Annotated in this window: 217 protein-coding genes, 9 tRNA genes, 1 other RNA gene and 1 pseudogene (1 of these 228 cut by a window edge); 135 read left to right on the forward strand and 93 right to left on the reverse strand. The window is 45.0% G+C overall.

The genetic code is table 11. The features are described 5' to 3' along the window. Positions 1 to 5: 5 nt before the first annotated feature. Positions 6 to 81: transfer RNA gene (locus HGO26_RS10930), tRNA-Asn, on the reverse strand. A gap of 766 nt (positions 82 to 847) precedes the next feature. Beyond that, a complete protein-coding gene (locus HGO26_RS10935; RefSeq protein WP_168825151.1) occupies positions 848 to 1,591 on the reverse strand; it encodes a LexA family transcriptional regulator in 744 nt (247 codons plus the stop codon). A gap of 289 nt (positions 1,592 to 1,880) precedes the next feature. Here HGO26_RS10935 and HGO26_RS10940 point away from each other — a divergent pair, with 289 nt between their 5' ends. From HGO26_RS10940 to HGO26_RS11080, 29 genes are all read left to right on the forward strand, one after another. Further along, a complete protein-coding gene (locus HGO26_RS10940; RefSeq protein WP_041411143.1) occupies positions 1,881 to 2,108 on the forward strand; it encodes a helix-turn-helix domain-containing protein in 228 nt (75 codons plus the stop codon). Further along, a complete protein-coding gene (locus HGO26_RS10945) occupies positions 2,101 to 4,317 on the forward strand; it encodes a DNA-binding protein (protein WP_168825153.1) in 2,217 nt (738 codons plus the stop codon). The genes HGO26_RS10940 and HGO26_RS10945 overlap by 8 nt, the downstream gene beginning before the upstream one ends. Before the next feature lie 60 nt (positions 4,318 to 4,377). Then, on the forward strand, positions 4,378 to 5,100 hold the full coding sequence (locus HGO26_RS10950) for an AAA family ATPase (protein ID WP_012089134.1): 723 nt from the start codon (positions 4,378 to 4,380) through the stop codon (positions 5,098 to 5,100). Between the two features lie 5 nt (positions 5,101 to 5,105). Next, positions 5,106 to 5,642 (forward strand): hypothetical protein, encoded by a 537-nt coding sequence (locus HGO26_RS10955; RefSeq protein WP_168825155.1) that lies wholly within the window; start codon positions 5,106 to 5,108, stop codon positions 5,640 to 5,642. Next, the gene (locus HGO26_RS10960; protein WP_131524989.1) at positions 5,639 to 6,154 is read left to right on the forward strand and encodes a hypothetical protein; all 516 of its coding nucleotides are present in this window, start codon (positions 5,639 to 5,641) and stop codon (positions 6,152 to 6,154) included. The genes HGO26_RS10955 and HGO26_RS10960 overlap by 4 nt, the downstream gene beginning before the upstream one ends. Position 6,155: 1 nt before the next feature. Next, positions 6,156 to 6,368 (forward strand): hypothetical protein, encoded by a 213-nt coding sequence (locus tag HGO26_RS10965; protein ID WP_063884365.1) that lies wholly within the window; start codon positions 6,156 to 6,158, stop codon positions 6,366 to 6,368. Position 6,369: 1 nt separating this feature from the next. Further along, a complete protein-coding gene (locus HGO26_RS10970) occupies positions 6,370 to 7,005 on the forward strand; it encodes a DUF3164 family protein (protein ID WP_168825157.1) in 636 nt (211 codons plus the stop codon). Positions 7,006 to 7,025: 20 nt separating this feature from the next. Further along, positions 7,026 to 7,334 (forward strand): hypothetical protein, encoded by a 309-nt coding sequence (locus HGO26_RS10975; RefSeq protein ID WP_168825160.1) that lies wholly within the window; start codon positions 7,026 to 7,028, stop codon positions 7,332 to 7,334. 2 nt (positions 7,335 to 7,336) lie between these two features. After that, positions 7,337 to 7,409: hammerhead ribozyme type II (locus tag HGO26_RS10980), an RNA gene on the forward strand. Positions 7,410 to 7,424: 15 nt separating this feature from the next. Then, entirely contained in the window at positions 7,425 to 7,643 is a 219-nt protein-coding gene (locus tag HGO26_RS10985; protein WP_168825162.1) for a hypothetical protein, read from the forward strand. Further along, complete coding sequence (locus tag HGO26_RS10990; protein WP_168825164.1) at positions 7,643 to 8,242, forward strand: gp16 family protein; 600 nt, start codon at positions 7,643 to 7,645, stop codon at positions 8,240 to 8,242. Before HGO26_RS10985 ends, HGO26_RS10990 begins: the two co-directional genes overlap by 1 nt. Continuing rightward, positions 8,235 to 8,690: a Mor transcription activator family protein gene (locus HGO26_RS10995; RefSeq protein WP_006087231.1), complete on the forward strand. Its 456-nt coding sequence runs from the start codon at positions 8,235 to 8,237 to the stop codon at positions 8,688 to 8,690. Before HGO26_RS10990 ends, HGO26_RS10995 begins: the two co-directional genes overlap by 8 nt. A gap of 110 nt (positions 8,691 to 8,800) precedes the next feature. Then, complete coding sequence (locus HGO26_RS11000; protein ID WP_168825166.1) at positions 8,801 to 9,490, forward strand: DUF4145 domain-containing protein; 690 nt, start codon at positions 8,801 to 8,803, stop codon at positions 9,488 to 9,490. Positions 9,491 to 9,516: 26 nt separating this feature from the next. Continuing rightward, a complete protein-coding gene (locus tag HGO26_RS11005) occupies positions 9,517 to 9,966 on the forward strand; it encodes a hypothetical protein (RefSeq protein ID WP_168825168.1) in 450 nt (149 codons plus the stop codon). Next, on the forward strand, positions 9,959 to 10,492 hold the full coding sequence (locus HGO26_RS11010; protein WP_168825170.1) for a hypothetical protein: 534 nt from the start codon (positions 9,959 to 9,961) through the stop codon (positions 10,490 to 10,492). Before HGO26_RS11005 ends, HGO26_RS11010 begins: the two co-directional genes overlap by 8 nt. Before the next feature lie 5 nt (positions 10,493 to 10,497). Then, complete coding sequence (locus HGO26_RS11015) at positions 10,498 to 10,665, forward strand: hypothetical protein (protein WP_168825172.1); 168 nt, start codon at positions 10,498 to 10,500, stop codon at positions 10,663 to 10,665. Between the two features lie 15 nt (positions 10,666 to 10,680). After that, positions 10,681 to 11,097, forward strand: a complete 417-nt coding sequence (locus tag HGO26_RS11020) for a hypothetical protein (protein WP_168825174.1) — start codon at positions 10,681 to 10,683, stop codon at positions 11,095 to 11,097. Between the two features lie 83 nt (positions 11,098 to 11,180). Then, complete coding sequence (locus HGO26_RS11025) at positions 11,181 to 11,516, forward strand: hypothetical protein (RefSeq protein ID WP_168825176.1); 336 nt, start codon at positions 11,181 to 11,183, stop codon at positions 11,514 to 11,516. Then, on the forward strand, positions 11,506 to 12,075 hold the full coding sequence (locus tag HGO26_RS11030) for a lysozyme (RefSeq protein WP_168825178.1): 570 nt from the start codon (positions 11,506 to 11,508) through the stop codon (positions 12,073 to 12,075). Before HGO26_RS11025 ends, HGO26_RS11030 begins: the two co-directional genes overlap by 11 nt. Beyond that, entirely contained in the window at positions 12,072 to 12,617 is a 546-nt protein-coding gene (locus HGO26_RS11035; protein ID WP_168825180.1) for a hypothetical protein, read from the forward strand. Before HGO26_RS11030 ends, HGO26_RS11035 begins: the two co-directional genes overlap by 4 nt. Before the next feature lie 123 nt (positions 12,618 to 12,740). Further along, positions 12,741 to 12,965 carry a hypothetical protein gene (locus HGO26_RS11040; protein WP_168825182.1) on the forward strand — a complete coding sequence of 75 codons (225 nt, stop codon included), beginning with the start codon at positions 12,741 to 12,743 and terminating at the stop codon, positions 12,963 to 12,965. Further along, positions 12,962 to 13,300 carry a DUF2730 domain-containing protein gene (locus HGO26_RS11045; RefSeq protein WP_012197073.1) on the forward strand — a complete coding sequence of 113 codons (339 nt, stop codon included), beginning with the start codon at positions 12,962 to 12,964 and terminating at the stop codon, positions 13,298 to 13,300. The genes HGO26_RS11040 and HGO26_RS11045 overlap by 4 nt, the downstream gene beginning before the upstream one ends. Beyond that, the gene (locus tag HGO26_RS11050) at positions 13,300 to 13,596 is read left to right on the forward strand and encodes a VpaChn25_0724 family phage protein (RefSeq protein ID WP_006087224.1); all 297 of its coding nucleotides are present in this window, start codon (positions 13,300 to 13,302) and stop codon (positions 13,594 to 13,596) included. Before HGO26_RS11045 ends, HGO26_RS11050 begins: the two co-directional genes overlap by 1 nt. 2 nt (positions 13,597 to 13,598) lie before the next feature. Then, entirely contained in the window at positions 13,599 to 13,871 is a 273-nt protein-coding gene (locus tag HGO26_RS11055) for a hypothetical protein (protein ID WP_168825184.1), read from the forward strand. Then, complete coding sequence (locus HGO26_RS11060) at positions 13,861 to 14,430, forward strand: DUF3486 family protein (RefSeq protein WP_006087223.1); 570 nt, start codon at positions 13,861 to 13,863, stop codon at positions 14,428 to 14,430. Before HGO26_RS11055 ends, HGO26_RS11060 begins: the two co-directional genes overlap by 11 nt. After that, positions 14,430 to 16,022: a terminase family protein gene (locus tag HGO26_RS11065; RefSeq protein WP_168825185.1), complete on the forward strand. Its 1,593-nt coding sequence runs from the start codon at positions 14,430 to 14,432 to the stop codon at positions 16,020 to 16,022. The genes HGO26_RS11060 and HGO26_RS11065 overlap by 1 nt, the downstream gene beginning before the upstream one ends. Beyond that, on the forward strand, positions 16,022 to 17,623 hold the full coding sequence (locus HGO26_RS11070; protein ID WP_168825186.1) for a DUF935 domain-containing protein: 1,602 nt from the start codon (positions 16,022 to 16,024) through the stop codon (positions 17,621 to 17,623). Before HGO26_RS11065 ends, HGO26_RS11070 begins: the two co-directional genes overlap by 1 nt. Continuing rightward, positions 17,616 to 18,965, forward strand: coding sequence for a phage head morphogenesis protein (locus HGO26_RS11075; RefSeq protein WP_168825188.1), 1,350 nt, complete (start codon positions 17,616 to 17,618; stop codon positions 18,963 to 18,965). The genes HGO26_RS11070 and HGO26_RS11075 overlap by 8 nt, the downstream gene beginning before the upstream one ends. Next, entirely contained in the window at positions 18,952 to 19,407 is a 456-nt protein-coding gene (locus HGO26_RS11080) for a phage virion morphogenesis protein (RefSeq protein WP_168825190.1), read from the forward strand. The genes HGO26_RS11075 and HGO26_RS11080 overlap by 14 nt, the downstream gene beginning before the upstream one ends. On the opposite strand, the gene HGO26_RS11085 is transcribed toward HGO26_RS11080, so the two are convergent. Further along, positions 19,408 to 20,268 (reverse strand): hypothetical protein, encoded by an 861-nt coding sequence (locus tag HGO26_RS11085; protein WP_168825192.1) that lies wholly within the window; start codon positions 20,266 to 20,268, stop codon positions 19,408 to 19,410. It abuts the gene before it with no gap. Between the two features lie 650 nt (positions 20,269 to 20,918). Between HGO26_RS11085 and HGO26_RS11090 the strand changes: the two genes are divergently transcribed. Then, complete coding sequence (locus HGO26_RS11090; protein WP_168825195.1) at positions 20,919 to 21,314, forward strand: hypothetical protein; 396 nt, start codon at positions 20,919 to 20,921, stop codon at positions 21,312 to 21,314. Beyond that, the gene (locus HGO26_RS11095) at positions 21,311 to 22,579 is read left to right on the forward strand and encodes a DUF6575 domain-containing protein (RefSeq protein ID WP_168825197.1); all 1,269 of its coding nucleotides are present in this window, start codon (positions 21,311 to 21,313) and stop codon (positions 22,577 to 22,579) included. Before HGO26_RS11090 ends, HGO26_RS11095 begins: the two co-directional genes overlap by 4 nt. Positions 22,580 to 22,586: 7 nt before the next feature. On the opposite strand, the gene HGO26_RS11100 is transcribed toward HGO26_RS11095, so the two are convergent. Then, the gene (locus HGO26_RS11100; protein WP_168825199.1) at positions 22,587 to 23,261 is read right to left on the reverse strand and encodes a DNA-methyltransferase; all 675 of its coding nucleotides are present in this window, start codon (positions 23,259 to 23,261) and stop codon (positions 22,587 to 22,589) included. A 201-nt stretch (positions 23,262 to 23,462) separates the two neighbouring features. Between HGO26_RS11100 and HGO26_RS11105 the strand changes: the two genes are divergently transcribed. The 16 genes from HGO26_RS11105 (at position 23,463) to uvrB (ending at position 41,619) form a co-directional block, all read left to right on the forward strand. After that, on the forward strand, positions 23,463 to 24,620 hold the full coding sequence (locus HGO26_RS11105; protein WP_168825201.1) for a phage protease: 1,158 nt from the start codon (positions 23,463 to 23,465) through the stop codon (positions 24,618 to 24,620). Further along, positions 24,620 to 25,540 (forward strand): Mu-like prophage major head subunit gpT family protein, encoded by a 921-nt coding sequence (locus tag HGO26_RS11110; protein WP_168825203.1) that lies wholly within the window; start codon positions 24,620 to 24,622, stop codon positions 25,538 to 25,540. The genes HGO26_RS11105 and HGO26_RS11110 overlap by 1 nt, the downstream gene beginning before the upstream one ends. 82 nt (positions 25,541 to 25,622) lie before the next feature. After that, positions 25,623 to 26,147: an HI1506-related protein gene (locus HGO26_RS11115; protein ID WP_168825205.1), complete on the forward strand. Its 525-nt coding sequence runs from the start codon at positions 25,623 to 25,625 to the stop codon at positions 26,145 to 26,147. A gap of 2 nt (positions 26,148 to 26,149) precedes the next feature. After that, positions 26,150 to 26,605 (forward strand): gp436 family protein, encoded by a 456-nt coding sequence (locus tag HGO26_RS11120; protein ID WP_168825207.1) that lies wholly within the window; start codon positions 26,150 to 26,152, stop codon positions 26,603 to 26,605. Beyond that, positions 26,605 to 27,045, forward strand: coding sequence for a phage tail terminator protein (locus HGO26_RS11125; protein WP_113939670.1), 441 nt, complete (start codon positions 26,605 to 26,607; stop codon positions 27,043 to 27,045). The genes HGO26_RS11120 and HGO26_RS11125 overlap by 1 nt, the downstream gene beginning before the upstream one ends. Before the next feature lie 20 nt (positions 27,046 to 27,065). Next, positions 27,066 to 27,812 (forward strand): phage tail tube protein, encoded by a 747-nt coding sequence (locus HGO26_RS11130; protein WP_012089167.1) that lies wholly within the window; start codon positions 27,066 to 27,068, stop codon positions 27,810 to 27,812. Positions 27,813 to 27,931: 119 nt separating this feature from the next. Then, positions 27,932 to 31,858: a tape measure protein gene (locus HGO26_RS11135; protein ID WP_168825209.1), complete on the forward strand. Its 3,927-nt coding sequence runs from the start codon at positions 27,932 to 27,934 to the stop codon at positions 31,856 to 31,858. Then, complete coding sequence (locus tag HGO26_RS11140; protein WP_131525971.1) at positions 31,855 to 32,220, forward strand: hypothetical protein; 366 nt, start codon at positions 31,855 to 31,857, stop codon at positions 32,218 to 32,220. Before HGO26_RS11135 ends, HGO26_RS11140 begins: the two co-directional genes overlap by 4 nt. Before the next feature lie 12 nt (positions 32,221 to 32,232). After that, positions 32,233 to 34,728: a hypothetical protein gene (locus tag HGO26_RS11145; protein WP_168825211.1), complete on the forward strand. Its 2,496-nt coding sequence runs from the start codon at positions 32,233 to 32,235 to the stop codon at positions 34,726 to 34,728. Between the two features lie 11 nt (positions 34,729 to 34,739). Further along, positions 34,740 to 35,699: a hypothetical protein gene (locus HGO26_RS11150; RefSeq protein WP_168825213.1), complete on the forward strand. Its 960-nt coding sequence runs from the start codon at positions 34,740 to 34,742 to the stop codon at positions 35,697 to 35,699. Continuing rightward, complete coding sequence (locus tag HGO26_RS11155) at positions 35,692 to 35,994, forward strand: hypothetical protein (protein WP_131523173.1); 303 nt, start codon at positions 35,692 to 35,694, stop codon at positions 35,992 to 35,994. Before HGO26_RS11150 ends, HGO26_RS11155 begins: the two co-directional genes overlap by 8 nt. Beyond that, positions 35,991 to 37,778 (forward strand): hypothetical protein, encoded by a 1,788-nt coding sequence (locus HGO26_RS11160; RefSeq protein WP_168825215.1) that lies wholly within the window; start codon positions 35,991 to 35,993, stop codon positions 37,776 to 37,778. Before HGO26_RS11155 ends, HGO26_RS11160 begins: the two co-directional genes overlap by 4 nt. Continuing rightward, entirely contained in the window at positions 37,775 to 37,996 is a 222-nt protein-coding gene (locus tag HGO26_RS11165) for a hypothetical protein (RefSeq protein WP_076500504.1), read from the forward strand. Before HGO26_RS11160 ends, HGO26_RS11165 begins: the two co-directional genes overlap by 4 nt. 145 nt (positions 37,997 to 38,141) lie before the next feature. Further along, entirely contained in the window at positions 38,142 to 38,903 is a 762-nt protein-coding gene (locus HGO26_RS11170; RefSeq protein WP_168825217.1) for a DNA adenine methylase, read from the forward strand. A gap of 251 nt (positions 38,904 to 39,154) precedes the next feature. Next, positions 39,155 to 39,307 carry a hypothetical protein gene (locus tag HGO26_RS11175; RefSeq protein WP_158497640.1) on the forward strand — a complete coding sequence of 51 codons (153 nt, stop codon included), beginning with the start codon at positions 39,155 to 39,157 and terminating at the stop codon, positions 39,305 to 39,307. Positions 39,308 to 39,612: 305 nt separating this feature from the next. After that, positions 39,613 to 41,619 (forward strand): excinuclease ABC subunit UvrB, encoded by a 2,007-nt coding sequence (uvrB, locus tag HGO26_RS11180; RefSeq protein ID WP_028760013.1) that lies wholly within the window; start codon positions 39,613 to 39,615, stop codon positions 41,617 to 41,619. A gap of 76 nt (positions 41,620 to 41,695) precedes the next feature. On the opposite strand, the gene rrtA is transcribed toward uvrB, so the two are convergent. Both rrtA and queC read right to left on the reverse strand, forming a co-directional pair. Next, positions 41,696 to 42,292 carry a rhombosortase gene (gene rrtA / locus HGO26_RS11185; protein ID WP_168825219.1) on the reverse strand — a complete coding sequence of 199 codons (597 nt, stop codon included), beginning with the start codon at positions 42,290 to 42,292 and terminating at the stop codon, positions 41,696 to 41,698. Further along, on the reverse strand, positions 42,289 to 43,011 hold the full coding sequence (queC, locus tag HGO26_RS11190) for a 7-cyano-7-deazaguanine synthase QueC (protein ID WP_168825221.1): 723 nt from the start codon (positions 43,009 to 43,011) through the stop codon (positions 42,289 to 42,291). Before queC ends, rrtA begins: the two co-directional genes overlap by 4 nt. A 171-nt stretch (positions 43,012 to 43,182) precedes the next feature. Here queC and queE point away from each other — a divergent pair, with 171 nt between their 5' ends. Then, the gene (queE, locus tag HGO26_RS11195) at positions 43,183 to 43,851 is read left to right on the forward strand and encodes a 7-carboxy-7-deazaguanine synthase QueE (protein ID WP_168825223.1); all 669 of its coding nucleotides are present in this window, start codon (positions 43,183 to 43,185) and stop codon (positions 43,849 to 43,851) included. Positions 43,852 to 43,949: 98 nt separating this feature from the next. On the opposite strand, the gene HGO26_RS11200 is transcribed toward queE, so the two are convergent. The 4 genes from HGO26_RS11200 to HGO26_RS11215 all read right to left on the reverse strand — a co-directional run bounded on the left by HGO26_RS11200 (position 43,950) and on the right by HGO26_RS11215 (position 45,794). Continuing rightward, entirely contained in the window at positions 43,950 to 45,095 is a 1,146-nt protein-coding gene (locus HGO26_RS11200; protein WP_168825225.1) for a PLP-dependent cysteine synthase family protein, read from the reverse strand. 231 nt (positions 45,096 to 45,326) lie between these two features. Further along, a tRNA-Tyr gene (locus HGO26_RS11205) sits at positions 45,327 to 45,411 on the reverse strand. A 142-nt stretch (positions 45,412 to 45,553) separates the two neighbouring features. Next, positions 45,554 to 45,638 (reverse strand) — tRNA-Tyr (locus HGO26_RS11210). Positions 45,639 to 45,709: 71 nt separating this feature from the next. Further along, a tRNA-Tyr gene (locus HGO26_RS11215) sits at positions 45,710 to 45,794 on the reverse strand. Positions 45,795 to 45,919: 125 nt separating this feature from the next. Between HGO26_RS11215 and HGO26_RS11220 the strand changes: the two genes are divergently transcribed. The 3 genes from HGO26_RS11220 (at position 45,920) to HGO26_RS11230 (ending at position 49,335) form a co-directional block, all read left to right on the forward strand. Further along, on the forward strand, positions 45,920 to 46,408 hold the full coding sequence (locus HGO26_RS11220; RefSeq protein WP_131524165.1) for a VC2046/SO_2500 family protein: 489 nt from the start codon (positions 45,920 to 45,922) through the stop codon (positions 46,406 to 46,408). Between the two features lie 210 nt (positions 46,409 to 46,618). Beyond that, positions 46,619 to 46,906 (forward strand): DUF406 family protein, encoded by a 288-nt coding sequence (locus HGO26_RS11225; protein WP_113939682.1) that lies wholly within the window; start codon positions 46,619 to 46,621, stop codon positions 46,904 to 46,906. Positions 46,907 to 47,151: 245 nt separating this feature from the next. Beyond that, positions 47,152 to 49,335, forward strand: coding sequence for an EAL domain-containing protein (locus tag HGO26_RS11230; RefSeq protein WP_168825227.1), 2,184 nt, complete (start codon positions 47,152 to 47,154; stop codon positions 49,333 to 49,335). A gap of 154 nt (positions 49,336 to 49,489) precedes the next feature. On the opposite strand, the gene HGO26_RS11235 is transcribed toward HGO26_RS11230, so the two are convergent. After that, complete coding sequence (locus HGO26_RS11235; RefSeq protein ID WP_168825230.1) at positions 49,490 to 50,005, reverse strand: YchJ family protein; 516 nt, start codon at positions 50,003 to 50,005, stop codon at positions 49,490 to 49,492. A gap of 104 nt (positions 50,006 to 50,109) precedes the next feature. Beyond that, entirely contained in the window at positions 50,110 to 50,685 is a 576-nt protein-coding gene (locus HGO26_RS11240; RefSeq protein WP_028760004.1) for a DUF4440 domain-containing protein, read from the reverse strand. 118 nt (positions 50,686 to 50,803) lie between these two features. Here HGO26_RS11240 and smrA point away from each other — a divergent pair, with 118 nt between their 5' ends. Further along, complete coding sequence (gene smrA / locus HGO26_RS11245; protein WP_168825232.1) at positions 50,804 to 51,394, forward strand: DNA endonuclease SmrA; 591 nt, start codon at positions 50,804 to 50,806, stop codon at positions 51,392 to 51,394. A gap of 84 nt (positions 51,395 to 51,478) precedes the next feature. Here the strand turns inward: smrA and HGO26_RS11250 are convergent, their stop codons facing one another. After that, a complete protein-coding gene (locus HGO26_RS11250) occupies positions 51,479 to 53,353 on the reverse strand; it encodes a M2 family metallopeptidase (protein WP_168825234.1) in 1,875 nt (624 codons plus the stop codon). A gap of 220 nt (positions 53,354 to 53,573) precedes the next feature. Between HGO26_RS11250 and psrA the strand changes: the two genes are divergently transcribed. Together psrA and HGO26_RS11260 are read left to right on the forward strand one after the other, a co-directional pair. Next, a complete protein-coding gene (gene psrA / locus HGO26_RS11255) occupies positions 53,574 to 54,212 on the forward strand; it encodes a TetR family transcriptional repressor PsrA (protein ID WP_028760001.1) in 639 nt (212 codons plus the stop codon). A 16-nt stretch (positions 54,213 to 54,228) separates the two neighbouring features. Further along, complete coding sequence (locus HGO26_RS11260) at positions 54,229 to 56,508, forward strand: acyl-CoA dehydrogenase (protein WP_168825236.1); 2,280 nt, start codon at positions 54,229 to 54,231, stop codon at positions 56,506 to 56,508. 245 nt (positions 56,509 to 56,753) lie between these two features. On the opposite strand, the gene pyk is transcribed toward HGO26_RS11260, so the two are convergent. Both pyk and HGO26_RS11270 read right to left on the reverse strand, forming a co-directional pair. Then, on the reverse strand, positions 56,754 to 58,193 hold the full coding sequence (gene pyk / locus HGO26_RS11265) for a pyruvate kinase (protein WP_168825238.1): 1,440 nt from the start codon (positions 58,191 to 58,193) through the stop codon (positions 56,754 to 56,756). 187 nt (positions 58,194 to 58,380) lie between these two features. Continuing rightward, positions 58,381 to 59,235: a MurR/RpiR family transcriptional regulator gene (locus HGO26_RS11270; protein WP_006081563.1), complete on the reverse strand. Its 855-nt coding sequence runs from the start codon at positions 59,233 to 59,235 to the stop codon at positions 58,381 to 58,383. A 312-nt stretch (positions 59,236 to 59,547) separates the two neighbouring features. Between HGO26_RS11270 and zwf the strand changes: the two genes are divergently transcribed. Genes zwf through HGO26_RS11290 form a run of 4 tightly spaced genes read left to right on the forward strand, consistent with a single transcriptional unit; the run spans position 59,548 to position 64,241 of the window. After that, positions 59,548 to 61,020: a glucose-6-phosphate dehydrogenase gene (gene zwf, locus HGO26_RS11275; RefSeq protein ID WP_028759998.1), complete on the forward strand. Its 1,473-nt coding sequence runs from the start codon at positions 59,548 to 59,550 to the stop codon at positions 61,018 to 61,020. A 9-nt stretch (positions 61,021 to 61,029) separates the two neighbouring features. Next, on the forward strand, positions 61,030 to 61,728 hold the full coding sequence (gene pgl / locus HGO26_RS11280) for a 6-phosphogluconolactonase (protein ID WP_105252460.1): 699 nt from the start codon (positions 61,030 to 61,032) through the stop codon (positions 61,726 to 61,728). 24 nt (positions 61,729 to 61,752) lie between these two features. Beyond that, on the forward strand, positions 61,753 to 63,579 hold the full coding sequence (gene edd / locus HGO26_RS11285) for a phosphogluconate dehydratase (protein WP_028759996.1): 1,827 nt from the start codon (positions 61,753 to 61,755) through the stop codon (positions 63,577 to 63,579). Positions 63,580 to 63,599: 20 nt separating this feature from the next. Beyond that, positions 63,600 to 64,241, forward strand: coding sequence for a bifunctional 4-hydroxy-2-oxoglutarate aldolase/2-dehydro-3-deoxy-phosphogluconate aldolase (locus tag HGO26_RS11290; protein ID WP_028759995.1), 642 nt, complete (start codon positions 63,600 to 63,602; stop codon positions 64,239 to 64,241). A 186-nt stretch (positions 64,242 to 64,427) separates the two neighbouring features. Here HGO26_RS11290 and HGO26_RS11295 read toward each other — a convergent pair whose 3' ends face one another. The 3 genes from HGO26_RS11295 to HGO26_RS11305 all read right to left on the reverse strand — a co-directional run bounded on the left by HGO26_RS11295 (position 64,428) and on the right by HGO26_RS11305 (position 67,817). After that, positions 64,428 to 65,777, reverse strand: coding sequence for an anti-phage deoxyguanosine triphosphatase (locus HGO26_RS11295; protein ID WP_168825240.1), 1,350 nt, complete (start codon positions 65,775 to 65,777; stop codon positions 64,428 to 64,430). Between the two features lie 25 nt (positions 65,778 to 65,802). Then, positions 65,803 to 66,390 (reverse strand): 5'-deoxynucleotidase, encoded by a 588-nt coding sequence (gene yfbR / locus HGO26_RS11300; RefSeq protein ID WP_168825242.1) that lies wholly within the window; start codon positions 66,388 to 66,390, stop codon positions 65,803 to 65,805. 212 nt (positions 66,391 to 66,602) lie between these two features. Continuing rightward, positions 66,603 to 67,817, reverse strand: a complete 1,215-nt coding sequence (locus HGO26_RS11305) for a pyridoxal phosphate-dependent aminotransferase (protein WP_105252462.1) — start codon at positions 67,815 to 67,817, stop codon at positions 66,603 to 66,605. 754 nt (positions 67,818 to 68,571) lie between these two features. On the opposite strand from HGO26_RS11305, the gene HGO26_RS11310 reads away from it, so the two are divergent. Together HGO26_RS11310 and HGO26_RS11315 are read left to right on the forward strand one after the other, a co-directional pair. Then, complete coding sequence (locus tag HGO26_RS11310) at positions 68,572 to 69,954, forward strand: Na+/H+ antiporter NhaC family protein (RefSeq protein WP_113939692.1); 1,383 nt, start codon at positions 68,572 to 68,574, stop codon at positions 69,952 to 69,954. 296 nt (positions 69,955 to 70,250) lie between these two features. Continuing rightward, positions 70,251 to 71,585, forward strand: a complete 1,335-nt coding sequence (locus HGO26_RS11315) for a glutamine synthetase family protein (protein ID WP_168825244.1) — start codon at positions 70,251 to 70,253, stop codon at positions 71,583 to 71,585. A gap of 132 nt (positions 71,586 to 71,717) precedes the next feature. Here the strand turns inward: HGO26_RS11315 and efp are convergent, their stop codons facing one another. The 6 genes from efp to HGO26_RS11345 all read right to left on the reverse strand — a co-directional run bounded on the left by efp (position 71,718) and on the right by HGO26_RS11345 (position 75,556). Continuing rightward, complete coding sequence (efp, locus tag HGO26_RS11320) at positions 71,718 to 72,278, reverse strand: elongation factor P (RefSeq protein ID WP_105252465.1); 561 nt, start codon at positions 72,276 to 72,278, stop codon at positions 71,718 to 71,720. Between the two features lie 45 nt (positions 72,279 to 72,323). Then, on the reverse strand, positions 72,324 to 73,505 hold the full coding sequence (earP, locus tag HGO26_RS11325; RefSeq protein WP_168825246.1) for an elongation factor P maturation arginine rhamnosyltransferase EarP: 1,182 nt from the start codon (positions 73,503 to 73,505) through the stop codon (positions 72,324 to 72,326). Positions 73,506 to 73,591: 86 nt separating this feature from the next. Next, positions 73,592 to 74,119 carry a flavodoxin FldA gene (fldA, locus tag HGO26_RS11330; protein WP_006081576.1) on the reverse strand — a complete coding sequence of 176 codons (528 nt, stop codon included), beginning with the start codon at positions 74,117 to 74,119 and terminating at the stop codon, positions 73,592 to 73,594. 54 nt (positions 74,120 to 74,173) lie between these two features. Further along, on the reverse strand, positions 74,174 to 74,446 hold the full coding sequence (gene ybfE / locus HGO26_RS11335) for a LexA regulated protein (protein WP_006081577.1): 273 nt from the start codon (positions 74,444 to 74,446) through the stop codon (positions 74,174 to 74,176). A gap of 10 nt (positions 74,447 to 74,456) precedes the next feature. Further along, positions 74,457 to 74,678: a DUF2788 domain-containing protein gene (locus HGO26_RS11340; protein ID WP_006081578.1), complete on the reverse strand. Its 222-nt coding sequence runs from the start codon at positions 74,676 to 74,678 to the stop codon at positions 74,457 to 74,459. A gap of 101 nt (positions 74,679 to 74,779) precedes the next feature. Beyond that, entirely contained in the window at positions 74,780 to 75,556 is a 777-nt protein-coding gene (locus HGO26_RS11345; RefSeq protein WP_168825248.1) for an alpha/beta fold hydrolase, read from the reverse strand. A gap of 298 nt (positions 75,557 to 75,854) precedes the next feature. Here HGO26_RS11345 and seqA point away from each other — a divergent pair, with 298 nt between their 5' ends. Further along, the gene (gene seqA, locus HGO26_RS11350; RefSeq protein WP_168825250.1) at positions 75,855 to 76,397 is read left to right on the forward strand and encodes a replication initiation negative regulator SeqA; all 543 of its coding nucleotides are present in this window, start codon (positions 75,855 to 75,857) and stop codon (positions 76,395 to 76,397) included. A 73-nt stretch (positions 76,398 to 76,470) separates the two neighbouring features. Beyond that, a complete protein-coding gene (gene pgm, locus HGO26_RS11355; protein WP_168825253.1) occupies positions 76,471 to 78,123 on the forward strand; it encodes a phosphoglucomutase (alpha-D-glucose-1,6-bisphosphate-dependent) in 1,653 nt (550 codons plus the stop codon). Positions 78,124 to 78,235: 112 nt separating this feature from the next. Here the strand turns inward: pgm and msrA are convergent, their stop codons facing one another. Then, positions 78,236 to 78,715 carry a peptide-methionine (S)-S-oxide reductase MsrA gene (gene msrA / locus HGO26_RS11360; protein ID WP_028759985.1) on the reverse strand — a complete coding sequence of 160 codons (480 nt, stop codon included), beginning with the start codon at positions 78,713 to 78,715 and terminating at the stop codon, positions 78,236 to 78,238. Positions 78,716 to 79,046: 331 nt separating this feature from the next. On the opposite strand from msrA, the gene astE reads away from it, so the two are divergent. The 5 genes from astE to nadA all read left to right on the forward strand — a co-directional run bounded on the left by astE (position 79,047) and on the right by nadA (position 85,232). Next, a complete protein-coding gene (gene astE, locus HGO26_RS11365) occupies positions 79,047 to 80,081 on the forward strand; it encodes a succinylglutamate desuccinylase (RefSeq protein ID WP_168825255.1) in 1,035 nt (344 codons plus the stop codon). A 162-nt stretch (positions 80,082 to 80,243) separates the two neighbouring features. Next, positions 80,244 to 81,422, forward strand: coding sequence for a thiamine pyrophosphate-dependent dehydrogenase E1 component subunit alpha (locus tag HGO26_RS11370; RefSeq protein WP_006081586.1), 1,179 nt, complete (start codon positions 80,244 to 80,246; stop codon positions 81,420 to 81,422). 3 nt (positions 81,423 to 81,425) lie between these two features. Beyond that, positions 81,426 to 82,403, forward strand: coding sequence for an alpha-ketoacid dehydrogenase subunit beta (locus HGO26_RS11375; RefSeq protein WP_028759982.1), 978 nt, complete (start codon positions 81,426 to 81,428; stop codon positions 82,401 to 82,403). 9 nt (positions 82,404 to 82,412) lie between these two features. Beyond that, positions 82,413 to 84,017, forward strand: a complete 1,605-nt coding sequence (locus HGO26_RS11380) for a dihydrolipoyllysine-residue acetyltransferase (protein ID WP_168825257.1) — start codon at positions 82,413 to 82,415, stop codon at positions 84,015 to 84,017. Between the two features lie 132 nt (positions 84,018 to 84,149). Then, on the forward strand, positions 84,150 to 85,232 hold the full coding sequence (gene nadA, locus HGO26_RS11385) for a quinolinate synthase NadA (RefSeq protein ID WP_168825259.1): 1,083 nt from the start codon (positions 84,150 to 84,152) through the stop codon (positions 85,230 to 85,232). A gap of 163 nt (positions 85,233 to 85,395) precedes the next feature. On the opposite strand, the gene gap is transcribed toward nadA, so the two are convergent. Next, positions 85,396 to 86,406, reverse strand: a complete 1,011-nt coding sequence (gap, locus tag HGO26_RS11390; RefSeq protein WP_006081590.1) for a type I glyceraldehyde-3-phosphate dehydrogenase — start codon at positions 86,404 to 86,406, stop codon at positions 85,396 to 85,398. 201 nt (positions 86,407 to 86,607) lie between these two features. Further along, on the reverse strand, positions 86,608 to 87,507 hold the full coding sequence (locus tag HGO26_RS11395) for a DUF2989 domain-containing protein (RefSeq protein WP_168825261.1): 900 nt from the start codon (positions 87,505 to 87,507) through the stop codon (positions 86,608 to 86,610). Positions 87,508 to 87,710: 203 nt separating this feature from the next. On the opposite strand from HGO26_RS11395, the gene HGO26_RS11400 reads away from it, so the two are divergent. The 5 genes from HGO26_RS11400 (at position 87,711) to HGO26_RS11420 (ending at position 90,044) form a co-directional block, all read left to right on the forward strand. Continuing rightward, a complete protein-coding gene (locus tag HGO26_RS11400; RefSeq protein WP_028759978.1) occupies positions 87,711 to 89,144 on the forward strand; it encodes a glyceraldehyde-3-phosphate dehydrogenase in 1,434 nt (477 codons plus the stop codon). A 366-nt stretch (positions 89,145 to 89,510) separates the two neighbouring features. Continuing rightward, positions 89,511 to 89,586 (forward strand) — tRNA-Gly (locus HGO26_RS11405). 24 nt (positions 89,587 to 89,610) lie between these two features. Further along, positions 89,611 to 89,684, forward strand: a tRNA-Cys gene (locus HGO26_RS11410). 49 nt (positions 89,685 to 89,733) lie between these two features. Beyond that, positions 89,734 to 89,820 (forward strand) — tRNA-Leu (locus tag HGO26_RS11415). 137 nt (positions 89,821 to 89,957) lie between these two features. After that, a tRNA-Leu gene (locus HGO26_RS11420) sits at positions 89,958 to 90,044 on the forward strand. A gap of 465 nt (positions 90,045 to 90,509) precedes the next feature. On the opposite strand, the gene HGO26_RS11425 is transcribed toward HGO26_RS11420, so the two are convergent. Beyond that, on the reverse strand, positions 90,510 to 92,093 hold the full coding sequence (locus tag HGO26_RS11425; RefSeq protein WP_247651540.1) for a glucan biosynthesis protein G: 1,584 nt from the start codon (positions 92,091 to 92,093) through the stop codon (positions 90,510 to 90,512). A 452-nt stretch (positions 92,094 to 92,545) separates the two neighbouring features. Then, positions 92,546 to 93,259 (reverse strand): dipeptidase PepE, encoded by a 714-nt coding sequence (gene pepE / locus HGO26_RS11430; protein WP_168825265.1) that lies wholly within the window; start codon positions 93,257 to 93,259, stop codon positions 92,546 to 92,548. Between the two features lie 435 nt (positions 93,260 to 93,694). On the opposite strand from pepE, the gene htpX reads away from it, so the two are divergent. Then, positions 93,695 to 94,558, forward strand: coding sequence for a protease HtpX (htpX, locus tag HGO26_RS11435; protein ID WP_006082065.1), 864 nt, complete (start codon positions 93,695 to 93,697; stop codon positions 94,556 to 94,558). A 208-nt stretch (positions 94,559 to 94,766) separates the two neighbouring features. Here the strand turns inward: htpX and HGO26_RS11440 are convergent, their stop codons facing one another. Continuing rightward, on the reverse strand, positions 94,767 to 95,702 hold the full coding sequence (locus HGO26_RS11440) for a LysR family transcriptional regulator ArgP (RefSeq protein WP_168825267.1): 936 nt from the start codon (positions 95,700 to 95,702) through the stop codon (positions 94,767 to 94,769). Between the two features lie 125 nt (positions 95,703 to 95,827). On the opposite strand from HGO26_RS11440, the gene HGO26_RS11445 reads away from it, so the two are divergent. Next, positions 95,828 to 96,445, forward strand: coding sequence for a LysE/ArgO family amino acid transporter (locus tag HGO26_RS11445; RefSeq protein WP_113940882.1), 618 nt, complete (start codon positions 95,828 to 95,830; stop codon positions 96,443 to 96,445). Between the two features lie 244 nt (positions 96,446 to 96,689). Here HGO26_RS11445 and bcp read toward each other — a convergent pair whose 3' ends face one another. Together bcp and HGO26_RS11455 are read right to left on the reverse strand one after the other, a co-directional pair. Then, on the reverse strand, positions 96,690 to 97,157 hold the full coding sequence (gene bcp / locus HGO26_RS11450) for a thioredoxin-dependent thiol peroxidase (protein WP_168825269.1): 468 nt from the start codon (positions 97,155 to 97,157) through the stop codon (positions 96,690 to 96,692). A 3-nt stretch (positions 97,158 to 97,160) separates the two neighbouring features. After that, a complete protein-coding gene (locus HGO26_RS11455; RefSeq protein WP_028759648.1) occupies positions 97,161 to 97,712 on the reverse strand; it encodes a glycine cleavage system transcriptional repressor in 552 nt (183 codons plus the stop codon). A gap of 172 nt (positions 97,713 to 97,884) precedes the next feature. On the opposite strand from HGO26_RS11455, the gene dapA reads away from it, so the two are divergent. From dapA to nadE, 10 genes are all read left to right on the forward strand, one after another. Further along, complete coding sequence (dapA, locus tag HGO26_RS11460) at positions 97,885 to 98,769, forward strand: 4-hydroxy-tetrahydrodipicolinate synthase (protein WP_168825271.1); 885 nt, start codon at positions 97,885 to 97,887, stop codon at positions 98,767 to 98,769. A 3-nt stretch (positions 98,770 to 98,772) separates the two neighbouring features. Next, entirely contained in the window at positions 98,773 to 99,870 is a 1,098-nt protein-coding gene (gene bamC / locus HGO26_RS11465; RefSeq protein ID WP_131523287.1) for an NlpB/DapX family lipoprotein, read from the forward strand. Between the two features lie 368 nt (positions 99,871 to 100,238). Next, positions 100,239 to 101,321: an efflux RND transporter periplasmic adaptor subunit gene (locus tag HGO26_RS11470; RefSeq protein WP_168825273.1), complete on the forward strand. Its 1,083-nt coding sequence runs from the start codon at positions 100,239 to 100,241 to the stop codon at positions 101,319 to 101,321. Continuing rightward, positions 101,318 to 104,413 (forward strand): efflux RND transporter permease subunit, encoded by a 3,096-nt coding sequence (locus HGO26_RS11475; RefSeq protein ID WP_028759652.1) that lies wholly within the window; start codon positions 101,318 to 101,320, stop codon positions 104,411 to 104,413. Before HGO26_RS11470 ends, HGO26_RS11475 begins: the two co-directional genes overlap by 4 nt. A gap of 181 nt (positions 104,414 to 104,594) precedes the next feature. Then, positions 104,595 to 106,508, forward strand: a complete 1,914-nt coding sequence (gene htpG / locus HGO26_RS11480; RefSeq protein ID WP_168825275.1) for a molecular chaperone HtpG — start codon at positions 104,595 to 104,597, stop codon at positions 106,506 to 106,508. Positions 106,509 to 106,692: 184 nt separating this feature from the next. Continuing rightward, the gene (locus tag HGO26_RS11485) at positions 106,693 to 107,556 is read left to right on the forward strand and encodes a co-chaperone YbbN (RefSeq protein ID WP_168825277.1); all 864 of its coding nucleotides are present in this window, start codon (positions 106,693 to 106,695) and stop codon (positions 107,554 to 107,556) included. Between the two features lie 140 nt (positions 107,557 to 107,696). After that, positions 107,697 to 108,341, forward strand: coding sequence for an adenylate kinase (gene adk / locus HGO26_RS11490; RefSeq protein ID WP_028759655.1), 645 nt, complete (start codon positions 107,697 to 107,699; stop codon positions 108,339 to 108,341). Positions 108,342 to 108,453: 112 nt separating this feature from the next. After that, complete coding sequence (gene hemH / locus HGO26_RS11495) at positions 108,454 to 109,473, forward strand: ferrochelatase (RefSeq protein ID WP_168825279.1); 1,020 nt, start codon at positions 108,454 to 108,456, stop codon at positions 109,471 to 109,473. A gap of 411 nt (positions 109,474 to 109,884) precedes the next feature. Further along, complete coding sequence (locus HGO26_RS11500) at positions 109,885 to 111,189, forward strand: inosine/guanosine kinase (RefSeq protein WP_028759658.1); 1,305 nt, start codon at positions 109,885 to 109,887, stop codon at positions 111,187 to 111,189. A 201-nt stretch (positions 111,190 to 111,390) separates the two neighbouring features. After that, a complete protein-coding gene (gene nadE / locus HGO26_RS11505) occupies positions 111,391 to 112,221 on the forward strand; it encodes an ammonia-dependent NAD(+) synthetase (protein ID WP_168825281.1) in 831 nt (276 codons plus the stop codon). Positions 112,222 to 112,338: 117 nt separating this feature from the next. On the opposite strand, the gene HGO26_RS11510 is transcribed toward nadE, so the two are convergent. Further along, the gene (locus tag HGO26_RS11510) at positions 112,339 to 112,839 is read right to left on the reverse strand and encodes a DUF6942 family protein (RefSeq protein WP_168825283.1); all 501 of its coding nucleotides are present in this window, start codon (positions 112,837 to 112,839) and stop codon (positions 112,339 to 112,341) included. Positions 112,840 to 113,074: 235 nt separating this feature from the next. On the opposite strand from HGO26_RS11510, the gene HGO26_RS11515 reads away from it, so the two are divergent. Continuing rightward, positions 113,075 to 114,589: an alpha/beta hydrolase gene (locus HGO26_RS11515; protein WP_168825285.1), complete on the forward strand. Its 1,515-nt coding sequence runs from the start codon at positions 113,075 to 113,077 to the stop codon at positions 114,587 to 114,589. 311 nt (positions 114,590 to 114,900) lie between these two features. Further along, positions 114,901 to 114,977 (forward strand) — tRNA-Pro (locus HGO26_RS11520). A gap of 163 nt (positions 114,978 to 115,140) precedes the next feature. Here HGO26_RS11520 and HGO26_RS11525 read toward each other — a convergent pair. The 20 genes from HGO26_RS11525 to HGO26_RS11615 form a co-directional block, all read right to left on the reverse strand. Next, a complete protein-coding gene (locus HGO26_RS11525) occupies positions 115,141 to 116,325 on the reverse strand; it encodes a site-specific integrase (protein WP_168825287.1) in 1,185 nt (394 codons plus the stop codon). Positions 116,326 to 116,330: 5 nt separating this feature from the next. Next, entirely contained in the window at positions 116,331 to 116,552 is a 222-nt protein-coding gene (locus tag HGO26_RS11530; protein ID WP_012089465.1) for a hypothetical protein, read from the reverse strand. Between the two features lie 134 nt (positions 116,553 to 116,686). Next, entirely contained in the window at positions 116,687 to 116,812 is a 126-nt protein-coding gene (locus HGO26_RS22465) for a hypothetical protein (RefSeq protein ID WP_012089916.1), read from the reverse strand. Beyond that, positions 116,809 to 117,129: a hypothetical protein gene (locus HGO26_RS11535; RefSeq protein WP_168825289.1), complete on the reverse strand. Its 321-nt coding sequence runs from the start codon at positions 117,127 to 117,129 to the stop codon at positions 116,809 to 116,811. Before HGO26_RS11535 ends, HGO26_RS22465 begins: the two co-directional genes overlap by 4 nt. Continuing rightward, the gene (locus HGO26_RS11540; RefSeq protein WP_168825291.1) at positions 117,126 to 117,734 is read right to left on the reverse strand and encodes a hypothetical protein; all 609 of its coding nucleotides are present in this window, start codon (positions 117,732 to 117,734) and stop codon (positions 117,126 to 117,128) included. The genes HGO26_RS11535 and HGO26_RS11540 overlap by 4 nt, the downstream gene beginning before the upstream one ends. Continuing rightward, positions 117,731 to 117,961: a hypothetical protein gene (locus HGO26_RS11545; protein WP_011847800.1), complete on the reverse strand. Its 231-nt coding sequence runs from the start codon at positions 117,959 to 117,961 to the stop codon at positions 117,731 to 117,733. The genes HGO26_RS11540 and HGO26_RS11545 overlap by 4 nt, the downstream gene beginning before the upstream one ends. Continuing rightward, on the reverse strand, positions 117,958 to 118,236 hold the full coding sequence (locus HGO26_RS11550) for a hypothetical protein (protein ID WP_168825293.1): 279 nt from the start codon (positions 118,234 to 118,236) through the stop codon (positions 117,958 to 117,960). Before HGO26_RS11550 ends, HGO26_RS11545 begins: the two co-directional genes overlap by 4 nt. After that, positions 118,237 to 118,545 carry a hypothetical protein gene (locus HGO26_RS11555; RefSeq protein WP_012197003.1) on the reverse strand — a complete coding sequence of 103 codons (309 nt, stop codon included), beginning with the start codon at positions 118,543 to 118,545 and terminating at the stop codon, positions 118,237 to 118,239. It lies immediately after the preceding gene. After that, positions 118,542 to 119,606, reverse strand: coding sequence for a DGQHR domain-containing protein (locus tag HGO26_RS11560; RefSeq protein ID WP_168825295.1), 1,065 nt, complete (start codon positions 119,604 to 119,606; stop codon positions 118,542 to 118,544). Before HGO26_RS11560 ends, HGO26_RS11555 begins: the two co-directional genes overlap by 4 nt. Then, a complete protein-coding gene (locus HGO26_RS11565; protein ID WP_168825297.1) occupies positions 119,603 to 119,836 on the reverse strand; it encodes a hypothetical protein in 234 nt (77 codons plus the stop codon). Before HGO26_RS11565 ends, HGO26_RS11560 begins: the two co-directional genes overlap by 4 nt. Next, positions 119,830 to 120,222 carry a hypothetical protein gene (locus HGO26_RS11570; RefSeq protein ID WP_168825299.1) on the reverse strand — a complete coding sequence of 131 codons (393 nt, stop codon included), beginning with the start codon at positions 120,220 to 120,222 and terminating at the stop codon, positions 119,830 to 119,832. Before HGO26_RS11570 ends, HGO26_RS11565 begins: the two co-directional genes overlap by 7 nt. Beyond that, complete coding sequence (locus tag HGO26_RS11575) at positions 120,219 to 120,848, reverse strand: hypothetical protein (protein WP_168825301.1); 630 nt, start codon at positions 120,846 to 120,848, stop codon at positions 120,219 to 120,221. The genes HGO26_RS11570 and HGO26_RS11575 overlap by 4 nt, the downstream gene beginning before the upstream one ends. Before the next feature lie 30 nt (positions 120,849 to 120,878). Further along, on the reverse strand, positions 120,879 to 121,622 hold the full coding sequence (locus HGO26_RS11580; protein ID WP_168825303.1) for a beta clamp domain-containing protein: 744 nt from the start codon (positions 121,620 to 121,622) through the stop codon (positions 120,879 to 120,881). A 39-nt stretch (positions 121,623 to 121,661) separates the two neighbouring features. After that, a complete protein-coding gene (locus tag HGO26_RS11585) occupies positions 121,662 to 122,009 on the reverse strand; it encodes a hypothetical protein (RefSeq protein ID WP_006082041.1) in 348 nt (115 codons plus the stop codon). Positions 122,010 to 122,148: 139 nt separating this feature from the next. Then, positions 122,149 to 122,511 carry a hypothetical protein gene (locus HGO26_RS11590; protein ID WP_168825306.1) on the reverse strand — a complete coding sequence of 121 codons (363 nt, stop codon included), beginning with the start codon at positions 122,509 to 122,511 and terminating at the stop codon, positions 122,149 to 122,151. Between the two features lie 440 nt (positions 122,512 to 122,951). Then, positions 122,952 to 123,800 carry a DUF3037 domain-containing protein gene (locus tag HGO26_RS11595; RefSeq protein ID WP_168825308.1) on the reverse strand — a complete coding sequence of 283 codons (849 nt, stop codon included), beginning with the start codon at positions 123,798 to 123,800 and terminating at the stop codon, positions 122,952 to 122,954. Further along, positions 123,797 to 124,516 (reverse strand): HipA family kinase, encoded by a 720-nt coding sequence (locus HGO26_RS11600; RefSeq protein ID WP_168825310.1) that lies wholly within the window; start codon positions 124,514 to 124,516, stop codon positions 123,797 to 123,799. Before HGO26_RS11600 ends, HGO26_RS11595 begins: the two co-directional genes overlap by 4 nt. Positions 124,517 to 124,518: 2 nt before the next feature. Beyond that, on the reverse strand, positions 124,519 to 125,415 hold the full coding sequence (locus tag HGO26_RS11605) for a 3'-5' exonuclease (protein ID WP_168825312.1): 897 nt from the start codon (positions 125,413 to 125,415) through the stop codon (positions 124,519 to 124,521). 18 nt (positions 125,416 to 125,433) lie between these two features. Beyond that, entirely contained in the window at positions 125,434 to 125,667 is a 234-nt protein-coding gene (locus tag HGO26_RS11610) for a hypothetical protein (RefSeq protein WP_168825316.1), read from the reverse strand. A 44-nt stretch (positions 125,668 to 125,711) separates the two neighbouring features. Beyond that, positions 125,712 to 126,371: a LexA family protein gene (locus HGO26_RS11615; RefSeq protein ID WP_247651541.1), complete on the reverse strand. Its 660-nt coding sequence runs from the start codon at positions 126,369 to 126,371 to the stop codon at positions 125,712 to 125,714. Between the two features lie 108 nt (positions 126,372 to 126,479). Between HGO26_RS11615 and HGO26_RS11620 the strand changes: the two genes are divergently transcribed. The 14 genes from HGO26_RS11620 to HGO26_RS11685 all read left to right on the forward strand — a co-directional run bounded on the left by HGO26_RS11620 (position 126,480) and on the right by HGO26_RS11685 (position 139,016). Beyond that, positions 126,480 to 126,770: a helix-turn-helix domain-containing protein gene (locus HGO26_RS11620; protein ID WP_168825318.1), complete on the forward strand. Its 291-nt coding sequence runs from the start codon at positions 126,480 to 126,482 to the stop codon at positions 126,768 to 126,770. 31 nt (positions 126,771 to 126,801) lie between these two features. Next, positions 126,802 to 127,425, forward strand: a complete 624-nt coding sequence (locus tag HGO26_RS11625; protein ID WP_168825321.1) for a hypothetical protein — start codon at positions 126,802 to 126,804, stop codon at positions 127,423 to 127,425. A 5-nt stretch (positions 127,426 to 127,430) separates the two neighbouring features. Then, positions 127,431 to 127,757, forward strand: coding sequence for a hypothetical protein (locus HGO26_RS11630; protein ID WP_168825323.1), 327 nt, complete (start codon positions 127,431 to 127,433; stop codon positions 127,755 to 127,757). 152 nt (positions 127,758 to 127,909) lie between these two features. Then, on the forward strand, positions 127,910 to 128,662 hold the full coding sequence (locus tag HGO26_RS11635) for a hypothetical protein (RefSeq protein ID WP_168825325.1): 753 nt from the start codon (positions 127,910 to 127,912) through the stop codon (positions 128,660 to 128,662). 150 nt (positions 128,663 to 128,812) lie between these two features. After that, a complete protein-coding gene (locus HGO26_RS11640; protein ID WP_168825327.1) occupies positions 128,813 to 129,637 on the forward strand; it encodes a helix-turn-helix domain-containing protein in 825 nt (274 codons plus the stop codon). Continuing rightward, positions 129,634 to 130,317 carry a replication protein P gene (locus HGO26_RS11645; RefSeq protein WP_168825329.1) on the forward strand — a complete coding sequence of 228 codons (684 nt, stop codon included), beginning with the start codon at positions 129,634 to 129,636 and terminating at the stop codon, positions 130,315 to 130,317. The genes HGO26_RS11640 and HGO26_RS11645 overlap by 4 nt, the downstream gene beginning before the upstream one ends. Beyond that, complete coding sequence (locus HGO26_RS11650) at positions 130,307 to 130,531, forward strand: hypothetical protein (protein ID WP_012088970.1); 225 nt, start codon at positions 130,307 to 130,309, stop codon at positions 130,529 to 130,531. The genes HGO26_RS11645 and HGO26_RS11650 overlap by 11 nt, the downstream gene beginning before the upstream one ends. Continuing rightward, positions 130,532 to 131,800: a tyrosine-type recombinase/integrase gene (locus HGO26_RS11655; RefSeq protein WP_168825331.1), complete on the forward strand. Its 1,269-nt coding sequence runs from the start codon at positions 130,532 to 130,534 to the stop codon at positions 131,798 to 131,800. A 60-nt stretch (positions 131,801 to 131,860) separates the two neighbouring features. Next, on the forward strand, positions 131,861 to 132,076 hold the full coding sequence (locus HGO26_RS11660) for a helix-turn-helix transcriptional regulator (protein WP_006082023.1): 216 nt from the start codon (positions 131,861 to 131,863) through the stop codon (positions 132,074 to 132,076). Beyond that, positions 132,066 to 132,425 carry a hypothetical protein gene (locus tag HGO26_RS11665; protein ID WP_006082022.1) on the forward strand — a complete coding sequence of 120 codons (360 nt, stop codon included), beginning with the start codon at positions 132,066 to 132,068 and terminating at the stop codon, positions 132,423 to 132,425. Before HGO26_RS11660 ends, HGO26_RS11665 begins: the two co-directional genes overlap by 11 nt. A 725-nt stretch (positions 132,426 to 133,150) precedes the next feature. Then, positions 133,151 to 134,791, forward strand: a complete 1,641-nt coding sequence (locus HGO26_RS11670) for a methyl-accepting chemotaxis protein (RefSeq protein ID WP_168825333.1) — start codon at positions 133,151 to 133,153, stop codon at positions 134,789 to 134,791. A 1,034-nt stretch (positions 134,792 to 135,825) separates the two neighbouring features. Further along, entirely contained in the window at positions 135,826 to 136,560 is a 735-nt protein-coding gene (locus HGO26_RS11675; protein ID WP_168825335.1) for a flagellar motor protein, read from the forward strand. 4 nt (positions 136,561 to 136,564) lie between these two features. Beyond that, positions 136,565 to 137,395 carry an OmpA family protein gene (locus HGO26_RS11680; RefSeq protein ID WP_168825338.1) on the forward strand — a complete coding sequence of 277 codons (831 nt, stop codon included), beginning with the start codon at positions 136,565 to 136,567 and terminating at the stop codon, positions 137,393 to 137,395. Positions 137,396 to 138,215: 820 nt separating this feature from the next. Then, positions 138,216 to 139,016, forward strand: a complete 801-nt coding sequence (locus HGO26_RS11685; protein WP_028759665.1) for an undecaprenyl-diphosphate phosphatase — start codon at positions 138,216 to 138,218, stop codon at positions 139,014 to 139,016. A gap of 150 nt (positions 139,017 to 139,166) precedes the next feature. Here the strand turns inward: HGO26_RS11685 and nhaD are convergent, their stop codons facing one another. From nhaD to HGO26_RS11705, 4 genes are all read right to left on the reverse strand, one after another. After that, on the reverse strand, positions 139,167 to 140,411 hold the full coding sequence (gene nhaD / locus HGO26_RS11690) for a sodium:proton antiporter NhaD (protein WP_028759666.1): 1,245 nt from the start codon (positions 140,409 to 140,411) through the stop codon (positions 139,167 to 139,169). Positions 140,412 to 140,608: 197 nt separating this feature from the next. Continuing rightward, positions 140,609 to 141,628 carry an FAD:protein FMN transferase gene (locus HGO26_RS11695; RefSeq protein WP_168825340.1) on the reverse strand — a complete coding sequence of 340 codons (1,020 nt, stop codon included), beginning with the start codon at positions 141,626 to 141,628 and terminating at the stop codon, positions 140,609 to 140,611. A gap of 26 nt (positions 141,629 to 141,654) precedes the next feature. Next, a complete protein-coding gene (locus tag HGO26_RS11700; RefSeq protein WP_168825342.1) occupies positions 141,655 to 143,019 on the reverse strand; it encodes a TrkH family potassium uptake protein in 1,365 nt (454 codons plus the stop codon). Positions 143,020 to 143,021: 2 nt separating this feature from the next. Continuing rightward, the gene (locus HGO26_RS11705; RefSeq protein ID WP_168825344.1) at positions 143,022 to 143,666 is read right to left on the reverse strand and encodes a potassium channel family protein; all 645 of its coding nucleotides are present in this window, start codon (positions 143,664 to 143,666) and stop codon (positions 143,022 to 143,024) included. A gap of 442 nt (positions 143,667 to 144,108) precedes the next feature. Here HGO26_RS11705 and HGO26_RS11710 point away from each other — a divergent pair, with 442 nt between their 5' ends. Beyond that, positions 144,109 to 144,345, forward strand: coding sequence for a thioredoxin family protein (locus tag HGO26_RS11710; protein ID WP_028759669.1), 237 nt, complete (start codon positions 144,109 to 144,111; stop codon positions 144,343 to 144,345). 175 nt (positions 144,346 to 144,520) lie between these two features. Here the strand turns inward: HGO26_RS11710 and HGO26_RS11715 are convergent, their stop codons facing one another. Then, entirely contained in the window at positions 144,521 to 145,510 is a 990-nt protein-coding gene (locus HGO26_RS11715; protein WP_168825346.1) for a TerC family protein, read from the reverse strand. A 642-nt stretch (positions 145,511 to 146,152) separates the two neighbouring features. On the opposite strand from HGO26_RS11715, the gene HGO26_RS11720 reads away from it, so the two are divergent. Further along, a complete protein-coding gene (locus tag HGO26_RS11720) occupies positions 146,153 to 146,722 on the forward strand; it encodes a CBS domain-containing protein (RefSeq protein WP_028759671.1) in 570 nt (189 codons plus the stop codon). A 2,024-nt stretch (positions 146,723 to 148,746) separates the two neighbouring features. On the opposite strand, the gene HGO26_RS11725 is transcribed toward HGO26_RS11720, so the two are convergent. From HGO26_RS11725 to HGO26_RS11745, 5 genes are all read right to left on the reverse strand, one after another. Further along, a complete protein-coding gene (locus tag HGO26_RS11725) occupies positions 148,747 to 149,490 on the reverse strand; it encodes a cupin domain-containing protein (RefSeq protein WP_028759672.1) in 744 nt (247 codons plus the stop codon). A gap of 174 nt (positions 149,491 to 149,664) precedes the next feature. Continuing rightward, complete coding sequence (locus tag HGO26_RS11730) at positions 149,665 to 150,780, reverse strand: hypothetical protein (protein WP_168825348.1); 1,116 nt, start codon at positions 150,778 to 150,780, stop codon at positions 149,665 to 149,667. A 127-nt stretch (positions 150,781 to 150,907) separates the two neighbouring features. Beyond that, a complete protein-coding gene (locus HGO26_RS11735) occupies positions 150,908 to 152,044 on the reverse strand; it encodes a membrane protein (RefSeq protein ID WP_028759674.1) in 1,137 nt (378 codons plus the stop codon). Positions 152,045 to 152,084: 40 nt separating this feature from the next. Then, positions 152,085 to 152,453: a cytochrome c3 family protein gene (locus HGO26_RS11740; protein WP_012089430.1), complete on the reverse strand. Its 369-nt coding sequence runs from the start codon at positions 152,451 to 152,453 to the stop codon at positions 152,085 to 152,087. 5 nt (positions 152,454 to 152,458) lie between these two features. After that, on the reverse strand, positions 152,459 to 153,979 hold the full coding sequence (locus HGO26_RS11745; protein ID WP_168825350.1) for a flavocytochrome c: 1,521 nt from the start codon (positions 153,977 to 153,979) through the stop codon (positions 152,459 to 152,461). A gap of 346 nt (positions 153,980 to 154,325) precedes the next feature. On the opposite strand from HGO26_RS11745, the gene HGO26_RS11750 reads away from it, so the two are divergent. Continuing rightward, positions 154,326 to 155,093, forward strand: a complete 768-nt coding sequence (locus HGO26_RS11750; RefSeq protein WP_105252712.1) for a TetR/AcrR family transcriptional regulator — start codon at positions 154,326 to 154,328, stop codon at positions 155,091 to 155,093. 842 nt (positions 155,094 to 155,935) lie between these two features. On the opposite strand, the gene HGO26_RS11755 is transcribed toward HGO26_RS11750, so the two are convergent. The 3 genes from HGO26_RS11755 to HGO26_RS11765 all read right to left on the reverse strand — a co-directional run bounded on the left by HGO26_RS11755 (position 155,936) and on the right by HGO26_RS11765 (position 159,240). Next, positions 155,936 to 157,162: a DUF819 family protein gene (locus HGO26_RS11755; protein ID WP_168825352.1), complete on the reverse strand. Its 1,227-nt coding sequence runs from the start codon at positions 157,160 to 157,162 to the stop codon at positions 155,936 to 155,938. A gap of 44 nt (positions 157,163 to 157,206) precedes the next feature. Next, complete coding sequence (locus tag HGO26_RS11760; protein WP_168825354.1) at positions 157,207 to 158,088, reverse strand: LysR family transcriptional regulator; 882 nt, start codon at positions 158,086 to 158,088, stop codon at positions 157,207 to 157,209. A gap of 123 nt (positions 158,089 to 158,211) precedes the next feature. Next, positions 158,212 to 159,240: a porin gene (locus HGO26_RS11765; protein ID WP_168825356.1), complete on the reverse strand. Its 1,029-nt coding sequence runs from the start codon at positions 159,238 to 159,240 to the stop codon at positions 158,212 to 158,214. A gap of 226 nt (positions 159,241 to 159,466) precedes the next feature. Between HGO26_RS11765 and HGO26_RS11770 the strand changes: the two genes are divergently transcribed. Beyond that, positions 159,467 to 161,236 (forward strand): flavocytochrome c, encoded by a 1,770-nt coding sequence (locus HGO26_RS11770; protein WP_168825358.1) that lies wholly within the window; start codon positions 159,467 to 159,469, stop codon positions 161,234 to 161,236. Between the two features lie 493 nt (positions 161,237 to 161,729). Here HGO26_RS11770 and HGO26_RS11775 read toward each other — a convergent pair whose 3' ends face one another. Next, a complete protein-coding gene (locus tag HGO26_RS11775) occupies positions 161,730 to 162,032 on the reverse strand; it encodes an efflux RND transporter permease subunit (protein WP_425596659.1) in 303 nt (100 codons plus the stop codon). A 180-nt stretch (positions 162,033 to 162,212) separates the two neighbouring features. Between HGO26_RS11775 and HGO26_RS11780 the strand changes: the two are divergent. Together HGO26_RS11780 and trmY are read left to right on the forward strand one after the other, a co-directional pair. Continuing rightward, a pseudogene (locus HGO26_RS11780) lies at positions 162,213 to 162,503 on the forward strand (sensor histidine kinase); the annotation flags it as partial. Positions 162,504 to 163,159: 656 nt separating this feature from the next. After that, complete coding sequence (gene trmY / locus HGO26_RS11785; protein ID WP_168825360.1) at positions 163,160 to 163,756, forward strand: tRNA (pseudouridine(54)-N(1))-methyltransferase TrmY; 597 nt, start codon at positions 163,160 to 163,162, stop codon at positions 163,754 to 163,756. 82 nt (positions 163,757 to 163,838) lie between these two features. Here the strand turns inward: trmY and HGO26_RS11790 are convergent, their stop codons facing one another. Next, complete coding sequence (locus tag HGO26_RS11790) at positions 163,839 to 164,705, reverse strand: LysR family transcriptional regulator (protein WP_168825362.1); 867 nt, start codon at positions 164,703 to 164,705, stop codon at positions 163,839 to 163,841. A gap of 117 nt (positions 164,706 to 164,822) precedes the next feature. Here HGO26_RS11790 and HGO26_RS11795 point away from each other — a divergent pair, with 117 nt between their 5' ends. After that, positions 164,823 to 165,929 carry an NADH:flavin oxidoreductase/NADH oxidase gene (locus HGO26_RS11795; protein ID WP_168825364.1) on the forward strand — a complete coding sequence of 369 codons (1,107 nt, stop codon included), beginning with the start codon at positions 164,823 to 164,825 and terminating at the stop codon, positions 165,927 to 165,929. 263 nt (positions 165,930 to 166,192) lie between these two features. On the opposite strand, the gene HGO26_RS11800 is transcribed toward HGO26_RS11795, so the two are convergent. Both HGO26_RS11800 and HGO26_RS11805 read right to left on the reverse strand, forming a co-directional pair. Continuing rightward, complete coding sequence (locus HGO26_RS11800) at positions 166,193 to 167,980, reverse strand: DUF3413 domain-containing protein (protein WP_168825366.1); 1,788 nt, start codon at positions 167,978 to 167,980, stop codon at positions 166,193 to 166,195. Between the two features lie 66 nt (positions 167,981 to 168,046). Continuing rightward, complete coding sequence (locus HGO26_RS11805) at positions 168,047 to 168,265, reverse strand: YejL family protein (RefSeq protein ID WP_011847036.1); 219 nt, start codon at positions 168,263 to 168,265, stop codon at positions 168,047 to 168,049. 77 nt (positions 168,266 to 168,342) lie between these two features. Here HGO26_RS11805 and yejK point away from each other — a divergent pair, with 77 nt between their 5' ends. Then, the gene (gene yejK / locus HGO26_RS11810; RefSeq protein ID WP_006081997.1) at positions 168,343 to 169,371 is read left to right on the forward strand and encodes a nucleoid-associated protein YejK; all 1,029 of its coding nucleotides are present in this window, start codon (positions 168,343 to 168,345) and stop codon (positions 169,369 to 169,371) included. Positions 169,372 to 169,514: 143 nt separating this feature from the next. Here the strand turns inward: yejK and HGO26_RS11815 are convergent, their stop codons facing one another. Further along, complete coding sequence (locus HGO26_RS11815) at positions 169,515 to 170,513, reverse strand: cytochrome-c peroxidase (RefSeq protein ID WP_028759686.1); 999 nt, start codon at positions 170,511 to 170,513, stop codon at positions 169,515 to 169,517. A gap of 482 nt (positions 170,514 to 170,995) precedes the next feature. Here HGO26_RS11815 and HGO26_RS11820 point away from each other — a divergent pair, with 482 nt between their 5' ends. Together HGO26_RS11820 and HGO26_RS11825 are read left to right on the forward strand one after the other, a co-directional pair. Next, positions 170,996 to 171,868 (forward strand): 6-carboxytetrahydropterin synthase, encoded by an 873-nt coding sequence (locus HGO26_RS11820; protein ID WP_028759687.1) that lies wholly within the window; start codon positions 170,996 to 170,998, stop codon positions 171,866 to 171,868. A 298-nt stretch (positions 171,869 to 172,166) separates the two neighbouring features. Continuing rightward, positions 172,167 to 173,105, forward strand: coding sequence for a M23 family metallopeptidase (locus HGO26_RS11825; protein WP_425596658.1), 939 nt, complete (start codon positions 172,167 to 172,169; stop codon positions 173,103 to 173,105). 154 nt (positions 173,106 to 173,259) lie between these two features. Here HGO26_RS11825 and HGO26_RS11830 read toward each other — a convergent pair whose 3' ends face one another. The 3 genes from HGO26_RS11830 to HGO26_RS11840 form a co-directional block, all read right to left on the reverse strand. Continuing rightward, complete coding sequence (locus tag HGO26_RS11830) at positions 173,260 to 173,520, reverse strand: DUF5062 family protein (RefSeq protein WP_006081993.1); 261 nt, start codon at positions 173,518 to 173,520, stop codon at positions 173,260 to 173,262. A gap of 292 nt (positions 173,521 to 173,812) precedes the next feature. Continuing rightward, the gene (locus tag HGO26_RS11835; protein WP_168825368.1) at positions 173,813 to 174,496 is read right to left on the reverse strand and encodes a VOC family protein; all 684 of its coding nucleotides are present in this window, start codon (positions 174,494 to 174,496) and stop codon (positions 173,813 to 173,815) included. Between the two features lie 174 nt (positions 174,497 to 174,670). After that, a complete protein-coding gene (locus tag HGO26_RS11840; protein ID WP_028759690.1) occupies positions 174,671 to 175,183 on the reverse strand; it encodes a L,D-transpeptidase family protein in 513 nt (170 codons plus the stop codon). 172 nt (positions 175,184 to 175,355) lie between these two features. On the opposite strand from HGO26_RS11840, the gene HGO26_RS11845 reads away from it, so the two are divergent. Both HGO26_RS11845 and HGO26_RS11850 read left to right on the forward strand, forming a co-directional pair. After that, entirely contained in the window at positions 175,356 to 176,213 is an 858-nt protein-coding gene (locus HGO26_RS11845) for an ion transporter (protein ID WP_168825370.1), read from the forward strand. A 45-nt stretch (positions 176,214 to 176,258) separates the two neighbouring features. Then, positions 176,259 to 177,800, forward strand: a complete 1,542-nt coding sequence (locus tag HGO26_RS11850) for an MATE family efflux transporter (protein WP_168825371.1) — start codon at positions 176,259 to 176,261, stop codon at positions 177,798 to 177,800. 243 nt (positions 177,801 to 178,043) lie between these two features. Here the strand turns inward: HGO26_RS11850 and HGO26_RS11855 are convergent, their stop codons facing one another. Continuing rightward, a complete protein-coding gene (locus HGO26_RS11855; protein ID WP_028759693.1) occupies positions 178,044 to 178,241 on the reverse strand; it encodes a DUF2986 domain-containing protein in 198 nt (65 codons plus the stop codon). 338 nt (positions 178,242 to 178,579) lie between these two features. On the opposite strand from HGO26_RS11855, the gene yqfB reads away from it, so the two are divergent. Further along, positions 178,580 to 178,897, forward strand: a complete 318-nt coding sequence (gene yqfB, locus HGO26_RS11860; RefSeq protein ID WP_113940516.1) for a N(4)-acetylcytidine aminohydrolase — start codon at positions 178,580 to 178,582, stop codon at positions 178,895 to 178,897. Positions 178,898 to 179,021: 124 nt separating this feature from the next. Here the strand turns inward: yqfB and HGO26_RS11865 are convergent, their stop codons facing one another. From HGO26_RS11865 to HGO26_RS11880, 4 genes are all read right to left on the reverse strand, one after another. After that, entirely contained in the window at positions 179,022 to 182,069 is a 3,048-nt protein-coding gene (locus HGO26_RS11865; protein WP_168825373.1) for an efflux RND transporter permease subunit, read from the reverse strand. Continuing rightward, a complete protein-coding gene (locus HGO26_RS11870; RefSeq protein ID WP_168825375.1) occupies positions 182,066 to 185,317 on the reverse strand; it encodes an efflux RND transporter permease subunit in 3,252 nt (1,083 codons plus the stop codon). The genes HGO26_RS11865 and HGO26_RS11870 overlap by 4 nt, the downstream gene beginning before the upstream one ends. 12 nt (positions 185,318 to 185,329) lie before the next feature. After that, on the reverse strand, positions 185,330 to 186,394 hold the full coding sequence (locus tag HGO26_RS11875) for an efflux RND transporter periplasmic adaptor subunit (protein WP_168825377.1): 1,065 nt from the start codon (positions 186,392 to 186,394) through the stop codon (positions 185,330 to 185,332). A 299-nt stretch (positions 186,395 to 186,693) separates the two neighbouring features. Beyond that, on the reverse strand, positions 186,694 to 187,980 hold the full coding sequence (locus HGO26_RS11880; RefSeq protein WP_105252697.1) for a citrate synthase: 1,287 nt from the start codon (positions 187,978 to 187,980) through the stop codon (positions 186,694 to 186,696). A 414-nt stretch (positions 187,981 to 188,394) separates the two neighbouring features. Between HGO26_RS11880 and sdhC the strand changes: the two genes are divergently transcribed. The 10 genes from sdhC (at position 188,395) to HGO26_RS11930 (ending at position 199,430) form a co-directional block, all read left to right on the forward strand. After that, positions 188,395 to 188,790 carry a succinate dehydrogenase, cytochrome b556 subunit gene (gene sdhC, locus HGO26_RS11885; RefSeq protein ID WP_168825379.1) on the forward strand — a complete coding sequence of 132 codons (396 nt, stop codon included), beginning with the start codon at positions 188,395 to 188,397 and terminating at the stop codon, positions 188,788 to 188,790. Then, positions 188,784 to 189,131 (forward strand): succinate dehydrogenase, hydrophobic membrane anchor protein, encoded by a 348-nt coding sequence (sdhD, locus tag HGO26_RS11890; protein WP_028759700.1) that lies wholly within the window; start codon positions 188,784 to 188,786, stop codon positions 189,129 to 189,131. The genes sdhC and sdhD overlap by 7 nt, the downstream gene beginning before the upstream one ends. Beyond that, positions 189,132 to 190,898 (forward strand): succinate dehydrogenase flavoprotein subunit, encoded by a 1,767-nt coding sequence (gene sdhA / locus HGO26_RS11895; RefSeq protein ID WP_011847025.1) that lies wholly within the window; start codon positions 189,132 to 189,134, stop codon positions 190,896 to 190,898. It abuts the gene before it with no gap. An 11-nt stretch (positions 190,899 to 190,909) separates the two neighbouring features. Next, positions 190,910 to 191,617 carry a succinate dehydrogenase iron-sulfur subunit gene (locus HGO26_RS11900; protein ID WP_028759701.1) on the forward strand — a complete coding sequence of 236 codons (708 nt, stop codon included), beginning with the start codon at positions 190,910 to 190,912 and terminating at the stop codon, positions 191,615 to 191,617. Between the two features lie 214 nt (positions 191,618 to 191,831). Continuing rightward, a complete protein-coding gene (gene sucA / locus HGO26_RS11905; protein ID WP_168825381.1) occupies positions 191,832 to 194,663 on the forward strand; it encodes a 2-oxoglutarate dehydrogenase E1 component in 2,832 nt (943 codons plus the stop codon). Between the two features lie 31 nt (positions 194,664 to 194,694). Beyond that, positions 194,695 to 195,885, forward strand: a complete 1,191-nt coding sequence (gene odhB / locus HGO26_RS11910) for a 2-oxoglutarate dehydrogenase complex dihydrolipoyllysine-residue succinyltransferase (RefSeq protein ID WP_006081977.1) — start codon at positions 194,695 to 194,697, stop codon at positions 195,883 to 195,885. A 105-nt stretch (positions 195,886 to 195,990) separates the two neighbouring features. Beyond that, positions 195,991 to 197,157, forward strand: coding sequence for an ADP-forming succinate--CoA ligase subunit beta (gene sucC, locus HGO26_RS11915; RefSeq protein WP_006081976.1), 1,167 nt, complete (start codon positions 195,991 to 195,993; stop codon positions 197,155 to 197,157). Continuing rightward, positions 197,157 to 198,029: a succinate--CoA ligase subunit alpha gene (gene sucD / locus HGO26_RS11920; RefSeq protein WP_028759703.1), complete on the forward strand. Its 873-nt coding sequence runs from the start codon at positions 197,157 to 197,159 to the stop codon at positions 198,027 to 198,029. The genes sucC and sucD overlap by 1 nt, the downstream gene beginning before the upstream one ends. 400 nt (positions 198,030 to 198,429) lie before the next feature. After that, entirely contained in the window at positions 198,430 to 198,837 is a 408-nt protein-coding gene (gene rnk, locus HGO26_RS11925; protein ID WP_028759704.1) for a nucleoside diphosphate kinase regulator, read from the forward strand. A 95-nt stretch (positions 198,838 to 198,932) separates the two neighbouring features. After that, a complete protein-coding gene (locus tag HGO26_RS11930) occupies positions 198,933 to 199,430 on the forward strand; it encodes a GNAT family N-acetyltransferase (RefSeq protein WP_168825383.1) in 498 nt (165 codons plus the stop codon). An 83-nt stretch (positions 199,431 to 199,513) separates the two neighbouring features. On the opposite strand, the gene fur is transcribed toward HGO26_RS11930, so the two are convergent. Then, the gene (gene fur / locus HGO26_RS11935) at positions 199,514 to 199,945 is read right to left on the reverse strand and encodes a ferric iron uptake transcriptional regulator (RefSeq protein ID WP_028759706.1); all 432 of its coding nucleotides are present in this window, start codon (positions 199,943 to 199,945) and stop codon (positions 199,514 to 199,516) included. A gap of 257 nt (positions 199,946 to 200,202) precedes the next feature. Between fur and cobB the strand changes: the two genes are divergently transcribed. The 4 genes from cobB to corA all read left to right on the forward strand — a co-directional run bounded on the left by cobB (position 200,203) and on the right by corA (position 203,151). Then, entirely contained in the window at positions 200,203 to 200,934 is a 732-nt protein-coding gene (gene cobB / locus HGO26_RS11940) for a Sir2 family NAD+-dependent deacetylase (protein ID WP_028759707.1), read from the forward strand. Then, positions 200,931 to 201,380 carry an ATP-binding protein gene (locus tag HGO26_RS11945; RefSeq protein ID WP_168825385.1) on the forward strand — a complete coding sequence of 150 codons (450 nt, stop codon included), beginning with the start codon at positions 200,931 to 200,933 and terminating at the stop codon, positions 201,378 to 201,380. Before cobB ends, HGO26_RS11945 begins: the two co-directional genes overlap by 4 nt. Before the next feature lie 324 nt (positions 201,381 to 201,704). Beyond that, positions 201,705 to 202,076 carry a hypothetical protein gene (locus tag HGO26_RS11950; protein ID WP_168825387.1) on the forward strand — a complete coding sequence of 124 codons (372 nt, stop codon included), beginning with the start codon at positions 201,705 to 201,707 and terminating at the stop codon, positions 202,074 to 202,076. A gap of 127 nt (positions 202,077 to 202,203) precedes the next feature. Then, positions 202,204 to 203,151, forward strand: a complete 948-nt coding sequence (gene corA / locus HGO26_RS11955) for a magnesium/cobalt transporter CorA (RefSeq protein WP_028759710.1) — start codon at positions 202,204 to 202,206, stop codon at positions 203,149 to 203,151. Positions 203,152 to 203,340: 189 nt separating this feature from the next. Here the strand turns inward: corA and HGO26_RS11960 are convergent, their stop codons facing one another. Next, a complete protein-coding gene (locus tag HGO26_RS11960) occupies positions 203,341 to 204,603 on the reverse strand; it encodes an HD-GYP domain-containing protein (protein WP_168825389.1) in 1,263 nt (420 codons plus the stop codon). 118 nt (positions 204,604 to 204,721) lie between these two features. On the opposite strand from HGO26_RS11960, the gene HGO26_RS11965 reads away from it, so the two are divergent. Continuing rightward, positions 204,722 to 205,417: a 2OG-Fe(II) oxygenase gene (locus HGO26_RS11965; RefSeq protein WP_168825391.1), complete on the forward strand. Its 696-nt coding sequence runs from the start codon at positions 204,722 to 204,724 to the stop codon at positions 205,415 to 205,417. Between the two features lie 15 nt (positions 205,418 to 205,432). Here the strand turns inward: HGO26_RS11965 and HGO26_RS11970 are convergent, their stop codons facing one another. The 4 genes from HGO26_RS11970 to HGO26_RS11985 all read right to left on the reverse strand — a co-directional run bounded on the left by HGO26_RS11970 (position 205,433) and on the right by HGO26_RS11985 (position 209,483). After that, the gene (locus HGO26_RS11970) at positions 205,433 to 206,782 is read right to left on the reverse strand and encodes an ATP-binding protein (protein WP_028759713.1); all 1,350 of its coding nucleotides are present in this window, start codon (positions 206,780 to 206,782) and stop codon (positions 205,433 to 205,435) included. Then, positions 206,773 to 207,447, reverse strand: coding sequence for a response regulator (locus HGO26_RS11975; RefSeq protein ID WP_028759714.1), 675 nt, complete (start codon positions 207,445 to 207,447; stop codon positions 206,773 to 206,775). Before HGO26_RS11975 ends, HGO26_RS11970 begins: the two co-directional genes overlap by 10 nt. 182 nt (positions 207,448 to 207,629) lie before the next feature. Next, positions 207,630 to 207,989 (reverse strand): hypothetical protein, encoded by a 360-nt coding sequence (locus HGO26_RS11980; RefSeq protein WP_028759715.1) that lies wholly within the window; start codon positions 207,987 to 207,989, stop codon positions 207,630 to 207,632. A 171-nt stretch (positions 207,990 to 208,160) separates the two neighbouring features. Beyond that, positions 208,161 to 209,483 carry a dicarboxylate/amino acid:cation symporter gene (locus tag HGO26_RS11985; RefSeq protein WP_168825393.1) on the reverse strand — a complete coding sequence of 441 codons (1,323 nt, stop codon included), beginning with the start codon at positions 209,481 to 209,483 and terminating at the stop codon, positions 208,161 to 208,163. A 222-nt stretch (positions 209,484 to 209,705) separates the two neighbouring features. Here HGO26_RS11985 and HGO26_RS11990 point away from each other — a divergent pair, with 222 nt between their 5' ends. Next, a complete protein-coding gene (locus HGO26_RS11990; RefSeq protein ID WP_168825395.1) occupies positions 209,706 to 212,255 on the forward strand; it encodes an Ig-like domain-containing protein in 2,550 nt (849 codons plus the stop codon). A 70-nt stretch (positions 212,256 to 212,325) separates the two neighbouring features. On the opposite strand, the gene astB is transcribed toward HGO26_RS11990, so the two are convergent. Next, a complete protein-coding gene (astB, locus tag HGO26_RS11995) occupies positions 212,326 to 213,660 on the reverse strand; it encodes an N-succinylarginine dihydrolase (protein WP_168825398.1) in 1,335 nt (444 codons plus the stop codon). Positions 213,661 to 213,990: 330 nt separating this feature from the next. Between astB and topA the strand changes: the two genes are divergently transcribed. Next, positions 213,991 to 216,633, forward strand: coding sequence for a type I DNA topoisomerase (topA, locus tag HGO26_RS12000; protein ID WP_113940531.1), 2,643 nt, complete (start codon positions 213,991 to 213,993; stop codon positions 216,631 to 216,633). Between the two features lie 225 nt (positions 216,634 to 216,858). Here the strand turns inward: topA and zomB are convergent, their stop codons facing one another. Continuing rightward, on the reverse strand, positions 216,859 to 217,638 hold the full coding sequence (gene zomB / locus HGO26_RS12005; protein ID WP_028759720.1) for a flagellar motor control protein ZomB: 780 nt from the start codon (positions 217,636 to 217,638) through the stop codon (positions 216,859 to 216,861). Between the two features lie 228 nt (positions 217,639 to 217,866). Here zomB and cysB point away from each other — a divergent pair, with 228 nt between their 5' ends. Then, positions 217,867 to 218,850, forward strand: a complete 984-nt coding sequence (gene cysB, locus HGO26_RS12010; protein WP_168825399.1) for an HTH-type transcriptional regulator CysB — start codon at positions 217,867 to 217,869, stop codon at positions 218,848 to 218,850. A 63-nt stretch (positions 218,851 to 218,913) separates the two neighbouring features. On the opposite strand, the gene HGO26_RS12015 is transcribed toward cysB, so the two are convergent. The 4 genes from HGO26_RS12015 to ppsR all read right to left on the reverse strand — a co-directional run bounded on the left by HGO26_RS12015 (position 218,914) and on the right by ppsR (position 222,500). Then, the gene (locus HGO26_RS12015) at positions 218,914 to 219,576 is read right to left on the reverse strand and encodes a response regulator transcription factor (RefSeq protein ID WP_028759722.1); all 663 of its coding nucleotides are present in this window, start codon (positions 219,574 to 219,576) and stop codon (positions 218,914 to 218,916) included. Between the two features lie 220 nt (positions 219,577 to 219,796). Continuing rightward, positions 219,797 to 220,261 (reverse strand): acyl-CoA thioesterase, encoded by a 465-nt coding sequence (locus HGO26_RS12020; protein ID WP_168825401.1) that lies wholly within the window; start codon positions 220,259 to 220,261, stop codon positions 219,797 to 219,799. Positions 220,262 to 220,440: 179 nt separating this feature from the next. Beyond that, a complete protein-coding gene (locus tag HGO26_RS12025) occupies positions 220,441 to 221,505 on the reverse strand; it encodes a 3-deoxy-7-phosphoheptulonate synthase (protein ID WP_028759724.1) in 1,065 nt (354 codons plus the stop codon). A gap of 182 nt (positions 221,506 to 221,687) precedes the next feature. Next, positions 221,688 to 222,500: a posphoenolpyruvate synthetase regulatory kinase/phosphorylase PpsR gene (gene ppsR / locus HGO26_RS12030; RefSeq protein ID WP_028759725.1), complete on the reverse strand. Its 813-nt coding sequence runs from the start codon at positions 222,498 to 222,500 to the stop codon at positions 221,688 to 221,690. A gap of 124 nt (positions 222,501 to 222,624) precedes the next feature. On the opposite strand from ppsR, the gene ppsA reads away from it, so the two are divergent. From ppsA to HGO26_RS12050, 4 genes are all read left to right on the forward strand, one after another. Further along, the gene (gene ppsA / locus HGO26_RS12035) at positions 222,625 to 224,994 is read left to right on the forward strand and encodes a phosphoenolpyruvate synthase (protein ID WP_028759726.1); all 2,370 of its coding nucleotides are present in this window, start codon (positions 222,625 to 222,627) and stop codon (positions 224,992 to 224,994) included. Between the two features lie 98 nt (positions 224,995 to 225,092). After that, positions 225,093 to 228,134, forward strand: a complete 3,042-nt coding sequence (ydiJ, locus tag HGO26_RS12040) for a D-2-hydroxyglutarate dehydrogenase YdiJ (protein ID WP_168825404.1) — start codon at positions 225,093 to 225,095, stop codon at positions 228,132 to 228,134. Positions 228,135 to 228,256: 122 nt separating this feature from the next. Further along, the gene (locus HGO26_RS12045) at positions 228,257 to 228,730 is read left to right on the forward strand and encodes a DUF1285 domain-containing protein (RefSeq protein WP_168825406.1); all 474 of its coding nucleotides are present in this window, start codon (positions 228,257 to 228,259) and stop codon (positions 228,728 to 228,730) included. Between the two features lie 144 nt (positions 228,731 to 228,874). Next, on the forward strand, positions 228,875 to 229,291 hold the full coding sequence (locus HGO26_RS12050) for a MarR family winged helix-turn-helix transcriptional regulator (protein WP_028759729.1): 417 nt from the start codon (positions 228,875 to 228,877) through the stop codon (positions 229,289 to 229,291). Positions 229,292 to 229,426: 135 nt separating this feature from the next. Here HGO26_RS12050 and HGO26_RS12055 read toward each other — a convergent pair whose 3' ends face one another. Both HGO26_RS12055 and HGO26_RS12060 read right to left on the reverse strand, forming a co-directional pair. Then, a complete protein-coding gene (locus HGO26_RS12055) occupies positions 229,427 to 229,771 on the reverse strand; it encodes a hypothetical protein (protein WP_168825408.1) in 345 nt (114 codons plus the stop codon). 212 nt (positions 229,772 to 229,983) lie between these two features. Next, positions 229,984 to 230,686 carry the 3' portion of a Glu/Leu/Phe/Val dehydrogenase dimerization domain-containing protein gene (locus tag HGO26_RS12060; RefSeq protein ID WP_028759730.1) on the reverse strand. The gene runs 332 nt beyond the window's last position, so only the last 703 of its 1,035 coding nucleotides appear in the window; its start codon lies off the right edge, out of view — the gene reads right to left on this strand; the stop codon is at positions 229,984 to 229,986.

Genomic DNA, 230,686 nt, shown 5'->3' on the forward strand with positions numbered 1-230,686 from the left:
TAAATTGGCTCCCCTGACTGGACTTGAACCAGTGACATACGGATTAACAGTCCGCCGTTCTACCGACTGAACTACAGGGGAATCGTTTCACACAATCGTAGCGACTCGTTGAGAACGGAGCGCATAGTAAAACGCTCTGTTGGATGAGTCAACTCGAGTTACTAAAAAAAGTGTAATTATGCTGTTAAGTGCTCATCTAATGTGCATCGTGGTGCAGAATTCGACATTTTTCGTGAAAAACCACTTAACAATTCGCAATATAGCCATAATTGAGTCCATCGTTTTTAAGCGGTGATTCTATGAAATTGAAATCATTCGCTAAATAATCGACACCGTTTTCGGTACTTGGTCGAGTACTTAAGACTCAAACCGCTCAAAAAAGGATCTCAGGTGGGGTAATGTGAATTTACTCAGTTCTTTATACCGATAGAAAACGTGGGTTATCTTTTCGCCGTTAAAGCCCGTTTTTCTGTTTTAACAAGTTTACTGTTGTTGATGGAGGTGTTAATTGAGGCTTTATCGAATTAGCGTGAGCTGTTTTTCAAATTAAGTGATGCACTTCACTATAAGTTGTGGCACCAGATGCGCTACTACAACTCGTGTTAATTACAGTTAGTGAAATTGATACAAGTGTAACCAGTCAAATGGATTGACAATAAGTGAGAACAGCCGAGATTAGTCGAAACTAGGCGGGAGGCCTTGGTGTACAAGAGTTGTGCGAGTGGTGAGTTAAGTCGGAAGTGATTCACTAGGATTGATAAAAACAAAGCTGGCGCCAAAATGGTTCGCCAGCTTTGAAAAATAATCACAGTTCATCAAGATTGATAAACTCGGAACTGTTAAAGATTTAATCGAGGTTTTTACCCATCCACACGACTTTGCCAATAATTTGCAGCATTGTCAGTTCGCCTGCAGAGACAATCTGAGATTTATACTCTTTGTTGTCACTGATTATCTCTATGCCACCATCAAACAGTTTTTGTAAGCGCTTGGCATAGAGATCGTCGCCCAGGCGTAATACGAAGATACAGCCGTCTTCTAGCGTCGTTTTGCTGATATCAACCAGTAGGCTATCTCCGCTGTGTATGGCGGGTTCCATCGAATTGCCTTTGGCATAGACGACTTTAAGATTCTCGGGCTTTAAACTACGGTATTTAAGCCAGTTCTTTCTAAACGGCAGCCGTCTGCGTACACCTGTTTCATCATTAAACGCACCATGCCCAGTGCTTACCACCACGTCATAGCCTTCAATCAAGAAATACTCTTCATTGAATTGGTCTTGGTGGACGTAAACAATACCTTCCTGGGAAATTTCATCGCGTTGGCGATTCGGGTATTTAGGGCCATTGCCAGTTGCAAGCCAACGAATGCTCACGCCAGCCTCTTCTGCTATACGTATTGCTGTATCTAACTTAGGTTCACCACCTTTGATTAGATTACGTAGGGTACCTTCAGATACGCCAATTTTAATGGCGAACTCTCTAATACTGTTTTTTCCAATTGCTTCCGAAATACGGTCAGCAAGAGTGCCGACTTCAGTTGTGGAAGTCGGATCTAAAGTTGGATCTGAGTGTAAGGCTTCCGACTTCATTATTTTCCTCGAACCAAAATCTATTTAACGCTCAAGAGAGCAATAGTTATTACTTAAAAACTACCGAATAAGTAATGGTTTACTGAATATTCAACCGAAACTACATCAATCTTTTGCGCACTAAAATAACTTTAGTGCGTAATTTTCTGCGCAAAAAAGCAGAAAGCTGTTGATTTGTGCCTAACTCGGATCTATATTCGCAATACGTTACGCACTGCGTAACGTATTGTAGTTAAACTGCGTTCGTTCGCATTGCGAACGTAATCAAAATATTAGCACGGTAATTCTTATGAAGATAGAAAGCGCTCGTCATATACATGCAGCCTTGCTCGCAAATGGACAAAGCTGCCGTGCGTGGGCGATTACGCATGGATATAACCCAAGGACGGTTCAGAAGTGCGTTCAATGGTTTGCACCCAATACAGGTCGTAAACCTAAACGCTTAAAAGCCATCAAGATCATGGCTGCTTTATCTGAATACCTTGGTGTTGATTTAGTGGGAGAGCACCATGACTAAGGAATGGTTTAGCACTGTAGAAATTGCAGAGCTATTGGATGTCGGGGATAGACGCGTCCGTGATAGGGCAAAACATGAAAACTGGCAAAAGCAAAGGCGACAAGGGCTAGGTGGAGGATTTGAATATCACCTAAATAGTTTACCCCTTGAGGCTCGTCAGAAGCTGGCAAAACAGGAAGCGGAGAAGATAGCAAAATCTCCAACGTCCCTGATGCGTGCGGGATCTGCTGTTGCCAAACTGCAAATCCCTGCAGTGAGTCAAACAGAAAAAGCCAAGAGCATTCAGCAGTTTATAAATCTACCTGATAAAGCGCAAAAGCGGGCTGATGCAAAGATGCTGATCGTCAATGCCAAGGCTAAATTCTGCATGCCTTACCTTGAGGTTCGCAAGCTCGTTGATGGTGAAAAAGCATTCTGCAAGGCGTATGCCCAGCGTTCGATTGCACTACCGGACTGGGTATTCTCAATTATTAGCAGTGTTTCTATTGTAACTATCCGCCGTTGGGAAAAGGTCTTAGCAAAAGATGGCGTTAGCGCACTCGCTGGTAAATATAAAGTTGAGCGTCCTTGTCTACTGAATGACGAGCCCGACTTAGCCGACTTCCTAAAGGGGCTGATCACCGCTAAACCGCATCTGGTGGGCAAGGCAAAACAGCTTAAAAAGCTAGCCGAGATCTATGCGATAAAAACCGACATGCCTTGGCAGATCCCAAGCATCTCCAGCATTCGCCGATGGGTGAATAAATGGATAAGTCAGAATCAAGCGGCCTTTACTTTCACTACAAACCCTAAAAAATTCAACGATAAATACCGGACTGCGGTTGAGCAAACCTATCCATGGATGGCTGCGCCAAACGATGTATGGGAATTTGACTCAACCCCAGTCGATGCCATGTTGAAAGAAGGACGACACACCATTATTGCGGTGATCGACTGCTTCACACGTCGCGTCAAACTGCTTGTTTCGCCTACTTCATCAAGCGAAGGCATTTGCCTTTTAATGCGTAAAACCTTACTGGCTTGGGGAGTTCCAAACCAAGGCGGCTTAATGCGTACCGATAACGGCAGCGATTATGTCAGCCAGCGAACCACGTGCATCTATCACTTACTCGACTTAGAACAAAGCCGTGCTAACCCATACTCAGGTTGGGAAAAGCCCTTTATCGAACGTTTCTTTAAGACGCTCAGCCATGATCTTATTGAGTTACTGCCTGGCTACATTGGCCATAACGTCAATGACCGCGAGGCTATCGAGGCTCGGAAAGAATTTGCGGTACGCCTTAAAGAGCGCAACAAGAAAGAGAACGAAAAGGCTGATTACGATCTCCGTATGACGCAACCGGAATTACAGCAACTTCTTGATAATTGGGTTGATGCCTATTATCACCTCCGCGCACACGATGGCTTAAAGGGTAAAACACCCAATGAAGTCTATCGCGCAGCTCAATATCAAGTGCGGGCGGTTGAACATCCTGAAGCCTTAGATCTCCTGCTTAACCACGTTGGCGAGTACACCATCCTTAAGGGCTTTATTAAAGCGGGAGGATTGCGTTATACGGCACCGGAAATGTTGGAGCATGAGTGGAAAGGGCAACGAGTTCGAGTATTTCTCGATCCAACGGATGTCGCTCGTGCGTTTATTTACCCGATCAATAATTGGGAAACCCGAATCGAAGCAGTTGATAGCCGTCTTTTAGGTCAAGAGATCAGCCCTGCGGCTTATCGTCAAACCAAAAAAGAAGAAGCTAAGGCACTGCGTAGTTTCAGGGCCGAAATGAAGCAACTCGCAAAAACGTTCAACATAGGCGAGATCCATCAAACCGTCATCGAGCACTATGCCAAGCAGGCTAAGTCACTAGTCGAGTTTCCAACCCAGCCAATAGCCCACCAAACCCCCAGTTTAATGGCATTAACTGAGGCTGCAGAGCAGCTCGTTAAAACCAATAAGCCTGCTTATAGCGACCAACAAATTGAGCATTTACGCCAGAAGCGTAAAGCGATTGAAGAACGTAAAAACACCATTAATCAACAGCATGCAACCTTAGTGCGTAATGAGCACGAAAAGGCACGTTTGCTTGCCGCTGAATCTCTCAACCGTGAATTAACGCCAAAGGAGGATGCATTCCTAAAGGATTACAAAAAGCACAACAAGTTAGGGGCAAAACGCATTGATGAAATCATGGGCCATAAGCGCAGAGCGACCAACTGAGCACTTATTACCCACAACGGCCATGAAGGCCATAAAACTAAAGCAAATGGAGTATACAAAATGAAAGCAGTGATCGCACCTGTAAAAAATGTTCTGACAGCCCAAGACGCCTTCGACAATCTTTGTACCCGAGGCATAGGTGTACCAGGTCTCGGTTTGTACCACGGCCCAAGTGGCTTTGGTAAAACAACTGCAACCACTTATCTGTTTAACCAAGTGAACGGTATCTATGTTCGAGCCATGGCCACAGACAGTGCCAGTACGCTAATGAACCGTATTGTCGGCGAACTCGGATCGAGCGGCATGTGGCGCATTAATAAGATGGTCGATTTCACTATCGAGCAAATGAGCATGTACGAACGCCCGCTGTTTATTGATGAAGCCGACTACCTCATGTCGGACGTTCGTATGCTTGAAACGGTGCGGGATCTCTACGACAACACCGAGGTCCCTGTGATCCTCATTGGTATGGACCAAATCGCCCGCCGTATCAGCACACGCAAACAGTTCTTTAACCGTATTTCAGAGTGGGTTGAGTTTCGACCAGCCGACTTAGATGACGTCATGGTGATGGCCGATTCCCTCTTAGATAACGACATCAAAGTTGAACCAGAACTCCTTGATGAACTGCGTAAAGCCAGCAGTGGTGAGGCTCGTCGCATTGTCATTGGCCTTAATCAAATCGAACGTCTCGCCAAAATGAACGAACTTGATTACGTCACTGCAGAACACTGGGGGGCACAGCCATTCCATGGTGTTCGACGTCCAAGCCTTGTGGGTTAAGCGTTATGGCACAAGTCAAACGCTCAACCCCGTTAAGGCACAGCGCATGGTTGTTTATGTGCTGTTGTCGCAATCGAAAAGTCAGCTTTAGTGCTGAACAAGTTGCCGATGCATCGGGAATGCCTAAGTGTCTCGCGAATCGCTTTTTGCGTGATTTGTATCGAGAAGGGCGCTTAACACTCGAATGGAAAGGGCGTACAGGGCTGACCAACCGCTACTGGTTAAACGATGACAGCCCGTTAAAACGCCAGTCTCAGTTCGCCAAGATTAAAGCGAATCAGCGGATCTGGAACAGTTGCCGCATCATGCGCAATTTCTCGATTGAAGAAATCATGGTCACAGCTAGGGTGGCGCGCTCAACGGTAAAGCGTTACCTCAATGCCCTGCAACGGGCAAGCTTGATCCGCATTAGAGCTATCGAAGAGGAAATGATCATTTATCACCTCAACGTTGACTGTGGCGCTTTAGCGCCAGAGCTAATCGATGACGGTATTTATGCACCAACCAAATCGAAGTTTTATCCCTATAGGGAGGCGCTATGAACAAGGACAATTGGTTCCAAGTGCTTGAGTTAAAAGTCAGTGAGAGCAGCCAAGCGCAGATTGCCAGAGAGCTAGGTGTCAGTCCGACCATGCTTAATCAGGTCCTGCTGAACAAATACAAAGGCAATATCGACACCATTAAAAATCGTGTTGAAGGGCGCTATTTACGTCACCACGTACAGTGCCCCGTTGCAGGGCAAATCAGCGTTGATACCTGCAAAGACAATCAAGAACGGCCTTTTAGCTCTACCAACCCACAACGCGTCCGACTCTATCGCGCCTGTCGCGGTGGCTGCCCACATTCGCAGTTAAAGCAGTCGGCAGTAACACAGAGGATCGATGTGCAATCAGCGACAGACAGTCGTTACAACGTAGAGGAACAGCTCGCGTTCTGTCGCCGACTCGCCCAGGGCGACCAACTACAGCATATCGAACTACTCGAAAGGGAGTTGCAAAAGGTGGCTAACCGCCTAAATAGCGCCCTTTGGGATAACAAATGGAAAGGTAAATAACATGCAAACAAAAGCTATCAATGTGATTGCCGCCTTAAGGCTTCGTGGGATGAAGGTCGTTAGCCAGCATCGCGGTGTTATCCAAATTGACGTTCCAAGCCGTGATTTTAAACGCATGGCAGTTGAGATTATCGAGAATATAAAAGGCATTCGTCGCCGTTGTATGGCGGTGCAATTTCATGGCGTGACAGTGCGCTGGAATGAGGACAAATAAGATGAACACACAAGAACAAACCCACAACCAAACCGCTATTCCGCAGGGCTACCGCAAAAACGCTTTAGGCAATTTGGTGCATGAAGATCGTATCAAGCCCGTGGACAAACTGCGCGATGAAGTCGTGCTGGCTATTGTCGGTTCAGCCAAAGAACTGCGTGAACAGATGCTTAATTTCAAACTGATGACGATGGCACAAATTGATGGCTTTGCCGAACTATCGGCCAGTGAATATGGCGTTAAGGTTGGTGGTAGTAAGGGCAATATTTTACTTACTAGCTTTGATGGCAAGTACCAAGTGCGCCGTGCTGTAGGTGAACACCGCGTATTTGATGAGCGTATTCAAACCGCTAAAACCTTGATTGATGATTGCATTAAAAGTTGGAGCGGTGGCGCGGATACCCGCCTGATGGCCATGGTTGAGCATGCCTTTCGGGTAAACCAGCAAGGCCGAATCGACGTTAATCAAGTGCTCAGTCTGCGCCAGCTGGATATCGACGATGCCAACTGGAAACGGGCCATGGACGCCATAGCCGACGCGATTCAAATCACAGGCACTAGTCAGTACCTGCGTTTATATGAGCGTCAGCCTAATGGCAAATATACCCAACTACCACTGGATATCAGCACCCTTTAGGGGGGAGCAAGGAGCACATCATGAAACTCAGCACACAATCGGGCATTCAACACCTATTCGATGACAACCAAGCCGCACTCGATCGGGTGGCGTTTCAATTACGCCAAGCAACCTTACTTGAAGCCAGCTTTGACAATCTGCGCAGCGAGCTCAGTGGCCTAGCGGCGGAAAGGCCGCATTACTGCTTGATGATGTGCGCTGCTTTGCTCAATGCGCTTAAGGAGTTAAGCAAAGAGTTTGCAGGCGAACGCCGCGCTGTGATCGCCTTTTTTATGGAGAAGTCACTCAATAATTTAGAACTGCTAGAGCCAAAGCCTGTAATGCGTTAACCCTGCGAAACCCGCTCCATAGCTTGGAGCGAGGTCTGTCTAATGTAGTGATTAGGCACTGATGAGCAGCTAACCAAAGAGTAAAGATGAATGACACCCTACGCTAAACGCTTACTCAAATATGCCATTGCGAACTGCCCAGTTAGGCCTGTTCGTAAGGGGAAAACCAAAGCCGAACTACGCAGTGAGCGGGAGCAATGGGCGGTAAACTTTTTAAATGCAGCAACACCGAATTGGCAGCAGCTCAAGAGTCAGCCTAAAGCCATCAAGATAGTATCCAGTGCGACAACCGATGAGGATGACGAATAATGCGAGAAACAAATCAACATGCCACTGCGCCAGTCGCTCAACACAAGAAGCGCCTGATCACTTTAATCAATGTGGCTAAGGGATCATTACAGCTCGATGAAGCCATCTACCGCGCCATGCTGAAAAATGCCACGGGTAAAGATTCCTTGCGGGCAATGAACTTGCCAGAGCTTGAACAGGCGCTAGAAGTGTTCAAACAAAAGGGCTTTAAACCTACTGTAACCAACAATAAAACAGCGGGTAAACGCCGTTTAAGTCCTTCTGCGGGTAAAAGCAAATTGGCCAGCATAGATAAAATACGTGCCATTTGGATCACCATGGGCCACCACTTAGTGATCCATGATAACAGTGAGTCAGCGCTTGATGCCTATGTGCGTCGCATGACGCTACGTAGTAAAAATGAGGGCGTTGATGCCACCCCATGGATGACAGAACAGCAAGCCTACAAAGTATTAGAAAGCCTTAAAAACTGGCATAAGCGCGTACTTATCGAGCGCATTACTGTCCGTGGTGAACGGCTAAAGATGAATGAAGCAGGTACACGTCCCGCAAACTATGAAGTGATCGTCGCGCAATACGAGGGGCATGGCTATGAGTAAGAACATCTTAAACGCGGTTAGCATTCCAGAAAACCAGTTGGATTTATTGTCCACCAGCGCCGCCGAGCTGGAACAAGCCCTCGAAACCTTAGCCACGCTTAAGCCCGATGAACGTGAGGACTTCATTCGCCGCTGGCCCTCAACCTTGCAAAGCTTGTGCGATGTGATGCGCCAAACCCTAAAGCAATACGATATTGATAACGCGGATAATGTCAGCGAAGCCTTAGCCACTAGTCTAAGCGCCTATCTCGGTGGGCGTGATATCTACATCCCCAATGGTGAGCGCCTCAAGGATGCGCTGCGGGATATCCGCATTTGGCGCGAGTTTAAGGGCAATAACCTAGAGCAGTTAAGCCGCGACTATGGACTCACCGAGCGCCGGATCAGCCAGATAGTGGCAGAGCAAAGGGCAGCATTTGTGGCGAGGAAGCAAAGGCGATTGTTTTAGTTAAGAAGTGTGGCTTACTGCAAGGTCATTTGGCATAAAGAGATTTAGAGTATTTAACAATTCACAATTGTTGTTATTATGTAATAAGTTAAATTTTCTCAGGAAATTATATGTCAATACATGTAACTGATTGCCCGCGCTGCAAGGCACAAAAAACCACATTCGATGTACTTGCTTTTGCACCAGTAAGAGAGATTGATAGCTATCAGGACACATTTTATCTTGAAGTGCCCATGCAATGTAGAAATTGTAAGCAAGTATCAGTGATTAGTGCAAATGTAACTGGCAGAGCAACATTTCGTGATTTAAATGATTTAAATGAACATAAACATTTACTTTACGAATTTTTAGACGTCCTCGTTTTTGTAACTCTTGCTGATGTTAAAGCATCCGCACCTCCAGAGCATTTACCACAAAACATACACAATGCTTTTGTGGAGGGAGCAAAGTGTTACGCTGCAGGTTGTTATAATGCTGCTGGCGCTATGTTCAGATTAAGCCTAGACCTCGCTTCAAAGTCCCAATTACCGAAAGACGACACTCTTACAAATCACCGACAAAAGACTAATCTTGCTGATAGGTTGGAGTGGCTTTTTGAAAATAATCATTGGCCAGTTGCCTTGAAGGAAATGGTTACTTGTATTCGACAAGACGGCAATGACGGTGCGCACGATGGTGAGCTAGGAGAGGCAGAAGCCTTCGATATTATGGACTTTAGCTTTATGGTTCTGGAGAAAATTTATGCTGAACCAGAGCGTATCAGAATCAGCCAAGAACGCAGAGCGATTAGAAAGCAATAATTGGCTTAAAAGTTAAGGATAGATAAATGAAATGGATTTTATTTTCTGCTATGTGCTTTGCATTTAGTGTCGAGGCCGAAATCTACAAATGTATGGTAAATGGGGTGGAGACCTATAGCCAAGTCTCCTGTGCAGAAGATGCCATACCAATCTCAGTAACTCCTCCACCGAAAATGTCTTCTGTTGTCGATACAGCTAACGAATCAATCCTTGTAGAGCAGTGTGTGGCTTACTTGAAACGCTTTGGTGATTTTAAAGATCCTGATTCTATCAAGGTCGAAGGGCATTTCTTTGATTGGTTGCAGGATGATAGCGGTGCTCGCAGGGTATTACAGCTAAAGATTAACGCCAAAAACAGTTATGGTGCTTACTCTGGCGGATATTATCGTCCTTGCTTTCTAAACTATAACGCTACGAAATTAAGTGATAATCAGAAGCTAATTTTCACTAATACTAATGGTGTATTGAATGAGTGAATTAAAAAAAGAGGTGATGCCTGAAAAGTCATCTTCTGCAAAGTTAGTTGTTGATTATGCTAAATCAGGTTGGGATGATGAGCTTAAAAGGTTTTACAGCATTGATGATAAGTTATCGAAACTATTGAGATTTATAACTGGTGTGCTAGTAATATTTTCGACGTTCTTAACTTGGCTTTATGTGCATATAAATGAATTCAATGGATTATTTCAATACTTAATTTTAGTCTCTAGTTTTGTGTCTTTAGTGAGCTTAATTAGTGCGATGTTACAAGCGTATAACGGTACCCAGCTGATGGTCTTTGTAAGACCACGTATGAGTTCTGCAGTAATTGGACTACTAGATTTAGACCAAGAAGAGTCTGCAAAGTTGATTGCAGAAACTTATCTGGAAGCAATTAGTAAGCACAGGGATCAAATGAAGGCTAAGGAAAAGTGCTTTGATATTTCATATAAAGATGTGATTTTGGCTTTATCTATGTTCGTAACTAGTCTGTTTTTATTGATAATAATAAAAGGAATCTAATAACAATGTCTGAGAAAAATCAAGAACAAAAAATACCAGTAAAGCCCGGCAGTGGAAGCGATCAAAAACGTAGTGATGGTGGGTTAGGGGTTGATAACGTTAGAAATCAAAAAGAGATTGGAAACGGCAAGATATCCATTCCTCATACGCCAAGTGATAGGAAAAGCCGTTAGCTACCGGGAGGTATTATGGCCAGTTTAGAATTCAAAATTACTTTGAAATATTATGTTCAAATTATTAATTTTTATAAACAATTTATTGAAGGGCTAAGAACTGAACTTCCTGAAGAGTATGGTTTGCTTGTCCAACCTGAGAATATACATGAACCGGTTGTGTTACATATAGTTGGAACAACATGGGAGATTACAATCCGTCCTATTCAAAAGGACCAACTGTATGGTTTGATTGAATTTAAAACTATCGAGGACACTAAGGTAGTGTTTACTCTTTATATTGACCGATATGGTAATTTTGGTTCTGATGTGACTGAAGGTGGTAAGGTAGAATTGTTCACATCTGTTAGACATAACCCTGATTATCAGTTTTATGTCATTAGACCATTTTTTGAATCATTTTTTTCATATCATGGTATTGCTATAACATAACAGATTAATCCCGAAACCTTTCCAATCCGCTGAAAATCCCTAAACCGAGACAATGAACCTATGTTCACTGTCTCGGTTTTTTTATGGCTTTTGTCACCCACAACTCTCGTAAATGCAAGGTTCGCAGCGGCGTTAACAGTATGCCGATTGCGAATGCTCGCCCCTCTGGCTTTCACATCAGTCGGATACAAAGCCGAGTCTATCGCCAGTGCGCTAAGGACGGTTTTAATGCCCGCATCCGTGCAGAGTTAGCGGCTGACCTCACTGGCGATGTGCCCGCCACCGTACCCTTGTATAGCCACAGTCTCACCCGCCAAAGCTACTTGGATCAAGGCTGGCAAGCCGTCACCCATCTGGACATTTTAAAAGCGCGTAAACGAGCTAAAGCACAAGCTATGGCGGTGCCTAATGAACAGTAAACTCAGGGCCATTTTAGTTGCCGCAGGCTTAAGTTCGGCGGCCATCACGGGCGCACAGCTTACCGATAAATGGGAAGGCAATAGCCTGAGCGTCTATGTCGATGCGGTGGGCGTGCTGACCGCCTGCCGTGGCCATACGAGCAAAGACTTAAAGCTTGATCAAACCTTTACCGAGCAGCAATGCATGGAGATCTTTGCCAAGGATATCGCCAAGGAAGATAAGCAACTGCTCAGCCTCACCGCGCCCGTAACGCTCACCCACAGCGAGCACGCCGCCTATTTATCGTTTTTGCACTGGGCGGGATACGGCAACTTTGCCAGCTCAACCTTGCGTAAAAAGCTGTTAGCTGGCGACAGAGTGGGCGCGTGCAAAGAGCTAACCCAAGCCTGTTCAACCAATAAGCAAACGGGTGAGCGCGTCTGTAATGGCTGGACGTATGGCACCGACCTATTCGGTAACAAGGTGCGCCTAAATGGCCTCATCAAGCGCCGTGCCGAAGAGCAAACCATTTGCCTAAGCGAACTGGGCCTCTCGCAATCAAAGGGGAGCATGCAATGAATCCCTCACAAATCATTAGCACTGTGCAGTGGTTATTTCTGTCACTGGCATTAGTCACCATTGGGCTGATGTACCACCAACAGCAGAATACTAAGAGCCAGCTCACCCAAGCGTTAACTGACAATGCTGCCCTAAAACAGAGTGCCGACACGCTAGCGGTATGGCTGCAAGACGCCAACCTTGAACGCTTTGCCCTAAAAGACGAAGGCGAAACCCTCGCCCTGCAGGTGCAAACCGTCGAACAGCAAAAGGCCGCGTTAGCTACCCGTAATCAAGACCTTAACCACCAACTGAACCAGCTACTTGAGGACGCCCAGGATGAACAAACGCAAGCATGGCGTGTGGCTAGCGTGCCTAACGATGTTGTGCGCGTGTACGACAACGCCGCCCGCTGTGCGTTACGTGCCCACTTACAAGACCCAATATGTGTTGCCGCCCGAAGCACTGATGCGCGAGTGCAACGTCACTCAGGTACCGCCACAGGTATTGCAGTGCCTGCAAACCCAACAGGTGGTGTGCCTTCGCAACCCTCCGCTCAGTAATCAAGAGTTAGCGGGGCTAATGCTCTCGCTACTCACTGACCTTGGGCAATGCAACCTCGACTGGCAAGCCCTGCACGATTGGCGGCAACGCCATCAAACAGACCAAACAAAATAAGGAACCCCATGGACGAAACCGATTGGGCTAGCAATATGGAAACCCGCGAGCGAGCTGCCTGCGTTGATGCAGTAAGGGATGCCGCCAGGCACAAACAACACCGCCAAGGCAATGGTATTTGTATTGATTGCTTAGAGCCAAATGAGCCACAGCGGCTTAACGAATTGCGCTGTATCAGTTGCCAAGAAGATGAAGATAAGCGCCAGAAGATGCGCTATGGGAAGCGTTTATGATCGAATCGCTATTTGAATATTTCGGTAAGTATTGGGGCTTTATTGGCAGCGTCATTAGCGTTTTCTGTGCACTGCTGATGGCGTGGTTTAGCACGCGATTTACCCCACGGATTGAGCATGAAAAAGTGATCCAAAAGGTGGCTGAAATCGACAAGCGCCTTAGCGAAACTGAAATGCAATTGGAGTACATGCCGACCCGCGACGAACTCCATGCGCTCGATAAAACCCTCACTGGATTAGGTGAGCGCTTTGGCGCAATGGAACAAGGCATTAGGCGCTTAGAAACCAAGACCGACATGCTTCTCGAAAACGAACTGAAAGGAGGCCACCAATAATGGCGATGCAGCAAATTATCAATGAGCACCAACGCCTTGTGGTGCTTCGATTACTGACAGAGGCGGGAGCCTTCGCACTCAATGAGTCCATCTTACAAGATGGCTTAAATGCCTACGGACTCGACATTAGCCGCGATGCCTTGCTGGTGCAGCTCGCTTGGCTTAACGAGCAAGGGCTGATTAAAACCGAGTTAGTGGGCAAAGTGACCACGGCAACGCTAACAGGTCGCGGCCAAGATGTGGCGACAGGCCGCGCGGTAGTACCAGGGGTTAAACGCCCAAGAGCGGGAGAATAGCCATGGCCGTTAAACCGTTAACCGCTGGACAAAAAAACGTGCTTTATCACTTAGCTCTCGCTTTGGTTACCGCTGATGTAGAAAACCAAGTCATTAAACCCATGATGAAAAAAGAAGGTAAGCGGTATATCGAAGGTGAGTTCCGCAAGATGTATTTCGCCAAAGTGCCCCAAGTTGCACAGGCCGAAAGAGCGCTGCAAAAAGCCATGGCTCAAGCGCAGAAGGACATTGCTGCTTCGATAAAGTCTTCTAAAGGAGCTGACAATGGCGAGTGAAACCCGAGGCCGCCGCTCTAAGGTGGATTTACTGCCTGATCCTATTCGCAAGAAGCTCGATGCGGGGCTGCGTAATGGCTCGATTCAGCAGATTGATCTGCTTGATGAAATCAATGCCCTGATTAAAGCCGCAGGGCTACCAGAAGAACAGCAGCTTTCCCGCGCAGGCATTAACCGCTATGCCACCAAGATGGAGGCCGTGGGGAAAAGTTTGCGGGAAATGCGTGAGATCACCCAAGTGTGGACGGCAGAGCTGGGTGACAAGCCCACGGGTGAAGTGACTAAACTCATTCTCGAAATGGCGCGTTCGCAGCTGTTTAAAGCCCTATTAAACCAAGATGAAACGGGCGAAGGTGCCGACGTTGGCATGATTAAAGACGCCATGTTAGCGGTGCAGCGTTTGGAGTCTGCTGCCATGGCCAGCCATAAGCGCGAGAAAGAGATCCGCACCGCGTTCGCGGCCGAAGCGGCTAATGCCGCCGAGAAGGTCGCGAAAACCGCTGGCTTAACCAGTGATGCCGTTGCCTTGCTTAAGCGTGAAATACTGGGGATTGCCTGATGAGCGGCCTCATTAAACCCGTCTTTGATCCTGTGCTTGAGGCCAGTTATCTCAGCATCTTTGATCCTAAAGAGGTGCTGCTCGGTTATCAGAAACGCTGGATAGCCGACGAGTCACCGCTGAAAATTGCCGAAAAGTCGCGCCGAACTGGACTCACTTGGGCCGAAGCTGCCGATGCTTCTTTAACTGCAGGCGCTGCCCGTGGCCAAGGCGGGACTAACCATTTTTATGTGGGCAGTAACAAGGAGATGGCGCGGGAATTTATCGACGCTGCGGCCATGTGGGCCAAAGTATTTGATAAGGCCGCAGGCGAAATCCAAGAAGAAGTGTTTGTTGATGAAGGCCAAGACGGTAAAGAGATCCTGACCTTTGCCATTTACTTTGCCTCAGGTTTTAAGGTGCAGGCGCTATCGAGTAATCCCTCGAACCTGCGCGGTATGCAAGGCAATGTGACTATAGACGAAGCGGCGTTCCACGAGCGCTTGGCCGAAGTACTAAAAGCGGCATTGGCGCTGACCATGTGGGGCGCGAAGGTACGCTTGATCTCCACTCATAATGGCATTGATAACCAGTTCAATGAGCTGATTAATGATTCCCGTGCGGGTAAAAAAGATTACTCCATTCACCGTGTCACCTTAGATGATGCCTGTAATGAGGGGCTGTATAAGCGTATTTGCCAAGTGCGCGGCATCGAATGGAGCCAAGCGGCCGAGGATGACTGGAAAGCAAAATTACTCAAAGCCACTGCCACTGAAGAGGACGCGTTAGAAGAATACTTTTGCGTGCCTAAGTCTGGCGGTGGTTCTTATCTTAACCGCGCGTTAATCGAAGCCCGCATGGCGAGCGTGACAGATAGCGGCCCCGTTATTCGCCTTAAAAAAGACGATGCTTTTGGACAATGGCCAGAGGGTTTACGGGCGGCGGAGATCCTTAAGTGGTGTGAGGATGAACTAAAGCCGGTTCTCGATAGCTTAGACCCTGCACGCCCCCATTGCTTTGGTGAAGACTTTGCCCGTAGTGGTGACTTAACTGTGATTGACGTGGGGGAAATCGCCCAAGATCTCCACATCAAAACCAAGTTACAGGTCGAGCTTAAAAACATTCCCTTTCGCCAGCAAGAGCAGATCCTGTTTTACATTGTGGACCGCTTGCCACGGCTGAGGGGCGGCGCGATGGATGCACGCGGTAACGGCCAAGCGCTAGCTGAATACGCCCAGGATAAATACGGTAGTGAAGTGATCGCCTGTGTGATGTTGTCAGAGTCCTTTTACCGCGAACAAATGCCTCGTTTTAAAAGTCACTTTGAAGATGGGCTTATCACTATCCCAAGGGATGACGACACCAGTACTGATCTGCGGGCCTTAAGCATTAACCGCCGAGGTACGCCATGCCTTGGCGATGTACGCACAGGCCAAGAAAAAGAACGCCACGGTGATGCCGCAATCAGCCTGTTCTTGATGGTATACGCCTCCACCTTAGACGGTGCCCCCATAGAGTTCACCCCCATTCCTAGGAGTGATCACCGCAATCCGAATGCCGCAGCAAGTGCCCATGAGGATGATGATAATCAAACGCAGCGAGGTTGCTGGTAATGCAAGAAAAAACAACTGAATCACGTATTTTGGACGCCAGTGGTCGGCCGTTTAAGCAGCGTGAAGCCAAAGCGCTGCAGACCGACGATGTGCGTTTAATTGGTCTGCAACGCACCTTTAGCCAGCACCCGAGTAGTGGTTTAACGCCCGCCAGTGCAGCCAATATTTTGCAGGCCGCCGAGCAAGGCGATCTCATTGCCCAATGTGAACTGGCTGAAGATATCGAAGAGAAAGACGGCCACCTATATGCCGAGTTAGACAAGCGCAAACGGGCACTGATCGGCGTGGATTCCTATTTAATACCGCCCCGTAACCCGACGCCACAGGAAAAGGCCGACACTGAATATCTGCAGGAAATGCTCGAAGAAGGTAACTGGATAAAGACGCTCATTAAGTCAATGAGTGATGCCATTCTCAAGGGCTTTAGCATGCACGAGTTAGCCTGGACGCGAGAGCTAGGGGAATGGTTTATTGAAGTGCCAGAGTATCGCGATCCGTCTTGGTTTATGACTCACCCTGAGCGGCGTAACGAACTGCGCCTGCGTGATGCCACGGTCAATGGCGCTGACCTGTGGCCCTTTGGTTGGATCAAACATATTCATCCAGCCAAGTCGGGCTATGTTAGCCGCAGTGGTTTAGTGCGTCAGTTAATCTGGCCGTTCATTTTTAAAAACTACAGTGTGCGCGACTTAGCCGAGTTTCTGGAGATCTACGGTTTGCCGCTGCGTATTGGTCAGTATCCAGCGGGTGCCAGCGATGAGGAAAAGCGCGCCCTGTTAAATGCAGTGATGAGCATTGGCCATAACGCGGGTGGCATTATGCCCAAGGGCATGGTGATGGATTTCGAGAGTGCCGCCACAGGTCAAGCTGATCCCTTTGATTTGATGATTAGCTGGGCTGAAAAGACCATGAGCAAGGTGATTTTAGGCGGCACCTTGACCAGCCAAGCCGACGGTAAAAGCTCAACTAATGCGCTCGGTAACGTGCATAACGAAGTACGCCAAGAGCTGCGCGATGCAGACCTTAGCCTGATTGCCGAAACCTTAACCCGCGACTTAGTGGCCCCCTTGTATGCGCTCAACTGCAAGAGTTATCAAAGCCATCGCCGTCATCCACGTTTAGTATTTGATACCACTGAGGCCGAAGACTTACGGGCCTTAGCTTATCCGCTGCGTGCGTTCGTCAGCATGGGTATGCAGATCCCACAAAACTGGCTGCATGAAAAGACCCGTATCCCTAAGCCCGCTAATGGCGAAGCCGTGCTGGTGATCCAGCAAGAAGACCCCAATGCCAGCGCTGCAGGCGGTAATGACAATCAGCAGACGGCATTGGCGGCATTAGCAGCGAAGCAGCCGGATGCCCCGTTGAGTGAACCGAGCCAAACCGCCTTAGATAAAGCCTTGGATGCACTCACTCAAGGGCAAATGAGCGAAGCCTATATGGCGATGGTAGAGCCATTACTAGCTCAACTGCAGAGCGAGCCGAAGCAGCTGCGGGCGCAACTGGAAAAGGACTATCCCGCCATGGATACCGAGCAGCTTACCGAAACGCTCGCGCGGTTAATGTTTGTGGCTGAACTGTGGGGCATCGCCAATGCCTAAACCAAGAGTGCCTAAAATCGTTGATTTAAGCATTGCCATTAACCAAGCCCCCGCCGATGCGGTGGCCTATTTCCGTGCTAAAGGCTTTGCCATCAGTGATGATTGGCAAGACGTGTGGACCCGCGCCCACGCTCGTGCCTTTACTGTGGCCAAGGCGGCACAGATGGATGTGCTCACGGCGATCCGTAATCAAGTGGATGCAGCCCTAAGCCAAGGGTTAACCGCTAAGCAGTTTCAGGCAAACCTTAAACCTCAACTCGAAAAGCTCGGATGGTGGGGAAAAAAGGAAGTCGATGGCCGCGAGGTACAGCTGGGGAGTCCCTACCGCTTAAACACTATCTATCGTCAAAACATGCAAACTGCCTACATGGCTGGGCGCTATCGGCGCATGTTATCGCGCACTAAAACCCACCCCTATTGGCAGTATGTGGCGATAGATGACGGCCAGACACGCCCAGCACATGCGAGGCTTAGGGGTAAAGTGTTCCGCTTTGACGATCCAATATGGGACATTATTTATCCTCCCAATGGTTGGGGCTGTCGTTGCCGCGTTCGGGCGTTAACTGAAGCGCAGGTTAAGGCGATGGGGATCACTGTGGAAAATGGCGAAGGTTATATCCAGCGCTTTGACACTGAGACAGTCGTGCGCGGAACGGGTGAAGTATTGACTGTGCCCCATGCGCGTATCGATCTGCCCGATGGCAGCAGCATGAGCCCCGATTTAGGCTGGGCCTATAGTCCAGGCGAAGCCGCCTTTAGTACCGACGTGGCCGTCGCTAAAAAGCTTGGCACTATTCAATCCCTCGATACCCGCGCGCAGTTTATTCAGGCACTCAATAATAGCCCGCTGCGCCAAGCCCAGTTTGCCCAATGGACGGATGAAGTCCTTGCCGCCAATCCAGTACAAAAGCGGCGATCAGGCATAGGCGTACAGGCTTTAGGTTTTATGACACCCTCGATTCAAGCCGCAGTGACAGGGCGTTTAGGGCGAGAGCCCAGCGTCTTACTTGCGATAAGGGAACGTGAACTGATATTGCAAAGCGCATCGAATAAGTCACTTAGTCGTGAGGCGCTTACGCAGTTACCGTTGATGTTAGCAGAGCCAGAAGCGGTGCTGTGGGACAGTGAGAATCAACACTTGCTGTATGTGTATTCCGCAGTTGATGGCACCGAGAGCAATGGCAGCAAGAATAAAGTAATCATCAATAGCGCATGGCAGCTAACGCGCCAGCCTAATGAGGGTGAAGTGCAACTGCTGACGTTATCGCTGGCACAATTACAGCAAGCCCAATACCAAGTGCTTGAAGGCAAGTTAAGAGGGGAGGGACATGAGCAAGATTGATATCACCCTTAGCAATGACACTGTAATGCATGTGCTGACTAGCTTGATGGAAAGGCTAGATGACTTAAGCGAACCCATGAACGATATTGCTGCCGTGCTAGAGTCAGCCACAGAAGGTGCGTTTGAAGCAGAGGCCGATCCCACCACAGGCCAAGCTTGGGTATCCTTAAGTGATACTTACCTTAAGGCCAACCCTAAACGCCAGGGCGGTAAGATATTACAAGCCAGTGCTGGCGGACTAGCTGCCAGCGTAACAGCCGACAGCGGCGACTTTTGGGCGGCGATTGGTAGCAATAAAATCTATGCCGCTATTCACCAGTTCGGTGGTATCGACGATATGCCCGCTGGCCCAGCGGGAATTCCAGCACGGACATACCTAGGTGTAAGCCGTGAGGATGAACAGTCTATGCTAGGGATTTTAGGTGAATATTTTGAAGGTTAATCAATCATTATTTATAGCTAATTTGATGAATAAATTTAATTTATCTATCGAAGACTGCAAGATTTTAGAACTAACAACACCTTGAAATGGTTTTAGCAATCTTTCTGCTTCAAGCAAATAAACTAAGGTTAACTTTTTACTATGGGATTCTTGATGATAATACATAGCAACTGTAGATAATTGCAGTAAAAGTTTTTCAAATTCTACCAGTGGACTAGGCTCATTGTTTTGAATTGCAGAGTCAAATTGTTCTTTAAATGCAGCTCTTATGTTTTCATTGTTTTCGAATAAACTTTTTCGCTCGCCATAAATTAACGCATTCATTGTGGTAGCGGTCATGCTGCGTACGTCATCAGCTGTTGTACCATAGGTCGACAATGCACTGACGATTTCATGAGCCACATCTCGTGAAAGAACGAATTTATAGTTAGAAATAATTGAAATATGTGTCCTTAAATCCGCAATAATTCTTAACGCTTCATTTAATTTTGCCTCTTTTTCTAAGTGAGTTACCTGTGCTTCCATAGCTTTGCGACTCAATGCTATTTCTTTTTTAGTCTCTTCTAGTTCTTTGCGAGTAAGGGCTAGCTCTTCCCTTTGCATCCTCAATGACCAGATCAGTAACCCAACAGTTGCAAAGCCTAGGACAGGGTTTAACACCCCACCTAAATAATCCCCAAACTGACCAAATTTTTCTTGATTGGGTACACCTTCATTAAAATTTGCGAAGTAAAATATAAGCAAACAACACGCGATAACGAACAATGCGCTCAATAAAATAATTGGCCACATTAAAAATTTCTCAGAATATTGAGTTTGTGTATGCTCCGCTTGTGGGAGTTTATAGGGATTGGTGATCATACGCCGTCCTTGGAGGTCAAAGTGAGGCCATCATTCTAAGGGGAAGGCGCTTTTAGCGCAAAGCTCTAAAACGCATTTTAAGCGGCTTGGTTCTCAATTTAGTACAACGGCTTATCGCAAAACAACTTAAACGCTTTAACGATGATTTAAATGGGTTTTAAACTGGGTTATGCTCGCTTTGAATAGCCAGCAAGGAAAAATTACAGGAGGTTGCATGAACTTGATTAAAAACTTTTGAGCTTGAAACTAGAGGTGGAACTACCCAGCCTAATAGCTGTGAAGTCTTAGTTGACACCTGTTATCGGAAATCAGCCAAACACCGCATCTAGTTGAACTATAAATTTTTTCAATCCGCTAGTTAGTCCCACTTGATCATTATGGACTCTACAGTGTCGTTTGAAGTTCTATGGTGCCTATCATTTAAGCTTAAAACCCAATTCTTTACCTTGCTTTTACTTATCAGAAGTCTTCCCATGTGTTCAAGTATGGAGAATAGCTAATTTATTTTTTTTGTGATTTAAGTAAGATTTAAACAACAAGGCTCTTGAAAATGGCTGATGTCAGTGGCTAATATGTTGTGTAATGACTGTAAAACCTTTAGTATCACGCGCTAATTTTTTAGATGATGTTTGGGAGTAAGAGGGCAAGGAATGCATAAAAGAAATTGGCCAGCAGATTACCCTGCGCATGTAACAGTACCGCCAGTTGACGCAACTGAGCAGAACGTCAGGTTGTATAGATTGGTGGAAAACAATCCTCCTATACCTTATGATTTTGTTGCGTCTTATAAGGATCGTGATCAAGCTCATCTTGTAAAGTTCCCCAAGTTTTCTAACTGTCCCAATTTCTATGGAACCTCAATGTTCCGTAACAAACAAGCTGCTGAAAATCTAATACAAAGTAATCCTCATCGGTTTAGAAAAAAATCAATTGCTAGTGGGGATGTTTTGGTTGAGCATGGGGTTGTTGGCAAAGAGAGCTCGAATAACCATGTGACGGTTTGGTTTTTTGACGGAACTAGTCCTGATGGGTTTGCATTGATATGAAAAAGTCAGAGTTGTTATTCATCAAATCGGAAGCATTCGGTAGTCTGTATTACCATAATGTCTATAGCTTCTATGAACAGCCATTAACATTCGTTGCATTGAATGATTATGGCCAGCTATTCTTCTGTTATAGTCTTGGTTTAGATGATGAATATATCAAGGACCAGTGGATAATTGTTCCAATTTCGGAAGAGAATGTGAACAAGTTAGAGCAGAAAGACATTCCGATAATTAAGGCTATAAAACAGAGTTCAACATCGCATGTTTTGATTTTAGATATATTGCTTGAATCAGGTGAACTGATAGAAAAAAAAGCTCTTGCCAAAAATCTAGATTTTTTCTTCCCAGATGAAAATGTTTTTATTCACGAAAATGTAAATTATGACGGTACCAGAAAGCATACACATCGTATTCGCTTTTCAAAAAAAGCCCAATCGCCAATTGCTTCCGATGTACTAGACTCAGCATCAAAAGCTTTTAATGAATTTTGTAAGAACTTTCTTAAGTATTTTGATGTTAAAACAAATTTTTATCATCATGATGCAATTGTCGGTTCCTTTGTATATCGAGTAAAAGCAAGTCAAATCGAGGAACTCCAAAGCAAAGGTCATGCTATATTATCTAGAATCTCAAATATTGATGAGTTTATCTATGCCATTGAAAACAAAGAAATTGATTTGAGATTGGCTAGAAATTTGTTTGATGAACTTTTGAATAGTGAATTAAAAGTTGAGCTTTATGATGAAGAATCTACTGAGCTTATTCTGTCTTTGGAACATGAATACGTTCAGAGTCTTTTGAAAGAGGTTGATAAAAGAATTGGTGTGTATTTAGATAGCACAATGGTTCCTCAAGCTGATAACCTCGATAGGATAAAACTCTATTTGGGCTTGGTTGCTGAAAATCAGATCGTAACTTCGGATAATCTGAAAGTTGATCCTAGACAAGTGAGCTATTATCGAGACGCATGTCAACTACTGTCACTTACTCACTCATATGGAAAGATCACTCCTATAGGTTATAAGGCATTAATGGCTGATAATGAAGAGGATTTTCTAAAAATAATTCAGAGACAGTTCGAGGAAATGGAGTGTGGTCACATTTGGATGACAGAACAAAATGTAACCTCCATGTTAGAGATAAATGAAAATACAGCGGCTCAATTTTTGATAAAAAACTGTAATGGGCTGAGTGACAATACAAGTAAGAGACGTGCTCAAACTCTAAGCTCGTGGGTCAGAAAATTTAAGAAATATGCTATTTAATAAATGATTAAGCATTTATTAATCTTGTCTGAGTTATTTCTATAGCCTCAGGATTTATATCATTTCCTTTGAATATTCTTCCTGAGGATATAGCTGCTGAACCTACAAACCCCGCACCACAAAACGGGTCCGCAACAATCTCGCCTTCGGAGGAGCTTTGCTCAATTAGTATTCTTGCTAAATTGACAGGCTTTTCAGTTGGGTAGCCTTTCCATATTCTTTTTTCGGCTAGGACATCGGGTATGGATAGGTCATTCAATTTTCGCTTTCCTTTTTCAAAAAAGAGAATAAATTCATATCTAGCTCGATAATGATATCCCATGCCTATTGTCATTTTGTCCCATATTAAAGGCTTCCAAAACTTGAACCCGACTTTTTCAGCAATAGGTTTTACGACAAATGCTGTCTCTTGATCGCAAAAAAGATAAAAGTGGGAGTTTTTACTTAAAACTCGGTATATTTCAGTAAGCAACTCTTCAAATCTTGAGTTTGGAAATATTTCAAACCATTGATTACTAGAGGACTTACTAACTTTTAAACGAGTTGTTGTTCCAATTTTACGATGCTTTTCCAGTGATTCGTATGGAGGATCTGTAATTAATAAATTAATTGAGTTATTAGGCTGATCCCTCAACCATAAGATTGCATCTTTGCTATCAAGTTCGAATTTTAGAGTTTCCATAATTCCATCAATGAGTTGACTATTGTAAATAGTAATTTACCAATAGTGTATGTATATACAGTGCATTATGTCATAAGCTTGTCCATTATACATTAGTAATTAATTACTATTTTTCAGGGTTTCCCCGAAATCTTTCCAATCCGCTAGTTAGCTCCACTCAATCATCATAGGCACTCCAATGTAATTGAGAGTGCCTTTTTTATGTCTGCAACCACCACCGCTTTGGGCTTTGCCGCCTTAAGCAGCCAGTTAAATGTCAATTCAGAAGCCGCCTTTGTGGTTGGTGAAGATGGCTACATTCAGGCGCTGCCTGATGGCCACTTTGCTGCCGTAGATGGTCGCCCTGATGATGTGGCTGGTGGCAAGTGGTTGATGGATAGCGTTGCGTTCGCGGCCCTGCAAGCAAACACCCCCCATAAAGCCGGTGATCTGGTTATTGACTACGAACACCAAACCCTCAACAAAGAGAAGAATGGCCAGCCTGCACCCGCTGCGGGTTGGTTCAACATCGATGACGTGCAATATCGACAAGGGCAGGGCTTGTTCATTAAGCCGCGCTTTACCGATAACGCCATCGCTTATCTCACTGCCAAAGAATACAAGTACTTCAGCCTAGTGTTCGGTTATGACACCAGCACTGGCCGCCCGCAATTTATCCACTCAGCCGCGTTAACTAACCGCCCTGGTGTCGATGGCATGTTGCCACTCGCATCGTTGGTTGCACTGGCTGCTCTTAATACAAGCCTCAATCCACACGAACTTATCCAATCTACCGACACGGAGGAACTCCATGTGAACCCATTACTGAGAAAAATCTTAGCCGCCTTGGGCGTTGAAATTCCCGATGACGTGACAGCTTTAACCGCTGAGCAAGAGGTCGCGGCGCTATCTGCACTTAATACGCTAACCACGGCAGCAAATAGCGTTGATGGCCTTAAGCAAGAAGTCACTGCACTAACGGCTAAAGTCGGCACTGTTGACCTAAGCGAGTATGTGCCAGCTTCAACAGCGAAGGCCCTGCGCGCGCAGCTGGTTTCGCTAACTGCTGAAAACGGTGTGCTTACCGTTGAGCAAACCGTGAAGGCGGCGATAGATGAAGGCAAAGCCTTTGAGTGTGAACGTGATTACCTAACCAAGTTAGGCCAGCAATCCATGGTGGCACTTACTGCCAACTTGGGTGAGCGTGTGGCTATTGCCGCATTAACGGCCAAGCAAACCACCACAGTTCCCGATCCTATCAAGGACAAGGAAACCAAACTCGCGGCACTGACTGCCGACCAAATCAAAATGGCCGATTCTTGGGGCATGTCGCACGCTGACTTTGCTAAAGCTATCGCCGCTGATCAGGAGCACAAATAATGGCTGCTATTAACGCCCCAGTATTACAAGCCCTGCGCACTATGGTGCGTAGCGAGTTTCAAAATGCGTTAGCTAAGACTGATCCACTGTATTTAAAAATAGCCTCAGTGGTGCCAAGCAATACTAAGTCCAATACCTACGGCTGGTTAGGCTCAATGCCGACCATGCGCGAATGGATTGGTGCGCGGGTGATCAACTCCATCAAAGAGCATGGTTATTCAATCACTAACCGTACCTTTGAAACCACCATCGGTATTAGTCGTGATGATGTGGAAGATGACACTTTAGGGATTTACAAACCTATGGTGCAGGCATTGGCGCAGGAAGGTGAAGAGTTTCCCGACGACTTGGTGTTCGAGCTATTAGCCGAGGGCTTTGGCACTTTGTGTTATGACGGGCAGAACTTTTTTGACACTGACCATCCCGTTAACGAGAAGCACGATGGTACGGGGGCTGACGTATCGGTGGCCAACATGGTGGTTGATGGCGCTTATACGGGGGAACCTTGGTTTTTGCTCGATACCACGCGCCCATTAAAGCCACTCATCTTTCAAGAGCGTCGCAAGCTGGATTTAAACACCCTGTTTAATCCAACCGACCCTGCAGTTTGGACCAATAACGAGTTCCAGTTCGGCACCGATATGCGCTGTGAGGCGGGCTTTGGCTTCTGGCAAATGGCCTTCGCCAACAAGCGTACTCTCAATGCCACCAACCTATGGAGCGCTTACAAAGCCATGCAAGCTTTTACCAGCGATGGCGGTAAGAAGCTCAAGATTCGCCCCAATTTGTTGGTGATCCCAGCTTCTCTTGAAGACGTCGCACTCAAGTTAATGACCCGTGAGCGCATTGATGAAGGTGGCGTGACCGTGGATAACGAATTGAAAGGCAAGTTCGAGATCCTTGTGGTGCCACAGCTTTAGGTGTTCACCCCTTAAGTTTGAGCAGCGAATCGCAGGCACAAGGATGCGCCCGCACCCCAACATCGAGTGAGGTAACAATGAAATGGCGAATCCTTCTAAGAACATTCAAGTCCTGTTGGTTATCTGTCTTGCGCACACTGGCTACCGCCGTGCGGGCATGGCGCTTACCAAAGGCGAAAACCTTATACCGCTGGCCGAGCTGTCGGATGAGCAAGTTGCAGCGTTTGAAGCTGACCAGCGCCTTAAAGTATCTGTGCGTGATATGGCACCAGCGTCGGGGAGTGTGGACATTCCAGACGGTGATCAGACATTAGGCACCGATATCACAGGCACGCTCACTGGTGTGAAAGAACCTAGCGGTGAAGAGAAAGTCTTAAACCAACTGACAGTAGATGAACTGTTAGACCAGCTCACGGTAAAGGATCTTAAGGCGCTAGCAAAAGACTTGGAGATCACCGGCTTTAACTCGATGAATAAACCTGACTTAGTCAATGCTATTCGGGCGGTAAGAGTCACAGTGCCAGGTGCGAGTGAAGCGGATTCCCCAAGCGCTGAAACGGAAAGCACTGAACCATTTGGCACCACCACCAACGAAGCAGGTGAATAGCCATGGCCGACTTAGCCATCACAAGAGCCATGTACGCTACCACTGACAACATGCTGAGTCGCTTTGGTGCGCAGGACTTAATGCTGCTTACCGAACGCGAAGGCAGCGTGCCAGGGGAAATCAATTTCGCCTTGCTTGAGCAGGCGCTGCGCGATGCGTCTGCCGAGATTGATGGCTATATCGTGGGCCGTTACACCTTGCCGTTAACCACGGTTCCCGCCGTATTGGAGCGTAACTGCTGCGATATCGCCCGTTACTTCTTGTATGGCGATAAAGCCCCTGAACAAGTCGAGAAACGCTATACCGCTGTGGTGAAGTTTTTAACCGCCGTGAGCAAAGGCGATATCAGTTTGGGGCTAGCTGATACGGGTGAAGTCGCTAGCCAAAGTGAGCTAGTAGTCAGCATCGACAGTGCAGGTAGCGTGTTTGGCCGTGCATCGTCTAAGGGGTTTATCTGATGTTTGAAATTAAAGATAACTACCTTGCTGCAGGTGATGCGTTGACTCAACTGCTTGAGCCATTAGTGGCGAGTCAGAAGCTGAAAAAGGTCTATCAAGCCAATGAGCTAAGCGAAGTGGATGAGCGCAGCCAAATCACCCCCGCCGCCCATGTGCTGTATATGGGCGATACGCTGGCGGATACCGCACAAGGCGGCAACACCAGCCAAATTAAGCAGACTTGGCTTGTGGTATTGGCTTGCCGTTTATCTATCCACGAAGGCCAAGCAGGTGAGCTATTAGTCAGCCTGTTAAACGCGATTGTGGGTAAGTCCATTGCGGTGGATGGTCAGATGCTTGGCCCCTTTGTGCGCGTTAACAGTCCCGTTAAACCCCGTTTCACTAAAAGCCACGGTTATTACCCCGTGGCGTTAAGTGTGATTTTGAGATTCAAACCTTAACAACCTAAGAGGAACTCACCATGAGTGGATTATTAGTCGCAGGCAACTTCTTTGTTGACCGCTTAAATGCCCAAGGGCAATCAACGGGGATCATTGGCCCCATCAACACCACTAAGCTCGCGATCAAAACCGATGCCGATGAAAAGGTTCGTCCAAGTAAAAAGAAAGACAGCTACGGCCAAGCCTTAAGTGTGGTGAAAATTGCCAAGCCCGCCGAAGTGGAATGGTCATTCGACGATCAACCTGCCGAACTGATTGCCATGGCACTGTTGGGTGATACCCAAGTGCTGAACACGGGCAGCGGCAACTTAACCGATGAAGCTGTGACCTTACCAACCAATCAACGTTGGATTCAGCTACCTGAAAGTAACTTTGCCGCCCTCGGTTTTGTGGTGAAGAAAGACGCTACCACCTTAGTGCTGGGCACTGACTATGAGGTGAACTATGCCCTAGGGCTAGTGCGTGCCGTAAAAGGCGGCGCAATTGAAGCGGGCGGCGCAGTGACTGTGACAGGCCAACATAACGCCATTTCCGGCACGCTAGTTCGTGGTGGCATTAGTGCCCAAACCCGCGCGCGGCTCTTCGGTGAAGGTAAAAACCTCGAAACAGGCAAGCCGATTAAGCTCGAAATTTTCGACGCCAGCTTATCGCCAACAGCGGCGCTCGATTTTGCCGCCAGCGAGTTTGTGAGTGCGACCTTAGCAGGCAAAGCACAGTTGGTGACGGGGAAAGATCATCCGTTCGAGTACCTAGAGTTGGATGCGTAAGCGGTTTTGCTTAACCCAAAGGCATGGCCGTACTCAATTGCCATGCCCTTTAATTCCCATTTAACCGCCGTTTAAACACCGATTATTTAGATACTAATGAGAGCATTAACGAGATAGCCATGGCTGATAAAACCTTAGAACTCGCCCTGCGGATCGTGGCAGAAGCCACGGGCAAGCAACACATTGCGGCTTTAGTCGATGAGCTTAAGCGCATCGGCACTGAGTCGGATGCGGCGAATCCTAAGACGCAGGCGCTCGCTGATGAACTTGATGGCGTGAGTGATGCCAGCCAAGCGGGTGCTAACCAAGTTGATGAACTCAAAAATAGCCTTGATCCGTTAAGCGACCAGCTAGACCAAGTGGCCCAAAGCGGCCGTAATACCAGCAACCAAACAGAGCAGCTTACTAATGACCTCAAGCCTTTAGCAACTGGGCTTGATGACGTAGGCGATAGCAGCCAATCGACCAGCCAAAAAGCCAATACCTTAGCCAATAAGCTCGATGAACTGGCTAACCAGCAAGACCTGATCAACACCATTAAGCGGTCACGTAATGAGCTTGAACAACAAGAGCTTGCTGTCACTGCCGCCGCCTTAGCACTGCAGGACTTAAAGCAACGTGCCAGCCAAACGGATGCGCCTTTTGTGCAGCTGGCACGCTCTATTGATGTGGCAGAAAAAGAGCTGGAGCAAATGCAGCGCGAGTTAGCGCAGCAATCATCTAGCCACACTAAGCTGCAAAATGCCCTGTCAAAATCGGGCATTGATTACAACAACCTGACCACAGCGCAGCGCAAGTTAAGTGCCGAATTTGACGGCACTGGCCGCAATGTCGATAAGTTTGCTAATCAGTTAGATAAGGGCAATGCCAGCGCCCGTGATCAAGCCAGTTCGCTGCGTGGCGTGATCGGCCAAGTGACCGCTTTAGCGGGTGCCTATTTGGGCTTTGACCGCGTGGCCCAAGCGTTGAAGGATGTCTTTGCCACGGGCGATCAATTTGAACGTCTTGGCGTACAAATGAATGCCGTGATGGGCGGTTTTGAATCTGGCAAACAAGCCACCGCTTGGGTAAAGCAATTCGCCATCGATGTGCCACTGCAACTGAACGAAGTCAACCAAGCGTTTGTGAAGGCCAAAGCCTTTGGCCTTGATCCTATGAACGGCACCATGAAGGCGATTGTGGATCAAGCCTTTAAACTCGGTGGCGGTTTTCAAGAGGTTGAGGGGATCACCTTGGCACTCGGCCAAGCCTGGGCAAAACAAAAGCTACAGGGTGAGGAGATCCTGCAGTTGATTGAGCGCGGCGTGCCCGTATGGGACATGCTGGCTAAGGTCACGGGAAAGAACACCTTAGAGCTGCAAAAACTCAGTGAGCAAGGCAAGCTTGGCCGTGATGTGATCCAAGGCTTGATTGATGAAATGGGCCGAGCCGCAAATGGCAGCGCAGCGGCGCAGATGGCTTTGCTCAGTGGCCAAGTATCAAACCTCAAAGACAACCTTTCATCCTTCTATGATCTCGTGGCTCAGTCCGGTGCGCTTGATTGGCTCAAGGGCCAGATCAGTGAGTTGAATCTTGAGTTTGCCGCCATGGCCGCTGATGGCCGTTTAAAGGAATGGGCGCAGCAAGTCAGCGACACGATCGTGAGCATAGGCTCAGCGGTGCAAGATGGCGCGGCGATGCTGTACCACTTCCGTGATGAAATTGGTTTTGTGGCTAAGGCATTTCTCGCGTTAAAAGTCGGTAGCTATTTTAGTGATGTGATCACGGGAGCCAATGCCGCCATCGGCGTGATGCGTCTTTACACTGGCGCGATCATGGGTACCACTGCGGCGAGTGAGGGCGCGGCCTTAGCTGCTGGCAAACTTAAAACCGCCTTGGCAGCAGCGGCTAAAGCGGGTTTGTACTTAGCCCTGATTAGCGAGTTGATCGAGGTCGCTCGGGTATACCAAGAGTTATTGATTGCTGAAGAAGCACTGGAAAAATCTAAACGCGCTGCCGCGTCTAGCGCCAAACAGTTGGAGTACTCACTTAAGGATCTCAGTGAGCAAACGGGCGTAGCCTTTACCACTATGGCCGAGTTCAACAAGGCGGTAGACGAAGGCAAACTGATTTATGACGACGCCACTGGTAAGTGGAAGAACGCCGCGAAAGCGATGGAAGAAGTTAAACAGGCCGCCGTTGACGTCGTTGAGCCGATTAAACTAACGGTTGAAGAAGCGCTGCGCCTGACCTTTACCTTAAGCGAACAAACTAAAACGCTCGATGGCGTTAAAGGTGGTATGGGCGGTTTCATTCGCCAAATTGATGCCGCCTTAGTGCCGTTAAAGGCGGCGGGGGATCAATACGAAGGCCACGTTAAGTTACTCACATTACTGCGCGCCAAGTTTGAAGAGCAGCAAACCTATCTTGATGCCACGGCTAAGGGCGCAGAGGCATTGGAACAAGCCTATAAGGACTTAGGGCTGACCAGTAGCCATGCCTTAGAGCAGGTGAATACGAAAGCCGAAGCGGCCTTTAATCTGATTAAAAACAACCGTGAACCGATTGAGCAACAAAAGGATGCATTTTTAGCCTGGGCTAAAGCGGCATTAACGGCCGCCGAAGCGACGGGCGCAGCGGTACCCGAAACCTTGAAAGCGCAAGCCGCTACCCTTGGACTAACCAAGGAACTAAGCGAGCTGACTGCGAAGCAATACGGCTATACAGACAGCGTGAAGGAACTTTCACCCGAGCAAGCCAAGCTAAGCCGCGCAGTGGCAGAAACTGAAGCCCGTTTGAAGCAATGCCGCGATGTGATGAAAAGCTCGACGGTATCGAGTAAAGCCAAAGCAAAAGCTCAACAAGATCTGATTAGTTTACAGGGCAAGTTAAGTGACCAAACTAAGCAGCTCAGTGAGGTTCAGGCACTCGAAGCGGCTAATTATGAACAGATAAAAAGTAAGTATGCCGCTGTATCTGACGAGATGTTAAGGCTCGAACAAGCCTATAAAGACGGCGGCATCACGGCGGAAGAATACCTGCGACAAAAAGAACGCTTAGTTGAAGTGCTAAGAATATTGCAACGCTTAATGGGCGGTTTAGAAGATGGTGAGCAAGAGACTGACGAACAGGTAAAAAAGACCACTAAAACCTTAATTGAGCAACGCGAAGAACTTGAACAATTAGAGGAAACCACTGGCCGCGCTACTGAGTATGTAAACCTGTTCGCGGGTGCCTATGCCCACTTAAATAAACAGTTCAACTTTAACGAAGATAGCACCGAAAAACTCAACGCCCGCGTCGATGAGCTGACTAAAAGCATCATGAACAATATGCGGGTGAATACGGGCTTTTGGGGTGTGCTGGCGCAGCTCAGTAACCAAGCATTTATCCGCGAAAAGCAGATCATCAATGAAACCTTACTGACCCGCAAATGGACTGAAGAACTCGAAAGCTCAAGCATTAGCCTCGATCGCGTCAATCAAATTAGCCGCGAGGCTAAGTGGAATATACGCGAGCTAGGCGACGAAGAGCTTAAGCCTCTGCAAGCGGCCATTGATGCTACCCGCGATCGTATTCTCGGCCTGCGTGACGATATCAACGCGACCTTGGACAGTCTTAAAGATGAGATGGATCAGCTCAACAATAACCAAGCCGCTATCGAGAAGCGTCGCTATGAGCAGCAACAGGCTGAGCTTAAGGCGCAGCTCGATGCTGCCCGCACAGCTCAGGATAAAGAGTCCATCGCCAGTGCCCAAGAAGCACTGCAACTGAGTCAGCAAATCTACGCCACCAAACTAAAACAAATCGAAGCAGAGGCGGTAGAACGTAACGCGCAGGCGATCGAGCGTGCATCAAGCAGTGCAAGCACCGCGATGAATTCCACTCGCAGTACTACAAGCCAAACCACTTCGCCATCGGTGAGTAATCAGAACACAGGCGGCAGTGTACAAATTTATCGGTTAGAGCTGGCAATGCCATCGGGCAATGTGGTGAAAGCTGATTTGCTTGATGAGTTTAAGCAGCTGTTTTTGCGCGAACTAGAACAGATTAAGGCCACCTCATGATCACCTTAGACACGCTTCAATTACCGCATTTTATTTGGCTTAACCGCTTTGGTTATACGCCCTTTGTGAGCAGCACTGAGTTTGCGCTCGATGGCTCGCAGCATGTTGAAGTCGCGGCTAAACAAGCAGGGCGTTCCATTATGCTCTTTAGTGATGGCGAATCTTTAAGTCTGTTTGAAGCTCTTGAAAGCCACGCCAATACAAAAGGGGCGGCCAGTTTCAATCTGGATATTAACGGCACTGTTTTTAGCGTGATTTGGGATTACCGCGATCAACCGATTAGTGGTGCACCAGACATTAACTACAGCGATAGCGCCCCCGATGCTGTCGATGCCATCACCCTCAAGTTAATCACTGTTTAAAGGCTGTTTAATATGGCAACTTCTCCGACTCCGATTTCTCGCGACAGCTTAAAAATCTTCAAGCCTGAACTATTAGGTTCGAGCAATGAGGCAGGTGGCCAGCGCACCAACAACGCAGTTCAATCAGGGCAGATTAACGAACTGTTTGATGCTATTTCAGATATTGATCATGCCCAATCGAGTATCGAAATCGCTAAGGCGTATCCTACGCTCTACACAGACGATACGAGCAAGCTTAAACAGGCTCATGTGTTTTTCAGTGAGCCACCCGTCGATCCGTTGGTGAACGTGTTTATGATTGAATCACCCGCGCTGAATGATGAGTCTCGCATGACGGATATGAAGGAGATCATTGAGTCGTCTGTAACTGCAGGGGAATTAATCCGCGAAGGTGGCCCAGGGTTCCTTGTAAATCAAAACTCGTTTTCCTCAGATTACTTGCAATCGACTTATCACTTTAATGATCGCGATTACTGGAAAACTACCTATTTGGTCGTGGGCCAAGTGATTTGTATTACTGTGGAATATACTGGGGTGGAAAATGCCGATTGGCCGCGCAAAACTCACTTTTGCAAAGTAACCAAGACCAATAATGTTAATGGCCAAGTCGGTACCGTCACGTTTGACCCACCCATTCCTTTTGCCACGCCATGGCCATCATTAGCTGTTAATGGACAAAGCAAGTGTACTAAGCTGCGCTTATCAAATACCGCATCACCGCTTAAGTTTCATGGCGTAACCAAATTAACGGCTGTGGCCAATGGCGTTAATTTAGCCGTGGGGGCGACGCAGTTGTCGTTACTGCCATCCATTACCACTGTGTTACCCAAGCCAGGCAATACCATTGTCGGCGGCAGTGAAAACGGGGATGCCACTGTCAGCCAAGTGATCCGCAAAGTGATCTCCCAACCTTCAAGCGCAGGTACCTATAGCTATACTTTTACCACCACGGATTTATTAACTGATGAAAACGGATTAGTTGCCGTTTCAACGTTACCCACGGCTGCTATGGGTGGTTATACCAGCTACATTCAATCCGTGACAATTGGCTCAGGTAATATCACGGTAACGCTCACCTCAAGTACAATATTTAATAATGCGTCAACCGTGAGCCTGTTTTATGTTTCATCCTATAAATACAGTATCTATTCAAGCGCCAACCCGTTCCCCGCCAATAAGCAACTGACAGTGGGCAGTATTAAAGGCCGCGCAGTCTTTGCTGATACAAACTATGCTGCCCAAGATGTGTATGAGAGAGTGAGCGCCGAGGGCACAACAGGCAAGCTATATGATGGGACAGAACACATCGCAACCATTAATTACTTAACGGGTGCGGTGACTAAGCAAGTTATTAGCCGTGGCGAGTTTACGTTTACCTATGCCGGATTAGTCGAATCGAGCGCGGCTGCTGCTGCAGGTGATACGGTCGCTAAGTTCACCTTGTCAGTGCCAAATCCCTTATTAGAAAGCTTTTATGTGCAGGTTGAGCGTATCTCTGATCGAGCGCTGATTAGTGCCTCCGCCAATGCTCAAGGGGTGGTTGCTGGCACTGGCATTAACGGCAGCATTAGCAGTGGCATTGTGGAACTGACCTTTAGTGCCCCAGTGGATTTAACCACATTGCGCTATGACATTAGCGACCAAGTGCGCCAACTACCACCCGCTGAGATTTATGGCCTTAACCCGCTGCGTATTCCTTATGATGGCATTGTGAATATGTTCCGCCAGTGGGGCACTGTGGCGCTGTCACACTCACAAGTGCAGCAAGTCACCGCCACGGCTGGTACCGTGTATAACATTCGTCAAAACGCAGCATTTAGCGACATTACAGATGCGAATGGCGCCAGCCTATGGACCAGCGAAAACACCCATTTCACCGTAAATAAAGCGGCAGGCACTGTCACCATTAATAGTGCCTTTACTGGTTTTGCGCCGCCCTTTGTGCTGACCGATGTCATTAGCGAACTGGCGTTAGTTTCAAGCTTTACCCCAAGTAGCATAGTTCTGGCAAAACCTTTATCACGCGAATACCCCATAGGGGCCACTGTTGCCAGTGTGCAGATTTTAGGTGATTTGCAGGCGCGTGTTGGCCAAGTACGGGATATGACCGCCTGGTCAAATAACTGGGATGTTGATGGTGCTCAAGCCACGGGTAATTTCAATGCCGTTGACTATCCGGTAGAAGTTAAAAATAACACTGCAGTAAACGAAGATTGGGTAATGATTATGACCAGTGAAACCGCGTTTCGCTGCGTCGGCCGCCGCCTCGGACAAATTGCGACTGGTGATGCCCTCAATGATTTTGCCCCTATCAACCCAGTGACCAATACCCCTTATTTTGTGCTCAGAAAAGGCGCATGGGGTGGTGGTTGGCAAATGGGCGAGGCGGTGCGCTTTGCCACCTTTGCGTCATCAAAACCCATCATGCTGCTGCGAAATGTGCAGGTTGGCCACAGCCAAATCACTACAGATAAAGCCGTATTGTCATTTTTCGGTAACGAGTCATAGGAGCAATTGAAATGGGATTACCAGTTACAGTTTATCGCTACACAGACCCAGGTGCGCCACAGTTGGTTAATGCCACCCCCTCAGAGTGGATTAATATCCTAAAAAAAGTGCTGGTTGAGGGTTATGGCAATAAAGCCCCGCTAGGCTGGACTCTTGAATTCGAGAATGCCGCAGCGTTTAAGGTGGCATTTAGAAACTCACTCGCGAATGGTGGCTCAGGGGGCTATTTTCAATTTTGGTCAGCTAATGGTGGTAATACTTCGCAGCAAGGTTGTTATATAAAATGTGCAGGGGATATGTCTGCTATAGATGTGTTTTCTAAAGCTTGTGGTCTTAGAGCTGCAACACTTTCAAACTCTGGTAAAGGGTGGGAAATTATAGGTACATCAAGGGGATTCTACCTAATGCAGCATCGGACTGATTCACCAAAGATGCTTGTTGCTGCTAACACTATCTTTTGGTGTTACTTCATTGGTGATATTCATAGTTTTTATTCTAATGATATCAACTGTTTTTCACTTATTTCAGGTAATAACACCGCTGGTGATTTACCTTCAACACCTGCAGGTAGTGTCATTGGTTGGACTACGACACTTTCTGCCCAGTTATATGCGGTTGATGGTGTCAATACTAGCCGAATGTATTCAATGACTCTTCCGTTTATCAATACAAGCTCACCAGCAGCACCATTTCTTAACGATGCAGAGGTGTCGAACTTACAACATAATTTTGTTATGCCGTATTTAGAGATTGCATACAACAGCAATGATGCAAGTGGAGTTCCTGCAAATATCAGCACGTCATTACCAGTTTGTCGAGGGACAGCACCAGGGATGAAGGTTTCCTCATTTGTTGGCTACGGTAATAACAACTGGCCAGTTGATCGAATCTTTGACGGGATAACTTACATTTTACTCAGATCTGTTTACAACAATAAGTTATGGATTAGTACGGGTGACTGGTATGAGTAAATTTATCGATGTAAAACCCGTAAAGTCATCGATTTATCATCAAGCAGTTATAGATATTAAAGTTGATAACAACGCAGAGCGATTAATTGTAATGAATCGCTTAACATGCGAACTTTATTATGTTTTTAATTGCAATCAAGTGAAGAATGTCAAATTAATAATGCCATTGGAACATACAACAAACAATGAGTTATTGGTCGGCATACTCGATGATGACCGCAACTATAACGCTAAATTATTAGATGGTCGGCAAGCCGATTTAATTAACGGCAATCAAGTGACGATTCGCCCATGACAGCCATTGTTATCAATTTTGATAAGCCATGGATTGCCTCAGCCTCACCTATTGTCATTAGCTTTACCGATGAACCCACGCCAGAGATACCAGAGGTACCCATTAGCCCAGGTACCATTGGTATAATGTGCGGCATAGGTATTGCGATTGCGCCGAGTGTTGCACAGCAGCTAACCATTAAAGAAGCCACCCAAAGCCATGCCACACAATTAACGTCACAATGGCAAGTCGGCCATGTGACGCAAATCGTGACGGCCAAGTGGCAAGCTAAGGCATTAATGGGCATTACCGCCTCAGTGGTTTGGCGCTGGAATAACCTAGTACCATGTAAAGCTGATTTGCTTTGGTTGGTGCCGCAGTTACATAGTGTGCAAGCCAATAGCCTATGGCTATCGCCAGAATCCGTGTCATCAAGGGTTGAAATGCTATGGCGGCAACCAGAGGCTACCACGCAGATTATCACGCTGGGTTTAAGGCAAGGTGAGTTAGTCCCGACTGAGGTTAAGCTTGCCCACTCGAATATTCGTGCTGCAGGCGATATGAAAGAAATAGCATGGGGGCCACATGCTGCGCGGTGGGTGTGCTCGAGTAAGTATCGACCACCCAAAGGCAAGATCACCATTAACTTTAGCGATCCTTGGGTAAATGCAGCCAGCCCGATTGTGATCAACTTTACCCCTTCACCAAATATTTGTTACTGGGACGATGGCGGCGGCCTGATAGGCACAAATCCATCGTTACCCACCATTGATTTTAAGATCCCTATCGAACCGCAAATCAGAAGGAGTTACCTCATGCAGCCTCAAATCAGTTGTGTTCGTGTGAGTGACGGCGTTGCTGTGGTGCTCAAATCAGTATCCATTTCTCAATCCCGTTCGCAATGGGCCAGTAGCGGAAACTTAGCGTTTTCATCCCGTATTGATGCCGAGCGTGCCGCTAATGAATTACTGAAAATAAGCATTAATGGCTATGACTTTTACCTGCTTTGTGAGTCTCCCAGCGAGTCAAAAGCCTTTGGCAAAACCAGTTATAGCGCGACAGGTCGAGGCCGCTTAGCCACACTCGCCAGCCCGAACCGAAAGGCCATCAACTATGTGAACGTGGTAGCCCGCAGCTTTATTGGTTTGATGGCCGATATTGTGGCCAATACTGGGTGGACTGTCGCCAGTAAAATTAGTGATTACCCTGTACCCGCAAACGCCTTTAGCTATGCCGCTAAAACACCCGCTGAAGCGATTAACATGATGGCAAATAGCATTGGGGCCATGCTCGATGTGAACGATGAAACTCAGACTATAACTGTGATCCCGCAGTGGCCAGTCGTGCCTTGGAATACCGCAAGCGCAATTCCCGATGTGATTTTGCATGATGGAGTGATCCTCGAATTTAACGAGCGTATCGACATTCGTCCCGATGCTAATGCGGTGTTTGTACGTGGTGAACAGCAAGGCGTGGCGGTGAAAGTGAAACGTTTCGGGACCGCTGGTGACAACTTTGCTGGTGATATAGTGGATAAGTTAATCACTGATAATCAAGCCGCAAGAATGCGCGCAACGGCCGAATTAGCCAACGCAGGTAATAAGGTGCAAAACAGCATTCGCGCAAAGGTCATGGCGGATTTGCCACCCATGCGACCAGGCATGTTAATTGGGGTTCGCAAAGGTGCCGAGGTGTTTAAGTCAGTGTGTGAAAGCTTCAGCATAAGCGGCAGCGTTAATGAGTCAACGGGGATGGTTACAGTGAATCAGACAGTGACGCTATTGCGTAATGAGGTGGCTGCATGAGCAACATCTATCAACGCTTAGCGAACTTAAACCCTAAGCCTCAGCGCAGTGTTGCCACTGTGATTAACGTGACGAATGGCACCACGACAGTACAGCACGCCGATGGCAGTTATCAGACCGTTTTGGGTGACTCAGTTGCCAGCGGGAAAGTGTATATCGTCGATGGTCAGATCCAAGGTCAAGCCGCCGACCTGACGTATGTTGAATTAGAGATTTGATAAAAGAGAGCGGTCTAGCAATGCTACCAACACTGCTAGACCGTCAACACACAGGATAACACCCTGTGAGCCAACCAAGGCTCCCTCACCGCGTCGACACGGCGAACCGAGCCTAGCATAAAAAATCCTAAAAAAGGAGGCTCACATGCCAAAACCGATTATCCCTTGGATGGGCGGTAAGCGTAGATTAGTTAAGCAGATTTTACCGATATTCCCTGAACACCATACCTATGTCGAACCCTTCTGCGGCGGTGCTGCAATGTTCTTTAGCAAGGATGAGGCGAGGGTGGAAGTGGTCAATGATATGAATGGCGATCTCGTCAATCTTTATCGGGTGATTAAACACCATTTAGAAGAGTTTATAAGGCACTTTAAATGGGCTTTAATTAGTCGTGAAGAGTTTCTATGGCAGAAGAATACTAATCCAGAAACACTTACCGATATTCAGCGAGCGAGTCGCTTCTACTATCTGCAAAAGCTGGCGTTTGGCGGGAAAGTATCAGGTCAGAATTTTGGATGTTCAGCGTCTCGACCCGCTGGTTTGAACTTGTTAAGGATTGAGGAAGATCTCAGCGTTGCTCACCTACGCTTGGCAAGAACCTATATCGAGCGCTTGGACTGGGCTGAGTGCGTAAGACGATACGATAAGCCAGAAACCTTGTTCTATTTAGACCCGCCTTACTGGAGTACGGCAGGCTATGGTGTAGAGTTTGGACTAGAACAATATGCCTTGATGGCCGAGCTTGCGAAGACAATCAAAGGCAAGATGGTGATCAGTGTGAATGACATACCAGAGATGCGCGAGGCATTCGCTGGGCTACAAATGAAGACTCTGGGAATACGTTACACGGTAGGAGGCTCAAAACGCTCTGGAGAGCAGCAAGAACTGCTCATTTGGAACTGGTAGACCAACATATTAACTAAGTAGAAAAGACTCAATAGCCCTCGATTTAGGAGGCTTATTGAGAAGTTTATCAAATTGAGTGAACCCATATTTATCAGACTAAGTGAACCAACGAGTAATTGATTAATCGCTAATTTTCAATTTAGGTGAATTCGTTTATCAAATCTCGTGGCGCGCTACAAAATTGATACAAGTAGCAACATTTATCAAATGTAATTAAATTACTAAATGCCGAGAGACGGTTGTTAAGACACATGACAGCCTCCAATCCCGCGTGGTTTCTAGGTTATTTCGACTTATCAACAAAATCTGTGGATAACCCTGTGAGTTGTCCTGAAAAATGGCCGCCAAAGCCTTGGGGTATGGGCGGCGGACTTAAAATGCACTATTTTGGGGTTCAAAAATAAATTTAAGTATTATCAAATGCATACTAAAAGCAAGTGGTTTTTGTTGAGGGTGAAAACAAGGTTGCAATTTTGTAATCGAACGAAATTGATTTCTTGTGTATTAAATTGGCATTTTTGCTTAGTTTGCGGGTGTTTTGTGAGCAAAAAACGCTGAAAACGCCTTAGTTTAAAAGTTTCATGTTTCTTCCTTTAAATTGTCATCTTGCGGTTTTAGATCGTATTGATATGACGACAGGAAGGATAACTGTGGAGCTTAGTCGGTGACTTGATTAGAATGGGGCGACTCACTAAAAGGATATGTGCGCGTGTCAGAATCTGTTTTTCAGCTTGAATCGCAATTCGCCCCCGCAGGCGACCAACCTACAGCGATTGCCAAATTAGTCGATGGACTCGAAGCGGGTCTGGCCTGCCAAACTTTACTCGGAGTGACGGGCTCAGGTAAAACCTTCACAATTGCCAATGTGATCCAAAAGTTAGGCCGGCCCACGATTATCATGGCGCCTAATAAAACCTTGGCGGCGCAGCTTTATGGCGAGATGAAAGAGTTCTTTCCCCATAATGCGGTCGAGTATTTCGTTTCTTACTACGATTACTATCAGCCCGAAGCCTATGTACCTGCGTCAAATACCTTTATCGAAAAGGACGCTTCGGTTAATGCTCACATTGAGCAGATGCGCTTATCCGCCACTAAGGCGCTGTTAGAACGTAAAGATGTGGTGCTGATTGCTTCGGTGTCGGCTATTTATGGCTTGGGCGATCCCGATTCCTATTTAAAAATGTTGCTGCATCTACGCCAAGGCGATGTGATGGGGCAGCGTGACATCTTAATTCGTCTCAGTGAATTGCAGTACAAGCGCAATGATATTGAGCTACAACGTGGTACTTATCGTGTGCGCGGTGAAGTGATTGATATTTTCCCCGCCGATTCTGAGCGTAATGCCATTCGAGTCGAGTTGTTCGACGATGAGATTGAACGTTTAAGTGAGTTTGACCCGTTAACGGGCCATATTATTAAACGTATCGCCCGTACGACGGTTTACCCTAAGACTCACTATGTCACGCCGCGGGAAAAAATTATCGCTGCCACTGAGTTTATTAAAGAAGAACTGCGTGAGCGTAAGCAATATCTACTCGATAACAACAAGTTAATTGAAGCCCAGCGTATCCATGAGCGGGTGCAATACGATGTGGAAATGATGGTGGAGTTAGGTTACTGCTCTGGCATCGAAAACTACTCGCGCTATTTGTCTGGCCGCGCACCGGGGGAAGGGCCACCAACCTTGCTCGACTATTTGCCTGCCGACGGCTTATTAATTATCGATGAATCCCATGTGACTGTGCCGCAAATCGGCGCTATGTACAAAGGTGACCGTTCCCGTAAAACCACACTTGTGGAATACGGTTTCCGCTTACCGTCCGCCTTGGATAACCGGCCGCTTAAGTTTGAAGAGTTTGAGCAATTGATGCCGCAAACTATCTATGTGTCGGCAACACCGAGTGCCTACGAGCTGGAAAAGAGCGAAGGCGAGATTGCTGAGCAGGTTGTGCGGCCAACGGGATTGCTCGATCCTGAATTAGAAGTGCGCCCTGTTGGGACCCAAGTGGACGATTTATTGTCTGAAATCGCCAAGCGAGTGGCCGTCAATGAGCGGGTGTTAGTGACGACGCTGACTAAGCGTATGTCGGAGGATTTGACTGAATACCTCGACGAACATGGCGTAAAAGTGCGTTATCTGCATTCGGACATAGACACAGTCGAACGGGTTGAGATCATCCGCGATCTGCGTTTAGGTAAGTTTGATGTGCTGGTTGGGATCAACTTATTGCGCGAAGGCTTAGATATGCCTGAAGTGTCATTGGTGTGTATTTTAGATGCCGATAAAGAGGGCTTCTTGCGCTCTGAACGCTCGCTCATCCAAACGATTGGCCGCGCGGCGCGTAACGTCAATGGTAAAGTGATCCTCTATGCCGATCGCATCACCAACTCGATGGAAAAAGCGATAGGTGAAACTGACCGACGTCGTGAACGTCAGCGGGCGCACAACTTAAAGCACGGTATCACGCCTAAGGGCGTCGTTAAACGGATCACCGATGTGATGGATGTGGATGATGGCCGCGACAGTAAAGCTGTGTATGGCAAAGTGGCTGAGCCTAAGTCCCATTACCATAAAGCCGATGCGGCAGAGTTAAGCCATCAAATCGATCAGCTTGAGAAGAAGATGCATGAACATGCGCGCAACTTAGAGTTTGAACAAGCGGCGGCAATGCGTGATGAAGTCAAGCACCTGCGGGACCTGTTGATCAAAGCCTAGATTTATTCTTGCGCTCAGCATTAAAAAAGCCGTCCAGCAATCATGCTGCGACGGCTTTTTAATATCTTGACTTGGGTTAAGCTGGGACTTTTGATGGGCTCATTTTTAGCTTGATAAACACCGCTAAAGCGCAAATCAACCCGCAGATTAAGCCGACCAAATGCGCCTCGGTTGCTACGCGCGCACCTATCATGGCGGTGACATCACTGCTGGCACCATAAAGCTGTTCGTAACCGACCTTGATGATAACACCAACGAGCAGCAGATAGCCTGAGCGCAGCTTACGGACAATATCCTGCACTGCGCCGTAGGCGAACAAGCCATGCAACATACCGCTTAAGCCGACATAACCGAGCAATTGCGGATAGCCTAAATACAAGCCTATACCTTCAAGTAAACATAACACGAAAAATAGTGCACTTAAGCCTTTGAGATGATAATGAAAATGGTGCAAAAATAGCACCACCCAGAGCCCTGCAAGGTTCATCAATAGATGCCATTGATTCGTGTGCAGTAAATTTCCACTGATTAATCGCCACCATTCACCCTCACTAATTGCACTGCGGCGATAGGCGAGTAGGTTATCGACTTCGGGGCTTGCTAAGCCTGCGGCATACAAACCCGCACAAAGAAGACTCACCATCAGCGCGACCCAATAGGGACTGCGTGTCATGCTTTTGGCTCGCTGGCGTCAAGCTCAGCCATGACCGCTGCTTTATTCTGTAGATAATCATCTAATCCACGTTTGCGAAGATGACAGGCAGGGCAATCACCACAGCCATCGCCAATCACGCCGTTATAACAGGTGAGAGTATGGTGGCGAACCAGATCAAGTTGCTGATATTTATCCGCCAGTGCCCAGGTTTGTGCCTTATTGAGCCACATTAAAGGCGTGATGATTTTTAGTTGCTTATCCATACCTTGAACTAAGGCGGATTCCATCGCTTTAACAAAATCGTTACGACAATCTGGGTAGCCTGAAAAATCGGTTTCACACACGCCTGTGATAATCGCTTGCGCCCCTAATTGATAGGCATAAATGCCTGCAAGCGTTAAAAATAAAATATTACGGCCGGGCACGAAGGTATTGGGTAAGCCATTTTCCATCAACTCGTGTGAAACGGGTATTGCATCACGGGTGAGGGCTGAAATAGCTAACTCATTGAGTAAGGTGACATCTATGACTTTATGGCTGGTGATCTTCAAGCGTTTTGCTAAGGATTTGGCAACTTCAATTTCTTCACGGTGACGTTGACCGTAGTCAAAAGTGATCCCATGTACTTCATCGTACTGGGTTAGGGCTTGAATAAGGCAAGTTGTTGAGTCTTGTCCGCCACTGAATACCACCACTGCTTTGGACACCACTGTTTTTGACACTAAGCTCGTTGACATAAAGGATTTCACTTCACCGTAGAACAGGTATAAATAGGGCGTTAGTGTAACTCAGGCCATAGGGCTTGCAAACTCTGACTATAGGGTCGAAATAGGCTTTCTCGGCGCAAAGACTTGCAGCTCAAGCTAAAATCCACTATAAATGCCGCCCCAGAAAAGTGGAACGTCAGTATGAACTACCCTGTCAACGAAGTATTTGAAACCATTCAAGGTGAAGGTGTCTTTACCGGAGTGCCCGCCATATTTGTCCGCCTACAAGGTTGTCCCGTGGGATGTGCTTGGTGCGATACGAAACAGACATGGGATGTGCTTGAAGCCAATAAGGTCTCGCCAGAGCAAGTGATTACCGTGGACGGCACCATTGGTCGCTGGGCTGACCATACGGCGCAAAGTCTTATCGCTGCCTTTCACGCTAAAGGTTTTACTGCGCGTCATATCGTGATCACTGGCGGTGAGCCTTGTATGTACGATTTACGCGAATTAACCGAGACCTTGCACAGCCAAGGCTTTGCGACTCAAATCGAAACCAGTGGCACCTTCGAAATCAACTGTGCCGATGACACTTGGGTGACTGTATCACCCAAGGTGAACATGAAAGGGGGCTATCAGGTATTAGCACAGGCGCTGAACCGCGCCAATGAGATTAAGCATCCTATCGCCACTGAAAATCACATCGATGAACTTGATGAGTTACTGCAAGACATCGATATTTCAGCGAAAACGATTTGCCTGCAGCCGATTAGTCAAAAGCCTAGAGCGACAGAACTGGCGATGAAAGTGTGTATCGCCCGTAATTGGCGCTTATCGATCCAGACCCATAAGTATTTGAATATTGATTAATGCTAATCTGCAAAGCATAAAAAACGCCTCACAATTGTGGGGCGTTTTTTATGGTGGATGTTTTGTGGATTCTAAACCTAACGACTTAATACAGTTGCTTAATCAAGCTCACTTAACTGGCCGAAATGATTAAATGCTGCAAGTTGGCGCTGATAGGGCGCAATATCGCCAATGTTAGCTGTAATCCAATCTGTATCGTAATAAGTATCAAGGTAACGCTCACCCGAGTCACAAATTAAGGTCACTATTGAGCCTTGCTCTCCACGCGCTTGCATTTGTACGGCAAGTTGCAATGCGCCGTACAGGTTGGTTCCTGTGGATGCGCCGGTTTTACGGCCAATTAATTGTTCTAACCAATGAATCGTCGCCACTGATGCGGCGTCGGGAATTTGCAGCATAGTATCGACAACTCCAGGAATAAACGATGGCTCGACTCTCGGTCGACCTATGCCTTCAATCTTACTGCCATTGCAACAGGTTAAGCTGGCATCGCCGCTCTGATAGAAATCAAAAAAAACGGAGTTTTGCGGGTCGACCACGCAAAGTTGTGTTGCCAACCTCTGATAGCGAATGTAGCGGCCTATGGTCGCCGATGTGCCGCCAGTGCCGGGGCTCATCACTATCCAGCGCGGGATAGTGTGTGGCTCGCGCTCCATCTGATTGAAAATCGAGTTAGCGATATTGTTATTACCGCGCCAGTCGGTTGCACGCTCGGCGTAGGTGAATTGATCCATATAATGGCCGCCTAGCTCTGCGGCAAGGTGCGCCGATTCGGCGTAAATCTCACTGGAATGATCGACAAAATGACATTGACCACCATAGAAAGTGATCTGCTCAATCTTCTTTTTAGCCGTGCTTTTGGGCATCACGGCAATAAAAGGTAAACCGAGTAAACGGGCAAAATAGGCTTCAGAAATCGCCGTGCTGCCCGATGAGGATTCGATAATCGGCGTACCTTGCTTAATCCAGCCGTTACACAGGGCATAGAGGAAGAGTGAGCGGGCGAGGCGATGCTTCAAACTCCCTGTCGGGTGGGTACTTTCATCTTTGAGATAAATATCTATGCCATCCAGCATAGGTAATTCAAGCTTAATCAAGTGGGTATCGGCGCTGCGCTGAAAATCCGCTTCAATCTTGCCTATCGCATGGGCTTCCCATGTGGGGCAGAGTCTGTGAGCGCTGTGAGAATCCACTGGTGGTTGAATCGTGTTAGAAATCATAGTAGTCACATCGAAAGGGATCATTTTCAGATCATATCACAGGGACGGGCAAAGCGGTTTTATTGGATGAGCTTGAAGTCATTCGCTTAAAGTCGAGCATGACGTAATTGAAATCAAAAACAAATGTCGCTCACCAAGAGGTTTACTTAATATAGAAATGCCAAGAATTTAATCAGATTAAGCTGGAACAGCCAGATTAAGTTGGAACAGACTAAGCGGAAGTGGAACAAGAAGGATATGCGAGAGTCAAAGAAATGGTGGAGGGAGAAGGATTCGAACCTTCGAAGGCTGAGCCGTCAGATTTACAGTCTGATCCCTTTGGCCACTCGGGAACCCCTCCACAAACTTTCTTTTTAGCTTTACAACTAACTTTTAAAATGGTCTTTCAAAACATCATTAATAACGGACTTGTTTATAAAGACAAAACTAAACATTGGCCATGTTTAGTCTTTGAAAATGATTATCTGCGTTAGAGATAAAGATGGTGGAGGGAGAAGGATTCGAACCTTCGAAGGCTGAGCCGTCAGATTTACAGTCTGATCCCTTTGGCCACTCGGGAACCCCTCCACGAATACCTTTAACGCTTTTGTAAAACTCTAGATCATTTTCGAACAACACGATAAAACTTGCAGTGCAAATGGTGGAGGGAGAAGGATTCGAACCTTCGAAGGCTGAGCCGTCAGATTTACAGTCTGATCCCTTTGGCCACTCGGGAACCCCTCCTCAATTGCGGCCGCCATAGTAGTCAGAAACCTTTTCCATGTAAATACCCAATTTAAAAATATTCCTAAAGTTATGTATCAAATGGTCGATTAACTAACAACGAATTGTTTTGACGATGTTTTTTTATGCAAATTGATGTTCCTTTAGTCAACGAAGCCCAAATTGGCACCCGCTTAAACGCGGCGATAGAAAATGACAGACGGGGCGAATTCGCCCTGTTGCTGTCGTTACTGTCGGTTGACGCTCGGGACATGGCGCAATTCCAATGGCAAAATGAACTCGATATGGCGCAAAAATTACAACGCCAATTTGAATTGCCACCGCAGCAAAGTTTAATGGCGGATTTATCGTCTGCTGAGCCTGTGGTTGATAACAGCAGTATTTTTATGGCTCAAGGTCCACGTGCGTTTCAATTACAACAAGCATTGCGACCGGAAGCCTTAGTCATCCGTGGCGGCGAGTCAGTCGCAATGGCAGAAGCGTTAAGTAACTGTGACCATGTGACTCAGCTGAGGCAAAGGGGCCAATTAACCGCACCCAAAGTCGAGATCATGCACTTTGCTGATCAATTGGCAATCCAACGTAATCTTGTGCCTTTGCTCGCCTCAGCCTAAGGCCGTCTTCCCGCGCAAGTGGTCTTCAATACCCATCAAGTCAATCTGATCCATTTCGATAAATAAGCGTGAGCTAAAGCCAGTTATCTTGAAGCTTAATTACCTATAATTCGTATTAACCTATCGAGTTAAAATTTACCACGTTAAAAATTTAACGAGCATATTTTAGTGATGCCGTTAATCAGTCGCTCTATACATTAAGGAATACAGATGAAAGGCATAATAGAAGCACAGAGCCCGACAGTGAATGACACTTGCACCGATTGCGGCAGCTTTGTCGATATCGGCGCCGTTATTGATGAGCACGATACGTTATTGACGTTAAATTTTGTTGGCGATAGCGCTCAAGCGGATGCCGAAAGCATGGCAACACGCGCTCAAACTCGATTTGCTGAAGTGCAAACTGAATTTGTGACTAAGACTGAAGGCGTCGACTTACTGCTGACCTTCAATGTCAGCGCGGAAAAAATGATTTTTCAATTGGAAAACGGCCTGTAATTTTTAGAGCAGCACTTTAGTTTTTAGTCGGTCATAGATGTCACAGAAATCGCGCTAATTGCCTAAAAATGCTGCTATTGTTAACCAAATTGTAATAAATTGTGCCACATGTTGCTGTGCTTGCAACAGTTAGTGTAATCTGCCTCCAAATAAGAATAATTCAATCAGCTTAATTCTAAATTTCAAGGTAAGTTTGCTAACAGCAAAGACCTTTAGCCCAACACGAAGTTTTGTAGGGAACCAGCGTGAAGCGACGTCAGCATCAGCATTTATTGGAGTCTTTGGTACAGTCAACTGCAAAACAGCAGGGCGATTTCACAAAGACGGCAGAGTTAACCACAGAGTTGTTGTGCCAGAATTTAGCGGTTTCTTTGGTATCAGTGTGGACTTTTTCATCTGATCAACAAACCCAATCACTCGTCGCACAATTTGGTTCTATGATGTTGCAAGACATTCATAGACCTAAGTTATTACAAGATTGTCCCCGGTATGTACACGAGCTCAAAACTCTGCGCCATATCGATGCAGGCAATGCCCTGACCGATCCACGTTTAAGTGAATTGGCTGAGTGCTATTTTATCCCGCGGCAAATCAACTCGAGTCTCGACATCGCCATTCGCATCAATGGTCATCTCGAAGGTGTGCTCTGCATCGAGCGGGCACAATTGACTCCCCACTGGCATGACAGTGAAATTCACCTCGCGTGCCAGATGGCCGACCAATTAGCCCTGACCTTAGCGACAAAGCACAGCTACGATAAAGAAGAAAGCTTGAGTTTATTTCGCTGTGCCACTGAACAATCGCGACAAATCAGTATGTTAATTAATTTGCATACTGAAAAAGTCGAGTATGTGAATCAGGCGCACAGTGAAATCACCGGCATGCCCCGTGAGCAGATTATCGGCGCGAATATTCGTGAGTTGGCTTTTTTCAAGCAGCATGCCCAATTAGCCGAGCAAACCCTAGCGCAAATCTTTAGGGGCGAAATTGCCAAAGGCGAAGTGCAGTTTAGTCGTGCCGATGGCAGTCGTTATTGGCTGACATACGTGCTGAGTCAGTTCATTACCGATCGCGGTAATCATTATGCCTTGGTCTCGTGTGAAGAAAATACCGACGAGCATAACTATAAGTCAGAGCTTGAACGGCTTGCTTGGCGTTGTGGATTAACGGGACTCCATAACCGTACTCATTTTAATCGAGTCCTTGAACGTACCACGAAGGGACTGTTGTTATTAGTTGATTTAGTGGGATTTAAGCGTTTTAACGATACCTATGGTCATGAAAATGGCGATAGCTTGTTGATAGAAATTGCCCGCCGTTTGAAACATTTTTCTGAGATTAATAAGGCCACCGAAATTGCCCGCGTCGGCAGCGATGAATTTGCCGTGCTATTGACCGATGATAATGCCGTTTACGATCTTGATTATTTTAGTACGCGCCTGTATCAACATCTTGCTATGCCTATCTTAATCGGCCGCGAGCAAGTCGAACCAAAGCCTGCTTTAGCTGTGGTTGATATTGCCTCTGTGGCGAGTTTGTTTGCCCCATTAACCTGTGCCGATATTGCAGTGCAGTATGCTAAAAAGAAAAAAGGCACTGCAATCCAAGTATTTAACAGCACGTTATTGAGCGCATTTAAAGAGGATGCGCAGATAGAACGTGATTTACATAGTGCGATCCGTGGTCGTCAGTTTGAGCTTTATTATCAGCCACTGAGGGATCTTGAGCAGAATACCTATATTGGCGCCGAAGCCTTAATCCGTTGGCATCATCCTAAAAGAGGCGTGTTATTTCCAGCTTCCTTTATTGATATTGCTGAGCAGTCGGGGATGATTAATTCCATCGGCAGCTGGGTTTTAGAGGCTGCTTGTCGACAATTGAACCTATGGCAGCATCATAATGCAGAGATGACAATGCATGTGAATGTGTCGGCCCGCCAGTTCTTCAGTGGTAATTTATTCGAGCAAGTGTGGCAGTTGTTGACACGTTATCGCTTGAAACCTAAGACGTTAATCTTAGAGATCACAGAGACTGAATTGATGGGTGATATTCGCCACGCGACCTTGTTATGCCAAGAATTAGCGGAATTAGGCGTAGGGCTCGCGATTGACGATTTTGGGACGGGTTACTGCTCTATGCGTTATTTGAAGCAGTTTCCGATCAGTAAACTTAAGATTGATCGTTCGTTTATTTCAGATCTTACCGTCAGCCGTGAAAGTCGCGAAATTGTGTCAGCCATTATCGCCATGGCGAATGCATTAAATATATCTTTGACGGCAGAAGGGGTTGAAACCCTTGAGCAAGAAGCGTTTTTAGCGAAAAGTTTTTGCCATCAGGCACAGGGTTATCTCTATAGTCCTGCATTACGGGAGCCTGAGTTTGCACAATTTATCTTGTCGGCGAAAAGCGCTTCAGTCATAACCCACTAAAGTTACAATTATTTCAAATGTGCTGCTCACGATAAAATAAAGGCAACCTAGGTTTGTAATCTAGGTTGCCTTTATTATTCATCTCTGTGCTTGTTCAATCAGCACTATAAACCTTCACCGTCATTCTCCAGTGCAGCTCAGCACTGTATACCTATTAAGATTTTAAGCAGCATTGTTTGAATTTTTTGCCACTATGGCAAATACAGAGGTCATTTCTACCGGGTAATTTAGCCGTCATTTGCTGGCCTTGGCTGTAATACCAGCGACTTGCTTGGTAGATAAATTCGGATCGCTCATAGATAGCATCAATTTCACCATCGAGCTTATACCAAGCTTTAAAGGTAACTGTGCCATGTCGTTGTTCAGCTATCGCCGCTTGAGCATTGTGGCTTGGTGTTTCAGTACTGCTCTGTATATCTAATCCTAACCAATGTGGGTGAGGACCAGCATTGAGGCTCGTGAGAGTAAGGCCATTTAGATAGTCTGGATGATGTGTTTTTAAAATGTAATCAAAATTTTTCAATACAAATGCGCAGTAGCGTGAGCGCATAAGCTGTTCAGGAGTACGGGCAATCTCTTGCCCAGAGTCTACATGCGTATGCAGTGGACCACAGCAATCTTGGTAGCTTAGCCCACTACCACAGGGGCAGGTTTGCTTAGTTGTAGTCATGTTAGCTAAATCTTTAATTTAATTGTATTTGTTTAAATTTATTCGATTTCTATCTAAATGCGCTAGATGTGAGATAGTCCATTTAAACGTAATCGGCATTAACATTAGGGTAATTTTTTACCCGCAGGTAAAGGCGGAAATTGGCGACCATAATATAAGTTAGGTACCGGTTTCGCATTCAGATAATAGCTAGGTTCTGCGCGGTTATTGGTATCTAAGCTCACTTTCCATTGGGTGGATGAGACTTTTTCTGTACCAATAGCAAATTTGCCCGCAAATTCACTCACAGGTTCGCCAGTTTCTTGTGCCGGGTAAAATCGAACCAAATAATAGCCTGTATCTATGGCACCATTACCGATAATTTTGCGTTTAGTAATGCGAAAATCCACGTCGATAGTGGCTTTTTTGGCGCGGATTTTATCGAAAAACTTCTTGTAAATGGCGACAATATTGTCTCGTCCATAGTAAATTTCTTTACTTTGACTTTCAGATAAGTAGCTAGCGTCATCAGCGTAAATCTCACGGGTCACCTCGGGGGACAATTGATTAAAAGCACTAATAAACAAAGGGTAATTAGCATTGATCAATTGATCATCAGTGGATTTTGTATGAGTTTTAGCTGGATTGGCTAAGCTTGGTAGTGACAATAAGCACATCAGGACTAGCGGTAAAAATTTCATTACTTTATTCTAATCTGGCAATCATGGCGTCACTATAATGGAGGCGCCCGCTGAACTAAAGCGTTGAATGTTTACAAAGTGTGTTTCTGTACAAGAGTGTGAAGTAAAGGAGCTTGCCATGCTGGATGATGAATCAGCACTGTTTTTTGAGGAAATGGCTGGAGTCGTACCACTAAAAGGCGATATGCCAGTGGTAAATTTAGCACCGAAAGCGTTGACGGCTGAGCAAATACACAGACGCGATGCTTTAGAACGGGAAGCCTTCCTAGCGTGTATGCCACTGGATTTAAAAGCGTTTCCACAGCAAGCGCCAGATGACATTGTGAGCTTTAAGCGTGAGGGAGTACAAAGCGGTGTTTTTAAACGACTCCGAATGGGGCAATACAGCATCAAGATGGAGCTTGATGTGCATGCTTATCGGTTAAACCAAGCTCGTGATGCCGTCCTTAACTATTTACTTGCAGCGCAGGCACATGGTGAACGCTGTGTCATGTTGATCCACGGTAAAGGCTATCAGAGTCAACCCTTTGCGGGATTGCTCAAATCCGCTGTGTGCTATTGGTTATCACAACTCGATATGGTGCTTGCCTATCATTCGGCGAAAACCGAGCAGGGCGGTGCTGGGGCACTTTATGTGATGTTAACTAAGTCAGAACAGCTCAAGCTTGAAAACCGTGAAGCCAATCGTAAAGGCATGGGATGGCGTTAGATTAAACAGATAAGTATTGAATAAAAATGCCCAATTTTATTGGGCATTTTGTTTTATGTTATTGGGTGATGATTTAATGAACCCTTACCAACCACACTGGCGGTTTGCGGTGGTATTTTGCTCATCTAACCATGTTTTAAGTGGGGCGAAGTAATCGAGCACCGCTTTTGCATCCATGGCTTCTTTACCGGTGACTTCTTTCAATGCTTCTGGCCAAGGTTTACTTAAGCCTAACTCGAGCATCTTATTGAGTTTCTCTCCCGCGGCTTGATTGCCATAAATACTGCATCTGTGTACCGGACCTTTATCGCCTGCAGTTTCACACAGTGCTTGATGGAATTGGAATTGCAAAATATGCGCTAGGAAGTAACGGGTGTAGGGTACATTGCCTGGTACATGGTATTTAGCACCCGGATCAAAATCTGCTTCACTACGTTCAGTCGGTGCTTTGACGCCTTGGTATTTTTCCCTCAGATCCCACCAAGCTTGGTTATATTGGGCGGGCGTGATTTCGCCGCTAAACACTTTCCAGCGCCACTGATCTATCATCAGGCCAAAGGGCAAGAAAGCAATTTTGTCTAAGGCTTGTTTTAGTAAGAGGCCGATATCCTTAGATGCATCAGGTACTTCTTCTAATAAGCCGATTTGCTTTAAATAGCTTGGCGTGATCGACAGTGCTATTGTGTCACCAATTGCTTCATGGAAACCATCGTTAGCGCTGTTTTTAAACAGGAAGGGTTGTTGCTTATAAGCGCGTTGATAGAAGTTATGCCCAAGTTCGTGGTGGATAACGCTAAAATCTTCGGCAGTTTTTTGGATACACATTTTAATGCGAATATCGTCGAGATTATCGAGATCCCATGCCGAAGCGTGACAAACCACATCACGGTCCTTTGGCTGAACGAATAGAGAACGCGCCCAAAAACTTTCTGGCAATGGTGCGAACCCTAATGATGTGAAGAAGCCTTCGGCTTGTTTCACCATTTTATGCTCGTCATAGCCTTTATTTGCGAGTAACTCAGTGACATCGTAACCCGGATCAGCATTGTCAGGGGCGACGAGATCATACACATTACCCCATTGCTGGGCCCACATGTTGCCAAGTAAGTGTGCCGGGATGGGTCCAGTGGTAGGTGCGACGGTATCGCCGTACTCTTTATTCAATTCTCCCCGTACGTAGCAGTGCAAGGACTCATAAAGTGGCTTAACTTGGCCCCAAAGACGGTCGAGTTCCTGTGAAAAGTCATCGGGCTTCATATCGTATTGACTGCGCCATAGTTCAGACAGGTTGGCATAACCAAGATCCTTCGCGCCTTCATTGGCCAGTTCAACTTCGCGTTGAAACAAGGGGCGCATGGGTTTAGCTATTTCACGCCAGCCTTTCCACGCTTCCAGTAATTTTACGGGATCACGTGATTCGGCCATTAAGCTCGATAGCTCAGGCTGAGTCATACACTTGCCGTCGGCAAAACAGTATTTTCCTTTGCCGTATAAGCCATTTAATTCCGAACTAATTTGCGCCAGCTCGGTATTCTTCGCAGGATCGAGCGGCGCGGGTAACACTAACGCACTGCGCAGTATATTGAGCTTGCGGGCATTTACGGGATCGAGTTGCACATTGGCGTACTTCGCCGCCTCGGTTGCAAATTTTACCGACGCGGCACTGACCTTTTCGCCGACTGCGGCAGACAGGGCCGCGGTATCATCAGTAATAAAGTTGCTGTAAATCCACTCGGCGCGATTAGATTCAATCGATAATTCGGCCATCTTGGCTTCAGCATCATTAATAAAAGCAATGGCTTGTGCTTTATCTGGGGCGGTATTGATGACAGCTGCTTCTGCTGTAGCTGTTTTGTCTGTCTTGTCTGTTTTACTTTGTGCATCATTACAGGCCGTTAATCCTAGCGCGAGTGCCACTGTGAGGGCGATTTTACTGCGACGATTCAATGAAATAACCATGTCTAGTTGTCCTTGTTGTTTTTGTGTTACACAGTTTACCTAAACCACAGGGTTATTGCACAAGGGTTAATTGACTTGTTTTTAACACTTATTCGGACATGTACGACATACCGCTTGTATCACAGACTAGAAAGCGATGAATTTGTCCAATTTTAGTTTGACATCCGTGGTGCCAATGTTTAATTTAAACGAGTGTTTTAAATTAATTCAAGGTCACGGAATGGCAAGTCGATCCGATACAAAAACTAGAATACTTGATGCCGCAGAAAAACTGTTCGCCGAACGGGGCTTTTCTGAGACTTCCTTGCGACTCATTACCAGCAAAGCTGAGGTGAATTTAGCATCGGTCAATTATCACTTTGGTTCTAAAAAAGAGCTGATCCGTGCAGTGTTAGCCCGCTATTTAGACGTATTTATGCCTGCTGCTTCAAGCCAAATTCACCGTTTAAATGCCGCTCCAGCACAAGCTACACTCGAAGAGATCCTGTCTTCTTTGGTCGATCCTTTATTGGATTTAAACGCGCTACGTACCGAAGGCACCACGATCTTCCTGCAGCTTTTAGGCCGTGGCTATATCGAAAGCCAAGGGCATTTACGTTGGTTTATTACTACCCATTACGGCCAGCATCTCGATGCTTTTGTTAAAGCCGTTTCGGCCAGTGCACCACATATTCCACCCGCTGAAATGTTTTGGCGCTTACACTTTACCTTAGGCACTATCGTGTTCACTATGGCGTCCGCTGATGCCCTAAATGACATTGCTGCTGCTGAGTTTGGTGAGCATAACGACATCGAAGCCGTGATCCGTAAAGTGATCCCCTACATGGCGGCTGGTGTATCAGTCCCCGTTTCTTCTTAATTAAAAGGTCTTGATAATGTTGACGATTATAATTCTTGCCCTGATAGCCATTGTCGTGTTGTTTGCGGTGAAAAATATCCGGATGCAGTTTATTACCCGCCCAGTTTTTAGTTTTTTCAAGAAGGTCTTGCCGCCACTTTCAGATACCGAGCGCGAAGCGATGGAAGCCGGTGATGTCTGGTGGGAAGGGGAGTTATTTCGCGGAAATCCTAACTGGAATACCTTGCACAGCTACGGTAAGCCGACGCTGACAGCTGAAGAAAAAGACTTTATTGATAATCAAGTAATGACAGCACTGACGATGATCGATGATTTCGACATAGTGCATAACCGCAAGGATTTACCGCCGGAGCTGTGGGAATACTTTAAGAAAGAAGGTTTCTTCGCACTGATCATTCCGAAGAAATTTGGTGGTAAAGCTTTCTCTGCCTATGCAAACTCGACCATTGTCAGCAAATTAGCCAGCCGTAGCGTAAGCGCCGCTGTGACTGTGATGGTGCCGAACTCTTTAGGTCCTGGTGAGTTGCTGACCCACTATGGTACGAGCGAGCAGAAAGAACGTTGGTTACCTGCTTTGGCTAAAGGCGATGAAATTCCTTGTTTTGCGTTAACTGGTCCAGAAGCGGGCAGTGATGCCGGCGCTATCCCCGATGTCGGTATTGTGTGTCGTGATACTTTCAACGGCGAAGAAATGCTTGGGCTTAAACTAACATGGGATAAGCGTTATATCACGCTGGCGCCTGTAGCAACAGTTCTGGGGTTAGCGTTCCAAATGCGCGATCCTGAAGGTCTGCTTGGCGATAAGAAAAACTTAGGCATTACCTGTGCGTTGATCCCAACGGATCATCCTGGTGTGGTGATTGGTCGTCGTCATAATCCGCTGGGTATGGCGTTTATGAACGGTACTACTCAAGGTAAAGAAGTGTTTATCCCGCTCGATTGGATTATCGGTGGCCCTGAGTTTGCAGGTAAAGGCTGGCGTATGCTGGTTGAGTGTTTGTCAGCGGGCCGCGGTATTTCATTGCCAGCATTGGCAACGGCTTCTGGTCACATGGCGACTAAGACGACAACGGCTTACAGCTATGTGCGTCACCAGTTTGGTATGGCAATTGGTCAGTTTGAAGGAGTGCAAGAAGCGCTGGCGCGTATTATTGCCAACACTTATCAGTTAGAAGCCGCACGCCGTTTAACAACCACGGGTATCGATCTTAAAGTCAAACCTTCGGTCGTGACCGCGATAGCTAAGTACCACATGACTGAATTAGGCCGTTCAGTGATGAACGATGCCATGGATATTCAATCGGGTAAGGGCATTCAATTAGGACCTAAAAACTATTTAGGCCACCCTTATATGTCGAATCCAATTTCGATCACTGTGGAAGGCGCGAATATTCTAACCCGCTCGTTGATGATTTTTGGTCAAGGTGCGACTCGCTGCCATCCTTACGTACTTGCCGAAATGGAAGCCGCAGCGATGGAAAACCAACATGAAGCCTTAGAGCGTTTTGATGCGTTATTAATGGGTCATATGGGTTATGCCACGCGTAATGCTTTCAGTGCTTTGTTTAGCGCGTTAAGCGGTAGCCGTTTTGGCAGTGCGCCAGTGAGCGGTGAAACTAAGCAGTACTATAAAGATATGTCGCGTATTTCGTCTGCATTAGCCTTAATGACAGATTTATCAATGCTGATCATGGGCGGCGATTTAAAACGCAAAGAAATGCTGTCTGCACGTATGGGTGATGTGCTCAGCCAGTTGTATTTAGGCTCAGCGACCTTGAAGTTATTTGAAGATAATGGCCGTCAACAGGACGATTTGCCTGCGGTACGTTATGTAATGGCCAATCGTTTGCACTTGGCGGCTAAAGCGTTGGAAGACACGATTCGTAACTTCCCGAGCCGTCCTGTGGCCTGGTTACTGCGCGGCTTAATTTTTCCACTGGGTAATCACTTCACTGCACCGAGCGACAAAATGGCGACCGATTTAGTTAGCGGTATGTTGAAGCCTGGCCCTGCTCGTGAACGTATTACTTTCTTATGTCCTGAATTTGAAGGGGATAAGGGCGGTATTGCTGAAGTAGAGCAAGCATTTATCGCGCAATATGCCTGTAAAGATATCTATAAAAAACTGAAGAAAGCGCAGCGTGCCGGTGAGTTGCCAGCAAAAGTGCCGAATCTAGTCTTGTTTGCAAAAGCACTCGAGACTGGCGTTATCACTGCCGACGAAGAACAAAAGTTACAGCATGCTGATAAGCTGCGCTTAGCGGCAATTAATGTGAATGATTTTGAAGCGTTATAGTGATTGTTAGTGTTTGATGTTAGCGTTTAATGTTAGTGCAGTTTGGTCTAAGCGGTGTTAAGTTCGATAGCTAAGCCGCTTAGGCCGTTTGGATTTCCCTCTGAAATGAGAGACCAACAAATCTTCATCAACAGAAATAAGCACTTACAGAAAACAGTCAATATAAAAAAACCACCTTCATGAGGTGGTTTTTTATTGGCTTTTTTCTAACGAGCTTGAGTTGTTAGAAGAAGCTCTTAAGCAACTTAAGCTACGATCAACACTTTACAGGTGTTAGTGCCGCCGATGGTTTCCATTGCATCGCCTTTGGTCATTAATACCATATCACCGCTATTCAAATAACCAGCCGCTGTTAATGCTTCTAACGCTTTTTGCGCTAGCTCATCGGCTGGGTGGATCGTTGAATCGAAGTAGATTGGCAACACGCCGCGGTACAAGGCCATTTTGGCTAAGGTTGTTGCGTGACGTGATAAACCTAAGATTGGCAGTGAAGAACTGATACGAGACATTAACTGTGGTGTTGCACCCGATTCAGTCAGAGCGATAATCGCCTTAACGCCTTCTAGGTGGTTTGCTGCATACATAGTTGATAGCGCAATGGTCTCTTCAACTGAAGTGAAACGCACATCTAATCTATGCTTAGACACAATCACACTTGGGTGAGATTCAGCGCCAACACACACGTTTGCCATTGCCTTAACGGTTTCTTCTGGGAAGTCACCGGCAGCAGTTTCAGCAGATAACATCACAGCATCGGTACCATCAAGCACAGCGTTCGCCACGTCCATCACTTCGGCGCGGGTTGGCATTGGGCTTGAAATCATCGATTCCATCATCTGGGTGGCAGTGATGACGACTTTATTCAGTTGGCGTGAACGGGCGATTAACTTCTTTTGTACTGCAACGAGTGCAGCATCACCAATTTCAACACCTAAGTCACCACGGGCAACCATAACAACGTCAGACGCTAAGATAACATCATCCATAGCGGCATCGGTCGCAACCGCTTCAGCACGTTCAACTTTAGCAACGATCAACGCATTACAACCGGCTTGACGGGCAAGATCGCGTGCATAGTCCAAGTCAGCACCACTGCGCGGGAAAGACACGGCTAAATAATCCACTTGGATCATTGCTGCAGTGAGAATGTCAGCCTTGTCTTTTTCGGTCAGCGCAGCAGCAGAAAGTCCGCCGCCTTGTTTGTTAATACCTTTGTTGTTAGATAAAGGGCCTGCCACAGTCACTGTGGTATGCACTTTACGGCCTTCAACACGCTCAACGCGTAATTGAACACGGCCATCATCTAACATCAGGATATCGCCAACAGTCACATCGTCTGGCAATTGCTTGTAATCGATACCCACTTTGGTCTCGTCGCCTTCACCTTTGGCTAACTCGGCATCAAGTACATAGGCTTGACCTAATACGAGTTGTACTTTCTTATTGTCTTTGAAAGTAGAAACGCGGATTTTAGGGCCTTGTAAGTCACCAAGAATGGCCACATGAACGCCTAACTCTTTAGCGATTTCGCGCGCTTGAGTTGCTCGTTTTAGATGATCTTCGGGGGAACCGTGGGAGAAATTAAGACGTACAACGTTTGCACCTGCCGCGATGATGCGGCGTAGGTTATCATCACGATCGGTAGCGGGACCTAGAGTGGTGACGATTTTGGTTCTGCGGAACATAAGGATACTCCGTTAAAGTTAAAAAAAATCTTGGGACTATATTACCATGCAATTCCAAATTTTGTAGTAAAGTTACAATCAAATTGATCTAAAGTTATGTATGAAAATTGTGAGGTATCGCTGATATTTGCACGATAAATGGCTAGGTTAAGGATCAACGCTAGCCATTTTTAGAAAAGGAAGTGAGTTACAGTATCGGATCTTTATTGATGCGAGACTCTTTTAACACTTCTTTCACTCGTTTCAAATTATCGCGGAAACGTGGGCCTCTACGTAAGGTAAAACCCGTTGCCAATACATCTATAGTGACTAATTGGGCTAAACGCGAGGCCATAGGTAAATACATGTCAGTATCTTCTGGCACTTCCATTGTCACGGGCAGTGTACATTCCATTGACAAAGGCGAGTTGCGGGCAGTAATACCAATCACAGCTGCACCATTTTCTCTCGCTAAACGCGCTATTTCAATCAATGACTTAGTGCGGCCAGTGTGGGAAATCAATACCACCACATCGCCCTCATTACTGTTAATACAGCTCATGCGTTGCATTAGAACATCGTCAAAACAGATGACAGGGACATTAAAGCGGAAGAATTTATTTTGCGCGTCATGGGCAACTGAAGCGGATGCGCCTAGGCCAAAAAAGGAAATAGTCTTAGCTTGAGTGAGAATATCAACGGCTTTATTAATGGCTGAAATGTCTAGGCTTTGACGTGCGGTATCGAGCGAAGCCATTGAAGATTCGAATATTTTTGTCGTGTAAGACTCAGTCGAATCATCTTCTTCAACGTGGCGGCTCACATAAGGTGTACCGTTCGCAAGACTTTGTGCTAGATGTAACTTAAAATCAGGGAAACCTTTAGTATCTAAGCGGCGGCAGAAACGATTCACAGTAGGTTCACTGACATCTGCCATCTTAGCCAGTGTGGCAATGCTAGAATGTATAGCTGTCTGTGGTGATGCTAAGATCACCTCTGCAACTTTGCGTTCTGATTTACTAAAATGGGTGAGGCTTTTTTGAACCTTTTCTAGGGTATTCATACGCGTATGTCCGCTAAATTGAGAATGTAATTTTATTTATTTTTATTTCGTGGGAGCAGATCAAGACTGGCGGCCCACTAATAGACTCTATGTAGTAACTTTTCAGTACAATTTTGAAATAAGACTTTACTACCTTCAGTAATTTAAGCACAAAAAGCATATCAGATTTATGCAGCAAGTGACTAGTTAGCAAGAATGTTAATATTTATAAAAATAGATGCATTTAACAAATTCTGTTGTTATATTACAACAAAAGTGTGGATTTCTTCATCGACATGAAGGGACACGACATACAAAGGAGATCGTAACGCAATGGGCAAAACAACATCAGGCGCCAAAGCTTGTGACTTCGTACTCTTTGGTACTAAAGGCGATTTGGCACGACGCAAGTTGTTACCTTCTTTATACCAGCTAGATAAAGCTGAACTTCTCGATAAAGATACGAAAGTGATCGGTGTCGCGAAAGACGAGTTTACTCAAGATGAGTTTATCGAATTAGTCACGCTTGCATTAAACACCTTCGTGAAAGAGCCTTTGTGCGAAGAGACTCTCCAACGTTTCCTGTCCCGCTGCCACTATATAGGCACTAACTTTACCGATTCAGCGGGCTACAGTGCCTTCCATGATCTGCTCAAACCAGAAGAGCGCGTTATGGTCAGTTACTTTGCTACGCCACCTGCAATATTCGGCGATATATGCCGTTGTTTGCATGAACAAGATCTTATCCACCCAGATTCACGCGTGGTGCTCGAAAAGCCCATCGGCTCAGATTTAGACTCTTCTCGTGTTATCAATGACCAAGTTTCCGCTTACTTCAAAGAACGTCAGGTTTACCGTATCGACCATTACTTAGGTAAAGAAACCGTACAGAACTTGATTGCACTGCGTTTTGCTAACTCTTTATTTGCCTCTAAGTGGGACAACCGTACGATTGACCACGTCCAGATCACAGTCGCAGAAGAAGTGGGCATCGAAGGCCGTTGGGGTTACTTCGACAAAGCGGGTCAGATGCGCGATATGATCCAAAACCATTTGCTGCAAGTGTTAACGCTCGTTGCCATGGACCCACCTGTTAACTTGGACGCTGACAGCATCCGTGATGAAAAAGTTAAAGTGCTGAAATCACTGCGTCCGATTAATTCTGACAATGTGTATGAAAATACCGTACGCGGTCAGTACAGCGCAGGCTTCTTAAAGGGCAGCCCAGTCCCGGGTTATTTAGAAGAAGAAGGCGCCAACCTTCAATCACACACAGAAACCTTTGTGGCTATTCGTGTGGATATCGACAACTGGCGTTGGGCGGGCGTGCCTTTCTATTTACGTAGCGGTAAACGTATGCCGTTTAAGAGCTCTGAAATTGTGGTGTATTTCAAAAACCCACCGCATAACTTATATCGCTCAAGCTACCGTAATCTGCCACCGAACAAGCTGACGATCCGTCTGCAGCCCCATGAAGGGGTTGAAATCCAGATGATGAACAAAGTGCCAGGTTTGGAGCAAAAACAACGTCTACAAACCACTAAACTCGATTTGAGCTTCTCCGATACCTTTAAAAATGAACGTATCGCCGATGCCTATGAGCGTCTATTACTCGAAGCTATGCTCGGTAATCAAGCGCTGTTCGTGCGCCGTGACGAAGTCGAACAGGCATGGACCTGGGTGGATGGCATTATCCAATCGTGGGAACAAAGCAACGAAAAACCAAAACCTTATCCTGCGGGTACTTGGGGTCCAGTTGCGTCAGTTGCTTTGATCACCAAAGATGGCCGTTCGTGGGACGAGTAGGAGACTTTGATGATTAAAGAAACCGTATTCAAATCTTTCGATACGCCAAGTGCGTTAGAACAACAGCTTGCGAATAGAATTGCGAGCCAGTTGCAGGAAGCCGTCGATGCCCGCGGAAAAGCGAGCTTAGTGGTTTCCGGTGGTTCGACGCCGCTTAAGTTATTTCAACTATTGAGCATGAAATCCATCGATTGGAGTGATGTTTATATCACGCTTGCCGATGAGCGCTGGGTTGAAGCCGACGCCGATGCATCTAATGAGCGTCTCGTGCGTGAACATTTATTACAAAACCGTGCGGCGAATGCCAAATTCCGCGGTTTAAAAAACATGTTTTCGACCGCAGAAGCGGGCGCCGATATGGCCGCCGAGTCCTTGTCTAACTTCCCACGTCCTTTTGATGTGGTGGTGTTAGGCATGGGTAACGATGGTCATACCTGCTCTTGGTTTCCCTGCAGTGCTGAGCTTGAAAATGCGCTCACAACCCAAGCCTTGTGTGTGGCGACGAACCCCACCACAGCGCCCCATGGTAGAATTACGCTCTCTAAGAGTGCGATTCTGAACAGCAGACAAATTTATCTGCACTTGGTCGGGGAACAGAAATTATCCGTATATCGTCAAGCGTTAGAAAGTGATGATGTCCATGCTATGCCTATCAGAGCCGTATTAGCGCAGCGTAAAACGCCCGTTGATGTGTTCTGGAGCGCTTAAGGAGTCACTATGCACTCAGTAGAAATACACTCAGTAGTTCAAGCTGTTACCGACAGAATTATTGCCCGTAGCAAAGCGTCACGTGAAGGTTATCTCGCCGCATTGAATGATGCCCGTAACCATGGTGTACACCGTAGCTCATTGAGCTGTGGCAACTTAGCCCATGGTTTTGCCGCCTGTAATCCAGACGACAAAAATGCATTGCGTCAATTGAATAAGGCGAACATCGGCATAGTGACGGCATTTAACGATATGTTATCTGCGCACCAACCCTATGAAAGCTATCCTGAATTGCTGAAAAAAGCCTGTCAGGAAGTCGGCAGTGTTGCACAAGTGGCAGGCGGTGTTCCGGCCATGTGTGACGGTGTGACTCAAGGTCAACCCGGTATGGAATTGAGCTTACTGAGTCGTGAAGTGATTGCGATGGCAACGGCTGTGGGTTTGTCTCACAACATGTTTGATGGCGCTTTACTGCTCGGCATTTGCGATAAAATCGTTCCAGGCTTACTCATAGGTGCCTTAAGCTTTGGTCACTTACCTATGTTATTCGTGCCAGCAGGGCCGATGAAATCAGGTATCCCGAACAAAGAAAAAGCCCGTATTCGTCAACAATTTGCCCAAGGTAAAGTAGACCGTGCTCAGCTATTAGAAGCTGAAGCCCAGTCTTACCACAGTGCGGGAACCTGTACTTTCTACGGCACGGCAAACTCGAATCAGTTGATGCTTGAAGTGATGGGTCTGCAGTTACCTGGCTCATCTTTTGTGAATCCTGACGATCCACTGCGCGAAGCGTTAAATAAGATGGCGGCTAAGCAAGTGTGCCGTTTAACTGAAATGGGCACCCAATATACCCCAATCGGTGAAGTGGTCAGCGAAAAATCTGTGGTTAACGGCATTGTGGCACTTTTGGCTACTGGCGGTTCTACTAACTTGACGATGCACATTGTCGCCGCGGCTCGTGCTGCCGGTATTATTGTGAACTGGGATGATTTTTCTGAATTATCCGATGCTGTACCATTAGTGGCGCGCGTGTATCCAAACGGTCATGCCGATATTAATCATTTCCATGCAGCCGGTGGCATGGCGTACTTAATCAAAGAATTGCTCGATGCGGGTCTATTGCATGAAGATGTGAATACCGTTGCGGGCTTTGGTTTACGCCGTTATACCCAAGAGCCAAGGTTGCTTGACGGTGAACTGCGCTGGGTGGATGGTCCAACAACCAGCTTAGATACTGAAGTGTTAACGTCAGTCGCATCACCTTTCCAAGGCAACGGTGGCTTAAAATTACTCAAAGGTAACTTAGGCCGCGCTGTGATCAAAGTGTCAGCAGTACAAGAACAACATCGTGTCGTTGAAGCGCCCGCAGTGGTGATTGACGATCAAAATAAACTCGATGCCTTGTTCCAAGCCGGTGCTTTGGATAGAGATTGTGTTGTGGTGGTTAAAGGTCAAGGCCCGAAAGCCAACGGTATGCCAGAACTGCACAAGTTAACCCCATTATTGGGAACGCTTCAGGACAAAGGCTTTAAAGTCGCGCTGCTGACCGACGGTCGTATGTCTGGCGCGTCGGGTAAAGTCCCTGCGGCCATTCACTTGACGCCAGAAGCCTTAGATGGCGGTTTAATTGCTAAAGTCCAAGATGGCGACTTGATCCGTGTCGATGCGTTAACAGGCGAACTGAGCCTGCTTGTATCTGAAGCTGAACTTGCCACCAGAGCCGCGGGAATAGTGGATTTACATCGCTCACGTTATGGTATGGGCCGCGAGTTATTTAGTGCGCTACGTTCAAATCTAAGTAGTCCAGAAACTGGTGCGCGTTGTACTAATGCCATCGATGAACTTTATTAATACAAAGGAAGAATAACGCAATGCTTGAGAATAACTGGTCACTACAGCCACAAGATATTTTTAAACGCAGCCCTATTGTTCCTGTTATGGTGATTAACAAGATTGAACATGCGGTGCCATTAGCGCGAGCACTGGTTGCCGGTGGCATTAGCGTGTTAGAAGTGACTTTGCGTACGCCTTGTGCACTCGAAGCTATCACTAAAATCGCCAAAGAAGTGCCTGAGGCCTTAGTGGGTGCAGGGACTATCCTAAACGAAGCTCAGCTTGATCTTGCGATTGCCGCTGGCGCGCAGTTTATTATTACCCCAGGTGCAACGGTTGAACTACTTAAAGCGGGTATGCATGGTCCAATCCCTTTAATTCCAGGGGTTGCGAGCATTTCAGAAGTGATGACGGGGATGGCGCTCGGTTACACCCACTTTAAATTCTTCCCAGCCGAAGCTTCGGGTGGTGTTGATGCGCTGAAAGCCTTCTCGGGTCCGCTAGCGGATATTCGCTTCTGCCCAACAGGTGGCATTACGCCTAGTAGCTATAAAGATTATTTAGCGCTGAAAAACGTCGATTGTATTGGTGGTAGTTGGATTGCGCCAACGGATGCAATGGAACACGGCGATTGGGATCGTATTACTCAACTTTGTAAAGATGCCATCGGCGCTTTATAAATCGAGATTGAAATAGTGACAAAATAAAAAACCACCGCGAGGTGGTTTTTTGTCTTTTATCTTTCGCATTTTGATAGAGAACGGCTGCGATAGCTGACTCTGTAGAAAGTCTGGTTTTTACAGTAACACGAGCATTTACAAACAGTCTGGCTTTATAGCAAGTCGGGCCGCGCAATGCCTGCTTGCCTACATTTCCTTGCTCAGTTCTACATTTGAGCCGGCTTTTGGGCTAAACAACTGCTGATATAGTCTGCCTGCAAACTCATCAGTCATTCCTGAAATATAGTCCGCCAACACTCTGTGACTGTTTAAGCCTTGTTGCTCACTTTCGCGCCAGCGCTCTTGGGTGTTCAGTGGTAGTAAACGCTCTGGATCGGAAGCGAAGGCTTCAAATAATCCCATCACAATTTGCTGGCCTTTATATTCGAGCATTTGGATCTCAGGTTTACGGATCACGTATTTATAAACCAGTTGCTTGAGCACATTGAGCGCAATGGCAAATTCGGGCTCTAATGTTGCATTAAAGCGCAATAATGGCTCTTCGAACACGTCATCTTCTGAGATAACAATAGCGGTGACAAAGCCATTAACGAGTGTGCCTATGGCATCTTTACGCAGGTGATGCTCATGGGAAAATAGCTTGTTGCCAATATCTGCCAGCTCTTGTTTTATCCACGCATCACTGCTGTTCGTCAGTGTCGGCGCCACATCTTGATGCCATTGGGACGCTGTGACTATGCCCATCACAATCGCATCTTCGAGATCGTGCACCGCATAGGCGATGTCATCTGCCAGTTCCATAATTGAGCAATCGAAGGATTTAAACTGGGTTCGCAAATGCGGATAGTGGTGCAGGGCGGGGTGTGAACCTTGCTGCGTTGATGTAAAACGACGGCTATCTGCCTCAGACAAAGGCTCAAGCACCCAAGCGAAGATGTCGTTATCATCGTCGAAAATGCCCTTAACCGGCGGCCATTGTGACGGCTTGAGCTGTCTATGGTTGGTGATTTCACTATGTTCACCCGCGACAAACAGCTTCGAGTGCGGCGCGGGGTATTTTAAAATGCCGAGCATAGTTCGGCGGCATAAGTTCATCCCGAAATCTAAGGTATAGGGCTCAAGTTTCGATAAAATACGAAAAGTTTGGCCATTGCCTTCAAAGCCGCCGTGGTCGCGCATCATGTAATTTAATGCGACTTCACCGCCATGGCCGAAGGGAGGATGACCAATATCGTGGGCTAAACATAAGGACTCTAATAAGCTCATAGAGCAAAGCAACTGCTTATGTTGTGGATATTTGCGTCTGAGCTGCGCGGCTATGCCAGTGCCAATTTGCGAGACTTCGAGTGAGTGGGTTAATCGGGTGCGATAGAAGTCATTCATGCCAACACCGAGCACTTGGGTCTTGGCCTGGAGGCGGCGAAAGGCGGCCGAGTGGAGAATACGCGCCCTGTCTCTTTGGTAAGGGCTGCGGTGATCAAAGCGCCGTTGTTTATCTTCACCATGACGGCGTTCTTGCCAAACACTTGAAGTCATATGCATTCCTAGCGAGAGTGGAAAATCAAAGCATCTTGTTAATTTCGTCTAAATTCAAAGTGAAACTGGGTACAAAGCAGCTCATAAAATACTGTACTGAGGGATCAGGATTCGTCGACAGCATGTCTTCGAGACGCTTACGGGCGGTATTGAATTCACTGTTGCCAGCGCGGTTTTCCTCAAGGCATTTAAGATAGGCACACAGAGTATCAGCCGATTTCACTATGGTCTTGTAAACGGGATCGGCGTAATCGCTGATGAACAGACTGCGATAATCCTCTTTAAATTCCTCAGGTACCATATCTAACATGCGCTGCTCGGCAATCGCCTCAATCTTTTTATACTCGGCTTCAATTTCTTTATTGAAGTATTTCACCGGCGTCGGTAAGTCACCCGTGAGAATTTCACTGGCATCGTGAAAAATCGCCAAACTCGTGGCTTGATGGGGATCGAGCGTCGTGCCGAATTTCTTATTACTGATGATCACCAGTGCATGGGCCACCATGGCAACTTGCAGCGAGTGTTCTTGAACATTTTCAGTGCGAACGTTGTACATCAAAGGCCAGCGTTGGATAAGTTTCATGCGAGCTAAATGCGCAAATAAGTGACTCATAGTTTTCCTGCTAAAGAGTGAAATCGGTAGGCGACAAGCTGCAATGGAAGACATGATACGAGTGAATAGGCAGTATTGACGCTAGTGAAGTCTTAGATTATCACAGCCTTGGATGACACGTGAGCATGAGCGTAGAGGATTTAAAGAAATAGCTAAAAATAAAGCGACCACTAGGATCGCTTTATGACTCAAACTGTTAACTGAGGATAAACTTACTGCCGATAGTTTTCGAGGAAGGCACCAAACTCGGTAAATGCTTTCTTCAGATCTTCTTTATAGGGCAAGAAAACCACTCGTAAATGGTCAGGCTCAGGCCAGTTAAAGGCCGTGCCGTGCACTAACAGAATTTTCTTTTCTCTGAGCAAATCCAGCACTAAACGCTCATCATCCCGCAGATTGAATTTCTTCATATCCAGTTTAGGGAAGGCATAGAGTGCGCCCTTGGGTTTTTTAACGCTCACACCTGGAATTTGGTTAAGCAATTCGTAACAGGCATCCCTTTGGACTGTGAGGCGGCCATTAGGCAAAATAAGCTCGTTAATACTCTGATAACCGCCGAGCGCGGTTTGAATCGCATGTTGATTGGGCACGTTTGCACAGAGGCGCATCGAGGACAGCATTTCTAAGCCTTCGATGTAACTTTTAGCAGCTTTAAGATTGCCAGATAACATCATCCAACCAACACGAAATCCTGCTGCACGATAAGCCTTTGATAAACCGTTAAAAGTAACAGTTAAAATATCATCTGATAGACCCGCAGCAGGAATATGCTTGGCTTCATCGTATAAAATTTTATCGTAAATTTCATCGGCAAAAAGGATCAGATCATGTTGACGACACAGTTCAACCACTTGCAGCAGTAATTCTCTGCTGTATACCGCTCCGGTTGGGTTGTTCGGGTTAATCAGCACTATGCCGCGGGTACGTGATGAAATTTTACTTTTAATGTCGTTGAGATCGGGGAACCAGTCCGCTTCTTCATCGCAGCGATAATGCACAGCCTTGCCGCCCGCGAGATTCGCCGCTGCTGTCCACAGGGGATAGTCTGGTGAGGGGATTAAGATCTCATCATCGGTATTTAGCAAGCCTTGCATTGCCATCATAATGAGTTCTGAAACGCCGTTACCTATATAGATATCTTCAATATCGACACCAAAAATCCCTTGGGCTTGATAATGCTGCACTATGGCCTTACGGGCAGAGAATAATCCTTTTGACTCACAGTAGCCTTGGGCACTGGGTAAATTGAGGATCACATCGCGCACAATTTCTTCAGGCGCTTCGAAACCGAAGGGGGCCGGATTACCAATGTTGAGTTTGAGGATTCGATGCCCCTCGTCTTCTAAACGTCTGGCTTCCTTGTGCACTGGGCCGCGGATGTCATAGCAAACGGTATCCAGCTTGTTGGATTTGATGATAGGGCGCATTTACACCTCGGAACATGCATAAAGTTTTGGCTTAAGTTAGCGCACCATAACGAAATTTCATTGCAGATGAAAGGGGGTATAAGCACAGAATTGCGCTTTTTTTATAAATATCCCTCAGTTAAATATGCTTTAACAGTCGATTAAAGAAATCTGAACAAGTTTTATGTTCTGATATTGGCATGATTTTAAGATTGTTTATCTATTGGGTTGGTAGGGGAATCTTGTTTATGTTTTTTCATTTCGAAAGATGAAAATGCGTTTTCATTAGCTGACTCATATTTGATTTCTCTATATTAGCCATATTAATCGTGACAGAAGAAAATGTATTTTAGCTGATACTTAATGGTTGATTTTTAATCACAGATTTTTGATAAGGTAAACTTATGCAAGCGGCATTTTATCTTGTGATAATTAGGCATATTTATTGAATGCTTATTAAGCTAAGAAGATCATAAATGTTTAAGTTACAATGGCGTTAAAAGTCTTTTAGATTATACGGTTATGTAAAATTGTCTCACGGGAATTAAATTTATTTTCTATCAAGTTAAATTTATAGTTGACTCAATATTCGATGCGCTTTATTTTCTGCGCGATGTTTTTGGCAAGGCACCTTAGATAGCAAGCAATTCGCGGGTTTTATCTTCAGGGTTAGTCATCATGAAGCAGCTGTGTTGACGTTCTAAATCGTGTTGATTTCAGACGTTATTCTAAAACCATTTGCCTTTTAGGCGATTTATTTAGAGGACCTAAGTGCATGTCTGAACCGACAGCGTTAAGTCTCATTCCACCTTTGGTGGTATTGGTGTTAGCTATTTGGTTACGCCGTCCTATTTTATCTTTGATCATAGGTGCGGTAACCGGTTTCCTGTTACTCGATCCCAGTCAAGTCTTAAACAATTTTGCTAGTGTGTCATTGAAGGTTATGGCCGATGAAACCATAGGTTGGTTGATTCTGGTGTGTGGTGGTTTTGGCGCGCTCATCGCACTTTTAGTTCGAACTGGCGGCGCATTAGCGTTTGGCCGCAATGCACTTAAATTGGCGAAAGGACCTAAATCTTCCCTATTAATGACTTTTATCCTTGGGATCGTGATTTTTATCGATGACTATCTCAATGCGTTGACCGTGGGTGAAACCATGAAGCGTGTAACGGATAAATTTAAAGTGTCCCGTGAAATGCTCGCCTATGTCGTGGACTCCACCGCCGCGCCCGTGTGCGTGTTAGTGCCATTATCGACTTGGGCGGTATTTTTTGGTGGATTACTGGTGGATAACGGTGTGGCAGCCGAAGGTCAAGGCATTGCAGTTTATATGCAAGCCATTCCTTACATGCTTTATGCTTGGTTAGCTGTGGCTATGGTGCTACTTGTCGCATTAGGTATTGTGCCCGCCATTGGTCCAATGAAGACTGCGCAGCTGCGCGCTGCCCAAGGTGAACCCGCGGAAGCGCAAGTGGATTTCGACCAAGTGCAAACTTCGGATGAATATGCGGTTAAAGCCATAGAAGAGGAATTTAAGCACGCCGATAATCAGGGCAAACTGCATAACTTTTTAGTGCCTATTGGTTTGTTAGTTGCCTTTACCGTGTACTTTGATATCGACGTGTGGAAAGGCTTGCTGGCGACCTTAGTTATCACGATTCCTTATTATGCAGTGCAGCGTTTGATGCCATTTTCAGAGATGATGGACCAAATGATCGATGGCTTTAAAAGCATGCTACCGGCCATTAGCACTGTGATTGCGGCGTTTGTGTTTAAGGATGTGTGCGATCAGTTGTTACTGCCGCAGTATGTCATTGAGTCATTAAGCCCATTTATGACACCTAAATTGCTGCCTGCGGTAGTGTTTTTATCTATGGCTATACTCGCGTTTGCCACAGGTTCGAGCTGGGGTATATTTGCCGTGACAATTCCTATCGTGATGCCATTAGCGCAAGCGGTTGGGGCGGACATCCCATTAGTCATTGGGGCCTTATTGTCTGCATCATCATTTGGTAGCCAAGCGTGCTTCTACTCAGATTCAACCGTATTGGCCGCCCAAGGCTCAGGTTGTAACTTAGTGAGCCATGCTGTGACTCAGTTACCTTATGCACTTATCGCAGCAGTAATAGCATTTATCGGCTTTATTGTGATTGCATAACTTCTGTCACGATTAATATAAGAAACCAGCTACGGCTGGTTTTTTTATGTCTGCCGTAATGGGGTTAGGCGGCTAGAGTGAGTAAAGGGTGAGTAAAGAGTGATGAGGCTTGAACTAGAATAAACACGATTACACTGCTAAATGAAGATTTTCAACTGATGTCAAATTATATCTTACGAAATTGTCATTTATATTTTACACATTTCATCGTTGCCATGTAGCTTTTCAAATCAAAGCCTGATTATACTTTGCATCCTTCAGGGCATTATTTTCAACATTAGTGGCAAACGAATCAAATGGACTCAACTCTTCTTACTGCGTTTTTCGAGCACGGCACAATACGTGATGTCGAGTGTTTATTCCCTGATATTTCAGGCTATCCAAGGGGAAAGCTTATGCCTGCCCGAAGTTTTGCTCAGGGTGCTGAATTACGTATTGCCCAAGCGATTTCGATGCAGGCGATTACCGGTGAGTATTCCTACGATCCTGTTTTCCCTGATGCTGATCCTGATCTTTTACTCGTCCCCGATTACAGCACCCTCAAGATGATCCCATGGAGCACTGTGCCGCGCGCATTTGCCATCCATGACTGCGTATTACTGGATGGCAATTTATGTCCATTTGCGCCGCGCTCTATGTTAAAAAATGTGTTGGCCCGTTACCAAGCCCTTGGGTTAACACCCGTGGTGGCCCCTGAAATTGAGTTTTATCTTACGGAGGCGAATACCGATCCGAGTGTTCCGTATCAGGCGCCCATTTCAAAAAGTGGCCGAGCTGAAAATGGTCAATCCGCGTTTAGCATGAATATGCTAAATGAACTCGCACCATTTTGGGATGAGTTTAATGCCGCTATCGATGCGATTGGGATTAAAGGTGATACTTGGATCCATGAAATGGGGCTATCGCAATATGAAATTAACTTAGTGCATGGCGATCCGCTGGCCTTAGCGGATCAAGCCTTTATGTTTAAATACGCGGCGAAAGAAATCGCCATTAAACATGGCTTGAATGCAATTTTTATGGCGAAACCCATAGCGGGTCAACCCGGCAGTTCTATGCATTTACATCAAAGTGTCGTCGATGATAAAGGTAATAATATTTTCAGCCATGCTGATGGTAGCGACACTGACCGTTTTCACCACTATATCGGCGGATTACAAAAGTATCTACCTGATTTAATGTTGTTATTTGCACCCAATATCAATTCATTTAGACGTTACATTTCCGGCAGTCAAGCACCGATTAATTTAAGTTGGGGCGTTGATAATCGCACCACTGGCTTACGTGTGCCATTAAGTGCTCCAGTGGCGAGACGGGTAGAGAATCGCATTGCGGGCGCCGATGCTAATCCGTACCTGATGATTGCCGCATCTTTGGCAGCGGGCCTTGCCGGAATGGAAGAAAAATTATCGCCAAGTGCACCAGAAACTGGGAGCGCTTATGAGAGCAGCCATGACCTCGCGCAGACATTTTTAGCTGCGTTAACGCAAATGCGACAAAGTGATTCGGCACGACGCTTACTCGGGGACGATTTTGTCACTGGCTTTGTATCGGTGAAGGAAATTGAATTCCAAAGTTATTTGAGTGAGATAGGGGCTTGGGAGCGACGTTTCTTAGGGCCGCAATGCTAACGCTTATTTAATGAGGGGATTTTGCTGGATAACGCCTATTCCCTTGAGTGACTCGACACATCACTAAAAAAACAGCAACAAAAAAGCCAGTGCAAGCACTGGCTTTTCTTCGTCTGGAAACGAGAAGGGCGATTAAACGCGCTTCTTGAATTCACCAGTACGAGTGTCGATTTCAATTTTGTCGCCTACTTTCACGAAGTCAGCAACACTTACTGTGCCACCGCCAGTGATAGTCGCTGGCTTCATCACTTTACCTGAAGTATCGCCACGAGCTGAAGGCTCAGTGTAGATCACTTCACGTACGATAGTGGTTGGCATTTCAACAGAGATAGCTTTGCCATCATAGAAAGTCACTTGGCAAGTTTCTTCCATACCGTCAACGATATAAGCCGCTGCATCACCTAGGTTTTCAGCTTCTACGTCGTATTGGTTGTATTCTGCATCCATGAATACAAACATAGGATCTGCAAAGTAAGAATATGTGCAGTCAAGACGATCTAGGATGATGTCTTCTAACTTATCTTCACCTTTGAAAGTCGTTTCAGTACCAGAGTTAAGCAGTAAGTTTTTCAACTTTAACTTAACGATAGCAGCGTTACGGCCAGAACGAGTTGTTTCAGTTTTCTGCACAACCCATGGGCTGCCATCTAACATGATCACGTTACCAGGACGGATTTCATGAGCAGTTTTCATTACACTATTTCCTATATTTAGATTTTTCTGTTTTCGCGCAGTATCTTAGCTGTTTTTAACGAACTGAACTAGTCGAGTAGCGAGATCTGCAGCATTTAATGCATTAATTGGCCATTGTTTAGCATGGTGATGCAACAAGGGCAAATTAACAGGATTAAGGTTTTGCCAGTGAAGGCTCACGGCTGATTGCTGTGCTTGGTTGAACGCGAGATTCAATTCAGACCAATAACAAGCAATTTTAGGTGGCAGATTATCGCAGTAAAGTTTGAGAAAAGCTTCTAATTTTACGAGGTGATAATCATCTTCTTGGGGATAAATGTGCCAAATGAAGGGTTTTGCGGCCCATTGGGCACGTAAAAAGGAATCTTCACCGCGCACGATATTAAAATCACTGCTCCAGAGCAGGCGATCAAACCCCTGTTGGTCAGTCATAGGTAAAATGTGCAGGGTTAAATTGCCATGATTTACCTGTTGACCCGGCACTAGAGCGGCAATTTCACAGGGCAGTAAATACGTCAGACTGTTTAAGCTACGCCCCTTGGGGATTAACGCATGGATTTTTTCTACCGATTGCTGCCATAACTCACATAATGCGGGTAGCGCCTCGGTCTCATAGCTAAAAACGCTAATAACAGTGTCTTGTGCCTGAATGTCCTTAAGACCTAGATCAGTAAAAAGCTGCAATTTATTGGCAGTATCAGCTTGCCAAGCATCACGCTCTGCAAACAAATTTTGCTCGCAAATGAGTCCACCCGTTTTGGCGCTAAAACCGGGAAAGTAGAAATACTTTTTCAAACCATTGGCTTGTAACGATGGCAAACCATGGCAGCCTTCAACCCAATCCTCTGCGCTTAAATACTCTAAATTCAGCCAAACAGGTACAGATTTTGGGGCGTTCTGATGTAAATAAGCCAGCTGCTCTTTTACCTGTTCGGGGAGTTCACAGGCAAAGGCTTCGATGAGCACTGCTCCTGCGACAAACTCTATAGGTAAAGGCTCTTTCCAATGAATAATATTCACACCATTGAAGGTTTGAGTGGCTTTTAGTGGATCGAGTGTCGGTAAGATATGCGAGAAGCTTGCGAGGTCGTCGACCCACAAATTAACGGGGATCTGATACTCATTGGCTATTTGTTTGGCTAAACGCCAAGTGACGCCAATATCGCCATAGTTATCAACGACGGTGCAAAAAATATCCCAATGATTGGAGCGAGGTGTGTTGCTCATGAGTGTGGTATGTCGTTATTCTTAGTCAGAAATATATGCATAAAAAAAGCGGCGTTAAAGCCGCTTTAATCAAATGGTTAACAGAATTAATCTTCTAATTCAGCTAAACACATTTCTTCGTAAATTTGCTTAACCCAAGCATCAACACGTTCTTCAGTCAGCTCTGGCTGGCGATCTTCATCGATACCTAAACCAATAAAGTGGTCGTCATCGACTTGACCTTTAGAGGCTTCAAAATTGTAGCTTGCAGTTGGCCAATGGCCGATGATGATACCACCACGGGCCTGAACAATATCGCCAACCATGCCCATGGCATCAAGGAAGTACTCAGCGTAGTCTTCTTGATCACCACAACCAAAAATAGCGACAAGTTTGTCAGTAAAATCAATTTGCTCTAATTCAGGGAAGAAATCATCCCAGTCACATTGCGCTTCACCGTAATACCAGGTCGGGATGCCGAACAGCAGCAAGTCATACTCTGCAATCTGTTCTTTGGTACTTTTGGCGATATCTTTCACCTCAACCATTTTTTTACCCAGTTTTTTCTGGATCATCTTGGCTACAGCTTCGGTGTTACCTGTGTCGCTACCGAAAAAAAGACCTACAGTTGCCATTGTCTATCCTTTAATGTCTAGTTCACTTATTAGGTTAATCTTGCTGGTACTCGTTCAGCACTCAACTTGTTGCTGAAGAATTAATTCGATTAACTGGCTACGGCTGATGTTACTGGCCAATGCCTGCTCATTCAAGGCGTCATACAAATCTTGTGACACCTTTAACTCTATTCGCTTTAATCCGTTGGCTTTATCGCGCTGGATTTGATTGCGTTTGTTGACCTTAAGCTGTTGGCTACGGGACAAAGGATTGCTACGTGGTCGGCCCCGGCGCTTTTCGTTGGCAAAAAGGTCAATAGTGGTTCTGTCTGTCGCTTCTTTTGCCATGTTCTTATTGTTAACCGATCCCTGAGCCTTCCCAAGTGATCTGGATAATACCTTTTACAATAAACCCGGCGCAGCCGAGAAATAACACTAACCAAACAATAAATCGACCAAATTTTGGCACGTTACCTTGTTTAAGCACATCGTGGATGGCCATGCCGATAAAGAAAAATATCGAGGCAAAAAACAGGTTCAGGCCGATGGTTTCAATTTGTTCCATGTACTGAGATAACATACTTTCTTAGTCCTTGAGAGTGTTCTAAGGCCAAAAGAGGCGCGAATATATCACAACAAGATGGCGGCTGCCATATGCTTTCGGTCGAGTTTGCTGCTGATTTACATTGAATGTTTGTCAATAAATTCAGACACGATCCGGTTAAAAATGACGGGTTTTTGCGCATGCAACCAATGACCACATCCTTCAAGTGTTTTTGCCTGTGCCGCGGGGAATTGCGCCATGATAGCGCTTCTGTGCTCGCTAGTGACATAATTTGAGTCGCCGCCGCGAATAAACAGACTTGGTCCAGCATAGCTTTGTACTGGATTTAGTGTCTGATTTTGCCAGCCAATAATATTAGGATAACAAGCCTTTAGGCCACTTAAGTTCATTTTCCAACGAAAGCCAGTATCAGTGCGTTGTAGATTTTTGAGTAAAAATTGTGCCGTCGCTTCGTCAATACCATTGTCAATTAAGTGGTTTAGGGCAAAGCGTCTGTCGGTATGGCCTTCTAAGGGCAGACTTTCTAATGCCGCAAACACTGTGTTGTGTCTTGGCTCATAGGCGACGGGGGCGATATCGGCTGCCACCATACTGATAATGCGCTCTGGAAAGGCTAACGCCGTCGCCATGGCGATTTTACCCCCCATGGAGTGACCCACAATATGGGCGCGTTCAATAGCCAGTTCGTCGAGCAAGCTGATCATTGCAGTGGCGAGGCGAGGGTAGTCCATTTGATCCCAATACTCACTTAAACCATGATTGGGCACATCGACACGAATAACTTGATACTGATTTTCTAATACTTGCCCTAGACCTTTGAGGTTATCTAGATTACCGAACAAGCCGTGGATCAAGAGCACTGCGGGTCCTTGGCCTGTGGAAACAAAGTTCATGGAGATTCCTGTTGGAGATTTTTAGCTTAGCGTGACGCGAATTGTGCCCTTAATGCCGTTGGCTTGACAAGTCAGTTGCCATTTCTATAGTGGGGGCGGCCAGTAACTTGTGTGCTTTTTCGGCAATTGTCGATTAACTGCTAGTTTGCTGTGCTATTTCCCGCACTTTTAGAATAATGGCGCTTTATCAGATTGATAGAGATAGATACACTGGTAACAGATCGCAATGATCTGCCCCGATCGCTGTGGTACACTTTTTTCGGTTAAGCCTGTCGAATAACAAAGGATAATTAAGGTTATGAAATATATCGAAGTAGATGAAGAGCTCTATCGTCATATTGCCAGCAAAACAGAACGTATTGGTGAGAGCGCCTCTGACATTCTTCGTCGATTACTCGGCCTGTCCGTCGATGCGGTCGAACAACCCCAGCCTTTGGCGATTAGCCAACCGAGCCTTGAAGCTGAACCTATTCAGCCCGTCGCGGCGCAAACAATGCCAGCAGTGAATGATTTTAGTCGCTTAGTCGATGAACATCAGTTATCGCAGCAAAAAGGCGCAGTAGGTCGTTTTCTGTTTTTGCTCGAAAGTTTGTATCAATTAGCCCCAGAGCAATTCTCACAAATTCTGCAGATCCAAGGGCGCGATCGTTTGTATTTTGCTCGCTCTAAGGAGCAACTGCTCGAAGCGAGTGCTTCGGCTAACCCAAAAGAAATTGGTGCAAGTGGTTTCTGGGTAACGAGTAACAACAATACCGCCAAGAAACGCACTATTTTATCGGAAGTTTTAGTGCAATTTGGTTGTGATGCGACAGTAGCAGCGGGCATCGCCGAGCGCGTTTAATCCGCGGGTGAGCCAAGTGAGTACGACATTTTTCTACTTTTTCTAATTGTAATTGAGTGCAGGAGAGCCATAGGTGGCAATACATCAAAGGGCAGGACAAATCGCTAATCAGACGGATCTGGTCAATATTCCAAAACTGATGAGCCATTATTACAGCATCACGCCAAATATGGATGACGTACAACAACGCGTCACCTTTGGCACTTCTGGGCACAGAGGCTGCGCCTTCAATGGCAGTTTTAACCAACAACACATTTGGGCGATTACCCAAGCTGTGGTGGACTACCGTCAATCGGCAAATATCGATGGGCCGCTGATCCTTGGGATTGACACCCATGCGTTATCCTATGCCGCTTATTTATCGGCCATTGAAGTGCTGGCGGCAAATAAAGTCACAGTGCACATCCAGCAGAATGATGGATTTACGCCAACGCCAGTGGTGTCCCATGGGGTGATTTGCGCCAATCGTGAAGCCAATATTACGGGGGCGGCCCTGTCCGATGGTTTGATCATTACGCCTTCCCACAATCCTCCTCAGGACGGTGGCATCAAGTACAATCCACCCCATGGCGGACCGGCCGAAGGTAATATCACGGCTTGGATTGAATCGCGAGCCAATGATTACTTGCGCCAAGCATTAGTTGGCGTGCAAAAATTAGCCTATTCCGATGTGCTGGCTTCGGGTTATGTGCAAGCCATTGACTTGATTACACCCTATGTGGCTGATTTAGAAAATGTTATCGACATGCAGGCGATTGCTAAGGCTAAGCTGCGTATCGGTGTTGATCCACTCGGTGGTTCGGGTATTTTCTACTGGGCACCGATTGCTGCGCGTTATGGGCTCGATATCACGTTAGTCAATGATAAGGTTGATCCAAGCTTTAGCTTTATGCCGCTGGATAAAGACGGCAAAATCCGCATGGATTGCTCCTCTCCTTATGCGATGGCAGGTTTACTCGCCCATAAAGAATCCTTTGATTTATGCCTTGGTAATGATCCCGATTATGACCGTCACGGCATAGTCTGCCCTGGTACGGGTTTGATGGATCCGAATCATTATCTTGCGGTCGCTATCGATTATTTACTGACGCACAGACCAGATTGGAGCGATACCTTAGCCATAGGTAAAACCTTAGTATCGAGTGCGCTTATCGATAAAATCTGTGCTTTCCACGGCAAAAAGTTACTTGAAGTGCCAGTGGGCTTTAAGTGGTTTGTCGACGGTTTAGCCGAAGCCACAATCGCCTTTGGCGGTGAAGAGAGCGCTGGCGCGGCATTTTTACGCCGTGATGGCACCACGTGGTGCACGGATAAAGACGGCTTCATTTTAGGTTTACTTGCGGCAGAGATTCTTGCAGTGACAGGTAAAACTCCAGGTCAACGCCATCAAGAGCTAGTGAAGCAATTTGGCCAAAGCTTTTATAAGCGTATCGATAGCCCAATCAGTCTTGAAAACAAGGCCAAATTTGCGTTATTGAATGCTGAAACCTTAAATGCCACTGTGCTTGCGGGTGAGTCAATCGAAAACGTGTTAACCCATGCGCCGGGCAATAATGCGGCCATTGGTGGCATCAAAGTGACTACGGCGAATGGTTGGTTTGCGGCGCGTCCATCGGGCACGGAAGCGTTATTTAAGATCTACGGCGAGAGTTTTATCAGTGAGCAGCATTTGGCTGAGATCATTAAAGATGCGCAGGCATTAATTGATAAGGCGCTAAACGCTTAATGCAGCAGTAGGTTTATAAAGTATCAAAAACAAACGCACTCAGATTTGAGTGCGTTTTTGTTTGTGTCTAATTCAGCTGTGAATAGTTGATCTCATGCTGATTTGACCGTATTTAGTACTCGATATGACAACTCGGTAAGTTATTCTTATCGATGTAATTTTGGTGATATTCCTCAGCCACATGGAACTGTTGCAGTGGCACTATTTCAGTGACGATATGGCGTAATCCCCAACGGCCCGAGCGGGCAAAAGCTAACTTTGAGGCTTCTGCGGCCGCTTTTTGCTCACGGTCGTGGAAGAAAATGGTGCTGCGATATTGAGTGCCAATATCTCCGCCTTGCATGTTCAGACTCGTTGGATTGTGGTTTTTCCAAAATACATCGAGCAAGTCTTCATAACTAACAAGGGCGGGATCGAATTCCACTTGCACCACTTCGGCATGGCCCGTTTTGCCTTTTTTGACTTCTTCATAGGTTGTCGCCGCATTATTGCCGCCCATATAGCCGCAGGTGGCATTCGATACGCCGTTCACTTGTCTAAAAAAATACTCTACGCCCCAGAAACAGCCGGCACCGAAGGTTGCTAACGCCATAATTAAATCCAATAGAAGTCTAGATGGCTAAGGATTGTGATAAAACTTGAGTGCAAAAGCAAGCCTCAAGTTGGAATATTTATCATGGGAAATTCTTAGGGAATGTCCTGAGAATTTAACAATCAGCTTAGTTGAATGTCATTCCGCTTAAAACTGGGTCCTACGGCAATAAATGTCTGAGAACAGCACTAAAAACATGTGTTAGTATTGAAGCCGTTTTTTAGGTGCGAGTGAGACTAACCGCGGTGAGAAAAATGCTTAAGAGGTTATTTACTGCCAGCACTTATGTGATTGCGCCAATACTGTTACACACCATTATAAGGAGAATTCTGTGTTACAAGCTCTGTTAGATTCAAAGGATTTTTTAGCGCTCACCTTAGCCCATCCTGAACAGTTCGATGGCGAATTTTCATTTAACTTAGGCGATCATACTCAAGTGGAAGTGTGGGATACCGGTGTTATTGTTTTCGAACCAATACAGAATGAAGGAAAAGATATTGTGCTTTCCTGCGGTGTTCACGGTAACGAGACCGCACCCATTGAACTCTGCAATAGCTTAATTAAACAACTTCTACAGCAAAAGATCATCGCAAAGCAGCGCACTTTATTTCTCATTGGTAACCCATTAGCGATTAATAACGGCACGCGGATTATTGACGAAAACATGAATCGTCTATTTAGTGGTGAGCATTCCAATCCACCAGGGTTAGTGAACCCTGAGCGAGTACGCGCGAAAAAACTCGAAGCCTATGTCGATCATTTTTATACTACGGTTGCCGATGGACGTCAGCGCATCCATTATGATCTGCACACGGCGATGCGCGCCTCGAAGCATGAAAAGTTCGCTATCTATCCCTATCGTCCTGGGCGCGCCTTTAGCGGCGAGCAAATTATGTTTTTAGCCGCAAGCGGCGTCGATACAGTACTTTTCCACCACGAACCGACCACGACCTTCAGCTATTTTTCCTCTGAACGCTACGGCGCTGATGCCTTTACCATTGAGCTTGGCAAAGTGTATCCCATGGGGCAGAACGACATGACGCGTTTTATTGCGGCACATGAAATGTTCATGCGCTTGATCACCGCTAAGCCGTTGGAGCTGGATGCATTTGATGCCGATAAGGTTAACTTGTACCAAGTGTGCCGGGTCATCAATAAACATTTCGATGATTTTGAATTTACCTTCGCAACTGATGTCGAAAACTTCAGATCTTTCCCGAAGGGCTTTGTTTTAGCGCGGGAAGGTGGGCAAGAAATTAAAGTGGAGCACGAGTTTGAGTCTGTCGTGTTCCCTAATGCCAAAGTGCCTATTGGCAATCGCACTGTGATTTGCCTGATCCCTGCGGTGAATGCGGACGTGCGTTAGGCTTGTAAAGCAATATATACATGCGTGGCAGGGATAACTTGTGGTTTGAGCTATGCCAATGGTTGATAGGTAGTTTACGTTAACGTAATGTTCGTCGGGCATATTCGTATAAACAGACGCATCAAAACGCTTTGATGCGTAATGAGATAACAAGAGCACAATATGAGCAAAGCAACACTCAACACTGATACAGTGCACCGTGTCGGCTTCTTGGATAAGGCATCGCTACACATTCCTATCCTTCGAATTCTACAAGCCGACGGCACCACTTATGAAACCGCGGTTTTGCCTGTGATAGATGAAACCTTAGCCACTAAAATTTACGATACCTGTGTATTCACTCGGGTACTTGATGAACGTATGCTTGGCGCCCAGCGTCAAGGGCGCATCAGCTTCTACATGACCTGTACGGGTGAAGAAGCGGCGATTGTCGGCAGTGTGGCCGCACTCGATCAAGAAGATGTGATCCTCGCGCAATATCGCGAGCATGCGGCGCTGCGTTATCGCGGCTTTACCACTGAACAGTTTATGAATCAGATGTTCAGTAACGAGAAAGATCTTGGTAAAGGTCGACAAATGCCAATCCATTACGGTAGTGCGGCATTGCATTATCAAACGATTTCTTCACCGTTAGCCACGCAAATCCCGCAGGCGACTGGTGTGGGCTACAGCTTAAAAATGCAAGGTAAGCGCAAAGTCGCGGTTTGTTATTTTGGCGAAGGCGCTGCATCGGAAGGGGATTTTCATGCTGGCCTAAACATGGCCGCGGTACTGAAATGCCCAGTGATTTTCTTCTGTCGTAACAATGGCTACGCGATTTCTACCCCCACTGAAGAGCAGTTTGCTGGAAACGGTATTGCCAGCCGCGGTGTGGGTTATGGCATGCACACCATTCGTGTAGACGGCAATGACATGTTGGCCGTGTTAGCGGCAACCCAGCAAGCCCGTGCCTATGCGATTGAGCATAATGCGCCTGTGCTGATTGAAGCCATGACTTACCGTCTCGGCGCACACTCTTCTTCAGACGATCCCTCAGGTTATCGCTCGAAAGATGAAGAAGCCAAGTGGCAGCAACACGATCCGGTTAAACGCTTCAAATTATGGCTTATCAACAAAGGTTGGTTGGCTGAAGCGGATGATGTGAAACTGCATGAAAAATATCGTGAAGAAGTATTGGCTGCGGTAAAAGTGGCTGAAAAAATTCCTGTGCCTATGCTGGATGAAATTATTGAAGATGTGTACGACAAGCCGACGCCTGTGCTGAAAAAGCAACTTGCCGATCTTAAAGAACATATCAAGAAATATCCGCAAGCCTATCCAAAAAGTGCAGGGAGACTATAAGCCGTGGCTGAAATGAATATGTTACAGGCCGTCAATGAGGCCTTGTCGATTGCCATGCAAGCCGATGAACGCATGGTGGTTTTTGGTGAAGATGTGGGCCACTTTGGCGGAGTATTTCGCGCCACCTCCGGTCTTCAAGAAAAATTCGGTCGCGCTCGCTGCTTTAATACGCCGCTGACAGAGCAAGGTATTGCCGGTTTTGCCAATGGTTTAGCCTCCAATGGCATGACCGCTGTGGCTGAAATTCAATTCGCCGATTATATCTTTCCGGCGTTTGATCAAATCGTCAACGAGTCGGCTAAGTTCCGTTACCGTAGCGGTAATGAGTTCGATGTCGGTGGATTAGTGTTCCGTACGCCCTATGGCGGCGGTATTGCGGGTGGACATTATCACTCACAATCACCTGAAGCCTATTTTACCCAGACGCCGGGGTTAAAAGTCGTTGTGCCACGCAACCCTGAGCAAGCCAAAGGCCTGCTGTTGGCGTCAATCCGTGACAAAAATCCGGTGATCTTCTTTGAGCCTAAGCGTTTATATCGTGCATCGGTTGGCGAAGTGCCAGCGGGCGATTATGAAATTGAACTGGGTAAGGCTGAAGTGGTTCGCGAAGGTAAAGACATCACCTTAGTGGCGTGGGGCGCGCAAATGGAAATCCTTGAAAAAGCCGCCGATATGGCCGCTAAAGAAGGGATCTCCTGTGAAGTTATCGATTTACGCACCTTGTCACCCTGGGATATCGATACTGTTGCCGATTCAGTCAAAAAGACCGGACGTTTACTGGTCAACCATGAAGCGCCATTAACCGGTGGCTTTGCTGGTGAGATAGCGGCGACGATTCAGCAAGAATGCTTCTTGTATCTAGAGTCGCCCATCAGCCGCGTTTGTGGTTTAGATACCCCGTACCCACTCATTCATGAAAAAGAATACATGCCAGATGCATTCAAAACGTTTGAAGCCATCAAAGCATCAGTGACCTTCTAGGAGTCCGGTATGATTAAAGATTTTATTTTGCCGGATATTGGCGAAGGTGTTGTGGAGTGTGAGTTGGTTGAATGGCTGGTCAAAGAAGGCGACACAGTCGTTGAAGACCAACCTATTGCCGATGTGATGACAGACAAAGCACTTGTTCAAATCCCAGCGCCTTTTGCGGGCGTAGTCACTAAGCTGTATTACGCCAAGGGCGATATTGCGAAAGTGCATGCGCCGCTCTATGCCGTTGAAATTGCAGGCGAATCTGTTACGGCTGAACCTGCTGCGACGACTGCAAAAGTGACTGAGCCAGTGGCAGTAACAAACGCGACCACGTCATCCAGTTCATCTGTCAGCATTGAAGAATTCTTACTACCGGATATCGGCGAAGGCATTGTTGAATGTGAGCTAGTTGAATGGTTAGTGAGCGAAGGTGATTGGGTTGAGGAAGATCAACCGATTGCCGACGTGATGACAGATAAAGCGCTGGTGCAAATTCCTGCCATTAAAGCGGGTAAAATTGCCAAACTGCATTATCGCAAAGGTCAGCTAGCTAAAGTACATGCGCCTTTATTTGCCATTGAAGTTGAACAGACGGCTTCTGCACCTGCGGCGACAATAAATACAGATACTGTGGCCAATGCCGCACCTGCAGCGCAGATTGTGAATGCAGAGCCTGCTCGCCAAGGTAAAGCCTTAGCCAGCCCCGCAGTTCGTCGCATGGCGCGGTCGTTAGATATCGATTTGAGCCAAGTACCTGGCACAGGAAAGCACGGCCGTGTGTATAAGGAAGACATCACTCGCTTCCAACAAGGCGCGAGCAATGTTTCTGCTCCAAGTGTGGCTCAGGTAAAAGAGGCGCCAGTTCAAGCTACTCAAGCATCTCAAACCCAAGTTCCAACATCTACAGTGACTCAACGCGCTGACACGGTTGAGCCTATTCGCGGCGTAAAAGCTGTGATGGCACGCATGATGGTGGAATCTGTGTCGAGCATTCCGCACTTTACCTATTGTGAAGAGTTTGATTTAACAGACTTAGTTGCACTGCGTGAAAGCATGAAAGTGAAGTATTCGTCAGATGAAGTGAAGCTGACCATGATGCCTTTCTTCATGAAGTCAATGTCGCTCGCGTTAAGTCAGTTCCCTGTGATGAACAGTCAAGTGAATGCGGATTGCACTGAGCTGACTTACAAGGCGCGTCACAATATCGGCATGGCGGTGGATTCTAAAGTCGGTCTCTTGGTGCCCAACATCAAAGATGTGCAGGATAAGAGCATTTTAGAAGTGGCCGCAGAAATCACCCGCCTGACCCAAGCAGCCCGTAGCGGCCGCGTGGCACCAGCGGATCTGAAAGACGGCACTATATCTATTTCTAACATTGGCGCTTTAGGTGGCACAGTGGCGACGCCTATTATCAACAAACCTGAGGTGGCGATTGTGGCCTTAGGTAAGTTGCAAACCCTACCGCGCTTTAACGCGAAAGGGGAAGTCGAAGCTCGCCAAATCATGCAAGTGAGCTGGTCAGGTGACCATAGAGTGATCGATGGCGGTACGATTGCTCGCTTCTGTAATCTGTGGAAACAGTATCTTGAGCAGCCTCAAGAGATGTTATTAGCGATGCGCTAAGCCGCTGGCACGAATAACTGACACTAAAAGGACGCTAAAAGCGTCCTTTTTTATTTGCTTTGCACAAATGGGTTAATCTTTTGATCCCGATTACGTATAATTCCCGAACGTAGTTATCCTGATGGATGTGTTATGAGTCAGTTAGCCCCCAGCCCATTTGCTCCAACAATAGAAACCATTGATTACCCGTTTCCGCCTAAACCAGTGCCTTTGTCCGATGCGCAAAAAGCCGATTACAAGGCGCGTATCAAGCAACTGCTCATTGAAAAAGATGCCGTTCTGGTTGCCCACTATTATACCGATCCTGAAATCCAAGCCCTTGCCGAAGAGACTGGCGGCTGCGTTTCAGACTCCTTAGAAATGGCGCGCTTTGGCCGCGATCACCCAGCAAAAACCTTAATCGTTGCTGGGGTCAAGTTTATGGGCGAAACCGCCAAGATTTTGAGCCCTGAAAAAACTATCCTAATGCCGACCCTTGAAGCGACCTGTTCATTGGATTTAGGTTGTCCGATTGATAAGTTCAGCGCTTTCTGCGACGCGCACCCAGATCATACTGTGGTGGTTTACGCCAATACCTCGGCTGCGGTTAAAGCGCGCGCCGATTGGGTGGTGACCTCCAGCATTGCCCTTGAAATCGTTGAGCACTTAGACAGCGAAGGCAAAAAGATCATTTGGGGACCAGACCGTCATTTAGGCAGCTATATTGCCAAACAGACGGGCGCCGACATGTTGATGTGGCAGGGCGATTGTATCGTTCACGATGAGTTTAAATCTAATGCGCTGCGCGATATGAAAAGCGTTTACCCAGATGCAGCTATTCTTGTGCATCCTGAGTCGCCAGCCAGTGTGGTGGCGATGGCCGATGCAGTTGGCTCTACCAGTCAACTGATTAAAGCAGCGCAGACCATGCCAAATGAGCGTTTTATCGTGGCAACTGATCGCGGCATTTTTTATAAAATGCAGCAGGCGGCGCCAGGTAAAATTTTAATTGAAGCGCCAACGGGCGGAAATGGCGCAACCTGTAAGAGCTGTGCCCACTGTCCTTGGATGGCGATGAACGGTTTGCAGGCAATTGAAGCGTCACTCGCCGACAGCGATAAAACCACCCATGAGATTTTTGTGGATGAAGACTTAAGAGTTAAGGCACTTATTCCGCTGACGCGTATGCTGGATTTTGCCAAGACACTGAATATGAAAATAAAGGGTAATGCCTAAGCGCATTATTTAGCTTTTCTTCAGCCTAATAAAAATCCCTGCCATAGTGTGGGGATTTTTTATGTCTGTTGTTTTTATTAAAACTAAGGCAATAAAAAGCCCCGCAAATGCGAGGCTTAATTGAATAACGCGGAATCTAGTGACTAGATTACTTTACGGTTACTTACTTGGCGTTCATCAGTGCAACCGCGTTATCTAACATACGGTTACTGAATCCCCACTCGTTATCATACCAAGACATCACTTTCACTAAACGACCGTTTACACGGGTTTGAGTGGCGTCAAAGTTCGAAGAAAACGCATTGTGGTTAAAGTCGATAGACACCAATGGCTCTTTGTTTACCGCTAACACTTCGCTCAATGGCGCAACGCTGGCAGCACGTTCAATAATGGCATTCACTTCTTCAACTGTCGTGTCACGGGCAGCGATGAAAGATAAATCCACGAGTGATACGTTAACTGTAGGTACACGAACCGCTAAACCGTCGAATTTACCTTGTAATTCAGGTACAACCAAACCTACAGCAGCAGCTGCGCCAGTTTTAGTTGGGATCATTGACAGTGCCGCAGCACGGGCACGACGTAAATCTGTGTGGTACACGTCAGATAAACGTTGATCGTTGGTATAAGCGTGAATGGTGGTCATCAGGCCTGATTCGATACCAATCTCGTCATTTAACGGCTTAGCAAAAGGGGCTAAACAGTTTGTTGTACAAGAAGCATTTGAAATCACTGTCATGTCTGACGTCAGCACGTTGTTGTTCACACCGTAAACAACTGTGGCATCGACGTTTTTGCCTGGAGCAGAAATAATCACTTTCTTCGCGCCAGCGGTTAAATGTGGTTGAACGGTTTCTTTAGAAGTGAAGATACCGGTACATTCGAAAACCACGTCAACCTGTAGCTCTGCCCATGGCAGTTTTGCAGGATCACGTTCTTGGAAAGTGAGGATCTTATCGCCATTCACATAAATGGCTTCTGCATCATGGTCAACCTTGGCATTGAAACGACCATGAACAGAATCGTATTTTGTCAGGTGAGCGTTGATTGAAGCGTCGCCTAAATCATTAATAGCGACAATCTTGATTGGATAAGCTTTTTCGCTTTCGTACAAGGCGCGTAATACGTTTCTACCGATACGGCCATAGCCATTTATTGCTACACGGATAGTCATCTCATATCCCTCTGGTGATTATAAAATTCAACTGGTAGTAAAATTACCAAACTGACAGCTATCGTCAAGTTAAATCGGCATTTTACCGCTGTCTTGATTAACAAATTAGGTATTTTTTTTACATCGGTCGCGAAATCGCCATTTTTTACGCGTTAATTGGGTAAAAAATTACAAGATGGCAAACATTTTGCCATCGATTGCTTAGTTTACTTTTTCGACAGGCGCAGGCGGCACCACCTCAGTTACAGTTGGCGCTTGGGCAACCGCTTGAGGATCAAGCCATTGTCTTACTGGGCTCATAGAATAAGTGCCCTTTTTTAGCGCATCGATAAGGGCTTGGGCTTTTAAATCGAGTTCAGTCGCCAGCGTTTTATTGCCACCGAGCAAGGCTAGCATTTTTTCTTCAGAATACTTCTGCTGCGTAAGTAGTAAATTTGCTTTTGTTAGCATATAGGATTTATCTAAAACCTGTTGCTGGCGATAGGCAGATGCGAGCCCAAGTAACCAGTTAACGTCGAAATCATCGTATTGGATCTCCGCAAAGACTTTAAGATAGAGTTGTTGCGCTTTGATGGCATTTCGATTGCTGTAATAGGTTGCGACTTGGGCAAGTAGAAAGGGGTCAGTCACTTCGCCGGCGTTTTCCTGTTCTAATAATCTATTTAACGCAGCGGTATCGCCAAAGCGAGTCCATTGGTAATAGGACATAAAAGGGTCTTGCCGTTCACGGGTTTGATCTTGTAGTAAACTTAAATTTTGAGTGCTTAGTCTAAAGGCTCTGGCTCTATCTGCTGTGCGATTGGTGTGGATGATATGCTGAACGCCAGAGGCGAGTTCAATGCAACGGCTGTAATCCTCAAGGTAGGTTAATTGTGAGTAGAGCTGCTTACCTGTGAGGTTTTCGTTGTCTTTTAACATGTAGCGGTTTTGGATAAGCTTGGTCTTTTCAGTCAAACACCAGCTGTCCTTATGCAAATCGGCACAAATTTCAGGATTATTTTTACAAATTGCTGAGATATTTCGGTCATTATCACAACCGAAAAGACCGAAAAAGCTCATCCCTAAGGTAAATGATGTAATTATTACTAGATTTTGTCTCAAAACACTCTCCAAACGATAATTTTTCTAATAAAATTACAGATTTACAGAAAATATCTTACTGGCAACAAAGCGCGACTTTCATTACAATGGCGCCGACCAAAACAGGGTTTTCCCTAAAACCCGCATTAGATTATTGGTCTTTTCGTCATGTTACTCAAACCTTTCAGTACATTTTATTGAAAAGTGAGATAAAGGATCTGTAAATGAGCGCTGATAAACACCTACAAAGTTGGCAAGAACGTTTTGAAATGGCAGAGGCGATGCAGCCTTTGTTAGGCAAGTTGTACCGTAACCAAGGCGTTGAAGTCGTGGTCTACGGCAAGCCGTTACTCAATGCTTCTACGATTGAAATCATTAAAGCGCACCGTTTAGTTCGTCGTCATGTCGGTGAAAAATTACGTTTACGCGAGAGTTTCCCCTTCGTTCAAGCTTTGAGCAAACTCGCAGTTAAACAATGTAAAGTGGATATTGGTAAGCTCGCTGTCAATTACTGGCGCGACCATACTGATGTCAGCGAAATTGAAAGCTATATGGCAAAAGAATTGGCCGATGCTATCGACCATGCCGATGATGTCGCGCCGCGTGACGTCGTGCTTTATGGTTTTGGCCGTATCGGTCGCTTATTGGCACGCTTGCTGATTGAACGCACAGGTCGCAGCAATAAGTTAAGGTTACGCGCTATCGTTTTACGTGGCGGCAAGAAAGGCGATTTAGAAAAACGCGCGAGTTTACTGCGTCGTGACTCAGTCCATGGTCCTTTCAATGGTTCTGTTGAAGTTGACGAAGAGAACAACGCCATCATAGCCAATGGCACTTATATCCAAGTGATCTATGCTAATTCACCCGACGAAGTGGATTACACTAAATACGACATCAATGATGCATTGATTGTTGATAATACAGGTATTTGGAAAGATGAAGCGGGTCTTGGTTTACACCTTAAGAGTCCAGGTGCCAGCAAAGTATTACTGACGGCTCCTGCAAAAGGCGCGATTAAGAACATCGTTTACGGTGTGAACGAAGGCGATATTACCCCAGAAGACATTATCGTTTCTGCGGCGAGTTGTACCACCAATGCTATTACGCCAGTACTGAAAGCTGTGAATGATAAATATGGTATCGAGAATGGTCACGTTGAAACGATTCATTCTTATACCAACGATCAAAACCTGATTGATAACTATCATACCGCTGACCGTCGTGGCCGTAGTGCACCATTAAACATGGTGATCACTGAAACGGGTGCAGCAAAAGCGGTTGCTAAAGCTTTACCTGCATTAGCCGGTAAGTTAACAGGTAACGCGATTCGTGTGCCGACGCCTAACGTCTCTATGGCGATCATCAGCATGAACCTGAATGCTGAAACTAGTAAAGATGAGCTTAACGAGTATCTGAAAGATACGGCGCTACAATCACCACTGCAAAATCAAATTGACTATACAGACTCTACTGAGATTGTATCGAGCGATTTAGTGGGTTCTCGCTACGCGGGTGTGGTTGATTCACAAGCGACTATTGCAGAAGGCAAGCGTGCCATTCTTTATGTATGGTATGACAACGAATTTGGTTACAGTTGCCAAGTGGTTGGCGTAATGCAAACTATGTTAGGTTTAACGACGCTATCTCTACCTGCGTAAATTGCCCATGTAGGTTTTGCTCGAGTGATTAATGACTTTGCCTAACCTTTGAATAAAGCGCCCAATAGGGCGCTTTTGTTTTTCTATACTTCTGCAATTTTATTTGGCTCGACTCCATAACTCACCATGATCCCCTGTTTATCTGCCGCGTTTAATTAGCAGTAGCATCAGTATCGGTAAAAGCCTAAATTGATGAATGAAACATCAACTTTACTGAGGTGTGGCGGTTTATTGGGCAAACGATGCGGCTTAGATCATTTTTTAAAAATTGTTGATTGACTCTGAGGTCTAAATCGGTAGAATGCCAATCCGCAGTCAGGGGAAAGCATGCCGAGCATGAGTTCAAATGATTAAGCGCAATGATAGGCGACATTAGCTCAGTTGGTAGAGCGATACCTTGCCAAGGTATAGGTCATCGGTTCGAACCCGATATGTCGCTCCAAATTTTAATAAATTTGGCAGTTTGGGCGCGATGGCAGAATGGCTATGCTGCGGATTGCAAATCCGTCGATCTCGGTTCGACTCCGGGTCGCGCCTCCATAGATTAAAGTATTAATGACATGATTCCCGTCGTTAATATCAAGAGTTTGCCCGAGTGGTGGAATCGGTAGACACAAGGGATTTAAAATCCCTCGCTGGTAACAGCGTGCCAGTTCAAGTCTGGCCTCGGGTACCATTATTTTGATAGTGATGGTAAAAATAAAGTCCGAATCTTCAATAGGCTTTATTAAATAGATTTATTAGCGTAAAGGGTTAATTATTTAGAGTTAATAATATTTTTGACATGATTCCCGTCATTAATATTCAGCGTTTGCCCGAGTGGTGGAATCGGTAGACACAAGGGATTTAAAATCCCTCGCTGGTAACAGCGTGCCAGTTCAAGTCTGGCCTCGGGTACCAAAAAAGAAAAAGCCTCGATATTTATATCGAGGCTTTTTTGCATTTAGATTTCTACTTTTAGTCGGCATTCTTCGTGAGGGGTTTAAGGTCAAACTTGACTGACACACTTAACGTACTGCTTACTTTAGTTCGCAGAGGTCCTTGCGGCGACGCACATCAGGAGAGGCTAATAACCCTAAAATCACACAATAGTGCTACGTTTTAAGCTGATAGTGTCATTTGAATTAAGCCTGTAGTTATGTTGGTAGAGAAGTCGGGCGATAAGGTATGGGATTATGTTTGCTGAAAAGCAGGTTGTGAGTTTTTAGCCTTGGCTTGTTCTATTTATGCTAGAGATAAAACCTATAAATAGTAAGCCTATAAATAAAATCCTAGGTATAAAAAAGCGCCAGTAAAAACTGGCGCTTTTATTCATTTACTCGGTCAGTTTATGCTTGTTAGACAGTGATACTCGTGAATATCAGCTTATTGCCAATCATCGCTATTCCAGCGGTACAGCCAAGTCGCTGCAAGTGGTTTATCGTCTTTCTTAAGCTGTATTCTCAGTTCGGCTACATTGGTACTTTCTGGTTCGAAGCTGATAAATACTCGAGCGCCATTGATGTCCGGGTGGGCGACAATCCGAGACGACAGGATTTTACCTTTGCTGATGCTGGCATCGAGGATAATTTTATCAATGTCTTGCGGCTTGATGTTACTGAAATCGATAAGTAATTCTTTGCCTTTTGCTAACACTTGCCCCTTAGTACTGCGGACAACACGTGCTTTTGACGCCGTAGAAGGGCTGTCGTTTGAGGCTGTTATGCGATAGGAGTATTTATAGGGCTGATCCTTTTTCAGTCCGCCTTGCGGCTCCCAATAGGCAACTATGTTGTCGTTGGTTTCAGCATTAGAGGGAATTTCAAGTAACACCAGTTGGCCTTTGCCCCAATCATTGAGGGGTTCAATCCATGCAGAAGGTCGAAGTTGATAGTTTGCACTCAGATCTTGATAGTCTTCAAATTTACGATGGCGTTGTATAAGACCAAATCCCTTTATATCTTCATCGCCAAAAGCACTGATCTGCAGTTTGTTAGGATTATTTAATGGGCGCCATAGGCGTTCGCCATTACCACGATCGATTTGTAGGCCGTCTGAGTTATGTACTTGTGGGCGGTAATCGGGTTTATCTGAGTTATCGAGTCCGCCAAAGAGGAACATAGAGGTCAGTGGTGCAAGACCCACATGCTGGATATCTTTGCGTGGAAATAAGGTTACATCCACTTCGACACGTGATGGTGAACCGGGATAAATACCAAAACGATAGGCGCCAGTGACACTTTGGCTATCTAGCAGAGCATGAACCACAATTGCCGTCTGATATTTAGATGGTCGCTCGACCCAGAAACGCTTAAACAGGGGATATTCTTCACCTTTTGGCTGAGCGACATCAATCGCTAAACCACGATTAGACAAGCCATAGGTTTGCCCTTTAGAGAGCACGCGAAAATAGCTCGCACCTTGAAACATGATGAATTCATCTTTTATTTCATCATCATTGATAGGGTAATGTAAACGCACACCCGCGTATTGGCCCACTTGTGTGATGAGTTTTTCAATGGTGTCGTTAGGGACATCGAACGAAGCTTCTGTTAGCTCAATTGGAATAGCTTTGCTGTTTTCGACCACGTCGATATCGACAAGGTTTTTATAGAGAAAGCCTGGAGCAAAAAGTTGTACCGAAAATTTGGTCGGTGTTCCGCCCCAAATCGCGGCATTTTCTTGGTAATTGATTTTGCCATAGGTCGCGAAATCGAGATCAACCAGTTCTTTAGGTGCTTTTTTCGCTTCTTTAAATGGTTTTTGCGACAGTTGTTGAGCGAGTTCAATAACTGTGTCTTGGGAGAATTTTTTAGATTTCTTCTCTGGTGCAGGCTTTGGTGTTGTCTCTGCCGCTGCGGCATTGACGTTGTTTATGCCGACGACATAGACGATGGCGGTCAAGATGACAAAAGGTAGTTTTTTGAGTAATGCCGGATAACCGGTAGGGTAATTCATCATAAGATTCATTCGCAAAATGGAAACTCCTTACTAAAATGACGCTGATTCATAGGCACAATATATGCTTCAGTCTATCTAATCCCTAAATATTAATAACTTGTCTGCTATAAAATCCTCAGTTGTGGGATTCGAGTAGCTGAGGTGAGGGATAATTTTACCTGCGTAGCTAGAGATTTGTAACATAAATTATGCTTGGCGCTATTTTAGGTGCCGTTCTCAATACTTTGCGGTGTGATATTACGATAAGTAATCGCAATTGGTACTGCAGTAAAAACTGTCTTGGCTGAGCTAACACTGTTCTCATAGAATTCAGTGGCGTTTTTACACAAAATTGGTGCAGTTGAATCGAGAATGTTAATTAAAAACTTACAATATCAAATAGTTAATCTTAATTCTTGCTAATGAGTGATTTAGGCTCACGGTGTTAACTGTGAGCCCATTTAGATATGCTAACGTGGATATTATGACTTGAGTAAGTGCGATAGGTCACTGCCCACAGGGATTGGGATCTCTTGTTGCTCACCACAGAATAAATACGCAGGTTTGTCACCTAAGAGTGATAGTGTGTCTCCTTGTCGCCACAAAGCTGAGCCTTCAACTATGCCGATCACTGGGGTTAATGGGTCGACTTTAGTGAATTCTAATAATCGCTGGGCACGGGTTTCACCATTGTGGCCCGGTGCTTGGTAATTGGAATAGTGTGGATTGAGCTGGAACGGCACTAAGTTTAATGCGTTGAACGAAGGCGGTTCGATGATCGGCATATCATTAGTGGTGCGAATACTCAGTCCCGATACGTTTGAACCCGCACTCCAGCCGATATAAGGTTTACCAAGGGCGACTTGCTCACGAATAAGCGCGACCAGATCATAATGATATAGTTGGTGTAACAGGTGAAAGGTATTACCCCCACCGATTAAAATTCCATCGGCATCTTTTATTGCTTGTTTAGGGTCTGGATGCTGATGAATACCACTGATATCGAGTTCAAGCTCAGCTAGCCCAGTCACGACAGACGCTAAATAAGTGTCATAACTCATGCTAACCCCTGCATAGGGGATAAAAATCCATTTTTGTGCGTTGGCGGTGAGCGGTTTAATAAAAGGGAGCGCGTGGGCAAGATAAGGCGTATCACCGACACGAGAGCTGCTCAGTAGTAGGGCGTTGATTGTCATTTTGTATCCTGAAATCTCGGAGTGTATTGGTATGTTAACAAAGATTAATTCCGATAAACATAGAGAGTTAAAGCAGAATTGCGCTCTAGCACGGCTAGCGGCGGTGTTTTTCAAGATAGTGATCCCCACCAAGATAGAGCGTTCGGGGCATTCTACTTCTGTATTGCATCAATGCAAAAGTCAGTGATTGATGCGCCTTGAATTAAAGCTCTCAGAACGCGATGAAACTCGTCTCTTGAGGTTGCTTGGGCATAAGTTTAAGTTTCGATTAATATACTGTCCCTAGACTCTCGGCCATGAAAGGCAGTGTCTATATACGAGAAAGATAACCTATTTTAAAAACTCTTTTCTTTTACCACTTGAATTTCGATGATTTGGACATATTATGTCTTTGAACAAAGTTAAATGGCCTATTCTTGCCCTAAAGGAGCTGAAATGAAGCGTATATTTCTATTGATTGCGACTAACCTAGCTGTGTTGCTAGTAGCCTCAATTGTGATGTCTATTCTAGGCGTGAACACGTCTACTATGGGTGGACTGCTGGTGTTCGCTGCCATTTTTGGATTCGGTGGGGCCTTTATCAGCTTAGCCATTTCAAAATGGATGGCGAAAAAGACCATGGGTTGTGAAGTCATCACCACCCCACGTGACAGTACCGAACGTTGGTTAGTGGAGACGGTTGCCCGTCAAGCTAAGCAAGCTGGGATTAAAATGCCAGAAGTGGCGATTTATCAATCACCAGACATGAATGCGTTCGCTACTGGTCCAAGTAAAGATAATTCATTAGTGGCTGTCAGTACGGGTCTATTATATGGTATGAGCCAAGATGAAATTGAAGGCGTATTAGCCCACGAAGTGAGCCACGTTGCTAACGGTGACATGGTGACCTTGACACTGATCCAAGGTGTGGTTAACACGTTCGTGATCTTCGCGGCCCGTGTGGTTGCTGGTATTATCAACAACTTCGTGTCGAGTAATGATGAAGAAGGCGAAGGTTTAGGTATGTTCGCGTACATGGCCGTTGTTTTCGTACTGGATATGTTATTCGGTATCTTGGCTTCAATTATCGTCGCTTACTTCTCACGTATTCGTGAGTACAAAGCCGATGAAGGTGCAGCACGTTTAGCGGGTAAAGGTAAGATGATTGCTGCGCTTGAGCGTTTACGCCAAGGCCCTGAAAGTACGGCAATGCCTGCACAAATGTCAGCCTTCGGTATTAACGGCAAACGTTCAATGGCAGAAATGATGATGAGTCATCCTCCATTAGAGAAACGTATTGCTGCGTTAAGAGCAAGCTAATAGATAGTGAGTTAGATTTTAAGTTTTAAGACTCACAATTTCGGGCTCAAACTTTGGTTTGAGCCCGATTTTTTATGCCTGCCATTTAACTCACATTTGATGAAGCAAAAAGACGCCGCTATGAGAATCATCACACCGCGTTAAATACCATCGCAGGTAAATCGCTGTAGATTCATGCGGGTTGTGCGTTCTGTCTTGATGCAACAAATCATACCTGCAGCAAATTATGCTGCGCTGTTGCCGCAAGGGCACGGTAAACCAGTGTCGTTTGTTTTGCTTTGATATTCCAATGCTGCCAAAACAGCGGCACGCGCATGCGCCGTTCTGGGGTGATCTCAATCAGTATCCCTTTATCGATTAATGGTTTAGCTTGTAAATGCCCAACGAGTCCATAACCTAAACTCAAGTTAATCGCTTCTAAAAAGCTTTCTGAGGAGGGGATCGTATGTTGCCACCATTGCCCTGGCGTCATATTGAAATACTGGGCGAGAAACTTCTCATGCAACTTATCTTTGGTGGAGAACACTACCGCTGGCGCCTTTGCTAACTGAGCTTGGTTGATGGTGTTGAATGACGAGGTGTCACTAAATGATGGAGTGTCGCTCGGCTCACCAAAATGGCGCGCGGCAAATTCGGGCGTGGCCACACACAAATATTCCATGGTGCCTAAAAACTCACTGCTGCAACCAGCCATCGGCACTTCGGTTGTGGTGACACATCCGACCGCTTCACCATTTTTCAATAGATGATGGGTGTAAGACTCATCATCGACAATTAATTCCAATAACCAAGCGTGGCGACTGAACATGCCTGCCAGCGCAGGTAAAAACCACGTGGCCAAACTGTCGGCATTCACAGCTATGCGCACTGTGGTTGGATGGTTGGGATCGTCGGCGTCCATCTCGGCTCTTAATTCACTCTCGAGCAATTGTACCTGTGAATAGTGACGCAGCAGGCGCTTACCTGTGGGCGTTGCGACCACAGGATTGGAGCGAATAAGCAGTGACTGACCGACTTTTTCTTCAAGTTGTCGAATACGCTGTGATACAGCCGACTGAGTAATGTGCAGCACTTTAGCGGCGCGGTCGAAGCCGCCTTCCGAGACTACAACGGCGAGCGCTTTGAGATTGGCGTATTCTAGCATAGTCATCCTTAATCGATCTGTGTTTGATGGTTATTAATTTTACTTATGATACATAAAAAACATTAGTTATATTAATTTTGTTGTTTTGACTATGCTAGCGCCTTCTTTGAACATGAGAGGTGGTTATGCAAGCGGCATTTATACAGGGTATGGGGATTGGTGGGAGTTTGATTATTGCTGTGGGCGCACAAAATGCCTTTGTGCTCAAGCAAGGCATTAAGCGCTCGTATACATTACCGATTGCCTTGCTCTGCTCTATCATTGATGCGCTGATGATCACTGCGGGTGTCGCGGGGCTAGGACATATTATTGAGTCGTTTCCCACTATTAAGCATGTGGCGAGTTTCGGTGGCGCCGCGTTTCTACTCTGGTATGGTGCGAATGCGCTAAAGGCGTCGTTTGTGGCTAAGGGCATTGAGATGGATCAAGCCGATAATGCGGACACATTTAAGAAAGCCGTACTGACGACGCTTGGGATCAGTTTGCTTAATCCGCATTTGTATCTTGATACTGTGGTGTTGCTCGGCAGCATTAGCACTCAATTTGATGATTTTGATCGGCCTTGGTTTGGCGCGGGTGCCGTACTGGCATCATTTATTTGGTTTTTTGGCTTAAGTTTTGGTGCGCGTTTGTTAGCGCCCATTTTTACTCGCCCAGCGGCATGGCGTTATCTTGACCGTTTTATTTGGTTAACTATGTGGAGCATTGCCGCTGCGATTATTTGGCCCTATGTGGCAGGATAACCGGTGTTGGGATGCCATAGAATACGGGCATAGCTGAATGCTTTTGCGGTTTTTTTGCTCGGTTAGACCGTATCTTGTGGTATGAAAGTGAAAATTTTTCATGAAAAAGGTCCTGATTTCAGGACCTTTTTATTATCGATTGCCGATTATTTATTCAGGCTACCAAGATCAACTGACAACATTTACACTTTTGTGTCGATTAAAGCAGCAGATTGAAGCCTTGTATTCGTCGTCATATTAGTCATTAACCCGCGATTTGCGCGAGTACGACTTCATGGTGATCTTTGGTTTTAAACTTATCGAATACGTGGGCGATGGTGCCGTCGGTATTGATAAGGAAGCTTAATCTGTGGATGCCATCATAGGTTTTTCCCATGAATTTCTTTTCACCCCAGACCCCAAAAGCGTCGGCGACACTGTGGTCTTCATCGCTCAGCAAAGTGAAGTTGAGTGCTTGTTTCTCTGCAAATTTAGCCAGTTTAGCCACAGGATCTGGGCTAATGCCAAATACAGTGACATTATGACTATCGAGCTCGGCTTTACTGTCACGTAGACCACTGGCTTGAACTGTGCAACCCGGCGTTGATGCTTTCGGGTAAAAATACACTAAAACAGGGCCTTGCTTAAGGCTGTCTGCCAGCGATACTGAGTTACCATGTTGATCTTGCAGTGTAAAGTGAGGCGCTTTTGCCCCAGCCGTTAAGGTATTCATCTATTATCCTCTGTCCTCTAAGATGGCAGTGCCTTCCATACGACGAATAGTACAATCTAAGGTCATATCTTGGGCGAGCTGATAGATACTCTGTTCGAGCTTTTCTAGTTCAACTTTTTCAGGAATATTAATGGTTAGCGACACATTTTGCGTTTGTTCACCACCGGGGAGTTCCTCAGAAAATGAACGTACTGCGGCAAGATCTAATGACCTGTCAGCAAGGAACTGGGTAATGCGTTTAATGGTGCCGCGTTGGTCCTTACCCGTGAAGCGTACTTCGAGGCGAGAAAGGTAGTTTTGTGGTGTGTGTTTAGAGGTGCGTTTCATCACCGTCAGCAGTTCTAACTCAACGCTCAGACTGGGGAACATACTTTCAATTTTCGTTATTGATGCCCATGAGCCAGACAACATCATAATCAGGGTAAATTCGTTACCAAATAATGCCATACGGCTGTCGACGATATCGCAGTCACAGTCACTGGCAAGTCGAGCTAGTTTACTTACAAGTCCAGGACGGTCGAGACCCATCGCTGTTACGACCAGGAAATTGGTCATGAATTTTCCTCACTTTTTCGATATCTTAGAGCGAAAACTCAGGGTTAAAGCTGAGTTTTTGTGCGGGATGTAATGCTACCATAACTAATTCAATTTGAGAGCCCCGTTAATGCTTGTCATTAGTGGTTGGCATCAGTACCATAGCGAATCCTGAAATCTTGGGGAAAGTCAGATGATAAACGGAAGCATCGTAGCCTTAATCACGCCAATGAACAGTGATGGCTCAGTAGATTTTGCAAGTCTTGAAAGGTTAGTCGAATTCCATATTGACCAAGGCACAGATGCCATTGTGGCCGTTGGTACTACTGGCGAGTCAGCGACTCTGCCTATGCCTGAGCATGTAGCGGTCGTTTCACAAACCGTTAAATTTGCCGCGGGACGTGTTCCTGTCATTGGTGGCAATGGCGCCAATGCCACATCTGAAGCCGTTGAGCTTACCAAGTCCTTATCTAAGGTGGGTGTTGCCGCTATGCTTGGCGTAACGCCATATTATAATAAGCCGACGCCTAAGGGATTGATTGCGCATTATAAAGCCGTGGCCGCTAGCACAGATATTCCACAAATTCTTTATAATGTTCCAGGCCGTACAGCCGTTGATATGCTGCCAGAAACTGTTGCCGAGCTTGTTAGCGTAAGCAACATTATTGGTGTAAAAGAGGCGACCGGAGACTTATCCCGTGTAAAACGTCTGCGCGAACTGTGCGGCGACGATTTCCTCTTGTATAGCGGTGATGATGCCACAGCCAGTGAGTTTTTACTCTTAGGTGGAAATGGCGTAATTTCTGTGGCTAACAACATAGTACCAAAGGCTTTTAAAGCTATGTGTGATGCGGCGCTCGCTGGCAATGCCGAGTTGGCTCAGAGCATAGATACCCCGCTGCGCGGTTTGTATAGCACACTGTTTTGTGAAGCCAACCCTATCCCAGTAAAATGGGCTGCCCATCGTATGGGTTTGATTAAATGTGGCCATATTCGTTTACCTTTGACTGAACTTTCTGAGCAATGTCATGGTCTGTTGATAGAAGCAATGACTCGTGCCCAGATAGAGGTTAAATAATTAATGTTAAAGAAAGTCACTCCACTGATCTTAGTTGCTGCTGTTGCAGCCTGTAGTTCGCCACTTGATCGCCGCCAAGCGAACGGTAACGACGACTATGTTCAGGCCGAGCAAGCGCCTTTGCTTAAGATCCCCGCGGGATTAAAAACGCCACCCTACAATAAAGAATTCGATGTACCAGCACTGGGTTCTAAAGTGAATGCTTCGCTGTATGGCAAAAACTTAGATATCCGTCCGCCACTGCAAGTACTGCCAATGGCGGAAGGTACTCATGTGGAAGAGGGCAGTGACAACATTAAAATCGTGGTTGAATCCATCGACAATGCTGTGGATTTGAAACAAGAAATCTTCACAAACTTAGATGGTTTCTTTGCTCAAAAAGGTATTGCTGTTCGTAGCCGTGATTTTGACAAAGGCAACGTAGAAACCGATTGGATTGAAAGCCGTGAAGTGATTGAATCGAGCATGTGGGGTGCGGATAAAGTTTATCTGTTGCGCCAACGCTATCGTTTTGACGTGGAAACGCGCCCACATGGTCGTACTGCAAATATCGTTATTCACTTAGTTGAACACGAAGAGTTCTACGACGATAAAGCGCAACAAGTTTTATTAAGCGGTGAAGATAAGCAAAGATACACTATTGATATGCTGAACAGCGCCATTGCGTATATCAGCGTTAAGCGCGATCAAGCGATCCAATCGAATCGTTTGAAGCAAACCTTAGGTATTAATGTTGATCTCGTGACGCCTGAAGAAGGTAAAGCTTACTGGTCTGCTAAAGCCTCTTACAAGCAAGTGTGGGATCGTCTACGCATAGTGCTACCAGAAATGGGCTTTGAAATTGCCGATATGGATAGTGCTAAAGGATTGTACTTTATCAAGTTTGACGATAACTCTGGTTTCTGGAGTTCATTGTGGGGCGAAGATAAGTTAGCACTGAAAGAAGGTAGCTACCGTTTACTGCTTGAAGATGGTGATACTCCAGAAGAAACGAAAATCTTCCTTCGCGATGGCGAAGATCAGCCATTAAGCGATGAAGTGGTTAGCAATGTGTACCAGTCACTGTCAAACCTGATGAAAGAAGAACGTCAAATACGTTAATTTCAGCAGTTGACTAGAAAAGGGCGAATTATCGCCCTTTTTTATTGGCTGCGATTTGAGTTTTAAGCTGGGAGTTGTCGATTATCTAGGCGATCTGTGTTTCAGGATTTAATTATCTATATACCAATTTTTTTCAAATGGTTTTAGTGATAAATGTTGATTTAGTGGCAATAAGTAAAATTAATCACTTAACAACCTTGTTATCGTACTGCATTCTGGCAACTCAGCCATTGATATCGCCAAAGACACTTAATCATACATATTTTGCGCTATCAGCGTAATTTGTAAGAAAAAGTAAAACGTATTGATGCGATGATGTGAGTGAGTAAACTAGCCGTCATTAATGCGAGTCATTCCTTGGAAGCCCGATGAAAAAAATTATTCTAATAATCGCCATATTGGCCGCTGCATGGTTTGGATACCAAGCCATGCAACCGCAAGAGATTGCTGCAGCCCAGATTAAACTCATACCTAATGTAGTGATTGCCACTGCAGCTATGGCGCCCATTCGCGATGAAGTTGAAGCTATTGGTAGCAATAAAGCCGCAGAATCTGTAACGATAACGCCTAAAGTCACCGACATGGTGATAGCACTTAAATTTGACGACGGCGATATCGTTAAAAAGGGCGAGTTATTAGTCCAACTGCAAAATGCTGAGCAGATCGCTAAGGTTAAAGCCGCGCAAGTCAAAGTCAGTGATAATCAACGTGAATTAGCTCGGATCAGTTCGTTGGTGACTAGCCGCACTGTGGCCGAGTTAGAACGCGACAGATTACAAACCCTTATTGATACCACCCGTGCAGAGCTCGAACAGGCGCAATCATCACTCAATGATCGTAGTATTCTGGCACCTTTTAATGGCCGTTTGGGCTTACGTCAAATCAGTGTGGGCAGCTTAGTGTCGCCCGGCACTGTGATTACGACATTGGATGATATTTCTACCATTAAGCTCGATTTTTCAGTGCCAGAGCGCTTTATTCAAGATTTAGAGCCAGGTAAAAAGGTTGAAGCCAAAGCGGTCGCTTTCCCTGATGTGACTTTCAAAGGTGTGGTGACATCGATTGATAGCCGCGTGAATCCAACCACACGCACAGTGATCGTTCGCGCCGAAATCCCCAATCCTGAGTTGCGTTTATTACCGGGCATGTTGATGAAGGTCAAACTCATCAAGCGTAGCCGCGAGGCCTTGATGTTGCCTGAATCTGCCATTATCCCGATCCAGAATGATCACTTTGTTTACAGTGTTAATACCGACAATGTGATTGAGCGTAAACAAGTTACTATAGGGATTCGTACCCGTGGTTGGGTTGAGATCTTAGACGGTTTAGCCTTGGGCGAAAACGTGGTGATCCGTGGCTTATTGAAAGTCCATCCTGGGGATAAAGTGCAAACTGAGTTCGCGGAAAAGTTTAGTTATCTTGCGGATACAAGCGCGGAGCCAAGTGTATGATCCTCACTGATCTCTCGGTAAAACGTCCCGTATTTGCCTCAGTGATCAGCTTGCTGCTGGTCGCTTTCGGGCTTGTCTCCTTTGATAAATTGCCCCTGCGCGAATACCCAAACATAGATCCGCCAGTGGTATCTATCGACACGAATTACCGCGGTGCCAGTGCTGCCGTGGTGGAAAGCCGCATTACCCAATTGATTGAAGACAGGATCAGTGGCGTCGAAGGCATTCGTCACGTGAGTTCATCGAGCAGTGATGGCCGCTCATCGGTTACCTTAGAGTTTGATATTAGTCGTAATATTGAAGATGCAGCTAACGATGTGCGCGACAGGATCTCAGGTTTACTCGACAATTTACCCGATGAAGCTGATCCCCCAGAAGTACAAAAGGCCAATGGCAGTGATGAAGTGATCATGTGGCTCAATCTTGTGTCAGATCAAATGACGACCCTAGAATTGACCGATTACACCAACCGTTATTTGTCGGACCGCTTTTCGGTGGTCGATGGTGTGGCGCGGATGCGTATTGGTGGTGGTAAGGTTTACGCCATGCGCGTTTGGCTTGACAGACAAGCCTTGGCCTCTCGCAGTTTAACGGTTGCCGATGTTGAGGCCGCGCTCAGAGCTGAGAACGTCGAGTTACCTGCTGGTTCGATAGAGTCGAAGGAGCGGCACTTTACAGTGCGACTGGAGCGGGGTTATCGCACTGCCGAAGATTTCGCAAACTTAGTTATCACCCAAGGGGAAGACGGTTATTTAGTCAAACTGAGCGATGTCGCACGGGTGGAAATTGGCTCTGATGAAGAGCGGATTATGTTCCGTGGCAACAAAGAGGCAATGATAGGTTTAGGCGTGTCTAAACAGTCAACCGCCAATACGTTAGAAGTGGCGCGCGCAGTGAACGCGCTGGTTGACAAAATCAACCCGACTTTGCCAGCGGGGATGTCGATTAAACGCAGCTACGATAGCTCAGTGTTTATCGAAGCCTCGATTAAAGAAGTGTATCAAACCCTGTTCACAGCGATGATTTTAGTAATTATCGTGATTTATTTGTTCCTTGGCAGTGTGCGCGCTATGTTGATCCCCGCGATCACTGTGCCAGTGTCTCTGCTCGGCACCTTTATTGTGCTGTATGCACTAGGTTATACCATTAACCTCTTGACCTTATTGGCAATGATCCTCGCCATCGGTATGGTGGTAGACGATGCGATTGTGATGTTGGAAAACATTCATAGACGTATCGAAGAAGGAGATTCCCCACTCAAAGCTGCTTTCCTCGGTGCGCGTGAAGTGGCTTTTGCTGTTATCGCGACCACACTCGTGTTGGTCGCGGTATTTATGCCAATCACTTTCCTTGAGGGTGACTTAGGTAAACTCTTTAAAGAGTTTGCCGTGACCATGAGTGCGGCCGTGCTGTTCTCTAGCCTAGTGGCGCTCACACTCACGCCCATGATGTGCTCTAAGTTGCTTAAGCCGAGCTCGCAGGATTCTTGGTTGGTGCGTAAGGTCGACGGCATAATGACAAAAGTGTCCAACCGATACCAATTGTCCTTAAAATCCGCCATGGCCCACCCGATATTGGTGTCGATTCTGGTGTTAGTCGCATTAGGTTCTAGTGTCTATTTAGTCCAAAAAGTACCGCAAGAATTTGCGCCACAGGAAGACCGTGGTTCGTTATTCTTGATGGTCAATGGGCCACAGGGCGCGAGTTATGAATACATAGAATCCTATATGAATGAAGTGGAAAACCGCTTGATGCCATTGGTCGAAACGGGTGATATCAAACGTCTGCTCATTCGTGCCCCCCGTGGCTTTGGCCGCGCGGCGGATTTCTCTAACGGTATGGCAATCATAGTACTGGAAGACTGGGGCAAACGTCGTCCAGTAAAGGAAGTTATCGTCGACATTAATAAGCGTCTTGCCAATCTCGCCGGAGTGCAAGCGTTCCCTGTAATGCGCCAAGCCTTTGGTCGCGGCGTAGGTAAACCTGTGCAATTTGTGATTGGTGGACCTAGCTACGAAGAGCTTGCCCGCTGGCGCGATATCATGATGCAAAAGGCGGCACAGAATCCCAAATTATTGGGATTAGATCATGATTATAAAGAGACTAAGCCTCAACTTCGTGTCGTCATCGACAGAGACAGAGCGGCGAGCCTTGGAGTGTCGATTTCAAATATAGGCCGTACGCTGGAATCCATGTTGGGCTCACGCTTAGTCACGACCTTTATGCGTGACGGTGAAGAATACGATGTGATCGTTGAAGGTGAGCGCGATAATCAAAATACCGCGGCGGATCTGCAAAATATCTATGTTCGTTCCGAGCGCACTCAAGAACTTATTCCGCTGTCTAACTTAGTGACTGTGGAGGAGTTTGCCGACGCCAGTTCGCTGAATCGTTACAACCGTATGCGCGCGATCACCATAGAAGCCAGTTTAGAAGATGGTTATAGCTTAGGTGAAGCCCTTGATTATATGAATCAATTGGCGCGTACCTATTTGCCAGCGGAAGCGGTGATTAGCTACAAGGGCCAATCCCTCGATTATCAAGAGTCGGGTAGCTCTATGTACTTCGTATTCATCCTCGCACTGGGGATTGTATTCCTCGTGCTCGCGGCGCAGTTTGAGAGTTATATCCACCCTGTGGTGATCATGCTTACTGTGCCGCTGGCTACCGTCGGAGCCTTAATTGGTTTGTGGCTTACGGGGCAGAGTCTTAATATTTACAGTCAGATAGGCATTATTATGCTGGTCGGGTTAGCCGCGAAAAATGGCATCTTGATTGTCGAGTTTGCTAACCAATTGCGGGATAAAGGCGTTGATTTTGATAAGGCCATTATTCAAGCGTCAGCGCAGCGGTTACGACCTATCTTAATGACAGGGATCACCACTGCCGCTGGCGCCGTGCCATTGGTATTAGCGGTAGGCGCGGGTGCTGAAACTCGTTTTGTGATTGGTGTGGTTGTGCTATCGGGGATTTTACTGGCAACCCTATTCACTATCTTCGTGATCCCCGCCGCTTATGGACTCTTTGCCCGCAACAGCGGATCGCCCGAAGCCATCGCCCAACAGTTAGAAAAAGAATTAGCCCAAGACTAACGTCTCGTGCAGGTTGATGTTGAAAGCATACATATAGGCGCTTGGTATTCATCAAGCGCCTTATTTTTCGCCATTCGAACCTCGTTTTAGCCCTTGCCCTTGAAAAGCAAATTTGGAGCCCCATTTAGTAAACACTAAGCGTTACTTTTACCAAATTGCGTAACAAATAAAGGAAAATTTCATGTCACAACAAGAAACTCATGGTTTTCAAACAGAAGTCAAACAGCTGTTGCATTTGATGATCCATTCTTTGTATTCCAACAAAGAAATTTTCTTGCGTGAACTGGTCTCCAACGCTGCGGATGCGGCGGACAAGCTGCGTTATCTGGCGTTGACCAATGACGCACTCTATGAAGGCGACGGTGAACTGCGAGTCCGTATCAGTGCCGATAAAGAAAAAGGCACTGTGACCATCGAAGATAACGGCGTGGGTATGACCCGCGACGGCGTGATTGAGCATTTAGGCACAATCGCAAAATCAGGCACCGCTGATTTCTTTAAGAATCTATCGGGCGAATCCTCAAAGGATTCACAGCTAATCGGTCAGTTTGGTGTTGGTTTCTATTCGGCTTTTATCGTGGCGAAAAAAGTCACTGTTCGCACTCGCGCTGCCGGTCATAAGGCCGATGAAGCCGTATTGTGGGAATCAGAAGGCGAGGGTAACTTCACCGTTGATACCATCACTAAGGCGAGCCGTGGTACTGAAATTACGCTGCACCTGCGTGACGAAGAAAAAGAATTTGCCGATGATTGGCGCCTGCGTTCGATCATCACTAAATACTCAGATCATATCTCTGTGCCAGTCGAAATGTGGCAAGAGGGTACGCCAGAGCATGATGGTCCTGATGGCGAAAAAATTCCTGCGACCGAAGGTCAATGGAAAGTCATGAACAAAGCCACGGCTTTGTGGATGCGCAATAAAGCTGACATCAGTGACGAAGAGTATCAAGAGTTTTATAAACACATTTCCCACGATTACACCGATGCACTGCTCTGGAGTCATAATCGGGTAGAAGGTAAGCAAGAATACACTAACCTATTGTATATTCCTGCAAAAGCGCCTTGGGATATGTGGAATCGCGACCGTAAACACGGCCTAAAACTGTTTGTGCAACGTGTGTTCATCATGGATGACGCTGAGCAATTTATGCCATCTTATCTGCGCTTCGTGCAGGGCTTAATTGACTCAAACGATCTGCCGCTAAACGTATCCCGTGAAATTCTGCAGGATAACCACGTGACCAAAGCGATGCGTACTGGTATCACCAAACGTGTGCTTGGCATGCTGGAAAAACTGGCGAAAGACGATGCGGAAAAATATCAACAGTTCTGGGCTGAATTTGGTCAAGTGCTGAAAGAAGGGCCTGCGGAAGATTTCGCCAACCGTGAGCGTATCGCGGGCTTATTGCGTTTTGCCTCGACCCACACGGGCAGTGCTGCGCCGACTGTGTCACTTGATGACTACATCAGCCGCATGAAAGAAGGTCAAACTAAGATTTATTACATTGTTGCCGACAGCCATGAAGCCGCCGCTAACAGCCCACATTTAGAGTTGTTACGTAAGAAAGGCATTGAAGTCTTACTGATGTCAGAGCGTATCGACGAGTGGCTAATCAACCACTTAACTGAGTACAAAGAGAAACAACTGCACTCAGTGACCCGTGGTGATTTAGAACTTGGCGAGCTAGAAGATGCATCTGAAAAAGAAGCGCAAGAAAAGCTTGAGCAAGAATCGGTAGCTTTAGTTGAACGCATTAAAGCGGCATTAGGCTCAACCGTTGCGGATGTGAAAGTCACGTCACGCTTAACTGACACCCCAGCCTGTGTGGTGGCGGGTGAAGGCGAAATGTCGACTCAGATGATTAAGCTGATGCAAGCTGCGGGTCAACCTGTGCCAGAAGTGAAGCCGACATTTGAGATCAACCCAGCGCACCCATTAGTATCGCGCTTAAATGATCTTCAAGATGAAGCCGCCTTCGCGGATTGGTCAAATCTGCTGCTGCAACAGGCGCAATTATCTGAAAAAGGTAGCCTTGCGGACCCATCGGCCTTTATCAAGCTGATGAACCAAATGTTACTGGCTAACATGAAGTAAATGACTATCGGGGCCCTTCTTTGAACGGCCCCGATATTGTTTCTAGTGCAGGAAGAGTGGTTTGCGCCTAGCCTGTCACTCAATCCGTTAGCGGTAAGACTCGATTTTAAGACTTGGTTCTAACGCTTAGTTTTAAAAGAATAAGGCCTCCCATGATAGAGGCCTTAAATGTTAAGGGAATACTATGGATAATATCCTCAGTCTGACTAAAGACAATATTCAGCAAGTGGTTGACGCCTCGATGCAACAGATCGTGGTGTTAGCATTTTGGGCTCAGCCGCAGGAACAAAGTGTGGCTATGCTGCACACCTTAGAGAAAATTGCTGTGCAAAATGCGGGTCGATTCGTGCTCGCAAAAGTTGACTGTGAAGCCGAATTAGAAATTGCCAATTACTTTCGCATTCAAAGTCTACCGACCACGTTAGTATTGGATAAAGGTCAGCCTGTAGATGGTTTTGCGGGCCTGCAAGATGCGGCGCAAGTCACGGCTATGCTGGATAAACATTTACCGCCTATGTGGCAGTTACAGTTAGCACAGGCCAAAGCATTACTCGCCTTGAGTCAAGTAAGTGCAGAAGATCTTGCTACTGCGGCTGTGTTGCTTAAAGAAGCCCATGTCGGGTCAAATCAAGCGGGTGAGGTGAGTCTAGTGCTTGCCGATGTGTATCTGATGCAGGGCGAATTAGTGTTAGCACAAGCCATGCTTGAGAAGGTAGGGCTTGCCGACCAAGATGGTTATTACCAGAGTTTAAAAGCTAAGCTCGCACTTGCCTTGGATGCGGCGGATACCCCTGAAATTCGCGATTTGCAGCAAAAGTTTGAGCAAAATCCAACAGATTTAGTGTTATTACTCGAGCTGAGTAAGGCATTGCATGCTGCCCACCGCGATGATGAAGCATTAGAACTGTTATTCGGTGTGCTAAGTAAAGATTTAGGTGCTGAAAATGGCACAGTAAAACAAGTGTTTATGGAAGTATTAACGGCACTTGGCCAAGGTAATCCCATAGCCAATCAATACCGCCGTAAGCTCTATACTTTGCTCTATTAATGAAAAAAATCGCTTAGTAACCGCAGTTTATTTGCGGTTTCTGAGGCTAAAGTCGAAGCTAAAACCCTTCTCAATGGCGGCCAGATGTGCGAAGATCGCCGCCCTAAGAAGAATATCAATGCGAAAAGAGGACTCTTGAGATGCGCATTATCCTATTGGGCGCCCCAGGTGCCGGTAAAGGTACCCAGGCCCAGTTCATTATGGAACAGTATGGTATCCCACAAATTTCCACTGGTGATATGTTACGTGCCGCGGTAAAAGCGGGTACTCCACTGGGTTTGGAAGCGAAAAAAGTGATGGATGCTGGTCAACTGGTTTCTGATGATCTGATCATCGGTCTGGTTAAAGAGCGTATCGCACAGGAAGACTGTGTTAAAGGTTTCTTGTTAGACGGTTTCCCACGTACCATCCCACAGGCGGATGCGATGGCAGCAAACGGTATTAGCATTGATCACGTGATTGAAATCGACGTGCCAGACGAAGAAATCGTTAAGCGCATGAGCGGTCGCCGTGTTCACCCAGGTTCTGGCCGTGTTTACCATGTGGTTTTCAATCCACCTAAAGTGGAAGGTAAAGACGACGTGACGGGCGAAGATTTAGCTATTCGTCCAGATGACGAAGAAAGCACAGTGCGTAAACGTCTTGCGATTTACCACGAGCAAACTAAGCCGCTGGTTGAATACTACGGTAAAGTGGCTGCCGCTGGCCAAACTCAATACAACAAGTTTGACGGTACTCAATCGGTTGCGGCCGTAAGTGAGCAGTTAGCTAGGGTGTTGAAATAACCGAATAAAGGTTAATTTACGAGAACAAGTTCTCATATTAAGAAAAAGCCTGCCGATGCAGGCTTTTTTTATGGGTATCGCAATGTTAGCCTCCAAGTGAACTTCATTAACCATGAGCCTAACGTTGAATCCTTCCCCTGCTTTTGGTGTGTTATTGGTTAACCTCGGCACGCCTGATCAACCTAGTCCTAAGGCCGTTAAACGCTTTTTAAGGCAGTTTTTAAGTGATCCTCGTGTCGTCGATTTATCGCCGTGGATTTGGCAACCGCTGCTGAACGGCATTATCCTCAACACCCGTCCGGCGAAAGTCGCCAAACTCTACCAAAGCGTGTGGACGCAGGAAGGCTCGCCCTTGATGGTGATAAGTGCACGCCAAGCACAAAAGTTGGCGGTGGACTTAAGTGCAACCTTTAACCAGACCATTCCGGTTGAACTGGGTATGAGTTACGGCAATCCCTCCATCGATGCGGGATTTGAACGCCTGAAAGATCAAGGAGCAGAGCGTATTATTGTGCTGCCTTTGTATCCCCAATATTCCTGCTCGACGGTGGCAAGTGTGTTCGATGCCGTTGCCCGTTATCTTAAAACCGTGCGTGACATGCCGCAGGTTCGCTTTAATAAAGACTATTTTGACCATAGCGCTTATATTGCTGCGCTGGCACACAGTGTGACGCGCCACTGGAAAACCCATGGGCAGGCCGACAAGTTGCTCTTGTCATTTCATGGTATTCCACTGCGTTATGTGAAAGAGGGAGATCCTTACCGCGAGCAGTGTTTTGTCACGGCTAAACTGTTGGCGCAAAAACTTGAGCTGAGCGAGTCGCAATGGCAAGTGTGTTTCCAATCGCGCTTTGGCCGCGAAGAATGGCTCACGCCCTACGCCGATAAACTATTGACCGAGTTACCTGCGCAAGGGATCAAAAGTGTCGATGTGATTTGCCCTGCGTTTGCGACCGATTGCCTCGAAACCTTAGAAGAAATCTCCATTGGCGCTAAGGAAACCTTTTTACATGCGGGTGGCAGCGACTATCGGTTTATCCCATGTTTGAACGACGATGAGTTACACATTGAATTATTACGGCAATTAATCCAAGAACAAGCGGTATCTTGGGCCCATACCCAAGCCACCTGAAGATACGAGTTTCAGAGCGCCTAGGGTGATTCAATTCAAGGCGCATCAATGACAGAATGTCGGCCACCTTTTGAATTGATGCAACACGGAAGTGAAGTGCCCTAGGCGCTCCGTCCCGGCGTTTTTTAACGCACTTTATACTGTGTTGACTATTTTTAACTTAGCCCACTAGGTCTGCAAATAGCCGCCTTGCCTAAAGCGCGTTAAATTCCCGCTGAATCCTGCATCTTCAGGTTGTTTGGGTATTGGAGCACTGGCTTCGAACTGATTTTGTGATAGAATCTGCGCCCTTCCGGCTAAGGGGTGGTTTTTTTGTCTCGCTAGCCTAGACTCAATATTTTTAGGATGCTGCTTGGCTTGACCGCCTCGGCAGACGCCAATTAGCATGGATGCCAGGAAAAGAGAGCCACTATGAAGTTTCCCGGTCAGCGTAAATCAAAACATTATTTTCCGGTTAAAACCCGAGATCCGCTGCTTGAACAGCTGACTCAACAGCCTCAGCCGTTTGCGACCTATATCAGCGGTATTGATCAAACCTTAGTGGATATCGAAGCGAAAGTGGAAGACGAATTGCTGAGCCGTTATGGCTTGCCCAAAGGCAATTCTACCTTGATCAATGATGAACAGGCCCACAGACTCTACACTGAGTTAAAAATTCATGGTTTGATTAGCGATGAATTTGCTGGTGGCACGATTGGCAACACAGTGCACAACTATTCTATTCTGGCCGATGACCGTTCAGTGCTGTTTGGGGTAATGAGTCAGAATATCGAAGTGGGCAGTTACGCCTACCGCTATTTATGTAATACCTCTTCTAAAGTCGACCTTAACTTTCTACAACCTGTAGATGGTCCTATCGGTCGCTGTTTTACCCTGATTTCTGAGTGCGGCGAGCGAACATTTGCGATCAGCAAAGGCGCTATGGATAAACTCACACCTGAATTTATCGATAAAGACGTAGTGCAGGGCAGTTCAGCCTTAGTGTTGACCGCGTATTTGATGCGCGCCAGTGATGGCGACCGTATTACCGATGCGGCCATGTGCGCTATCGAATATGCAAAAGCCGCCGAAGTTCCCGTGGTATTAACCTTAGGCACGCGTTTCTTGATTGAAGAAGATCCACAATGGTGGCAAAACTTCATCAAAGAACATGTCACCATTTTGGCGATGAATGAAGACGAAGGTGAAGCCTTAACGGGTTCACGGGATCCTCTGCTTGCCAGTGAAAAAGCTTTAGAATGGTGCGACATGGTATTAACCACAGCGGGTCCAATCGGGCTTTATACTGCGGGTTATACCGAGGACTCAGAAAAACGCGAAACGACTCACACGCTGTTGCCGGGTGCTATCCCTGAATTTAATCGTTATGAATTTTCCCGTCCAAAGCTTAAAAGTGACTGTGAAACACCGATTAAAGTGTTTGCCCACATTTCACCTTACATGGGCGGCCCAGAAAAAATCGGTAACACTAATGGCGCTGGCGATGGCGCATTATCGGCGTTATTGCACGATCTGGCGGCCAATACTTTCCACAAGACTAACGTGCCAGGCTCAAGTAAACATAAGCGCGATGGCCTGTGTTATTCCTCGTTCTCTCAAGTGTGTAAGTACGCTAACCGCGTCGCCTATGAAGTCTTAGCCCAGCATAGCCCGCGTTTATCCCGCGGTTTACCTGAGCGCGAAGACAGCTTAGAAGAATCCTACTGGGAAAGATAAGTTGGTAGCTGTATTGGTATTAAGCTGACTGATTTACGCTAGGGCAATAACGGCAAACCGTTGTTGCCCTTATTTTTATGGCGTTTATCAATAATCAATTAACTAAGCATTAATTTTAACTACAGGCAGTTGCGAATAAATGTTAACGTTAGTTGGGTTCAGGTAGTCCAAATACAGCGATAATTTAAGGTGGAATTTTCGGTGAAAGCGCAAATCTTAAGAGAAATGAAAGTACTCACGGCCATAGAGCCTGAGTTCGAAGTGCAACGTCGTGTCGCGTTTATTAAAACCAAACTAAAAGAAGCGCGTAGCAAGGCATTGGTATTAGGGATCAGCGGTGGGGTGGATTCTTCTACTGCTGGGCGTTTGTGTCAGTTGGCGGTGGACAGTTTAAACCAAGAAAATGGCCAAGGCGGTTACCAGTTTATCGCTGTGCGATTACCCTATCAGATCCAAAAAGATGAGCATGAGGCGCAATTAGCCTGTCAGTTTATTCAGCCCTCTAAGTTGGTCACTGTGAATGTGCATCAAGGTGTTGATGGCGTGCACAGCGCTACCGTTGCCGCGTTAGTCGAAGCTGGATTGCCTTTGCCCGATGTGGCGAAGGTTGATTTTGTGAAGGGTAACGTCAAAGCCCGTATGCGGATGATAGCGCAATACGAACTCGCCGGACTCGTGGGCGGGCTTGTGGTGGGGACAGATCACAGCGCCGAAAATATCACAGGTTTTTACACTAAATGGGGCGATGGTGCCTGCGATTTAGCGCCATTATTTGGTCTTAACAAACGCCAAGTTCGCCAACTCGCCGCGTATCTTGGTGCGCCAGAATCGTTAGTCTATAAAGCGCCGACCGCGGATTTAGAAGACAATAAACCCTTACTCGAAGATGAAGTCGCGCTTGGCTTAACCTATGCGCAAATCGATGATTTCCTTGAGGGTAAAGACGTTGGCAAGGCGGTTGAGGACAAGTTGATTGGTATTTATAAGGCGACGCAGCATAAACGTCAGCCTATTCCAACCATTTACGACTAACCCTGAATCGTCCTTGAATATGCACTCGTTTGAACTCTGTTCACGAGTGCTTTTTTATGCCTTTGTTATTTGGTGACTAATGCTGTGGTGACAGCCGTTACCACAATCATAATGGAATTATTTACTGTGTTGGGGCTCTGGCGTTGCTAAGTGTTGCCGTGTCAGGGCGATCAGCTGGTTTGGGTATTGGCGATAATCCAAATAGGGCGTGAGTAAAAAATGCTGTCCTAGCGAAGATGGCAGCTTAAGTGCAGTTATGGATTTATTTTGGGCAGTTAAATGCTGCGCACCGGAATCGTTCACGGACATGGTGAGCCCTAAAGCATTTGCGACCACTTGCCCCGCAATGAGATGAATCTTAGCGTTTGCCATCAGCTCTATAGCGCCTATGCAGATCATTTCATTTTGCTTGAGTAACACTTGGTCACGATAGCTGCGCCAGTCATCTCCAACCGTACTTATTTTGGCCATAATAGTGAAGATCTTACGCCAATGATTGCCATTGAGAGCTATAAGAGTCGCGACAGCGTCTGGCTGAGTGTAATGCCAGTTCTCAGGTACCAGCGGCGCGGTAGGAAGATAGTAGGCGAACCTAGCGTGTGGATTACCGATTATCATCGAGAGTGTATAAGTTTCGTTGGAATAAGACTATTTTCGATCCTAACCCGATTAAGGCCTATGCGGCTAATAAAATTGCGAGATGAGTAAATTGGGGTGACTAAATTGAAGTGACTAAATTGGAGTGATTAAATTGTACTGCTTAAGTGGTTTTTATCGCGGTAAAACGTTTGAAGGATGTTTTTATCTACCCGTATAATCTAGTTGCACATTTTATCTTCATGTAGGAACAGCGATGAAGGCTATCATCATAGGTTCGACAAAACACCTATTTTTAGCTGCAGTGTATGCGAGTACTGGCATAGTGGTGGCGTTACTCGCGACAGGGATCTATTTTCTTAATACGCGCCCTGAGCTGTCACTTTGGCATACGGTCGAGCTAGAAAATGAGTTCCATTATAATACTAAACTCGCTAATTTTAATGAGTACTTAGCGCTAGAAGACCGCTTATTCGGCGAAGTTGAGCGCAAAGTTGTACAGAAGATTCCTACCTCTGAATTATCTCCAGTGAATCGCTATGTTAAAAATAGCTTGTCTGATCCTGCCCATTGGCCACAAAACTGGAATCGCAGTTATGAATGGTCTGTGGCTAATGCCGAATTTGGAGTATTACTGCTCCACGGTATGTCGGATTCGCCCTATGCTCTATCCAATGTGGCAGTGCACTTTAAAGGTAAAGCCCATGTGCTCGGTTTAAGACTGCCAGGACATGGCACGATTCCAAGTGGATTGACTGAGCTTTATTGGCAAGATCTGGCCGCAGCGGTGAATTTAGCCACAGCGCATATGCGGCAAACTCTGAAAGATAAACCATTATTTGTGGTGGCTTTTTCGACGGGTGCCGCCGTCGCGCTGAACCATGAGTTAGAACGTATAAGCCATGATAAAGCCCCTGATTATGATGGAATGATTTTTATCTCTCCCGCGATAGGGCTAGCGCCATCTGCGGCGGCTGCACGCTGGCAGAGTTGGATAGGACGATTGTTGGAGCTGGATAAACTGCAATGGAACAGTATTCAAGTGGAGTACGATCCCTTTAAATACACCTCTTTTGCGGTTAATGCAGGCGATGTAGTTTATCAATTAGCCCTGCGTAACCAAGGTTTATTGGCAGGATTAACGCCGCAGCAACGGGCGCAAGTTCCGTCGATACTCACTTTTCAGTCAGTGGTGGACGCAACGGTTTCAACTGCGGCGGTGGTGAATAATCTGTATCAAACGTTGCCTGAAAAAGGTCATGAGCTAGTGCTGTTTGATATGAACCGACTCGATGTGAATGCCAAGATGGTGTCCAATGATCCGCTTGCGGGCTTGTTGGCGAACATTAATAACCCTGAGTTACATTATCGCGGCACTGTGGTGGAAAATATCAGTAATGAAACCACGCAGGTTCAGGCGCGATACTTTGGTTTAGATGAACAGAATTTAGATACACAGGATATAGACGCACAGGGTAAAGTGCTCACTCAGGTCAGTGAAAACGTGCGGATATTAGATTTATATTGGCCTGCAGGCGTGTATTCTTTATCCCATGTTGCGCTACCTTTTGGCATAGATGATGGGCTTTATGGCGCCGTGATCCAGCCTGATTTACATAGGATCCAAATCGGAGCCTCAGCTTCGCGCGGAGAGCGCGGCTTGTATAGCGTGTCAGCATCTGAAATGTTACGACAGAAATGGAATCCCTTTTTCCCATATCTACTCGAGCGCATGGATGAGTATCGACTCGCCCATATGCACTCGCATTGAATGATGATTTAGTAAACAGGTGTCATTATGTCTGTTCTGCAGCTAAATCCTGTTTGAGTATGGCCGTAATCAGTATCGAGCAATCATTATCGACGAAAATTGTGTCATTCAGAACATAAACTAAGCAGTTGATCAAAGAGATGTAATGAAGCCCTTGCGCAGTTGCGAGGCAATTGCTACAGTTCTGGCTCGCTTAAGATAAACCCCATAAACAGTATCTTAGGTGATAAGTAATTGAGCAAAAGCCGTAAAGATTATCGCTAAACTATATTTAGCTAAGTCAGCACAGGTATGCAATATACTTAAAAATTCGGTATGTAGCGCAGCCCGGTAGCGCACTGTCATGGGGTGTCAGGGGTCGGAGGTTCGAATCCTCTCATACCGACCAAATTCTAAATAAAAAAGCCTGTAAACTTAATAGTTTGCAGGTTTTTTTATTTTAATCCGATTTTAATATTCATTTTTAAGCGGTCAAACTATGGTCGAACTCAGGTCAAACAGGCTTTCAATAACCGAGGCCATTCAGGCCCGTTTGCCTTAGTTTTTCTAGGCTAATTTGCCATGTTAATCTCTGCATGTGGTACCTCAGTCCATTCCAAATGATCACGAACATAGACCTTGGTAGACTTCGAATCGGTATGCGCCATGCGGCCTTGAGGATCAATCCCCATATCCGAAAACAATCTTGCAGATAGGGCGCGGATTTCATGAAAAGTCGGCCGCTGATTAACTTCAAGGTGACTAAATAATCCAATGTCATCCCTTACCGCAGAAAATGCTCTGCTAAGGTAGTTTGGATCAAGCTGATAACGATGGTTTGTTTCAGCGCTTTGCCTAGTATTTCGCTCAGGAACCCGATGAACAACATACGGGCATAAAATCCCATCACGGCTTCTATCTATAATCCCTTTAATCTCCTGACCAATAGGGATAGCGACATGGCTAGCTTCCTTTTCCTCAACTTTTTGCCTATGGATAAACAGCGTTCCATAGATCCCATCAACCGGAGCCTCAAACCAAATACAGCCGCATTGCCCATCCTTAGGCTTTTTAATGCTGTACTTAATTCGAGAAATTTCTAACCTTGCCTGCGATGCTTGAAGCGCTAACTCCATTGCTGTTTGTAACCAAAGTGGCGCCGCAGCGTGGATAAGTTTGAAAGCATCCAAACTTAAGCGTTGGCGTTCTTTGCCTTTGGTTTTTCGCTTTTTCATCTTTTTGGCGGCAGGGTTATCAACCATCAGCGATTGATCAATGGCGTAATTAATCAACTTTTCAATGAAACCCAGTTTGCGATTATGCACATTAGCACTCGCGTTAGGATGGTACTGGTTAAGAAATCCATTAATATGCTCAAGGCCAATATCCTGGCTTGGTATAGCCTTGAAGTACTCCTTCACTCTCGACGCATCGTTTAGCATAGTGCTAGCGAATTGCTTACTGGGTGACTCCTCTTTGAAAATGATTTCCATCAAACGGTCAACATGATCAGCAAAAGGAAGTTGCTGCTCAGATTCAATACCGCCAGAAGCCTTTATCAGGTCATCTACAATCAACCCAGAACTTGGGCGCATGATCCGGTTATATTCATTTGCTATCTGTATTGCTTGGATTTTATCTTTACCCAGTGATTTCCTAATACCGTTAATCAGGGTAAAGCGGTAAACGCCAGAGTCGATTTCATATCTTAGATATGAAGGAAGATGCTTATTTACCGGCTTTTTTGGGCGCACCATGATACTTACACCGATTCCGCGACCAGATGCATAACCGCATTACTGACAACCTGCGGAACGCCAAAATACTGATCCTCATACACATAGACAGTGCCACTAATGACGGCACCACGAATTTTACCTTTCAATATCCACGTAGAAATGGTTCTATTTTGTGGCATTGATCCTTTAGTGAACTCGCGGCTAGCCCATTCGCGTGCCTTCATTAACTTTGCTGTGTTTTTCATAATAGCCTCTCTTATTTGCTATGACGTTTGTATGTTTACTTGGCCTTAGGCCGATTCCATCGCAGGAACATAAATGCCTTCAGCGTTGAGTTTTGTGGTGCAATTACTCTTTAACCCTTTTCTTTGCTGTCTGGTCATTTACCTTCCTTTGCCAATTCCTCGGCGAGTCGTTTTAAAAATTGTTGGCAGCTGCCGGCTTGTTTGCGGGGCAGGGTGTACCACTGGCGCAAAGCGTCTTTGATTACTGCAGATTGCTTCATGCCGCTTCCTTATCCTTAGGTGCGAAGAACAGTGCGACGGGGCCATCTTCGGTGTCGTGAATACTCAGCAAGAATGAGCCGGCTTTGTCGCAAACGGGGTTCCAATCGCTGATATCGTTATCGCCCTCGTCAAAGTAGCGCTCGATTAAGTTTTTAGGCGCATCGAGTTCAAACCAAATCGCCACAAACTCGCCGCCTTGGCGTGCAGCCCATGCTTCACACTCTGCGCGGGTTACGCCTTCATCCCACTCGGGCATATCTGGATGGGTCCAATAACCTTCTTCACGTTCAACTGTTGCTGCTTGTATCGACTTCATGCTGCTTCTCCTTGGCGCTGGGCTTGGTATGTTTGCCATGCGGGCAAATCAGTGTTTGATACTCGCCAATCAAGCTCGCCAGCCTTGTCATAGGCCACTGAGCCGCCATATTGAGCACCCTCAAAAGTAAATGTTGCAGTGCAATACAGCTGTGGATATGCACCGTTAAACGCCGTGAAGGTCAAATCAGGGCGCAGTGATAACAGCTGTTGCTTAAAGGCTTCGGCCTTGGCATTGTGCTGCGCAATGTCAGCTTGCTTATGTGAATGGCACGCCGCGTTGCAATAAAACGCCTCGCCAACGCAGAGCACCGCTTCAATGTCCGTCGCATTGCCTTCATCGTCTTCGGCTCTAATTGGCTGGCCGCAGTGGTAACAGGTAAAACACCAACCATCGGCCAGTAACACTTGATAAGGCACGTTGCCTTGCTCAGCGTATTGGTCATATTCAGGGCAGCGAGTGACCGACATATCATCTTCAAACGTCAGATTGAGTTCGCCCGCACCTATGCGGCGAGCGGCGGCAGCATGTTGATGAAACACAATGCACGCTGCGCCCTCGCAATGTTCTTGTACTTGAAACGCTTTAATCTTGGGTGTGCTCATGCTGCTTCTCCTTTTATCCTGAGTTTTGATTCTGCGTTGAGTGCAAATACTTCGGCGTCGGCTTGGCCGAAGTCGCTGCACTCGATGGCGTTAAAAGACTTACAAATGCCCCAACCGTGGTAGTTGTTGGGGGTGTACTTCACTTCGATTTGCTGTTGATCGCACATCAAGGTGAAGTAGGGCTTAGATAGCGTGACCACACCCGCTTTAGTGCTGAACGTATTCATGCCGCCTCCTTGTTTTGGTTGTCGCTGGTTTGGCTGACTGGCGGGTGGCAGGGCAGGCGCATTGGGTGATATCGGTACGAATACACTATGGTGCGGCTAATGCCCTTGGCTAAGTTGGTTAAGCCGTTGCCCAATGCTTGCCAGTACAGGCAATCTAGTGCGCCGAGCGCCAGTGCGATTTTGATGCTGTCGCCCGTTGTGGCCTTGAGTAACAGGCTTAACTTATGGCTACGGTAATGGTTTAACAGATGGCGAAACGCCGCTGATTGAGTCATTTAGGCCACCTGCTTCGGTTGCAAAGGAGTTGTTAGCAAAGCGCTTGATTGCAAATGAGTTAATTGCAGCTTGGCCCAGTCGATGGCTTTAATGGCCTCGACCGTGGCGGCGATTTGCTCTAACTTCTTTTGCCCGCGCATAAAGTTTGATAGCTCAATACCGTGGCGAGCGGCCGCGCGTTCGGCGGGTAGGGCGCTGGTGTAATGCAGCGTTAATGCGGCAATCACCTCGGGTGAACTAATGCGGGTAAGTGACAGCAATAACGCAACGCGCTCTTGTGATTCAAAGCCTGGGAGTAAGTGGTTCATGCTGCCACCTCAGGGAAAAACGTTCTTTCAACGCTGGCGCGAACGGGGTCGAGCTTTTGCTGCATGGTTTTAAGAATGAGGTTTGATGTCAGCGTCACGGCATCGGCGTTGGCGAGTAGCTTGCCTGTTTTGGGGCAAATGCAGCGGCCAGTAAAGTCTTGGCTGTTGCGACTCCAAACGAGGTTTTGGTAAGCGTGGCGCCAGTGGCGTTGGCCGATGGACTCAGCCTCGCTTGCGGCGCTCGCCAGCGCTTTAAGCATTACTGTGGTGGTAAATAAGCTGGTTTCGCGCTCTTTACTGCCAAGGGTTTGCAACTCCATTGCTGCGCCCATGGTGTTCCAAAAGTCATAGGCAAGGGTGGCGTGATAGGGCTCAAAATTTTTCTTGGTACCCAGCATGATGGCCGTGGCGTCTTTAATTTGTTTAAAGGACCAATAAAATTCGCTCTGTGCAGTCGGTTTGTTTGTCGCAAAATCAACACGGCCTTGCATCCAGTCGATTTGTTTCACTAAATCCATGGTGAGCTTTGATAGCTCATCCCTGTGGTTGTAGGTATCTGACAAACCTTGAGGCGGCTTGCTGGCATTTTGGTTGATATCGGTAAACGCTTGCTGGCGTTCTTGCAGCGATAAATTCATGTACAGGGTGATAGAGATTGAGTCTTGGGCAATCTCCGGTGATTTTTCCAATGCCTTTGCGATACCTGTGGCGCGGTGCTGGCCATCGAACAACTTGATAATCGAATCAAGGCCAACTTTTAATACACCAACCACGCCGCTGATTTCGGACGCTTCGAACTTTGGCGCATCACCACCAGTGGGCACTTCAACCACGCCGATAATGCCTGGCAGAAAATACCCTGTTGGATTCGTTACCATGTAATTGCCAATGGATTTAGCACGGGCAGGGTTAACTTTGCGCTGGCTGCGGTCGAGCACACTGCCGGCATCGTCAATGCGTAACATACGAACCAGTACACGCATCGACATGATCACGGTGTAAAACACTTTGCCACCTTGTACGCCCATCACAGCGGGCATTGAGTAACACATATCCATCATGCTTCTCCCTGTTCTAGTTCGTTTTCTTTAAGTTCTGCAACACATCTTGGGCAGACACATGGAAAGAACTCATTGTCGTTGATGGCTTGCTGCCAGCCTGCCGCTGATAATTCGGCGACTATGTCACTGTCTGAGACGATAAAAATGGTGCGTATACAGCTAGAGCATGAAATCTGGCATCCAAAGCTCTGCTCTAGCTCGCTGATATCGGCAGTGCTTAACGTCAACATGCTGCCACCTCGTCACATGGGTATTGCTTCCTTACATTGTTAATCGCGTCTTCCATGGTGGGGTGACGCTCATTCATTCGGCCTTCACGTTGATGGCGCTTATGTGCAACGAGCTTTAACATGCGTGGGCCCGATGGCTCGATTTGAAAGCGGATCATGCGGTCATGTGCAAGAACGACGGCAGTCGTTAGGGCGCTATAGTCGAAGGTAGACATGTAATGCGCGCTAGTACTGTTGATTGATAACCCGTGATCACCACAGGCTTGGATTTTGCCAAACATGTGATTGCCACCGTTGTGAATGTCACAAAGGAAATCAAAACACTCACGTTGATCTGCATTGAGCCAAGGGTAATGTTTGGCGTAAAAATCATGTTCGTTGCTCATGCTGCCTCCTTGCTTTGGGTGGCTTCGTCGTATTGGCGGATGGCAAAAACGATCGCGTAACAGCACCAGATAAAGCGATAGGTGAAGCGGTCTTTCCAGCCATCCCAAAAATCATCTAACGTCATGCCGCCCGCATCTTCTTCATCCCAGTTATTGAGGCGATAAACTACATCCCACTCGGCGTTCTCGCGGTTTTGGGTAAACTCCTTAACAGCATTGGTCGCGCTGTTAATCGCCTCAGCCTCTTCTTCGTTCGTTGGGTCGAGCCCTTCGATAAACCACTGCAAAAACTGCTCAAGGCGTTGATCGGCTTCCTTGGCATCAAACTCACGAGTGCCATCGGTTTTACACTCAGCCTGTACCTTTTCTTCCCAGTAACTCGCATTCACGCCCCAGTCATCACCGCTTTGGCGAAAGAAGCAAAACATGTCCTGAACCCGAGAAAATACGTAACAACCCATATCGCCACTGATGCACAAATGCTGCGGCCATGTTGTTATCTCAAAGCGATGCTCAAAGCTGCCTTGGCTGAGTTCCATGTGGCGGAACACCCCATCATCCTTAAGAATGGTGAGTTTGTGGTTAGCAACATCTTCTAAAAATTGCGCTTTTGTAGGGTGGTCCATGCTCTATTCCTTCTTTCGTGAATAACGTGCTTACGCGGCGCTTGGTTGTTCTGCGGCGGTGGTTGGTGTGTTGTTTGATGGTTTCGATTTTGCGGGTTGCTGACGGCCGCAATGATGAACAAACTCTGGTGGTTTGCTGCGGTCTGCTGGATCGGTACGCATTGGCATCATCATGACAACGATTTCACGTTGGGCACCCATGACTGCTACAGCTGCAGAGTCAGAACCATAAAAACAAAGATTGGCACCTGCTAACTGGTTGTGTTTTAGCTTTGTTAGACGGCTAAAAAGCTCAGGATTTATGGCAATTTGACTAACAGACTTAGGTTTATTAAGGCGCTCGAATAAGCGACCAGCATTAGGATATTGGGCGTCTATTGGGTTGATAAACTCTAGGTATGTAACTAAATCTCTAACGGCGTGCTCATTGATATCGTCAAAGTCATTTAACCAATCTTGAATGTCACTAATCCCCGTTACCATGGCGATGCCGTCGATGATCACCACGTTTTTAGTCGGCATTCTGTGTGATGGAACTTGCTTTCCATTTGCCGCTGACAACAGTGCTTTGCTGATTTGGAAGATGTATTCGCCGTCGCTAACACCCTCAACATCGTGAATAGTAACGAGTGTATGGCCGTCGGTGGCGGTGAGGATTACGCCATCTTCAGGATGAGGCTTTACGTGAAAGCCGTTGAGGTAATAGCGCACATCTTGCTTGGCTGCAAATGCGGCTAACATGGCTAAATATTTGTTGTTGAATATGATTTTCATGGCTGCTCTCTGCTCTGCTTTCACTGCACTTAGGTTGCGTTACGCTGCGGCTTCGCCGTTAAACACCACCAGATTGATGATGGGTTTCTTGGTTTTGGGGTTCACCTTGTCCGACAGCTTGTGATAGCGAATATGCACATCGCGGTGGGCTTCTTGGGTCATGGCTAAAACAATGTATTGCTGGCACAGCGCGGGCGTTGATAACGAATGCGACAGGCGTTGTGGCTTCATGGTTTCAAACAAGTGCTGCGCCATATCATCCAACTTTGCTTGGTACTCGTCGGGGCTCAGTTGACGGCGGTTAGGGTGCGCGCCCACAGAGGTGCTGCACTTTTTGGCCGCTTGATTTTTCGCTAAGGTCATGGACACGCCGTAAACAAAAAACATAATTGCCTCCAACAAGGTGAAACTGTCGCCGTTATCGTTATCGGGATATGGACCATCACCCCTTGGTTGCTTTGCCTTGGCTGTTTTGCCTAGATAGCCTAAATCGTGAATGTGTGCGGCGGCTCTGCGGCTCTACTGCTTAGCGGCCGATTGGCGTGGCTGTCGTCATAGTGTGCAGCGGATGCACATTTGTGACGGCCAGCGAGTCGTTGCGCCACACCATCACCTTGCCGTATAAGCCTTGTTGGGGCTCGGTGAAGCGCAGGCTGAAATTGAGCCCGAGTTCACCCGTGTGGCGAATAAACTGGCGGTAAAAGGCGGCGCTGGGGTGGTGATAGGCAAAATGCTTTACCAGCTCGGCGCAACGGGCTTGCACCCGTGGGCAATCCATTGGGTCGGTGTGGCCCTTGGCCAGCGACATCAAGCAGGCAAAACGTATTGCAACCAGTAGACGAAACTCATCGCGTTGCTTAGGTGTGGTGTGAACTTTCGCTAGAATCATTTCCTTGTCCTCGGTAGTACCCATTGGGAGTAAATCTCGAAAGATTTATCAGTCGTTCATGATCCAGATTGTAAAGAAGTGGTATGTCGCTGACGTGATAAATATACCGATATGGTATTTTGTGGTCAATACCAAAATGGAATTATTTTTTTCTTTGGTATATTATTCTTAAGAAATTAGTGTTGATATTTTGAGAGTCGGAAATGGATGGGCAATATAATGAATAGCTTTTTGAAGGTATCAATAAGGCAATCAGTGTTTATCGAGCTGAAGATTAGAGGGGGGAATCGTGGATAATAATCAATGCATCATTATTAAGTTGTCTGGCTACTAGCCATAAAATTTGGTCCGATTTAGATATGGGCACGACGATAGAGGCATTTTGCGCCATAAAAAACCCGCTTTCGCGGGTTTTGTCTTTTATTTAAGCTAACAGTGGACTAGGTTAACTGGAAAGGCTTTTCATCTGGTATTTGTAGTTGTTTTGCAAATTGATAAATTGCTTGTTTATCAGCAAATGGCAATACGTTTACACCCAAATTTAGCATTTCTCGTTCAATCTCTAAGTAGGCCGCTTCAAGGTCATATTTACATTTAGTAGGCTTTTCTACAGTAAACAGCATGTGCTGCGGTTGTACGGTATCATTGTTGAGCAGTCGTTTTGCTCGTCCTATCCACTTTTCACCATGCTCCAGCAAGCTCATTGGTTTCGTGTGGTTAAACGCAAGTGGCTTTATTACTTTTAGATAAGTATCTAAAGTGGCGACTAGCGGCATTTTGATTGCTGTATTGAGCTCGCCTGTCAATTCCTTTTGTACAAAATGCATGTCACTTACATTTTTGCGTAAGCCGCCCCGCAAAGTTTTTACCATTACTTGTTCACGGTACTCTTTGGTAACAAAGTCACGACCGACGAAATAGTCATAAAGTTCATCAAGTTTTTTTGCAGGGTCATCAGCAAAAATGGCTGACATATTCCCAAATCGAAAAACACCTTCGCGTAGTCGGGTAACTTCTTGGAATACGCCTAACTGACTTTTACCCGTCAAGTAGGCATGATCTACTGTCACTCGTTGGAGTTCTGTCTCAAATATATGCAGGCCTTTTTGGTAGATGTTTCCGTCAAGATCATCAAAAAAATCAGTTACTCGAGCAAAGCGTTTTGGCGCAAGTTTAAAAGCTGAATAACCTGTTTGCGGCGCAAAAAGTAGCACCCCTACATTTGCAAATTCTTCCGTTTCGAGGAACGGCATAAAGCGAATGATGGCGTAGTGGCATAGAACCGTCACTTTATCCCCTCCCAAAATTGAATGTCTTTATAAGAAAGTAATCTTACCCTGATGGCATCAAGGAAGCTAGATTTTGCTGCTTCACTATCGAACCAATCCAACGGAATATCATCAGTAAACTTTTGCCAGTGCAACATGACTGCGTCGAACCGGTCACTATAAATTGGCCGATCATCCATCCTTTTTTGTTCGCAATTCCAGACGGTAGATGCCAAGTGTAGATCTTTATGGTTAGCAATTGAAAAATCTTTATCGAATGCTAAATTGTGATCGAATATCACTAGTGATGATTGATTAATATCGATAAAGGCATTGGGATTACCACCCAAGCTTGTAAGGTTTCTATCAGTATTATTTATCCAATAATCGAAAATATACAAATCTAGCATGGTTTGCTTGTCAATATTTTCGATTTGACTAAATACCATTTCGGTTAAGCCGTCAACAAACATCGACCCGAAACACCACTCAATATCAAGATCTGGAAATGCGCCGCTGTCTATAATTTCTTGTGGCACTCGTACAGGGGCAAAGTCAGGTATAGGCAGACCAAATTCTTTACATAAAAAAGCACAAATTAGCTCGATAGCAAGTTGGTTTTTGGTGGTATTAGACCCCTTCACAACATATTTAGCACCATCACTACAACCGCATATATAGGGTAGCGTTGCGCCTTGGTCCAAGCGCCTAATAACTTGATTTATTTCAATTGTCATGACTACCCTTCAATTAACGCCGTGAATTCATCTTCATCTAAAATTTGAATATCAAAGCCTTCATCAATAAGATCTCGCGCTTTTAGTTGCTTGCTGGATATGCCACTTGGGCCAACTAGGTTTTCATCTTGTTCACCCACGACAAGATAATTTGTCTTTTTTGATACGCCAGTTTTAATTTCAAGCCCAAGGTCAGCGGCGGATTCAAAGGCTTCGGCGCGAGTCATGGACAGTTCGCCCGTAAAGACGATTGTCTGACCGTATAGCTCACCAAATTCATTAGGCGGGTATGCTTTGTGGTCTGCGCCAACTGATCTAATAAAGGGCTTTTTAGGGGTAATCTCATTGATATGGCCTAATGTCACCGCTGCACACATAAAAACTCGGCCAGCGGCCACTGCATCGGCTTTAGCGCGATGTGCTTCATTCAGCGGGACATTACAGTGCTCAGCCACTGTTGCTAACTTGTAGCTTGGCAAGGTAAAAGCCAGCTTCGATAAGTTCATTGCACAGTGAAAATGATTATTTAAGGTAATGCCGGTATTGGCAAACTCAGCATCTAAAAAACTTTTATCAAACTTGGCGTTATAGGCCACTATGGGGAGATCACCCATAAATTGCTTTAAGTCTTCTGCTATGTCGGTGAAGGTCTCTTGGTCAGCTAACATCTTATTAGTGATCCCAGTGATACTGGTGATCTTGCGCGATATTTTTACATTTGGATTAATCAATGCTTCAAATACAGGATGATCGTTAGATAGAAGATCAAATTTGATTGCTGCAATCTCGATAATTTTATCAAAGCCAGCACTTAGCCCTGTTGTTTCTGCATCTAACGCGATAAATTTAGCGGGGATATAAGGGTGTTTTGCTAAAAAGTCTGCTGTTAAATCATCCATTTTGATTGTATCCACTTTTTATTTATAGAAACCACTAGGTAATATTGCCATGCTGCCAGATGGGGCAATTGCAACCCAATAGGTTTTATTTTGTCCTTGCTTAATCGAAGTTTCTAACTGGTGGATACTGCTATTTATACATAGGCCATTACCAGTAAGTTGCAGAGCAAGAAACATTTCGTCTGTTTTGATATTGAATGTAGCCTTTTCTGATACATCTAAGGTCGAAGCTAACTCTTCATCAATAAACACATTAATGTTGCAGGCACCACCCAAAAATTCTAACTTCTAACTTGTTAGAAAATCTTAATTTTAGCATCCACTACAACACCAATAATCTTACAGTTTCCATTAATTGGTAGCGTAGGGTATGCGTTGTTTAGCGGTTTAAGGAATTTTTGTCCTGCATCCATCACCAGTTTTTTAAAGGTGGCCTCGTTAACGTCAGTCAATTTTGCAACTACAAACGAGCCACTTTGGTGATCGCGTTCAGTATCAACAAGGATTAAAGTTCCCTCAGGGAAACTAATACCAGATGACGCCGTCATTGAATCGCCGGAAACTCTCAGCCAAAAACACTTCTCACCAGTTCGTTCTGTGGTTTCATACCATTCATCTGAAGCAAGCGCAGGAACTGACTCAATCGCTTCTGCCCAAGCTCCTGCTTGTACATAGCTGATTACTGGAAATGCGCGTTGATATGACATATTTCTTTCGACAACTCTGGTGTTTTCAATAGCAGAATCAGGGTACTCGACTAATCCGTCTGATGTTAAAACCATATGACTAAGATCTACATGCTTCATTATTGATGCAATGGTTTCTAAATCTGGTTCTCGTTTTTTATTTAGATATCTAGCAATAGTTGGCTGAGCCATATTCATGCGCTCTGCCAGCACATCTTGCGTAATACCAATCTCTTTCATTCTGGACTTAACCAGATCATACCAATTCATTTTCATATCCAAATTATGCCATATCGGCATGTTATAAAAACAACCGATACGGTATATTTTCATTGCGCCAAAAATACCGAAATGGTATATATTGGTGTGGAGGTTCATATGAACAAACTAAAACATTACAGAAATGCCATTAACGCAACTCAAAAAGACGTCGGTGACATTGTAGGCGTCAGCCAGAGTTCTATTGACCGATATGAAAGCGGAATCCGTAAATTGAATACATCAAAAGCTTGGGAAATGGTTAATGCTCTCAATCGATTAGGCTCCTCATGCTCGTTTACTGATGTTTTTCCTGATCCGTTGGAATGTGTTCCACATGCTGTAAATCAATCAAACGATAAGCAGGATTACTCAGTTTTAGATAATCCTAAGTCGGCGAGTGTGGCTTAGGTTCACTTTAGGTTAAAGGAGGTAAGTACACATGAAAACCAATTCACGTAAAAAAGATAGCCGTTTGAATTTGTTGATGAAAACGATTCATCGGGTGTTGGAGTTACCCAAGATGACGCGCTTTGCGCTGGCGATAGATTTTGTTGCGGCGGTTGAGCGCCTCGGCCTGAGCGAGGTGTTGGCGGCGGAGGGCATTAGCTTTGCGAGCACGCAAGATGTGCACAACGATGCGCGGATAAATGCGCAAAAGCTGTTCCGTTGGCTTGGCCAGTACGAGGGCCAGCATCCGCAGGCTGATCGCTTGTTTCATGTTGAGCAAGCACTGGTGGCGGCATTGCCCGAGCATTTGCGGGTGCAGTATCTCAACGATGTGTTTGGTTGCACTGGGGTGACTGTGATTGCTGACCGCATGAATGATGGCCATGTGTTGCATGTGGCCGATATGGCGGCGTCGCTCACTAAAGAGAACGCCGAGGCGCAAGTGGCGGTGATCCATTTGGGCTGTGAGCCCAAGCGCGAGCAGTTAGTGGCGGCGCACCGCGAGTTAAAAGAGTCGGCGGCGACCACGCAAGCCAGCATGGCGGCGTTAGAGCTGGCGTATCCGTATTTAGCGAGTCATGGCGGTAAGGCGGCGCAATACGCGGCCGAGAAGTGACCGCGATGCCGCAATCAAACCTAAACATCAATGTTATCGCCAGCGCTAAGACTGAGCTGCATCAGCAGTTGGTCCGCTTGGGTGACATGATCGGCGACGGTTTGCACTTAGAACCCGATGGCAAATGGATTGCGAAAGAGTATGTAAAAGTGGCGCGGGCGTTAGGTTATCGGCCTAAACGGGCTAATCACACTGCACAGATTAATGCGGTAATGCTTAAGCGGGTGGCTGATGTGCCGTGTGGCCAGTGCGGTTTGGCTTTAAAACAAACCAAGTCGGGCTCGAAACGCGCCGTGTGTGCCAATGGGCATAAGTGGCAGTTGTTGAAATGACTTGGTGAAATAAGTGAAGGAGTGAATGACATGTTCACAAATCAGTTAAGTGATAACTGGGCGCGTAAAAAACGCCGTTATCCCGATGCCCGCCACAGTTTGGCGACCGATGCGGGCTTGATACCTAAGATCATGAAGTGAGGAGGATAACGATGTTTGATCCTGAATGTTTAATTTGTTGTTTGGAGGGCGGCGCCGCGTGTTCGGTACATGGACAAGTTAGCCGTGATGATGGGCCCGCCGTGGCCGCGCTTACCGAGATGGAAACCGCGCAAGTGACGTTACTCATGATGCAAGCAAAGCAGTTAATGCTTAAGGCGATGGCGCTTAAATCTAAGTCGAACATGCCTAATAGCACTGTGACTAATGTTGCTGAGCTTAGCGCCAATGATCTTAGCGCGGCAACCTCTGAACGGGCAGCGTTAAGTGGCGTGAACATGGGCAAAGACATTGCCTGTTTTCATGGGCATACCACGGCGGAGTTGTTTAGGCGAACGCAGGTGGGCCGAATGGTTGAGGTGTTAAGGCGCTGCGATGAATTGCAGCATAGTCGCCCCGAGCGTTGGGCGGTTATCGCGACCGACATCGTGGATAAGGCGCTGCTGGGCAGTGGCAAGCAGTTGTTGCTGCCGACGGTGAGTATCGATTGGATTATGAATTATCTGCTGATGGAAGAACAACGCGCGGAGCGTTCTATTGCGCTATTGGCGGTGGATGCAGGCGCGGCTGATGTGAGTGCGGCTGATATGAGTGCAGCTAATGTGAATGCCATCGTGACTAGCCGCAACGTGCACATTAAACGGCGTAATTTTTTTAGCCAGTTGCGCAGTAACTTGGCGCACAAGGTTTACTTGCTTGGCAGTGAAGGCGAGCGAGCGGAGGGCAACGGGGCGCATTGCAGTTGACCCGTTGCTGTAGACATAAGAAAGCCCGCTGAAGTTTTGGCGACCGATGCGGGCTTAATACCTATACCTAAAGTGAGGCAATAGCATGTTACTGAAGCATGGGGTTTGCGTCAATTCAACTTTGTGGGTTGCTCCGTTTGGGGGTGACTTATGAGTATGGAATTGATGGTAAAAGCGATGAAGGCCAAGGTGGGTAATCCACTGCGCAAGCTGGTGTTGATCAAGCTTGCTGATAACGCCAATGACCAAGGCGAATGCTGGCCGAGTTACGAGTATATTTCGCAGGCTTGTGAGATAAGCGAGCGGTCGGCGATTAACCACATTAATGCGCTGGTTGACGTCGGACTGGTGCGCAAAATTACCCGCAAGAGTGAGCATAAACGCAATACATCCAACCTGTATATTTTGGACTTTTCATCGTGTGTTCTGAGTGATAAACCTGCTCAAACCCTACCTTTTACTGAGGGTGCAGCAAATTCACCCTTAGAAAATACTGAGGGTGCAGCATATTCACCCCTAGAAAATACTGGGGGTGCAGCAGATTCACCCATGGGTGCAGGAGATTCACCCTCTGAGGGTGCAGGAGCTGCACCCAGAATCTGTCACTCTTTTGAACCTATCAAAGAATCTTTAAAAGACTCTTGTCCAGCAACCAGTGCTAAGTCGGTTTTCAATGCGTTTTTCAAAGCCTATCCCGCCCATCGCAAAGGCGGCTCGGATTCGGCTGCGTGGAAAGCGTGGAAGGCCGAAAAGCTGACCGATGCCGATTGTGTGTTGGCGGTGAGCTGGTTGAAGGAGGCTGCGGCGCTGGATGCAAGTTGGGGCTTTAGCGCTAACGGCCAGTTTGTGCTCGGCATTACCAAGTTTATCCGCGAACGCCACTGGCTGACGCCGTTGCCAAGACCGATGGCAACCGCGGTTGGGCAAGTGGATTGGAGCTATGCGGTGTATGACCCAGAGGACCCTTTGATATGACTGCCAACCAAAATACGAGCATGAAATCACTGCAAACGTTGATGCGCCAGCCGCTGGTTGGGCAGGGGCGTGTGAGTCAACCCGAGCCGACGGCAATGGACATGGCGATTGTGGACAGCGTGTTTAGCAAGTTGCGGGTGTTGTTTCCGGTGAGTGCGCCGCGGCCTGAGGATGAAGCAACCCACAAAGCCGAGTGGCTTAAAACCTTGGCGGCGCAGGGGATTGCCAGCCGCGAGCAAGTGCAAGCGGGGTTGAATCGCGCCAGACGTGAGCAGGGCGATAGGCAGTTTTGGCCGACACCGCGCCAGTTTGCGCTTTGGTGCCAACCCACGGCCTGTGATTTGGGGCTGCCCACGTTAGAGGCGGCGTTTAAGGAGGCAACCCGCCATTACCATCACCCTGACAAGCATACGTGGAGCCATGATGTGGTGCGCTTGGCGGTGCGTGAGACGGGCAGTTGGATGTTTGCGACTGGGCTTGAAAAGGATGTGTTAATGACCTTTGAGCGCAATTACACAGTGTTATGCAGACGCTTTAGCCGTGGCGAGTTGACCGATGTGGCATTGCCTAAAGCACTGCCCGAAACAGTGACGCGGCCCACTGAGGCGGCCAAGGCCAAATCAATTATTGCCACGCTACGAACAAACCTTGGGCTTAAGGGGGCAAACGATGGCGAATAAACCACTGACCCAGCGCGAACGCTTGATGCGCATCATCACAGGGAAACGGTTTTGGACCCTGTTTGAAATCCAGCAAGAGAGCTTTAACCGCTTTGGGGTTCACGATAGCGAGACGGCGTTAAGTGCGCGGTTTCGGGATATGCCGATGAACCAGCGAGTTAAGCGCATACGCTCGGGTACCCATCACACCTTTGAATATCGGTTGGAGGGCTAGATGGCGCAGGTGATGACAGCAACAGGCGTAGAGCAAGGCAAGTTAAACGATGCAGTATTGCGCCGTTGGTTGCGGGCAGGCATAACGCGAGACTTTCGGGACACGCAGTTTCCGGCGGTGCGGTTACGGGCCTCGACCGATAGACGCCAAGCCTCAGTGTATTTAGTGATGAACGAAGCAGGCAAAACCGTGTGGCAAAAGCAGGGCGTGTGGCCAGTGATGTGCTTGAAGACCTTTTTAACCGAGTTACCCAGTTTGCTCGCCAAACGCAGTATGGGCCAAGCGGTAATCAGCAACGAATTTACCACGGTCGCGCAATTGCTGGCGTGGTTTGTCACCCATGTGGAGTGCAATCGCACTTTAAGCAACAGCTGGCGCAGTAACTGTAAATCGTTAGTGAGTAAACATCTCAGCGGCTGCTTTGGTGAGTTACCACTCAATGAGCTGAACTTTATCGCGGTGGACAGTTATTTAATCAAACCCATGTTGGCGCAGGGGTACTCGGCCAATTACATCAAAGCGGCGGTGAAAGTGTTGAAACGGGCGTTATCGGTCGCGGCCGATTTACGGGTGTTAGACACCAATAGCTTGGCGGGGTATCGGGTGCAGATGAGTTTGAAGATGCCGCCTTTGGTGGGCACGCAATTAAGCGAGTCGGACGTGGGCCCGTTATTCAGCGCATTGCGAAATGCAGCAAGACCGGTGGCCATGCTGTTTGTGTTGATGTTGATGTTCGGTACCCGCATAGGTGAAACCCGTTTAGCACGTTGGGACCACTTTGCCGGCGATTACTGGTTTATCCCCGCCGAGAATGCCAAGAACCGCCAAGAGCATCGCTTACCTATGACGCCCACAGCCAAGAAGCTGATAACCCATTATGCCCAATGGCAATACACGCATGTGGGCAAGCGGGCGTTTTTGTTCCCAGGCGAAGTGGGGCCGGTGAGCATTCGCACCGCGCAGTATTGGAGTGAGACGATTCGGTTTAAGGCATTTACCTCCCATGCACTAAGAAAACTGTGCCGCACCATTATTGCTGATATGGGCGTAGATACCATGGTGGGTGAGCGAATTTTGAATCACACCTTGCCATTGCTGCTGCGCACTTACGTTAACAGCACCTTAGATAAGGGCATGTTGATGGCGTTGGATGCCTACCACGCACACTTAATCACACTGGGGTTTGATGATGTGGCGCCCGAGATAATGCGCCAATCGACCACTGAGCCGAGTGAGCCGGACGAGCCAATGTTAGTGGGGTGGTTATGACGCTAACAATAACAATTAGAAATAAAACGAGTGGGTTATGGAGTTCACGCAGGAGGATTTATGGCTAATCGCGCCGCGGATGTATTGAAAGTAGGGCGCCGTTTACGGGGCATGACCCAAGACGAAGTGGCTGAGATTTACGGCATTAGTCGTAACACTTATCAACGTTGGGAAAATGGCCGTACTACTGCGCCCTATGACGATGTGACATCGATATGCCTTGATGTGTTTAAGCTTTCGATTGAGAAGATAAATGAGGTGGCCAATGGGCTTTAGCGATGAACCCGAGCAGAGGATGAACATTAAGGCGTTGCGGTTAGGGCTGTATCGCTGGGGCCGTTATTGGGTGTACCAAGAATTGGGCAAGGGGTTTTCAAACCGCAGCGCCTGCGACCGTTTAGGCGAAGCACTGGGCGGTGGCAACCTAAAGCACGAACTCAACGTGCCTGCCCATGTCGCCCATTTTGACCACCTCGTTGAGCAGTTATCCATTAACTGTAAACGCGCCATTCGCGCCCATTACCTCTGCAAAGAACAGTGGGCTTTAATGGGATTTGACAGCAAGAAGTCTTACATCTTCTGGCTAAGGAAAGCCGAAATGGCACTACTAGATAGGATGAATTAGAAAGAACGCCCTCTTACGAGGGCTGGCGGGTTAGACGGTTGTCCACCAAGACTGCTAACCCGTTGATAGGATTTTATCAAAGGTTTGGACAGATACCTATGCAAAATAATTTGCTATTAAATGATGATAAGCAATATGCGCTTGCAGAAAGAATAACATATTTGCTTTCATGATTTGACCGTGAGTTTTGTGGCCTGTAGTAGCAAATATGACGTTAAATCAACCAAACTAGATTTTGATTATTTTTTGTAATACTCACATTTTGTTAGTGTTTTATTGTGAGTCGTTCTTCAATGGGCAGTATTTGAAATCGTGGATTCATCACTATGTTTCTTGCACTTTACTGTATAAACATTGCCCAAAAATACATCAATATTCACATCAATGCCTGTGAAGCTGCACTGGTATGATTTTTCTAAAGGCTTGCTTTACTAAGTAGAAGGGCACTCATTTAGACAGAAATACTTCATACTTCCCTCAATAGATATTCTGTAATTGAGAAGCCTTTACAAATACCACCTGTAGCCATTATCAAACTTTCCTTGTCTTGAACCTCTATTGCGAATAATGACTGTCATTAATAAAAAATATTGAGCAAATTGTTCATTTTTAAAAGTACAGATCATACTGATACTTTAGGGGATCTTGTATATCGTTCCCTAAGAGCGATATTAAAAATTTTTCCGTTTGTACCATTCGAAAAAGTATCAGACAGGAGTTAGTTTATGTTTAAAAGCATGACAATAATACAAAAAATGACCACAGTGTTTTTTATCCTTTCTTTACTGGTGCTGGGATTGGCTTGGTTTTCAGTCACTCAGCTTGCCAGCTTGCATAGTAATACGACTAAGATTACTGAAAACCTAATCCCTTCTATTCGTTCATCTGCTCAAATGCATGTTGCATTACTTGATGCTCGACGTGCTGAATTGAACATGGTAATTGACGTGATGAAACAGGACTCTGCTGCCATGGAGATTAGTAAGCAACGCTTTGAGACAGCCAAGCATGAATTTGAAGTCGCAGACCAACAATATGCCAAACTAGATTTTGTATCAGAGCAAGACAAACAACAATTTACAGAGCTTGGCATCGCTGCAGAAAAATATTTCGCTGCACACTCATCATTGGTGACAGCCATTGAAAAAGGGGACATGGCGAGTGCAAATGTGATGATCAAAACAGTGACCAGACAAACTTTGGAAGTGGCTGGAGAAGAAACTGCGAATTTACGAAATGAAAATGATCGCGCAGCACAGGAGATGGCGACAAGTAGTGAGTCAGCCTATAAAACAGCCAAAATGCTCAGCATTATAGTGGGACTTGGCACAATATTTTTTGTACTAGCGATGGCATTACTGTTAATCCGTCAGATAAAAAATCCCATAATGTTGTTGTTAAAGCAAACTAATCAGGTATCAGCTGGTAACTTGACCAATAAGCTCGACATGAATTTGTTTGCCCGTGATGAGTTTGGTCAACTGGCAGATAGCTTTAATGAGATGCAAGATAACTTGCGCATGCTGGTTAGTGAGGTTTCCAACTCTGTAGTGCAACTTAGCTCTGCGGCCGAGGAGATAAGCGCTGTTGCTTTGCAGTCATCCAACAATATGGAAACTCAGCAAAATGAGCTAAACCAGTTGGCTACTGCGATGCATGAGATGCAAGCTACCGTTCAAGACGTCGCTCGAAATACCAACGATGCCGCCAATGCAGCGACACAGGCAAGTGGCACTGCGACGCAAGGTAGTGAAACAGTAAATGACTCGATTGTGCGTATTGATAAGGTCGCTGGAGCGATAGAAGCTACCGCGGTAGTTATCCGTAAATTGGGAGATGATAGCCGTAATATTGGGATGGTATTGGAGGTGATCCAAGGTATTGCTGAACAAACTAACTTGTTAGCGCTGAACGCGGCCATTGAAGCTGCAAGAGCTGGCGAACAGGGTAGAGGGTTTGCTGTCGTGGCAGATGAGGTGCGAACGCTAGCCAAACGGACACAGGACTCCACTTCTCAAATCAATAGCATCATTTCTGAATTGCAGTTACGGGCTAGTGAAGCTGGGAATACTATGCAGCAGAGCCAAGCTATGATGATTGAGACTGTTAACAAAGCTAAGGAGGCTGGAGAATCGATTGCGAAAATCAGCGGTTCAGTGAGCAGCATTTCTCAAATGAATATTCAGATTGCTACCGCGACAGAAGAACAGGGCGCCGTAAGTGAAGAGCTAAACCGTAATGTCGCAAATATTAGCGACGCTTCTGAAGAGGTGGCTACTGGTGCGAAACAGATGGCGATGGCATGTAACGATCTGAATCATTTAGCCACGCAGTTGCAGGATGTTGTGAGGAAATTTCGTATTTAACTAAATTATTTATTTTATATAATAAAGCACTGGCATTATGTCGGTGTTTTTTATGAGCATTAATAAATGAGAAGAGAATCCCATTATCTTTAAAAAAATCTTTATCAGTTTCATGTTTTGTCGTCATGTTGGGTCGTACAATGCGGTCCCATCATGTGACTATCTGAATTTGTCTGGCTAATTATGCATGAATAGCAGTTTGTTCTAACTCATGCAACACAGTCCTGATTTGTCTTCGGCATTGATAGCTATCTATGGATAATGCATGGTTTTCATCATTTCCCAAACTTGTCTGATATCTTCTAGAAGAGTACCGCTATAGGAGTTATAGGGAATGATGCTTAGATTGGATCTAAAGCAATGCTCATGTTTGGCATTAAGCTTCAGCACGCGCAGTAGTTGGTCGTCGCTTTGTTACTCATAGTGTAAAGTGCCCAAAAGTATTCGTGCGGGTCGCTATTTAGTCAGTCTAGTATTCTAAAATACTCTTTCATTAAAACTTATTCACTTCTTTTTAACCTAACTTCTGTTGTAAAGTTGCATAATTGGGTAAACATATTGATGTTTTGTCTGATTTAGTTAATTGCAGGCTGAGGAGTAAGCAATCTTGACTATTAATAGGACAAGGCTATCAGCACTTAGGTATTAACCATTGTATGGAAAAATCTTTACACGGTATCAAGTCGGTTATGTCCTAGACCCACTCTTTGTTGGGCCTGTATTTGTCATTACTGCTAAAGCTGAAATGGTACGATATTTGCTTTTTGAAAAATTGCACTGGTTTTATCTACTTGAACTATACTCTGATTGAAAATGCATCTTATATGCTATAAAAGAAATTTTTATTTAAATTATTGGTTTTTGTAGTTGTAAAGTTGGATAAGGTAGCTTTGATTTTATATTTTATTAAACTAATAAAAGTAGAGTTAACAACTAAGCTACTCATTATAAAGTAAGATAGAATGGTTAATTTATTTCATGTGAAAACAATGTGTTGTATGTTTTTTTGTATTTCTAATTTAGGAATGAGATAAATGAGTTTTATTGGTGTATTGGTTGCAATATTATTTATATTAGTTGGAAACCTTATCGAAGGTGGGCATCCTAGTGCCTTACTGGACTTACCAGCATTTATGATTGTTATCGGGGGAACAATAGGTGCAACTGTAGCACAGTTTCCTTTTTCAGTAATTATTGCTTCAATAAAACGCTTTAAGTGGCTCATTTTCCCTTTACGAACTGATTTGGCGGAGCGAGCCGAGTTTTTGGTCGACATTGCAGGCGATGTGCGAAAAGGTGGTTTACTATCAATTGAAGATAAGATAGACCAAATTAACGATCCTTTTTTACATAAAGGACTTCAATTACTCGTTGATGGTTATGAAAAAGACAATATTGTAGAAATCTTAGAAAAAGAGATTGAATTTGAACAGCACGGTGTAGAACAAACTGTAAAAGTATATGAGGCAATGGGTGGCTATTGTCCTACGATGGGAATTGTTGGTGCTGTATTTGGACTAATTCATGCTATGGGGTTACTTGATGCCCCAGATAAATTAGGTGGTGCGATTGCAGTCGCATTTATTGCAACTATTTATGGCGTTGCTGCGGCTAATATCATCTTCCTGCCATTTGGAAACCGTTACAAAGCGTTTGCACATCAGTTAAGTGTATTTAAAGAGATGACTCTGACTGGAATAATTGGCATTGCAGACGGTGAGTCACCACAACGGTTACAAGCTCATTTAAATCCATATTTAGAGCACTAACGAGATGAGAAAAAAGAAAGTTGATCCCCCAGAAAATCATGAACGTTGGTTAATTTCTTACGCAGATTTTATGACACTGTTATTTGCCTTATTTGTAGTGTTGTACTCATTTGCGATGAGTGATAAAAATGAAGCAAAGTTTATGGTTGAAGGTCTTATAGATTCATTGGCTAAAATCGGGTTGATATCAACTCCTGCTGTGACTTCATTAGCACCTGGAGGAACGAGTATACTCGAACCCAATACTGTGACATCCGTTGTAGATGCAGAACCAAAGCTTATTGAACTTGCAACAACCGCACCTGCAAGCTCCGAGAGCAATGACAATACGCTAGCAAATGCGAAGAGCAATGACACAATAAAAAAGTATAAAGAAATAATATCCGCTAAGTTAAAAAATGAAATAGAAAATCAAGAAATTGAAATTGATGCTGTGAGTGATAGTCTCATCATTCGAATCGGTGACAACAACACTTTTTTTGCATCGGGCTCTGCTTTTATACAACCTAAATTTGTACCGCTAATTGATAAGATTGGCGAGATTATCGCGTCAGTCCCAGGAAGAATAGTGATAGCCGGACATACTGACGCAACATTGCCAATGGAGATTTATGCTGACAATTGGGACTTATCATCTTTAAGAGCTACGGCAGTCGTTAGAGTAATCACTAAAAACAAGGGCGTAAACCCAAGTAGAATTATTGTTCAGGGCTTAGCTGATACACAACCTCGTTTTAAAAATGATACACCTGAACATCGTCAGAAAAACCGCAGAATAGAAATAATTATAAACCAGGGTAATACCGTTGAAAGCCATATTCCTATACCTGAATAATCATACAAAACTGTCTGACTAACACACTATTTTCTTAATGTTAACGCTCTTTATCTACAGAGAATGGCTTCTGAGTTAAATATAACGAGAATGTATTTCATTAGCTAAAATTAATATTAAGGCAAACCCTAAGCAATAACACAAAAATAATGCTGAGACTTATCTGATATAACTAACAAATGTAAGCTATTTTACTTTGCTCATTGCAACAATTCCCGGCTACTGAGCCGATTACTAATAAAAATAGCCAGTTTGGTGGCAAGTGGCATATCCAATTCTATAAAGGTCATGGCCGTCGGAATGGACCAGTCATTTATCTATACGTCAGGATGGTGAGAGGAAAACAAAAGTAACGGCTCTCACCATGAGGTGGGCATTGCTGGTAAAGAGCTAATGCCTACCGCTTCTAGCCCAGAGATTACCTTTTGAAATGAATACCTCCCAAAGTTCAGAAACCTAATAGCTGGTCAGTAAAAGTCAATCTCATTTGCGTTAGTGACATTAAATCCTATAAACGTTTATCAATCTCTTACAGTACAAAAGATTTGAATATGCACATTATAACGAACAAGTCGCAGAAACATTAAGTAGGGAGAAGACACCGAACAAAGTCATCAAACTCGGTAACCTGTTCATCAGCAAGTAGCGCTACCAGCTAACAACTTTTGGTGCAATTGCATTTCGTGGAAAATTCAATAAAAATCGCTTATGAAACAAAAAATTAAATATCATTCACATAATTTAATTAACAGTGAAAAACTGATATTTTATCCACTTATTTAACTATCAAGTCGCTATTTCACACACTTAAAGGCACAAAATGACAGACTGGATTTATTTTCTTAAAGCGTTTCTACTTGGAGTTATTGAAGGTATCACTGAATTTTTACCAATTTCAAGTACTGGACATCTTATTTTAATTGGTGATTGGATTAACTTTCCCTCACATGAGGCAAAAGTATTTGAGGTTGTCATTCAATTAGGAGGGATTTTAGCAGTATGTTGGTTATTCCGAATTAAAATTATAACACTAATTAATGGGGTACTAAAGTCCGACCCTGTAGCACAACGATTTGCAGCTATGGTCATGATTGCTTTCTTGCCAGCCGCTATTATAGGGGCATTATTTATTAGCAATATTAAACAGCTTTTATTTAATACAACCGTAGTTGCTTCAACATTAATTATTGGAGGAATTATCATACTTTGGGTTGAAGGACGAAAAAAAACAGTTGAAATAACAAGTATTGAACAGATAGGATTAAAACAAGCTATAGCAATAGGAATAGCACAATGTATTTCAATGATCCCAGGCACATCTAGATCTGGTGCTACTATTATTGGCGGTATGTTATCAGGGGTATCACGGCAAGCTGCAACAGAGTTTTCATTTTTCTTAGCCATACCAACCATGCTAGGTGCCGCAGTATACGATGCATCAAAAAATTATCATCTGCTAAGTATAGATGATATTTGGGCAATAGTTTTTGGATTTATTGCAGCATTTTTCTCGGCAATTATTGTTGTTAATACACTAATTCAATTTGTTGCCAAACATTCATTAAATATTTTTGCATGGTACAGAATTATATTAGGCATAATAATTCTTGTTCTTGCCTGATACAAGTAAGGCTTATAAAAATATCGTAACACAATAAAGCATTCACATAAACCACATGTGAATAAATGAAAAAGTACCAATAAAAAACATACAGTTAATTTTAATTTGATGGTTAGGCGAAACTTCACACCTAACCATCAATTATAATTATTAAAAAACAACATTCGCTAAAAGCAATGTTAACGCATAGCCCAAGCAATAACATAAAAATAATGCTGGGACATATCTGATATAACTAACAAATGTAAGCTCTTTTACTTTGCTCATTGCAACAATTCCCGCTGCTGAGCCAATTACTAATAAAGAACCACCAACACCAACACTGTAGGTTAAACCAAGCCATTCAGAAGTATTGAGAACAGGCTCAGCCTTCAGCAGCGCAGCAGTAAGCGGAACGTTATCAATTAAAGCAGAGCCCAAGCCAGCGACAAAGTTTGAAATATTGGGATTAAACATCGCATATGCTTTAGCCAATAAATCCAGTGTTCCAATTTCTTTAAGCATTCCAACCAACAATAAAATCCCCAAGAAGAATAATAATGTGTCATATTCAACTTGGCGAATGTATTCAAGGATTTTTATCTCCTCTTTATCACTACGAAAAACATGGCCAACTAAAAACATAATTGATAGACCAGTTAAAAAGGTTAACACAGGGGGTATTTCAAACAGAATGTTAAACAACATAGTCATCATAATTGTACAAAAGAAAATGAAGGCAATAAGCACATCAACCTTTTGATATGTAAGTTTATCGTTCGAAGTCGTAACGAACCCTTCAATTTTATAAGAAAAAATTGTAGCCAATAAAATTACACTTATAGATGATGGAATAAACAATATAATAAGTTCAGACATCTTTACATGTCCACTCAAAAAAATCATTAGAGTAGTGACATCACCAGTAATAAGTGCTACCCCTCCAGAGTTGACTGAGAAGATGATTAGTACAGCCATTTTTAGACGAATACTATCTTCTAATTTAAACGTATATAGTAAACCAATGGAAACAAGGGTTGCTGTGACGTTATCACAAAATGCTGAAAGAACAAGTGAAAACAAACCTACTTGGATCATCAGCAATCTCACAGAAACCTTCTGTGGGAATATTTTTTGTACCATCACTTGAATCATACCTTTGGCATTAAGGTATGCAACAAACGTCATTGTGGACATTAAAAATAACCAAAGAGTTGCAATCTCGAGTAAGTTTTCATTGAATTTATGCGCTACAACCTCCTGATTTGCCACGCCATCAGCATTAATGAAAAGTGTAGCCCACGCTATACAACCAAAAAAAAGCGTTGTTTTTGCTTTATTGATATGAGTAATTTCTTCAAAAATAATACTTAGTAAAGCTAATATAGCTAATGATATTAAAAACGCATGTAACATAATTTTTATCCAGTAAAATAAAAATTCATCTATACTAAATGCTGTGATTCTTACAAAAGACAACAAATAGCAATTTATAGAGCATTAACAGCAATTTATATTAACATGCAGTCAACAAAAATAAAATGGTTAACGTTTCATTTTTAACGTTTATTCACTCTCAATGTATTTATGAGAAATAGAGTTATTGCCAATATCTAATTGTCATTGATTACAGAACTTGATGCAGTAAAAATATTAAATGCATTTGACGAATACTCAACAAGTTTACTGTTTTCTTCAGCAATAAATAATGCGCTAATATCGTTTTTATTAGCAGTCTCAACCCCTCTCTCATGCCCCAAACATAAAAGTGCAGTAGACCAAGCGTCAGCAAGCGTTGGATCCTTATTCAATACAGTAACCGATACAGTGTTATGTATTACAGGATAACCAGTTCTGGCGTCTAAAATGTGTGATAAACGGACACCATTATTATCAAAGTAATGCCGATAAGTACCAGAAGTCATTATTGCTTGATCTTGTTTTATGGTTAATAGCTTGTGTAGTATATTTTTATCCGGCAAAGGACGTTCAATCGCAACTTTCCAATTAGAGCCATCGGGTTTATGCCCCTTTACTACCATTTCCCCACCAATTTCAACTAAATAATTTTTAACATCATATAATTCTAACGTTTCAGCTAACTTACCCACACTATAACCCTGAGCAATGGAGGACAAATCTACATTAATATATGGACTCGATTTTGACATCGCATTAGATTGTAAATGTAAATGTTGCATCCCTGTTTTTTTAAGTGTTTCAGAAATAGCTATTTCACTTGGGACCATTAACTGAAACTTATCAAAACCCCATAGATCAAATAAGGATTTTACCGTTAGATCATAACATCCATAACTTTTGGCAGAGACGTTTTTAGCCTTTTCAACTAAACTCACGATTTCCTCGCCTACTACGATAAGCTCTGTACTCATGGATGAGTTAAATAGGCTAATAGTTGAGTCGGGCCTATAATTAGAGAGATTCTTATCTAGCTCTTCAAGTTTCTTATTTATATTCGCCTCAAGTAAAGAAGAGTTAACATTATTTGGGCTCCAAAAACTTATGTGCCATGTTGTCCCTTGTGCCTCTCCTTCCAGTTTAAATATGTGTGGTGTAGGCTGACAACCAACCATCATCAAACAAATAATAGAAAAACAACCAGTCAATCTCATGTTAAATCTCCAAACTCGTCATTTCGTTATCCAATGGTTAATTTTGTTTCGGGGTAACGTATACGTTTAGATTTTGGGCTCGCTAAAAAATAGGCAAGAGTTAAGGGGCCTAATCGTCCCATAAACATTAAAAATATTATAATGAATTGACCAGCCATAGTTAAATTAGGTGTTAACCCCCTTGACAATCCTACGGTCCCAAATGCAGATACAGCTTCAAAAATAATATCTATCATTGGCGCATCCTCACTGAGTAATAAGAAAAATATAGAGGCCCAAATTGTTCCAACAGATATCATCGCCAGTGCTAATGCTTTACTTATTGTCTCTTTAGATATACCACGATGATAAACATAAACAGTTTCATAACGTCTTAAATAACCATAAGTTGCCAATATTAGCACCATAAATGTCACGACTTTTATGCCACTTGCGGTGCTTAACGAACCTCCACCGATGAACATTAACATTAACATTAATGCGGTTGTTGAATCTTCAAGTTCATTTATCGGAAGTGTATTAAATCCAGCCGTTCTTGGGGTTACAGCTTGGAACCAAGACGCTAGCCATTTACCCGTTTCAGATAATGGCGATAAAGTCATAGGGTTATTATATTCAATACAATAAATAGCGAGTACGGCTACAGCATTAATAATAACCGTCCCAATAATCATCATTTTGCTATAAGTTGTTAATTTAGCCCAGCGTCTTTGACGCCATAAGTCAATCCAAACACTAAACCCTAAGCCTCCAATAATAAATAATGCGGTAATTGTCAAATTGATAACAGGATCTTCAACATAGGGGATGAGACTGTCCGGACTTAGCCCTACACCAGCATTATTAAAAGCAGATATTGTGTAAAAAAAACCATGAAACAGACTCGTTTTCCAACCTAGTTCATCTGACCAAGAAATAGATAAAATCAACATGCCAATTAATTCAACACAGAGAGAGAAAATGAATACCGACTTTGCAGTATTCACTAATGTCGAACTATTCGTACTATTATAAGCCTCTTTTGCTATAGTATTTTGGAAAAACCCAATTTTCCCGCCTAAAGCTAACAAGGTTACAATAGCAAATGTCATGATGCCTAAACCACCAAGTTGAATTAATAGGGCAACAATGACCTGTCCAAATGTGGTATATACAGTTCCTACATCAAAAACGACTAAACCTGTCACTGTGACTGCAGAAGTTGCATTAAATAAACTCTGACTCCAAGTAACAGGGGCTGTTGTGGCTATTGGCAATTTAAGCAGTAGAGTGCCAATTAATATTAAAATAATAAAGCTCACCGACAGTATTAAAGGTGGAGCCGCCAGTATTTTTTTTGCCGCTTTAGGTGTTTTCTTTGCTATATAAATCGATGGATGCCAAGAAACCATGATTAGATTAACCTTGGAGCAATAGATTTAAGTTCAGTTTGAGTCCCATAAAGTAATAATATATCCTCTTCATGTAGACAAAAGTCAGTGTTAAAGCTAGAGAAAACCTGAGTGCCACGTTTAACTAATATCGGTTTAACACTGCCTTTTAAAAGTTCGAATATAAGCGTATTATGCAATTTATTTCGTATATGAACTTCAACAACGTATAAACCGTTTCCTAATGGTAAATAATTATTCACCATCGGATAATTAAGTGCCTGTGCTACGCGGATCCCCATTTCCTCTTCAGGGTGAATTATGCGGTTAACGCCTAATTTAGAAACAATCGTGTGATGAGCCTTAGTACTCGCCTTAACCCATATTTTTTTTACACCAATATTTTTTAATGCTAAGGTACACAATAAGCTTGACTGCATATCTTCGCCAATAGCAACTAAAACAGCCTCACTATTTTCAAGATCTAATTCACGTAAGGCATTTTCATCAGTGGAATCACAAACAACGGTTTGAGTTAATTCATCAACATACTTTTCTGCCAACTTTGGATCTCGTTCGACTCCTGTTACAGTATGCCCTAAATTGATTAATTCTAACGATGCAGCAGTACCAAAACGACCGAGCCCAATCACTGTAAAATGTGCCATAACTGTCCTAAATGCAGGATAAAAAAAACAGCAGAACAGTAACCTAACGCTTTTTTTATAGCAATACTCTTATTGGTACATATTCAATACTACTCCATACTCGTCTGATTTTTCATCGCATTATTAATATTGTGGTGTTGTTGGATAAAACCTCCACTCATCTATTTTGTCACAACTCCATTAGCTAAAATCAGGAAATGTGATATTGAATAACGATTCCAACACAGAATAATCAGCAACAAAGATTAACAATAATTTATAAAAACCACCTCAATCTTAATGAAGTTCTTATTGATTAAAACAAGGCCAAAAGGCATAGTGCAGCGATAAATTGGGTCCTTAAACGCATTTTTTGAAGTGTCACAAGCAATGCCTTATATCGCCATAACGAGTGGCACCTAAGCGGCACCTAATAGGTTACCCCGTATTGTGAGAGTGTGAAATGCTGTGTATAAAAGTTTTGGGTAAGGGATGTGAAAAATGCACAAATACTGCCGCACTAATTACTGCGATCGCTAATAATCATAGTATCAGTATTAATTTGATTATGGAGACAAATCCAGAAATAATAATGGACTATAGAGTGGTGAGTTCACCTGCAGTTGTCATTAACGAAAGATTGGTGCATTGGGGCTCTACTCCCCAACAACAGATGGTCGAGTCATGGCTGAAAATTTAACGCCGAACCATTACACTATTGCAGCCAAATACAATAGAACGGTATCCTTAACCAATACGAGTATTTAAACAGAACCCCAAAATTAATGTACAAGAACTATACATCGTAAAAGAGATACAAGATGTATCTCCTTATAAAATCATTAATTTACAAAACATTAATCACAAAACACAGGCTATTGACAGTTCTTATCTTGATCACGTGTTTTCCAAAGTGAATAGAGTACACCTGCGACAAGTAAGCCAAAGGTAACGCCTAAAGAAAGTGCCGTAGGGATTTTAAAATCCACTAACCCTTCATGGTTAAAATACACTAGACCCACTTTCACCCCAATAAATACTAATACCACTGACAGCGCATACTTAAGGTATTCGAAACGGTGCACCATAGCTGCCAAAGCAAAATACAAGGCTCGTAGCCCCAGAATCGCGAAGATATTCGAGGTATAGACAATAAAAGGATCTTGGGTAATCGCAAAAATAGCTGGAATACTGTCAACTGCAAACACCAAATCCGCGGTTTCTACTAAGATCAACGCCAAGAATAACGGCGTAGCCCACCATCCTTTTGTTAACTGATGCTCTTCACCCCGTACCCAGAATTTTTCTTTATGCAACGTTGGCGTAAAACGCATCTTAGTGCGTAACCATTTGTAAAACTTATTATCTTGGATATCACCGTGCTCATCGTTTGAGAAGAGCATTTTCACGCCAGTGAAAATCAAGAAGAGTCCAAATAACACAAGTACACCTTGATACTGGGCAACAAGCACGGCACCAAGACCGATCATAATGGCGCGCAACACTAATACGCCCATAATGCCCCAGAAAAGCACTCTATGTTGGTATAAACGTGGGATACCTAAGCTACTGAAGATTAACGCGATAACAAATACGTTATCCATAGACAGTGATTTTTCAATCAGATAGCCCGTTAGGTATTCCATACCAGCGGTTGAGCCCTTGTACCACCAGAGCCAAGCCCCAAACAATAAGCCCATACAGATATAAAAGGCTGAAAGCTTTAAACTTTCAGCCACAGTAATTTCATGCTGCTCCTTGTGCAATACGCCAAGGTCAAAGGCTAATAACGCCAGCACAAAACCGAAAAACATTAACCAAACCCAAAGCGGGTAACCCACAAATAGGGTGGAAAAAAATTCCATATGTATCCTTAATCACATTCAACTGAAGTTAACACTTATCAATATAACTTGAAGCCTCGGTTCACCAAAGCATGCCCGCATAAAGAATAGAAACAGTGTATATGATTTAGTTAATGGAAATAACTTATTGTCGATTACTCAAAAATGCATACAAAATTTGGCACTACTGAGAAAAATTAAAGTTTATTAATAATACCTTAAGCGATTGCAAGCCAACATAGATCCCTCTTACCATGAAATCGGTAACTTATAATTGACTAGGATCACAGAATGTTATTCAGGCATCTTGTCGTTTGGCTATATAGCCTTGCAGTGTTACTTGGTGCATCCAAATCAGTTATCCAGGTTGAGTTTACTGGTAGTTCAGCATTACTTGACAGTAGTCACGTCATTACTCTTCTGCCTACCTCAGAACCTTCATTCAATTCACTTCGACCCCTTTCTGATAACAATGAACTGCTGACACCTCAATTATCGACAATTATCACTCAGTTTTCAGTCAATGAACATTCGAACACTCTCCCGTCCAATGCTGCGCTAGGAAGTCTTTGTCGTGGAATGCCGATAGGACAAGCTCCCCCCTTGGTTTTTTAACGATTTAATCCCTTACATAACTAAATTAATATACTGAGGATTTTTATCATGAAAACTTTGCATCCCTTTAATGTTAACTCTTCGCCTTTATACGTTGCACATCATCCACTCACTCTCCAATGCCCCGCTATAGCAGCTATGCAGCAGATAGCCGAACATCACTTATGGTCTTTGCCACTGGAAATGTCGGTTGCAGATGCCAGAAAACGTCTATTGACGACCTCTGGTATAACATTTCTGGTCATCAATCCGTCAGGCCGTTGGGAAGGAGTCATCGGCTCTGCCGAAGTTGCTTCGGATCGTATACTGCCCATAGTCAGCAAAACAGTAACGCCATTTTCGCTGACACTAGCAGATGTAATGCTACCCCGAGATAAACTGCAAGCCGTAACCCTGTTAGAACTTCAGTTTGCCACTGTAGCTGATGTCTTAAATACTTTAAGCGCTTCTTCTATAAGACTATTATTGGTTATCGATGCCGACGATAAGCTTTGTGGCATTATCAGCGGTGATAATATTGCTGAACGACTATGCTTACCTACGCAGCCAAAACAAAGTTTCGCAGCTGAGATAGTTCATCAATTACATGAAAGCCATAAGCTAGCGACCAACCATTAGTACAGTTAGGCATTCAAGTGAAATGCGGTTGGATAACCAACCGCATTAATTCGCTTAGTATGCAAGCCTAAAAGAGTTGATACGGAGCAGTATTACATTTGAAATACATCAGTAAACGAATGTTATTTATAAACTAAGCAGTGATTGATCAAGTGATTCTGTATGCTTTATCACTGGCTCAAAAGTAACACTGTTATAAGTGATTCACCACTAAGCTATTTCGTTCCTCACTCAACACCTGCAGATAAATTTCCGTAGCCTTGCTGTCACAGTGTCCTATTTGCTTGCTGACCACATTCACCGGCAGACGTGTCACCCGATCTTGTTACGCTTTTGCCCAGTCGTCAGCTTTACCCAATCCCAATTTACATCATGAGTTGTGAGCAGTAATACGCTAATGACGGTCGATAATGGCCGGTACCTAAGCATGGTGTTCCGCTTGTTCCTACGATCCTGCTGTGTTGACCTGCAGGTGTGTCCGTTAATCTCACGCTGGCTAATTGCTTGTTGAGATAACGGGATGGATAGGGCTGATACCTAGTATCAATGTGCATGTTTATGTTTTTTGTTAGCTGCTTTACCTGCAGATGTTTTAGTCGTTCAGGCATTTGCTAATGTCTGTGGGTGCAGCCGGCATTGATAGGGCAGATATAGGCGTGTTGTACAGCGATGGTGAGTGGAGGATATCGCACGTTTCCTTAGTTTTATTTGTTACATGTGTGTTGTTATGCGATAGGTGTATTACACCATTAGAGTTCAACAGTACTTCGATGCGGCCTAGATAATCCCTAGATAGCCTCAAAAAGTTGGGAGCGCTCAAACCCATGCAGCAGTAGGGCTACAGGCTAGTCGTTGCATCAACCCTACAGGAGGATGCAACGACTCACTTTTGTTGCTTTTGTGTTAACGCTTCAAGGGCGTAAAGGGTAGGGCAAAAGGTGAGTTTTTTGGTAGTTCTGGGTGAATTGATGGCGCCTAAATGGATCCTTCTATTCGGCTCACTGTTTCGGTCGCGGCCTCATCCTGCGAAGGCGTTATCCGCTCCCCGTTTTTAGTCATCGAAAGCAGACGAACTGGGATGATCTGCACACTGTTTCTGAGTGATTGAACGCGTTTTTAGGCTCATGCTGCCTTAGTTTTAATTGTTATTGATATGTTTCTATTCAATGGGTGTTGTTCAGTGTATTGCACCAATATGGTTCAACCGTTTTTCGATGCGGCCTAGATAATCCCTAGATAGCCTCAAAAAGTTGGGAGCACTCTAGCCCATGCAGCAGTAGGGCTACAGGCGAGTCATTGCATCAACCCTAAGGAAGGATGCAATAGCGTGCATTTGTTGCTTTTGTGTTAAATGCTGGCAATAGGGTTAAGAGGGTAAAAGCCAAGGTTTTAAACGGTTTTAGACGGTTTTAGGTGAATTGCTTCTGTCTAGGACTAGGCTCATTTTAACCGAGTGCCAGACTCGTTATCTTTACCTATATTAGTCATCCTGCATGGATAGGAATGGAGCGATGATCATGTGCAATTATGAGGAATTTTGATTTTCAGATGGGCGGATTTTGTGTCTCGCCGATGCTCACGGTTTGATTGAAATCGAACGCGACACTTTATGATGATGAGAATCGCTCTCAACTCTAAGTAGATGCGAACCATTATCATCGCGGGTCCTTCCGGCGCGGTTGATTGCGGGGGCAGTGACGCGCAGTGCTTCACTACATATGAGGATTTTAGAGGGCTTGGTTGTTGTTTTATTAGCGGGCTTTTAGGGGGCGTTCATAATATTGAACGCTATATATGGTGTTGATTATAAATAATTATTCTCCTTACTTTCTCCGAAGCTCAAAAAATAGGTGTGCTCGGATATACCAACTTCGACAGATCGATTTTGTGATCCTTTGATCTTTGCTTTATGCGCCAATGTTATATCTCCATTTTTTTACTTCGGAGGATGAGGTAGTGGCGATATAAGCGGAGCAAAGAGGGCTAAACCACCTTCTTAGGAAGGTGGTTTATTTCAATTTGGCTTATTTTTTAAAGAATGCTTCGTTTGTACCGTATGGGCCTAGGTTAAGATCACGTTTACGAATGGCATCAACACGATCAAAGGCTTCTTCAGCCACTCTCAAGTTTTTCACATCTTTGCGCCAATAGTATTTAAAACCATCAAAGTGAGCATTATTCGGATACCAGTAGAACACGCCTAAACCCTCTTTGTTTAAAATTGGCGTGTTGTGGATATGAGCCCCAGGTATGTAGAAGTATTGACCTTTAGCTAGGGTTTCAAATTTATTGTTTGCTAATGTTTTACTTGTGCCATTTACGACGTAATAACACTCAGGTTGGCCATGAAAGTGCGGCTCATGATCTGACTTGCCACCATTAGTAATACCGATAACAACTGGGCTGTCAGACAATTCTTTCCAAATATAGCCAACGGGAGAGTTTTTAGGGTCGCAGTTTTTTGCTTCTAGGACATTGCCATTATCATCCAAGGTTTTACAGAAACGTTGATCCGCGGCGATGCTGTCGTTGGGTTTAATGGTATTAAAATCGATTTTGCCTGCTTCCCAATCAGTAATATAAGCTTCAATTTCTGGGTTACGACATTGCTCAGGCATAGTATCTTGTGGGACATAAGGAGTACTGTCCGCTGGCACTGGTGTCATTTGTTGGTATGGAAGTTGTGCATGGTTACATTGTGGGCCTTGCGCCATAGCTGCCGTTGATGCCAATGCGGCGATTCCAAAAAGCATTTTTAATTTCATCATTATCTATCCTATTGTCTTAATTTTTAAAATGGCGGTATTGTGTTGGTATTATTGTTCTGTCACTAACAATAAAGAGATTGGTCTACCGCAAAGGTGAAATGGATCACGTCATGTTTTCAGTGGCAAACTTATTCGTGACTCTGCTCGCGAATAATCTTATCTGCGACCCCAGCATTAGAAATGGAATTGCAGACTGACTTGTGCATAGTTGGAGGCTCCCTGAGTTGCCCTGGGCTGGGATACTGTGGGCACAAGAGAAGTGATATTGTCTTGCATTTGATAACGACCTATTTCAGCGCCTAAAGTGAGTGATTGGGTTAAATTGGTGAATAAGTTAACCCCAAAATGACTGCGATCTGTTTGTTCTACTTTTGTGGATGTGTGCCCATAAAAGATACTTGAACGTGTGTGTTGGGTCCAAAAGTGCCTATAGGCGAACATGACGGATAAAGAATTTTCTAATTGCCCATCTGTGATATCTCTAGCTGCATCGGTTCCTACATAGCGCCCTAAATGACCATAGTGCAATTGAATACGAAGATCATCTTTCCCTATGGAATGTATTTTTGCCGCTATTGATGTACCACCACCCCATTGGGCTGTATCGGCAGAGTCTAAATATCTTAGTAAACCTGATATCGACACATTACCCCAGTCACCCGATTGGTTGTAACGAACGATCATGTCTGGCAGATAATCATGGTTGGTATCAATCCATAGCGGTTCTGTTGACGTGAGTGCTGTGGCGAATTTAGTTTGTGCACTTGCTTGTTCTGGTGCTTGAGTTCCGTAGGTGTAGGGGTTTTCTAGGGCAAACTGCCAATGGGCTGCGTCATAACGTACCAGCGCTTGTCTTATCATGGCTTGACCAACTAATGGCCCGCCTAAATCGGCCGTTTCAGCAAAGGTGCTGGTATTGACTAAGGTGGACCAAGTTTGCCCAGCCGTTACGCCTTGGTAGGATATAAATGCGTGCCTTAGGCGGGGGCTGTAGGAATTGGAGATGATCGGATTACCCTGCGCCGAGCCAACAAAGTCGATTTCAGCAAAGGCTTGAACTTCATTTGAGGTGATGGTCATATTTACGCGACTTTCTTGCGCACTGAATTGAGTACGTTTAGTGTTATCCGCGAAAGAACCTCCACCTGTCCAACTGTCTTGAAACTTCAGATTACCTTCAACATAACGTGCGTTTGCCTTAATAAATCCCCCCATTTGTAACTCTGTTCCATAGAGTGGTGAAAACGGAATAAAAAATAGGGATAAGGCGAGTAAAGTGTGTTGCTTCATGGTTGGCTAAATCACATTGAAAAATAAAAAATGCCCTAATAAATAGGGCATAAAAAGAAGGGTCGATCAAAACCGCAGGAACGTCCCGATCGACTTGATTATTACAAACAAGAGTTAGAATGGAGAGTTAGAAATAATAGCCAAAGTTGATGTTAATGCGTTTATCCCAATCATTACCGACTTCCGGTAATCCAACATGGTCGTTATTGGCAGTAGAGAAGGTCATATTTTTACCCATAACAAAGTCGATCATTGTGTAGGTAGGACCTGCAGAAATCGCCATACCAGTGACGTTTTGCATACTGTTATCGTAGCTATCATCATCAACATCTGGCGTCATTAAACCAAAGTCGTTGTAGAACTTAATGCTACCCCAATCTGTGTTCACGGTTTTGGCAATGTTGATGTTATAGGCTTGGCCCTTAGAAGCAATTTCATACTGCCAGCTCACTACTGACACGCCAATTTTATTGGAGTCGATAGCATCTGCAGCATCGTATTCATATTGCATGGCTTGCATTTGTAAATTCCAGCCTTTGTAGCTGCTGTCTAAATGCAATGCTACGGCATAGCGATCGCCATTGTTGCCTGTCTCGTTGTTGTAGATTTGGCCATACTGCACAGAGCCACCAAAGGTAGTCGAGCCACCTTCGTATTCTGTTGTATAAGTTTGGCGCACGTTTAACTGGTTAGTCTCTTCATTGTGATACTCAGTGCCATTGATGGTACCGGTATACAAATCGGTCGAATAACGCTTGTTCTCGGTCGCACCATATTCAGCATTTTTGTAAAAGGCTAAATCAGTATGCCAGCCATTTTTTTCGTAAGTGGCTTTAAGACCGATATCATGATCATCCTCAAAACCTAAGTAGTAAGGTAGACCAAACCACCAACTGTTAGAAATAAACTCGCGATTACCAAAGGGGACCTTGTTGATACCAAATTGCAGTTGCCAGTCTGGATCAATGTTGTAGTAACCATAACCGTACTTGATATAGTTAGTGCCTGAAGTAAAACGGTATTCTGCGGCTAAACCGAAGTCGCCTTTTTTACCATCAAATTTAATTGCGGCCATATCAAAATTAAAATCGCCGCCTTTGTCTTTTGAGGCTTTGTCATAATCTTTATAACCATAGTTAACACGCACTGCACCGCCAACGTTAATACCATCTTCTTGTTGTTCTGCAGCAAAAGCGGCTGAACTCGACATGGCCATTGCAGTTGCAACCATGGACAGCATAAACCGAGTGGATTGTTTCATCATCGTTACCTTTTATTTTAGTATTTGAATTTTAATAATTAATTTACATTTCTTTGAACCAAGTACGGTGGCATTCAGCACAAACTGGGGCCTTTTTTTCGTGTTCAGCGTGGCAGGCTAAGCAGCTTGCACCTTCGTTGTAGTGCAACGATTTGTGCGGATGAGCCTCTGGGATCGGTAGCTTTTTCTCGTCAACGGGGATACTGGTTATGTCACCGTGACATTCAACGCACGCTGCGTCGGTAGCATTTTGCTTACCTGAACCTTGGTGACAGCTTTTACAGCCTTCTTGATAGAGAGACTCATGATTTACTCGGCCTTGAGTACTGCCTTTCATTTTGACCAGCTCTCCGGCGTTTACATTGCCAGCAAATACGAATCCAATAAGGAGTGTTAGTAGTAATTTATTCATAATATTTAAGCCTGCATGTCAGATTTGATGGTTTCAGATACGATAATTCCCATCGTCAAGCACTCTAGGCATGCCGTTGAACTTAAACGTGTTCCACCATGTGTACCACCGGTCGCTTCACCAACTGCATACAGTTTCTTAATTGTCGTTAACGATTGACTGTGCATAACACGGGCACCTAAATCGGTTTTTAATCCTCCCATGCAGTAATGCACTTTTGGCCAGATCCGCGAGACAATAAAGGGAGGTTTCAACTGTACAGCCGTATCCATCATGCGGCCAAAGAGTGGATCAACACCTTTAGGTACTTGTTGGTTGTACTCAGTAACGGTTTGTTTTAACTCATTTAGTGGGATATTAAACTGCTTAGCTAATTGCTCTAGGCTATCGACTTTCCAGGCAATTTGGTCACGCACGGCACGGGTGACGCGTTCATCGCCAACATGGTCATCATGATTAAAAAACACGACAGGATAAGCGGGGGAACCATCTGCATTACGGTTTTTCATTATGGCGTCAGAGCAGGTTTTTCTGTCGGCACGTTCATTCATAAACCGTTTACCATCAAGAACATTGACGGAAATGCCCTTATGGAAACCAATCGACAGTAACGCATTTGACCAACCGAAGCCGCCTTCATCAGGCGAACCCCAGTGGCCAGTTTGAATAAAGCTCATATGTATAGGCAGTGCACCGTGTGCCATGGCTGTAAGGGTGACTTCTCCAGTCGCTCCTAGCGCATTGGTGCAATCAAGTGTCTTATCAAGCGATGGATCAACCAGCTCACGCAGTTTTAAATTTCGAGAAAAACCACCGTGGGCAAGGATAACGGCCTTGTTAGCTTTGATATAGATTGTTTTGCCGGTTTTGAGATCGGGGAAACGATAATTTTGGCGAACTTTGAGGCCGATAATTTCCTGACCATCCATGATGAAATCTTCAACATAGTGTTGCAGACGATATTCAACTCCTTCTTTTTTACCCACTTCATAAAGTTTAGTGGTGATATCGCCGCCCACACCGTGTTGGGTACGAATCGCTCGTGCTTTATTATGTCCACCCACTTGCTGGTTAAATCCTTCGCGAAACTTTACTCCTGCATTAATACACAGGTCATAGGCATCCAGTGCGCGATTAGCCATTTGGCGCAACATGTCAGTATTTTGCATACCGCGGCCAGAAATGATCTGATCTTTAACCAGTTCCTCTGGCGAATCATCTTGAATGCCTTGGGCTAATTGGATTGGATTTTTGGGAATGGCTAGCCAACCGCCATTAATCGCAGAGTTACCGCCAATGACTTGCATTTTTTCCAATACAAGTACGGAACCAAGACCTTGGCGTTTAGAATTGAGTGAAGCAGATAAACCCGCGAAACCTGAACCCACGACGATAACATCGCGTGTTTCATCCCATTTTATGTTTGATGTGCACTCGTTAGCTGATACTGCACTTGGCAGTGCGGCTGCAATACCGCCAATAGCTGCACCTGCACCCAGTTTTAAAAAGTTTCTTCTATTATGCATGTTGTTCACCCTCTACTTCAGAATGCAAGCAAGATAGAGGCTATGGGGCAGGCTAAAGGTGAACTAAGTCACGGCTTTTTTGGAGTGGCAAACTTATTCGTGAGTTATGTCTAGAATAATCTTTTTTGAAAATGAAAGTTTTTTGCAACAAAAATGTAAGTGAAGGGATTTTAATCTATGAAAAAAACTTGTTGTTGCAATGTATGCTTGAGGTAACTCACAAAGAACATAAATAAAATGTTCACTTGCGTGAGCTTTATCCCGATTAGTCATCCTTACCCTATAACAGGCATAAGTTAACAACGCATAATTCACGCTTACTTAGCGTTTTATTTGGGTTTAGTGCATGAAATGTCCTTCTGACACACTATCTATTTTAAGGTGCAATCAAATACTGGATGCAGCTGAGCTGTTGATTGAGTCGCAAGGCATCGTCTCTTTTAAGTTTTCTCAACTAGCCAAAGAAGTCGGTTGTTCTACTGGCACCTTGTACAAATTTTTTGAACGTAAAGAAGACGTTTTAGTTTGTCTGTTCCTAAGAAGTGCAACCTCTAATCACTTGCCAATTTTTATTAATAAAAATCCTGAATTAACGGCTAAAGAACGAGTATTGTTGCCAATTCTATTTACCTTTGAAACGATAAAACGCAGCAAAAGCTTTGCAACGTTACGTTCTGTTTCTGTTAATACCATGGTATGGCAACTTGCTAGTGATGAAAAAGTCGAACGCTTTAAAAAGCGCATTAATGCGTTCTGGGGCTGGTTTACTGACTCGCTCAATCTAGCAGTAGAAAAAGGGGAATTAGAGGCGACACCATTACAGGTAAAAGAGTTAGTACAGGGCATCACCTTTTATTTAACCGGGGCGTTAACTCAATTTGAGAGCCAGCTTATCGCGCCAGAATACCTTTCTAATCGTCGCGAAACCTGTTACCGACATTTGGCTAAATTGATGGGGCAATATAAGTGGAAAATGCCCTTAACCCCAGAATTATATGATTCTTTAGAGGCCAGAACGATTAAGTTCTTCGACCAACATTATCGTGATCATATGAGTTGCGCTGCATGTAGTGCGCTGTCTTGTACAAATGGTGTTGGGGGTAACGGTGATTGAAATCAACAAAGCTCTGTTTCAGTAGGTTTTATACTTGTGCCCAAATTCAACTCAGAAGAATGGTTTCTTTTACGGATAATTTATCAAACTAGTGTGTTGCGGCTCTTCATAGTAATCTAATTTTTGATCAAACTTTATTATGTTCTTAGATAAAGTTGGTGAGAGGTTGGCCTGAATAAAGTCATCAGGCTAGGTATGCTTGCAAATAATTCGTTAGCTGTTCATATTTCCAGCATGAAATATTCATTTAAAAAACAGATTAGATTTACTAGTGCTAAAAATAGTGCAAATTATACGGTCAAATACAGTGTAAGCTATTGAATACACAGGCTGCACATTTCGCATTTGCATGTAAATGCACATAAATTATTAGGGTAATTAAAACGTGAAAAATCACAAAATTTATGTTTAAATTCAGTTGGTTATGATTTGGTGATTCACTGTCATGGGGTGTCAGGGGTCGGAGGTTCGAATCCTCTCATACCGACCAAATTCCTCTTTTTATAAGAGTTAAAAAGCCTGCAAACTTAATCGTTTGCAGGCTTTTTTATTTTTATGCGATTTTAAAGTTCTTTTTAAGCACGCCAAAAGACTGAGGTATATGCATGGTAAAGTGTCCCAGTTTGAATCATGAAAAAAACATAACAAATATGGGCAGGCCGCGCATAGCTGCGACTTTATCACAGTGTTGAATCACCCCGAGGTTTAATTGATTGAGGGTTAATGGATAAGTTGTATAGTTAAATAGAAATTTGCTGAAAGCTTTGGGTAGTGCTTTGAAGATTCAGGAGTGGCATTTATTGGGAGCAAAAAATTAGTTGGACACACTTTTTGTTCCCATCTTATGGTTGAATAAACTGCATTAAAAAACCCAAATACCACGCCAACAAAGACGCCCAAGTATAACCCCAAACTGCCATCAATAAAGCAGCGGAAGCCAGCCTTGGGTGAAAAGCACTGGCGATAACTGGTGCAGAAGCCGCACCACCAATATTACACTGACTCGCGATCGCGAAGTACATGATAGGTAATCGAAAAAATACAGTAAAAATAAATAAGATAATAATGTGTATAGAGAACCAAATAAGAGCGATACAAACGTAATAGGGCGCGGCGCTCAATGCGCTAATATCAAAGTTCAACCCCATCAACATTATCATGATATAGATAAAAAAAAGAGCTGCCTGCTGAGTTTTCTTGACTAACACATGTCTTGCATTTGTTAATGAAAATAATAATCCTAAAAAAGTTGCAATTAATACTGACCAAAAAAATTCAGAAGTAAGATTGTATTTAAATAAGTGTGGGAAACTATTAGCGATTCTTGTTGCAAGGAAAGATGATAATTTTTCACTAAAGAGAATTACAATGAAAAAAGTCAAGCTCAATATCAGAATCCAATAATAGCTTGTTTGTTTTCCTATCACTTTACGTTTGATGTCAGTGCAAAATATCGGTCTATAGCTTTTATTAGCTTTCAGGAAATCATCGATTTTATCTTGGCGTTCTGCAATGAAAAGTAATATAACCATCCATATACCGGAAAAAAGAATATTAATAGCCATCATTACCGCAAATACGGCATCACCGACACTGTGGATTTCTTTTACAGCCAATTGATTGGCGGTTCCGCCAAGCCAGTTTGCCATCAGTGTTGACATGCCTTTCCAAGCAGCATTATCTCCCTGCCAGACGAGTTCGTTCGGAAAAAATATAGAGCCTAACCATAGGCTTAATGGACCGCCAATACAGATGCTCACAGCACCTAGCACGTACATACCGAGAAGTTTTTTTCCCACTAAACTGAGAGCAAAGAAATCGGTGCCTAAAATCAGCAAAAATAAACAACCGGGCATTAAGTGTGTTTTTGCCATTTCGCTAAGTTGACTATGACTTGCATCAATAATATTTAGCGAGCTAAAGATGGCAGGTAAGGCGTAGCACATTAGCATCAGTGGAAAAATACGATAAATTTGCTTAAAAAGTGTAATAGAGGATATGTGTGTATAAAATAAACTACATAGTAAAAAGACTAAAAAAAATCCTATTCCAAGATCTGATGATATCAATTTAATTCACCTAGTAAGAATAGCTGGTATATATATATTATATTTTACAGTAGCTTACTAAAGGCCAGGAAACTCATGCTTAATGCAGATAATTCTTCTCCTTCACGCTGAATTGACCAATAAGTTCGTTTGTAATCCCATCCATCCACAGGTAATAAAATAAGGTCTTTTCTTGCTAATTCAGCGTCAATCGCTAATAGGGGTAATACACTCAAACCTATACCTGTTTCAATTGCCCTTTTAATAGAGCCAATGGTTGACATGCAGATTTCATCACGAACGTGGATATTTAAGCTTTTTAATAACTGAATTGCACGAATTCGAGAGAACGATGATTCATGGTCGAATATCCACAATTGTTCACTAAGCCAAGATTTTGTATTTAAACCATTTGCAGCAGGATGAGTTACGCCACTCACAATGCAAAGATTATCTTGTAACCAATGCTCACAAATGAGATTTTTACTCGCGGGTTTAGCATCAATAAAGCCTAAGTCTAGTTCTTTTTCTGAAACCATTTTTTCAATAACTAAACTATTATCAATGACTAGTTTTATTTTTACATCGGGATATTGGTTCTTAAATAATGGAATTTTTTTAGATAATACATAGTTACCAGCAGTCTTACTGCTCCCAATGGTTAACGTCCCCTTAATGCCATGTTCAGGGAATGAAAATATATTTTCTAACTCTTTTCCCTTGGATAGCATTTCATTAGCATAAGGTAATATTATTTCTCCATGCGCATTTACAACTAAACCTCCCGCCACTCGCTCAAATAATCTGCAGCCTAAAGAACTTTCTAATTCTTTAAGTGCCATACTTACAGCAGGCGTTGACATATGAAGTACTTTTGCCGCTTTTGAGATCTGCCTCTCAGAATGTATGGCTTTAAAGATCATCAATTGTCTTAATGTTATCCGCATCAAATGCTCCGCGAGGTGAAAATCAGTTATACTAGCAGTATAATAGTTTAAAACGATAAATAATTAACATGATAAATATCTGATTTTTATAAAGCGGCTATTTAGCCGCTTTATCTATAGAGGTTAAAATAGATATCTTGTAGATACAAAAATGAGAGTGTCATCAAACTCAGTATGTCCTTTGGCGTCAGTATAGTCACCATCAAAATAGGAAATACCTACCCCAAAAGTCAAATCCTTTTGAGCCTTAAAATCAACGCCTACTGAATATTGACTTGCATCACTCTCTTTTAGTGTTTTTAGATCTGCTCCGGCATTTTTTGTCACTTTACCCAGCCCAGTATCATCTTTTAAATATTGAAATTTTATATCATATTTATTAATAGGAACAACCATACTTAACAGGTAGGAGTTACCTTTAATATTATCATAAATACTTGACTCAGAGCGCTGGTACATAGCCCCCAATTTTACGGATGAAATAGCAACACCACCTACCAGTCTTGTTGCCTCTAACTGGTTCAATCCATCAGCATAGGCTATTGAAATATAGTGACTATTCTTTTTAAGTGCTGCATCGCCTAGGGAAAAACTAATTGCATAATTGTTTTGTTTATCAGAAAGTTCTGGATTTTTTTGATTAAAATCCTTATCAAAAACATAACTAATACCCATAGTAACACCTGCGACCTTAGCGCTATTTAATGTTACCGAATCGCCTAATCTATCGTTACCTGCAATGATCATATTCATATCGCTTGAGGTAATATTAAATAAATCCACTTTACCTTCAGCACTTTTAAAAACGGTATCATTTCTTCCGAAAACAGCTGAACCATAGTTAGTTTTAAAACCTAAGTATGAGTTTCTCGGTTTGAAAATATTAGAATCATCGTTATCAAAGCTTTCTATCCCTGCTTCAAATTTATATAACAAGCTAAAATTATCATATACACTATACTCACCTTTAACGCCTAAATATGATGCATAATTTTCAAGGGAAAATCCATCAACTTTTTCGTTACCAGAAAGACCATTACTTGAGTTGGCCACACCAAGCCACAGTCTTCCATAAAAATCTAGTGGCTCAGATAAAGCTGGAGTTGAACAAATTAAAATAAAACTAAAACCAATATATTTAGTGTTTTTCATCGACATCACCTTTTTAGAATGTAAAAGCAATGCCATATTAGAGATTTAAGAAAACACATCTCCGCTTTAGATCACATCTAATCAACAAAAATATCGAGTTAAGCATAACTTAAAGTGTGTTAAGTTATATTTAATAATTTCAATTTATTGCTCAATGTCACTATTTAAAAAAATTAAGAAACTATCATCACGCCAAATCTTACCAAAATAAAAACTGGAGAATTGCATGAAGATAAAATACTTGAGTATTATTGTCTGTTCGATTTTAACGGCGTCATCATGGGCTGCTGATAATAAAAATGATTTAGCATCATTCCATAAAGATGTTAATGGTTGTAAAACCTGCCATACAGCACCCAATAAAGTGAGCGATAGCGAGACATTTGAAAATAAACAATGTAAATCCTGCCATGGTGATTATGGAAAACTAGCAAATCCCAAACTAGACATTGACCCACATTCTTCACACTTAGGTGATATTAATTGTACGTCTTGTCATAAAGGACATGAACAACCAAAGTTATATTGTAATGAATGTCATTCATTTAAAGGGCTCGACATGCCTTTTAATAAAGCAAAATCTAAAGAACCGTGGGACAAAGGTTGGGATAATGAAGCAATAAATAAAGCGATAGCTGCAGGTCCTAAAGAAACAACGGATGTGATTGTTGTTGGAGCCGGTAGTGCTGGATTTAATGCTGCGATTGCAGCTAAAAAGGCGGGGGCTAACGTTATATTGCTTGATAAAGCACCATTTAGTGGTGGTAACTCTATGCTCGCCGCTGGCGGGTATAATGCTGTGGGTACAGTTCAGCAAAAAGATCATAAGGTCGATGATAAAATCGAATGGTATGTAGAAGATACAATGAAAGGCGGTCGATATGCTAACGACCCTAAATTGGTACAAATATTAGCGGAGCAATCGGCTGATGGCATTAAATGGTTAGAATCTTTGGGCGCCAATATGGATGATTTAAAACGCTCTGGCGGCGCTAGAGTCGATAGAACACATCGTCCATCTGGTGGTTTAAGTGTTGGTCCACATATTATTGATGTACTAAGAAAAGCATCGGATAAAGAAGGGGTTGATACAAGACTCAACTCCAAAGTTGTTAAACTGGTTGTTGATGATGAACAAAAAATTGTGGGTGTTGTCATCCACGGTAAACACTCTGGTCACTATATGGTTGCAGCTAAGTCGGTTGTTTTAGCCACCGGTGGTTATGGGTTTAACAAAGAAATGATTGCTTTTTATCGCCCTACATTTAAAGGCATGACAAGTTCAAATAATATCACTTCAACTGGGGATGGTATTGAACTTGCTAAAGCAGTCGGTGCAAGTATGACTGATATTGATTGGATCCAGACACATCCAACAGTAGGAAAAGATAGCCGTATATTAATTTCAGAAACGGTTCGAGGTGTCGGGGCCATAATGGTTAATAAAGAAGGCAATCGCTTTATCAATGAATTAACGACTCGAGATAAAGCCTCCGATGCCATTCTAAAACAGCCTGAACAATATGCTTGGCTAGTATTTGATAATGAATTATATAAAAAAGCTAAAATGGTTCAGGGGTATGATCATTTAGAAATGCTTGAAAAGGCCAATACTGTTGCAGAGCTTGCAAAAATAACAGGAATGACCCCAAGTGTTTTAGACAAAACTATCACAAACTACAACCATTATTTCAAACAGGGTAAAGATGAGGCATTTAACCGTGAGCAGATGCCGCTATCAATAGAAAAATCTCCTTATTATGCCGTAAAAGTTGCTCCTGGCATCCATCATACTATGGGGGGAGTTGCCATTGACACTAAAGCTGAAGTACTCGATATACAAAGCCAACCGCTCAAAGGTTTATTTGCGGCGGGAGAGGTGACTGGTGGTGTTCATGGGTATAATCGACTGGGGGGTAACGCTGTCGCTGATACTGTGATTTTCGGTAAAATCGCAGGGACAAATGCTGCCAAACATGCTCTAAATACAAAGTAACGCTAAATCAGTGAGAGACTCGTTATTGTCTCTCACAACATCTCAAGTTTTATTCATCGTAAATATTAGCAATAAAATTATTGCTTGAGTTAAAGTACTCCCCTGCTATTTTTTGAGAGGCTAATGTAGCCTCTCTTTTTTATTTGTCGGCAGAATTAGATTCGATGGATTTTGCTCACTTTTCGATGGCTTCATCTTTTTAGATCGCGCGGGAATATTGGCGAAATGTACTTACTCTTTCCATGAATCGAATAATACACTGTAGGCGAGTCCAGCATCGCACCACTTCTTAGAGAACCAATTACAGATTTGAACGTCTGAACCTTAAGCCGGATACGCAGTAACGATTACTATCACTGAACCTACATTTCCAGCGTTTAAAATTATTACACATATATTGATCAGCTTTAATGCTCAATAGGATTGTGTTGGTAGACTTTCCTACAGAGCATCAAAGCGGGTGAGACTATTTGGCAGTATTATGCCGCGCAAGCTAGGCTCTCAAGCGCTCTTGTGTGCTGATGACAAAGACAAAAAACGCCGGTACGAAGAATATTGCCAACCAGGTGCCACTGAGCATGCCACCGAATACGCCAGTACCGATAGCATGCTGAGTTTCCGCGCTGGCGCCGCTCGCAAGCATTAAGGGTACCACTCCGAGAGTAAATGCCAGTGAGGTCATCAGAATTGGCCGTAGACGCAGGCGTGCAACAGTCACTGCAGCGTCTATCAGCGTATGGCCCTCGGCATGCAGTTGGCGGGCGAACTCGACAATGAGGATAGCATTTTTGCCGATAGGCCGAGGTGGTGGCTAGGGGCAGGCGGTACTGCCACGCGCCCGCACAGACACGCCCATAAATACCCAAATGTTGCGCGTCGGCCCGTTCCAAATCGACTTAGACCGTCACGAGACTAGCGTAATCTGTAACGGTCAGTAGCAGGCACTGGATCTGACCTTGACCGAGTTCAAAATGTACGCCAGCATGCTGATCCTGGCACTTTGACTGTAAGACTTTACAGCGTGGGAGCAAGTTGTTATCTAACCGTAGAAGATGAAGGCCCTGGTATTCCTGATGAAGCCGCAAGCTACATATTCGAGGCATTTCGCCGAGTTGATCCGTCTCGCTCTCGAAAAAGTGGTGGCAGTGGACTCGGTCTCGCAGTGGTTAAGACAATTGCTGAAGCTCACGGCGGCCACGTGGTTTGCCAGCCATCGGGCCATGGAGGAACAATATTCGTTCTTTTTTGGCCTGTTAAGGCAAGTTAAGGCTCCCCTTAACTATGTCCTGATACTGGAATTATCTATATGAACGGTGACGTGCTTAGTGATTCCTGCACGTATGGCCACCGCGTCAGAGCACATTGCTGAATCGGGAAAATGCAGGGATTGTAGGTATTCCCTAGATCCCATTGGTTGTTATACGATATTAATTACAACTAATGGGATGTTATTTTGTTTGAATACGCTCAATTTGTTGTACTTGTAGCCTTGATATCGCATTTGCGTGTAAGTGTACATAAATTGTTGAGGTGATTAAAACGTGTAAAATTACATTATTTATGTTTAAATTTAGCAGGTTATGATTAAACGGTTTACTGTTATAGAGTGTCAGGGGGCGGAGGTTCGAATCTTCTCATACCGACCAAATTAGATGCTTTTTGTTAGTTTGTTTTAATCATTAAAATAACCAGCAGTTAAGTAAAACAAAACCCCGTGTTAGCATTGCTATACGGGTTTTGTTTTTTATATCTTTTCGCTGCCCATATGATTAACGCTGCTTGCGACTAAGGTTCAAGTTCGAGTGATTAGGCTGATTTGGGTACAGCCAAAGGCAAAAATTTTTAAGGTGAAATCGTCAATTTCACAAATTATATGCATCCGCCATTTAGCATTTAAGACATTATTGAGTAGGACATTTACCTATGCGCGCGTTTGTTTTACGAGCAAGATCAGCACCTACTGACAGTCAGTTGTTTTTGGCTTCTGTCGGCCAAGAGGCGCATACCGAGATTTTAGCTCATACCTTGATGAACACTATCTTTGTGGCTCAGTCCCATCGAAACGATGTTGTCGTTTATTTGGTGCTAGAAAGTACCCATGATTTTTCCCGCACTATCTGCTTCGATACTCGAAATATTTGCCATATTGGTGGTTTTCACGAGCACGCTTTGCTCACTAAAATTGCCAAAGCCTTAGATATTTCTCGGGGCATGACGAAGGAGCAAACCCGTGTTGTTGACGAGGGCATCAGTGTCAGTACCATCAGTTTTGAAAAGCTGGTGCAGGACCTCGCGGTGGATTATCAATTGTTTATGATGGATAAGAAGGGCACTTCAATCCGTGAGCAAGAATTTGTGGGTAATCCGTGCTTTTTGCTGACCGATCATATTCCTATGCCGAAGAAAAGTTTTAATACCTTGAAACGACTCGGCGCGCAAAAGATTAGCCTAGGGCCAAAGATGCTGTTTGCTTCCCAGTGCGTGGTATTGATCCATAATGAATTGGATATCAATCAATAGCCTCTGACTCTTATGTATCCGTTGCTAACGCTGACTATTCCTGTGGTAACGTGTGTGTCGAGCCCCATTTTTTAATGGGGTTTTATATTTTCCCCTTTAAAAATGTAATCGCTTTTTGGGCTCTGCGTGACAAGGGCCATTCCGCACGGTGGATAAGCCAAATGGTGTCTACAACTTGGCTGCCACATTCCACAACATAAATATCTTCTTGTCGTTCAAAGGCTTTTCGGGCGTATTGCGGTATAACCGTAAATCCTAGCCCTTTTGCGACAGGTTCGAGAATGAGGCTGATTTGGTTGGTAAATCCCTTGCAGGGGATCTCTTGAATGCCGGGGTGAGTTGGATATTTACGGCTAAGCAGCCGAGTCGCCATAGCCTCACCATCGGGATGGGAGATAAACCCAAGCCGTTGTAAATCAGCCCATTCATGTTGTTTATGGCTCGCAGGTACCACAAGTTCAAGCGGCTCTTCGGTAAAATGTGTGCTGTGAATACGAGGATCGGAAGGTTTTAAGGTTACCATGCCGATTTCATGTTCATTGGCCAACACTGAGGCCACTATCTCATTGTCAGGGGCAAAACGGTGGCGAATGCTTAACGCCGGAAAGGCTTGTTGTAATTCGATTAATAATGGAAAAAGCGTTAAACCAATGCTACCTGGAGTGATAAGGCTAATATCACCGGCATTGGCGTCATCATGGATAAGTTTCTGTTGTAGGCGTTTCTGCGCGCATTCAACTTCTTTAACGTAGGTCAGCAGGTTTTCCCCTATGGGGGTGATTTCAAGCTGGCGGGTGCGGCGTAAAAACAGTGTGCCGTAGGTTTCTTCTAAGCGACTGATATGCTGGCTCACAGCCGCTTGGGTGATACCTATGGCTTCGGCGGTGCGGGTGAAATTCCCTTTCTCGACTAGCACGCTAAAGGTGTATAACCACTGTGGATTTATCATAAGTAAAATTTATCAAATCTATAATCTGTATGTGCTTTTAATTATGGCACGATAAGACTAGTCTGTCGTCATTCAGTATTCAAATACCTTTTGATTTTAATAGACACAGGAAACACCATGGCCGATCTATTTTCATCCTTCAAACTTAAAGACATCACCCTCAAAAACCGTATTGCCGTTGCACCCATGTGCCAATACCAAGCCACTGATGGACTCATCAACGACTGGCATCAGGTGCATTACACTAGCCTTGCCCGTGGCGGAGCGGGTCTTGTTGTGGTTGAAGCCACAGCGGTTTCTCCTGAAGGACGTATTACCCCCAAATGCCTTGGGTTATGGAATGACGAACAAGCACAAGGTTTAGCAAAAGTGGCTAGTGCGATTAAAAATGCGGGTGCTGTTGCAGGTATTCAGATTGGTCATGCAGGCCGTAAAGCGAGTGCCAATATCCCGTGGGAAGGGGATGACCATATTGCCGATGATGACGCGCGAGGTTGGCAACCGATTGCACCATCAGCCGTCGCATTTGGGGCAAACTTACCTAAAGTACCTACCGCTATGACGATTGAGGACATTGAGCGGGTTAAAGCCGACTTTGTGGCGGCGGCAAAGCGTGCCTTAGCGGCAGGATTTGAATGGTTAGAACTGCATTTCGCCCACGGTTATTTAGCCCAAAGTTTCTTTTCAACCTATGCCAATCAACGCACCGACCAATATGGTGGCAGTGCCGAAGGGCGGGGGCGCTTTTTGTTAGAAACCATTGCCGCGGTAAGAGACGTTTGGCCATCGCATTTACCCTTAACGGCGCGATTTGGCGTGATTGAATTCGACCATAAAGATGAAGAAACACTGACGGAATCGATAACCTTGGTGAAGCAATTTAAGCAAGCGGGGCTCGATATGCTAAACGTCAGCATTTGCTTCTCGACCCCAACGGCAAATATTCCATGGAGTCCTGCATTTTTGGCGCCTATTGCAGCGCGGGTTCGTCAAGAAGTGGGGTTCCCCGTTGCGACTTCTTGGGGTATGGATGATCCACATCAAGCCAATGCGGCCATTGAAGATGAACAAATGGATTTAGTGATGATAGGTAAAGCGTTTTTAGCGAATCCACATTGGCCATATCAAGCGGCGCAAACCTTGAAAATTGCGCGCCCATCTTGGGTATTACCTGCTTCCTACGCCCATTGGTTAGCACGCTACTCTACGGTTAAAGCCGATTGATTGTAGAGTGAGTTGATTTAAGCCTAAGCCTTAAAAAGCCGTTATCTAGCGATAGCGGCTTTTGGCTTTAGTGGCAGGTAAGGTCCATCATAAGAGACTAGCTACAAGAGATTAGCTACAAGAGACTAGCTTCAAGATAATGGCCACGCAGCCCCCACGCAGTTAAATCCAAGCTTCGTGCATTTCGTATTCATCCAGTCGCCAGGGAATAAAAAAGCCCCAATCCTGTAGGAATGGGGCTTTCTTAACTAAGATGATGAAGCTCAGTGGTTATAGAAACGTCGACCTTCACGCATCACTTCAATCAATTCAGGCGCGCTCATTTTTTTATTGAGCCTATGTTCATAGTTTTCATCGTAAATACGATATTTACCGTGGCGGTCAATCACTGTCACTTCTGCTTCTTGATAGATAGCAAAAATACGGCTATCACCTATATAGATCCACGTTTCTTTGTCAGGTTGTAATAGGCTGCGGCCAGCGCTGTAATCTGTCGTGTTATTGGTGCAACCTAGCACGTGGGTCATTAAAGTCGGCGCAATGCCGTAATGGCTGGTGCGGTATTTGACCTTAGAAGCACCCGTATTCGGCCAGTGGATCACTAATGGCACTTTGACACTCTGTGGTGACAGGTTGCGATTAGCTTCATCACTATTGCTGGTGAACATTTTGCCATTGACCCCAGTGATAATCACTAAGGTGTCGTTGGACACATTGGCCAGCATCGCCTTGAGTTGTTGATCGACAAAATACAGAGATTGGCGATATTGATTAAACAATACTTTTTGCGCTGGCATAAGGTCGGTATCGGCTTTCACTGTTTCGATACCCAGAAAACCCACGGGAGTATCAAAATTTTCTGGCGCTTTTAAGTTAACGAGCGCCAACCAAGGTTTATGTTGGATGCTGTGCCACTCGTTAAAACTGGCCACTGTGTGCAAATCGGCATCGGCGCTGCCATTGGTTTCTTTGGCTATGACAGGATTAAAGTCATTAAACATCGCCTGTGATGAACGCAAATTGAGATTGGTTTCAGGGAGGAAAAGCCCCAATTCATAGCCTGCTTGTTGAAAACTTCTGGTCAGTAAAGGACTGGTGCTATTAAAAATTCGCGCATCGCCATAACTGCCTTGCAGGCCATAGAGTAGCGAAAACATGCCTGTTCTAAATTGGTTGCCGCCGCTGAAATGCTGGGTAAAAGATTGATTATTTTCAGTGTATTGTTGTAGGAATGGCATGCTTTTACCATCGACCATATCCGCCCGCAAACTGTCGATGGTAATCATCAACACGTTGATTTTCGTGTCGGCCTGGCAGGTGAGTGGCTGCTCTGGATAGCTGAGTACACTGGTGCTGTGATTGACGTCATCGCCTTGGTATGAACCATCGATACCGTGACTTTCCATAAAGGAGCGAGCAGTCGCGGGATAAGATAAAGGATAAGTATCGTCGAAACGGGTAATTTCTGTGATATCGGCGGCATCGGCCCAAATGTGGATCAAGTGGCTGCTGATAAAACAGATACACACTAAGGTGATAACTTTATTGCCTAAATTGAGTTTTTGGATCTTCTCTATGCGTTTCCACAAAAAATTGGCCATGGTCAGTTCAATGGCGATGATGGCCAACGGGGTGACGATATAAGAAGTACCACGGAGCAAGGCATTGAGATCCGCCCAAGCTAAATCGAAGGCGAAGGGGCTCAAGTGCATGCCGTAATCGGCGTAAACAATGGTATCGTACAATAAGATACAAAGACTTAGGGTCGCGATCACCGCCGCGACACCTCTTAATATCTTTGAATAGGGCAATATCAAGGTTAGTGGAAATAGGCAGATCAAATAGGCGATAAAGGCGAGAAAGCTAAACTGACCAATAGTGCTGACGCTCAGATAAAACCAGCCATACCAAGTTTCTGGATAACCTACGCTGCCAAGGTATCGGCTGCCGACTATCATGGCTAATAAGCCATTGAAGAAGGCGAACCAATGCCCCCAGTTGATGAGCCGGGAAACCCGATCGCGGCTCATTTGCTTTTTTCGCTCGACCATAGTGATCCGCTTATTCCTAAAAGGCCTTGTATCTTATATTCTTTTGATGATTATTACCCAGTTAACTTACTGGGATTTAACCGATTGTGCGAGTGCTTTTGCAAATTGTTCGGCCACGGCTTGGCGCGATTCGCTAGGCACTTTACGTTCTAGCAGATTAGTCACGCAGTTACCCAATGCCATCAGGCTCAGGTCAGTCGGTGCTTTATGCTTTTCTAACACAGCCAATATTTCGGCGATTAATGATTCAACTTGGGTGTTTGAGTATTTCGATTGGATTGCCATAATCAAAAAATGTTTCACTTTGGAATGGATTAGCGGCATATAATAGCGGATTTATCCCAGTATCACTATCAGGGCTTATGAGTATTAACATCGAACACGCAATTATTCACGAGATTTCTCAGGACAGTCAGGGGCAATTACGCTGCCGTTTGCGTCCTCAACCTCTGCTGAACGGTCAGGCGGTCGAGGTGATGCTCGACGAGTTGCATCAGACATATACGGGAAAGGCCGGTAAAGGTTTTGGCTATTTTGGTATTCACGGCGACGACGGTGAGGCCAATCCTGCTTTTGCCAATGCACTAACTCAATACCGTGGCGGCGATTTAGGATTTGTGGAATTTTCTGGCCAAGCCAGTAAATTACTGCAAGAAGAATTGTCGAAATACGATTTCAGCCAAGGCGGTTTCCTGTTGATGTCTTGCTATACCAGCATCACCAGCGATTATTTGTTTGTGGCTTTATTAAGTGCGAAGTCGTCAATGACAGTATTAGACGATATGGAACTGTCGCAAAATAACCATTTGGATTTAAATAACATCCAACTCGCGGCGCGTATCGATTTAACTGAGTGGCAAGCCGATAAGGATTCTCGCAAGTACATCTCCTTTATCCGTGGCCGTGCGGGACGCAAAGTCGCCGACTTTTTCCTCGACTTTATGGGTTGCGTAGAAGGCGTCAATACTAAGGCGCAAAACAAAACCTTAATGAATGCGGTTGAAGATTTTGTTGCCAGCAGTGAGTTGACGAAAGACGAGCGTCAGCAGTGCCGCAATAAAGTGTTTGAATACTGTAGTGAGCGTTTCGATGAAGGCGCTGACATTGAGATCAAAGACTTGGCCGATGAGTTAGCCGATCAAGGCATGGACTCCTTCTATGATTTTGCCCGTGGCGGCAGTTATGATCTTGATGAAGAGTTTCCGGCCGACAAATCAACCCTGCGTCAATTGAAGAAGTTTTCTGGTACGGGTGGCGGTGTAACGTTAAGTTTTGACGGCGGTCACTTAGGCCAACGGGTGATTTACGATCCCATCTCGGACACGATTTTAATCAAAGGTGTGCCAGCAAACTTAAAAGATCAGCTTGATCGTCGTCTTAAAGGCGAATAGCACTTAATTCATCCATTGTTTTTTAAGCGAACGAATAACCAAAGGCCGAGAGTTTTACTCTCGGCCTTTTTGCTGTGCTAAGTCGCGCTGACTTAGTGTCTATGCTAAGTGAGTACTTCTTAGTCAGTGACTCGTTGCCTATGTTAGTTATTGGAACTAAATGGCACAGGACGTGGCGTATCTTTATTCGATGGTGGCAAAATAGGTAGCGTGATTTGCGGCTGATCGCCCGTTAAGGACTCAAGGAAGGCGACCATTTCTTTCACTTCTTGGTCAGAGAGTTTTTGCCCTAATTGAATGTCTGCCATGGTATTCACCGCTTCTTCCAAGGTCCAGACGCTGCCATCATGGAAGTAGGGGTAGGTGAGCTCAATATTGCGTAGTGTCGGCACTTTAAACACATATTTATCAGCTTCTTTACCAGTGACGCCCTTACGACCTTCTGCTGGGTTATTGGTGTGGAACGGTTTGATGAGTCCCATTTTCATATACATGGTTCCACCGACAGCGGGGCCGTTATGGCAACTCACGCAACCTTTATCCTTGAAGAGTTGGTAACCCGCTTTGGCATTTGCGCTGATGGCATCTTGCTTGCCCAGAAGATATTGATCGAAGGGGCTATTAGGGGTGACTAAGGTTTTTTCAAAGGTGGCAATCGCATCGGTTAAACGGTCAATTGTGACTTTTTCATCGCCATAGACCTTGGCGAAGTGCGCTCGGTAGGCGGGCATAGAGGCGATAGTTTCAGTTGCGAGTTCATGGGTAAAGCCCATCTCTTTCGGGTTGGCGATAGGGCCCGCGGCTTGTTCTTTCAAATCACTGGCACGACCATCCCAAAATTGAGCCAGCATAAAGTCGGCATTAAGCACTGTGGGCGAGTTAATTGGGCCTTCCTGCCAATGATGACCAATAGACGTTGGCAGTGCATCGACACCACCAGTGGATAAATTATGGCAAGAGTTACAAGAGATAAAGCCAGATTTAGACAGTCTGGGTTCGAAGAACAGCATTTTACCTAATTCAACTTTTTCAGGCTCAGTGATCTTGGCTGCTGTAATGACTTCGATGGGTTCTGCACTGATAGCATGGGTACTGGCTAACATACCTGCGATGAAGATTGCGATAGATGTAAGTTTGGTCATCTTATTTCTCCCTATATAACCTTGGTTTTTGTATGGTTTAACAGGGATGCTAGCGGTTAATAATGCTGAGTGATAATGCTTTGTTTCGATTGGGTCTATCGTTGTTGCGGATTAAGCTTTTGCGATCTAATTCGCTGTTTTTACGTTGTTATTTTGCTAGGTTGAGTGGTATTTCTGTTAAGGCTTTATCTGTTAATCGACAAGGTCGATGCATTGTTGCTTTCTGCCTATCGGTACCTGATGGTTGCAATGAGTCGAATTGCTGGATTTTCGACTACCTGATACACACATCTGATACAAACATCTGATACAAAATATTGGGCTGAGTGGATTCATTTGTCGCGACAATAGACGGAATTGATTAGAATCTCCATTCATGTTGAGTTAACTCGTGTTGAGTGCCTCAAGTTAGCATGCTCGGCCATCGCCAAGCGGTGCTATAAAATTACATAGGCGGACTGTTTTTCTGCCGAGGAGCGTTAATGCAATTGTTTGTCAAAGATTTAACTGTGATCGATTTTTCCTATTTGTGCCCAAAGCGCGGCATGGTGGGGGAGAGTTGGATTGTTGATGTTCTGCTAGAGGGCGGATTAGACGAGCAAAACATGGTGCTCGATTTTGCTAAAGTCAAACGCACGATCAAGCAAACCATAGATGCGGTGGCCGATCATCGTTTATTAGTGCCTACGGCCTGCAGCAGTGTGCGATGGCAACAGCAGGGCGATAGAGTATGGATGGATTTTGATAGTCAGTTAGGTGAAATTCATTTGGCCTGTCCTTCCCAAGCCTTTGCCTTAGTGCCGACCGAAGAGATTGATATTCCCAGCGTGAATGCCTTTTTACAGAAAGCATTGCGCGAAGCTTTACCTAAGAATGTCGAAGGGATCACGCTCACCTTAAGACACGAAATCCTCGATACGCCTTATTACCATTACAGCCATGGTTTACGTAAACACGATGGTAATTGTCAGCGTATCGCCCATGGACATCGTAGTCCTATTCATGTTTATGAAAATGGCAGTCCAGCACCTAAGTGGGATGAGTATTGGGCCAAACGTTGGCACGATATTTATTTAGGCAGTGAAGAGGACTTGGTTTCAGTTAAGACCCTTAATCTTTCGCCGCAAACGCGGATAACCGATGACAGCCACTATGGCTTTCATTACCAAGCCCCCCAAGGGGATTTCCAATTGGCAATGCCAAAGGAATGCTGTGATTTAATTCCCCACGACACGACGGTTGAGTTGTTAGCCGATTATATTGCCACGACATTAGTCGCTAAAGTGCCAGGAAGTCAGTTTAAAGTGGTGGCGTTTGAAGGTGTTGGCAAGGGCGCGATCGTCGTTAAGGGATAGGCACTACGAGCTGATATAAGTGAATGGACTTAAACTATTCACCTTTTAATCACGGATTTAATAGGCCTCGATAGATTATCGGGGCTTTTTTGTTTGTTTTTATCATAGGCTGAACTGAGATTACGACAGGGATGTGGGTTTGCAGAATCGATTTTTATGGTGCGTTAGGTTAACGTGGCATTGATTGAATTCGGCTGCGTTTTGTGTCGCGATGAATGTATTTAGTGGGTCTTGATCCCTATTGCCCATCGATAAGGATTTTTTGAAGATGTTGGAAACTAGGATATTGGAAACTAAGATGCTGGAAAATAATAAGATGTTGGGAAATAAAGTATCGCAATTTTTATCTCACGGTGGAGCCCCCCTAAGTTCAAATCCAGTGCGCTGCTTATCGGCATTATTCACTTTGGGCCTAGTGCTCATTGCGCCTCAGGTACAAGCTGAGGTGAGTTTACAGGGTAAGTTAGAGCAAGGCGCATTAATGCGGGGTCAAGCGCCAGCGGGCACTCAGATTAGCTTAAATGGTGAAGCCATCAAGGTCACGCCTGACGGCCATTTTGCCTTTGGTTTTGATCGCGATGGTGAACTGAGCCAACAGCTAACCTTGGTTTATCCCGATGGTTTGACTGAGGTTAAGCCTTTAACCTTAACCAAGCGAGAGTACGACATTCAAAGTGTAAAGGGCATTAGCTCGAAGATTATGAAGCCCGATCCTGTCGCGCAGGAAAGAGCGGCGAAAGACACGGCGCAGGTGAAAGCGGCGCGGGCAACATTTAGCGAGCAAACTGCATTTTTACAGGCGTTTATTTGGCCTCTGACGGGGCGTATTTCAGGCGTTTACGGTAGCCAGCGTATTTATAATGATATACCCGGTAATCCACACTTTGGGGTGGATGTGGCGGCGAAAACCGGCACTGTCGTGGTCGCCCCTGCCGATGGTGTTATTAGTCTTTCTGTGCCTGACATGTTTTATTCGGGCGGGACTATGGTGATCGATCATGGCTATGGCGTGAGTTCGAGCTTTTTGCACTTGAGTAAGCTTTACGTCAACGCGGGTGAAGTGGTTAAGCAAGGTCAAGCCGTGGCAGAGGTGGGCGCAACAGGCCGTGCAAATGGTCCACACTTAGATTGGCGAGTGAACTGGTATCAAATGCGCCTCGACCCTACGACCATAGTGCCGCCAATGGCAACAGTGCTGGCGAATGAGAAAGCTAACAAAGCGGCCAAAAAGGGCTAGGTTTGATATCCAGTTCTGGCTCACTTAAATGGCGCAATGATGCGCCATTTAATGGTGATCCTTATCGTGAACACTTAGCGAGTTGGCTTCTTTCTAGGCTAGCTTCAAATGTCCGCTTGCCAATAATTATTTTTAACCGAGTCGCCTAAAAAGATTACTTCAACAGTGGATGATCAGCTGGCAGTTGGCGGGTGATCCATAAAATCAGTTTGTGTTTCATGTTTGGCCCATCTTCTTTATCTTTGGCCAGTGGCTGAATCAAGTTGTCGGTGACCAATAAACGGTAAATACATTCCACTTTGTCTTTGGGTGAGATGCCTTTGTCGAAGTCTGCATATCCGCGTTTTTTGGCATAGCCCACGCCGATTTCCATGGCGAACTTCAATATTTGTGCTTCGTTCTTGTGTGGCTTCATTGGCGATCCTCTGTTTGCACATAGCATCCATCTACTGGACACGATAATTTGTGCCTGATGGCATCTGCGAGTTATATGTCCTAAGTTACGCTAAATATGCTGTTTTTTAGATTTAATTTTGGCGATTTTTGACAAAACCACCAAAAAACTGACCTAAAAATAACGAGAATATTGAATCTGATTAAATTGTCATCAACTCAGATGTTAACTCAGTTACTGTCGTAGGTTTTAGCTAAGGCAAGTGCCGATGAAAATCTAAGCTCAGTTTTATCTGCCTGAGTTTAAGTCTGACTTAACATTCAGATACTTGTTCGCTCGCGATGACCGCTTTTATGCCATGGGGATGCACTTTAATGCATATATTGCCGCGTTTAAAGGCGATAGTTGGATTGGCTAAACGTTCTTTATCGCCTTTGGGCGAGCTCATCTTGACCTTAATCTCAGCAAGGGATGGTAAGTCTGGTAATCTTGAGTGCTCTGATTCAGCTGTCTGCTCAGATTGCGGCAATGGACTCAGTCCTAGGTTGAGTAAAGGGCAGAGTGTTGGACATAAGACCAGTAAATCTTGGCTCAAGGTATCGCAATCTTTGGCTTTAGAATCAATAACTAATTCTATGTGCTCCCAGCCTTCCTGTGGATAAACTTTATCACTAGGATAGGGAAGCTCGACGCAGGCAATGCTAAATTGACCGAGTGTGAGTGGCGTGTCTAGCTCGATGATTAGAATCGTACGGCCATTGATGATGTTGTCTGAAATGATTTTACCTATGCGGCTAAAGGCGTCGCGCAGGGCATCGGCACTGGCGATGGAATTGACGCGCAGCGCGACATGGTCGCAAACCAGTGCTTTATCTGCTAAGTCTAAGGTTTCAAGCAAGGCTAAAATTTGTGCTTCGAAGGCTGGCCAGCCTTGGATTAATTGCTCATAGCTGAGGTTTGCACTGTGCGGCGCAACAGGCTCGTTGAATTTAGGCATAAATACTCCAAGGCATTTCTATTGGCGTTAGTTTTTATCCCTAAGTAAATGACTGAGAATATTACAACTAACATCATGCTTTTAATGGTTAAATAAAAACGCCCATTAAGCTGGGCGTGTTTGATATCGTTCAATTATCTATTTGGCATTTTGCCATCTGGATATTGGCTAAGGTTACGGCCAAATCTCAATTGGTGTTCCTTCATCGACCACTTTCCACACTTCATCCATTTCGGCGTTGGTAATCGCGATACAGCCGTCAGTCCAGTTGTATTGCTGGGCTTGTTCTGGCGGCAGTGACGACTTAGGGTTTTGGCCGTGGATCATGATCATGCCTCCGGGTCTAATGCCTAAGGCTTTGGCTCTGAGTTTATCCTCTTCATTAGGATAGGAAATATGGATCGATTTATAATAAGCACTATCAGGCTTTTTATAATCTAGGGTATAACGCCCCTGTGGTGTGCGTTGATCGCCTTCCTTTAATTTGTGTCCAGCGGGTAGGTCACCCATGGCGATGCGATATTGTTTGAGCACTTTGCCATCGCGTAATAAAGCCATACTGGATTCGGATTTAGTGATCACCACCAGATCCACTTTACCCATGCCAGAGGCATGTAATTCGGGTGAAACGAGAGCCGCGATAGTCACAGTGAGAGATGTCAATGTGGAAAGTAGGGTGGCGCGCATGAAGTCCTCGAAAATAAACACAGGTTGTTGGCTTTTTTCGGCATCATACCGCAATTTTATCCTACTGTGAGTAGATAATTTTGAGCTAGGTGCAATTGCATGGCAGACTCGTGGCATATTTATACTGTAATCCCTGTGTTAGTCAGTTTGTTGCAAGGAAGTAAAAGCTTTTATGTCTGAGAATATCGAATCCGAAAGTCCGTTAAAACGTCAATTACGTACCATTATTTTTGGCACTGATACTCCCGCTGGCCGCTATTTTGATATCGCCCTCATGGTGTGTATTGTGTTGAGTGTCGGCTTAGTGTTCCTCGACACAGTAGAGATATTCCATCGCGAATACGGCCAGCTTATTTCTGTGTTGGAATGGGTATTTACCATTATTTTTACGATTGAATATGGCCTACGTTTGTACTGCGCGAATCATCCTGTGTTATATGCTCGCAGCTTTTATGGTTTAGTGGATTTGTTATCGGTATTGCCAAGTTATCTGGCGTTGCTGATCCCTGGCGCTAACTTCACCTTAGTCATCCGGATACTTAGGCTGTTTAGGATTTTCCGCGTACTCAAATTACTGCGTTATTTGAGTGAAGGAAATGTTCTACTTAGGGCGATGATGCAGTCGAGTCGTAAGGTTTTTTTGTTTTTCTTCTCGGTCAGTTTGATCGTTATGGTACTGAGTTCAGTAATGTATGTGGTTGAAGGGCCTGATAATGGTTTCAGTTCAATCCCTAAATCTGTGTACTGGACAATTGTGACTATTACTACAGTCGGTTACGGCGACATTACCCCGAAAACCGGATTAGGTCAGGCGATTGCGGCTTTTACTATGCTAATTGGTTACTCGATTATCGCAATCCCAACGGGGATTTTAACCGCCGAGATATCCCAAGAAGTAGGGCGTCATCGAGATTTACGCTCGTGTAATCAATGCCATAAGACAGGTCATGATATTGATGCCATGTATTGTAGTCGTTGTGGATGTGAGCTAGATAGCCTAGATGTGCCCGTTGATAAAGGCGTTTCATGATGACTTCGGCGAACACTTTTTATTTTTTGTAGGTAAAAGACACGTATGACGCAAGCCAAGTTTGTTGAAGGCCCCATATTACGCCATATCTTAGTGATGAGTTCGACCGCAGCGGTAGGGATTTCTGCCTTATTTGTCGTGGATTTACTGGATATCTTTTTCCTGAGCCTATTGGGAGAGCATGAACTCGCGGCGGCTGTGGGATATGCGGGGAGTATTTCGTTTTTTACCACATCGATTGGAATTGGTTTATCGATTGCATTAGGGGCTTTAGTGTCTCGCTCGATTGGCGCAAAAGAGGTGGTGTTGGCAAAGCGCTTATTACTCAATAGCGCGGTTGTGACGACACTGATCAGTGTGCTGGTGGCGGCAGTGGTCACCATCTTTATTCCTGAGCTAGTTGCCTTAGTCGGCGCGAGTGGTCATACGGCAGAGCTTGCTGCGAGCTATTTGTATATTCTCGTGCCTTCCTTGCCTTTTATCTGTCTTGCGATGGCGCTCGGCGGGGCTTTGCGCGCCGTGGGTGATGCAAAGTTATCTATGATGTCGACCTTAGCGGGAGGCGGCGTTAATGCAGTACTCGATCCGATTTTTATCTTCATGTTCGCCATGGGGATTGAAGGCGCTGCATTGGCATCCGTTTTAGCGAGGGTGGCGGTATTTGTGATTGCCGCTCGCGGTGTGGTGGTTAAGCATAAGTTGTTAGGCCATTTTGATAAGGCACATTTTGTCGCCGATCTTAAGCCCATCTTTGCCATTGCAGGTCCAGCGATGTTAACCAATGTGGCAACTCCCATCGGAAATGCCTTTGTGACCCGAGCGATCGCCGATTTCGGTGACGCTTATGTGGCAGGCTGGGCAGTATTGGGGCGTTTAATCCCTGTGGCCTTTGGGATGATCTTTGCACTCTCTGGCGCGATTGGACCTATTGTTGGGCAAAACTTTGGCGCAGGTCAGTTTGACCGAGTACGTGAGAGTTTAACGCGGGCGATTCAGTTTTGTACTGTGTATGTGCTGGTAATGTCTTTGTTGCTGTTTATGCTTAAGTCACATTTGGTCAGTGTGTTCGATATGAAGGGCGACAGCGCTGATCTTATTCACTTTTTCTGCAGTTATATCGCAGTATTCTTTATCTTTTCGGGGATTTTATTCGTGGCGAATGCGTCCTTTAATAACCTTGGCAAGGCCAAATATTCCACACTGTTTAACGTAGGTAAAGCCACTTTAGGCACAGTGCCCTTTGTGTATTTTGGTGCACTTTGGGGCGGGGTTTACGGTGTATTGATTGGGCAAATTTTAGGGTCTATTTTGTTTGGCACATTAGGTGTATGGGTTGCCTATCGTTTAGTGGATAAAGTGGCGGCGCAGGCACAGTTTTCAGCTGCGCCTAATCTTGATGCTGCGAATGCTATCCCCCGCAATGTCGTACTGACTGAGGAAGAGGAAATCGCTAATTGTGTTGCACAGAACTTACCGAGTGCGACCAATCCGCTTTCATCCTCTTGCGTGCAGATGGCGCAATTAACGGAGGAGCAAGAAAATGAGCCCGTATTGCCCTATTTAGACGAGGGTAAAAAGCCTAATTGACGTTATGTGGCTTAGCTGTGCCGTGTAGAAGCTGTGGGCAAGAACGCAGATAAAAATGAACTCTTAATAACGAGGAGCAGTCAGAAAGCTGCTAATGATAGGAATGCTGAAAAACAAAATGCCACAAGATTGCTTGTGGCATTTTGTTTGAAACGGCGTTTGCACTTCATTTAGTTAAGCTAACAATGCCAAAATACGCCGCTAAAAGACTATTCTGCTGAGCTTCTTATTCTTCGTTACTGCTTATTCTTCAATACTTGGCGTGTCTTGTTGGCCTTCGACTTGTTCAGTCGCGGCTTCTGATGCCGCCATTTTTGCGCGATCAGCCTTAGAGATGTAACCTGATTTTGCAGGTGAGCCGATAGTCACTGGGTCGACTTTATTCAGTCTGGCCTTAGCGCGTTTAGCTATTTTCTTGATGATCTTTTGTTTCTTGTTCATGACGTCTCTAATTTCGTTTCGCACCTGCTACGCGCAGGAATATGAGGCCAAGGGCTCAATTGAGGCGGGATTCTAACTCAATCTGAGCGAACTGACCATGTTTTGCTGAATTTTGTCGAAAACAACGGCCACTCTTTGGGAACTAGTTTTGCTATATGGCGTTAGCATAACAATTTGACTCAAACGGTACTGTTAGTATTTCACACGACAAATGCTGCAAATTCTGCGGTGTAGGCTGTCAGTGTGGATCAAAAGCCATTATATTGCCTAGCATTATGAGTTTGAAAAATTGACTCTACTGTTATTTTATTGCTCATATCCTGAGCCGAGGAAGATGTGTGTTATTAACTAAAATCACTTTTTTTGAGCGCTTTGAGCACGATATATTAAGTGGCACTAAAACCATTACATTGCGTGATGAAACGGAATCCCATGTGATTGCAGGTCAAACGCTTCCCGTTTCAACCTTCGAAACCGACCGCTGGTTTTGTGATATCCATATTATTGATGTCGTGCCAGTGACCTTAACTGAGCTCTCAGACATTCATGCTAAGCAAGAGAATATGACGTTGCCGCAGTTACGTGATGTGATTGCAGAAATTTATCCCGGTCTTGAGCAATTGTTTATGATCCAGTTTAGGGTTTTACCGCAGTAAAAGTATAGAGCGTAATTCGTAAAATAAAAAAGGCCGCACAGCAGCCTTTTTATTACAAATTCAATGGCATATTAAGTTGTCAAAGATTGCTGAACTGTTCAAGAACATCAGCTATCCAAGACAACTAAACCGTCCAAGGTAACAGTTTTTTGGCAAAGTGATCGGCTTGGCCTAAGCGAATCGCTGCGCGGTGACGCATCCGATAAAATGCTTGATAGCACAGGGGGACTAAGTACAAGCTAGTCACTGTCGAGAACGATAAGCCACCAATAATGGCGATTGCCATGGGGTAATATGGCGGGCCACCGCCACCGATTTGGGTATCACCCATCGCCAGTGGGACTAATCCCAGTACTGTTGTACCTACTGTCATTAACACTGGCCGCAAACGGGTGATACACACCTCCCGAATGGTGTCAGACAATTTGTCGAGATCCGGTGTCATCTGATTGATTTGATCCACCAGAACGATACCGTTGTTCACCACTATCCCCATTAAAATCAAGATACCTATCATTGCCATCACAGAAATAGGGGTACCTGTGATAAACAGCGCCCAGAATACACCTGTGATGGAAAATAGGATCGAGGTAATAATCGCTGTCGGTAACAGTAGAGATTCAAACAACGCCGCCATAACAATATAAATCATCGCGACAGCCAAGAGCATATTAGTCACCATCACGTTCTGATCTTCATCTTGGCGCTCGAAGCCACCACGGAGTGAATAGTCGTAACCATCGGGGAAACGGATATTTTCCATCACTTGCTTGATCTTAGTTTGCGCCTCTTCTGTGGTGAGGTTTTCTAAGTTAGCCCCAATCGACAGCGAGGTTTGGCGATTGAAGTGTTTGATAGTATCGAAGCGGGGTTGGATCTCAATCTTCGCCAGATTATCTAAGGTGTACACTCTTTGGTCGAGGCGTACTATGGGTAACTGCTTGAGTTTCTCAAGTGACTTTTGCCATTCTTTCTCGTAGGCCATTTCGATGCGCAGCTCGCCATTAGGATCGTGGCGGAAGGATCGTAGCGGTGAACCGCGCAGTGCCATGGAGATACTTGAGGCAATTTCATTGAGTTTTAAATCTAACCGCGCCGCCATTTGTCTATCAATGCGGATAATCACTTCTTGCTGAGCGCCGTTAAGCTCGGAGCGAACATCTTGCAATCCTTTGATATTTTGCAACAAAGGAATAACTTGTTCGCTCAAATTAATCAGCTCAGAGGTTGAACGTCCTGTCAGTGTGACTCGCACGCCAGAGTTGTCATTGCCCCAGCCAAATTGCGGTTTGGCGATGGAATACTTAGGGAAGCCGCTGCGGATTTTCTTTTTTAACTCATCCACTGACATAGGTAAATCTTTCTTTAGGAGGATCACTGATGAGCCATCGTCAGAGGCATAATAGCTGTAGACAGAATCAATATGGAATTCCTCTTTATTGTTATAAAGATACTCTTCCATTTGGTTGATCATTGCCTCAGTAACATTGAGATTATGTCGACCTTCTACTTGGTAGTTAATGTAGATTCGTTCATTGCTCTCGCTGTCTTCTTGGTCCTGTTTAACCATAGATAGCGGCAGGGCGGTGGATGCGAGGATCGCTACAGCAATAACGCCTGAACGCCACGGTCTGAGCAATACCCAATCTAGGCTATTGTTGTAGAAACGCTGTAATTTACCCCCATCCTTTTCGGGGGCGATGTCGAAGTGGAGCTTAGTCAACATCAAAGGGATTAAGGTTTTTGCGACCAATAGCGACGCGGCGAGTGAAATACAAATCGCAATAGCAACATGCTCTAGAAAAATGGTGATCTCGACTTTTACGCCAAAAATATTAGGTAAAAATACAATGGCGGTTGTCATTGTGCCTGCCAATACCGCCAGAGACACTTTATCGACCCCCGTCATGACAGACTCTTCATTGTCCTTAGGGTGTTTACCTTGTTTTTCCTGCAGTACGCTCTCAGTGACAACTACAGCATTATCAATCAACATACCGACGGCAAGCAGGAGTCCCATCATAGACAGGATATTCAAGCTGTAGCCGAGTAGATACATAGCGGCGAGCGTCATACCGATTGAAATAGGCACGGATGACACAACCACTAAAGTTATTTTCAAATTACGCAGGAATAAGTACAGCACCACAAAGGACAGCAGTGCACCGATTAACCCTGAAAGCAGCAAATCCATTAGTGAAGATTTTACTCCAGAGGCTTGATCTTCCATGATAAATAGACGAATACCTTGGAACTGTTGGTCTTGCTTCGCAAGCTCAATTACCTTCATTACACGGTCTGACACTTCGACTAAGTTAGCGCCAGATTCCTTAAACACATCCAAACCCACGGCATAGTGCTTATCTAAATGTCGACCTTCGATACGTTCAGGTAGGGCAAATTGCACATCGGCGATATTGCCTAAGGTCAATCCGGGGATCAGTACTAGTGCTTTGATATCTTCAAGGTTTCTAAACTCACCCTTAGGTGAAACTTGATAAACGATATTACTGGCCCTGAGTGTACCTGCGCTCAGCACAAAGTTCTCTCTGCCGAGACGTTGTTGCAAATCTGTGGCTGAAAATCCACTGGCGGCAAGGCGGTCGGCATTGATGCGTACCTCAATTTGCTTTTGCTCAACACCGTACAGGCTGACCTTAGAGACACCTTCAACACGTTCAAGCGGACGCTTGAGCTGTTTATCGAGTAGATCGAATGCACCTGAAAGCTCACGATCACTTGAGATACGTATGGTGAGCACAGGCATGTCGGCGGTGGAGAATTGGCGGATAAAGACCCGCTCCACATCCTTGGGCAGTAAATGCCGCACTGCATCGATTTTTTCCCGCGCTTCTAAGCTCTTAGTTGCAACGTTTTCCCCCCACTTCATGTTGATTTCGATTTCGGCGCCTTCTTGGGAGGACTCTGATTCAAGCTCATCAATCCCACCCATAGTCGCGAGGGATTCCTCCAGCACTTTGGTAATATCGCGTTCCACTTCAGCAGGGGTCGAGCCTTTGTAAGGCACTTCCACCACTATCTGTGGGATATCAATACCGGGGAACATTTCCAGCGGTAATAGGCGACTCGAGGCGAGACCAAACAGCAAGATAGCAAAGAAAAACATGCTGGTGGTTACGGGGCGCTGAATGGCTAAACGGGTGAGGTTCATGGGCGAGCCTCCTCTACGTTTACATGTGAGCTAGTTACTGCGTATTCTTTACGGTCGAACAGGGCATAGAGCACTGGGAGCACAATTAAGGTCAGTAGTGTTGATAAACTCAGACCAAAGATCACCGTAATCGCCATCGGTGCGCGCACCTCTGAGCCATCACCTAGACCTAGCGCCATCGGCAATAAGCCTAAGATCGTGGTGAGGGTTGTCATCATAATGGGGCGTAGGCGCGATTTAGCTGCATCGCGAATGGCATCAAGTTTTTGAGCACCTTCGCTACGCAGTTGATTGATCCGATCCACAAGCACAATCGCGTTGTTCACGACGATCCCCGCCAACATGATAAGGCCAATAAATACCACCACACTCAAATGAGTTTGGGTGATATAAAGCCCAAGTACACTGCCACCTAATGCCATAGGTACGGCAAAGAGAATAAGCAAGGGATGTAATAGTGATTCAAACTGACTCGCCATGACTAAATACACTAAGAAAATCGCTAAGATAAGGGCAATTTTGAGTGATTGGAATGAGTGCTCCATTTCCTCATTTTGACCACCAAAACGGGCCTGAACCGATGCGGGTAACACTTGTTGCGATAGGATCTGCTGCGCCTGTGCAACCGCATCGCTTAAATCACCATAGGCGAGGTTAGCTGATACGAGAGCCACACGTTGTTGGCTGATGCGGTTAATCGCAGATGGGCCTAATTGCAATGAAACTTCTGCAACTGCGCTTAATGCAATAGGCTGACTGCTATTCGGATTGATGATTAAGGCATCGATATCGCTGATTTGATCCCGCTCTGCGAGTTCACTGCGCACCAGAATATCAATCTTACGGTCACGCACTGTGTATTGACTGGCAACAGTACCACCAACACGTTGGGCAATACGGTTCGCAACCGTTGGTGCATCCATTCCTAGAGCCGCTAACCTTGCATGATCGAAACGGATACTTAGCTCTGGTTGACCATCACGTAGACTGGTGTTCACGTCGGCAAAACGCTCCGAGGCGGATAATGCTTTGACGAGACTATCTGCGCTGCGTTTGAGTAAGTTCAAATCGTAACCTGTGAGCTCAATCTCCAGTGGCGTTTTAAAGCTGAATAACTCAGGTTGCTCAATTTTCGCTTCAAGTTCAGGAATACGGCGCGCAGTATCACGTAATACTTGAGTGACTGCGTTATAGGCACTGTGGTCGTTAAGCACCACTTGCAAGCGGCCCCAGTTTTCACCCCCGCGGGCAGTATCCGAAGTCATCAAACCGCCGCTACCAGCTTGGCTATAAGCATGTTTAACTTCGGCTCTGTCTTTAATGGACAGTGCAAGTTGCTGTAATATCTTGTCGGTTTCGCTCACTGCCGTACCCGGCGGTAGCAAGATCTCCACATAAAACTCACCCTGATTCATTGGCGGAATAAGCTCCATACCAAGTCGCGGTAACAAGCTAATACAAGCGCCTGTTATTGCAATCGTGAGTAACAGCGTTGCTTTTTGTTGGCGCAGCGCCGAGGCCAGAAGTTTGTAATAAACCTTCTCAATACTGTGGTATACAAAGTTAAATGCAGAGCTTAACGGGCGCATCACTAGACCAATAAGCCATGAGAAGAAGCGGCCTAAAATCAACACTAAGGTCAGTAGTGCACTGGGTAAGTAACTAACAATTAATAGAATAGGAAAGGAAAACACAGTCGCGCTATAGTGTTTAAGCTTGCCCATTTTAGTGGTGGGTTTATCCTTAGGTGTCGTTTTTATCAGCGCGGGTAAGGTTTTAAAGCCTTCACGTGATGCCAGCATTGGAATGGACGTTAACGCGACTAATAGCGATGCTAACAGCGCAAAAGTGACCGTTAGCGCTTGGTCTGAGAAGAGTGCGCCAGCAATCCCATCCACAAATACTAGCGGCACAAACACCGCAAGAGTGGTGAGTGTTGAGGCAAAAATCGCGCCTGCCACTTCTTTAGTCCCTGTCACTGCAGCTTCTAATTTACTCATGCCTTCGCTACGGCAGCGGTCTATGTTCTCTAATACCACAATGGCGTTATCGACCAAGAGGCCGATGGCAAGGGCGATACCACCTAATGACATGATATTTAAGCTGATATCGGCAAAATACATCATGTTAAAGGTGGCGATGACTGAGAAGGGAATCGAGATAGAAATAATCAGTGTCGGGATGATATTACGCAAGAACAGGTAAATCACTAGCATAGATAACAAGCTGCCCATCAGCGCAGAAGAGGTGACTTCGCTGACCGCACTTTCGATAAACTCAGACTGATCGTAAATCACTTCGAGCTTATTTTGCTTAGGGTCTTGATTGATTTTGACGAGTTCATCGCGCAGTTTTTTGGCGACAGCGACAGTATTTGCATCACCTTCTTTATAAATGGCCAGTTCAATCGATTCTTGACTGCCGATGCGGGTGATATCACTACGCTCTTTGTAGGCATCTGTGATGGTAGCAACTTCGAATAAACGGACTAAAGCTTGCTCGTCGCGATAGACGATCACTTGGCCGAGTTCATCTAATGAGTTGAATTGGTTTAGCGTTCGTACTAAGTATTCGCGATCACCTTGGATCACTTTACCCGCAGAGAGGTTGATGTTTTCCTCATTAATACGACGTTTAATATCATCGGCATTGAGATTGAGCTGCGACAGTTTTTCTTGATTGAGCTGAATATGCACTTCTTGCTCTAGGCCGCCAGATAAACGCACGGCGGCGACCCCAGATAGCGCCTCTAAACGACGCTTAAGCTCTTCCTCTGCATAGGTGCGCATTTGTTTGAGATCGGCTTCAGATGCATTGGGCACCGACAGCGCAAGACGCATAATGGGGTCGAGATTGGGGTTAAAACGCAGTAATAAGGGCTTTTTTACATCGAGCGGCAGAGCGATAGTGTCGAGTTTTTCACGTACATCTAAACTCGCCATATCCATTGTTGTGCCCCATTCAAACTCAAGCACCACATCTGACATGCCTGAGCGCGAAATAGAACTGATTTTACGTAAGCCTTTGACCACGCCAACGGCTTCTTCAATTGGTTTAGAGACGAGCTGTTCGACTTCAACTGGCGCCGCGCCGTCATACATAGTGCGAATGGTTAATGTGGGATAGCTTAAGTCTGGCAGTAACTTCACCGCTAGGCGGGAAAATCCCACCATACCGAATAAAATCACCGCCAGCATGAACATCCATACCGTGACTGGCCGTTTAACAGAAGTGCTGATAATTGACATGAAAGGCTCCTATCAGTTCTTAGCGGAAGCAAGATCGAGTGGGGTTATCACTTCGACTAAGGATTGGTCTTTCAAGTTTTGCTGGCCACGGGTAACGACTTGCTCACCGGGGTTAATACCTGTAATCACTTCTACCGAATCACCTTCACGGTAGCCAATTTCGACTTCACGACGATTCGCATTGGTACCATCAATAACATAAAGCGCTTGCTTGTTATCTTGGTTAATCAGGGCGCTATAGGGAACGGTAATCACGTTTTCATGGGTGTCGTACTTAAGCTCAACACGGGTAAACATCCCCGCTTTGAGGCGCGCCTCTTGATTCGGTACGGCTAATGTCACTTTAAACGTGCCACTTTGTGGGTCCACAATCGGGCTTATCCGTAGCACTTTGGCATGGATAGCATTTTTACTTTGTTGATTGCTGAACACTTGTGCTTCTTGGCCGAGTTTTAAGCTCGCAAGTTGTTGCTCTGGGAGATGAACAATACCGTGGAGTTCATCTTGGTTGACTATATAAAACAAATCGCCAAATTCCTTCGCCATATTGCCAGCTTTAACATAGCGTTTAGCAACGACGCCGCTAATAGGGGAAAGGACGCGGCTTTCTTTTACTTGCAGTTCGGCGAGATCTTTTTTAGCGATAGCGGCTTGTAAGTTATATTCAAGTTTGGCCATTGAATCCGCGCTGATAAATTCTCTGTTGCTCATTTTCTTCAGACGATTTAATTCTTGCTCGATGATTTTGACTTCGGCTTCTGAGCGGTCTAAATCATATTGCTGCCTCTTGGCATCAATAACAGCCAGCACTTGGCCCTTTTGAACGCGGTCACCTTCTTCAACAGCGAGAGATTCAATGAGTCCTGATATACGACTCACTACATTGGCTTCCTGTGGCGCTTCTAAGGTGGCAGTTGTACTGTAAAAAGATGAAACGTTTCCTTGCATCACTGTGGTGGTTTCGACGGGAATGGCATATTTTTCTTCTTTTTTGACCACTTCTTCCTCACCACAGGCTGCTAGCATCGAAATCATTAGCAGTGGCAGGGTGAATTGAGCAATTTTTGACTTTTCCATAAGAATGTTACCTGTTGTCTTTATTGTGATATCAGTTTTTAGCATAAACCATGCCAATGTTTAAAGTTGTTTAATTTCAGTCTGTTAGTCGTGTTTTTTGGCTAAGTGTGATTTGTGATTTCTACTAAATGTAGCTAAAAGGTTTAAAAAGTGATGAGAATAACTAAACGCGGTTAATTAAGATTACACAAGTGCGCAATTGCAACAATGTATTTTGTCAGGAGAGGTAAGTTTAAAAGAGGATTATTTGAAATGAAAAAAGCGCCCTTAGGCGCTTTTTAATGCGTAAGCCGTGGGACTTAGCGTTTGTCTTGTGCGACGAAATCACGCGCAGTTTCACCAGTATATAACTGACGTGGACGGCTGATTTTGTGGCCTGGTTGATCTAACATTTCTTTCCAGTGAGCAATCCAGCCTACAGTACGTGCCAGTGCGAACAGCACAGTGAACATACTGGTTGGAATACCAATGGCTTTCATTATGATGCCAGAGTAGAAGTCGACGTTTGGATACAGCTTTTTAGAAATGAAGTATTCGTCTTCAAGTGCAATGCGCTCAAGCTCCATTGCCACATCCAAGAGTGGATCTTGTACTTTCAGTTCTTTCAGCACTTCATGACAGGTTTCACGCATCACTTTGGCTCGTGGGTCAAAGTTTTTGTAAACACGGTGTCCAAAGCCCATCAGACGGAAAGGATCATTTTTATCTTTAGCGCGTTCAATGAATTCAGGAATACGGTCTACTGAACCGATTTCTTCTAACATTTGCAAACAGGCTTCGTTAGCGCCGCCGTGTGCAGGGCCCCAAAGAGATGCGATACCCGCTGCGATACACGCAAATGGGTTTGCACCTGAAGAACCGGCTAAACGTACTGTTGAAGTCGATGCATTTTGCTCATGATCTGCATGTAAAATGAAGATCCTGTCCATTGCACGTTCAACAATAGGGTTCACGACGTATTCTTCGCACGGTACAGCAAACATCATGCTTAAGAAGTTGCCTGCATAGCTTAAGTCATTACGTGGGTACACGAATGGCTGGCCTGAAGAATACTTGTAGCACATGGCTGCTATCGTAGGCATTTTTGAGACTAAGCGATAAGCGGCAATTTCGCGGTGACGTGGATCGTTAACATCCAGAGAGTCTTGGTAAAATGCAGATAATGCACCCGTCACACCACATAACATGGCCATTGGATGAGCATCACGACGGAAACCTCTAAAGAAGAAGGCTAGCTGCTCGTGAACCATAGTGTGGGTTTTAACTGTATGTACAAACTCAGTATATTGCGCTTTGGTCGGCAGTTCACCGTAAAGCAGCAAATAACACAGGTCTAGGTAATCGGAGTCAACGGCAAGTTGATCGATTGGATAGCCACGGTGTAACAATATACCTAGATCACCATCAATATAGGTAATTGCAGATTCACAGGAGGCAGTCGCAAGAAAACCTGGATCAAAAGTAAAGTAACCTTTGCTGCCAAGTTTACTGATATCGATTACGTCAAAACCAGCGGTTCCCTGCTTTACTGGCAATTCTATCGAGTCGTTCCCTGGTAATTCTAATTTGGCTTTTAAATCAGCCATACCCCGTTCTCCTTACTTAGTTCTTATCTGTGAGTGCGGCATGTCAAACCGCCATTACTTTACAGCCATTCTAGATCACATTTCAATTTAAATAAGCGTTTAAATTTGTTAGACCATGGTATAAAAGCCTTTACTTTTCTATTTGTAACTGGCACTTACAGTAAAAAATAGTCAAAAAAACATAATTTGCATTCTGTGATGTTTGTATTTGACATTTGCCGCGAGTATACTTGCCTCGCCCAATAAGGGCCGCAAACAACGATTATAAAGCACCCTTTGTTTACATGTTAAATGAGTGCGTGCTCAGATAGTTAACTGTTTGTTTAAACTTTGCTTTTGTGTTTACTTTTGCAGTGATCAACCTCCTGTTTAAAGTTTGTACAAAAGCGGTTCACATAACAAAAAAAATGCTCAATGGAGCTGAGTGAGCAGAACGTGAAAAAGCAAAGACCTGTCCATTTAGATCTGCAGACCATTCGCTTTCCTGCAACAGCGATTGTGTCAATTCTTCACCGTGTTTCCGGTGTCATCATGCTGTTCGCAGTTGGCATTCTCATTTGGTTGCTAAATTCATCTTTAGCATCAGCTGAAAGTTTCGCTGGCGTACAGTATCTATTCGATAACTTCGTGATGAAGTTTATCCTATGGGGCATTATGACTGCACTGGCGTATCACTTGTTTGGTGGCCTGCGCCACTTAGTAATGGATACCGGTCGTTGGGAAGAATTGTCATCGGGTGCCGCATCAGCGAAAGCTGTATTTGCCTTAACGGTAGCCTTTTCAATCATAGCGGGGATCTGGGTATGGTAACCAATGCAGCAAGTTTTGGACGCAGTGGTGTTCATGACTATATTCTACTACGCGCTAGTGCAGTGATCCTCGCCTGTTACACCATTTTCTTGGTTGGCTTTATTGCATGTAGTTCCCCTCTCACCTACGACGTCTGGCATGGCCTATTTAGTGCTCTGCCAATGAAAGTGTTTACACTTCTGACGCTGGTAGCCTTATTAGTACATGCTTGGATTGGTGTATGGCAAGTGCTGACAGATTACGTTAAGTGCACGTCGTTACGTGGTGTTTTACAGTTCACCTTTGTCGTTACCGTATTTTGTTATTTAGCGGCCGGCATTGTTATTGTGTGGGGTGTCTAAGTGAGTATTCCAGTACGCGAATTTGATGCTGTAGTGATCGGTGCCGGTGGCGCTGGTATGCGTGCAGCGCTGCAGATTTCCAAAGAAGGTAAAAGCTGTGCGCTTTTATCAAAAGTATTCCCAACCCGTTCTCATACCGTATCTGCGCAGGGTGGTATCACTGTTGCGTTAGGTAACGCCCATGAAGATCATTGGGAACAACACATGTACGATACCGTGAAAGGTTCCGATTTTATCGGTGACCAAGAAGCGATCGAGTTCATGTGTAAAACCGGTCCTGAAGCCGTGATTGAACTTGAGCAAATGGGTTTGCCTTTCTCTCGTTTCGAAAATGGTACGATTTACCAACGTCCATTTGGTGGTCAATCTAAGAACTTTGGTGGCGAGCAGGCTGCGCGTACTGCGGCAGCTGCCGACCGTACTGGTCATGCTTTGCTTCACTGTTTATACCAACAAAACGTTAAGCATAAGACGCAAGTCTTCTCAGAATGGTATGCATTAGATCTCGTTAAAAACGATGATGGCGCCGTTGTGGGTTGTACTGCGATTGAAATTGAAACGGGCGATATCGTTTATTTCAAAGCTAAAGCAACGATTCTTGCGACCGGCGGTGCAGGGCGTATTTACGCTTCGACAACTAACGCGCATATCAACACCGGTGACGGCGTCGGTATGGCAATGCGTGCTGGGGTGCAAATGCAAGACATGGAAATGTGGCAATTCCACCCAACTGGCATCGCCGGCGCGGGTGTACTTGTGACTGAAGGTTGTCGTGGTGAAGGCGGTTATCTGCTGAACAAAGACGGCGAGCGTTTCATGGAGCGTTATGCCCCTAACGCGAAAGATTTGGCATCACGTGACGTGGTAGCACGTTCAATGATGACTGAAATCCGCGAAGGTCGTGGTTTAGACGGTCCATTAGGCCCACACTGTTTACTGAAGCTTGATCACTTAGGTAAAGAAACATTAGAAGCACGTTTACCAGGCGTGTGTGAATTGTCTCGTACTTTTGCCCATATCGATCCAGCCGATGGTCCAATTCCAGTACTACCAACCTGTCACTATATGATGGGCGGTCTACCAACTAAGGTCAGTGGTCAAGTTATTCGTAAGAATGAAGACGGCACTGAACAAGATGTTATTGGTCTGTTCGCTGTGGGTGAGATTGCCTGTGTATCTGTACATGGTGCAAACCGTTTAGGTGGTAACTCACTGCTTGACTTAGTGGTTTTTGGCCGCGCAGCGGGTCAGCATTTAGGTAAAGCTTTGGATGAGACTGACGATCCAAAAGACGCTAGTGATGCGGATATTCAAGCCTCTCTGGCGCGTCTGAATCGTTGGGAAAGCAACAAAGATGGCGAAGACCCAGCGCAAATCCGTAAGGATCTGCAACTGTGTATGCAATTAAACTTCTCTGTATTCCGCCGTGGCGATGCTATGGCTGAAGGGTTAGAGCAGTTGAAAGTGATTCGTGAACGTCTTGCAAATGCTAAATTGTCTGATAACTCTCGTGAATTCAATACTCAACGTATTGAATGTTTAGAGTTAGATAACTTGATGGCAACGGCAATCGCCACGGCTTACGCGGCTAACTTCCGTACTGAAAGCCGCGGTGCTCACTCACGTGAAGATTATTTAGAGCGTGATGATGAGAACTGGTTATGCCACAGCTTATTTGACCCAATCACTGAAACGATGGATCGTCGTGCAGTGAACATGGCACCTAAGTTACGTGAAGCATTCCCGCCGAAGAAACGTACCTACTAGGAGTTGCAAAGATGAAATTGACATTTGCAGTTTATCGCTACAATCCTGACGTAGATACTAAACCGTATATGCAGGATTACAGCTTAGAAGTGGCTGAAGGCTCTGACATGATGGTGCTCGATGCACTGATCAAGTTGAAAGAGCAAGATCCGACTTTGTCATTCCGTCGCTCATGCCGTGAAGGCGTGTGTGGTTCAGACGGCGTGAACATGAATGGTAAGAATGGTCTGGCGTGTATTACCCCAATTTCAACCTTTAAAGGTAAGAAATTAGAAATACGTCCATTACCAGGTATGCCAGTTGTTCGTGACTTAGTTGTTGATTTAACTCAGTTCTATAAGCAGTATGAGAAGATCAAGCCTTACCTCATTAATGATGAGAAACAACCTGCTCGTGAACACTTACAATCCCCTGAAGAGCGTGCTCATTTAGATGGTTTGTACGAATGTATCATGTGTGCCTGTTGTTCTACGGCTTGCCCATCATTCTGGTGGAATCCTGATAAGTTTATCGGTCCAAGCGGTCTGCTTCATGCATATCGTTTCTTGATCGACAGTCGCGATACAGCTACAGAAGAACGTTTATCTGAGCTGGACGACGCCTATAGCGTGTTCCGTTGCCATGGCATCATGAACTGCGTTGACGTTTGTCCAAAAGGTCTTAATCCGACTAAAGCAATTGGTCATATTAAGTCCATGCTGTTGAAGCGAGCAGTGTAATGCGAGAACCCGAGCTGAAACCAATAATAATATAGCTCTTGAAGAGTCACTTTCTGGTAGCAGAAGGTGACTCTTTTGCGTATGTAATGGAAGACAACGCGCCGTATATCTGGACATCTAGGGGCGGCAGAAATTATGCGTCGAAGGTAATCTCTACAGACTGCATATTTAATACTATGGCTAAGCACGTGTATAAAGTTTGAAAGGAATAGAAATGCACCAAGGCATCATGAAAGCCTGGCTCGAATCATCTCACTTAAGTGGTGCAAATTCGACCTACGTAGAAGAGATGTATGAAGCCTATCAAGAAGACCCACAGTCAGTCGCTGATGATTGGCGTGCGGTATTTGATAATCTCCCTCCTGTGAACGGTGCCTCTGTTGATGCGCCTGAAACTGCTCACTCAAAAGTACGTGATTATTTTCGCAGTTTAGCGTTAGAAGGTCGCCATAAGAGCTCGGCTCGTGTGACGGATCCTGAAATGGATGCTAAACAAGTTAAAGTCCTGCAATTAATTAACGCCCATCGTTTCCGTGGTCACCAAGGTGCTAATCTTGATCCCCTTGAACTGTGGAAACGTGAACCCGTAGCTGATTTAGATCCTGCCTTCCACGGCTTGACTAAAGAAGACATGGAACGTGAGTTTAATACAGGTTCTTTTGCTCATGGTGGCGAAACCATGAAGCTCGCGGATTTGGTAAAAGCGCTGAAAGCCACCTACTGTGGTTCTATCGGTGCTGAATATATGCACATTACCGATACCGATGAGAAACGCTGGATCCAACAACGTCTCGAACCTTCCTTAGGTAAAGCTAACTACGATAAAAGTGTTAAGACACGCATTCTTGAAGGCCTTAACGCCGCAGAAGGTATTGAAAAATACTTAGGTGCTAAATTCCCTGGTGCGAAACGTTTCTCGTTAGAAGGCGGTGATGCGTTAGTGCCTATGATGCGCGAAATTATTTATCGTGCAGGTGAAGCCGGTACCAAAGAAATCGTCGTCGGTATGGCTCACCGTGGTCGTCTGAACGTGTTAGTGAACGTATTAGGTAAGCGTCCAGCTGAACTGTTTGACGAGTTCGCAGGTAAGCATGCTGATACCCACGGTTCTGGTGACGTTAAGTACCACCAAGGTTTCTCCTCTGATTTCGAAACGCCGGGCGGCAATGTGCATTTAGCACTGGCCTTTAACCCATCGCACCTTGAAATCGTTAACCCTGTGGTGATTGGCTCTGTACGTGCCCGTCAAGACCGTCGCGGTTGTAAGGATGGCTTACAAGTCATGCCTATTACTATTCACGGTGACTCTGCCATTGCAGGTCAAGGGATAGTGCAAGAGACATTCAACATGTCTCAAACCCGTGGCTTTAAAGTCGGCGGCAGTATTCGCATCGTAGTGAACAACCAAGTGGGCTTCACTACGTCTAACCATGCGGACACTCGTTCGACTGAATACTGTACTGACATCGCTAAGATGGTTCAGGCTCCGATTTTCCACGTTAACTCTGATGATCCCGAAGCTGTTGCTTTTGTGTCGCAGTTAGCCGTTGATTATCGTAACGAGTTCAAACGTGATGTGGTGGTTGAATTAGTGTGTTATCGCCGTCATGGCCATAACGAAGCCGATGAGCCAAGTGCAACTCAGCCGCTGATGTATGCCAAGATCAAGAAACACCCAACGCCACGTAAGATTTATGCAGACAAGTTAATCGCTGAAAACGTGATGGCTGCTGATGATGTGACTGGTCTTATCAATAATTACCGTGATGCATTAGATCAAGGTGATTGTGTAGTTAAAGAATGGCGCCCAATGACGCTGCATTCTGTTGATTGGACACCGTATATCGGTCGTGAGTGGGACGAAGCATATCAAGCCTCTATGTCGGCTGAGCGTTTACAAAGTCTGGCTGACAAACTGAGCTATGTACCTGAAAGTCATCCATTGCAATCACGGGTTGCTAAGATTTATAGCGACCGTTTAGCGATGGCAAAAGGCGAGAAGCCACTCGATTGGGGTTTTGCAGAAACGCTGGCTTATGCCTCGATTCTGGAAGACAACAAGCGTGTACGTATTACGGGTCAGGATTCTGGCCGCGGTACTTTCTTCCATCGTCATGCTGTATTGCACAATCAAAACGATGGCACGACTTACATGCCACTGCGCAATATTGCTGATGAACAAGGCCCAATTGATATTACTGACTCAGTATTATCTGAAGCCTCAGTACTGGCGTTTGAGTATGGTTATGCCACAGCAGAACCCGGTGGATTGACTATTTGGGAAGCGCAGTTTGGTGACTTTGCTAACTGTGCCCAAGTGGTAATCGATCAGTTCTTGTCATCGGGTGAGCAGAAGTGGGGCCGTTTATGTGGTCTGACTATGTTGTTACCCCATGGCTATGAAGGCCAAGGCCCTGAGCATTCAAGCGCCCGTTTAGAGCGTTTCTTGCAGATGTGTGCTAACCACAATATGCAAGTGTGTGTGCCTTCAACACCTGCACAGGTCTACCATATGTTGCGCCGCCAAGTGGTGCGCCCTATGCGTCGACCACTTATCGTTATGTCGCCTAAGTCATTACTACGTCATCCATTAGCGGTTTCAAGCTTGGAAGAATTAGCCAATGGCAGTTTCCAAAATGTGATCGGTGAAATCGATACGTTGGAAGCAAGCAAGGTTGACCGAGTTGTCTTCTGTAGCGGTAAGGTTTACTTCGAGCTACTGGAAAAACGTCGTAGAGAAAATATCACTAACGTAGCGTTAATCCGTGTCGAACAGTTATATCCGTTCCCACATGATGAAATGATCGTTGCTTTGGCTGATTACCAACATGTGAAAGATTTTGTTTGGTGTCAGGAAGAGCCACAGAACCAAGGTGCTTGGTACTCTAGTCAACACCATTTCTGGGCCGCGGTTCCTGCAGGTGCACAGTTAACTTATGCTGGTCGTGAAGCGTCAGCTGCACCAGCGTGTGGTTACCCTGAGTTGCACACGCATCAGCAAGAATCTTTAGTGAACAGTGCCCTGAAACTTACAATCACACTGTAGTAATAGACATTTTATAAAAGGATAGTTTTTCATGAGTATCGAAATCAAGGTACCCGTACTACCAGAATCTGTTGCCGATGCCACGATTGCCACTTGGCATGTGAAAGTGGGCGAGCAAGTTTCTCGTGATCAAAACCTGGTTGATATTGAAACCGATAAAGTGGTTCTTGAAGTGGTTGCGCCAGAAGATGGCCACATTGGCGAGTTCTTATTTGAAGAAGGCGCCACTGTTCTGGGTGAACAAGTGATCGCTAAATTCATCGCCGGTGCTGTATCGGGCAAAGAAGTCACTAAAGCACAAGCTGAAGCGGCAACGCCTGCAGCTGAAACCAGCGATGAAAGCAGTGATGCGTTAAGCCCATCTGTTCGCCGTTTACTGGCAGAGCATAATGTTGATGCCAGCAAAGTAAAAGGCACTGGTGTGGGTGGTCGTATTACTAAAGAAGACGTTGAAGCCTTTGTTAAGTCTGCCCCTAAAGCTGCGGCGCCAGCAGCACCTGCTGTAGCTCCGTTAGCGGCTGGCCGTAGCGAGAAGCGCGTGCCAATGACACGTCTGCGTAAGACAATCGCAAACCGCTTGTTAGAAGCGAAAAACTCTACCGCTATGCTCACGACGTTTAACGAAGTGAACATGAAGCCAATCATGGATATCCGTAAGCAATACCAAGATATCTTTGAAAAGCGCCACGGTATCCGTTTAGGCTTTATGTCTTTCTACATCAAAGCCGTGACTGAAGCGCTGAAACGTTTCCCAGAAGTCAACGCGTCTATTGATGGCGATGATATCGTCTATCACAACTACTTCGACATCAGCATCGCAGTATCAACACCACGTGGTCTGGTAACACCAGTGTTACGTGACACTGATACCATGAACTTAGCTGAAATCGAAAAAGCCGTTCGTGACTTAGCCCTTAAAGGCCGTGACGGTAAGCTGACTGTGGCTGACATGACTGGCGGTAACTTCACTGTAACTAACGGTGGTGTTTTCGGTTCACTGATGTCTACACCGATCCTTAACCTGCCACAAAGTGCGATTTTAGGCATGCATGCCATTAAAGATCGCCCAATGGCAGTCAATGGTCAGGTTGAAATCCTGCCCATGATGTACCTAGCACTCTCATATGACCATCGTATTGTTGATGGCCGTGAGTCTGTTGGTTTCTTGGTTGCGATTAAAGACTTCCTAGAAGACCCAACTCGTCTGCTGCTTGATCTGTAACACAACTCGATAAGAGATTGCGCTTAAAGAAATAGCCAGACATACCCTCGTGACTGGCCCAAACGGGCCAGTTGGATTTGATTAGAAGTATACGGATAGATCATCATGAATTTGCATGAGTATCAGGCAAAATCCTTATTTGCCGAATATGGTTTACCAGTGTCAGAAGGTTTTGCATGTGATACAGCCCAAGAAGCTGTAGAAGCGGCAGGCCATATTGGCGGAAATTTATGGGTTGTTAAGTGTCAAGTACACGCAGGCGGTCGCGGTAAAGCAGGTGGCGTTAAAGTCACTGGCGATAAAGAAGAAATCAGAGCCTTTGCCGAACACTGGTTAGGCAAAAATCTGGTGACTTATCAAACTGATGAGAAAGGCCAGCCAGTTGCTAAAATTTTAGTAGAAAGCTGTACCGACATCGCTAACGAACTGTACTTAGGTGCCGTTGTTGACCGCGCGACTCGTCGTGTTGTGTTCATGGCGTCGACTGAAGGTGGTGTTGAAATTGAGAAAGTGGCAGAAGAAACGCCAGAACTCATCCACACTGCAATCATAGATCCTTTGACTGGCCCACAAGGTTATCAAGCACGTGATCTTGGCTTCAAGTTAGGTTTAAACCCAACTCAAATGAAGCAGTTCACTAAGATTTTCATGGGTCTGGCGACTATGTTCGTTGATCATGATTTCGCATTGCTTGAAATCAACCCACTGGTTATTACCACTGAAGGCAACCTACACTGCCTAGACGGTAAAATCGGTATCGACGGTAACGCACTTTACCGTCAACCAAAAATCAAAGGCATGCACGATCCATCACAGGATGATGCTCGCGAAGCTCACGCTGCTAAGTTCGAGCTGAACTACGTTGCATTAGACGGTAACGTTGGCTGTATGGTGAACGGTGCTGGTCTTGCGATGGGTACTATGGATATCGTTAACTTGCACGGTGGCAAGCCAGCGAACTTCCTAGACGTAGGCGGCGGCGCGACGAAAGAACGTGTAGCAGAAGCATTCAAAATCATTCTGTCTGACAGCAATGTGAAAGCGGTTCTGGTTAACATTTTCGGCGGTATCGTACGTTGTGACATGATCGCAGAAGGTATTATCGGCGCTGTTAAAGAAGTGGGCGTTAAAGTACCTGTTGTGGTTCGTTTAGAAGGTACTAACGCTGAACTTGGCCGTGAAGTATTAGCTAAATCAGGTCTAGATATCATTGCAGCTACCAGTCTAACTGACGCGGCTGAGCAAGTAGTTAAAGCTGCGGAGGGCAAATAATGTCTGTCTTAATCAATAAAGATACCAAGGTAATTTGCCAAGGTTTCACTGGCGGTCAAGGTACATTCCACTCACAACAAGCTATCGATTACGGTACGCAAATGGTGGGCGGTGTGTCTCCTGGTAAAGGTGGTCAAACTCACTTAGGTCTGCCAGTGTTCAACACTGTGAAAGACGCTGTGGCTGCGACTGGTGCGACTGCTTCTGTGATCTATGTTCCGGCTCCGTTCTGTAAGGATGCGATTCTTGAAGCTATCGACGGTGGCATCGAGCTTATCGTTTGTATCACTGAAGGCATTCCTACACTGGACATGCTGCAAGTTAAAGTGAAGCTTGAAGAAACTGGCGTTCGCATGATCGGCCCTAACTGCCCAGGTGTTATCACCCCAGGTGAATGTAAGATCGGCATCATGCCAGGTCACATCCACTTAAAAGGCAAAGTGGGTATCGTTTCTCGTTCAGGTACTCTGACTTATGAAGCGGTTAAGCAAACAACGGATGAAGGTTTTGGCCAATCTACTTGCGTAGGTATTGGTGGTGACCCAATTCCAGGTACTAGCTTCATTGATGTACTGGAAATGTTCCAAAACGATCCACAGACTGAAGCGATCGTTATGATCGGTGAAATCGGTGGTAACGCTGAGGAAGATGCGGCGGCTTTCATTAAAGCACACGTGACTAAACCTGTTGTGTCTTATATTGCCGGTGTCACTGCACCTGCTGGTAAGCGTATGGGCCATGCTGGCGCGATTATCGCTGGCGGTAAAGGTACTGCAGAAGACAAATTTGCTGCATTAGAAGCAGCGGGCGTAACAACTGTCCGCTCGCTTGCTGATATCGGCAAAGCGCTGCGTATTCGTACAGGTTGGTAAGCTAACCTTTCGAATATAAAAGGCGCCTAAGGCGCCTTTTTTATTGGCTGTAATTTCGGCAGCGAATCGCTGTAAATGACAGGAATGGGATTGAGCTAACACCATGAAGACTAGATATTTTTTCTTCTACGGGTTAGATTGATGCTTCTCTACTACGCGCTCGTCTGTGTCATTGGCGAGGATAATGTGAGTAGAGCCATTAACCATGAGCTAAGTGCTTATGGCTTCAGTGCTGTTCTGCAAAAAATCTTGAACTCAAATTTATTTAACACGGTTGCAGTCTATCGTTGCGAGCGTATTTGTTTTATGGGGCTTATCGCATTGGGGGAGGGTAAGCAACAGAGTCGATGTTAGCCACAGTAACGGCTTAAACATCACATTTTTTTACGAGGGAAAAACTGTGAAAACACCTAAAATCATTATTTCGGAAATTGACTTAGAAAGACTAGAGCGATTATTGGAGTCACTGCCGGCAAATGCGTTTCCGGGCAAAGCGGCATTGGAGGCTGAATTAGACAGAGCCGATATTGTGCCTGCATCACAGGTGCCCGCGAATGTGGTGACCATGAATTCAGAAGTGAAGTTTAGCGTTTCATCCAGTAATGAGACTTTCTGTTTACGTTTAGTGTATCCAAAAGACGTGAACGGTGCGGGCACGATTTCTATTTTGGCGCCGGTGGGCAGTGCATTATTAGGGCTATCTCAAGGTGATGAAATTGAATGGCCAGGTCCGGGTGGTTCTATGGTAAAAGTGCGTATTGAAGAAATCCTGTATCAGCCTGAACGCAGTGGTGATTTCCACCGTTAAGCTTGAGGTATTGGCGTAGTGTCGTTGACGTTACGCCAGTGCACTTTAAGCGAACCATTGGTTGATTTTTAAGTGCCATTTTTGAAGGAGCAAAGATGATAACCCAAACTGAACGGTTAATTATTCGACAATTTACTGAGCAAGATTGTGAAGCGCTTTATTTGATGAACAGTAATGCCGCGATGCTGAAGTACATTCCCACCGCGGCATTTACAGCTCGCGAGCAGGCGGTTGAGTTGTTTCACAAGGTGATCCAAGTCGATTATCAGCAACATGGTTTTGGTCGTTGGGCGGTGGAGCATAAAGCTGATAAGCGGGTGATTGGTTTTTGTGGTCCAAAATTTATTCCAGAATTCAGCGAAGTCGAACTGGGTTATCGTTATTTCCCTGAGTATTGGGGAACTGGAATTGGTACTGAGGCCGCATTTGCTGCATTAGCCGAATTTAAACGTTTTGGTATTGACCAGACGATTGCACTTATCTTAGCAGGGAATCTCGGTTCTGAAGGTGTGGCTAAGCGTGTTGGCATGCATTGGCGTGAGCAAAATGACTTTATGGGCCATAAAGTGAATATCTACGCCAAGGTGTTATAGCGGTTTACCAGTTAACATCATCCAATAAAAAACCAGCCTTAGGCTGGTTTTTTGCTTAATTCTTTATAAACACAATGGCCGACTTAGGCGTCGTTATGCTCACAGGTATCGTTGGTGCAAGTGCCGTACAAATATAAGCTGTGATTAGTCAGCTTAATATTGTGTTTCATGGCAATTTCATCTTGACGACGTTCGATGACTTCATCTGAAAACTCAATCACTTTGCCACACGATAGGCAAACTAAGTGATCATGATGATGCTGAGTCGATAGTTCGAAAACGGCTTTACCGCTCTCAAAATGATGGCGACTGACAATACCTGCATCATCAAATTGGTTTAACACACGGTAGACGGTGGCTAGACCAATTTCTTCACCGATATCGAGCAGCTTCTTGTACAAATCTTCTGCACTGATATGTTGGTTTTCAGGTCCTTGCATCAGTTCTAGGATCTTGACTCGTGGCAGGGTAATTTTCAAACCCGCTTTTTTTAGCGCTTGATTTCCATCTGTCATTGCTAATCTCTTGATTGCAGAACCAATAGGTTCATCCGTGGATAGTGTTTGCCATTATAGGTGCTCAGGTTGAAAACTTAAACCTTTGTTCTGGCTTTCTAGGGCGATATGCAGATAAATTGTGTCAATAGGCGTTAAATCACAATATTTTGCGGCAATTCAAGCATAGTTTTTGTATGGTTATACCAAGGAATAATATTCACGGCTGCCAAAGTCAGTGAGAATAATTCAAATAAATAAAATAATAAGGAATCGGCATGTACCAGCAAATTGTGGTGTTAACTGGCGCAGGGATCTCTGCGGAGTCGGGTTTACGCACCTTTCGCGATCAAGATGGTCTGTGGGAAGAGCATCATATTGAAGACGTTGCTACACCAGAAGGTTATGAGCGTGATGCTGAATTGGTAGAGCGATTTTACAATAGTCGTTGGTTGCAACTGCACAGTGGCACGGTTGAACCCAATGCAGCGCATGTGGCCTTGGCAAAGTTGGAAGCGGACTTTAAAGGTCAATTACTTATCATCACACAAAATATTGATGATCTGCATGAGCGTGCGGGCTCGCGCCGCTTATTGCATATGCACGGTGAATTATCCAAAGGCCGTTGTCCGCGCTCACGTCAGACCTTTATTTTACGTGAGCCCTTTGGTGCCGATAATTGCTGTACTTGTTGTATTCCGGCTCAGCGTTTACGTCCCCATGTGGTGTGGTTTGGTGAAATGCCCTTAGGGATGGATCGAATTCACGATGCGCTTGATAACTGTGACTTGTTTATCGCCATTGGCACCTCTGGCACTGTGTATCCTGCCGCGGGCTTTGTGGATACTGCTAACCATCATGGGGCTCAAACAGTAGAAGTGAATATGATGGCACCCGATAGACACAGTCAGTTTCAATATCACCTCACAGGAAAAGCGGGGGAGTTAGTGCCTCAGTTGGTTGATACCATTTTAGCGGGTCGAGTGATTGGCAGTGAGTCGAACACATGAGCGAAAAAGTTGCGATTATAATGCGTGGCTTACCGGGCAGTGGTAAGTCACATTGGGTTGAAACTTACATTCTTTCCTTTCCTTTAGAAAAAGCCATTGGCGTGCGGCAACGTGGCGTATTTTCGACTGATAGTTTTTTCTACCATGAAGATGAATACCGTTTCGATGCCAAGAAATTACCTGAGTTTCATCAATGTAATTTGACGGGGTTTATTCAGGCACTTTCTTCAAGCGAGCCTGTGGTGATTTGTGATAATACCAATCTGTGCCACTGGGAATACATGGCCTATGAAGCGGCGGCAAAAGCCTTAGGTTATCAAGTTAGAATTGTGCTTGTGGGTGAACCAAACAGTCTGGCTCATCAGCAGGAATGTGCCAAACGTAATCGCCACGGCGTTCCTTTGGCACAAATTCAGCTGATGGCGAAGGGATTTGAAGATTTTTAATTTCAGGTACTTACTTATGTTGAGTGTTGTGATCTGTAGCAATCAATTTTAGGTATAGGTCCCGCAGTGTTTTCGCCCTGTCATAAGTCTGTTGTACTCTGTTTCAACGTTCTGCTTTGTCTATGTGTATGTGCATGTGTGTGGCTCATACATTCGCCTTATCTATTTGACTGTGCACTTTAAGCTTGATCCCAAAGACAGTTTATCCACATAAGTCTGCGTATAATGCGCTAACTTGTGTGGCATTGAAGGGCCAATGCAAGATTGCTGCTGACTTGATCGAGACCATTGAGCACAAGCGGACGTTTATCAGAGGAAAGAGCCATGCTCATTAAAATTTTACTAACAGTCTTAGTCATTGCTGGCGCTTGGTTTTTATTGGTGAAACGCAAGCGTCAGATTGAACCTCTGGCAGTTAATCTCAGTTCAAAGCGTTTTAGTGAACCGCTGTGGCGCCGATACTTGTTGACGGGTGTGTTTGTGGTGATTGGATTTAGCCTACTGAGTTACAGTGTTTGGTATTGGCGCGATCAGCATAGAATTGTCACTGTGAGAATTGTGTCACCGAATGCCGACAATAACGGCGAGTATCGTGTGCGAAAAGGGGATATCTCAGACTCGAAAATGGTCACTATCGATGGCATCCATATTCGCTTTTCGACCCAAGAACGGTTGGCAATTATCGAAACCGATTAAGGCATATTTATTTTACTAAATTACCTTGCACGCCTTTTCATTGCCAACTTATGCGGTAAACTAGCGACAATTTTTTAGCCTGCACTTAAGTGGAATCGTTAACTTAAGTTTTTTTTCAGGAGGACAAATGATTACTGCTTATGTCTATGATAATCGTCACCTTACTGTGACAGAGCTCGGCATACTGGACAGTATTCCCGCGTCGACCATTTGGTTAGATCTGTATAAACCCGATGATGAGGAGCGAGAGTGGTTAAGTCATTTTTCTGTTGAAGAAGTGCCTGACGAAGAAGATATCAATGAAATTGAGGCCTCAGCACGTTTTTATCAAAACAGTGACGGCTTGCATATTAATTCGTTATTCCCACAGCGTGTCGGCCAAGATGTGCGCGGCGTTAACGTTTCCTTCAACCTTCGTAGCAATTTTTTACTGACAATTCGTGAAGAAGACGTAGGTCTTATCCGTTTGCTGCGTAACTATTTGCGTTTAGGGCGGTTAGAAGTATCGACACCGCAGGAATTGTTTCTCGAATTATTTAACCTGAAAGTGGATTATCTATCTGACTTAATTGAAGACGTTTACACTGTACTTGAAAATGTCGGTGAGCAAGTATTTGATAACGACGAACTTGACGATGTATTTAAACTCATCACTCTGCAAGAAGACTCTAATGGTAAAATCCGATTAAGTTTGCTCGATACACAGCGTTCACTGCGTTATATGCAGCGTTATTATCGTGGCCAGTTATCCGATGAACATTTAAAGGACTTGCGGGAAATGTTGTCGGATATCGAGTCGCTGATGCCCCACAGTCAGTTTATTTTCGATAAGTTAAACTTTCTGCTCGATGCGGCTATGGGGTTCAGTGGTCTGCAGCAGAACAAAATCATCAAAATCTTCTCGGTTGCTGCTGTGGTGTTTCTACCACCGACCTTGATTGCCAGTAGTTATGGGATGAACTTTACCAGCATGCCTGAGCTTGAGTGGCAATACGGTTACCCTATGGCGATTGTGATGATGTTAGCCAGTGCCGCAGGTACTTACTTCTTCTTTAAACGTAAGCATTGGTTATAAGTCTGGCGCTAGCTGTGTTGATTTCTCGAATTAAAAATAAGGGGCGAATGCAATATTCGACCCTTATTGTTATCACTTTTATTTAATCATGTTCATTCAATGATTTTTATTCAATGAGTGAGACTCGATGACTTTGCTTAAATGAGTGAAGCTCGTTAGACATAATCGTTAAGCCAGTTTCTTAATCAACTACTTACGACTATCGCCGCCAAAGTAGTAACTCACTCGCTCGCGCGGATTTAGATACTCGTGGACTTTTTCAGGAAGCGCCGCAGGTGGTAAGCAGCGCACTATGCTGATCCCTTCAATCTCTAAATCAACGATAGGCGCTTGGTCTTTAGGAACTAACGCATCGTAAACCAATATCTTAGGGCATAGCAGTTTAGTTAAGTTAACCGACATCACCATGGCATATTGACCGCTGGATAATTCCACCACACTTCCGGGGGGATAAATGCCCAGCATCTTGATCATCTTGCCAATATACTCTTGATTTAGCTTAGTTTTGTATTGCTTATACAAATGCCCCAGTGCGGCGTAGGGCATTCTGGCTTTGCCCTGTTGGCTTGGGTAACACAAGGAGTCATATTCGTTCACTACCGCAATCAGTTGCGATACCTTATCGAGAGCCTCTTCCTTTAGGCCTTTGGGATAACCACTGCCATCGAGAAACTCGTGGTGATTGGTGATTGCAGGTAAGGCTGCTTGGGGAAAATTATCGGCTAATTTGAGCAGTTCAATCCCAAGTAATGGATGCTGTTTGATAAAATTAAGCTCTGGTGCTGACCAAGGTGCCGATTTTTTTAGAATTTGTGGTGGGATTTTTAATTTACCCACGTCGTGGAACAGGGCACTGAGACCGACCGTTTCGATTTCACTTCTATCCCATTCCATTTCTTTGGCGATCAGCATAGAGAGGATCGCAACATTCAAGGAGTGGTAGTAAATGCTTTCATCCTGCTTAGCATCACTCATCAAATGCAGCACTAAGTTATCTGAGTTGAGCAGCTGTTCGACTATTGTGTGCACCAAATCTTTGGCGTCATCGACCGCATTTAAGGGGCGATTACGTAGCTTAGAGATGAGGCTGCGCATCATGGCTACTGAGCGGGTAAAATTTTGCTCAGTTTTATTAATGTCACGGCGTAATTTTTTTTGTACTTCGATTTGCTCAGCCTTGTATTGATCCATGTCGTTTTTAAGCACATTGATTTCAGCACTTGGCGGCAATTTGATAGGGTTGACCGCATCAGCATGTATCGGGGCGACGTCGCTGCGTTCTAAATCGACGATGACATGTTCGATGCCCAGATTTTTAATCAACTCGATTTGCGCAGCTTGTTTAATATGAAAGCTACTGAATAAAAAGGGATGATCTTTCCAAGCCACGGGCAAACGCACAAAGTTGCCGACTTGAAGTTGATGGACTGAGACTTTACAGCTTTTTTTCATATTCTTGTTATCGTGAAGCGTAATGTGGGTTATTTTATCTCAATGATGCTGCTTTACAATTACTTAACTAACATGTCAGCATAGTAAGCCTAGAAAGTAGCCACTCCATTGAGGAAGTATGGACTTTATTGAAGTATACCCTAATGCGTTGCCGAATGACTTGTGTGACCGTCTCATTCTGGCATTTGAGCAACATGCTGGCGTTGTTGATGGACACACGGGCAATGGCGTCGATTTGGAGAAGAAGATCAGCCGCGATTTGACCTTAGATAGTTTCGTCGACCTGCAGCCCATCAGAAACGAACTCTTAGGTTATACCTTAAAGGGCGCGGTAGATTATTTCACAAAGTATTCAATGGCATTAATGGGGGCGGTGTCAGTGTCAGTGAGTGATGAGCAGGGCCAACCTGTAACGCTAACTCCGACTAATTTTGCGACGCTGGGTGCGCCTAGGGCCGATGGCTTAGTGAAGTATTTGTATCGCAGTGGCAGTATTAATATTCAAAAGTATCAGCAAAATAAAGGCGGTTATCCTCATTGGCATTCGGAGCAATTCCCGCAGAATGGCCACAATGAAGCTCTGCATCGCGTCGTGCTTTATATGTTTTATTTAAATGATGTGGAAGAGGGCGGTGAAACCGAATTTTATTATCAACAGCGTAAAATCTCCCCTAAAAAAGGCACTATGGTGATAGCGCCTGCGGGATTTACTCATTCACATCGGGGAAATAAACCTGTGAGTGGTGATAAATATATTGCCACTTCTTGGATCATGTTTAATCGAGCCGAACAGTTATATGCGGTGATTGCCTGATAGTATTCCAGTTTCTTACACTGGGATACGGATCCTAAAGAGCGCCCCTTCTAAGCGACTTTCTTCAATTTTTAAGCTGCCACCGTAGCTGTGAACGATTTCATCACAGACAGCTAATCCGATCCCTTGCCCTGGGGACTGAGTATCGGCACGCACGCCACGTTGGATAATCTTCTGTCTTAAGCTTTCTTCGACTCCTGGGCCATCATCTTCAACAATGAGTTCAAACTCACCTTGTGAGTTAATTTTAGCCGATACATGCACTTGGCTGATACACAGGCGGAAAGCATTTTCCATAAGGTTGCCACACAGCTCCATTAAGTCACCCTTGTTGCCGGGGAACATCAAGGAAGGGGAGATGTTGGCCGAGAACTGCACTTGTTTTTCTCGATAAATTTTAAACAACATTTGTGCTAATTGATCGACTAAGGGCGCAATAACAGTTTGTTCTTGCTTCAGGCCTTGTCGGCCTAACATGGCCCGTTTTAATTGGTATTTGACCAGCTGATCCATCTGGCTGACTTGTTCCATGATCTTTTCGCTCGCCGATTGTTTACTCAAACTGGCGTCATCTGTAATGGCATGCACGGCGGCTAAGCGGGTTTTAAGACTGTGTGCCAAGTCATTCATAGCATTTTGATAGCGCTGTTGTTGGGCACTCGATTGTTGCAACATCTGGTTGAGTGCTTGCGTTACGCCTTCAAGTTCAACAGGATAGCCCTCAGAAAGTGATTTACTCTTACCTTGGTTAATTGACTGCAGTTCATTTTGCATCCGCACCAAGGGACGCATGCCCCAATAGGCGGCGCTGACCAATAGAATTAAGGCTAAGGCCAATACCATGGCTAAACGAATATAAGTACGTTTACTGAACTTACTGTATTCCTGCTCCAGTTTGGCGGCATCTTTCATGACGAGGAGGTTGTAATGCACACTGGCAATTTCTACCGCGAGCAAATAGACGAAATAACCTCTGTCGTCAGCCATGGTGAGGTAGTAGGGCGGGGAGTCGTTACGGATTTCGTTAAAACGCTCACAGGTATCAAATAAGCCACGATCTACTGCGAGGGATGAGGTCCAAACCTGCTTAAATTTGTCATCGCAACTCGCTATTACATAGCGCTCTTGTTTATTATTTTCTTCTAACCAAGCACTGGTATCGGGGATAAGATCGTGCTCCCGTAATTCGGCGGCGACTTGGGGAATTTCGGCAATGAGTTGGGCCGTTTCTTCGTTATAACTATTTTGCGCATGCAGAATATTAACCATCCATGCGAGACCAAAACCCACTAAGGTAATAATTGATAGTGAGGTGAGAAACATCCGTGTCAGCAGACGTTTCTTGAATTTTAATCTTAATTGCATGGCAGGTTAAATTTATATCCTTGGCCGCGGATGGTCACTATGGGGTTATCGATACCATCGCGGGTCAGTTTTTTACGCAGGCGGCTGACCATGACTTCAATCGTATTGGGATCGCCTTCCTTATCACCATAAATCACATCGAGTAAACGTTGCTTGGCGACAACCTCATGACAATGGCGCATCAAATATTCGAGGATTAAATATTCAAAGGCAGTGACCTCCATGACTTCGTCACCCAGAGTGACTTGTTTGGCGGCGAGATCGAGTTTCAATTCTCCACTGCAAATCACGGGTTTAACAAAACCTGCGCTACGTCGCACTAAGGCATCAAGCCTTGCGACAAGCTCTTCTTTTTGAAAGGGTTTCACTAAATAGTCATCGGCTCCGGCGTTTAGGCCTTCAACTTTATCCTGCCAATTAACTCGTGCCGTGAGAATTAATATTGGTGCTTTAAGACCCGCTTCACGGAGCTGTTGAATTAAGCTAATACCATCTTGATCGGGTAACCCTAAATCGACAATGGCGACATCGATGGGATAATTAGTGGCTTGATAAAAACCTTCTTTGGCAGTCAGTGCCACTTGAACTTGATTGCCGAGATCGCTTAATTGCACTTTTAAGTGGTGGGATAAAATAGGATCGTCTTCAACAACCAAAATTCTCATAATATAATGCCTTAAAGTGTATGAGCTAAGCTTTAGCAAACTAGTCTACGTAAAATCACACTGATAACCAAATAGAGGATCAGCATATCTTAGTTGAACTTAACCTTTGCTGACCGAGTTGAACTTGTGGTCAAAATAAGTACTAATTAATTGTTGAATAAGAAGGTTTTGCCGTTAAAGTGTTAGCGTATCGGGGAATTTCCCCAAGGCGATTTTTGTTTTCTGATCCGCAAAATGCCGTTGCCACACATAATCGCGCCTAAGGTAAATAACATCACCGCCATCATGATAAAAGACAATCTCAACCAAGGCATTTCTTGCGCTAATCGCAGATGTACCGCTTCAATGGTTGTGACGCCCCATACGGCAAAGACACTTATAAATAATAAAATTTGTAATAAACGAAGTAAGTAAACTGAGTTAAAAAATAAGACCAAAGGCGCAAGTGCAAAAGGAATAGCAAAGTTAATTTGTTCGTAACGTACGAAGTGGGCACTCAATAACCAGCATGCAATCAGGATCCAAAGACTTCTCCACCACATTTATACCCCTCCCATTAAACGTATTAAAATAGTAAACATAATGTATCTAAAAACAAACTTCCGTACTATTGGTGCGTTCACATTTTGCTAACAATAGACATGTTAACTGTATTGCGTTCAAACAAAAACGCCCAACACTGAAGCTGGGCGTCATTTTGGTCTTTGTGAGGTTTAGTTCGATTTATCTAAATGATGAACTTGCTCATCAAAACTTCTAGCAACTTTACCCGCTTGAGTGTTGTTAAACACTTGCTCGTTAAATTCGCCCTCTGATTTAGCAATAATTACAGTTGCTACGCAATCACCTGTGACGTTTACAGCAGTACGTACCATGTCGAGTAAGCGATCGACACCGATAATCAGGGCAATCCCTTCCACTGGCAAGCCAACTTGATTTAACACCATGGCCAGCATGATAAGTCCGACACCTGGAACACCCGCTGTACCAATTGATGCTAACGTGGCAGTCACAACGACAACGGCATAATCGGTTAGTGAGAGCTCAATGCCAAAAACCTGCGCAATAAACACAGTGGCAACGCCTTGCATGATTGCTGTGCCATCCATGTTAATCGTAGCGCCTAACGGTAGCGTAAAAGCGGCGATTTTATTATCGACACCTAATCTATGTTCAGACGCTTCTATGGTAATGGGTAAAGTGGCATTTGAACTGGCGGTTGAAAAAGCAAACAACTGCACATCGCGCATTTTACGAATGAATATTAAGGGGTTGAGGCCTGAGAAAAGTTTTAAAAGGATTGGATAAACGATAAACGCATGGACCAGTAATACACCTAAGACCACGAAGAAATATTGAACCACACTACCAAAGGTCTCTAAACCGAGTGTTAATGCAAGTTTTGCCATCAGCGCAAATACACCATAGGGCGCGAGTTGCATGATCAGTGTCACGACACGCATGATGACTTCATTTAAATCTTCAAACAACGCCGCAATACGTTTGCCGCGCTCACCAATATGGGCAATAGCAAAGCCAAAAATCACCGCAAAAATAATAATTTGCAGCATATTACCTTCGCTCAATGCCTGCATCGGATTGGTAGGCACTATGTTTATCAGCACATCAGCAAGACTTGGGGCTTCTTTTGCGACGTACTCCATTTTTTCTGACGCCAGTGAGGCGTTTCCAGGATGTATTAGGGCTGCGCTGACAATCGCAATCACTAAAGCAATGGCGGTCGTGAATAAATAGAAGGCGAGGGTTTTCCCCCCTAAGCGGCCTAATTTTGAAGGTTCACTCAGTGAGCAAGTTCCGCAAACTAATGAAATAAAGACTAAAGGAACGACTAACATTTTTAAGCTGGAGATGAAGATAGTACCGATAACATGCAAGAAACCTTCAGTTATATAATCTTTTACTAAATCGCTTTCTGGAAAGGCATTGCGGAGAATGAGGCCTAAAGCAATACCTGTTCCCATACCGATCAGAATTTTACTTGTAAGGCCGAGTTTATTTTTTATAGAAATTGCCATAGAGAGTCCTGTGTGTTTTTTATACATTCTATTTTTTGGCGCTCACAAGACTAGCAAGAAAATCGTGAAGATGAAATGACAATTAATGTTAAAGTATTTATCAGATTTGCGAAATAAAATAAGATAGTTATGGGAAAGTTGCGTGAAAATTGTGTAATGTTAGCCTATAAGTAATAAGCGTCTCGCTTAGGTATTATCATCAGAGTAACAGGGAGCCTGACAATGAAGTCAGCGTATAAGGTTTTTCTCGCAGGATTGTGTTCGCTTTTATTATTAGCATGTGGTGGTGGAGGCAGTATCTCTGATGATGGTTCCGGTACTCCGCCATCTGATAAATTTGTTGTTAAATTAGAATTAGTTAATTCAGATGGACAGGCAATAACAGATATTTCGAATGCTATCCCTGGAAAGTTGAATGCGACTTTAACTAAGAATGCGAGTGCTCTTGCTGGTGCGCGAATAGTCTTCAGTATAGATGGACAAGGAGCTCTAACTCCAGATAGTGGTGTCACTAATGCAGATGGTAAAGTGTTTATTAATGTCTTACCTGGAAACAAATTAGGTTCAGGTAAAATTACCGCCACTTACACATCTGCAAGTGGAAGCACAGTTACTGCCGATATTTCTTTCAATACCCAAGGCGATGGTGGTGATGCAGGTGATGGTCCTCAAGTGAGCCTGAAATTGACAGATATTGCTGGAAATTCAATTGATAGCATCACGTCGACAACACCTGGTGTATTAACGGCAACAGTTATAGGTTTGACTAAAGCTGCGATTGTTACCTTCGATACCACTATTGGAGATTTACCCGTCAAGACGGCCATCACAGATGCCAATGGTAAAGCAAGCGTTAACTTATATGCGGGAAGTACGCCTGGTGCTGGTACTGCAAAAGCATCATTAAATACTGGTGAAAACGGCGAACAGGTTTTTGTTGTTGGCGCTACCAACGTGTTAATGGGCAGCGGTTCTCCTTTCATCTCGGGTAAGGCTGATGTGAGTGCATTAACGCTTTCCGCTGGTGGTACTGCGACAATTTCAATTTTATTGCAAGATGATAAAGGTAATCCTTTCACTGAACCTGTAGATGTTCGTTTTGCTTCAACTTGTTCGAATAAAGCTACACCAGAAGCGATAATTAGCAGCCCCGTTACTGCCGTTGGCGGACAAGCAACGAGTACTTATCTTGCCAAAGGGTGTGCTGGTGTTGACAATATTACGGTGACCGCGGATGTGGGTGGTAAAAATCTGTCAGCTACAGGTAGCATCACAGTGATGTCGGCGAGTGCAGGGAGTGTCGTATTTGTTGATGCAATACCTGAAAATATTGGTATTAAAGGAACCGGAAGTGATGAAGCCTCCACATTACGTTTCAGAGTGTTAGATACCAATGGTAATCCTGTCGCAAATAAAAGTGTTAGTTTTAAATTAAATAATGACTCAGCAGGTTTAACATTAACACCTGATATTGCTACTTCAAATAATTTAGGTTACGTACAGACGGTCGTTAATTCTGGTACTGTGGCTGCAACTGTCAGAGTCACTGCAACGATAAATGGAACTAACCCAATAATTTCAAGCCAATCGAATGTGTTAGTTGTTTCAACGGGTAAACCGGATCAAGACAGTTTTTCTCTATCTGCGTCAGTGTTCAACGTTGAAGGTTGGAATTATGATGGTGCCAAGGTCACTATTACGGCTCGCTTAGCCGATGCCTTTAATAACCCTGTACCTAATGGAACAGCAGTGGTATTTACGGCTGAAGGCGGTTCGATAGAAAGTTCTTGTCAAACTCAAAAAGGGGTTTGTTCCGTTATTTGGACAAGTCAGCAACCCCGCCCTGTGGGTGTGAATGGCAATGGACCATTTTTTGATATAAATGGTAATCAGACTCAGGACCCCAATGCGCATTTGAAATCTGAAACTAATCTTGCTGGTGCATTATATAATGGTAACTATTTCGGTCAGCCTTATGGTGGCCGAGTAACGATTACTGCAACTGCAATCGGCGAAGAATCCTTTGCTGACTTAAATAGTAATAATATTCTTGACACTGATAGTGAGTTTAGTTTATTCGCTGGAACAGCTACGAACTGTGGTCGTGATAATAGTGGTGATTGTTATGATCTTACTGAGGCATTTGTTGATCACAATGAAGATGGTATATACACACCTGCTTATCTAAAGAATGGTTTAACAGATACATCAGGAGATCGTGAAACTTTCATAGACTTTATTGACCCAGTTAATCCAACTGGGCAAGGAGTATTTAATTTAGCCGATGGTGAGTATAGTGGTGTTCTGTGTAATAACTCAGCTGCAGCATCAGTAAAATGCAGTCCTCAAGCATCAATTTCTGTTCGCCGTTCATTAGTGTTAGTAATGTCGGGGAGTGTTGCGATAGCAACCCGTATAGAAAATGTTCTGATACAAGATAAAGCCGCCGGCAATCAACAGATTGATATAGGAATTAAAGGGACAGCTTTTGTAGCTTTTACTATTTCAGATATCAATAATCAGCAAATGCCAGCAGGCTCCGTTATTAATGTTAAAGCGTCAGGGGCTACAGTAACTAGCTCAACAAGTATTATTTGGCCAAGTACAAATTATAATGGTGGTCGTGAAGTTGACGTTAGTTTAAAAGGTGGTGATGAACCTGATTCTGGGAATTTAATTGTCACCGTTACTACACCAGGTATAAAAGGTGATAATGGGGATATCGCTGGAACGACAACCGAAGTTTTAAATATTCCAATTGTCGTGAATTAGTATCTAGTTAGTTTGTAAAACAAGGTGCCAACGGCACCTTGTTTTATATAAAAGCTAAATATCTGCCTAATTAACGCTGGAACTGATACACGCTACCTAGTTTCATAATCTGTGTCAGTTCATCCAGAGCTGTTCGAGATTCGATGATTAGCTGAGGGTCTGCAAGATCTTGGGTGGTTAATCTGTCTCGATAATGTTTGTCTATCCAAAGGTTTAAACGAGTAAATAAAGCATCATTCATCAGAGTGTGTTGATTTACCGCTGCGACTTCCACTTCATTCATGGCGACACGTAAACGAAGACAGGCAGGGCCGCCACCGTTTTGCATGCTTTGTTTTACGTCGAAATAAAGCACTTGCTTAATCGGCGTGTTTAACGTGAGTAATTCGTTCAAATAGGCAAATACCGCGGGATTTTCTTGGCAATCTGTTGGGGCAATAATCGCCATTTCACCGGATGGCAATGTAATAATTTGAGTATTGAATAAATAGCTTTTGACTGCGTCGTTAATTGCTACTTTCGCGGTGGGCACTTCAATGAAATACAGCTCAGTGTCGAGTTTACGTTTAATTTCATCGATCTTATTCTGGGTATTTAAGAAGGCTTGTTCGTGGTAGAACAGGACATTTTGATTACCTACTGCGATAACATCGTTATGGAATACACCTTGGTCAATTACATCAGGATTCTGTTGGATGAAGACGCAATTATCGTCTTCCAGCTGATGTAAGCGTGCGACTGCCATTGACGCTTCTAAGGTTTGTCTTGCTGGATATTTTTGCGGTTTAGGTGCGTTGGGATTGGTGGCTTCTTGTCCATAAACAAACAGCTCAACACCAGCATGGCCGTATTCATTGCAGAGACGAGTGTGGTTTGCGGCACCTTCATCACCGAAGCTATTATGCTCAGGTAAGTGACTATGGTGATGAAAATAGTGGGGATCACTGAAAGTTGCTGTTAATATGCGCCCCGTTGTCAAAGGCTCGATGCTGCGATGCAGTTTATCGACTAAATTTGCTGGGGTAAAATGCAGTTTGCCGTCACGTGTATCTGCACTTGGTGAGACGGTAGCGGCATTGGCTGTCCACATACTGGAAGCACTGCAACAGGCATTAAGTAATATGGGCGCTTCTTTTGCCGCTTGTTTTAATACATTAGCATCAGAGCCGGAAAATCCAATTCGGCGCAATGTATAGAGGTCTGGGCGCTCTTGAGGAGCTAATATTCCTTGAACCATGCCCATATCGGCTAGTGCTTTGGCTTTTTGGAGTCCTTGTTTTGCAGCAGCTTTGGGGTTGGAAACTAAGGCGGCATTGTTAAGTGAGGCGACATTGCCAAAAGACAACCCTGCGTAATTGTGTGTTGGTCCAACGAGTCCATCAAAATTCGCTTCAAAGTGCTTCATTGCTTATCCTTGTGATAGGGAAAGTTATTATTTGTTCATATGGTCCCTGAGGGAACCCAGTATACTGAAGCTTTTCGAGCGCACAAGCGGACGGTTTTGTGCTCAAAGCGACTTTTTCACGATAAATGCATAACTATTTCTTGCTTGCTGGCAAATAATGAAATATTAGTTTTTAATTACGCATATTATATTTTTACATTTTTTCAACTTTGATTAAAAAGTGACTCGCTGGTACATATAAAAGAGGGATTAACTTGAAACTATCAGTACAACCCTCTATATATGGTGCCAATTTCCACCTTCTTGAGATTTTTTGGCGCAAATTAAACTATGGGTAAATCGCTAGTTATTGTCGAATCACCGGCCAAAGCTAAGACTATTAATAAATATCTTGGCAAAGAATTCATCGTTAAATCGAGCGTAGGTCACATCCGTGATCTGCCGACATCATCGACTTCAGAAGGCAATGAAAAGGTTAAATCCGCTGCCGAAGTTAAGAAGATGTCGCCAGAAGAAAAAGCTCAATATAAAAAGGTGAAAGATCAGCAAGCGCTAGTGTCTCGTATGGGCGTAAACCCTGAAAAGGGCTGGGCGGCTAAGTACCAAATTTTGCCGGGTAAAGAAAAAGTCGTTAAAGAGTTACAGGCACTTGCCGATTCTGCTGACCAAATCTATCTCGCAACCGACTTAGACCGTGAGGGAGAAGCTATCGCCTGGCATTTGCAAGAGGTGATTGGTGGTGATCCTTCACGGTATCAACGTGTTGTTTTCAACGAAATTACTAAGTCTGCGATTCAAGATGCTTTTAGTAAACCGTCGACACTCGACACTAACATGGTTAATGCCCAACAAGCCCGCCGCTTCTTAGATAGAGTTGTCGGTTTTATGGTGTCGCCGCTGCTGTGGAAAAAAGTTGCTCGCGGTTTATCCGCTGGGCGAGTGCAGTCGGTTGCCGTGCGTTTAGTGGTTGAACGCGAAAGCGAAATCAAAGCCTTTGTGCCTGAAGAATTTTGGGATGTACACGCAGAGCTCAATACGCCCGCTCAGGAAGCTTTGCGGATGGAAGTGGTTAAGCATCTAGATGCTGCCTTCAATCCTATCAATGAACAGCAAGCGATGGCTGCGGTTCAAGCGTTATCTGCGGCAAGTTTTACTGTGCTGGCTCGCGAAGATAAAGCGACTCAAAGTAAACCATCGGCTCCCTTTATTACGTCGACACTGCAACAGGCCGCGAGTACACGCTTAGGTTTCGGTGTGAAGAAGACCATGATGATGGCGCAGCGACTTTACGAAGCCGGTCATATCACTTATATGCGTACCGACTCGACCAATTTGAGTCAAGAAGCCGTTGAAAACCTGCGTGATATGATTGCTAAAGAGTTTGGTGATAAATATCTACCCGCTGAACCCATTCGTTATGGTTCTAAGGAAGGCGCACAAGAGGCTCACGAAGCGATTCGTCCATCGAACGTTCAAGTGCAAGCAGCGACCTTATCTGACATGGAACGTGACGCTCAGCGCTTATATGAGCTTATTTGGCGCCAGTTTGTCTCATGTCAAATGACACCTGCACAATATGATGCCACTAAGTTGACCGTAAAAGCGGGCGATTATGAGCTCAAAGCTACGGGACGTACCTTACGTTTTGATGGTTGGACTCGCGTACAAACAGCGCTTAAGAAGAAAAACGAAGAAGACAATACGTTACCATTCGTGGCACAGGGCGATGTATTAGCATTAAAAGAATTGCAGCCTAAACAACATTTTACTAAGCCGCCAGCACGATACAGCGAAGCTTCTTTAGTAAAAGAATTAGAAAAACGCGGTATTGGCCGCCCATCAACCTACGCAACCATCATTTCAACGATTCAAGATCGTGGTTATGTAAAAGTAGAAAATCGTCGTTTCTATGCCGAAAAAATGGGTGAAATTGTCAGCGAACGATTGGTGAGCAGTTTTGCTGATTTGATGAGCTATGACTTTACCGCCAGCATGGAGCAAACATTAGATGATGTGGCTCGGGGCGAGTTAGACTGGAAAAAAGTACTCGATGGTTTCTATGCTGACTTTACTAAGCAATTAGAAAAAGCGGAGCTGGATCCTGAAGAAGGTGGCATGCGTCTTAACCAAATGGTGATGACGGATATCAAGTGCCCAACTTGTGGTCGTCCTATGGGGATCCGCACTGGAACGACTGGTGTTTTCCTTGGTTGCTCTGGTTATGAATTACCCCCTAAAGAACGCTGTAAGACGACGATGAACCTCACGCCTGGCGTTGAGGCGATTAGCGAAAACAGTGAAGATGCCGAAACAGATGCACTGCGTGCGAAGCACCGTTGTAGTATTTGTGGCACGGCAATGGACAGTTATCTGATCGATGAGAAGCGTAAGTTACACGTCTGCGGTAACAATCCAATCTGTGAAGGCTATGAAGTCGAAGAAGGCCAATTCAAGATCAAAGGCTATGAAGGTCCACTGATTGAGTGTGATCGCTGTGGTCACGATATGGAACTGAAAAATGGTCGTTTTGGTAAGTACTTTGGCTGTACCAATGAAGAGTGTAAGAATACCCGTAAATTACTGAAAAATGGTGAGGCGGCGCCGCCAAAAGAAGATCCTATTTATTTACCCGAACTTAAATGCAGTAAATCGGATGCCCATTTCGTATTACGTGATGGTGCGGCGGGTATCTTCTTAGCGGCTAGTACTTTCCCTAAATCACGTGAAACCCGTGCGCCTCTGGTTGAGGAGCTGGTTCAATACCGTGACCTGCTATGGCCTAAGTATCAGTATTTAGCGGATGCGCCAGTCACTGATGATGAAGGCAATAAGGCTGCGGTGAAGTTTAGCCGTAAGACGAAAGAGCAATACGTTGCGACTGAAGTCGATGGCAAAGCCACGGGTTGGTCTGCGCATTACGTCAATGGGAAGTGGGTGAGTGAATCTACCAAGAAGGCCAAGAAAGGCGCATAGTGACTGATTAAGCTAGCTTAACGCTAATAGAACAACAAAAAGCCAAGTCAAATATGACTTGGCTTTTTGTTTGTGTGTTTTCGATATTAATTTGTTGCTATAGATAATAATTCAAACATGTTGAGTACTTTACACCTGCAGATACAAACTGACTCACAATGACGCGGTAGCATGAGTGGCAAATGTGTCGCTAATTCAATTTAACGGTAAGCAAATAGAGACTGATCACCATTTCTTTTTAGGTTGAAACAGCATATCGATATCATCTTCTTCATTTTTAGGTCTAGGCGCACTGGGTTCAGATTGTTTCTGTGCCCCCATAATTTCATCAAGTAATTGTTTAGCCTCATCGACTTTACGCCCAATGAAGGGATCATTAGGCGTTTGTGCCTTAATGGCGTGTAATGTTGATAGGGCTTTGGTTACCATTTGTTTTGATGAGCCATATTGCTTCATAAAACTGGCCGCGCGGGCACGAGAAAGCATAGAATCGACATTAATTCTGAGCTGTAAACTGTCGATGCGGCTTTCTTCTTGAGCAAAAATGCTCGGATCGACTTTACCTTTATTATGCTCGGCTCTGAGTATCGCCTTTAATTTTTTTAAGGTTTGAACAAGCGCTAAAATTTGTTTGTCATTATCGGGTAGTCTGAAATTCTCAATTGGAGGAGTTTGAGGTTGTCCAGACTGTAAGCTTGTTATTTGATTATTAATATCGGCTAAGCGACGTTGGTAGTCCGACTGTTGTTGGCCATTACTGATCGCTGTTGCAGACTGCAAGGCATCTTGTACACGCCGGTACAAAACCAACACTATATTCGTGCTACAAGGCATCATTCCTGTGTTTGATAACACAGTTTCAGTTTCATCGATAATTGCTCTTTGACGGGCAAATTCAATGCGACGCTCAGCCTCTACACGTTCTTTTTGTTGCTGTAATACGTTAATTCCGATAACAAGCAGTAAAAGCGCACCGATGAGGATCAGAACCAAGGTGAATGACATAGATGTTCCATTATTTATCCAATTGAGCTAATGCTACAATAAATCAATAAACTAGCATAGTTATCTTAGCCTAGGTTATCATTTCTGTCGTATGAATCTGTAGACTTGTGCTCTATATTCCTATTTGCTTTAATTTTTACTATATACTATAACGATTGATTATAGCTGAGAGTGCTTTGAGGGCTCAGTTGTTAATGGCATTTTGCGTGTTTGAGACAAGGAAATAAGATGAAACTGCAACAACTCAGGTATATTGCTGAGGTCGTAAAACATAACCTCAATGTATCGGCGACAGCTGAAAACTTGTATACCTCTCAACCCGGGATCAGTAAACAAGTTCGTATGCTTGAAGATGAGTTGGGGATCCAAATATTTGGTCGCAGCGGTAAGCATTTAACCCATGTCACACCTGCGGGTTTGCAAGTGATCAGCATTGCCAATGATATTTTAGGTAAAGTTGAAAGTATCAAAAAAGTGTCTGAAGAATATACTAAGCCAGATCAAGGTGAGTTAAATATTTCCACAACAGATACTCAGGCACGCTATGCATTACCGACGATAATTCGTCAGTTTATTGATCGCTATCCTAAAGTGAACTTGCATATGCACCAAGGGACACCGTCGCAGATCAGCGAACAGGCAGCTCGCGGTGATGCAGATTTTGCCATTGCGACCGAAGCAATGCATTTATATTCAGATCTGATAATGTTGCCTTGTTACCACTGGAACCGCTCTATCGTTGTGCCCAAAGACCATCCTCTTGCGACCCGCAATCAAGGCAACTTGATTAGTATCGAAGATTTAGCCCGTTTCCCCTTAGTGACCTATGTCTTTGGTTTTGACCGTGCTTCTGAAATTGAAAAAGCGTTCAATCGGGCCAATTTAGAGCCGCGTGTTGTCTTTAGTGCGACCAGTGCCGATGTGCTTAAAACCTATGTTCGTTTAGGATTAGGTGTGGGCGTCATCGCGTCTATGGCCATTGATCCAAATGTTGATAAAGATTTAGTCGCTATTGATGCTGGTCATTTGTTTGCCCACAGTACGACTAAAATTGGTTTTAGGAAGGGCAGTTTCTTGCGCAGTTATATGTATGATTTTATTCAGCACTTTGCGCCGCATTTAACCCGTGATGTGGTGGAGAAAGCTGTAGCATTACGGGATCAACAGCTCATAGATGAAATGTTTGCCGATAAAAATCTGCCAATGCGTTAACTTGGATGATTTACAAACATAAAAATGCCGCTAATAAAAGCGGCATTTTTATGGGTTTAGCGATTAAGATAAATCGACTTTATCCATCTCGAGTTGCGCAAGGGCAATAACTGCTTGAGTGCGGTTACGAACGCCAAGTTTTCTAAATATGGCGGTAGCGTGCGCCTTGATGGTCGCCTCAGATACGCCAAGATCGTAGGCTATTTGTTTATTTAATAAACCTTCGGCAAACATCTGCAACACTTTATATTGTTGCGGCGTGAGATCGGATAACTTGCTGGCCATTTTATCAATGGCATCGTCATTGATAGCAATAATCTCAGTGCCTTTAGGCAACCAAATATCACCGAATAACACCGCACTTAGCGCCTCTTTTAGGGTTTCCATTGAAGCTGATTTAGGGATAAAACCACTGCTGCCATAATGAATCGCACGGCTAATGGTATTGATATCCTCGTGGGCTGAAATCACCACAACGGGTAACTCAGGATAATGTGAGCGTAGGTGGATAAGTGTGGAGTAGCCGTGGGACCCCGGCATCTGCAGATCTAACAGTACAAGATCGTAATCGACGCTTCGAACATCCAATACAGATTGCAGTGCGTCAGCACTGTCGGCTTCAAACCACTGTGCATGCTCGAAAGCGCTGGTCAGCGCTTGACGTAGTGCATTTCTGAACAATGGATGATCGTCTGCGATAATAATATTTAAGTTTTCTAGCTTCATGGCTTTTATGATTATGTTCGGTGCGCGTGAAGATTGAACTCAATGTAACAGAAAAGTAATCAAGGATCCTATTGCTTTATTCAGGAATAAGGACAAAATTTTGATATGTTTCTGGTTGTTAGACTTTGGTCGGTGTTTTACAGGGAAAAAGATGGACAGTATAGTTTCAATTGAAAGCCCGAAAGTACGGGCTAACCTATACTTTAAAATCGTCTAAAAACTACCCATATGTCCACACTTTTGTGGGATTTCGTTGTTCGTCAACCGCAACAAAGGTGAACACACCACGTATGGCATGCTCTCGATGGTCTTGATACATGTCTTCGACATAGATGTTGACTTCAACTTTTAATGACGTATTACCTACATGGATCACACGAGCGATGAGTTCTGCTAGTGTGCCAGCTGGGATAGGCTTTTTAAAATCAATTCTATCGGAACTCACTGTGACTAAGGTTTTACGGCAGAAACGAGTTGCCGCAATAAAGGCTGTTTCATCCATCCACGCTAAAGCTTCACCACCAAATAACGTATTGTGATGGTTGGTGATTGAGGGAAATACTGCTTTAATCACACGCGCTTCTGAGGAATCAATTCGAGTTTGAATCGCGTCAGGAAAAGGTGTTTCAGCGGCTTCGATTCGTGAGGTGTTTTCGGTGTTTGTGGACATGGGGGTAAGCGACATACAGCAACCTAAGGTAATGCAGCAAAATAAGCTCGAATTATAAAGATTTATGGTGGTTAAAGATAGAAAACTACAGGCTTTAAGGTGCAGTAGGCATATGACTGAGGATAATGTCATGCTTCCAATAAAAAACCGAAATGAGATCGGTTTTTTATTGGACGATTTATTTTACTTCAGATTTATTTGGTTAACAGTGCTTTTCTTTCGCGGGAAGCCGCTGCGAGCTTACGTAGCAGGATTTCAGAGTCATCCCAATGCAAGCAAGCGTCGGTGATACTTTGGCCATAACAGAGTGGCTGGCCTTCAACGACTTTTTGATTACCTTCTTGTAAGAAGCTTTCAGCCATAATACCTGCGATGGCAGTGCTGCCAGCACGCATTTGAGTCATAATTTCATCGGCGACCATCAGCTGTTTGAGATGGTTCTTCTCACTGTTTCCGTGGCTGAAATCGATAACCATACGTTGAGTTACCCCAACAGATGCGAGCTGTTGACGCGCTTCTTCGATATCTTGTGCGTGATAATTAGGTTTTTTGCCACCACGTAGGATGATATGGCCAAACGGGTTGCCGTGGGTGCGATAGACCGCCATAGCGCCATCTTTATCCGGTGAATAGAAAACATGCGGTACTTGTGCGGCACGCACTGCATCAACGGCAATATTGATGTTCCCATCAGTACCATTTTTAAAACCAACAGGGCAGGACAGTGCTGAAGCCATTTCACGGTGGACTTGGCTTTCCGTGGTGCGGGCACCAATCGCACCCCAAGTGATGAGATCCGCTATGTACTGACCGTTCACCATATCCAAAAATTCGGTGGCGATAGGCAATTTTAATTCAGTGATTTGTTGCAGCAATTCGCGGGCAATGCGTAAACCTTTGTTTGGTTCGAAACTGCCATCGAGATCGGGATCTGAAATTAATCCTTTCCAACCGACAATTGTGCGGGGTTTTTCAAAATAGACGCGCATTAAGATACACAAGTCATCTTTCAATTCTTGGTGTAACGCGGCCAAGCGTTGAGCATAATCTAATGCCGCTTTAGTATCGTGGATTGAACATGGGCCTATGATCACCAATAGACGTTGGTCTTCACCCATAATGATGGCTTCGACTTCACGACGTTGCTGAACCAGATAATCGGCTGCATCTTGAGTTAATGGGAACTCAGATGCCAGTTGCGCAGGTGAGATGACTTTTGCTAATAAGGAAGTGCGTAGTTCGTCTGTTTTTATGGTCATTCAAAATACCGAGCTTGCGTGCGGCGCTTTTCGCCAGATTGCCTCGGATTATAACGAATCGAACCGAGTTGCACAGTGCCAATTGCGTTAATTGTCGGCAACTGTGCAATGAATTTGATTTAAGTTAGTTTCTTTTAGACTAAATTCACTCGGTTTCTTTTGCTGATTTTGGCTTATTAGGCTTAGAACATATGCCGTTCTAGGCCCGTGACATCTAATATTTTAGTGGCAATTTCTTCCACGGAATGATTAGTGGTGTCTATGTAAGGAATGCGTTCTCGTTTAAACAGCATTTCAACTTCTTTGACTTCTAAGCGGCACTGTTTGAGCGATGAGTAGCGGCTATTCTCCATTCGACTCTGACGGATTTCATGTAAACGCACGGGATCAATCGTTAAACCAAACAGTTTTTTCTTATTGCGTTTCAGCGCTTCAGGTAACTTAAGGTTATCCATATCATCTTCGGTGAAAGGGTAGTTTGCCGCTTTTATACCGAACTGCATTGATAAATACAGGCTCGATGGCGTTTTGCCACAGCGAGAGACCCCAAGTAAAACCAGATCGGCTTGATCCATATGTTTCATGGTCTGGCCATCATCATTATCCATGGCGAAATTAATGGCATCAATACGCGCTTCATAGCCGTGATTCGCTTTTCCATGGGTTCTATGTACAACTGGAGAGGCAGAAACACCTAAATGTTGTTCGAGTGGGGCCACAAAAGTATTCAAAAAATCATAATCAACCCCTTCACTCGAGTAGATGATGTCGCGGATCTCGGCTTTTACGATGGAATGGAATACTAACGGCCGCTCACCTGTTGTAATAAAACAATCATTAATTTGTCGCTTAACTTGCTCCGCTTTCGTCAATGTTTCGACAAATGGAATCGTAAGTGACTCAAATTCTAATGGAAATTGCGAGAGAACCGCATGACCAAAAACTTCAGCTGTGATCGCTGTCCCGTCGGAGATATAGAATACTTTTGGTGCCATACTGACCTCTTGTAGTAATAAAATTACAAATAAAATTATAGATTTACGCGTGTTCGACAGGAGTGTAAAATGCCGCTGCCCTCGTGTGAAGGGGCCACTGAAATAAACTTGCGGAGATAGAACTGTGCAGCAATACGTACTCTGGTATCAAGAATTAGGCATGGGTGACGTCAACTTGGTTGGCGGTAAAAATGCTTCTCTAGGCGAGATGATCAGCAATCTGGCCAATGCCGGTGTTCAAGTACCTGGCGGATTTGCGACAACTTCCCATGCGTTCAACGAGTTCCTTGAACAAAGCGGAGTTAACCAGAAGATTTATGACATTCTAGCCACACTGGATGTAGATGATGTCAATGCGCTGGCTAAAGTAGGTGCACAGATCAGACAGTGGGTTATCGACACTCCATTTCAACCAGCATTAGAGCAAGCGATTCGTGAAGCTTACGATAAACTTGCCGCTGAAACTAGCGAAGCGTCATTCGCGGTACGTTCTTCTGCAACAGCTGAAGATATGCCAGATGCCTCTTTTGCGGGTCAGCAAGAAACCTTCTTAAACGTAAAAGGATTTGAATCCGTACTGACAGCGATCAAGCATGTGTACGCTTCACTCTTTAACGATCGCGCTATTTCCTACCGTGTGCATCAAGGTTATGAGCACCACGGTGTTGCCTTGTCTGCTGGCGTACAACGCATGGTTCGTTCAGATAAAGCGGCTTCAGGTGTGATGTTCACTATGGACACTGAATCTGGCAATAACGATGTGGTGTTTATCACTTCATCTTTTGGTCTGGGTGAAATGGTTGTTCAAGGCGCGGTAAACCCAGATGAATTTTATGTTCATAAACCTATTTTAGCTTTAGGTCACAAGGCTGTTGTGCGCCGTAATATCGGTAGCAAGCTCATCCAAATGGTGTATTCAGATGATGCTGCTCACGGCAAACAAGTCAAAATTGAAGACGTGACTGCTGACAAACGTCGTCAATTCTCTATCAATGACGCTGAAGTTGAAGAATTAGCCAAACAAGCCATGGTGATCGAAAAGCATTACGGTCGTCCAATGGACATCGAATGGGCAAAAGACGGCAATGATGGCAAATTGTATATCGTTCAAGCGCGTCCAGAAACGGTTCGTAGCCGTGAAGATGTGCAATTGATTGAACGTTATCACTTAAAGAGCCGTGGCGCTGTGATCTGTGAAGGTCGCGCTATTGGCCATAAAGTGGGTACTGGCGTAGCCAAAGTATTAACGTCAATCGCCGATATGGATCAAATCCAACCTGGTGATGTGTTAGTGACAGACATGACAGATCCTGATTGGGAACCTATCATGAAGCGCGCAAGTGCTATCGTCACAAACCGTGGCGGTCGTACCTGTCATGCGGCGATTATCGCCCGCGAATTAGGTGTGCCAGCGGTGGTGGGTTGTGGTGACGTGACTGACCGTATCAAGAATGGTCAAATCGTAACTGTTTCTTGCGCCGAAGGTGACACTGGCTTTATCTACGAAGGTAAACAAGAGTTTGAAGTGATTTCAAACCGTGTTGACTCTCTGCCTGCATTGCCAATGAAAATCATGATGAACGTGGGTAACCCTGATCGTGCATTTGATTTTGCCCGTTTGCCAAACGAAGGTGTGGGTCTAGCGCGTTTAGAATTCATCATCAACCGTATGATCGGCATCCATCCAAAGGCACTGCTCGAATTCAATCAACAGGATGCAGCGTTGCAAACTGAAATCAACGAAATGATTGCTGGTTATGAATCACCTGTTGAGTTCTATATTGCCCGTCTGGTTGAAGGTATTGCGACTATCGGTTCAGCTTTCTATCCGAAGAAAGTGATCGTACGTATGTCAGACTTTAAGTCTAACGAATACGCAAACTTGGTTGGTGGTGATAGATACGAGCCAGAAGAAGAGAACCCAATGCTGGGCTTCCGCGGTGCGAGCCGTTATATTTCTGAATCCTTCCGTGACTGTTTTGCCCTTGAGTGTGAAGCGATCAAACGTGTTCGTAATGACATGGGTCTGAAAAACGTTGAAGTCATGATCCCATTCGTTCGCACAGTGAAAGAAGCTGAGCAAGTGGTCGGCCTGCTCAAAGAGCAAGGTTTAGAGCGTGGTAAAGACGGTTTACGTGTCATCATGATGTGTGAAGTGCCTTCAAACGCCCTGTTAGCAGACCAATTCCTTGAGCATTTCGATGGCTTCTCTATCGGCTCAAACGATTTAACTCAGCTGACACTCGGCCTTGACCGTGACTCAGGTATCATTAGCCATTTATTCGATGAGCGTGATGAAGCCGTTAAAATGCTACTTTCATTAGCCATTAAAGCGGCTAAAGCGAAGGGCGCTTACATAGGTATTTGTGGTCAAGGTCCTTCAGATCACGCCGATTTTGCGGCTTGGTTGGTCGAGCAGGGCATAGATACCGTATCGTTAAATCCAGACACTGTGATTGATACTTGGTTGTATTTAGCCGAAGCGCACGGTTGATCTCGATTGTAATTTTATAAACTTGTTAAAAAAGCCGCTTTTTAGCGGCTTTTTTTTGTTTATAATGGCGCCATAACGATAATTGACAGAAGCCATCTATGCTACCCCTGCTATCACATCAACAAACATTAGAGCCAGTGTATTTGGCATACCTTGATGCACTGGAGCAAAGTGAGTATTCCGGTGATATAGACAAACGTTACAGCGCGCGTTTAGTGCAAGCAACGGACAACTCAGTATATCAATTTTTACCTCAAGCCGTGTTATATCCTAAAAATCAGCAGGATATTCAAATTGCATTGACGCTGGCTGCCACGGACGCATTTCGCAGCGTGACCTTCAGTGCGCGGGGTGGCGGTACTGGTACCAACGGACAATCCCTGACCCATGGTTTGATTTTGGATGTGTCGCGTTACATGAACCGTGTGCTTGAAGTGAATGCTGAGCAAGGTTGGGTTCGAGTTGAAGCTGGCGTGATTAAAGATGCGCTTAACGATGCATTGCGTCCCCATGGATTCTTCTTTAGTCCCGATTTATCCACTTCAAACCGCGCCACGATTGGTGGCATGATCAATACCGATGCCTCGGGTGCGGGCTCACTGGTCTATGGTAAGACGTCAGATCACGTGCTAGCGCTGCGCAGTGTGCTGATCGATGGCAGTGTGCTGGATACGCATCCCCTAGATGCGGGACGACTGTGTAACCCCGATAATGTCAGTGATAATTCGCTGGGGCAGAAACTGATTTTTGCTGTGGCGGCGGTATGCCGCGAAAAGCGAACTCAAATTGAAAACCAATTTCCTAAGCTCAATCGTTTCCTTACTGGCTATGACTTAAAACACGTGTGGAACGACAACCTGACGCAATTCGATTTATCACGAATTCTGACGGGCTCAGAGGGCACACTTGCGGTGATAACCGAAGCCAAACTTAATCTCACCCCGCTGCCGACTGAGCGCGCTATGGTGAACATTAAGTACGATTCGTTCCAATCGGCATTGCGTCATGCGCCATCCTTAGTTGCCGCGCGGGCGACTGTGGTCGAAACCGTCGATTCAAAAGTGCTTAATTTAGCCCGCGAAGATATTGTCTGGCATTCGGTATCTGATCTTATCCAAGAAGTGCCAGGTAAAGTTATTGATGGCCTCAATATGGTCGAATTTGCAGGTGACACGGTCGACGTTGAGCAAAAGCTCGCGAGTTTGGAAGCTGTGTTAACTGAGCAGATTAGCAAAGGCGAGTGCGGTGTATTGGGTTACCAAGTGACGCAAGATAAGCCGAGTATCGAAAAAATTTACGGCATGCGTAAAAAAGCCGTTGGCTTACTCGGCGCCACTAAAGGTCGCCGCAAACCCATCGCCTTTGCAGAAGATACCGCGGTACCGCCCGAAAAACTCGCCGATTACATTATGGAGTTTCGCGCCTTACTCGACGGGCATAATCTGCAATACGGTATGTTCGGCCATGTGGATGCGGGCGTGTTGCATGTTCGTCCAGCGCTCGATATGTGCGATGTTGAAGATGAAAAATTACTACGAGTCATTTCTGATCAAGTCGCGGCACTGACGCTTAAATACGGCGGCCTAATGTGGGGCGAGCACGGTAAAGGCGTGCGCGGTGAATACGGTCCAGCTGTCTTTGGTGATGAACTTTTCGGTGTATTGCAAGATATCAAAGGTTTGTTCGACCCTGATAACCGACTAAACCCCGGCAAGCTGGTGGCGCCTAAAGATACAGGTGCCCTCTATTACGATGTTGACAGTGCTAAGCGCGGTAAGTTTGATCGACAAATCCCCGTTGATGTGCGTGATGCGTTCCCCGATGTGATGAATTGTAACGGTAATGGCCTGTGTTTTAATTACAGTAGCTATTCGCCCATGTGCCCATCGTTTAAGGTGACGGGTGACAGAGTGCAGTCGCCTAAGGGGCGTGCAGGGCTCATGAGAGAGTGGCTAAGGCTGCTTGAGGCTGAAGGGGTTGATGTTAATGCCCTCGCAAAAGCGAAACCTTTTGGTATATTGCAGCGCATACAAAATACCATCAATGCCAAACGTGATTATGATTACTCCCACGAGGTGATGGAATCGCTCAAGGGCTGTTTGGCCTGTAAAGCCTGCTCTGGACAATGTCCGGTAAAAGTGGATGTGCCTAAGTTTAGGGCGCAGTTCTTCAATATATACTATCAACGCTATTTAAGACCCGCGAAAGACTATCTCGTTGCAGGGATTGAAGATAGCTTGCCATTGATGGCCGCGGCACCGCGTCTCACTAACTTTGTCGCACAAAATCCATTGAGCCAATGGGTGATTAAACAGGCGATTGGTTATGTGGATGCGCCTGCGTTATCTGTGCCGACTTTGAAGCAAAGACTCGATGGTCATGCAAGCCGCGGTTACGACTTAGCTGCGTTGCAAGCGATTCCAGAAGAGAAGCGCTCGCAGTTTGTGTTGGTGGTACAAGATCCCTTTAACAGTTTCTATGACTCAGGTCTTGTGTTGCGCTTTATCCAATTAATTGAAAAACTCGGCTTAAAGCCGGTGTTATTGCCCTATAAACCCAATGGTAAGCCAACACATATCAAGGGATTTTTAGATAAGTTTGCTAAAACGGCGCAGTCGAGTGCGGACTTTCTGAACCAAGTCCATAAACTGGGCATGCCCATGGTCGGTATCGATCCTGCCTTAGTCTTGTGTTATCGCGATGAATATCGTGAAGTCTTAGGGGCTAATCGCGGTAATTTTGAGGTCAAGTTAGCCAACGAATGGCTACTGAATGTCATCAAAGATTTACCTGCAAAAGCTGCGCAAGGTAAGCAATATACTTGGTTTAGTCATTGTACCGAATCGACGGCCAAGCCAAATACCGCCAATGAGTGGACTAAAATCTTTGCCCATTTCGGTGCTAAGTTAACCGCAGTTAATTTAGGTTGTTGTGGTATGGCGGGAACCTATGGTCATGAGGCGGAAAACCTCGAGCGCTCTAAGGCCTTGTTCGACATGTCTTGGCAGCAAATGTTAGCAAGAATTGAGCAGCCGCAAGTGTTAGTGTCTGGCTATTCGTGCCGTAGTCAGGTAAAACGTTTTGCCGGTTACAAGCCAAAGCATCCACTTGAGGCCTTACTTGAGTTAGTAAACGCGTAATGGTCCTTATTACTTAAATTGACCAGCAAGGCCGTAATTATCCTCACTGGTATATCCAAGTGTTGAATGTCACACTAAAGCCAGCCGCAAGGCTGGTTTTTTTATGGATGATGGAGGCCTAGATGGAAAAGATGACTTACAGTATTCAACACACGCTCAAACAATTCGCCGCTGATAGTAGGCTAACCTCGGTTGCGCCATTGTGCAGTGAAGTCCCATTGTTTGACATTAACGCCTTGGGTGATTGGACATATCTAGGCACATCGCTGCCAGCCAAGTTTGCTAAGTTGTTCGCCAGTATTTTGCATTGCATCGATGATGAGTATTTCTTAATTACCCCAGTGGAGAAGGTGCGAGTGCGGGTTGAAGATGCTCCCTTACTGATTGTCGATTTCGAGCGAGCGCAACCCCATTCGCTGCTCAATGTAAGAACCAGTATTGAAACACAGCACCATAAAGTCGATATAAAACAGATGAAGCTCACCGATGACAGTGTTTATTTGCCGCTTGAGCGCGGTTTATGGGGCAAATTAGGTCGGGCCTGTTACTATAATTTTGTGAATGAATTCAATTTATCTGATCTAGATGAGGAATGAGCTCGTAGGTTAATCGCATAATTTGCTGTGGTCTAAGCTAGTTTATTATGGGTTAAGTGGTAGTATTAAAACTAACTCTGGGTTCCTATGATGGCGTGCAGAGTAAGTGAAAACGCGTTAAACCTTTGCTGTAGGAGGTGCTGTTTGAATCGTCATGAAAGCTTAGGCTATCTTGTCTCCCACTTAAATATCGAGCTGCAAAATGAGCTTGATCTGCATCTTAAGCGATATCAACTCGATATAAAACTGTGGCCTGTGCTGTTTGCTTTGTGGCAAGAAGAGGGCATAAGCCAAACTGAATTGTCTAAGCGTTGCGATGTGGCAAATTACACTATGACGCGCTTACTCGATCAGTTACAGGTGCAAGGTCTTATTACTCGCCATCAAGAAGTCGATAATCGGCGTGCTTTCCAAATCTTTTTGACCGATGAAGCAAAAGCATTAGAGCAAGATCTTATCTGCGAAGCTGAGCGGGTCAATGAAAAATTCCTGTCAAATTTAAGTGAAGATGAACAACAGACATTCATTTTACTATTAAATAAAATCAACCGTTTGGCTTGAGATTTTGAATCTAATGGGTATGGAGGAAAACTGTGGTTTAGCCGTTTTTACTTCTATCTGTATGTGGTTATCTAAATCATTTTCCAGTTTAATCCCACCCACTATGCCTCACTTTGCGGGATTAAACTGGTTTGATTAATTCAAGTAAAGTGCAAAGACGCAAAGCAGACTTACGGCTATCACTGAGTGCTGTAAATAACGCCGGCTAGCTAATAAATTTTCTTTACCTTGTTTTAGGCTAGCGACGAGTCTATGTTGCTTATAAATTCGGCACATGAGTTCATCGGTTTGGGGATCGATAAGCAGTTCAAACTTGCAAGGCGCGCCGTCTTTAAGCTGAATGGTATGCTCGCTTTGAGGCTTAAAGTTAAGCTTGTGCGACACCATCTGGCCATTAACGAAGACCCGCTCTAAACCACTCCAATTGCTGGCTTGCAGTTCTACCACATCTTGGTTGATATCATATTTGAAACGGATCATAGCGCTATCCTGTGCTGGGACCTGATAGACTAATTCAAGCAGACAAATATGACGTTTTCCAGCGTGATTAAATGAATATTCTGTGTCGAAATTAAAAGCGCGGTTAAACCATGAGCTTAGTGATAGATTAAATTTTAGATAACAAAAAAGCGACCAGAGGTCGCTTTTTTCAATATTTGACGGGCATAAAAAATAATAAACGCGTAGAAAAATTACTGCTTAGCGGCTTCGATAATGGCTTTTGCCATTTCATCAGCCACGGCGCCGGTTGTACGGTTCTGCGCATCGGCTTGGCTGAATATTTTAAGCAGCGTGTTGTAAATTTCTTCTACTTTAGCCGTCGATTTTGCTGCGTCGTAATCTTTTTCGAACGACACGTTGATAATACCGCCTGCGTTGATCACATAGTCTGGCGCGTAAAGTATGCCCATTTCTTTCAGTTGTTCACCGTGGCGTACTTCGGCTAATTGGTTGTTGGCACAGCCAGCAACAATTTTGGCTTTCAGTTGCGGTAAGGTCGCATCGTTTAAGGTTGCGCCAAGGGCACAAGGGGCATACACATCCACATCTTGCGCGTAGATTTCTTGAGGCGCGACAACAATGGCACCAAAGTCGGTAGCGACTTTATCTAACGAGGCTTGATGAATGTCGGTAACAATCAGTTCAGCGCCTTCGTTATGCAAGTGTTTGCACAGGTAATAGCCAACGTGACCGACGCCTTGAACGGCGATTTTAAGGCCTTTAAGGCTGTCTAAACCAAGTCTATGTTTAACCGCAGCTTTGATGCCTAAATAAGTGCCAAGGGCTGTGAACGGTGATGGATCGCCACTTTTGCCTTCAAGGCCCGCCATATAAGGGGTTTCTTCATGGGCGATCATAATATCAGCCGTAGTAGTGCCAACATCTTCCGCTGAA

Source organism: Shewanella oncorhynchi (assembly GCF_012584455.1).
In the GTDB taxonomy this organism is placed as follows: domain Bacteria; phylum Pseudomonadota; class Gammaproteobacteria; order Enterobacterales; family Shewanellaceae; genus Shewanella; species Shewanella oncorhynchi.

Coding starts and splice junctions, on each gene's coding strand:
- earP (WP_168825246.1), bottom strand. CDS start 73,505: ATGAGCAACACACCTCGCTCCAATCATTGGGATATTTTTTGCACCGTC.
- HGO26_RS11620 (WP_168825318.1), top strand. CDS start 126,480: ATGAACAAACTAAAACATTACAGAAATGCCATTAACGCAACTCAAAAA.
- HGO26_RS11085 (WP_168825192.1), bottom strand. CDS start 20,268: ATGATCACCAATCCCTATAAACTCCCACAAGCGGAGCATACACAAACT.
- HGO26_RS11675 (WP_168825335.1), top strand. CDS start 135,826: ATGAGTTTTATTGGTGTATTGGTTGCAATATTATTTATATTAGTTGGA.
- HGO26_RS11625 (WP_168825321.1), top strand. CDS start 126,802: ATGAAAACCAATTCACGTAAAAAAGATAGCCGTTTGAATTTGTTGATG.
- HGO26_RS11130 (WP_012089167.1), top strand. CDS start 27,066: ATGAGTGGATTATTAGTCGCAGGCAACTTCTTTGTTGACCGCTTAAAT.
- HGO26_RS11160 (WP_168825215.1), top strand. CDS start 35,991: ATGACAGCCATTGTTATCAATTTTGATAAGCCATGGATTGCCTCAGCC.
- HGO26_RS12025 (WP_028759724.1), bottom strand. CDS start 221,505: ATGACCATAAAAACAGACGAACTACGCACTTCCTTATTAGCAAAAGTC.
- HGO26_RS11990 (WP_168825395.1), top strand. CDS start 209,706: ATGAAGTCAGCGTATAAGGTTTTTCTCGCAGGATTGTGTTCGCTTTTA.
- HGO26_RS11750 (WP_105252712.1), top strand. CDS start 154,326: ATGAAATGTCCTTCTGACACACTATCTATTTTAAGGTGCAATCAAATA.
- ydiJ (WP_168825404.1), top strand. CDS start 225,093: ATGCTACCCCTGCTATCACATCAACAAACATTAGAGCCAGTGTATTTG.
- HGO26_RS10955 (WP_168825155.1), top strand. CDS start 5,106: ATGGCACAAGTCAAACGCTCAACCCCGTTAAGGCACAGCGCATGGTTG.
- HGO26_RS11585 (WP_006082041.1), bottom strand. CDS start 122,009: ATGTTTTTTGTTTACGGCGTGTCCATGACCTTAGCGAAAAATCAAGCG.
- HGO26_RS11730 (WP_168825348.1), bottom strand. CDS start 150,780: ATGAAGCAACACACTTTACTCGCCTTATCCCTATTTTTTATTCCGTTT.
- queC (WP_168825221.1), bottom strand. CDS start 43,011: ATGTCAACGAGCTTAGTGTCAAAAACAGTGGTGTCCAAAGCAGTGGTG.
- queE (WP_168825223.1), top strand. CDS start 43,183: ATGAACTACCCTGTCAACGAAGTATTTGAAACCATTCAAGGTGAAGGT.
- HGO26_RS11830 (WP_006081993.1), bottom strand. CDS start 173,520: ATGAAGCCACACAAGAACGAAGCACAAATATTGAAGTTCGCCATGGAA.
- sdhC (WP_168825379.1), top strand. CDS start 188,395: ATGGAGCTGAGTGAGCAGAACGTGAAAAAGCAAAGACCTGTCCATTTA.
- HGO26_RS11165 (WP_076500504.1), top strand. CDS start 37,775: ATGAGCAACATCTATCAACGCTTAGCGAACTTAAACCCTAAGCCTCAG.
- HGO26_RS11100 (WP_168825199.1), bottom strand. CDS start 23,261: ATGGAAACTCTAAAATTCGAACTTGATAGCAAAGATGCAATCTTATGG.
- HGO26_RS11440 (WP_168825267.1), bottom strand. CDS start 95,702: ATGCTAGAATACGCCAATCTCAAAGCGCTCGCCGTTGTAGTCTCGGAA.
- HGO26_RS11870 (WP_168825375.1), bottom strand. CDS start 185,317: ATGTCAATTATCAGCACTTCTGTTAAACGGCCAGTCACGGTATGGATG.
- HGO26_RS11945 (WP_168825385.1), top strand. CDS start 200,931: ATGAGCGAAAAAGTTGCGATTATAATGCGTGGCTTACCGGGCAGTGGT.
- HGO26_RS11535 (WP_168825289.1), bottom strand. CDS start 117,129: ATGAAGTCGATACAAGCAGCAACAGTTGAACGTGAAGAAGGTTATTGG.
- HGO26_RS11035 (WP_168825180.1), top strand. CDS start 12,072: ATGAATCCCTCACAAATCATTAGCACTGTGCAGTGGTTATTTCTGTCA.
- HGO26_RS11950 (WP_168825387.1), top strand. CDS start 201,705: ATGCTCATTAAAATTTTACTAACAGTCTTAGTCATTGCTGGCGCTTGG.
- HGO26_RS11570 (WP_168825299.1), bottom strand. CDS start 120,222: ATGAGCAACGAACATGATTTTTACGCCAAACATTACCCTTGGCTCAAT.
- HGO26_RS11545 (WP_011847800.1), bottom strand. CDS start 117,961: ATGAATACGTTCAGCACTAAAGCGGGTGTGGTCACGCTATCTAAGCCC.
- HGO26_RS11635 (WP_168825325.1), top strand. CDS start 127,910: ATGTTTGATCCTGAATGTTTAATTTGTTGTTTGGAGGGCGGCGCCGCG.
- HGO26_RS10985 (WP_168825162.1), top strand. CDS start 7,425: ATGACACCCTACGCTAAACGCTTACTCAAATATGCCATTGCGAACTGC.
- HGO26_RS11665 (WP_006082022.1), top strand. CDS start 132,066: ATGGGCTTTAGCGATGAACCCGAGCAGAGGATGAACATTAAGGCGTTG.
- HGO26_RS11970 (WP_028759713.1), bottom strand. CDS start 206,782: ATGCAATTAAGATTAAAATTCAAGAAACGTCTGCTGACACGGATGTTT.
- HGO26_RS12045 (WP_168825406.1), top strand. CDS start 228,257: ATGGAAAAGATGACTTACAGTATTCAACACACGCTCAAACAATTCGCC.
- astB (WP_168825398.1), bottom strand. CDS start 213,660: ATGAAGCACTTTGAAGCGAATTTTGATGGACTCGTTGGACCAACACAC.
- HGO26_RS11455 (WP_028759648.1), bottom strand. CDS start 97,712: ATGACCAATTTCCTGGTCGTAACAGCGATGGGTCTCGACCGTCCTGGA.
- HGO26_RS11060 (WP_006087223.1), top strand. CDS start 13,861: ATGGCGAGTGAAACCCGAGGCCGCCGCTCTAAGGTGGATTTACTGCCT.
- cobB (WP_028759707.1), top strand. CDS start 200,203: ATGTACCAGCAAATTGTGGTGTTAACTGGCGCAGGGATCTCTGCGGAG.
- HGO26_RS11800 (WP_168825366.1), bottom strand. CDS start 167,980: ATGGTCGAGCGAAAAAAGCAAATGAGCCGCGATCGGGTTTCCCGGCTC.
- HGO26_RS11105 (WP_168825201.1), top strand. CDS start 23,463: ATGTCTGCAACCACCACCGCTTTGGGCTTTGCCGCCTTAAGCAGCCAG.
- HGO26_RS11070 (WP_168825186.1), top strand. CDS start 16,022: ATGCAAGAAAAAACAACTGAATCACGTATTTTGGACGCCAGTGGTCGG.
- HGO26_RS11075 (WP_168825188.1), top strand. CDS start 17,616: ATGCCTAAACCAAGAGTGCCTAAAATCGTTGATTTAAGCATTGCCATT.
- HGO26_RS11835 (WP_168825368.1), bottom strand. CDS start 174,496: ATGCCTAAATTCAACGAGCCTGTTGCGCCGCACAGTGCAAACCTCAGC.
- HGO26_RS11765 (WP_168825356.1), bottom strand. CDS start 159,240: ATGAAAAACACTAAATATATTGGTTTTAGTTTTATTTTAATTTGTTCA.
- pepE (WP_168825265.1), bottom strand. CDS start 93,259: ATGACAATCAACGCCCTACTACTGAGCAGCTCTCGTGTCGGTGATACG.
- HGO26_RS11500 (WP_028759658.1), top strand. CDS start 109,885: ATGAAGTTTCCCGGTCAGCGTAAATCAAAACATTATTTTCCGGTTAAA.
- HGO26_RS11580 (WP_168825303.1), bottom strand. CDS start 121,622: ATGAAAATCATATTCAACAACAAATATTTAGCCATGTTAGCCGCATTT.
- HGO26_RS11120 (WP_168825207.1), top strand. CDS start 26,150: ATGGCCGACTTAGCCATCACAAGAGCCATGTACGCTACCACTGACAAC.
- HGO26_RS11855 (WP_028759693.1), bottom strand. CDS start 178,241: ATGAACAAGAAACAAAAGATCATCAAGAAAATAGCTAAACGCGCTAAG.
- HGO26_RS11000 (WP_168825166.1), top strand. CDS start 8,801: ATGTCAATACATGTAACTGATTGCCCGCGCTGCAAGGCACAAAAAACC.
- HGO26_RS11090 (WP_168825195.1), top strand. CDS start 20,919: ATGCATAAAAGAAATTGGCCAGCAGATTACCCTGCGCATGTAACAGTA.
- HGO26_RS11020 (WP_168825174.1), top strand. CDS start 10,681: ATGGCCAGTTTAGAATTCAAAATTACTTTGAAATATTATGTTCAAATT.
- HGO26_RS11645 (WP_168825329.1), top strand. CDS start 129,634: ATGACTGCCAACCAAAATACGAGCATGAAATCACTGCAAACGTTGATG.
- HGO26_RS10965 (WP_063884365.1), top strand. CDS start 6,156: ATGCAAACAAAAGCTATCAATGTGATTGCCGCCTTAAGGCTTCGTGGG.
- sucD (WP_028759703.1), top strand. CDS start 197,157: ATGTCTGTCTTAATCAATAAAGATACCAAGGTAATTTGCCAAGGTTTC.
- bcp (WP_168825269.1), bottom strand. CDS start 97,157: ATGAATACCTTAACGGCTGGGGCAAAAGCGCCTCACTTTACACTGCAA.
- HGO26_RS11340 (WP_006081578.1), bottom strand. CDS start 74,678: ATGTTATCTCAGTACATGGAACAAATTGAAACCATCGGCCTGAACCTG.
- HGO26_RS11175 (WP_158497640.1), top strand. CDS start 39,155: ATGACAGCCTCCAATCCCGCGTGGTTTCTAGGTTATTTCGACTTATCA.
- HGO26_RS11095 (WP_168825197.1), top strand. CDS start 21,311: ATGAAAAAGTCAGAGTTGTTATTCATCAAATCGGAAGCATTCGGTAGT.
- HGO26_RS11145 (WP_168825211.1), top strand. CDS start 32,233: ATGGCAACTTCTCCGACTCCGATTTCTCGCGACAGCTTAAAAATCTTC.
- HGO26_RS11740 (WP_012089430.1), bottom strand. CDS start 152,453: ATGAATAAATTACTACTAACACTCCTTATTGGATTCGTATTTGCTGGC.
- HGO26_RS11590 (WP_168825306.1), bottom strand. CDS start 122,511: ATGATTCTAGCGAAAGTTCACACCACACCTAAGCAACGCGATGAGTTT.
- HGO26_RS10940 (WP_041411143.1), top strand. CDS start 1,881: ATGAAGATAGAAAGCGCTCGTCATATACATGCAGCCTTGCTCGCAAAT.
- HGO26_RS11140 (WP_131525971.1), top strand. CDS start 31,855: ATGATCACCTTAGACACGCTTCAATTACCGCATTTTATTTGGCTTAAC.
- HGO26_RS11655 (WP_168825331.1), top strand. CDS start 130,532: ATGGCGCAGGTGATGACAGCAACAGGCGTAGAGCAAGGCAAGTTAAAC.
- HGO26_RS11550 (WP_168825293.1), bottom strand. CDS start 118,236: ATGACTCAATCAGCGGCGTTTCGCCATCTGTTAAACCATTACCGTAGC.
- HGO26_RS11705 (WP_168825344.1), bottom strand. CDS start 143,666: ATGGCACATTTTACAGTGATTGGGCTCGGTCGTTTTGGTACTGCTGCA.
- cysB (WP_168825399.1), top strand. CDS start 217,867: ATGAAACTGCAACAACTCAGGTATATTGCTGAGGTCGTAAAACATAAC.
- rrtA (WP_168825219.1), bottom strand. CDS start 42,292: ATGACACGCAGTCCCTATTGGGTCGCGCTGATGGTGAGTCTTCTTTGT.
- HGO26_RS11530 (WP_012089465.1), bottom strand. CDS start 116,552: ATGAAAAACACAGCAAAGTTAATGAAGGCACGCGAATGGGCTAGCCGC.
- HGO26_RS11700 (WP_168825342.1), bottom strand. CDS start 143,019: ATGGTTTCTTGGCATCCATCGATTTATATAGCAAAGAAAACACCTAAA.
- HGO26_RS11975 (WP_028759714.1), bottom strand. CDS start 207,447: ATGAGAATTTTGGTTGTTGAAGACGATCCTATTTTATCCCACCACTTA.
- HGO26_RS11515 (WP_168825285.1), top strand. CDS start 113,075: ATGAAGGCTATCATCATAGGTTCGACAAAACACCTATTTTTAGCTGCA.
- HGO26_RS11470 (WP_168825273.1), top strand. CDS start 100,239: ATGAAAAAAATTATTCTAATAATCGCCATATTGGCCGCTGCATGGTTT.
- htpX (WP_006082065.1), top strand. CDS start 93,695: ATGAAGCGTATATTTCTATTGATTGCGACTAACCTAGCTGTGTTGCTA.
- HGO26_RS11270 (WP_006081563.1), bottom strand. CDS start 59,235: ATGAATACCCTAGAAAAGGTTCAAAAAAGCCTCACCCATTTTAGTAAA.
- HGO26_RS11790 (WP_168825362.1), bottom strand. CDS start 164,705: ATGATAAATCCACAGTGGTTATACACCTTTAGCGTGCTAGTCGAGAAA.
- HGO26_RS11030 (WP_168825178.1), top strand. CDS start 11,506: ATGAACAGTAAACTCAGGGCCATTTTAGTTGCCGCAGGCTTAAGTTCG.
- HGO26_RS11200 (WP_168825225.1), bottom strand. CDS start 45,095: ATGATCCCTTTCGATGTGACTACTATGATTTCTAACACGATTCAACCA.
- HGO26_RS11080 (WP_168825190.1), top strand. CDS start 18,952: ATGAGCAAGATTGATATCACCCTTAGCAATGACACTGTAATGCATGTG.
- HGO26_RS11055 (WP_168825184.1), top strand. CDS start 13,599: ATGGCCGTTAAACCGTTAACCGCTGGACAAAAAAACGTGCTTTATCAC.
- HGO26_RS12055 (WP_168825408.1), bottom strand. CDS start 229,771: ATGATCCGTTTCAAATATGATATCAACCAAGATGTGGTAGAACTGCAA.
- corA (WP_028759710.1), top strand. CDS start 202,204: ATGATTACTGCTTATGTCTATGATAATCGTCACCTTACTGTGACAGAG.
- HGO26_RS10960 (WP_131524989.1), top strand. CDS start 5,639: ATGAACAAGGACAATTGGTTCCAAGTGCTTGAGTTAAAAGTCAGTGAG.
- HGO26_RS11575 (WP_168825301.1), bottom strand. CDS start 120,848: ATGGACCACCCTACAAAAGCGCAATTTTTAGAAGATGTTGCTAACCAC.
- HGO26_RS11010 (WP_168825170.1), top strand. CDS start 9,959: ATGAGTGAATTAAAAAAAGAGGTGATGCCTGAAAAGTCATCTTCTGCA.
- HGO26_RS11235 (WP_168825230.1), bottom strand. CDS start 50,005: ATGACTACAACTAAGCAAACCTGCCCCTGTGGTAGTGGGCTAAGCTAC.
- HGO26_RS11605 (WP_168825312.1), bottom strand. CDS start 125,415: ATGGATGATTTAACAGCAGACTTTTTAGCAAAACACCCTTATATCCCC.
- HGO26_RS11260 (WP_168825236.1), top strand. CDS start 54,229: ATGTTGACGATTATAATTCTTGCCCTGATAGCCATTGTCGTGTTGTTT.
- HGO26_RS11745 (WP_168825350.1), bottom strand. CDS start 153,979: ATGCATAATAGAAGAAACTTTTTAAAACTGGGTGCAGGTGCAGCTATT.
- HGO26_RS11115 (WP_168825205.1), top strand. CDS start 25,623: ATGGCGAATCCTTCTAAGAACATTCAAGTCCTGTTGGTTATCTGTCTT.
- sucC (WP_006081976.1), top strand. CDS start 195,991: ATGAATTTGCATGAGTATCAGGCAAAATCCTTATTTGCCGAATATGGT.
- HGO26_RS11985 (WP_168825393.1), bottom strand. CDS start 209,483: ATGGCAATTTCTATAAAAAATAAACTCGGCCTTACAAGTAAAATTCTG.
- htpG (WP_168825275.1), top strand. CDS start 104,595: ATGTCACAACAAGAAACTCATGGTTTTCAAACAGAAGTCAAACAGCTG.
- HGO26_RS11680 (WP_168825338.1), top strand. CDS start 136,565: ATGAGAAAAAAGAAAGTTGATCCCCCAGAAAATCATGAACGTTGGTTA.
- yfbR (WP_168825242.1), bottom strand. CDS start 66,390: ATGAGTCACTTATTTGCGCATTTAGCTCGCATGAAACTTATCCAACGC.
- smrA (WP_168825232.1), top strand. CDS start 50,804: ATGCTGGATGATGAATCAGCACTGTTTTTTGAGGAAATGGCTGGAGTC.
- HGO26_RS11710 (WP_028759669.1), top strand. CDS start 144,109: ATGCTGTGTATAAAAGTTTTGGGTAAGGGATGTGAAAAATGCACAAAT.
- adk (WP_028759655.1), top strand. CDS start 107,697: ATGCGCATTATCCTATTGGGCGCCCCAGGTGCCGGTAAAGGTACCCAG.
- HGO26_RS10995 (WP_006087231.1), top strand. CDS start 8,235: ATGAGTAAGAACATCTTAAACGCGGTTAGCATTCCAGAAAACCAGTTG.
- HGO26_RS11660 (WP_006082023.1), top strand. CDS start 131,861: ATGGCTAATCGCGCCGCGGATGTATTGAAAGTAGGGCGCCGTTTACGG.
- HGO26_RS11735 (WP_028759674.1), bottom strand. CDS start 152,044: ATGATGAAACAATCCACTCGGTTTATGCTGTCCATGGTTGCAACTGCA.
- HGO26_RS11250 (WP_168825234.1), bottom strand. CDS start 53,353: ATGGTTATTTCATTGAATCGTCGCAGTAAAATCGCCCTCACAGTGGCA.
- HGO26_RS11640 (WP_168825327.1), top strand. CDS start 128,813: ATGAGTATGGAATTGATGGTAAAAGCGATGAAGGCCAAGGTGGGTAAT.
- msrA (WP_028759985.1), bottom strand. CDS start 78,715: ATGGCGTTAGCAACCTTCGGTGCCGGCTGTTTCTGGGGCGTAGAGTAT.
- HGO26_RS11715 (WP_168825346.1), bottom strand. CDS start 145,510: ATGGAATTTTTTTCCACCCTATTTGTGGGTTACCCGCTTTGGGTTTGG.
- HGO26_RS11805 (WP_011847036.1), bottom strand. CDS start 168,265: ATGGCAATCCAATCGAAATACTCAAACACCCAAGTTGAATCATTAATC.
- HGO26_RS11345 (WP_168825248.1), bottom strand. CDS start 75,556: ATGAACTTTGTTTCCACAGGCCAAGGACCCGCAGTGCTCTTGATCCAC.
- HGO26_RS10970 (WP_168825157.1), top strand. CDS start 6,370: ATGAACACACAAGAACAAACCCACAACCAAACCGCTATTCCGCAGGGC.
- odhB (WP_006081977.1), top strand. CDS start 194,695: ATGAGTATCGAAATCAAGGTACCCGTACTACCAGAATCTGTTGCCGAT.
- ybfE (WP_006081577.1), bottom strand. CDS start 74,446: ATGGCAAAAGAAGCGACAGACAGAACCACTATTGACCTTTTTGCCAAC.
- HGO26_RS11695 (WP_168825340.1), bottom strand. CDS start 141,628: ATGAGATTGACTGGTTGTTTTTCTATTATTTGTTTGATGATGGTTGGT.
- HGO26_RS11560 (WP_168825295.1), bottom strand. CDS start 119,606: ATGATGGATATGTGTTACTCAATGCCCGCTGTGATGGGCGTACAAGGT.
- HGO26_RS12015 (WP_028759722.1), bottom strand. CDS start 219,576: ATGAAGCTAGAAAACTTAAATATTATTATCGCAGACGATCATCCATTG.
- HGO26_RS11170 (WP_168825217.1), top strand. CDS start 38,142: ATGCCAAAACCGATTATCCCTTGGATGGGCGGTAAGCGTAGATTAGTT.
- HGO26_RS11065 (WP_168825185.1), top strand. CDS start 14,430: ATGAGCGGCCTCATTAAACCCGTCTTTGATCCTGTGCTTGAGGCCAGT.
- sucA (WP_168825381.1), top strand. CDS start 191,832: ATGCACCAAGGCATCATGAAAGCCTGGCTCGAATCATCTCACTTAAGT.
- HGO26_RS11045 (WP_012197073.1), top strand. CDS start 12,962: ATGATCGAATCGCTATTTGAATATTTCGGTAAGTATTGGGGCTTTATT.
- sdhD (WP_028759700.1), top strand. CDS start 188,784: ATGGTAACCAATGCAGCAAGTTTTGGACGCAGTGGTGTTCATGACTAT.
- HGO26_RS11670 (WP_168825333.1), top strand. CDS start 133,151: ATGTTTAAAAGCATGACAATAATACAAAAAATGACCACAGTGTTTTTT.
- nadA (WP_168825259.1), top strand. CDS start 84,150: ATGAGTCAGTTAGCCCCCAGCCCATTTGCTCCAACAATAGAAACCATT.
- HGO26_RS11015 (WP_168825172.1), top strand. CDS start 10,498: ATGTCTGAGAAAAATCAAGAACAAAAAATACCAGTAAAGCCCGGCAGT.
- HGO26_RS10975 (WP_168825160.1), top strand. CDS start 7,026: ATGAAACTCAGCACACAATCGGGCATTCAACACCTATTCGATGACAAC.
- HGO26_RS11295 (WP_168825240.1), bottom strand. CDS start 65,777: ATGACTTCAAGTGTTTGGCAAGAACGCCGTCATGGTGAAGATAAACAA.
- HGO26_RS11305 (WP_105252462.1), bottom strand. CDS start 67,817: ATGCGCCCTATCATCAAATCCAACAAGCTGGATACCGTTTGCTATGAC.
- HGO26_RS11930 (WP_168825383.1), top strand. CDS start 198,933: ATGATAACCCAAACTGAACGGTTAATTATTCGACAATTTACTGAGCAA.
- pgl (WP_105252460.1), top strand. CDS start 61,030: ATGATTAAAGAAACCGTATTCAAATCTTTCGATACGCCAAGTGCGTTA.
- HGO26_RS11980 (WP_028759715.1), bottom strand. CDS start 207,989: ATGTGGTGGAGAAGTCTTTGGATCCTGATTGCATGCTGGTTATTGAGT.
- HGO26_RS11845 (WP_168825370.1), top strand. CDS start 175,356: ATGTCTGAGAATATCGAATCCGAAAGTCCGTTAAAACGTCAATTACGT.
- HGO26_RS11225 (WP_113939682.1), top strand. CDS start 46,619: ATGAAAGGCATAATAGAAGCACAGAGCCCGACAGTGAATGACACTTGC.
- HGO26_RS11485 (WP_168825277.1), top strand. CDS start 106,693: ATGGATAATATCCTCAGTCTGACTAAAGACAATATTCAGCAAGTGGTT.
- HGO26_RS11425 (WP_247651540.1), bottom strand. CDS start 92,093: ATGAATCTTATGATGAATTACCCTACCGGTTATCCGGCATTACTCAAA.
- HGO26_RS11290 (WP_028759995.1), top strand. CDS start 63,600: ATGCTTGAGAATAACTGGTCACTACAGCCACAAGATATTTTTAAACGC.
- HGO26_RS11525 (WP_168825287.1), bottom strand. CDS start 116,325: ATGGTGCGCCCAAAAAAGCCGGTAAATAAGCATCTTCCTTCATATCTA.
- HGO26_RS11315 (WP_168825244.1), top strand. CDS start 70,251: ATGGACTCAACTCTTCTTACTGCGTTTTTCGAGCACGGCACAATACGT.
- nhaD (WP_028759666.1), bottom strand. CDS start 140,411: ATGTTACATGCGTTTTTAATATCATTAGCTATATTAGCTTTACTAAGT.
- fur (WP_028759706.1), bottom strand. CDS start 199,945: ATGACAGATGGAAATCAAGCGCTAAAAAAAGCGGGTTTGAAAATTACC.
- HGO26_RS11865 (WP_168825373.1), bottom strand. CDS start 182,069: ATGAACCTCACCCGTTTAGCCATTCAGCGCCCCGTAACCACCAGCATG.
- gap (WP_006081590.1), bottom strand. CDS start 86,406: ATGACTATCCGTGTAGCAATAAATGGCTATGGCCGTATCGGTAGAAAC.
- HGO26_RS11150 (WP_168825213.1), top strand. CDS start 34,740: ATGGGATTACCAGTTACAGTTTATCGCTACACAGACCCAGGTGCGCCA.
- zwf (WP_028759998.1), top strand. CDS start 59,548: ATGGGCAAAACAACATCAGGCGCCAAAGCTTGTGACTTCGTACTCTTT.
- efp (WP_105252465.1), bottom strand. CDS start 72,278: ATGAAAACTGCTCATGAAATCCGTCCTGGTAACGTGATCATGTTAGAT.
- HGO26_RS11685 (WP_028759665.1), top strand. CDS start 138,216: ATGACAGACTGGATTTATTTTCTTAAAGCGTTTCTACTTGGAGTTATT.
- zomB (WP_028759720.1), bottom strand. CDS start 217,638: ATGTCATTCACCTTGGTTCTGATCCTCATCGGTGCGCTTTTACTGCTT.
- HGO26_RS11510 (WP_168825283.1), bottom strand. CDS start 112,839: ATGATAATCGGTAATCCACACGCTAGGTTCGCCTACTATCTTCCTACC.
- HGO26_RS11965 (WP_168825391.1), top strand. CDS start 204,722: ATGGACTTTATTGAAGTATACCCTAATGCGTTGCCGAATGACTTGTGT.
- pyk (WP_168825238.1), bottom strand. CDS start 58,193: ATGTTCCGCAGAACCAAAATCGTCACCACTCTAGGTCCCGCTACCGAT.
- HGO26_RS12020 (WP_168825401.1), bottom strand. CDS start 220,261: ATGTCGCTTACCCCCATGTCCACAAACACCGAAAACACCTCACGAATC.
- HGO26_RS11850 (WP_168825371.1), top strand. CDS start 176,259: ATGACGCAAGCCAAGTTTGTTGAAGGCCCCATATTACGCCATATCTTA.
- HGO26_RS10950 (WP_012089134.1), top strand. CDS start 4,378: ATGAAAGCAGTGATCGCACCTGTAAAAAATGTTCTGACAGCCCAAGAC.
- HGO26_RS11220 (WP_131524165.1), top strand. CDS start 45,920: ATGCAAATTGATGTTCCTTTAGTCAACGAAGCCCAAATTGGCACCCGC.
- HGO26_RS11025 (WP_168825176.1), top strand. CDS start 11,181: ATGGCTTTTGTCACCCACAACTCTCGTAAATGCAAGGTTCGCAGCGGC.
- HGO26_RS11050 (WP_006087224.1), top strand. CDS start 13,300: ATGGCGATGCAGCAAATTATCAATGAGCACCAACGCCTTGTGGTGCTT.
- HGO26_RS11615 (WP_247651541.1), bottom strand. CDS start 126,371: ATGAATTGGTATGATCTGGTTAAGTCCAGAATGAAAGAGATTGGTATT.
- HGO26_RS22465 (WP_012089916.1), bottom strand. CDS start 116,812: ATGAAGCAATCTGCAGTAATCAAAGACGCTTTGCGCCAGTGGTACACC.
- HGO26_RS11370 (WP_006081586.1), top strand. CDS start 80,244: ATGAGCAAAGCAACACTCAACACTGATACAGTGCACCGTGTCGGCTTC.
- HGO26_RS11840 (WP_028759690.1), bottom strand. CDS start 175,183: ATGCGCGCCACCCTACTTTCCACATTGACATCTCTCACTGTGACTATC.
- HGO26_RS11815 (WP_028759686.1), bottom strand. CDS start 170,513: ATGACCAAACTTACATCTATCGCAATCTTCATCGCAGGTATGTTAGCC.
- HGO26_RS10935 (WP_168825151.1), bottom strand. CDS start 1,591: ATGAAGTCGGAAGCCTTACACTCAGATCCAACTTTAGATCCGACTTCC.
- HGO26_RS11725 (WP_028759672.1), bottom strand. CDS start 149,490: ATGATGAAATTAAAAATGCTTTTTGGAATCGCCGCATTGGCATCAACG.
- HGO26_RS10990 (WP_168825164.1), top strand. CDS start 7,643: ATGCGAGAAACAAATCAACATGCCACTGCGCCAGTCGCTCAACACAAG.
- HGO26_RS11310 (WP_113939692.1), top strand. CDS start 68,572: ATGTCTGAACCGACAGCGTTAAGTCTCATTCCACCTTTGGTGGTATTG.
- HGO26_RS11565 (WP_168825297.1), bottom strand. CDS start 119,836: ATGTTGACGTTAAGCACTGCCGATATCAGCGAGCTAGAGCAGAGCTTT.
- HGO26_RS11630 (WP_168825323.1), top strand. CDS start 127,431: ATGCCGCAATCAAACCTAAACATCAATGTTATCGCCAGCGCTAAGACT.
- psrA (WP_028760001.1), top strand. CDS start 53,574: ATGGCAAGTCGATCCGATACAAAAACTAGAATACTTGATGCCGCAGAA.
- HGO26_RS11110 (WP_168825203.1), top strand. CDS start 24,620: ATGGCTGCTATTAACGCCCCAGTATTACAAGCCCTGCGCACTATGGTG.
- dapA (WP_168825271.1), top strand. CDS start 97,885: ATGATAAACGGAAGCATCGTAGCCTTAATCACGCCAATGAACAGTGAT.
- HGO26_RS11135 (WP_168825209.1), top strand. CDS start 27,932: ATGGCTGATAAAACCTTAGAACTCGCCCTGCGGATCGTGGCAGAAGCC.
- ppsR (WP_028759725.1), bottom strand. CDS start 222,500: ATGGCACCAAAAGTATTCTATATCTCCGACGGGACAGCGATCACAGCT.
- HGO26_RS11795 (WP_168825364.1), top strand. CDS start 164,823: ATGGCCGATCTATTTTCATCCTTCAAACTTAAAGACATCACCCTCAAA.
- HGO26_RS11875 (WP_168825377.1), bottom strand. CDS start 186,394: ATGGAAAAGTCAAAAATTGCTCAATTCACCCTGCCACTGCTAATGATT.
- HGO26_RS11400 (WP_028759978.1), top strand. CDS start 87,711: ATGAGCGCTGATAAACACCTACAAAGTTGGCAAGAACGTTTTGAAATG.
- HGO26_RS11475 (WP_028759652.1), top strand. CDS start 101,318: ATGATCCTCACTGATCTCTCGGTAAAACGTCCCGTATTTGCCTCAGTG.
- HGO26_RS11960 (WP_168825389.1), bottom strand. CDS start 204,603: ATGAAAAAAAGCTGTAAAGTCTCAGTCCATCAACTTCAAGTCGGCAAC.
- HGO26_RS11770 (WP_168825358.1), top strand. CDS start 159,467: ATGAAGATAAAATACTTGAGTATTATTGTCTGTTCGATTTTAACGGCG.
- HGO26_RS11155 (WP_131523173.1), top strand. CDS start 35,692: ATGAGTAAATTTATCGATGTAAAACCCGTAAAGTCATCGATTTATCAT.
- yejK (WP_006081997.1), top strand. CDS start 168,343: ATGAGTATTAACATCGAACACGCAATTATTCACGAGATTTCTCAGGAC.
- HGO26_RS11880 (WP_105252697.1), bottom strand. CDS start 187,980: ATGGCTGATTTAAAAGCCAAATTAGAATTACCAGGGAACGACTCGATA.
- HGO26_RS11125 (WP_113939670.1), top strand. CDS start 26,605: ATGTTTGAAATTAAAGATAACTACCTTGCTGCAGGTGATGCGTTGACT.
- HGO26_RS11380 (WP_168825257.1), top strand. CDS start 82,413: ATGATTAAAGATTTTATTTTGCCGGATATTGGCGAAGGTGTTGTGGAG.
- hemH (WP_168825279.1), top strand. CDS start 108,454: ATGAGCCTAACGTTGAATCCTTCCCCTGCTTTTGGTGTGTTATTGGTT.
- HGO26_RS11650 (WP_012088970.1), top strand. CDS start 130,307: ATGGCGAATAAACCACTGACCCAGCGCGAACGCTTGATGCGCATCATC.
- HGO26_RS11040 (WP_168825182.1), top strand. CDS start 12,741: ATGGACGAAACCGATTGGGCTAGCAATATGGAAACCCGCGAGCGAGCT.
- seqA (WP_168825250.1), top strand. CDS start 75,855: ATGAAATATATCGAAGTAGATGAAGAGCTCTATCGTCATATTGCCAGC.
- HGO26_RS11600 (WP_168825310.1), bottom strand. CDS start 124,516: ATGACAATTGAAATAAATCAAGTTATTAGGCGCTTGGACCAAGGCGCA.
- topA (WP_113940531.1), top strand. CDS start 213,991: ATGGGTAAATCGCTAGTTATTGTCGAATCACCGGCCAAAGCTAAGACT.
- HGO26_RS11555 (WP_012197003.1), bottom strand. CDS start 118,545: ATGAACCACTTACTCCCAGGCTTTGAATCACAAGAGCGCGTTGCGTTA.
- HGO26_RS11005 (WP_168825168.1), top strand. CDS start 9,517: ATGAAATGGATTTTATTTTCTGCTATGTGCTTTGCATTTAGTGTCGAG.
- bamC (WP_131523287.1), top strand. CDS start 98,773: ATGTTAAAGAAAGTCACTCCACTGATCTTAGTTGCTGCTGTTGCAGCC.
- HGO26_RS11445 (WP_113940882.1), top strand. CDS start 95,828: ATGCAAGCGGCATTTATACAGGGTATGGGGATTGGTGGGAGTTTGATT.
- HGO26_RS11240 (WP_028760004.1), bottom strand. CDS start 50,685: ATGAAATTTTTACCGCTAGTCCTGATGTGCTTATTGTCACTACCAAGC.
- HGO26_RS11720 (WP_028759671.1), top strand. CDS start 146,153: ATGAAAACTTTGCATCCCTTTAATGTTAACTCTTCGCCTTTATACGTT.
- fldA (WP_006081576.1), bottom strand. CDS start 74,119: ATGGCAACTGTAGGTCTTTTTTTCGGTAGCGACACAGGTAACACCGAA.
- HGO26_RS11900 (WP_028759701.1), top strand. CDS start 190,910: ATGAAATTGACATTTGCAGTTTATCGCTACAATCCTGACGTAGATACT.
- HGO26_RS11820 (WP_028759687.1), top strand. CDS start 170,996: ATGCAATTGTTTGTCAAAGATTTAACTGTGATCGATTTTTCCTATTTG.
- HGO26_RS10945 (WP_168825153.1), top strand. CDS start 2,101: ATGACTAAGGAATGGTTTAGCACTGTAGAAATTGCAGAGCTATTGGAT.
- HGO26_RS11540 (WP_168825291.1), bottom strand. CDS start 117,734: ATGAGCACACCCAAGATTAAAGCGTTTCAAGTACAAGAACATTGCGAG.
- trmY (WP_168825360.1), top strand. CDS start 163,160: ATGCGCGCGTTTGTTTTACGAGCAAGATCAGCACCTACTGACAGTCAG.
- HGO26_RS11760 (WP_168825354.1), bottom strand. CDS start 158,088: ATGCGGATAACATTAAGACAATTGATGATCTTTAAAGCCATACATTCT.
- HGO26_RS11825 (WP_425596658.1), top strand. CDS start 172,167: ATGCTGGAAAATAATAAGATGTTGGGAAATAAAGTATCGCAATTTTTA.